Annotated in this window: 127 protein-coding genes, 1 tRNA gene and 1 pseudogene; 63 read left to right on the top strand and 66 right to left on the bottom strand. The window is 62.0% G+C overall.

Annotated elements, in window-relative coordinates; all coding sequences use genetic code 11:
- Positions 1-315 precede the first annotated feature (315 nt).
- The gene (locus ACILSO_RS23645) at positions 316-1,044 is read left to right on the top strand and encodes a hypothetical protein (protein ID WP_395739940.1); all 729 of its coding nucleotides are present in this window, start codon (positions 316-318) and stop codon (positions 1,042-1,044) included.
- A 298-nt stretch (positions 1,045-1,342) separates the two neighbouring features.
- Here ACILSO_RS23645 and ACILSO_RS23640 read toward each other — a convergent pair.
- The 6 genes and pseudogenes from ACILSO_RS23640 to ACILSO_RS23615 all read right to left on the bottom strand — a co-directional run.
- A pseudogene (locus ACILSO_RS23640) lies at positions 1,343-1,876 on the bottom strand (IS630 family transposase); the annotation flags it as partial.
- Positions 1,864-2,280 carry a hypothetical protein gene (locus tag ACILSO_RS23635; protein WP_395736237.1) on the bottom strand — a complete coding sequence of 139 codons (417 nt, stop codon included), beginning with the start codon at positions 2,278-2,280 and terminating at the stop codon, positions 1,864-1,866. The gene ACILSO_RS23635 and the pseudogene ACILSO_RS23640, both read right to left, overlap by 13 nt.
- A 214-nt stretch (positions 2,281-2,494) precedes the next feature.
- A complete protein-coding gene (locus ACILSO_RS23630) occupies positions 2,495-2,947 on the bottom strand; it encodes a hypothetical protein (RefSeq protein ID WP_395739939.1) in 453 nt (150 codons plus the stop codon).
- Between the two features lie 459 nt (positions 2,948-3,406).
- Positions 3,407-5,872, bottom strand: a complete 2,466-nt coding sequence (locus tag ACILSO_RS23625) for a leucine-rich repeat domain-containing protein (RefSeq protein WP_395739938.1) — start codon at positions 5,870-5,872, stop codon at positions 3,407-3,409.
- 478 nt (positions 5,873-6,350) lie between these two features.
- A complete protein-coding gene (locus tag ACILSO_RS23620; RefSeq protein WP_395739937.1) occupies positions 6,351-7,244 on the bottom strand; it encodes a glycosyl hydrolase 108 family protein in 894 nt (297 codons plus the stop codon).
- Positions 7,245-7,371: 127 nt separating this feature from the next.
- The gene (locus ACILSO_RS23615; RefSeq protein ID WP_395739936.1) at positions 7,372-8,475 is read right to left on the bottom strand and encodes a hypothetical protein; all 1,104 of its coding nucleotides are present in this window, start codon (positions 8,473-8,475) and stop codon (positions 7,372-7,374) included.
- A gap of 642 nt (positions 8,476-9,117) precedes the next feature.
- Here ACILSO_RS23615 and ACILSO_RS23610 point away from each other — a divergent pair.
- On the top strand, positions 9,118-11,325 hold the full coding sequence (locus ACILSO_RS23610) for a phospholipase D-like domain-containing protein (RefSeq protein ID WP_395739935.1): 2,208 nt from the start codon (positions 9,118-9,120) through the stop codon (positions 11,323-11,325).
- 392 nt (positions 11,326-11,717) lie between these two features.
- On the opposite strand, the gene ACILSO_RS23605 is transcribed toward ACILSO_RS23610, so the two are convergent.
- Positions 11,718-13,697: a hypothetical protein gene (locus tag ACILSO_RS23605; RefSeq protein ID WP_395739934.1), complete on the bottom strand. Its 1,980-nt coding sequence runs from the start codon at positions 13,695-13,697 to the stop codon at positions 11,718-11,720.
- Between the two features lie 415 nt (positions 13,698-14,112).
- On the opposite strand from ACILSO_RS23605, the gene ACILSO_RS23600 reads away from it, so the two are divergent.
- On the top strand, positions 14,113-17,709 hold the full coding sequence (locus ACILSO_RS23600) for a GAF domain-containing protein (RefSeq protein ID WP_395739933.1): 3,597 nt from the start codon (positions 14,113-14,115) through the stop codon (positions 17,707-17,709).
- Positions 17,710-17,918: 209 nt separating this feature from the next.
- Here ACILSO_RS23600 and ACILSO_RS23595 read toward each other — a convergent pair whose 3' ends face one another.
- Positions 17,919-19,985, bottom strand: a complete 2,067-nt coding sequence (locus ACILSO_RS23595; protein WP_395739932.1) for a DUF262 domain-containing protein — start codon at positions 19,983-19,985, stop codon at positions 17,919-17,921.
- Between the two features lie 238 nt (positions 19,986-20,223).
- Between ACILSO_RS23595 and ACILSO_RS23590 the strand changes: the two genes are divergently transcribed.
- The 6 genes from ACILSO_RS23590 (at position 20,224) to ACILSO_RS23565 (ending at position 25,612) form a co-directional block, all read left to right on the top strand.
- Entirely contained in the window at positions 20,224-20,769 is a 546-nt protein-coding gene (locus tag ACILSO_RS23590; protein WP_395739931.1) for an antitoxin Xre/MbcA/ParS toxin-binding domain-containing protein, read from the top strand.
- Positions 20,766-21,218 (top strand): RES family NAD+ phosphorylase, encoded by a 453-nt coding sequence (locus ACILSO_RS23585; RefSeq protein WP_395739930.1) that lies wholly within the window; start codon positions 20,766-20,768, stop codon positions 21,216-21,218. Before ACILSO_RS23590 ends, ACILSO_RS23585 begins: the two co-directional genes overlap by 4 nt.
- A gap of 395 nt (positions 21,219-21,613) precedes the next feature.
- Complete coding sequence (locus ACILSO_RS23580) at positions 21,614-21,805, top strand: hypothetical protein (RefSeq protein ID WP_395739929.1); 192 nt, start codon at positions 21,614-21,616, stop codon at positions 21,803-21,805.
- Positions 21,806-22,084: 279 nt separating this feature from the next.
- Entirely contained in the window at positions 22,085-23,551 is a 1,467-nt protein-coding gene (locus ACILSO_RS23575) for a toll/interleukin-1 receptor domain-containing protein (protein ID WP_395739928.1), read from the top strand.
- A gap of 11 nt (positions 23,552-23,562) precedes the next feature.
- Positions 23,563-24,570, top strand: a complete 1,008-nt coding sequence (locus ACILSO_RS23570) for an AAA family ATPase (protein WP_395739927.1) — start codon at positions 23,563-23,565, stop codon at positions 24,568-24,570.
- Between the two features lie 46 nt (positions 24,571-24,616).
- Positions 24,617-25,612 carry a hypothetical protein gene (locus ACILSO_RS23565; protein ID WP_395739926.1) on the top strand — a complete coding sequence of 332 codons (996 nt, stop codon included), beginning with the start codon at positions 24,617-24,619 and terminating at the stop codon, positions 25,610-25,612.
- Positions 25,613-25,923: 311 nt separating this feature from the next.
- Here ACILSO_RS23565 and ACILSO_RS23560 read toward each other — a convergent pair whose 3' ends face one another.
- Complete coding sequence (locus ACILSO_RS23560) at positions 25,924-26,178, bottom strand: hypothetical protein (RefSeq protein WP_395739925.1); 255 nt, start codon at positions 26,176-26,178, stop codon at positions 25,924-25,926.
- A 15-nt stretch (positions 26,179-26,193) separates the two neighbouring features.
- On the opposite strand from ACILSO_RS23560, the gene ACILSO_RS23555 reads away from it, so the two are divergent.
- Complete coding sequence (locus ACILSO_RS23555) at positions 26,194-30,210, top strand: TIR domain-containing protein (protein ID WP_395739924.1); 4,017 nt, start codon at positions 26,194-26,196, stop codon at positions 30,208-30,210.
- 230 nt (positions 30,211-30,440) lie between these two features.
- Complete coding sequence (locus ACILSO_RS23550) at positions 30,441-30,851, top strand: hypothetical protein (RefSeq protein ID WP_395739923.1); 411 nt, start codon at positions 30,441-30,443, stop codon at positions 30,849-30,851.
- 158 nt (positions 30,852-31,009) lie between these two features.
- Here ACILSO_RS23550 and ACILSO_RS23545 read toward each other — a convergent pair whose 3' ends face one another.
- Positions 31,010-35,359 carry a hypothetical protein gene (locus tag ACILSO_RS23545; protein WP_395739922.1) on the bottom strand — a complete coding sequence of 1,450 codons (4,350 nt, stop codon included), beginning with the start codon at positions 35,357-35,359 and terminating at the stop codon, positions 31,010-31,012.
- Between the two features lie 106 nt (positions 35,360-35,465).
- Positions 35,466-39,545: a hypothetical protein gene (locus tag ACILSO_RS23540; RefSeq protein WP_395739921.1), complete on the bottom strand. Its 4,080-nt coding sequence runs from the start codon at positions 39,543-39,545 to the stop codon at positions 35,466-35,468.
- Between the two features lie 370 nt (positions 39,546-39,915).
- On the opposite strand from ACILSO_RS23540, the gene ACILSO_RS23535 reads away from it, so the two are divergent.
- Complete coding sequence (locus ACILSO_RS23535; protein ID WP_395739920.1) at positions 39,916-45,459, top strand: TIR domain-containing protein; 5,544 nt, start codon at positions 39,916-39,918, stop codon at positions 45,457-45,459.
- Positions 45,460-45,505: 46 nt separating this feature from the next.
- The gene (locus ACILSO_RS23530) at positions 45,506-46,282 is read left to right on the top strand and encodes a hypothetical protein (RefSeq protein WP_395739919.1); all 777 of its coding nucleotides are present in this window, start codon (positions 45,506-45,508) and stop codon (positions 46,280-46,282) included.
- Positions 46,283-46,355: 73 nt separating this feature from the next.
- On the opposite strand, the gene ACILSO_RS23525 is transcribed toward ACILSO_RS23530, so the two are convergent.
- Positions 46,356-49,613, bottom strand: coding sequence for a WD40 repeat domain-containing protein (locus ACILSO_RS23525; protein ID WP_395739918.1), 3,258 nt, complete (start codon positions 49,611-49,613; stop codon positions 46,356-46,358).
- 210 nt (positions 49,614-49,823) lie between these two features.
- On the opposite strand from ACILSO_RS23525, the gene ACILSO_RS23520 reads away from it, so the two are divergent.
- Positions 49,824-49,958, top strand: coding sequence for a hypothetical protein (locus ACILSO_RS23520; RefSeq protein WP_395739917.1), 135 nt, complete (start codon positions 49,824-49,826; stop codon positions 49,956-49,958).
- Between the two features lie 289 nt (positions 49,959-50,247).
- Here ACILSO_RS23520 and ACILSO_RS23515 read toward each other — a convergent pair whose 3' ends face one another.
- Complete coding sequence (locus tag ACILSO_RS23515) at positions 50,248-50,640, bottom strand: hypothetical protein (RefSeq protein ID WP_395739916.1); 393 nt, start codon at positions 50,638-50,640, stop codon at positions 50,248-50,250.
- A 343-nt stretch (positions 50,641-50,983) separates the two neighbouring features.
- Here ACILSO_RS23515 and ACILSO_RS23510 point away from each other — a divergent pair, with 343 nt between their 5' ends.
- The gene (locus ACILSO_RS23510) at positions 50,984-52,315 is read left to right on the top strand and encodes an acyltransferase family protein (RefSeq protein WP_395739915.1); all 1,332 of its coding nucleotides are present in this window, start codon (positions 50,984-50,986) and stop codon (positions 52,313-52,315) included.
- A 570-nt stretch (positions 52,316-52,885) separates the two neighbouring features.
- Here ACILSO_RS23510 and ACILSO_RS23505 read toward each other — a convergent pair.
- Entirely contained in the window at positions 52,886-54,178 is a 1,293-nt protein-coding gene (locus ACILSO_RS23505; RefSeq protein WP_395739914.1) for a tetratricopeptide repeat protein, read from the bottom strand.
- A 230-nt stretch (positions 54,179-54,408) separates the two neighbouring features.
- The gene (locus ACILSO_RS23500) at positions 54,409-55,350 is read right to left on the bottom strand and encodes a hypothetical protein (protein WP_395739913.1); all 942 of its coding nucleotides are present in this window, start codon (positions 55,348-55,350) and stop codon (positions 54,409-54,411) included.
- A 279-nt stretch (positions 55,351-55,629) separates the two neighbouring features.
- Here ACILSO_RS23500 and ACILSO_RS23495 point away from each other — a divergent pair, with 279 nt between their 5' ends.
- The 3 genes from ACILSO_RS23495 to ACILSO_RS23485 all read left to right on the top strand — a co-directional run bounded on the left by ACILSO_RS23495 (position 55,630) and on the right by ACILSO_RS23485 (position 58,308).
- A complete protein-coding gene (locus ACILSO_RS23495; RefSeq protein ID WP_395739912.1) occupies positions 55,630-56,277 on the top strand; it encodes an adenylate/guanylate cyclase domain-containing protein in 648 nt (215 codons plus the stop codon).
- A gap of 183 nt (positions 56,278-56,460) precedes the next feature.
- Positions 56,461-57,477, top strand: coding sequence for a ComEC/Rec2 family competence protein (locus tag ACILSO_RS23490; protein WP_395739911.1), 1,017 nt, complete (start codon positions 56,461-56,463; stop codon positions 57,475-57,477).
- A 192-nt stretch (positions 57,478-57,669) separates the two neighbouring features.
- The gene (locus ACILSO_RS23485; RefSeq protein WP_395739910.1) at positions 57,670-58,308 is read left to right on the top strand and encodes an XAC2610-related protein; all 639 of its coding nucleotides are present in this window, start codon (positions 57,670-57,672) and stop codon (positions 58,306-58,308) included.
- A 251-nt stretch (positions 58,309-58,559) separates the two neighbouring features.
- Here the strand turns inward: ACILSO_RS23485 and ACILSO_RS23480 are convergent, their stop codons facing one another.
- The 4 genes from ACILSO_RS23480 to ACILSO_RS23465 all read right to left on the bottom strand — a co-directional run bounded on the left by ACILSO_RS23480 (position 58,560) and on the right by ACILSO_RS23465 (position 64,450).
- Complete coding sequence (locus tag ACILSO_RS23480) at positions 58,560-59,570, bottom strand: hypothetical protein (protein WP_395739909.1); 1,011 nt, start codon at positions 59,568-59,570, stop codon at positions 58,560-58,562.
- Positions 59,571-60,216: 646 nt separating this feature from the next.
- The gene (locus ACILSO_RS23475) at positions 60,217-60,807 is read right to left on the bottom strand and encodes a hypothetical protein (protein WP_395739908.1); all 591 of its coding nucleotides are present in this window, start codon (positions 60,805-60,807) and stop codon (positions 60,217-60,219) included.
- 180 nt (positions 60,808-60,987) lie between these two features.
- Entirely contained in the window at positions 60,988-61,788 is an 801-nt protein-coding gene (locus ACILSO_RS23470; protein ID WP_395739907.1) for a hypothetical protein, read from the bottom strand.
- Between the two features lie 340 nt (positions 61,789-62,128).
- Positions 62,129-64,450: an RDD family protein gene (locus tag ACILSO_RS23465; RefSeq protein ID WP_395739906.1), complete on the bottom strand. Its 2,322-nt coding sequence runs from the start codon at positions 64,448-64,450 to the stop codon at positions 62,129-62,131.
- Positions 64,451-64,937: 487 nt separating this feature from the next.
- Between ACILSO_RS23465 and ACILSO_RS23460 the strand changes: the two genes are divergently transcribed.
- A complete protein-coding gene (locus ACILSO_RS23460; RefSeq protein WP_395739905.1) occupies positions 64,938-66,113 on the top strand; it encodes a hypothetical protein in 1,176 nt (391 codons plus the stop codon).
- A 706-nt stretch (positions 66,114-66,819) separates the two neighbouring features.
- Positions 66,820-67,629 carry an alpha/beta hydrolase fold domain-containing protein gene (locus tag ACILSO_RS23455; protein ID WP_395739904.1) on the top strand — a complete coding sequence of 270 codons (810 nt, stop codon included), beginning with the start codon at positions 66,820-66,822 and terminating at the stop codon, positions 67,627-67,629.
- A gap of 136 nt (positions 67,630-67,765) precedes the next feature.
- Here ACILSO_RS23455 and ACILSO_RS23450 read toward each other — a convergent pair whose 3' ends face one another.
- Both ACILSO_RS23450 and ACILSO_RS23445 read right to left on the bottom strand, forming a co-directional pair.
- Positions 67,766-68,200 carry a hypothetical protein gene (locus ACILSO_RS23450; protein WP_395739903.1) on the bottom strand — a complete coding sequence of 145 codons (435 nt, stop codon included), beginning with the start codon at positions 68,198-68,200 and terminating at the stop codon, positions 67,766-67,768.
- A gap of 76 nt (positions 68,201-68,276) precedes the next feature.
- Positions 68,277-68,720, bottom strand: a complete 444-nt coding sequence (locus tag ACILSO_RS23445; protein WP_395739902.1) for a universal stress protein — start codon at positions 68,718-68,720, stop codon at positions 68,277-68,279.
- An 823-nt stretch (positions 68,721-69,543) separates the two neighbouring features.
- Between ACILSO_RS23445 and ACILSO_RS23440 the strand changes: the two genes are divergently transcribed.
- A complete protein-coding gene (locus ACILSO_RS23440) occupies positions 69,544-70,464 on the top strand; it encodes a hypothetical protein (RefSeq protein ID WP_395739901.1) in 921 nt (306 codons plus the stop codon).
- Positions 70,465-70,691: 227 nt separating this feature from the next.
- On the opposite strand, the gene ACILSO_RS23435 is transcribed toward ACILSO_RS23440, so the two are convergent.
- The 5 genes from ACILSO_RS23435 to ACILSO_RS23415 form a co-directional block, all read right to left on the bottom strand.
- Positions 70,692-71,051 carry a hypothetical protein gene (locus tag ACILSO_RS23435; protein ID WP_395739900.1) on the bottom strand — a complete coding sequence of 120 codons (360 nt, stop codon included), beginning with the start codon at positions 71,049-71,051 and terminating at the stop codon, positions 70,692-70,694.
- 209 nt (positions 71,052-71,260) lie between these two features.
- Positions 71,261-71,737, bottom strand: coding sequence for a hypothetical protein (locus ACILSO_RS23430; RefSeq protein ID WP_395739899.1), 477 nt, complete (start codon positions 71,735-71,737; stop codon positions 71,261-71,263).
- A 453-nt stretch (positions 71,738-72,190) separates the two neighbouring features.
- Positions 72,191-75,664: a peptidylprolyl isomerase gene (locus tag ACILSO_RS23425; RefSeq protein ID WP_395739898.1), complete on the bottom strand. Its 3,474-nt coding sequence runs from the start codon at positions 75,662-75,664 to the stop codon at positions 72,191-72,193.
- A 377-nt stretch (positions 75,665-76,041) separates the two neighbouring features.
- Positions 76,042-76,353 (bottom strand): hypothetical protein, encoded by a 312-nt coding sequence (locus tag ACILSO_RS23420; protein WP_395739897.1) that lies wholly within the window; start codon positions 76,351-76,353, stop codon positions 76,042-76,044.
- 240 nt (positions 76,354-76,593) lie between these two features.
- Positions 76,594-76,911, bottom strand: a complete 318-nt coding sequence (locus tag ACILSO_RS23415; protein ID WP_395739896.1) for a hypothetical protein — start codon at positions 76,909-76,911, stop codon at positions 76,594-76,596.
- A 229-nt stretch (positions 76,912-77,140) separates the two neighbouring features.
- On the opposite strand from ACILSO_RS23415, the gene ACILSO_RS23410 reads away from it, so the two are divergent.
- Positions 77,141-77,662, top strand: coding sequence for a DUF4919 domain-containing protein (locus tag ACILSO_RS23410; RefSeq protein WP_395739895.1), 522 nt, complete (start codon positions 77,141-77,143; stop codon positions 77,660-77,662).
- A 127-nt stretch (positions 77,663-77,789) separates the two neighbouring features.
- Here ACILSO_RS23410 and ACILSO_RS23405 read toward each other — a convergent pair whose 3' ends face one another.
- The 3 genes from ACILSO_RS23405 to ACILSO_RS23395 are packed head-to-tail and all read right to left on the bottom strand — an operon-like array spanning position 77,790 to position 80,850.
- Complete coding sequence (locus tag ACILSO_RS23405) at positions 77,790-79,256, bottom strand: hypothetical protein (RefSeq protein ID WP_395739894.1); 1,467 nt, start codon at positions 79,254-79,256, stop codon at positions 77,790-77,792.
- Between the two features lie 9 nt (positions 79,257-79,265).
- Positions 79,266-80,222 carry a hypothetical protein gene (locus ACILSO_RS23400; protein ID WP_395739893.1) on the bottom strand — a complete coding sequence of 319 codons (957 nt, stop codon included), beginning with the start codon at positions 80,220-80,222 and terminating at the stop codon, positions 79,266-79,268.
- A 22-nt stretch (positions 80,223-80,244) separates the two neighbouring features.
- Positions 80,245-80,850: a hypothetical protein gene (locus ACILSO_RS23395; RefSeq protein WP_395739892.1), complete on the bottom strand. Its 606-nt coding sequence runs from the start codon at positions 80,848-80,850 to the stop codon at positions 80,245-80,247.
- Positions 80,851-81,229: 379 nt separating this feature from the next.
- On the opposite strand from ACILSO_RS23395, the gene ACILSO_RS23390 reads away from it, so the two are divergent.
- The 5 genes from ACILSO_RS23390 to ACILSO_RS23370 all read left to right on the top strand — a co-directional run bounded on the left by ACILSO_RS23390 (position 81,230) and on the right by ACILSO_RS23370 (position 88,615).
- Positions 81,230-81,703, top strand: coding sequence for a hypothetical protein (locus ACILSO_RS23390; protein WP_395739891.1), 474 nt, complete (start codon positions 81,230-81,232; stop codon positions 81,701-81,703).
- Between the two features lie 122 nt (positions 81,704-81,825).
- Positions 81,826-83,073 (top strand): TolC family protein, encoded by a 1,248-nt coding sequence (locus ACILSO_RS23385; protein WP_395739890.1) that lies wholly within the window; start codon positions 81,826-81,828, stop codon positions 83,071-83,073.
- 170 nt (positions 83,074-83,243) lie between these two features.
- A complete protein-coding gene (locus tag ACILSO_RS23380) occupies positions 83,244-84,416 on the top strand; it encodes an efflux RND transporter periplasmic adaptor subunit (protein ID WP_395739889.1) in 1,173 nt (390 codons plus the stop codon).
- Between the two features lie 238 nt (positions 84,417-84,654).
- Entirely contained in the window at positions 84,655-87,927 is a 3,273-nt protein-coding gene (locus ACILSO_RS23375) for an efflux RND transporter permease subunit (protein WP_395739888.1), read from the top strand.
- Between the two features lie 196 nt (positions 87,928-88,123).
- Positions 88,124-88,615, top strand: a complete 492-nt coding sequence (locus ACILSO_RS23370; RefSeq protein ID WP_395739887.1) for a hypothetical protein — start codon at positions 88,124-88,126, stop codon at positions 88,613-88,615.
- A 677-nt stretch (positions 88,616-89,292) separates the two neighbouring features.
- Here ACILSO_RS23370 and ACILSO_RS23365 read toward each other — a convergent pair.
- The gene (locus ACILSO_RS23365; protein ID WP_395739886.1) at positions 89,293-89,610 is read right to left on the bottom strand and encodes a hypothetical protein; all 318 of its coding nucleotides are present in this window, start codon (positions 89,608-89,610) and stop codon (positions 89,293-89,295) included.
- 141 nt (positions 89,611-89,751) lie between these two features.
- Here ACILSO_RS23365 and ACILSO_RS23360 point away from each other — a divergent pair, with 141 nt between their 5' ends.
- From ACILSO_RS23360 to ACILSO_RS23325, 8 genes are all read left to right on the top strand, one after another.
- Positions 89,752-90,000, top strand: a complete 249-nt coding sequence (locus tag ACILSO_RS23360) for a hypothetical protein (protein ID WP_395739885.1) — start codon at positions 89,752-89,754, stop codon at positions 89,998-90,000.
- 39 nt (positions 90,001-90,039) lie between these two features.
- Positions 90,040-91,425, top strand: a complete 1,386-nt coding sequence (locus ACILSO_RS23355) for a sulfite exporter TauE/SafE family protein (protein WP_395739884.1) — start codon at positions 90,040-90,042, stop codon at positions 91,423-91,425.
- A 285-nt stretch (positions 91,426-91,710) separates the two neighbouring features.
- Complete coding sequence (locus ACILSO_RS23350) at positions 91,711-92,160, top strand: hypothetical protein (RefSeq protein WP_395739883.1); 450 nt, start codon at positions 91,711-91,713, stop codon at positions 92,158-92,160.
- Positions 92,161-92,333: 173 nt separating this feature from the next.
- Positions 92,334-92,852: a hypothetical protein gene (locus ACILSO_RS23345; protein WP_395739882.1), complete on the top strand. Its 519-nt coding sequence runs from the start codon at positions 92,334-92,336 to the stop codon at positions 92,850-92,852.
- A 310-nt stretch (positions 92,853-93,162) separates the two neighbouring features.
- A complete protein-coding gene (locus ACILSO_RS23340; RefSeq protein WP_395739881.1) occupies positions 93,163-93,510 on the top strand; it encodes a ribonuclease E inhibitor RraB in 348 nt (115 codons plus the stop codon).
- A 255-nt stretch (positions 93,511-93,765) separates the two neighbouring features.
- Complete coding sequence (locus ACILSO_RS23335) at positions 93,766-94,623, top strand: MYG1 family protein (protein ID WP_395739880.1); 858 nt, start codon at positions 93,766-93,768, stop codon at positions 94,621-94,623.
- 333 nt (positions 94,624-94,956) lie between these two features.
- Positions 94,957-95,820 carry an alpha/beta hydrolase family protein gene (locus tag ACILSO_RS23330; RefSeq protein WP_395739879.1) on the top strand — a complete coding sequence of 288 codons (864 nt, stop codon included), beginning with the start codon at positions 94,957-94,959 and terminating at the stop codon, positions 95,818-95,820.
- A 272-nt stretch (positions 95,821-96,092) separates the two neighbouring features.
- On the top strand, positions 96,093-96,533 hold the full coding sequence (locus tag ACILSO_RS23325; RefSeq protein ID WP_395739878.1) for a hypothetical protein: 441 nt from the start codon (positions 96,093-96,095) through the stop codon (positions 96,531-96,533).
- A gap of 62 nt (positions 96,534-96,595) precedes the next feature.
- On the opposite strand, the gene ACILSO_RS23320 is transcribed toward ACILSO_RS23325, so the two are convergent.
- Both ACILSO_RS23320 and ACILSO_RS23315 read right to left on the bottom strand, forming a co-directional pair.
- Positions 96,596-97,666, bottom strand: coding sequence for a WD40 repeat domain-containing protein (locus ACILSO_RS23320; RefSeq protein WP_395739877.1), 1,071 nt, complete (start codon positions 97,664-97,666; stop codon positions 96,596-96,598).
- Positions 97,667-97,719: 53 nt separating this feature from the next.
- A complete protein-coding gene (locus tag ACILSO_RS23315; protein ID WP_395739876.1) occupies positions 97,720-99,045 on the bottom strand; it encodes a DUF1501 domain-containing protein in 1,326 nt (441 codons plus the stop codon).
- Positions 99,046-99,309: 264 nt separating this feature from the next.
- Between ACILSO_RS23315 and ACILSO_RS23310 the strand changes: the two genes are divergently transcribed.
- Both ACILSO_RS23310 and ACILSO_RS23305 read left to right on the top strand, forming a co-directional pair.
- Positions 99,310-99,648: a hypothetical protein gene (locus ACILSO_RS23310; RefSeq protein WP_395739875.1), complete on the top strand. Its 339-nt coding sequence runs from the start codon at positions 99,310-99,312 to the stop codon at positions 99,646-99,648.
- 245 nt (positions 99,649-99,893) lie between these two features.
- Positions 99,894-100,541: a transposase gene (locus tag ACILSO_RS23305; protein WP_395739874.1), complete on the top strand. Its 648-nt coding sequence runs from the start codon at positions 99,894-99,896 to the stop codon at positions 100,539-100,541.
- Positions 100,542-100,806: 265 nt separating this feature from the next.
- Here ACILSO_RS23305 and ACILSO_RS23300 read toward each other — a convergent pair whose 3' ends face one another.
- From ACILSO_RS23300 to ACILSO_RS23290, 3 genes are all read right to left on the bottom strand, one after another.
- Positions 100,807-102,657: a DUF1549 domain-containing protein gene (locus tag ACILSO_RS23300; protein WP_395739873.1), complete on the bottom strand. Its 1,851-nt coding sequence runs from the start codon at positions 102,655-102,657 to the stop codon at positions 100,807-100,809.
- A gap of 176 nt (positions 102,658-102,833) precedes the next feature.
- On the bottom strand, positions 102,834-103,460 hold the full coding sequence (locus ACILSO_RS23295) for a hypothetical protein (protein ID WP_395739872.1): 627 nt from the start codon (positions 103,458-103,460) through the stop codon (positions 102,834-102,836).
- The gene (locus ACILSO_RS23290; RefSeq protein ID WP_395739871.1) at positions 103,457-103,930 is read right to left on the bottom strand and encodes a hypothetical protein; all 474 of its coding nucleotides are present in this window, start codon (positions 103,928-103,930) and stop codon (positions 103,457-103,459) included. The genes ACILSO_RS23295 and ACILSO_RS23290 overlap by 4 nt, the downstream gene beginning before the upstream one ends.
- 281 nt (positions 103,931-104,211) lie before the next feature.
- On the opposite strand from ACILSO_RS23290, the gene ACILSO_RS23285 reads away from it, so the two are divergent.
- The gene (locus ACILSO_RS23285; RefSeq protein ID WP_395739870.1) at positions 104,212-105,084 is read left to right on the top strand and encodes a sugar phosphate isomerase/epimerase family protein; all 873 of its coding nucleotides are present in this window, start codon (positions 104,212-104,214) and stop codon (positions 105,082-105,084) included.
- Positions 105,085-105,208: 124 nt separating this feature from the next.
- The gene (locus tag ACILSO_RS23280) at positions 105,209-106,612 is read left to right on the top strand and encodes a hypothetical protein (RefSeq protein ID WP_395739869.1); all 1,404 of its coding nucleotides are present in this window, start codon (positions 105,209-105,211) and stop codon (positions 106,610-106,612) included.
- A 359-nt stretch (positions 106,613-106,971) separates the two neighbouring features.
- On the opposite strand, the gene ACILSO_RS23275 is transcribed toward ACILSO_RS23280, so the two are convergent.
- Positions 106,972-107,178 (bottom strand): hypothetical protein, encoded by a 207-nt coding sequence (locus tag ACILSO_RS23275; protein WP_395739868.1) that lies wholly within the window; start codon positions 107,176-107,178, stop codon positions 106,972-106,974.
- A 100-nt stretch (positions 107,179-107,278) separates the two neighbouring features.
- The gene (locus tag ACILSO_RS23270) at positions 107,279-107,524 is read right to left on the bottom strand and encodes a hypothetical protein (RefSeq protein ID WP_395739867.1); all 246 of its coding nucleotides are present in this window, start codon (positions 107,522-107,524) and stop codon (positions 107,279-107,281) included.
- Positions 107,525-107,855: 331 nt separating this feature from the next.
- On the opposite strand from ACILSO_RS23270, the gene ACILSO_RS23265 reads away from it, so the two are divergent.
- The 11 genes from ACILSO_RS23265 to ACILSO_RS23215 all read left to right on the top strand — a co-directional run bounded on the left by ACILSO_RS23265 (position 107,856) and on the right by ACILSO_RS23215 (position 120,189).
- The gene (locus ACILSO_RS23265) at positions 107,856-108,569 is read left to right on the top strand and encodes a L,D-transpeptidase family protein (protein ID WP_395739866.1); all 714 of its coding nucleotides are present in this window, start codon (positions 107,856-107,858) and stop codon (positions 108,567-108,569) included.
- Positions 108,570-108,730: 161 nt separating this feature from the next.
- Positions 108,731-109,159, top strand: coding sequence for a c-type cytochrome domain-containing protein (locus ACILSO_RS23260; RefSeq protein WP_395739865.1), 429 nt, complete (start codon positions 108,731-108,733; stop codon positions 109,157-109,159).
- 10 nt (positions 109,160-109,169) lie between these two features.
- A complete protein-coding gene (locus tag ACILSO_RS23255) occupies positions 109,170-109,709 on the top strand; it encodes a flavin reductase family protein (protein WP_395739864.1) in 540 nt (179 codons plus the stop codon).
- 21 nt (positions 109,710-109,730) lie between these two features.
- Complete coding sequence (locus ACILSO_RS23250) at positions 109,731-112,493, top strand: PAS domain S-box protein (protein WP_395739863.1); 2,763 nt, start codon at positions 109,731-109,733, stop codon at positions 112,491-112,493.
- On the top strand, positions 112,490-113,155 hold the full coding sequence (locus tag ACILSO_RS23245) for a response regulator (protein ID WP_395739862.1): 666 nt from the start codon (positions 112,490-112,492) through the stop codon (positions 113,153-113,155). Before ACILSO_RS23250 ends, ACILSO_RS23245 begins: the two co-directional genes overlap by 4 nt.
- A 350-nt stretch (positions 113,156-113,505) precedes the next feature.
- On the top strand, positions 113,506-113,790 hold the full coding sequence (locus ACILSO_RS23240) for a hypothetical protein (protein WP_395739861.1): 285 nt from the start codon (positions 113,506-113,508) through the stop codon (positions 113,788-113,790).
- A gap of 37 nt (positions 113,791-113,827) precedes the next feature.
- A complete protein-coding gene (locus ACILSO_RS23235; protein WP_395739860.1) occupies positions 113,828-114,535 on the top strand; it encodes a dienelactone hydrolase family protein in 708 nt (235 codons plus the stop codon).
- Positions 114,532-115,203, top strand: a complete 672-nt coding sequence (locus ACILSO_RS23230; protein WP_395739859.1) for a phosphoribosyltransferase — start codon at positions 114,532-114,534, stop codon at positions 115,201-115,203. The genes ACILSO_RS23235 and ACILSO_RS23230 overlap by 4 nt, the downstream gene beginning before the upstream one ends.
- Before the next feature lie 435 nt (positions 115,204-115,638).
- Positions 115,639-116,952: a universal stress protein gene (locus ACILSO_RS23225; protein WP_395739858.1), complete on the top strand. Its 1,314-nt coding sequence runs from the start codon at positions 115,639-115,641 to the stop codon at positions 116,950-116,952.
- On the top strand, positions 116,949-119,354 hold the full coding sequence (gene ppsA / locus ACILSO_RS23220) for a phosphoenolpyruvate synthase (RefSeq protein ID WP_395739857.1): 2,406 nt from the start codon (positions 116,949-116,951) through the stop codon (positions 119,352-119,354). The genes ACILSO_RS23225 and ppsA overlap by 4 nt, the downstream gene beginning before the upstream one ends.
- An 82-nt stretch (positions 119,355-119,436) precedes the next feature.
- On the top strand, positions 119,437-120,189 hold the full coding sequence (locus tag ACILSO_RS23215; RefSeq protein ID WP_395739856.1) for a DUF998 domain-containing protein: 753 nt from the start codon (positions 119,437-119,439) through the stop codon (positions 120,187-120,189).
- Here ACILSO_RS23215 and ACILSO_RS23210 read toward each other — a convergent pair.
- From ACILSO_RS23210 to ACILSO_RS23165, 10 genes are all read right to left on the bottom strand, one after another.
- Positions 120,175-120,717 (bottom strand): paraquat-inducible protein A, encoded by a 543-nt coding sequence (locus ACILSO_RS23210; RefSeq protein WP_395739855.1) that lies wholly within the window; start codon positions 120,715-120,717, stop codon positions 120,175-120,177. The genes ACILSO_RS23215 and ACILSO_RS23210 overlap by 15 nt on opposite strands.
- A gap of 14 nt (positions 120,718-120,731) precedes the next feature.
- Positions 120,732-121,256 carry a hypothetical protein gene (locus ACILSO_RS23205; protein ID WP_395739854.1) on the bottom strand — a complete coding sequence of 175 codons (525 nt, stop codon included), beginning with the start codon at positions 121,254-121,256 and terminating at the stop codon, positions 120,732-120,734.
- On the bottom strand, positions 121,253-121,927 hold the full coding sequence (locus ACILSO_RS23200) for a hypothetical protein (protein ID WP_395739853.1): 675 nt from the start codon (positions 121,925-121,927) through the stop codon (positions 121,253-121,255). Before ACILSO_RS23200 ends, ACILSO_RS23205 begins: the two co-directional genes overlap by 4 nt.
- Before the next feature lie 13 nt (positions 121,928-121,940).
- Positions 121,941-123,155 (bottom strand): hypothetical protein, encoded by a 1,215-nt coding sequence (locus tag ACILSO_RS23195; protein WP_395739852.1) that lies wholly within the window; start codon positions 123,153-123,155, stop codon positions 121,941-121,943.
- A 30-nt stretch (positions 123,156-123,185) separates the two neighbouring features.
- Complete coding sequence (locus ACILSO_RS23190; RefSeq protein ID WP_395739851.1) at positions 123,186-125,315, bottom strand: ATP-binding cassette domain-containing protein; 2,130 nt, start codon at positions 125,313-125,315, stop codon at positions 123,186-123,188.
- Between the two features lie 90 nt (positions 125,316-125,405).
- Positions 125,406-126,098 carry a hypothetical protein gene (locus ACILSO_RS23185; protein WP_395739850.1) on the bottom strand — a complete coding sequence of 231 codons (693 nt, stop codon included), beginning with the start codon at positions 126,096-126,098 and terminating at the stop codon, positions 125,406-125,408.
- A gap of 40 nt (positions 126,099-126,138) precedes the next feature.
- Positions 126,139-127,458, bottom strand: a complete 1,320-nt coding sequence (locus ACILSO_RS23180; protein ID WP_395739849.1) for a hypothetical protein — start codon at positions 127,456-127,458, stop codon at positions 126,139-126,141.
- Between the two features lie 255 nt (positions 127,459-127,713).
- Positions 127,714-127,968, bottom strand: a complete 255-nt coding sequence (locus ACILSO_RS23175) for a hypothetical protein (protein ID WP_395739848.1) — start codon at positions 127,966-127,968, stop codon at positions 127,714-127,716.
- Positions 127,969-128,514: 546 nt separating this feature from the next.
- Entirely contained in the window at positions 128,515-130,686 is a 2,172-nt protein-coding gene (locus tag ACILSO_RS23170) for a protein kinase domain-containing protein (RefSeq protein ID WP_395739847.1), read from the bottom strand.
- Positions 130,683-131,435 (bottom strand): RNA polymerase sigma factor, encoded by a 753-nt coding sequence (locus tag ACILSO_RS23165; RefSeq protein WP_395739846.1) that lies wholly within the window; start codon positions 131,433-131,435, stop codon positions 130,683-130,685. Before ACILSO_RS23165 ends, ACILSO_RS23170 begins: the two co-directional genes overlap by 4 nt.
- A 353-nt stretch (positions 131,436-131,788) precedes the next feature.
- On the opposite strand from ACILSO_RS23165, the gene ACILSO_RS23160 reads away from it, so the two are divergent.
- The 4 genes from ACILSO_RS23160 (at position 131,789) to ACILSO_RS23145 (ending at position 135,410) form a co-directional block, all read left to right on the top strand.
- Complete coding sequence (locus tag ACILSO_RS23160; RefSeq protein ID WP_395739845.1) at positions 131,789-133,006, top strand: 1-acyl-sn-glycerol-3-phosphate acyltransferase; 1,218 nt, start codon at positions 131,789-131,791, stop codon at positions 133,004-133,006.
- Positions 132,993-133,166 (top strand): hypothetical protein, encoded by a 174-nt coding sequence (locus ACILSO_RS23155; RefSeq protein WP_395739844.1) that lies wholly within the window; start codon positions 132,993-132,995, stop codon positions 133,164-133,166. Before ACILSO_RS23160 ends, ACILSO_RS23155 begins: the two co-directional genes overlap by 14 nt.
- Entirely contained in the window at positions 133,157-134,602 is a 1,446-nt protein-coding gene (locus tag ACILSO_RS23150; protein ID WP_395739843.1) for a hypothetical protein, read from the top strand. The genes ACILSO_RS23155 and ACILSO_RS23150 overlap by 10 nt, the downstream gene beginning before the upstream one ends.
- Positions 134,603-134,684: 82 nt before the next feature.
- Entirely contained in the window at positions 134,685-135,410 is a 726-nt protein-coding gene (locus ACILSO_RS23145; RefSeq protein WP_395739842.1) for a hypothetical protein, read from the top strand.
- 854 nt (positions 135,411-136,264) lie between these two features.
- Here ACILSO_RS23145 and ACILSO_RS23140 read toward each other — a convergent pair.
- The 5 genes from ACILSO_RS23140 to ACILSO_RS23120 all read right to left on the bottom strand — a co-directional run bounded on the left by ACILSO_RS23140 (position 136,265) and on the right by ACILSO_RS23120 (position 140,632).
- Positions 136,265-136,350: transfer RNA gene (locus ACILSO_RS23140), tRNA-Tyr, on the bottom strand.
- Between the two features lie 92 nt (positions 136,351-136,442).
- Positions 136,443-137,507: a class I SAM-dependent methyltransferase gene (locus tag ACILSO_RS23135; RefSeq protein ID WP_395739841.1), complete on the bottom strand. Its 1,065-nt coding sequence runs from the start codon at positions 137,505-137,507 to the stop codon at positions 136,443-136,445.
- A gap of 33 nt (positions 137,508-137,540) precedes the next feature.
- The gene (locus tag ACILSO_RS23130; protein WP_395739840.1) at positions 137,541-138,707 is read right to left on the bottom strand and encodes an FtsX-like permease family protein; all 1,167 of its coding nucleotides are present in this window, start codon (positions 138,705-138,707) and stop codon (positions 137,541-137,543) included.
- Positions 138,704-139,378 (bottom strand): ATP-binding cassette domain-containing protein, encoded by a 675-nt coding sequence (locus tag ACILSO_RS23125; RefSeq protein ID WP_395739839.1) that lies wholly within the window; start codon positions 139,376-139,378, stop codon positions 138,704-138,706. The genes ACILSO_RS23130 and ACILSO_RS23125 overlap by 4 nt, the downstream gene beginning before the upstream one ends.
- 12 nt (positions 139,379-139,390) lie before the next feature.
- The gene (locus tag ACILSO_RS23120; RefSeq protein WP_395739838.1) at positions 139,391-140,632 is read right to left on the bottom strand and encodes a NupC/NupG family nucleoside CNT transporter; all 1,242 of its coding nucleotides are present in this window, start codon (positions 140,630-140,632) and stop codon (positions 139,391-139,393) included.
- Between the two features lie 205 nt (positions 140,633-140,837).
- Here ACILSO_RS23120 and ACILSO_RS23115 point away from each other — a divergent pair, with 205 nt between their 5' ends.
- Both ACILSO_RS23115 and ACILSO_RS23110 read left to right on the top strand, forming a co-directional pair.
- Positions 140,838-142,727, top strand: coding sequence for a threonine--tRNA ligase (locus ACILSO_RS23115; protein ID WP_395739837.1), 1,890 nt, complete (start codon positions 140,838-140,840; stop codon positions 142,725-142,727).
- A gap of 195 nt (positions 142,728-142,922) precedes the next feature.
- The gene (locus tag ACILSO_RS23110; RefSeq protein WP_395739836.1) at positions 142,923-143,555 is read left to right on the top strand and encodes a hypothetical protein; all 633 of its coding nucleotides are present in this window, start codon (positions 142,923-142,925) and stop codon (positions 143,553-143,555) included.
- A 71-nt stretch (positions 143,556-143,626) separates the two neighbouring features.
- Here the strand turns inward: ACILSO_RS23110 and ACILSO_RS23105 are convergent, their stop codons facing one another.
- Positions 143,627-144,640, bottom strand: a complete 1,014-nt coding sequence (locus tag ACILSO_RS23105) for a hypothetical protein (RefSeq protein WP_395739835.1) — start codon at positions 144,638-144,640, stop codon at positions 143,627-143,629.
- Positions 144,641-144,908: 268 nt separating this feature from the next.
- On the opposite strand from ACILSO_RS23105, the gene ACILSO_RS23100 reads away from it, so the two are divergent.
- Positions 144,909-146,690 carry a PP2C family protein-serine/threonine phosphatase gene (locus ACILSO_RS23100; RefSeq protein WP_395739834.1) on the top strand — a complete coding sequence of 594 codons (1,782 nt, stop codon included), beginning with the start codon at positions 144,909-144,911 and terminating at the stop codon, positions 146,688-146,690.
- A gap of 16 nt (positions 146,691-146,706) precedes the next feature.
- On the opposite strand, the gene ACILSO_RS23095 is transcribed toward ACILSO_RS23100, so the two are convergent.
- From ACILSO_RS23095 to ACILSO_RS23080, 4 genes are all read right to left on the bottom strand, one after another.
- Positions 146,707-147,351 (bottom strand): hypothetical protein, encoded by a 645-nt coding sequence (locus tag ACILSO_RS23095; protein WP_395739833.1) that lies wholly within the window; start codon positions 147,349-147,351, stop codon positions 146,707-146,709.
- An 81-nt stretch (positions 147,352-147,432) separates the two neighbouring features.
- Positions 147,433-148,641 (bottom strand): saccharopine dehydrogenase family protein, encoded by a 1,209-nt coding sequence (locus tag ACILSO_RS23090; RefSeq protein WP_395739832.1) that lies wholly within the window; start codon positions 148,639-148,641, stop codon positions 147,433-147,435.
- Between the two features lie 217 nt (positions 148,642-148,858).
- Entirely contained in the window at positions 148,859-149,794 is a 936-nt protein-coding gene (locus ACILSO_RS23085; RefSeq protein WP_395739831.1) for an SPFH domain-containing protein, read from the bottom strand.
- Positions 149,795-149,832: 38 nt separating this feature from the next.
- A complete protein-coding gene (locus tag ACILSO_RS23080; protein ID WP_395739830.1) occupies positions 149,833-150,825 on the bottom strand; it encodes an SPFH domain-containing protein in 993 nt (330 codons plus the stop codon).
- 160 nt (positions 150,826-150,985) lie between these two features.
- On the opposite strand from ACILSO_RS23080, the gene ACILSO_RS23075 reads away from it, so the two are divergent.
- On the top strand, positions 150,986-151,522 hold the full coding sequence (locus tag ACILSO_RS23075; RefSeq protein ID WP_395739829.1) for a hypothetical protein: 537 nt from the start codon (positions 150,986-150,988) through the stop codon (positions 151,520-151,522).
- 439 nt (positions 151,523-151,961) lie between these two features.
- Here the strand turns inward: ACILSO_RS23075 and atpC are convergent, their stop codons facing one another.
- From atpC to atpB, 8 genes are all read right to left on the bottom strand, one after another.
- Complete coding sequence (gene atpC / locus ACILSO_RS23070) at positions 151,962-152,378, bottom strand: ATP synthase F1 subunit epsilon (protein WP_395739828.1); 417 nt, start codon at positions 152,376-152,378, stop codon at positions 151,962-151,964.
- A 99-nt stretch (positions 152,379-152,477) separates the two neighbouring features.
- A complete protein-coding gene (atpD, locus tag ACILSO_RS23065) occupies positions 152,478-153,935 on the bottom strand; it encodes a F0F1 ATP synthase subunit beta (RefSeq protein ID WP_395739827.1) in 1,458 nt (485 codons plus the stop codon).
- A gap of 37 nt (positions 153,936-153,972) precedes the next feature.
- Positions 153,973-154,848 (bottom strand): ATP synthase F1 subunit gamma, encoded by an 876-nt coding sequence (gene atpG / locus ACILSO_RS23060; RefSeq protein WP_395739826.1) that lies wholly within the window; start codon positions 154,846-154,848, stop codon positions 153,973-153,975.
- Positions 154,849-154,893: 45 nt separating this feature from the next.
- Complete coding sequence (gene atpA, locus ACILSO_RS23055) at positions 154,894-156,423, bottom strand: F0F1 ATP synthase subunit alpha (protein WP_395739825.1); 1,530 nt, start codon at positions 156,421-156,423, stop codon at positions 154,894-154,896.
- Between the two features lie 42 nt (positions 156,424-156,465).
- Positions 156,466-156,864, bottom strand: a complete 399-nt coding sequence (gene atpH / locus ACILSO_RS23050) for an ATP synthase F1 subunit delta (RefSeq protein WP_395739824.1) — start codon at positions 156,862-156,864, stop codon at positions 156,466-156,468.
- Between the two features lie 30 nt (positions 156,865-156,894).
- Positions 156,895-157,434, bottom strand: coding sequence for an ATP synthase F0 subunit B (locus tag ACILSO_RS23045; protein WP_395739823.1), 540 nt, complete (start codon positions 157,432-157,434; stop codon positions 156,895-156,897).
- Between the two features lie 98 nt (positions 157,435-157,532).
- Positions 157,533-157,775, bottom strand: coding sequence for an ATPase (locus tag ACILSO_RS23040; RefSeq protein ID WP_395739822.1), 243 nt, complete (start codon positions 157,773-157,775; stop codon positions 157,533-157,535).
- Positions 157,776-157,858: 83 nt separating this feature from the next.
- Entirely contained in the window at positions 157,859-158,743 is an 885-nt protein-coding gene (gene atpB, locus ACILSO_RS23035; protein ID WP_395739821.1) for a F0F1 ATP synthase subunit A, read from the bottom strand.
- Between the two features lie 279 nt (positions 158,744-159,022).
- Here atpB and ACILSO_RS23030 point away from each other — a divergent pair, with 279 nt between their 5' ends.
- Together ACILSO_RS23030 and queD are read left to right on the top strand one after the other, a co-directional pair.
- Positions 159,023-161,104 carry a sulfatase gene (locus ACILSO_RS23030; RefSeq protein WP_395739820.1) on the top strand — a complete coding sequence of 694 codons (2,082 nt, stop codon included), beginning with the start codon at positions 159,023-159,025 and terminating at the stop codon, positions 161,102-161,104.
- Between the two features lie 81 nt (positions 161,105-161,185).
- Entirely contained in the window at positions 161,186-161,551 is a 366-nt protein-coding gene (gene queD, locus ACILSO_RS23025; RefSeq protein WP_395739819.1) for a 6-carboxytetrahydropterin synthase QueD, read from the top strand.
- Between the two features lie 4 nt (positions 161,552-161,555).
- On the opposite strand, the gene ACILSO_RS23020 is transcribed toward queD, so the two are convergent.
- On the bottom strand, positions 161,556-163,601 hold the full coding sequence (locus ACILSO_RS23020) for a beta strand repeat-containing protein (protein WP_395739818.1): 2,046 nt from the start codon (positions 163,599-163,601) through the stop codon (positions 161,556-161,558).
- A 200-nt stretch (positions 163,602-163,801) separates the two neighbouring features.
- On the opposite strand from ACILSO_RS23020, the gene ACILSO_RS23015 reads away from it, so the two are divergent.
- From ACILSO_RS23015 to ACILSO_RS23005, 3 genes are all read left to right on the top strand, one after another.
- Positions 163,802-165,580: a GMC family oxidoreductase gene (locus tag ACILSO_RS23015; protein ID WP_395739817.1), complete on the top strand. Its 1,779-nt coding sequence runs from the start codon at positions 163,802-163,804 to the stop codon at positions 165,578-165,580.
- An 11-nt stretch (positions 165,581-165,591) separates the two neighbouring features.
- The gene (locus ACILSO_RS23010; protein ID WP_395739816.1) at positions 165,592-166,251 is read left to right on the top strand and encodes a gluconate 2-dehydrogenase subunit 3 family protein; all 660 of its coding nucleotides are present in this window, start codon (positions 165,592-165,594) and stop codon (positions 166,249-166,251) included.
- A 157-nt stretch (positions 166,252-166,408) separates the two neighbouring features.
- Positions 166,409-167,776 (top strand): ATP-binding protein (locus ACILSO_RS23005; protein WP_395739815.1); only part of this gene is annotated, 1,368 nt, incomplete at its 3' end.

The following is a 167,776-nucleotide window of genomic DNA, read 5'->3' as shown; positions in this document are numbered from 1 at the left end:
CATCCAGGCATGGCGGCAGCATCTGCAGTTCGCTGCGATCAGTTCCTCGAAGGTGGCTCATGCCCATCTTGTTGCGCATGAACGCCCCCGGTCAAACCGGTGAAATAGTTTTCACACAGCCTGTGTCCCCAGCCCGCCGCGCGAGGTCTGCAGCATGCTTGCCACAAGAGACCACCAACGAAGCCCACCACCCCGCGCACGCCAGCGATTGGACGTCCCGCCGCCCTACCATCGCCGCCTCCTCCTTCCACAGCACACCCTCATCCCAAACACTCCGCCTTGACTCACCGCGCGCCCGTCTCAAACCTCCATCGCATGAGAAAAAAGCGCGCACTGCTGACATCCGCTCTCATCGTCCTCCTGCTGCTGTCCATCCCCGCGCTATGGCTGGGCATTCGCTGGCAGCACTATCGCTTCCTCACAGACAGCGGCGTGGTCCATGCCTGGTCGCATGCGGACGAGGCCTGGTTCTGGCGCTGCCCGCAGCAGGTTTATCTCCAGGATCTCGACGAGACCCAAGTCACCCCCGCAGCCGTCGGCGCCGCCCTGCAGCACTATGCCAGCGTGCAGGAGATCAACTTCCGCCGAAACTCCCGCGCCTGGCTCGATGCATGCCTCTCCCGCTGGCAGGACCGCCACAGCGTGCAGAACCTGCTGGTAGTTTATAGCAGCATGCATGACGCCCACCTCGCAGGCTTCGCCGGCGCCGATCTCCACCTCGGCTGGTTCAAGGACAACTCCCTCAGCGGCGAAACCTTCCCCAGCAGTCCGCATCTCACCTCGATGGAGATCATCAGCAATCCCCTCACCGCATCCGGCCTGCGCAAAATCGCACAGCAGTGTCCGCAGCTGCAAAAGCTCTGGCTGCACGACACCCCAGTCACCGCCGATGCCGTGCGCGACTCCGGCCTCTTCCAGCTCCCCGCGCTCACCCATCTCTACATCCGAGAAATGGACGCCACCGAGGATGAGTTGAAAGCCCTGCGAAAATCCGCCGTCGCAGCCAATCCAAAGCTGCGCCTCTACCTGGACGACGAGCTGTAAAAAACGCTGCCTGCCCCGCGTGAGAATGGCGCTTGCTCCATGGAGGCCTGCACCTCAGCTCCAGTTTAAGCACCTGCCTTCCACCGCTGCGCATGCCACTCCGAGAATCGCGTCCCTCCGAGCCCACAGCAAGCGCCACATCAAGATCGATTGAAAACGGGTCCGTGTTGGACACGGAACAGCCGATGGGAGGCAGAGGCTCTATGAAAGGGGGAGAGTGATGTGGCAGCGGGCCACGCTGGAAGGAAGGATTCCAGGGACGCGCACAGCGCATTCCTACTCTCCAGCTTAGAGCATATTAAAAAATACTATAGCCACAAGAGGCAAACCAACCCATGGCGTTTTTGGCCGTGATTTTTGAGAACGCCATGGTGATGGCTTCATCAAGCTGCGCGGGCGTGCGTGCCTCCGCGCTGCGCAACAGCCCCTTGATCTTGCTCCACATCTTCTCAATCGGGTTGAGATCCGGTGAGTAGGCCGGCAGGAACCGCACTTCAGCGCCAACCGCCCTCACCAGCTCCAAAACTACGGGACTTTTGTGCACCGCGAGGTTGTCCATCACAACGATGTCGCCCTGCCGCAACGTTGGGCAGAGCACCTGGCCGATGTAAGCCACGAAGGCGGCGGTGTCGACCGCTCCAGAGAGGTGCATGCAAGCCGTGGTGCCATCGAGACGGATGGAGGAGATCATGGTGGTGCTCTGCCACCGGCCACACGGCGCTGCTGCATGCAGCCGATGACCGCGCGGAGCTCTGCCACGCAGGCGGGTCATGTTGGTCTTGGCACCGCTCTCGTCGAGAAAGACCAGCCGCCAAGGCTCTAGCCCGCCTTGCTTGCGCTTCCAGAGGCGGCGCGCTTTGCGGACGTCTTCGCGTTCTTGCTCGGCAGCGCGGAGCGTCTTTTTTTATATGTCAGCCCCATGTCCACGAGCACGTAGTGGATCGCGGGCAGGGTGCACTCCAGCCCCAATGCATCACGCAGTTCGGCCAGTGTCATGTCGGGCTTGCCCTTGAGATGCTGCCGAATGGCCATGCGGTGTGCGGCTACAATGAGCTTTTTGCGCCCGGCAAGGTGATGCCGTGGCTTGATGCATCCGGTGTGGCGCCGCTGCTGCAGGAGCTTTTTGACCATGCCAAGGGAGACCTGAAAGCGGTGCGCAATCTCATCGCGGCTGCCTTCGCCTTTGTCATAAGAACTCAGGATGCGTTCACGCAAATCAAGGGAGAGTGTGGCCATGTGCCTTCATAGCATGTCATCGCCACAATGGCTATATAATTATTTAAAATGCTCTAGAGCGTGCCACAGGGCTGGTAGGGCACCGCTGCGTCGGGGCCGAAGTTTCGGGTCTGTGACGTCGCGGGCGCTGAAAAAGGTGCGCCGTCCTTGGAGTGTGGAAAGGCGGGGCGGAGCATCTGTCACTCGCTTGGAAAACTGCGGGATGCACCAAAGCTCAAAACACCTCCAGCACCAGATAGCACCGGCCTCCGGCATTCACGCGAAAGGCCATGCCCAGCAGCCCTTGTGGGTCTCCATACCATGCCTCCGCTTGGTCCCACTCCACCGGTGGCTGCACGTAGCGATCCATCAGCCTGCGGGCCCTGAAAAAAAGTGCGGCATCATGTTCGTCCGCAAGATCGATCCGTCCCCATTCCATGCCGCCTGCGTCCGCCGCCCGCACATCCTCCGGCGCACATTCAAACACGTGATCATTTTCCCGCATGTAGCCCGTCGATCCCAGCAGCCGGCAGTGATTCACCCGCGCCACCGCACCCGCATCCACCAGCCGACCGACCGCGCGCGCCTCATGCCCCAGCACCACCCACAGCCACCAGGCCCCCACCACGGCGCAGATCGCCACCGCCGACAGCGCAAAGCACCCCGCCACGACACGTCCTTTCGTCATTTTGGCCACGCTCATTTCCCACCAAGCTGCCACCCCGTCTCCATCCCGCAAGCCCCGCGTGACACAGCGGGCCCAGGCTTTGTGGCGGGTATGGCGGGCTGTCCCCAGCCCGCCGCGCGAGGTCTGCATCATGCACGCCACAAGAGACCACCAACGAAGCCCATCACCCTTCGCCCGACGGCGGTTGGAGGACCAACCGACCTACCACTGCCTGCCACAAGATGGTAGGGGGGCTGTCCCCAGCCCGCCGCATGAGGTCTTCATCATGCTCACTGCAAAAGACCACCAACGAAGCCCACCACCCCGCGCCCGACCGCGGTTGGGGCGGACCAACCGCCCATCGCCAACCACCGCCGTGCTGTGACCGCGCATTCGCTGACGCCGCTGTCAGTTCCTGGCAAGCCAGCGGCGTGGTTCGAAACGAGGAAGCTGGAGGCATGCACGCAGGCTGCTGCGGACTCAATCACGCACGCCAGATGAATCTCCGCCCGTCACCGGCAGCTCCGCGTCAATCTCTCCCGCCCTCATCCTCATCGCCAGCCACACGGGGATGTGGCTGAGCGGCGCGTCTGTGCACTTCAGCGTGGAAAGTTTCGCCAGCTGCGCCAGCGGCTGCAGATCGCGCACCTGCGTGTGAGAGCAATCCAGCGAAGTCAGTGCGCCGAGTTCACCCAGCGGCTGCAGATCGTGGACCGCCGTCCAGGAGCAATTCAGCTTCGCCAGCGCGCTCAGCCGCGCAAGAGGCCCGAGATTGCTCACCTGCGTAGCGGAACAGTTCAGCGTGGCCAGCTGCCCCAGCTGCGCCAGTGGCTGCAGATCACGGACGAATGTGCAGGGCAGATCCAGCTTCCTCAGCTGGGTGAGCTGCGCGAGTGGTTGCAGATCGCTGACATGGGTGGACATGCAGTTCAGCTCGGTCAGCGCCTTGAGCTGCGCCAGTGGCTGCAGATCGCTGATCTGACAGTGGGCGCAATCCAGCACGGTCAGCGCAGTCAGCTGCGCCAGCGGCCGCAGATCGCGCACTTTGGCGCATTGGCAGATGAGATGGGTCAGCGCAAAGAGCTGTGACAGAGGCCCCAGATCGCTGACCCCCATGCAGCAGCAGCGCAGCAGGGTCAGCCGGCGGAGCGCGGCGAGCGGCTGAAGATCACGCACCTGCGTCATGTGGCAGTCCACATGGGTCAGCGCGCTGAGCTGCGCCAGCGGCTGCAGATCGCTGATCTGAGTGTAGGCAAAATAGACTTCCTCGAGCTGGGGCAGAGCTTCGATGCCGGCAAGGCCCCTTTGCAAATCGTTCGTTTGCAAATGCTGCGCCGCCTCGCGCCACTCGTTGCTGCGCGAGTCATACCAGGCGCTCGAAAGGTTCAGCACCCGCAGATGTGTCAGCCTCTTCAGCTCAGGTGGCAGCTCCATCAGACCCAGCTCGCCCAGGTCCAGGACACCCGTGCGCGCCTCCGCTTCCTGCGCGATCAGCTTCAGGGCCAGCTCCAGTCCCTCCGGATTGTAGGGCAGCACGTAGTCCAGCTGTCCCGACCTGACACGCTCCACCAGCCAGTCAGGATGAATGCCGACCTGACTTTTAAAGGCTTCGAAGCTCCTCAGTGCCGTGAGCCGGGCCAGCGGCTCGAGGTTGCTGATCGGAGTCCTGGCGCAGTTCAGACGTGTGAGTGCGGTCAGCCCGGAGATCGGCCGCAGGTCGCTGATCTGCGTGTGGTTGCACAGCAGCTCCGTCAGTCTGGAAAGATGCGCTAGTGGCTGCAAGTCGCTGACTTGAGTCTGGGCACAGTCCAGTTTTTCCAGCGCGGTGAGCCGGGCCACGGGTTGCAGGTCACGGATTTGCGTGCGGTGGCAGATCAGCTCCGTGAGTTTGGAAAGCTGCGCCAGGGGCTGCAAGTCGCTGACCTGAGTCTGGGCGCAGTCCAGTTTTTCCAGCGCGGTGAGCTGAGCCAGCGGCTGCAAATCGCTGATCCGGGTGAAGCTGCAATCCAGCGTGCTCAGTGCCGTGAGCTGCGCGAGAGGCTGCAGGTCGCTGACGAAAGTGTGGGCGCAGCGCAGGTCCGTCAGTGCGGTGAGCTGAGCCAGCGGTTGCAGATCGCTGATCCGATTATCGGAGCAGTCGAGCATGGTCAGCGCATGGAGCTGTGCCAATGGCTGCAGATGTGTGAGCTGTGTCCCGTTGCAGCGCAGTTCGCTTAGCGCGGAGAGTTGCGCCAGCGGCGTGAGGTCACTGACCTGCGTGTTCGTGAAGTCGAAATCCGTCAGCGCGGTGAGCTGCGCCAGCGGCTGCAGATCGCTGATGAAAGTGTCGTTGCAAACCAGTGTGTGCAGCGCCGCGAGCCCGGCCAGCGGCTGCAGATCGCTGATGCCCGTGGCGGAGCAATGCAGCAGACGCAAGGCCGCAAGCCCCGCCAGCGGCTGGAGATCGCTGACATCCGTAGCGGAGCAATCCAGTGTGGTCAGCGTCTTGATCTGCGCGAGAGGCTCCAGCGAGCTGATCCGGTTTTTCGGGCAGATCAGCATGGCCAGGGCGGGCAGCTTCGCCAGCGGTGAGAGATCGCTGATCTGGCAGCTGGCGCAATCCAGCAAGGCAAGCGTGGCCAGCTGCGCCAGCGGCTGCAGATCGCTGAGCCTTGTGTGGGAACAATAAAGCTCCGTGAGGTTTGTCAGCGCGCCGAGTTCTTCCCAGCCCTGCTGCAAATCATTCATGCCGAAGCCATGCTTTTCCTTTGGCCATGTTGTGTCCTCGGTTTCAAAAAAGCCGCGGCCCAGATGCAGCACGCGCAGATGCCTCAGCTCCCGCAGTTCCTGCGGCGCAGCCACCAGTCCCAGCCCGCTCAGATCCAGCACCCCCGTGCGCGCTCCCGCCTCTCGTGCGATCAATTCGCGCGCGACGGCCAGACCTTCAGGATGGGATGCTGACGACATCAGTTTTGCCGCCCACCAACGGGCAGACCCGCTGATCGGTCAAGTCCACCCCAGAGCCCGATACTTCGACTCAAGGCACAAGCCTTCGACTCAAGGCACAAGCCTTCGACTTCTCCGCCACGTCCGCCCCTCCGCGGCCAGGTCGCGGACCCCTCAAGCCTTCAAACGAAATGACGCCTGACACTTCGCTGCGCAACCTCCGGAAACAGTTTTGGGTATGAGAGCTTTTGTCAATGCTGCCAGGGACTCATCGTCCCCGCTGCCGACCCTATCGACCCTATCGAACAAACCGAGGTCAGGCGTGAAGCGGAACCCGCATCCGATTTGCCATGACCGCACGAGGCGGAGCTACCCCCTGCGGCATTTGTCAGCTCGTGGTCGGTCTTCATTTCACGGAAAGCCACGGCGGCTCAGGCGTGGAAGCGGCTCAAGTGATCCAAAAGTTCCACACCCGCACTCCCATCTCTTTCCCATCCCGCTACCTCGGAATGCCAAACCGGTCCCGCAGCGCCTTGGTTCGGTTCAGCCAGCCTTTGAGGTATTTTTTAAAGCGGTCCTGCTGGGCCAGCCTTTGGTAGTATCCTTCCTGCAGACCCAGGAAGACACTCGCGTTCCCTTTGGCCACACCATGAAATCCGTTTGCGCGGCCCTTGCCCATGTTTACCGCGCAGTTGAAAAACACCTCCGCATACGGCCGTGGCAGGCCGGGGCAGCCGTCGTCCTTCCACTCCTCCCAGTAGATCGCCAGGGCCAGCTCCTCCGTCAGGTTTTTGATGTCCACATTCGGATGGCTGCGCTGGTCGATCCCAAACTTCGTCGCGCCGCCGGGATCATCCGGATCATTCTCAAACGTCCGCCCCTCCCACGCAAAGATGAACGGCATGAACGTGCGAAACGTCTCGCTGGAGTCCCCTGGCGGCGGCGCCTTCAGCGCGGAGTCGCCCGGCTTCTCCCGCTTCGCGGAACTCGGCGGCAGCGGCGGCGCCTGGCGGGTGATCAGCACCTCCGTGATCGTCTTCTTCGGATCCGTGTCCAGGCCCAGCGCCACCTCCTCATAGCTCACCGCATCCTGATTCATCAGAATGTCCGAGGCAAAAGTCAGGAACGCCTCCCGGATATCCGCCTTGTCCTTCGCCGTCGTGGCCGCCGCGAGATCACTGTCACGCGCGCCCTTCGGCACCTCCGTGCACACCAGACGGGGCATTTTGGACACATCCTCGGACAATTCCGTCGTCACCCGGTTGATGGCGTCGCCACCCAGCTTGAAGGACGTCATGCCCAGCACTTCGTGGTTCAGGTGTTCCAGGGCATTCAGAGCGTTGCTGAAATCTTCCAGCGTGGCAACGGCTTTGAGATTGATAATGTCAGGCATAAGTCCTCGTGGGTTGAGTTGGGTTTGGAGAGAGCAAAAAGTTAAACCTAAACGCGAATGAAAGCGCAGGCGTCAAAGTGGGGGGAAGGGGGGCGACGGGTGGGATGCGGGCCGTGAACACAGGCCTTCAGGCGCATGGCGTCGTTGTTGCCGGCGGGGTTGTTCCCTGAGGGAGGGAGGGCGGGTTCACTGGCTTCGGCGCATGCATGTTCACGCTCTCAGACAGCGCTTTTTGTTCCGCCGGCGTCGCCACTTTTTCGTAGTAGGCCTGGATGTCCACAAAGCCAGGCGGAGCCCCTCCGGCGCCCTTGATCTTGCCCGTCAAATTGGCGTCCTTTATCACCGCCGCCCACTTCTTGTTCTTTTCCTCCGGGGTAGGGTTGGTCATCGAGTCACGCACCCTTTGCATCCCTTCCGCAAACTCCTCCAGGCTCGGCAGCCGCGTGTTGAAATCATCACGCGCCTTCTTCGCCGCCGCCATCTCCGCCGCACTCACCTCCTTCATCCGGTTCAGCTCCAGCTGAGATGCCAGCAGCCGCGCCTCCGCCGCCGATCTCCGTGGCGCGCCCGTCAGAGACGCCGCCTGGATGTTGTTTGGCGGCAGCGCCCCCGGCTTCAGCGTCGGCACCGCGCCCTCCGGCGTCATCGGCTCGCTCGCCTGCTCCAGATCATGCGGAGAAGGCAGCCTGCCCGCCAGCAGCATCTCCACAATTTGAATGTTCGCCATCGTCACATTCGCCAGCGTCCAGCCATTGGGAGACAGCAGGTGCTCGTCCACCGCATTCAGATTGTACGCGCGGAAATCCTTCATCGCATAGCGGATCCGCTGGGACGCCTCCAGGTACGCCGTCGCGCGCGCCTTCGAGTCAAAGATCTTGCGCAGCTCCACAATGCCCAGCCCCGTGAGCCCCAGCACGCCCAGGCTGTGCTTGCTGATCGACCACGTCTGCGAAGCCGCCGTCACCGCCGCCGTGCCCGCCAGCGCCGTGTCAGACGCCTCCCGCGTAAAGCGCCCGCCCGTCGCCCGCGCCTGAAAAATCGAGGCCACGCTGTTCGCGTAGTTAAACGCCAGCGCATCCGAAAGCTTCGCGTCCTGCGTCGCCCCCTGATACTCCTTCGTCTTCCTGCGCTGGCTCTGCGAATACGAGACAAACGTCCCCGGCATGGTGCATGCGCTGAAAGCAAGGCTGCCCAGCAGCGCCAGATGAAGAAGACGGAAGGAGTGGATCATGGCGGGTGAAAAGTGCGCGGCATGCGGATGATCAAAAACACAGGACGTCCATGCCGTGAATGAATGCTCAGGTTTAAAACAAATCCCCCCATGCACGCAATCACGATCTGGGAGTGACTTAAAAAATAAATGAATCACTCACTCCGTGCCGTCCCGGCAAACTCCGCATTGGACCGCGCCATGCACCCCCGTGCCCCGCCCTCACGCAGGCGATGCCCTCAAAGCACAAGCCCCAACTGGGAGCGCCGGTTTTTAAACGGCCCCGGCCACCATTCCTGCCCCGCATCGAGTGCATCAAGCTACCACGGCGTGCCGCCCCAAGAGGCAACATAGCAGCCGCAAAAATAGCACCCGATGAATCCGCCAAAAAACCAGCGCCCGTTTTTTTCGTACGTTTGGTGTTTTCTGCGGCCAGAGTGACAAAGCAAAATAACCACAAAGATCCTTTAAACGATTCGCTTGTATCTTAAAAGCTATTTTGATAACCTCATCGATCTAACTCGTGAGTGCTTCCTTACCGGCCCGAATTCCACGCCTTGAGTCAATGACACTCACAGGCACACCGTCGCCGGCTTTCCCATCAGGCGCTTTCTCCTTTTCTCTCTCCTCCTCCGTCACCACCACACTCATCCCCATCACACCATGATCACAGTCAAAGCCTTTGCCAACAATGACGACATCCTCCTGGCCTGGCAGCCCGCACCGTTTCCTGAAGAATGGGTGGGCTTTCAGATCGAGCGGCGCGATGAGCTCACCCAGCAGGTCACCCTTCTTCCAAATCGCATCCCTCCGCAGCCCGGTGAAAAGCCCGTGGACAAAGACGGCATCTCCTCCAGCCTCTCGCCCATTCGCCGCTGCCTCTGGACGGACCACAGCGTCGTCGGCGCAGACAAGATCTCCTACCGCATCACCCCCATGACCGAGGGCGCTGACGGCACCTTCACCGCAGTGGCCGCCGCAGCCTCCGAGTGGACCACACCGCTCACCGCCAGCGCAGACGCCGGAGACGGACTCAGCGCCTGCTTCAATCGCGGCACCCTCATGTCCCAGGTCGTCAGCCGCTTCGTGAATGGCGATGTCTCAGACGCCTCCATCCGCAAATTTTTGCAGGACCTCTCCACCCCCGCCTTCCCCGCACGCCGCTACCTTTCCGGCGATGCCCTGCCCGCCATCATCAGCTTTCTGCACGATGCCGACCAGCGCGGCAGCACCATCCACCTGGCCATTTATGAAATAAACGACCATCAACTGGTAGACGCGCTCAAGCCCTTCCGCGCACGCGGCCACGTCCTCCTCGGCAATGGCGGCGCCACAGAGCCATGGGTCGCGCAGGAGCTCACCGCCGCCGGCCTCGAAATCCGCCACCGCGATCTCTCCCATAGCGGCAAATCCTCGCCCAGCGTGCACAATAAATTCCTGGTCGAGTCAGACGCCGGCGGCACCGCCCTGCGCGTCCTCACCGGCAGCACCAACTGGACCACCACCGGCCTCTGCACCCAGCTCAACAACGTCCTCGTCCTCCAGCGCCCCGTCATCGCCGCACGCTTCCTCGACCAGTGGGGCAAGCTCGTCGCCGCAGGAGACGACATGACGCCCGCGCTCGTCCAGTCCAACAAAACCCCCACCACCGACAAGGAAGTGTCCCTCTTCTTTGCCGCCACCAAAGACCAGCCTGAATTCACGGCCGTCCGCGCGCTCATCGCCGGCGCAAAGCAGGGCGCGCTCTTCCTCATGTTCACCCCCGGCCAGTCCCCGCTCCTCTCAGACCTGCTCGATCGCGCGCAAACAAACGACATCTATGTGCGCGGCGTCGTCTCCAGCATCAATCCGCCCAAAAGCGAAGGGCAGATGGGCAGCGTCGAAGGGGCCGTCGTCAAATCCGGATCGCCCAAGGAGTCGTTTCACAGAGATGTGATCCTGCCAGGCGGCATCAGCGAAAAAAATCAGCCCTCTTTCCAGGAAACCGAGTTCACCGTGAAAGAAATGCAGGCCGCGCACATGATCGCCATCGTGCACTCGAAGGTCATCGTCATTGATCCCTTCTCTCCCGACTGCGCCGTCGTCACCGGCTCGCACAATTTCTCCCCCAGTGCCGCAGATAACAACGACGAGAACCTCATCATCATCCGAGGCAATCAGCCGCTCGCCCAGGCCTACGCCCTGCACATCAATGGCGTCTACGACCACTACTCATGGCGCGCCTTTTTGCACAGCGGCGGAAATGCCGGCCAGATCTTCAAACCACTCGACGGCTGGAGGCCTGGCGGCGCCCGTGCCCAGGAGCTCTCCTTCTGGATGGGCGGCCCCGCCGCAGGCCCCGGCAGCAGCAAGTCCGCCAAGAAAAAAGCCTCCCCATCTGCGGCCTCCGCAGGCAAAAGCACAGCCACCAAAAAGCCCAAAAAATCCGCCACCAGCACCGCCGCAAAAAAAGCCCCCCCCGCAAAGGCCAGCAAGAGTCCGGTGAAGAAAAAAGCCGTCTCCGCGAAGGCCACAACAAAGGTGGCCTCAAAGCCCCAAGCCACGGCCAAGCCCAAGACCACCGCAGCGAAGTCTAAGAAGGCTCCCGTGAAGAAAAAAGCCGCTCCCGCAAAGCCCAGCAAGGCTCCCGTGAAGAAAAAAGCCGCTCCCGCAAAGCCCAGCAAGGCTCCCGTGAAGAAAAAAGCCGCTCCCGCAAAGCCCAGCAAGGCTCCCGTGAAGAAAAAAGCCGCCCCCGCAAAGTCCAAGAAGGCTCCCGTGAAGAAAAAAGCCGCCCCCGCAAAATCCAGCAAGGCTCCCGTGAAGAAAAAAGCCGCCACACCGAAGTCCAAAAAAGCGCCCACAAAATCCAAGCCCAAGCCCCCCGTAAAATAACGCACTTCAGCCACCGCGAAGACCACCGCACCCCGGAAGGACCCCGGCCCGCCTTTGAAACAAAGAGGTGCAATGAGTGCCCGCTACTCCCCAGCACCCGCAGGCTCACCGTACGACAGACACTCTTGTCTGTCGATCAGCGCTCCCTTATCGCCCCGACCCACACCTTACCAAAGACCTACCCAATAGGCTGACGTTCTCACATCGAAGGCCAGCAAACCCAGTTTACCCTTCGCAGCTTGAGCGAAGAAAGCGCGCCATCTCCGCACACCGCGTTCCCCGGCAGCGCCGTCACGTCATCCCGCCGCAGCAGTGCGCAGCGCATGCTCCAAGGCTCCCGGTTTCAAACTTCACAGCATCCCATTCGCGTCAGTCGATGGCGCAATTCACCATCAATGGGGTTTTACCACCGCCGCCGCCGCCGCAGCAGCAGCAGCAGCACCTGCCGCGGCACCGGCCGCCGCTCCCACCGCGGCGTGATCCGGCTCGGTTTTGTCCTTCGGGTCTTCCTTCTTGGTGCCCAGAGACTTCTCATCCGGCGCACGGCCATTGGCGCGCAGGTTCATCACCCGCTGCAGCAGGTCAAACCAAAACGGTGCCCCCAGCGAGGCCGCCAGCGCCATCAGCCCCCAGCCGCACATCGCCTGCATCAGCACCCTCCAGTTCCACTCACGAGGGCTTTTCACATTGTGGGTCCAGCTTCCCCAGTCCTCGACCGCCGGATTGATGAAGATGCCGAATTCCTTGCGCATGTCCGGCTCCCATCCCATCGGGATGCCGGTCTTTTTCAGCTGGTCCAGGTCGCTTCGAAAGTCCGCCAGCGCGCCATCCCAGTTTTCCGCGTCCTCCACCTCCTTGATCGCGTCCGCGAGCTTTTTGGGATCCGCCGCCTTCATGGCAGCGTCCAGCGCCTCCTGCGCCGCTTTCACCGCCGGCTCCATCTTGGCAGGGTCGGCACGCGCAGCCTTCGCTTTCTCAGCATCCGCCTTCTCCGCCGCAGTCCAGGCCTCGTCCAGCTGCTTCTTCGCATTCAGCAACTTCTCGGGCTTCATGGCCTCTTCCACCTGCTGCTTGTTCGCCTTGGCGCTCGCGATCTTGTCTTCCTTCACCTTCCGTGCCGCGTCGATCACCTCCTTCGAAGCCGGGGCCTTTTCAGACTTCGCGTATTTCTCCGCCTGCGCCGCCACCGCCTGCGCCAGATTGGGGTTTGTGGACAGCGCACGAATGATGCGCAGGGCGTCCACATTGCACACGATGGCCAGGATGAAGCCCAGCACGAGCAGCCACGTCTGCGCGTGGCGTTTGTACCAGCCCGTCACCCGGTCCATGTTCAGGTTGAACCACTCCTCCACCGCCTCCTGAAATTTTTCCACGTTCCCCTCCGCGGAGCGCAGCAGCGCGGCCAGGCTCTTCTTCAGGTCCTCCTGATCTACGTCCCGAATCGCCGCCGCCAGCTCCGTTTCGGTGGGCGGGGCTGTCCTCAGCGCACCGGTGCCATCCTCACTGATCGAAGGCACCAGCAGATCCAGCAGCGCCTTGGAAAACGCACCCGCCTCGATGTAGGACGGGTCCGACTCCCCCTTTGAGAGCGAGAATACCAGAGGATGCTTGAAAATGCTCTGCACATTGATGCTTTTTTTCTTCTGTGGCAAATTTGTGGACGTCATTCCTGCCGGTGCGGCAGGTGCGGCAGGTGCGGCAGGTGCGGCAGGTGCGGCAGGTGCTGCTGGTGCTGCGCCAGGTGTTGCCGGAGCGGCGGGTGCCGGCGCTTGAACTGCCGCCGCTGCAGCCCCCGGCTCCGCTTTCGCCGCCGCCGCTGCTGCCGCCGGGTCAGCTTGATCCTGCGCTGCTGCCCCAGGATCTTCGTGAACTTCCTGCGGAGCTTTGCCTTCCACTTTCTCTGCCTGGGGCTTCTCGCCCGCATTCGCTGCTTTGGCTTGCTCCTCTTTCTTCACCTGGGTCTCTTTCGCATTCGGTTTGTCTTTGGCATCCTCGGCGGCTTTCCTCGCTTCCGCTTCTTTCTTAGCCTTGGCTTGCGCCCACCCCATGCGGAGGAGCACCGCCACCGGCACTGCAATGGCAGGAACCCAGACATAGGCGCTCGTGCTTATGAACGTGGCCACCACCGGCAGGCCCAGCACCCACGCGAGCGCCCACTGCCACTCCTGGGTGCCGTACTGCAGCGCCTTGGAAAGGTAGCCGTCCACCTCCTTCGCCTGCGAATCGCTCAGCAGTTCCTTCAAGCCGAGTCTCAGAAAGTCCGCCCGTTTGTCAAAGGCCGTCAGCACCACCTCATTGAGCGCCGTGATCACAATGCTGAACAGCATGAAGACAAAAAACGTTCCAATGGCGACATCAAGGATGGCAGGCATGGCGGTGCTCCGGTGGGAAGTTAAGTCTCCTGCGGACGCATTTCATTAATAGAAACACCCGTAGGACGTAGGACCAAGCATCCATAGTTTGCACACGTCAAACAAGTATTGAAAAGCATCAGGCGAAAACTCGGCCAAATTTCACGCAATCCCATAGCTGGAAGAAAATACCATGGAAGCCGCGCCGCCGCGTCCCACAACCCACAACATCGCACCCCTCTCCGCAGCGCGAAATCCATGCAGACCCTACCACGCAAACCGTGTTGACCCCGACAAAGCAAAGTTCTGAAGGTGGCAGGATCCGCGCAGGAAATGCTTTGCCAAGGTATTGAAACTTTGAAAATGCCTGTGTTATCCTTCGTTTGATTTTAAATCAGAGTCTTAGAAACAAACTCATACCTATCAAAGATCAGCCATGCCCGCCGCCAGCAGTTCAAACGATCTTCCCAGTCTGGACACACTCAGCAAAATCATGGCAAAGACGAAGGCGGGCTGCCCGCGCAGCGAGCTCCTGAAAGAGGCCATCCGCGATCTCGCCACGCACATCCGTTCTCAAAACACCGCCTTGTTTGAAGTGGAGCCCGAGGACCCGGAGTTCATGGTGCTCGTAGCCACCATCAATTCGAGCGACACCGCCAAAAAACGCCTCGTCCTCCCCACCAAGGCAGCGCCGGGCAAAGGCATCACCTCCTGGTGCGCCAGCGAAAAAGGCCCCGGCGCGCTCAACAAAAAGGACCTCGACGCCAAGGCCGAGTATCATTCGCAAAGACCCCCGGACCACCTCGGCAAGCACGATTTGTACAGCATTCTCTGGGTGCCCCTGCGCGATGAAAAGGACAGGCTCGTTGGCCTGCTCAAGTGCGAAAACAAGCTCGGGCCGGACGGCGCACCCAGCGCCAAGGGCAGTTTCACCCCGGAGGATCTTCAGCTCGCGCTGCAGTTTCAGCAGGTCCTCATGCTTGCCCTTCTCTGGCCATATCCGGTTTCCCCCGAACAAAGCGAGGCACGCAAAATCGTGCGGCAGATCGCTCTCAAGCAGCTGAAGGACAATACAGATCCCCAGCATCTTTTTCAGATCATCCTCAGCGCCGCCGTACGCATTCTCAAAGCCGATCGCGGAGACCTCGCGTGGTGGATGGGCAAGGAGTGCGACCTCGTTTACGCCGCCGTCGAAAACGGCGCGCCGAGCTGCCCCGAGATCAAGCCCGGCGCCGTGCTCCACCCCAATTCCTTCATGCGCGCAGTCTTCAGCCGCAATGATGATTATGACCGCGACAACGAAGTGCATCTGCGCAAAGAAAACTATCTCATAGCAGACGAAAGGGTGCGCAGCGAGCTCGCCGTCCGCATTGATCTTCATGGCAATCCCGTCGGCGTCATCAATGTCGAAGCCTTCCAGGAGGAATTTTTCAATGACGGGCATATCGATGCCTTGCGCGACATCGCCCAGGCGGCCGCCATCGCCGTGCAGCAGGCGCAGTTCAACAGGCTGCTCCAGCGCGCCATGGTTTTCAGGCAGAACAAGCCGGAAAAAATCCTCCAGCCCGTCCTCGAAGGCATCCTGGAGTCATTGGGGTACGACGCCGGCCTCATCTACCGTTACGAGAGTGATTCCGAATCCCATTGGCTGCGCGTCGCCGCCTATGTGGCCGCGCCGGACATCACCGCCAACCCCGCTGAGTTCAAGCACATGCTCGACAAGCCCTCCTTTGCCAGGCAGGTCTTTGAGTTGAAAGGCAAAGGCAGTCTGACCTGCCTGCACCCCCATCAGCAAAAAGGCGCGGTGGACCAGACAGCCCTTGAGAAGTGGAAGATCAACACGCCTCTGTTCGGCTTTCCATTGAAGTTCGGCGGCAAGCGTGTGGGCTGCATCGTGCTGTGGACCATCCACCGGCAGTCGCCCCGCCACATCGTTGCGGACCAGATCATCCGCATTTTTCAACTTCTGGTGGCGGCGCGCATCTCGCAGTGGAACAAAAACGCCGACCTTCTGGAAAAAAAGACCTTCTTTGACATCCTCAGCCTCAGCGGCTCGTTCATGGTCTTCACCAAACGTGTGGAGGCGTGGGGCGCGGACGAAAAGCTGCCGGACGAAAGATGCCAGCCCCAGTCCAAGATCGTGTTCGAATGGGCCAACGACGAGTTCAAAAAGCATGTATGGGGAAAGTCCGGCCAGAACAAGTCCGGCTACATGGGGCGCCTCGAAGGCTGCACCGACTGGGATATTTTTCCCAATGAGGCGCTGTCCTATTACATGGATGACCTGGAAACCCTGCGCAGCGGCAGAATCAACAGCAAGCTCGAACACCACGTCCGGCCTTGCGATGGCGCTGTCATGCAGGTCCGCGTCTGGAAGGCCAAATTCAAAGGAGCAGACAAAAAAGTCCGCATCCTCGTCTTCTTCTGGGACCGTACAGACACCCACCGCATCGAGATGGCCAACGAGCTTTGGTCTGATGACTTTTATCACCGTGTTTCTTCATGCCTTATCCAGGTGGCCCAGTCCCTGCCCGGGCAGTCAGGGAAGGGGCCGCCTTCCGAGGCGGCGGGCGCTTTGAACAAATCTCAGCTGAAACTTTCCTACACCCAGGAACTCGTCAAACTCCTCTATGAGAAGAAGGCCGGATCTGACATCGAGATGAGTGCCTACTGCACCAACGTCGTCAAGACCGTGGCCAAAATTTACGAGTCCTCCATCTCCGGCCCCATGGTGGCGCTGGATCAGGAATATTGCCGCACCTCCTTTTCATGGCCCAAAGCACGTGCCTGCGTGCGAATTTTAGTCGAGCTCGTCTCCAATGCCTACCTGTATGCCTGGCACACCAATCACACCTCCCACGAAAAAAAGATTGTCTGCTCCCTGAAGGATGAGGACGGCGGCCACCTCCTCATCGTTTCAGACAATGGCCAGCCCTTTGATCCAGCATTCTCCACAGCGCACGACGAAAAAGGCCTTGGCATTGTCAAACGCCTGGCATCGGACAGCCTCGGCAGCCGTGGAATCACCTACGAGCGGACCTTTCACGGCACCGACCTTCCAGGCAATACCTACCGCATCCTCCTTCCGACCGGCCAGCACGTCCTGGCGCCGCCGCTCTCCCCGCCAGAGCCCGGCCACGGCCCCTGCATCCTCTTTGTCGATGATGACCCGGACGAGGCAAACTATTACATCGAAGCCCTGCGCAGGGAAAAATACCATGTGCTAGGTCCTGTCACCACCATGAACGAGGCCAAGACCATCTGGGACGCGCAGATGGCCCAGATCTCCCTCGTGGTGCTCGACATCACCCTCGGAGATGCCTGGAAGGAAGGCATCGAGCTCGCCCACTACATTCGCTCCGAACTCAAGCCCGGGTCAGACGTGCCCATCATATTCTTCACCAAGCATGGCGCCGGCCACGCCCTCACAGACGAGGCCAAGCTCATTCCCGGCACCTCCATCCTCGTCAAGCACGCCAACCGAGTCGTGGATGATCTCACCCTCGCCGTCTGTTGCCGCCTCCGCGACCGCGCGCTGGGAGACAAGCTTTTCATCTGCTACTCCGGCAAAAACAGGCAGTACATGCACCTGCTCAGAAATCATTTGCAGGCCCAGGGCATCGGCCAGGAGTTGGAGATCAAGGAATGGTCGGATGAAGACATCAGCGCCGGCGACCACTGGTACGTCGAAATCTGCAAAGCCCTGAATTCCTCCGTCGCCGCAGTGCTCCTGGTGGATTCCACCTTCATGAACTGCAAATTCATCCGTCGCAAAGAGCTCCCGCTGCTTTTAAACACCCTCAAGATTAAAGGCAAAAGCATCTTTCCCATCTTTGTTTCCGCCACAGCCACCAAGCTCGAGGGAGGTGGAGACCTCCGCACCCTGCAGTTCATGGGCGGCACGGAGAAGACAGCCCTCGCGGAGCTGGAAGGCGCGCAGCTGGAAAGCAAGCTCTACGAAATCGCCTGCCAGATCCGCGAAGACCTCAGCTGGTATCTCGGCAAGCCCCCCGACTACGCCGGTGCGCAGTGATGACAGCGCGGTGCCTCCATTCCCAAGCTCCAGTCCTCCTTCTCCCTGCCCGCCCAGATCAAAGTCTGTCAACTCCCCCTCATGCAGATGCCTGGAAGCCGCCCAGAGCACTGAGAACGCCTCTTTGCATTCGCCAGCACGGGGGGCTGGCTCGCTTGATTGCGGCCCGGCCCCGGTTGATTTCAAATGCACCGCATCGCACTGCCTGGCTAAGCCGCCAGCGCGCTTGAAGACTCCGCCGCAGGGATGTCGAAATAGTCCAGCATGAAACGGTAGATATCGTTGCCGCGCGTCTCGATAAGCGTGGTCCACTGCCTTGGGTCCAGCCATCGATCTTTGTTGGCGCGGTGCTGCTCATAGGACCCCGCCAGGTGGCTGGAGTATTTTTTGTCAGCCGGGTGCTTGTTGCTCTCACTCGAGTTCTCTCCCGGCATCAGCAGAAGCAGGTTTCCCAGGCCGTTGATCCAGCTGTCCACCTTGCCGATGAACTCTGCCTGCTCATCTATGGCGATGCTTTGCAGCGCCTCCTCAGGTGAGCTGCCTGCCTTGATGGTCTGCCAGTCCTGCGGCAGGATGTGCTCCACGGAAATGGTGCCCTTCATTACCTTGCGGATGTGTGCATCCCTGCCCGCCACCTCAGCCGGGGGCAGCTCAAACTTGTAGAGCACATACTTCATCTTTTCCAGCCACCAGCCATAGGCGCTCATCAGGATGTTTTTCTCCTTATGGATGCTCAGGTGTCTGGCAACGATGCCCTGAAGCCCGCGCGTATCAGAGCGGAACCCATCTTTCAGGTAGCGGTCCATTACAGCCTCCATGCTTTCCAGATCCGCGCCCATTTCTGCAAACAATCGGGGGAAGTTGTCACGGTAGTGCTTGCCATGGTAGGCGCCGTGGAAGTCGCGGGTGAAAAGCAGCCTCTCCCACCGCCGCAGCAGCTCATGACCGTAATGTCGCACTGCGGGCGCTGCTTCCATGGACAGGCGGCGGCAGGCGACGAGAAAAAACTGGCAGCTGAGCTTTCGCTCCAGAATCAGCACATCACCCACCAGCGGCTCTTCGCCGTCCCATTGCGGAAGTGTCTGGCTCACAATGCGTGTGGAGGCCTCCAGTTCCCGGGCAAGGTCGAGTGCGTACAGCACGCCTTCATCTTCCGTTTTCAGCATCCCCTGTTGGTTTCCGTCATAGTGGTGATGAAGCCTGTTCTCCACATGGGCGATCAGCGCATCCGCCTCCGCATTGTCCGCAGGAAAGCAGAACTCATGCTCCTGCTTCCGCTGCTCATGTTCATGGGCTTTTGGAAGTGCCTTGCTCCCATCGTCCACCACCTGCAGATGCAGTTGCAGCAGTTGCTGCATTGTCATCTGTCCGCGAAAGCTCTTCGCCGCCAGCCCCTCCTCCATGGCATAGATGCTGCCAAAGTGATCCTGAATCTTCTGCACGCGCTCCTTTTGGAGTTTCTCAGGGCTTTTATCATAGACAAACTTCATCAGCTTCGCCTTCAAGATCTCCAGCGGAGTCAGCGGAACTCCCCGCGTGTTGTGCATCTCAAAAATGTGCACTGCCACCGCCTTGTCACGCGTCCGGTGGCAGGAGCAGTGCGCCCCCAGCATCATGCGGATGTAGTCTGGAATGCATTCGCGCTTCAGACGCAGATCCTCCGGCCCGGCGTTCTTGGGTCGCACGCCTTTTTCAAAGGCCTGGTAAAAGCGCCTCAGCGCCAGCGCCATGCGCTTCTGCGAATGCGTGAACCTCTTCTGGTCCAGCCCCAGCCTCGTGCAGATGAGCTCGTCGGATGGCTGCTTGCTTTTCTCCGCCACATCGCGGTCCTGAAAATACGCCGCGAGATTTTCGCCCATGCGTGTGAACGCATCCGCATCATAGCTCACCGTCTGAAAATTCCTGATCAGCGAGAAGGCCCGCTGCACCTCGGGGTCCGGCGCCATTGCCTCTTCGTCTGCCAGAAACTGGCATACCCGCAAAAACAGCACCAGCGTTGTCAGGCGCTGCTGCCCATCCACGATCTCCCAGGGACTTTCCTGCGTATTATCCCCGCTCTCCGCAGCGTCACTCAAGGGGGCTTCCACGATGAAATGCCCAAAGTAATACTTCCGCCCCGGCGCAGCGTATTTATCCAGGTCCGATAGGAAGAGGTCCACCTGCTTCGGCTCCCACGAGTAGGCCCGCTGATAGTCCGGAACCCGAATATGCGCAGCATCATGCGCGGAGAAGAAAAGCGACTGAAAAGTTTCGGAAGTTTGGCTGGTGGTGGGCATTGAAAAAAGTAAGAAGTAAATGAACAACCTAAAACAACGTTTGCGTTCCGGCACTGAATTTCTTGGATTGCCCGCATAAAACAAAGCCACCCTCGGCACCTCCCCCTTTACAGCGCTTTTCCATCCACCCGGTCTCCCGCAGGCGCACACAGTTCGCCAGCACCTCGTGCCGCCTCCATCGTGGCAAAACAAAAGTGCCGCTTGACTCGCGCTCAAATGATACGATTGATAATCTCAAATGAGAAGCAAGCCCGCCCACCATTCATCGAAGGTTCAGGAGGTAGCCGCCATATACATCACCCCACCTACACCCACAGCCAGCAAAGGCACCCGTAAAGTCAGCAGCGCCGGCGGCGGCGGCATTGTGGCCTCCCTGGCGCAGGGGCAGCCGGGGCGGGGCGGGGCAGGGGAGTACACGCTGCCCCGGCTGATCGAGTCCCTCAAAGCAGGGCTGCCGGTGCAGGAGTTGCATGATTTGCGCAGCAGCCTGGACCTCCCCATGGAGAGCCTGGTGCCCATGCTTGGCATCTCCAAGGCCACGCTGCACCGGCGCATGGCGGCAGGCAGGCTGGACGCTGCGGAATCAGACCGCGTCATCCGTTTTGCGCGGCTCATGGGCCGGGCGGTGGGCGTCATGGAGTCCACGGAAAACGCGCGGCGCTGGCTGGCCGCGCCGCAGCGCGCGCTCGGCGGCGCGGTGCCCCTGGAATACGCTGAGACGGAAGTCGGCGCCCGTGAAGTGGAAGACCTCCTTGGCCGCATTGAGTACGGCGTTTACTCATGAAGCTGCAGGCCTGGCGCATCGTAAAGCAGAAGCACGCCGCCACCGCCTTCAGTGGCGAAGGCGCGCGGCTCTACGGCGGCCGGTGGAACTCCCCCGGCGTCAGCCTTGTGTACACCAGCAGCACGCAGGCTCTGGCCGTGCTGGAGTCGCTCGTGCACCTCAATCCGCCCGTCGTTTTTCAGTACGCCGTCATCCCGCTCGAGTTCGACGACGCGCTGGTGGAAAAAGTCACCTCCCTGCCGCCCGGCTGGCATGCGCAGCCCGCGCCCCCGTCCGTCCGCACCGTGGGCGATCTCTGGGCACGCGAGGCCCGCAGCGCCGTGCTGCAGGTGCCCAGCGCCATCGTCCCCACCGAGTACAACTACCTCCTCAACCCCGCGCACCCCGATTTCCCCCGGATCACCCTCGGCCGACCCGCGCCCTTCTCCTTCGATCCCCGCTTTCTCTGAGCACCCACGCGCCCCCCTCGCATCGCGGCGCACCTGGAAAGCATGACGTGGTAGAAAATAACGTCTACCACCCGGAAATGCTCCTTCATGCCCGGGCCTCGCACATGCCTTCCCCGCGTTGAAAACTGCCCAAAAATGCGGCTGCTCCACGACTCCCCGGCCAGTTCACACCCGCGCCCTTGCCACCCCGCCGGTTCCGGCAGCCGATCCCACCACCGCACCAGCCACCGCACGCCCTGCCCCAACACTTTTGCATGCGGCCGGCGCCCTTTGTGGCCGCGAATACTCATTGTCGGAAGCAGAAAACACCCCGGCAGCCTGACGCATCACTCAGGGTTCACCCGACACCGCGCTCGGGTGGCGCGAATGGACGGAGCGTGCGATATGACACGCATATGAAACCCTCCTTCGAACCCCTCGTCCTGAAGTCCCACCCCTCCGTCGGCGAAGCCCACCCCAACTCCCCGGAAATGCGCGCCGTGCAGGTCCGCCTCTTTGAGAACTCAGACATCGAAGGAAAAGTCATCTACGCCGGCCCCAAAAACTGGCAGGTCACCGAATCCTTCGTCCTCCGCACCGCAGCGTAAAGCATCAGCGGGCAGGGCTGCTGCCACAATGATTGGTTTCGCTTTCGAAATTCCGTGGGCACCTTCGCCCCTCACCAGTCACTGGCGCCACAGGCGGCCCGCGCACCCACCCTCCCACGGCTTCTTGTGCGAGGCTCTTCACCTTCCTGGATCACTCGGTGATCTGCCAGATGTCAGCACCTCCATCCGGCCGCTTTCTGTCCGAATCTCGAAACCTTCGGCTTGAAACCCCGCCCCTTCTTCGTTGGATACCCGCGTCTCCCGTAGGTATTTCACGAAATGGCCGACCCCGCTCCCAGCGATCCCGAAATCACCGCCGCGCAGGCAGGGGGGCAGGCACAGCCTGCGGAGCGCCACGTTTGCCTGCCGGGGGACTGCATTGATCCCGGCGCCACGCCCACCATTTTCATCAGCCATTCGACGGATTCTCTCAGTCCCGACGATCCTTGCTTCAAAATGCGCAAGGTGCTCAAGGAGGAGCTTGAGAACAAGGGCTGGAACGTCTTTCTGGACACCGAAGTCATGCAGCCCGGAGCTCCGTGGCGCGCAAAAATCCTGCACAATCTGGCCACCGCCCGTGCCTGCATCATTTTGCTCAATGCCAGGGCCTCCTGCTCCACCTGGGTCAGGTCGGAAGCCCTCATCATGTGCTTCCGCAAGTCCATCAATCCGGCGCTTCCCGTCGTGCCGGTGGTCTTTCCAGATGGCAATATCGATGACATCTTTCTCAAGACTCACGAGCCCTTTCAGTTCAATGAAATCCAGCGGCTGACCCTGAAGTTTGAAAACGGCCGCTCGCTTGAAGATATCGCCAGGTCCATCGCCGCACTGCCCGAGCTGCAGGCCGGCATGCGCACCCCTCCGAAGTGCTCCGCCTGGGTGCAGGATGTCGCCGATCTCCTCGCCGCGCTGCCGCCCCGCATCCTGCAGCGCACCGTGCCGCCGCTCAGGCTCAATGTCGCTGAGGCGGCCCTGAGCAATGAGGCCGCGCAGTCCCTGCGCTTCGGCTGGGCCATGGCAAACCTGCTGCACGAGGAAAAGGCAAACCTGCTGCACGAGGCGCAGGCCCGGCTGCCGCACCAGGAGAAGGCGGACATCTGCAGCCAGGCGTTCACCAAGCTGATCGGTGCCCTTTCAAAGGAGCAGGCAGGCAAGCTCGGCAGGTACCTCGTCATGAACTGGGTCATGAATCAAAGTGTGGAGACCCTTCTCCACGCCCTCCAGCGGCCGGACACCCATGGCTGGCTCGTGCTAAACACCCACCAGTCAGACATCGCACAGCACTACCATGCCCGTGCCTCGGTCGAGGCTCAGTCGATGGGCCTCATCGTCAAAAACATTTCCATCACCGCACCCACCGATGATCTGGAAGATGCGGACTCCCTCGTCGCACTCGTGGACGATGCCCTCTGGAAGGAGCTCACGCGCAACGGAAGAAAAGGGCTTCACTTTGATCCCCAGTCGCAAAATGATCAGCAGTCTCTGAAGGACGCCGTGCAAAATTATGCGCAGTCACAGCGCGTCCTCGTCTGCCAGCTCACCGCCAGGTTCAATCGGGCGCCGGTCATCACCGCCCTCCGGCTGCGCTATCCGCACCTCGTCTTTTTTGTTCTCGACGAGGCAGCGCCGGCGCAGCTTCACGCCGATGCCCGCCAGCTCCAGCCCCCTCTTGTGGATGCCAGCCTTGATGCTCTGGACCAGCTCAAAGACGACTGCGAAACCCTCCTCAGAAACAATTTCAATTAATCCACCGCACCATGACCTTGCCCACGGAATACACGCCCTTTTTGCAATGGAAAAGTCTGGCCCCCTTGAGTGCGGAGGCCTACCGCCCGGACGACCGCTCCGGCCGGGTTTACTGCGAAGACGAGCAGCTGCAATTCGTCACCGAGGTCGCCATCGTCACCCAGCGCCCGCTGCTCCTGCGCGGAGAGCCCGGCTCTGGCAAGTCCTCCTTCGCCCCCTTCATCGCCCGCATTCTCGGCTGGCGCTACTACGAGCACACCGTCACCGGCCGCACTGAGGCGCGCGATCTCCTCTGGCGCTTCGATGCCCTGCGCCGACTGCGTGACGCGCGCGATGGCCAGCGCCGGAAAAACATCTCTGCGGTGAATTACGTCACGCCAGGCCCGCTTTGGTGGGCCTTCAACCGCACGAAAGCCCTCAGCCTCCCCCAGTCACTCGAGCCCTTCCCTGAAGTCAACGCCCAGAGCAAGGAACCACGCGATCCCCTCCGTGCCGTCGTCCTCATCGATGAGATCGACAAAGCCGACCCCAATGTGCCCAATGACCTTCTCGAAGTGCTCGGCACCAATCGCTTTCGCGTCGAGGAGGCGGACATGGTCGTGGACCGCCCCCTGGTGCCTCCCGCAGAAGGCCAGCACGGCAGCCTCCTCACCGTCATCACCACCAATGAAGAGCGCGATCTCCCCGCAGCCTTCCTGCGCCGCTGCGTCGTTCACACCCTCGGCGAGCCTGGGGACCCCGAGAAGAAGCTCCAGCGCCTTCAGACGATCGCCGCCCTGCACATGCAGCCCCTCATTGATGAACGCAATCTCACACGCGATGCCGCAGGCGAGGGAAATGGCGATGCCATGGTCAAAGCCGTCGCCCGCAAATGCCTGGACCTCCGCACAGACCCCAAAAAGCAGCGGCCCAGCGTCGCCGAGTTTCTCGATGCGCTGCGCTTCTGCCTCACCCGCGGGTTCACCCCCACCCATGACAAGTGGGACGTCGTGGAAAAAAGCGTCCTGCTGAAAAAATAGCCTAGCCCCGCCTCGTTCCGCCACCGCACCGTCCGCCTCCTGTTTCATGAACCCCGCAACGCCCCAGCACTGGAGAAACACCCGCACCGAAGTCGGTCTGGCGGAGGCTCTTCAGGCGTCCGCCATGCTCGGCGTGCAGGGCGGTGTGCATGCGCAGTGGCTCGCCACCGCCCTCGGCCTCGTCTGGCAGGAGAAGGCCGCCGCACTCCCGGCGCCAGTGGCAGCGCCCGACGGCAGTCCGCTTGCAGGCCAGACACCTGCCCCCCAGCCGCCACGTTCCGCACCCGCACCTGCCGCCAAAAAGTTGAAACTGCTGCAGCCCGTGGAAGAAAAGCCACTGCTCTTCGAGCAGCACTTCGGCAAGCTCAAGGACGAGATCCTCGCGGCAGGCGAGATCGCCCCTTCCACGCTCAGGCAGGCGCTGGAGCGTCCCCGCCATCTCCCCCTGCTGGAGGAGCGCTGGTTTCAGGGCATCTTCACCGCCGCACTCGCCACCTCCGCGGACTCGCGGGAGATCGACTTCCGCACGCTGGAGCGGCACCTCTCCCAGGACCGCCCCCTGGAGACGCTCCCCTTCAAAAAACACGGCACCCTCACCAAAGGCGTCCACGTCCTGCTGGACCGCTCCGAGTCCATGCAGCCCTTCTGGAGAGATCAAAGCGAGCTCGTCGCCCGGTTGCAGCGTCTTCTTGGAGTCGCGCTCGTAAAGGAGGCATGGTTTGAGATGGCTCCCTTCGGCCCCGCCGCCTCCCGGCTGCAATGGTCCGACATGGAAGCCCCCACCTTTCACGAGCAGATGCCCGTGCTCCTCGTCACCGACTTCGGTGTCGGGCAGGACGCCACCGCCGCCAGCCACATGGACTGGGCCCCCTGGCAGCCCCTCTTTCAGCTGGCCGAAAGCAGCCACGCACCCATCACCGCCCTCCTGCCATCAGACAAGGAGCACTGCTGGCCCGCAGGCCTCGCCGCCCGCACCGTCAGCGCCCTGCTCTGGGACCGCGAAACCTCACCCCGCACCGCCCTCCGCTCATGCCCCCGCTGACACCGGAACCGGACACACCCCTCAGGGAAAAGCGGCGCAACCGCATGCGCGACATGCTCGCCGCCTGTGAAAAGCAGCAGCCACACGTCTTCGCCCTCGCCACCGTCGCCTCCCTCGCCCGTTCCATCGAGCCCGAGCTCCTCCGCGCCCTGCGCCTCGGGTGGAACCGCATCACCCCCGGCCCGCCACTCACCGTCGCCGCAGAGTCCGGCCTCTGGTTCAGCAGCTTCACCGAAAGCCGCGGAGCCGACGCCATCACCCTCCAGGCCGATGTCCTGCACGTCTTGCGACCCCGACTCAAGGCGCAGCCTTCATGGTTCAGGACAGCCCGTGAGATCATACAGACCGCCCACGCCGCCGCACCCGCCGTGCTGCAGTGGGAGGAGCAGCTCGTCTATCTCGCCCTGGCCGGCGATGATGGCAAAGCCGAGCTTGAGCAGCTCATCCTCCGAGGCATCGGCACCATCAGCACCGGCACCCGCCTCCCCCTCGCCCAATGGATCACCGAAATGTGGCCCCGCCTCCCGCCAGAGGCCCGCGACCACCCCCGCATGGGCACGCTTCACAGCATGGCCTCCGGCATGCTCACCCTCCGCCGCACCTCCGGCCGCAGCACCAGCACAGAAGCCTCCCCCGGCGATCTCATCCTCGACTTCTCCCGCATCCCCACCCGCGAGTTAGGCGTCTACTATCGCAACGGCCAGTTCATCCTCGGAGATCTCCCCGAAGCTGAGTTCGGCATCCAGGTGCCCGACTTCGATCCCGTGGAACTCGACTATGCCATCGGCGCAGATGCCGACTGGACTGAACTGATACCGATCGCACGCGGGGAGCGCGTCGGTCTCAAAGCGTTTCAAAATGAACCCCTTCGCCTGCGCACGCTCGCCGGTCGCACGTATTTGGTTAGCAAAAAAGAGCTGGGCGTGGAAGAAGATGAAGGCATACAGTTTTACTCCTGTTTCATCAGTTACAGTTCCAAAGATGAGGAGTTTGCCCATCGGTTGCATGCCAGACTTCAGCAGGAGCATGTCCGCGTCTGGTTTGCACCTGCTGACCTTCAGGGCGGCGAGGCCCTGCATGATCAGATTGATCAAGCCATTAGGATATTTGACAAGTTGCTCATCTTGCTGTCACCCGCCAGCTTGCAAAGCGAGTGGGTGATGGCCGAAATTCGCAAAGCGCGCAAGGCCGAACGCAAGACCGGCCAACGCAAACTCTTTCCAATCCGTCTGGTAGATCATGCCACGCTGCAAGAATGGGAATGCTTTGATGCTGACAGTAAGGAGGATATCGCTAGGGAAGTGCGCCAGAACTTCATTCCAGATTTCACGAGCTGGAAAGATGATGACGCTTTTGAAGCCGCTTTTGCGCGCCTGCTCAAAAGCATTCGAGTTACTGATGTCAACGCCACACAACAGGCTAGACCATTGAGTGAGGACGTCTCATTTCGAGAGAATGACACTCCACCACCAGAGTCCACGAAGCGCATCGTGCGCTACTTCGTTTCCTGTGCTCGGGTAGACAGCGTGACTTCGGACAAGCTGATTGCCGAGTTAAACAAGCATATTGCCGCAAGCAAAGACTTCGAATTCCAACGATGGAAGGATACGAATGTGCTGATCGGCGAGTACTGGCATGAGGAGATTCAAAGGGCAGTTTACGAATGCGACTTTGGCCTTCTTCTTCTCAGCCCGGCGTTTCTGGGCAGCAACTTTATCAGCGGGCGTAGGCTGCCACAGTTTGTGAATGAGGACAAGCTCTGCCTGCCTGTGGGCCTGTGCCGCATCGATTTTGACCATCATGATCTCAAAGGGCTTGAGGAACATCAGATCTATCTCCACGCCCCGCCACGCGGTACGCGTGGCGTTGCCTTCGATGAGTTCGGCAACGCCGATGGGCAGCAGGAGTTCGCTTATGGGCTGTATGCTCGGATCATCGCGCGGTTGAAAAAGTACTTCGCCGATAAAAGTGATTCCGAGGATGGGCGGACGACAGCCCGCCCCTCGCCCTCCGAGACGATTAATAACCTTCCGCCGATCGGATCCTTCCGTGGTCGGGAGAAGGAGTTGCAGAGGATAGCCGACGTCCTGCAGCCGCATAGCCACACGTGGGGCGTGCTCGTGTGGGGCCCCGCAGGCATCGGCAAGACCACACTGGCCATACGTGCGGCGGAGGTGGCTGCGCCGCAGTTTGACCGCGTGATTTTTCTCGCCTCAAAAAATCGGAGCCAGCCGCAGCGTGGCAGCGTGTCGCAGAGCACTTCCATGGTGCCTGCTTTCACCGACCTCATGCACGATCTCGCGCAGCTGCTGGGGCTCCCGCATGTGGCGGAATTGCCGCAGGCCGAATGCATCGACCTCATCACGGCTGCGCTCGAGTCGGAGAAGAAGAAGTTTCTGTTTGTCTTCGATCGCCTGGAGAATCTGGGGGACTACGAATGGAGATTGCTGATTGAGTTCCTCGAAAGTCTGCAGCCGCTCGGCAAGGCCATCCTTGCCAGTCGTCGTCCCTTCCGTGTCGAACATTTCATACCGTTGGAGGGGCTCGAACAAGCGGCCGCTTCGGCTTACTTGGAAATATTGGCAGCCGACCAGCCACTGCTCGCCACGGCCAGCGCGAAGGAGCGTGAGCAGCTATGTGGGCAGACTGGGGGAAATCCCCTCCTGCTGCGCTGGGTGGCGGGCCTGCTAGGGCGTGGCTCCGTCCGCAGCATTTCAGCCGCTCTGGAACTGTGCAGCATGGCTCGCAGAAGCCATGATCCAATCGAGTTCATCCTTGGAGATCTGCTGGAAACATTGACCACCGCCGAAACACAGTCTCTGGCTGCGCTGACCTACTTTACGCAAGGGGCCGAGGCGAACCACCTCGCCGAAGTCGCCGGGCTTTCGAGCACGGCCGCGCTGAATGCCATCAAAGATTTGACGCGGTTCGCTTTGGTGGTTCCAGATCGGCAGGCGGAGAGCTTCGCCATCGTTTCGACCGTGTCTGATCTTCTTCGCATGAAGCGTCCGGATGTCGTGGCAGAAGCCGGCCGCCGTCTGGAAGAACGCGCCTATGCATTGATTCGGGAGTCCAGCGGGCGTCGCTACGAACAGTTTGCTGTCCTGGAAGCTGTCTGGCCTGGAGTGGTCCCGGCCATTCCACTCTTCCTCGCCGGACCGAACCAGCGACTGCAACAAGTATGCGACGCGCTTTTCAACTTTCTCGAGTTCAAAGGGCGTTGGGATGTGCTCATCGCTCTCAATCAGCAGGCCGAAGAAAAAGCCGTGGCGGCACGAGACCATGAAAATGCTGCGTGGCGGGCCTGTCACGCCGGCATTGGCCACTACCATCGCAGAGAGACGGATGCTGTGCTGTCCTGCGCGGATCGTGCTCTGGCGTACTGGCAAAGAGCCTTTTCCTCATCCAGCAGCAGTGAAGGTGAACGAATGCGCGCCCACGCTCTTCTGTTGATGGGGCGCGGTTTCAAACTGAATCAAGACTACAGTGCCGCCATCACCGCCTTTCAGGAGGTGCTTGTATTGCACCGCCGGCTTCCAGCCGGTGAGGTGGATGGGATCGCCGTTCTCAGTGAACTTGCCGATGCCGAGTGGCTTACCGGCGTCTTGCAAGCCGCTGATGCGCATTTTCAGGAGGCGCTTTCTATGGCCCACCAGAAGGGTGACGCGTCCAACATCGCAGCGCTCACAGGCAATTTGGCAAATTTGGCGCTGGCCCGGTACGACTTTCAGCGCGCCGAATCTCTCGCCCGCGAGTCGCTCAGATTGTCCGTGGAACTCGGGCGGCAGGAATGGATCGCCGAGAGCCATCGTAGCATCGCCGAGGCCCTTGTCGCACAAGGGAGAGCCGTGGAAGCGGTGCCCTACGCCGGCCTTGCCGTGGAGATCTTCACCCGTCTCAACTCGCCCAAGCTCGCAGCCGCCCAGGCCACCCTGCGGGCCTGCGAAGCAGCAGCACACGACGAGCTACCGCAGTCGCAAGACTCTGCTCCGCGAGTTCCCCTACCTCCAGCATCCAGCTTCAAAGTTGCCCTTTCTATGGCCTCCAGCTCGCGTGAGATCGCGCGCTCCGTCGCAGAAGCCTGTGAGGCACGCCTCGGGCGCGGCACCGTGTATTTTAACGAATGGTATCAATACGTTGCGGAGGAGCATTCATCAGACGGCACCATTCAGGAAGTCTTTGCGAACGCGCAAATGATCGTCCTCGGCGTGGACGGATCATATTCGCGCAATTTCTGGGGAGTGACTGGGATTGAAGCCCTCAGGGAACGCCTCGTCACACTGCAATCCAGCACGGACGCCCGCGATCGCCTTCGGTTCTTTCCCATCCGGATCGGTGAAGGGGAGCTCGCAGACAGCTTCCTCAGAAATACTGTCATCCTCGATGCACGCGAACGCAGCCCTGAAGTGATAGCCGACATGATTGTCCAACGGCTGGCCGAGATCGAGGCACCGTCCAAGGTCCCCGCTGCCGAGCCCGTCACCTTGGAGCAGCGCCGCTTGGAGTTGCTGAATGTCCTCAACCAGAGGCGCATGCAGGAAGAGGAGGAAGAGCAAAATCGCCGTCAGTCAGCTTACTCATGGGTGTCCCAGGCATGAGTCCCATGGTTTGATCGCCTCAAGGCACCAAAGACGGCTTGGACCCCTGTCGAAATCGCTTCTGCCGCCCCGCCGTTCGTCATCCTCCCACCAACACAAAAATGGAACTCTTTTCCCAAGAGAACAGAGAACAGTAAGCCCCCCCCCTCTCATTTTCCGCTCACGCGCCATTTCCACCCGCCCCTTTTCTGCCATCATGGCGCAGCCTTAGTCTCCAACACCCACTTCCCATGTACGAACAAAAGCTCAAGCACCTCGAATTCATCCAGGCCGTCATCACGCGGATGAATTCCAACTCCTTTCTTCTCAAAGGCTGGTCGGTCTCCCTGGTCTCCGCCATCTTTGCTCTTGCGGCCAAGGATGCGAACATCCGCTACGCCATCATCGCCTACATCCCCGTCATCATCTTCTGGGCGCTCGACGGTTTCTTCCTCTCCCAGGAAAAGCAATATCGCAAACTCTACGAAGCCGTCGCCGCCAAGGACGAGTCGCAGATCGACTTCAGCATGAACGCCTCCAGCTGGAACAGCGATGGCCGCACCTGGGGAAAAACCTGCATCTCCAAGACCCTGCTGCCCTTCCACGGCGCCCTCGTCCTCGTCGTCGCCATCGTCATGTTTGTCATTCCGAGGCTCGGATAGATCAAACTCGTTGTTTCAGGTCGCTTGCTCACCCGCCTTCCCGGTGTACTCGGAACGGAGCTGCGGGAAAGGGCAGGGTAGAGAATGGAATGGCAGGAAATGGCAGAGAGTAGCAGGACAAGACGCACGGAGCGGAGCACACATCCTATCCCCCTCCATCACGCCTTCTTGATCCCCATGGCGGCATCCTTCTCCTGCTGGGCTTTCCTCGCGGCAGCGGCTTCGGCTTTCAGCGCGATGATGCAGAGGGGAAAGGTCTGCACGGCGGTCTCGCCGTTGGTAAAGCGGATGCGGATGGAGATCTTGAGCTGCTGGGACTTTTCCAGATCATCCGGCGCCTGAAAGGTCAGCAGTCCCTGGGGGGTGATGGTGGCTCCCTGCGTGGTGTCCTGCAGTTCGTAGCCGCTCACAGCGTCCGGATTGTTCACCGTCACCTGGTATTCAAGCGTGCGCCCCTCCGCCACCACGGGAGCGGGGTGCGAGGTGGTGCATGCCGTGGCGGGATTGACCATGCGGCACACTCTCTCGAAGTCGAAATCCACCCCCTCCAGCACCGTGCCGCCCCGGCTCAGCAGCACCAGCAGGTTTTTGTCTCCCATGGGCGTCACCAGCGGGCGCTCATCCGCGATGCCTGTGTCGTGGGGGTTCTTGTCATCCCGCACCCGCAGCAGGTCCAGGCCGCCGATGTTGAGCAGCGGCCGGGCATCTGCGGCGGAGTACAGCGTGATCTCCTGCCCGCTCTCCGGCACGGTGTGGCTGATGTCCGTCTTCAGCGTGGCGATGTAGTTGCCGCACGAGCTGATGCCGTGGTACCGCGATGTTTCCGCGACTTTGAATGCGTGGTAGTTGTTGTAAAACACCATGCCGCTGGCATACATCCGCCCGCCCTTGGGCGAAGCGATGGCGACCGGGTTTTTCTCGGACCCCAGGCGCAGATCGTAGCGCCAGATGTTGGAGTCCTGCACATCCTGCGGATTGCGGTGGTAGTTAAAGTCCACCGTGATGCCCGGCGAGATCATGATCATGCCGTTGGGGAAGTTCAGCACGCGGCCGTCCTGCGAGCAGGGGATGTACACCGGCCTCTTCTCCGGGTGCACCCCTTCGACGATGGAGGTCCAGCGCCCTGGCTTCTCGACATAACGGTAAGGCGCCCATCTGCCCGGGGCGAGTGTCTGCTTGTCCACGATGGAGACGAAGGTTCGGTCCACCTTGAAGTCAGCGGCGTAGCCCGGCTGATTGAGGCGCACGTTTTCCACCCGCAGCAGCGTCAGCGGGCCTTCGGGCGTCGTGCCAGTGCCCAGGCCAAAGAGCCGTGCATTCCCCGGCATGGGCACGCGCCCCGTCACGGCGAAGCCCGGCAGCGAGTGGCGCGAGAGCACGCGCGTGTCCGTGTTGTAAATGAAGATGGCGTCTCCGGCCATGAAGGCGCAGTCCGTCTCCGCCAGCGTGCGGCTGCCCGCCACCTGCCAGTCTTTCACCGAGAGCAGCAGCAGCGTGCGATTGTGCAGGTGCAGCGCCAGGTAGTCGTTCAGCTCCTGCACGCGATCAATCGGGCTGCTGCTGAAGAACTGGCGGAAGCTCAGCGGCACCAGCGGCAGGCCCGGTTTGCGGCCGTGGGCCATCTCCTCCACCGCCTTCTCCGTGGCGGCACCGCTCAGGCTGGCGGGCCCGGCCACCAGCGGCTTTTGCCCGCTCAGTCGCAGCCGCACCTGCAGCTCGCAGGCGCGTTGTGGCTGTGGCTGCGCTGGTGCTTGTCCTTGTGCCTGCGCCGGTGCGGCCAGCTTCAGGCCAAACGTCACCTGCTGCGGCAGCAGGTCCTTGCCAGCCTGCCACTGCACCGTGCCGCCTGCCTCCGCAGCCATCCCTTCCGGCGGCGTGGAGAGCGCCACTTCCCTGGGGCCACCGCCCAGCATCCGCGGGGTAAAACGGAAGCTGCCACCACGCGGCACATCGCAGTCAGGGTAGTTCAGCAGCACCGGCACCGGCGGCTGCGGCAGCGCCGCCTTGTCCAGCGTATGCAGCGTGATCTCCTGCCTGCCGTGCCATACCGCCAGCGTCAGGCTCTCCGTGTCCAGCCACAGCCGGTGGGTGAAGGTGCGCCAGTCCCCCGGCGGCACATCGCGGGTTTCCGGCAGTTCCACCGCCGCCCAGGGATCAGCCGCGTAGCAGGAGTACAGCGTGCAGCGCGGCGTGGGGGCGTTGCGCGGGGCGGGCTCGCTCACCTTTCCCGTCAGCAGGAAGAAGTTCGGGCTGTTGCACAGGCTGCCGCACACATCCGTTCCGGTGATCTTGCGGTCCCAGGGGGCGGTGGCCGCCATGGTCGGCAGCTGGCCCTGCTCGTGCCTCCCCCAGTACAAAGTTGGGCTGAATCCCACCACCTCGTCCTCGTAGTGCCAGACGCGGTGCTGGTCGCTTTCTGTGTTTTTGCCATGGGAGATGCCCCATACCGCGCCGCCATCTCCGGCAGCGTTGTAGAAAAGGGTGGGCGGCAGCGCCGTTTCCCTCTGGTTCAGCACATTCGGAGTGGGCCGCACCCGCAGCTCGTGCGGGTCGCAGGCCAGCGCGCCGGCCGCCGTCATCACCGCCACCGGGCCGGAGGCCGTCAGGCAGCCCGCTGCCACGCCCTGGTAGGACATGCCATCCGGCAGCATCTCCTTCTTTTCCAGCGCCAGCGTGCCCGCATGGTGGCGGCGGATCTCCCGCCGGCCCGGGTGCAGCACGAAGATCGCCTCCCGGTTTCCCGTCAGGTGGCACAGCGCCGCCTCGTCCTCGGCCACTGGCAGCGGCAGCCATTTTCCATCCGTCAGAGACAGCCGTTTCCAGTACGGCGCGCCCTCCAGCCGGAGCAGCAGCTCCCGCCCCTCGCAGATCGGCACCCCGTGCAGGATGGGGCTCTCCGTGCTCAGCGTCTTGCGCACCGTGCCCACCACCGGCCCGGCCCCGCCCGCACCCGGCGCCACCGCGCCCGCACCCGGTGCCGTGCCGGGAACGCCCCCGGTCGCCGCCACACCGCCTGCAGACATGGTATTTCCTGCCACGGCATTTCCGTTCATCCCATTTTCTGCCACCGCATTCCCGCCGCCTGCGCCTCCACCCGCACCCGCTCCGGGCTGCCCGCCCAGCCCCAGCACCTTCGGGCGCTCCCCCTTGAGGCCGGTTTCGGACACGATGAGGAATGGCGCCGCATTGAAGTCCGATTGGCCGTCCCATGAGCCGCCTTTCTTCACCAGCTGCACCTGCACCAGATGGTAGCTGCTCTTTGCATTCTCTGGCAGCCGCAGCTGAAACTCCATGCTCCCGTCCGCCGCCATTGCGGAGGACATGTGCCTTTCGGCTCCCGCGGCGATGGGCGGCTGGTTTTGCGTCACATCCGCCACCGCCGGAAAGCTCGGCGTGGGCAGCAGCTGGATCCCCACACGTGCGGAGAAAAACTCCCGCATCGGATCTTTGAGCAGCCCCTTCACCTTCACGTGGCAGATGCCCGGGCGCCCGGGCTCCCTCTCCACCACGCCCGGGTCCACGCTCTGTGGCACGTACACCAGGCGCAGCTCCTCCGCCGCCGCAGGCACGGCCGCCGGCTGCAGCGCCCAGGCCTCCTCCCCGGTCGTTTTGCGGCTGGCATGGCCCACCAGCCGTCCCTGCGCATCCAGCACCACGGCCACGCGCGCGCCCGCCGCAGCGGCGGCCTCCTCCGGCTCCAGGCGCAGCATGCCCTGCTGCAGGCGTGCCGGCAGCAGCGCCACCCCCAGGGTGCCGTTCACGGCTTTGCCCCGCGCCAGGGTGTTGGTGCCCGGCATATATTTCAGCCTGGGCTCACGCATCAGCGCCAGAGCCCTCGGCGGCGGCGGTGAAAAAGACGCCGTCAGCAGGTGCAGCCCCGTGGCGCCAGCGCTTGTCTCCGGACCTGGGGTCAGCCCCGCGTCCAGCCGATACGCAAAATCCTCCGAATACTGCAGCACCGCCGCGCGGGACTTCGCGTCAAAGTGCGCCAAACCCGCCGGGCATTGCAGCACATAGGGCTTGTCATCCGCGTCCAGCTTCTGGCGCAGCACCTGGAGCGTGCAGCCCGGATCCCGCAGCGTCGCCTCATCATACGTCGGCAGCAGCACGGCCACCAACCGTCTGAGGCTCTCTCCCGGCACCGGCTTCTGCGCAAAGCTCTCCGGCTGCAGCAGCACGCCCGTGTGCTCCCGCACCAGCGTCTGCGCCACCGTCACCCGCACCACCACCGTGGCGCTCTCCAACTCGGAGGACAGCGTCAGGGACGGCTTTGCAGGCAAAGCCTTCGGCGCAGGTGCCGGCGCAGCGGCAGGCACTTCCACGCGTGGGCTGCCCGCACCGCTCCCCTGGCTTCCGCCGCCAGGCTTCACCTCCGCCCCGGGCGCAGCCTTTGGCAAGCCCCCGCCCGCAGCCTCCTCCTTCTTCCCACAACCCGCCACCCCCAGCAGCACCAGCAGCCACACCACCCGAAAAACAAAACGTCGAAACTCAGCAAAACGGCATTTCATGGCAGAAAGCATTAGAGGTAAAAAAGTAACAAACAGTGATCAACAAACCGAGAACCGAGAACCGAGAACAGAGAACAGAGAACCAAAAAGCACAGCTCCCCACCCCTCACTTCCCCCCCTTCGTCATCGCACCCACAGCGATCACATAAACCGGGATCTGATGCAGCGTCACATCCCCGGTTTTATAATGGATCACCACCGAGATCAGCTCCTCCTTCGACTCCTTGAGCGTGGTCGGCGCGCGATAGCTCACGTGCCCCAGCGGCGTGATCAGCGCACCCTGCGGCGGGTCCCGCAGCTCGTACTTGGTCACCGCGGCAGGATTGCTCACCGTCACATCATAGTCCAGCGTGCGACCCTCCGCCACGATGGGGAAGGGGTGTGAAGTCACAAAGGCAGCCTGCGGGTCCGTGATCTTCACCGCCGCCGCCACGTCCAGCTCGATGGCCTGCAGGTTGAAGCCCCCTTTGCTCAGCACAGCCAGCAGGTTTTTGTCCCCCTGTGCAGACAGCACCTTGCGCTGGTAGTCCTCCTCCCCGTCATAGAGCTTCAGGATCTCCACCCCCGCCACCGTCAGCAGGTCCCGGCCATCGTCAGCCGACTTCAGGCGGATCTGCAGGCGGCTGTCCAGCTCACCTTTCACCCGGGCCACGTAGTTCCCGCAGCGGCTCAGCGTGCAAGGCGTATCCGTACCGAACCGGACGCCCGTGCGGCCACCTCCCAGCCGCATCTCGCCACTCACATACAGGCGGTCCGCCGTTGGCGTCGCGGCTGGTGGCCCCGGGTTGAAGGAGTAGTTGAACACCCGGTTCGGGTACAAATAGTCCACCGTCAGTCCTGGCGAAATCATGAGCAGCCCCTCTGGAAAGGAAACCAGCCGCCCGTCCGCCGAGCACGGCACGCTCAACGGCAGCTTTTCGCCAAAGGGCACGTGCACGACCGTCGGCGGCCGGGTGAGTATGTCGATTCTCTTCGGGTCCGTTCTCGGCTTGTGCTGCGCCCAGCGCGCGGGGTCCAGCGTCTCCTTGTCCAGGATCTGCGCCCGCTCCTCCACCCGCTCGCCTGCCACCTGGCCTTTCGGAGTCAGGATTTTCACCATGCTGGACAGCACCAGCGTCAGCGGCCCCTGCGGCCTGTCCCCCACCGCCAGCCCTCTCAGCCCGGAGCCCGCGGGCACCGTCAGGCGATGCGTCACCGCGAAGTCCGGCAGCGAATGCCGCAGCAGCTCCCGCGTGATGGTGTTGTAGGTGAAGACCACGTCCCCCGCCGGGAACGCAGCCGTGGTGGCCGGTAGAGCCAGGCTGCCCGCCACCTTCCAGTCCTTCACAGAAAGCAGCTGCAGCGTGCGATCCTTCAGCATCAGCCCCAGGTAGTCAGTAAGCCCGGGCAGCACCTCCATGATGGGGCGGTCGCTGTTGTAAAAGTGGGACTTCAGCTGCATCACCGGCGTAGATGACCTGGCATTCCCCGCCGCAGCCGCAGCCACCTCCGCCGCCTTCACGTCCAGCTTCACCGGCACCGCCACCGCAGGCGGGCGGCCCGCCACGCTCAGCTCCATCTGGATCTGCGTGCCCTGCCCGGTCGTGCTGCCCCCCAGCCGCAGAAAAAACACCGTGCTCATGCCCTCCATCTCCTCCGGCGGCAGCCAGTCCAGCGTGCCGTCCGCGCCCACCGTGAGGCCCGGCGGCGCATCCGTCACTGTCACCGCACCGCTGCCGCCCAGCACCAGCGGCTTGAAGTGAAAGCCATCCGCGCGGCACACATGGCAGTCCGGGTAGTTCAGCAGCACCGGCTCCGGCGGCTGCGGCAGGGCCGCACGGTCCAGCGTGTGCAGGGTGATCGTCTTCTCCGCATGCCACAGCGCAAAGGTCAGGCTCACAGGGTCCAGCCACAGCCGCTCGCCAAACGTCCCCCACTCCCCCAGCGGCACATCCGCCGCCTCCGGCAGATCCAGCACCGCCCACGGCGCGTCTGCATACATGGAATAAAAGCTGCAGCGTGGATGCACCGTTTTCACGCCATCCCTCCCGCTCTGCGCGCGCTCCACCACATAGTGGCCCGCGGTCGTCGTCAGCGGCGTGTCCGTCGAGTCGCCCCCCATGCTTTTTCCCCAGGAGACGGCGCGTGCCACCGTGGCCTCCGCGCCCGCCCTGGGCTGGTGAAATCCCACCGCCACCTTGCCAAATCCGTTCATCACCCCTTCGTAGCAGTAGTTCGCGGCGCCCAGGGTGTGCTCGTCTGGCGAGCGGCCCCACACCGCCCGGCCGTCTCCCGAGGACCGGAAGAACATCGTGACTGGAAGCTTCAGGTCGTGCGCGCCCGCCAGGTTTCCGATCATGTACGCCGTCAGCTCCCGCGGATCGCACGCCAGCACGCCCCGGTCCCCGGACACCGCCAGCGGCCCGTCATCCGTCAGGCAGCCCGCTGCCACGCTGTGGTAGGATATGCCATCCGGCAGGTGCGCCGTCTTTTCCAGCGCCAGCGTCCCCGCGTGGTAGCGGCGCAGCTCCCCCCGGCCCGGGTCCAGCACAAAGAGCGCATCCTTGTTTCCCGCCAGCATGCAGTAGCTCAGCTCCTCCTGCGGCACCGGCAGCGGCAGCCATTTCCGCTCCCCCAGAGACAGCCGCTTCCAGTACGGCGCGCCCTTCAGCTTGATCAGCACCTCCCGCCCCTCGCAGATCGGCACCCCCAGCGCGATGGGACTCTCCGTCGTCAGCTCCATCACCCCCGGCTGCCCGCCACCTGCCTCCGGCGGCACGGCACCCGCACCAGTTCCGGCCCCTGCCGCCCCAGGCGCCCCGGCCACCGTATGGTACAGCCCCGCCCCCCGGCGCTTCGTCACCACTAGGAACGGCGCCGTGCGGAAGACCACCTCATACTCCGGCCGCATCAGCTCCAGCTGCAGCACCTGATAGGAGATCTCCGCCCCCTGCGGCATCTGCAGATAGAGATCACAGCTCCCGTCCTCCTTCATCGACACGTGAGGGGGATTCCCTCCGTCATGCTCCATCGCCGGCTGATTCGCCTTCAGGTCCGCCGCCGGAGTAAAGTCCTCCGCCCTCGCCAGATTTCGCACCACCGCCTTCACAGAGCGGAAATCCCCCAGCGGATCATGCAGCCTGCCCTTCACCCGCACGTGGTAAAACCCCAGGCTCTTCGAATGACCGTCCGCCTCCAGCGTCTCCACGCTCACAATCTCATACCGCATCTGCCTCCCCATCACATCCGGCAGCGCCACCTTTTCAAACAGCCGCACATCCGGCTTCGTCCCGGGCCGCGCAAAGCCCAGCAGCCTGCCGTCTCCCGCCAGCACCGCGGAGACATTCGTCCGGCTCTGCGAGTTTGAAAAGGGCTCGCGTGCCGGCTTCTGCCCCTCCGCCAGCCGCAGTCCCTCCGCCGTCATCTCCGCCCGCAGCAGGGACACATCCATCACCGCGCTCAGCCCGCTTTTCTCCACCCCCACAGGCAGCGCCGCCGTCTGCTTCTCCTGGTCCTGGTTCACCATGCCCTGCAGCAGCCACACCGTCTCCTTCTCCGCCATCGCCCGCCCCGCCGCATCTGCGCTGGCGGCCTCGACACCGCCCTCCTCCAGCCGATACGGAAAATCATCCGGAAACTGCAGCACCGCCACGTGGGACGCCGCATCAAAGCTCGCCAGCTTCGCCAGGCGCGACATCACAAACACCTTGTTAAACTGGTCCACCTTCTGCCGCAGCACAAACAGCCGGCGGCCCTCCCCGCGCAGCACCGCCTCATCAAACTCCGGCAGCACCGCCGTTGCGTAGCGCAGCTTTGACTCCAGCGGCACCGGCGGAGTGAAAGCATCCGCCCGCAGCATCACCCCGGAGTGCTCCCGCATCATCCTGCCCGGCACCACCACCCGCACCGTCACCACCGAGCTCTCCAGCTCCGGCGTCAGCATCAGTTCCGCCCCGCCGCCCGCCCTCGTCTGCGGCGCCGCATCCGGCATGGGCGTACGGGCCGCGGCAGTCGCACCCTCCGCCTCCGTCACCGCCACCGGTCTGGCAGGCTTGTCTTCAGCCGCAGGAGCAGCCTCATGCTGAGCCACAGCCTCAGCCGCCACATCAGCACCCTCCACCGCCGGAGCCACCGCCGCATCCTCCCTCTCCGACCTCCCACACCCCGCCACCCACAGCACCACACCCAGCCAAAGCACACGACTCATTTTCATAGAAAAAGGAAAATAAAAAAAACACACTGTCCCAAAGGCCCAGATACATCCTTGCCCCAACCCATCTAAGTCAATCTCCGCAAAAAAAGCCACAACAAAAAAGCCAGCCCTGCCTCACAAAACTCCCGGCCCTTTCCCCAGCGCCAGCCAGTCACCCTCAGCGTCAGCCACAGCTATCTTTCACCCTTTGGCAGACGAATGCAGGCCCTAAGTCCACGACCCGCCTCTCCGCTCCGCTCTCTCCCACGCCACCGGCATTTTGTGTAAAAGGAAGCTGGCCAATCTCCGCCCCACCGCCCACACTCACCTTCATGCCGCCCAGCGATACCACGTCTCGCTTCTCCCCTTCACGCTGATCCCCGACATGAAGCATCGCGTCTTCCTCTCCTACGCCACCGCAGACCGCGCCGCCGTCAAGTTCATCGCCCAGCGTCTCCGTCAGGAAAAAAGTCCGGAAGACCCCGCCGAGCAGGACATCGAGCCCTGGTTCGATGAAGAAAAACTCGTCCCCGGCCAGCCCATTCTCGATGCCCTCGATGCAGCCCTGCAAAACTGCGACTGCTGCATCATCTTCATTGGCCGCAGCGATCCCGCGCGCGGCGATCTCGGCCCCTGGCAGCATGCCGAAGTCCGCACCCTCATCAGCCGGCAGATTCAGAATCCCAAAAGCGGATTCGCCGTCATCCCCCTCCTGCTTCCCGGCGCCGAGCGCGGCCAGCGCAGCACCCTGCCCAGCTTCCTTGTTGCCAACAAATGGGTCGAGTTCCGCAACACTCTGCAAGACGACGCCGAGGCCTACCAGCAGCTCCTCGCCGGCATCCGCCGCCAGCCGCCCGGGTACACCAGCGGCACCTTCACCGCCCTCGGCCCATGCCCCTATCGCGGCCTCGAATTCTTCGATGTCTCCCACGCCCCCCTCTTCTTTGGCCGCGAAGCCGTCACCCAGTGGCTCGTCGATGACATCCGCAAGCCCCTCCGCCCCGGCAGCGATCTCCCGCGTTTCCTCGCCATCCTCGGCTCCTCCGGCAGCGGCAAATCCAGCCTCGCCCGCGCCGGCCTTTTCGCCGCCCTCCAGCGCGGCAGCGCCATCGACGGCAGCAAAGACTGGATCCTCGTCCCGCCCCTGCGCCCCGGCCCCAATCCCCTCGAAAGCCTCGAGCTCTCCCTCCTTCAGGCCGCCTCCAGCAGCCCGCACCTCACCGCCGTCCGCGCCGAGCTCAGCACCCTCCCCACCGCCCCCGCCAGCCTCCACCGCGCCGCCCGCCTCCTCATCCGCGATACCTCACCACCCCAGCGCCTCTTCCTCCTCATCGATCAGTTTGAGGAAGTCTTCACCACCTGCGAAAGAGAGGAACTCCGCACCGCCTTCATCGCCGCCCTCCTGCATGCCGCCCGCGAGCGCAGCGGCCCCGTCGTCATCGCCCTCACCATGCGTGCAGACTTTTACCCCAAAGTCGCCGCCTATGAAGAGCTCGCCCGCGTCTTTGACCAGCACCAGTACCTCGTCGGCCCGATGAATGAGCAGGAGCTGCGCCTCGCCATCGAGCAGCCCGCCCTCCGCGCCGGCGCCGAGTTCCAGACCGGCCTCATCGATCTCCTCCTGGAAGACGTCCATCGCCAGCCCGGCGCCCTCGCCCTCCTCCAGCACGCCCTGCTCGAGTTGTGGAATAAAATGCTGGCCGCCCATCGCCGCACTCTTTTGCATGCCGACTACCTCGAAATCGGCCGCCTGGAGGGCGCCCTCGAGCGCCGCGCCAGCACCGTCTTCCACCAGCTCACCGCCGACGATCAAGAGCTCTGCCGCCGCCTCTTCCTCCGCCTCGTCCATCCTGGCGAAGGCGCCGAAGACACCCGCCGCCGCGTCCAGCTCCGCGAGCTCCTCACCCTCGGCGCTCCCGCCCGCGTCGAGAAACTCATCGCCACCCTCTCCGCCCCCGACGCCCGCCTCATCGTCACCGAAGGCAGCAGTGGCACCACCCAGCGACCCACCACCTACGTCGAAGTCGCCCACGAGACCCTCATCCGCTGTTGGTCCCAGCTCCGCAAATGGCTCGATACCGACCGCTCCGGCCTCCGCACCCAGCGCCGCCTCACCGAAGCCGCCCGCGAATGGGAAGACGCCACCCGCCCCCCCGACCTCCTCTACACCGGCTCCCGCCTCGCCGCCGCCACCGAGTGGGCCGCAGCCCACCCCGGAGAGCTCAACACCTTCGAGCAGGAGTTCTTACAAACCAGCATCAAATACCAGCACGATGAACAGGAGGAGAAGTTGCGGGAGCAGCGCGATCTTGCGAAAGAGCGCGCCCTGGCGGCTGAAAAGGCAAAGTGGCAGTTTCAAATAGCAACAGTGCTGGGTTCTCTGGCCCTGGTTTGCGCAGTCGTCGCTGTTTTGTACTTCCTTCAGGCAAGCCATGACCGGCACACAGCCCTCAAGGCCACCACAGACGCTGAAACGGCCCTGGCAGAATCAAACCGCCAGCTCGACCGCGCCACTGTTGAAATCGGCAAGTCCTGGCTGGAACGCGCCCGCACAGCGCAAAAAGCTGGCGACAACCTTACCGCCATTATGCTCGCCGGCCGTTCCCTGGGATTTGCTGGATATGGCAGAGAGCAGGCCCCCTTGGAATGGCAAAATAAATTTCTGCCCCTGCTAAGCCAGCAGTTGAAGCACGACGTCCGGGCAGATGCAGAGAGAATGAAGGAACGCAAAGCGGCGGAAGACTTCATCCCTGAGTTGCACCCCAGCCTCCTGCCCATTTGGTCGAGTCCCGTTGGAGCGCATCATCTCGACAGCGTCACCACCATCGCCTACAGCCCCGATGGTAAGCGCCTGGCCAGCGGTTCTGCTGACAATACCGTGAAGCTTTGGGACAGGGCTACGGGCAAGAATCTGGCCATCCTTTCAGCGCACGCCGAGCGGGTCACTAGCGTGGCCTTCAGCCCGGACAGCACACGCCTCGCCAGCGGATCAGAGGATGATACTATCAAGCTATGGGACAGCGTCACCGGAAAAGAACTAGCGAGTCTGGCGGGCCATGAACGGACCGTCACCAGTGTAGCCTTCAGCCCGGATGGCATGTACCTCGCCAGCGGATCGGAGGACAAAAGTATTAAAATATGGGACTGTGTTTCATGCAATGTTGTGGCGACTTTGCCAGGGCATGAGGGCAAGGTAACCTGCGTAGTCTTTAGCTCAGACGGCAAACGTCTGGCCAGTGGGGCTGAAGACAGGACTGTGAAGCTGTGGGACGTTGTCTCACACAACGAACTCTCTGCTTTTCTGGGACATGAAAATAGGGTTGCCACCATCGCCTTCAGCCCGGATGGGTCGTCTCTGGCCAGCGGAGCAGATGATCTGACCGTGAAGGTGTGGGACTGCGCAACGGGCAAACAGCTGGCCACGCTCAAAGATCACGGCCTTAGCGTCACCAGCGTTGCGTTCAGCCCAGATGGCAGGCGTTTGGCAAGCGGATCTTGGGATCAAACCATTAAGGTGTGGGACAGTGTCACATACAAGAAGCTGGCCGACCTCCGGGGGCACCGGCAGGCAGTTTTAAGCGTGGCCTTCAGTCCTGATGGTACCCAATTGGCCAGCGGTTCAGAAGATCGGACTGTAAAACTCTGGGACTCGCCTGCGCACCAGGAACTGGCTGCACTTAGCGGGCACCGGCATTGGGTCAATGGCGTGGTCTTCAGTCCGGATGGCACTCGCTTCGCGAGTGGATCTGGGGACGGCACTGTAAAGCTGTGGGACGCTGTTACGGGCAGGGAACTGTTTACTTTTACGGGACACGAGAAAGCAGTTACATGTGTCGCCTTCAGTCCCGATGCCACGCTCCTGGCCAGTGGGTCCTATGACAATACCGTGAGGCTTTGGAGCTGCGCCGATGGCAAAGAGTTGCTCCCACTGCGGGGCCACGAGCGGGTTGTCTTCAGTGTGGCCTTCAGCCCCGATGGCAAACATTTGGCCAGCGCGTCAGATGACCACACCATCAAGCTCTGGGATCTTGCCACGCAAGTGGAAATGCCCCTCCTCAAAGGGCACCAAAAACACATCCAAAGCATTGCCTGGAGTCCAGACGGCCGACTTCTCGCCAGCGGTTCAGATGATAAGACAATCAGGTTTTGGGACCCTGCCGCGGGCGGGAACCCTGCCATCATCGGGAGTGATGCTTCAGAAGTCACCAGCGTCGCTTTCAGTCTGGATGGCAGGCGTCTGGCCACCGGGTCAGTTGCTGGCAGCGTCAAGCTATGGAGTTTTGTCCCAGGCACAGAACCGAAGATCTTGGCAGGGCATGAACAGCATGTCACCAGCGTCGCCCTCAGTCCTGATGGCAGGCATTTGGCCAGCGGTTCTCAGGACAAAACCGTGAAGCTTTGGGATGTCGAATTTGGTAGGGAAATCGCGACGTTTCGGGGGCATCAGAGCGCCGTCACCAGCATTGCTTTCAGCCCAGATGGCGCACGGCTGATTAGCGGGTCTAGGGACAATACGGTTCGGGTGTGGGACTGTGCGATGACCCAGGATCTGACATCGCTTTCAGGACACCAGAGCATCATCAGCAGCGTAGTCTTCAGCAGCGACGGCTCACGACTTGCCACGGGATCTGAAGACAAGACCGTCAAACTGTGGGATACAGGGGCGGGCAAGGAACTGGCCACACTTCAAGGGCATGCGGATCGGGTTAGCTGCGTCTCCTTCAGCCCCGACGGCACGCGCCTTGCCAGTGGGTCAGGTGACAGTGCCGTAAAGCTGTGGGATTGCAGCTCCGGAATGGAACTTTTCACCATTCCTACGGGTCACAAGAAGGGCATTAGCTGCGTAGCCTTTAACGACAATGGCACACGCGTGGCAAGCGCCTCTTTCGATGGCGGACTGAAGGTGTGGGATGCCGCTACGGGGAAGGAGCTTGTCTCACTCAAAGGACACAATTGGTTCGTCAGCTGCATGAGCTTCAGCCCCGACAGTTCTCTCCTGGCTAGCGGATCAGGCGACGAGACGGTGAAGCTCTGGGATTCCGCCACAGGCAAGGAGCTGCATACATTCTCGGGAAACTCGTGGTACGTCTCCAGTTTGGCCTTCAGTCCCGACTGTAGACGCCTGGGGGCCAGGCTGGGCGGCGGAACCGTGAAGACGTGGGAATGTAAAACCTATCAGGCAATTCCAGGCCCTCCAGATTTTCCACTCCCGGACAATCTTTCGGTTAAGAGTCCGGATGGACAACGCTGGGCCATGGTGGAACAAGCGCAGGTTCATATTTTGCCTGCGGTGCCATCGCCACACCCTGATCTCCTGCATTTTCAGCAGCAGGGATTGTTTAGCCTTGAAGACCGGGCGCTCGTCTGGCTCACGAATTCTTCCCTGCTCTCCGAGGTAACCTTCACTCCCCAGCATTATCGCAAGGACGAACTCTCCGCCCTCTCGTCATTAACCATCTCACCTGAAGACGCCGCAGCCCTGCGCCTGCTGTCGATGGCCCGCACCAGCCAGTGGCGCGCCGCCCGCGCTTGGTGGGCCGCAGGGGCAAAAACAAAGTTTCCCGAGTTGCTGCCGCGCTATCTCACCCTGCTGCTCACCAGTGCACGGGATGACAATGCCACTGCCGTGCCTACCTCACGTGCTGAACTGACTACCGAAATCGGCGCGAAGCTGACACCCGAAAGCGCTAAAGACCTCCACGTCTCGCTGCCACTCGCCCAGCATCTTCTCAAGCTCGCCTCCATACCCGACCAGTGCCCGGATGACGTCTGGACCGCCTTCGTCGCCAAAGTCCAGTCCACCACTCCGCCCACTTGGCAGCAAAACCTCGCAGCCATGGCGACCGAGAAGCTGAAAGACGAGCAAAACCCCTCTGCTCGCCTACGCTTCAATCACATCATCCAGACCTTCGCCCCCGCCGCGAAATAACCGTCCGTCATCCACCTCCGCTCAACCGCATCCCCCAGCGCCGCCCATGTACCGCGCCTTCAACCTAACGAAGCATGACTGGAGCGCTGCCTCACTCACCAGCGGCGAGACCCTCCGAGAGCGACATGCCAGCACCGTGCGGGAATCTTTGGAGTCGTTCCTCAAAAACGGCATCATCGATGGCGGGGCGCTCAGCACGCATTGGTTTCCCGAGATCAAGGCCGACGTCTTCATCTCCCATTCGCACCGGAACAACGACGACGCCCTCAAGTGCGCCGGCTGGCTGAAGGACACCTTTAATCTCGAATCCTTCATCGACTCCAGCGTCTGGGGCTACGCCAGCGACCTTCTGCTCAGCATCGACAATGAATACTCCCGCCGCCCAGACGGCAGTACCTACGAATACGACAAACAGCACCTCGCAGGCAGTCATGTGCACATGATGCTGGCCGTGGCCCTCAACCAGATGCTGGACGCCTGCGAATGCGTCATCTTCCTTAACTCGCCCGAGTCAATCACTTCATCCGAGTCCATCAGCGAAACCAAGTCCCCCTGGCTGTTCTATGAACTCAGCCTCATGCGCACCATCCGCCGCACAAAGCCCGGGCGCCTCCAGGTGCATGACTTGGTCGAAAAATTCCTTGGAGGCCCTGAGACAACAAAAGCAGCCTCCTTGGAAGTGAAGTATCCCGTACCCCTCAGTGAACTGACAAAGCTCGATGAACAGCACCTCGGTGCTTGGAAGAGAAGGTACGAGCTTTTTTCCAACCCCAAGCATCCCCTCGATATCCTCTACGACCTCGCCCCGGAACGCACCCAATAACCCCATCCAACACCCCCTGCGCCCTCCCCCTCTCTGAAATCATAAATCATAAATCATAAATCAAGCTCGCCGCCTACCGCACCCCATGCTCCTTCCCACCCGCGCCCCCCGCCAGCCCCTCCTCCCCCTGCGCCTTCAAGCTTTCCACGGCGCGAGACCACAAGGCAGCATCGCATGGTAGGATCTGCAATCCGTGCGTGCGCAGGAGCTTCAGGGATTGCGGCAGGGCAGGGGGGAGATCCTCCTTGGGCGTGTAGGCGGACTCGCGCTGGATCGCCCCCGCCAGCAGCAGGTGGGCCAGAGGCGTGGAGGGATCATACCACAGCGAGAACGCCAGCGCCTCCATCGGGGCCGAGTTCGGCATGTGCTTCTTCTCCGCCGCGTCCCACGCATCCGCATCGCGCTCACGTTCCGCGATCTGCCGCCGGGTAAACTTCGACTCCGGCGTCAGCGGCCGTTCATACGCCGGCATCGCCAGCCACAGCGCCAGCTTCTGCCACTCGCCCGCCTGCGCACCCGGCACCTGCGCCAGCACTCCGGCGCGTCGTTTCTCCGGCGGCATCTCACTCAGATTCCCGTTCACCTCAGGCTCCATCCCCGCCACCGCGTAGGCGCGCGTGAGCACCCAGTCCGGCACCGGCACCAGCAGGGCAGGGGAGGGCGGCAGATGCCACAGCCGCGCCGTGTTGTCGATGCTCGAGGTCACCACGCAGCGGCCATCCGGGCTGAAGTGCGCATTCGGCGTGCGGTCCGAGTTTCCTTCAAAATCCTGGTGCCTGCCCCGCTCTTCGTGATGCAGCGGCTCGCCCAGCATCAGGCCCGTCTCCGCATCCCACACACGCGCCCTCTCGTCATCGCTCGTTGTCACGACCAGCCTTCCATCCGGGCTGAATTCCGCGCCCGCCAGAGGCTGCGCATGCACCATCGGCCCGGCCAGCGGCTTTCCCGTGGCCGCATCGATCACCCGCGCCTCGTCATTGGCATCCACCGTCAGCAGGCGTTTCCCATCCGGGCTGAAGACCGCGCTGCGCACACTCAGCGCATTCAGCTGCGGCGACTCCAGAGCCTTGCCGCTCGCCGCATCCCACAGCTTCGTCTTGCCGTCCTCACCCGTCGTCACAATGCGCGAGCCATCCGGGCTGAAATGCGCCGCCGCCACCGCAGACTCATGCGTCAGCGCAGGCACCTTCAGGCGCGTGCCCGTGGCCGCGTCCCACAGCCGCGCCGAGCCATCCGCGCCCGCCGTCAGCACACGCGTGCCATCCCGGCTGAACTCCGCCTCCAGCACCGCATCGCTCACTCCATCCTTGCCGCCCCCAGAAGCCCCCGCGCCCTCACCCGCAGCCACAGCTTTGGCCTCGCTCTTCGCTTCACCTTTCGCTTCACCTTGACCACCACCCACCGCCTGCCCGTCGCCATGCCGCATCGGCGCGCCCAGCGGCTTTCCATTCGCCGCGTCCCATAGCTGCGCATGGCCGTCCGCGCACACCGTCAGCACGCGGCTCCCATCCGCATTGAAGTGCGCCGGGTAAACCGCGTCCGCATGGCGCAGCGGCTCCGTCAGCGGCAGGCCGCTCGCCGCATCCCACACACGCGCCGTGCCGTCCGTGCTCGCCGTCAGCACACGTCTGCCATCCGCGCTGAATTCCACGGCATGCACCCGCTTTTCCGCGTGCGCCATGGGTGCGCCCACTGGCAGGCCCGTCGCCACATCCCACACCTGCGCCGTGTCATCATCGCTCCCTGTCACGAGGCGTTTGCCGTCCGCGCTGAAGACCGCGTCTAAAACCGCATCCGCATGCCGCAGCGGCTCGCCCATCGGCAGGCGCGTCGGCGCATCCCACAGCAGCGCCGTGCCATCCATGCACGTCGTCAGCACATGCCGGCCATCCGGGCTCAGCTCCGCCGAGTAAACCATCTCCGCATGCCGCAGCGGCACGCCCAGCCTGCCGCCGCCTGCCACATCCCACACATGCACCGCATGCTCGGCATCGATGCTCAGCAGTCGCGACCCATCGCGGCTGAAGCTCACGCTCTCCACCAGCGCCGGATGGCGCAGTGGCGCATTCAGCGGCGCGCCCGTCTCCGCGCTCCACAGCATCACCGTTTCATCCTCCGCCATCGTCGCCACGCACGAGCCATTCGGGCAGTACACCGCCTCGCGCACGCGGCTGCCATGGCGCATCGGCTCACCGTGCGGCTTCCACCCCGCCACCGTCCACATCTGCGCCGCATCGCCGTAGGCGGTCGTCGTCAGCACCTGCGCGCCATCCGGGCTGAAAACCGCGCCCGTCACCGCCTGCTGCAGGCGCAAAGCCTTGCCCCGCGCCCTGCCCGAAGCCGCGTCCCACACCTGCACCGTCTTGTCATCGCTCGCCGTCACCACCAGCGTGCCATCCGGGCTGAATTCCGCGCTGTTCACCGTCCCCGTGTGCGGCAGCGGCGCGCCCAGCGGCTGCTGCGTCGCCACGTCCCACACCTGCGCACAGGTCCCGCTCAGGCTCACACTCACCAGGCGCCTGCCATCCCGGCTGAAGTGCGCCGACTGCACCTTGTCATCATGCATCATCGGCTCTCCCTTGGGCCGGCCCGTCGCCACATCCCACAGCCTCACCGCATTCACAAAGCCATCCTCCTCCACCACCGCGAGGCATTTTCCATCCGGGCTCAGATCCACCCCGCGCACCAGGTTTGGCAGCACCAGCGGCTGACCCACCACCTCCACCGCTTTCGCGTCCCACACCCGCACCGTCTTGTCCATGCACTGGGTGAAAAAGCGCGAGCCATCCGCGCAGAAAGCGCCCTGCCACACCACCCCCGCGTGGCGAAGCACCTTGCGCGGCCAGCCCGCATTCTCCGCCCCGTGCAGAGCCAGCGTCGCGTACAGCCGCGTCGCAGCCTGCGGATTTTCCGGCCACCGCTCCAGCGCCCGCGCCAGCAGCGCCACACCCTTCGGCCAGTCATCCTCCACCTCCATGCAGCGCACCGCCATCGCGTGATCCGCCCGGCTCGCCTCATGCAGCCGCTCCTGCAGCGCGGCCAGTTCCCGCGACTGCGCCTCCAGCCTCTTCCGCTGCTCCGCCACCAGCGCCGCCTGCTCGCCCATCAACCGCTCGTTCGACTCCACCTGCCGCTGCATCTCCGCCAGTTTCAGCGCCGCAGCATTCGCATTCTTCTCCGCCTCCAAGCGCCGCGCCGCCTCTGCCCGCTCCAGCGCCTCGCGCTCCATCTCCCTCGCCGCCCGCGACCTCCACATCACCTGGGCCAGAATCAGCATCACCACCACCCCAAGCCCCGCCACCAGCGCCCCCCAGAGCACCCGGCGACCCATGGAACTAGACAAAGACGCGCGATTCATACGATTCCAAACAACCCCCAAGGCCACCCAAGCAGCCCACCTACAAGAGCAAACGAAGCGCCCCCTGACAAGCCGCCGATCCGGGATTTTTCGGGAGTAAAAACCCACGGCGCAGGTGAAAGCGGAGGCGCACACCTCACGACTCACGAAGGCCTCACAACGAAGCCGCAAGAGAAAAGACCGATGCAGCTCCTCTTCCTCTTCCTCTTCCTCTTCAACATCCTCCCTTTCCGTCTCGTCTTCGTCCTCCTTCTCTCAGTCGTTCCGCTGTCGCCCACCCCATGGGCTCACATCGCTCCTCCGATTGCCTTCGTCTAATCTCCACGTCGCTCGGGTGCGTTCGGGTTGCTCGGGTGCGTTTGGGTTTCTCGGGTGCGCTCCGGTTCACTCTGCTCGGCCATCCTCGATCACGGGCCATCGTCGCAAGGCAAGCCATCAAGTCTCAAGAAATCCCTCTCCTGCGTCAGCCTCTTCGTATTGTAGTACCGGCTTTAGCCGGTCCGGTTGTCTATGCCTTCCATCGCAGCATAGGCACCGAGTCAAATCCACCCTCAGTACAGGCCATCCAGTCTGCCTCGCGGTCGCCATTCATTGACTCACTAATACATCACTCCGTTGCTATTTCCCGAATGTCCGTATCTGCATGGCCCGCGCAGATCTGCAGATGCTGCGGCAGCAGGCTCACCGCATGCATTTCCAAAAACTCCGCCATTCTCCGGTACTCCCACTCATCATGGGTGGCTAGAAAAGGCGCAGCCATCTCCTCCCAGCACTCCGTCAACACCTCCAGCGGTACCAGAGAAAGCGCCTGCCTTCCCAGTGTAATGTTTCCGATGTGCTGAGCGCTAAATGCCATTCCCGCGATCCAATCCAGCACCTTCAGGCGCCTCCCGTGCTCCATCCCCCCAAGCTTCGCCAGCCCCGCCATCGACTCAACCCCCAGACTGCGCAGCTTCGCCTCCAGTGCTGACACAAAGGGGTTGGGTGGGTCCGAAGTCATCTCGCGGGTAGCTTGAAATCACTCACAGCCTCCAGGCTGCGCATTCCTTCCTAGCATAGGCACTCATCTTGGGCAGTGCCAGCTTTTCGGTATTCACCGGTCCCTCGTTCGGCTGCTGCACTCAGTGCAGCTTGAACTGCCAGCCCCTCCAGGCATCCCACGTTCACGAAAACCCCCATGTTCACGTATTCGTGAACACGCCCTGGCGCGTGAACACACCCACCATTCCATTTGTCACCCCCGCTCCCGTCCTCCACCTTCTACCCGCACGCCTCGCCTCGCATCGCCCCTTCGCCCCCCCCGTTTTCTCCTTCGCTCAAAAAGAACCCAGCGCGTGCACTCCATGCACGCTCACGCCCACGTTCCAGACCCTCATTCGTCCGCAGGCCCAGACAGCCCGGCTGCGGCCTCAGTCCCTGCTCCAGCCCCGGTCAGTGCCACAGCCGCGGATGTCCCGCTGAGCACCACCGCGGACCTCTCCGCAGCCAGCCTCGGAGCCCCCACCCACCACCGCCTCCATGCCTTGGACAACCTGCGCGCCATCGTCATGCTCACCGGCATCACGCAGCATGCCGCGCTTTCCTACGTCGTCTCCATCGACTTCTGGCCCGTGTATGACGTCAGCCGCAGCTTCGGGTTCAACATCCTCGTCGGCATCACCAATGGCTTCCGCAGCCACCTCTTCTTCATCCTTGCCGGATTCTTCGCCCGCCTCCTCTGGCTGCGCGCCGGATTGACCGGCTTCATACGGAACCGCGCCGAGCGCATCGGGCTGCCCTTCGTGCTCGGCACCCTCACCCTCGTGCCCCTCTCCGGCCTCATCCGGCTTTGGGCCACCCACCAGCTCCCCCTCGCGCCCGGCCAGTGGACCACGCTCTTCACCCGCAGCGAGCATTTTTGGTTTCTCGAGATGCTCCTCATCATCTGCGCCCTCGCCGCCCTCATCCTCCGGGCCGCGCCCCGCATCCCCCTCGCGCAGCGCAGCCTCCGCCCGCTCGATGCCGCGTTCGACTGGCTGCTCGCCCGACCCTGGCGCATCGTGGCCCTCGTCCCCGTCGGCATGCTCCTCATGTGGGCCCATCAAAATGTCGGCCTCGTGCATCATAAAGGGCACGATCTCACACCGCCGCCGCGCGCCGTGCTCTACTATGGCCACTTTTTCCTCCTCGGCTGCTGGCTGCACCGCCGCTCGCACCACCTGCAAACCCTCGCGCAAAGCTACCTCAGCTATCTCCTCCTCGCCGTGCTCAGCTTTCCCGTCTTCGGCATCGGCTACATGATCTACCACACGCCCGGGCACGCGCAGCCCCTCTGGCTCAAGACGCTCGTCATCGCCGCCTCCGCACTTTACGCCTGGGCCGCCGCCTTCGCCCTCATCGGCTTTTTCATCCGCCACGTCCACAGCCACACCCCGCGCATCCGCTACCTCGCCGATGCCTCCTACTGGTGCTACATCGCCCACTTTCCCCTCGTCCTCTGGCTGCAGATCCTCATGCTCCCGTGGGAGGTGAACTGCTGGGTCAAGTTCACGCTCAATGTCCTCCTCAATCTCCTCATCCTCCTCCCCGTCTATGACCTCTGCGTCCGCTACACCTGGCTCGGCCGCATTCTCAACGGCCCCCGCACCCGCCCAGCGAAGCACTCCCCGCAAAGCACCCATACCACGATCACTTGAAAAACACGTCTGGCACAAATCTCCGCAGACGCTCAGCCACACACACAGCCGAGCAGAGGCAGTGAAGTGAACGCAATGCGCCCAGGAGGCCCGATCCATCGATAACATCTCATGCCATAAAAGACCATCTCCATGGCGCCTCAAGAGGAGCGGCTTTCAAGGCCCCACGCACCGCACGTCTGATCTCTGGCAGGGAACCGCAGCGCCGGGACCGTAGATGAGGGGTCTATCGCACCGAGGGCGATGCAAAAAAGGTGCGCGTCCTCATTCACTCCGAAAGGCAGATGCGGCGCCCCTCTGCCCCGATTTCATTCTCGCCACCAACCCGAAAGCAGCCCCACCACAGCGTCCGCGCCCGCGCCTGCCCGAACTTAGCATCGCCATCAGCCGTCTCCACCCCGCTTCGTCTCCGAGCCGCACCTCCTCCTCCTCAGCCTCCCCGCAAGCGCATACCCGTTTCCATTAGATCATGGTATCCCGTCGCACCCAAACATCCTCCAAGTCTCCCTTCCCACCCCGCACCCAACTTGAAACTTGAAACCTTAAACTTCTAACTCTGAACCTCAGCCCTCACATCTTCTCCTTCGCCCTGCTCAGCCCCTCCACCAGCCGCTGTGCCGCCTGCGTGTCCTCGTGGTCCTTTCCCAGAGCCTTGGTCCGGCCCTCCAGCGCACGTTGTGCATAGGGCAGAGCCTCCGCGTCCCGCTGCAGCTCCCACAGCGTCGAGGCCAGGTTAAAGCAGATCCGCAGCGTGCGCGCATCCTCCGCGCCGAAGGCCTGCTCGTTCGCCGCCAGCAGCGCGCGATACTCCTTCACCGCCGCCTCCTTGGCCCCCATGGCGGAAAGCACCTGCGCCAAGTCCCGGCGCGAGGTCAGCGTCTCCGCATGTCCGGCCCCCAGCACACGCTCCTTCAGCGGGATCAGGCTGCGGTAGCCCTTTTCCGCCTCGCCGTACTTGCCCTCCGCGGCCAGCACCAGGCACAGGTCTTCCTGAAAGCGCAGCGTCTCCGCATGCTCCGCCCCGTGCACCTGCGTCATGTCACGCACCAGACCGCGCAGCAGATCCTCTGCGACCGGCAGTTTGCCCTGTTCAAACCGCAGCCCGCACAGCATGCCGCGCCACCGCAGCGTCGGCGGAGAGTCCGCGCCGAAAAGACGCACGCCCTTGTCGACCACGCCCGCGCACAGAGTCTCCGCCGCCTCCTTTCTCCCCTGCGCGCTCAGCGCCTGCACGATGTCCGCCTGGCAGTCCAGAAACGCCAGATCATTCTCGCCCACCGTGCGGTTCAGGATGTCCAGCACCCTGCGGCCCTCCCGCTCCGCATCCACCGGCCTGCCCAGATCCAGCAGCGTGCCCGCCAAGCGCCTGCGCGTCTTCAGTGTGTCCATGTCCTGCGGCCCCAGCACACGCACCATCACCGCGATGAGCCGCCGATACTCCTTCTCCATCTCCGCGTTCGCGCCCTTCCTTGACCTGGCAGACAGATCGCCCGACAGGCAGCGCAGCGTCTCCGGCGCCTCCGCACCCAGCACCTTCGTCATCAGCGGCAGCAGCTCGTGGATCATGGCATCACCCTCCGCCGTCCTGCCTTGGGCAGACAGCGCCTGCGCCACCAGCAGGCGCGCGCGCAGCGTCTCCGCATCCTCCGCGCCCAGCGATTCCGCGCGCGCCTTCACCAGTGCCTCCGCCGCCTTCAGCGCCTCCGCAGCCTCATAAGCCTTCGCCCCCACGTCCGGATTTGCCTTCGCCTTCGTCTCCACCTCAGTCCCCGCCGCCATCGCACCACCCGCACCCACGGCAGCAGCCCCAAGCAGCAGGCAGGCAAAGCCAAAAAACAAAGCGCGGGCAGGTGGCGTCTTCATGCAGGGGAGAGGAGGGAAAATGCAGCAGAGGTTCACGAAAAAAAGCGGCGCCAGGGCAGGGGCCACAGAAATAGAGAAACCCGCAGCCCTCGCAAGCCACCATTCTTCACAAGCCCGCCGCCTGCGCAGCACAGGACAGGGGAGCCCCGTTCCTTCACCAGCCCCATTCCCCCTGCCAAAAAACACAGCGCACCACTCAAACACCCCGCCCCAGTTTCAAACTTTAAACTTTAAACCTCAAACTTTGAACTTCCCTCTCTTCCCCGCGCCCTCAGCACCGGCCATCCCAGGCACAGCATCAGCGGCGGGATCACATACCCGCTCTTCACGGCGTGGATGAAAAACATCTCGCTGCGCCCCTCCACCATCGTAAACAAAAGATCCGCCAGCGGCCAGCTCAGCATGAAAAGCACCGTGCACGCCAGCACGCTCCCCAGCCGCACCCGCACCCCGAAGCCACGGCACAGCAGCCAGAACAGCACCGGCACCAGCGCCAGCAGCAGAAAGCTCTTCTGCTTCTCCACCAGCAGCCTCTTGTACCCCGAACCCTCCTCATCATCAAACAGCAGGAGCTGGCGGCCGCAGACAAACAGCAGAATGCCCTGCACCACAAAGTAGCCCATAATACCATACCCCAGCAGCGCCGCCGCAAACGCCCCTCGGCGCTTCACCTTCCCCCGCGTCACCCACAGCACCCACGCGATGAACGCCAGCACCCCCGCCGGAATCGCCCAGTGAAACCTCCCGATCCAGTCCATCGAAGCCCATCCCGTCGTCATCTCCAGCTCCATCCGCCACCCCAGCCCCGCCAGCAGCGCAAGCATGAGCAGGCTCACCCCCGGCCACCAGCCCCTCTTCGCCCCATCATTCCCATCCGCCGTCAGCAGTCCCGCCGTCGTCGCCCCGCTCGCCGGCGCCGCATACGGATTCACCTCCGCCTCCCTCTTCATTGAATCATGAGTCTCCATGCCCGCAGAGGTAAACGCCCCCGCGCCGCGTGCATGAGAATTGTCACTCAAAATCTCCGCCATCTCAGTCGATCCGGAGTTCGGCATTCCCTTGCCTCTCATTCCTTCACCAAAAAAGTGCGCCTCCACCTTCACGCAGAAAATCACCACCACCACCGAGACACCGCATGGATCCGCTTCTTCAAACCTCTGCGTCTTTCCCATCTCTGCGGTGTAAAAATTCCGGCCCCTTCAGCCCCGCTGCGTCGCTGGCCCTCTTCAAATTCATCGTCTCTGCCGCGCTCAAGGTTGTGACAGCTCACGAGGTCTTCGTCATCCCCGCTCCTGCTGGAGGCATGCGAGCCACGTCTCAGGCGCTGATGTGAGTGCTCGCTTGTTCGATGAGACGAGGTAAATCTGGCTTCTCATACAGCGCCAGCCCCTCAAGCTCCCACCCCAGCATCCAGCATCCGCCCCTTCATCCCCACACCGCCCTTCTCCTGAATGCAACCCCTCACCTCCTCCGCCCATGAAATCGCCATCCACGCCTCGCAGGAGCGGCTCGAAAAACTCCTCGCAGAGCGTCTCACCCCCGGCGCAGACCGCGCCGCCGTGGACGCACGCATCTGGAATCTCTTCGGCGAAACCTGGGCCGTCATGTTCACCGATCTCTCCGGCTTCTCCCGCAACGCCGCCGAATTCGGCATCATCCATTTCCTGCAGGTCATCTATGAAGCTCAGCGCATCTTCACCCCCTGCGTGGACAAAAACGACGGCATCCTCTTAAAGGTCGAAGGCGACAGCATGCTCATCATCTTCCGCACCGTCGCCAACGCCCTCCAGTGCGCCCTCGACATGCAGCGCACCGCCAAGGAATACAACACCGGCAAGCCCCAGGAAGAGCACATCCTCCAGTGCATCGGCCTCGGCTACGGCCCCGTGCTCCGCATTGGCGACTACGACGTCTTCGGCCGCGAAGTCAACGCCGCCAGCAAGCTTGGCGAAGACACCGCCCGCGCCTGGGAAATCCTCGTCACCGCCTCCGTGCAGGAAGCCGCCACCGCCGCCGAAATCCCCGGCCTCCGCTTCGAACCCATCGCCGACATCCCCCCCGGCGCCAAAGCCGCCGCCCGCGTCCTCTACGATCTCTGAAAAAAGCAGCACCAGCTCCAGCTCCACTCACACGCACTCTTGGCCAGATCCGCCGCCCACGGTCGCTGTGAGTTGCCAGGCAGAACAGACAACTGCAAAGCCCCAGTTCAAATCTCCACCCAAAACTCCGCCGCGAATCCCGCCTCTCTCCTGCGTACACTCTGCCCATTTCCATCGCTCCTCATGCTCCGCGCCATCTCCGCCCTGCTTCTCTTCACGCTCTTCACATCCGCTGCCACCACCCCTGCCGCCGAGCCCGTCTTCAGCTTCACCGTGCTCGAGATCCCCGACATCCAGCGCGGCGCGGGCCTCGCCATCGTCATGCGCACACCCTCTGGCAGGACCTGGCTCTACGATACCGGCACCGCGCACCCCGAAAAGCTTTCCTCCGACGGCTGGCTCTCCAACTTCAATGCCGGGCGCGATCTCATCGCCCCGCTCCTCAAAAAAGAAGGAATCACCCGCATCGACGGCATCTTCATCAGTCACGCCCACTACGACCACTTCGGCGGCCTCCTCTGGCTCAAGGACAACTTCCCCATCAAGCTCCTCATCGACTGCGGCTACCTCTTCCACAGCGACCTCGAAGCCGACTATCTCGGCACCAACAAGGACGAGCTCGAACACTACACCCGCGTCCGCGAAGAATTCCGCGCCCGCGGCGCCTACCTCTGCGCCACCGCAGGCGAAACCCTCGCGCTCGACCCCGACCTCAAGATCGAAGTCATCGCCCCGCCCAAAACCTTCTTCAAAGATCCCAATGTCCCCGGCCGCCCCAAGAATGACAGCCCCTCGCACTTCCTCGTCAACGCCAACTCTCTCATGCTCCGCATCCAGTTCGGCGACATCGTATTCCTCCTCCCCGGCGACATCCAGACCGAAGACATCGAGGCCAGCCTCATGCCCTTCGTGGACAAATCAAAGCTCAAATGCCACATCCTGGTAGCCCCGGGTCACGGCATCCATCCCATCCCCAAAGAGTTCGGCGCATCCACCCGCCCTGAAGTCTCCATCGCCAGCGTCTTTCCCCGCTATGCCAGAGGCATCCGCTCCACCAAAGACCTCCAGGCCCTCGGCACCCAAACCTACGTCACCGGCCTCCACGGAAACGTCCACATCACCACCAACGGCAAAACCTGGCAAGTCACCACCGACCGCGACGACACCACGAAGAAGCCCGAAGCCGCAGCCAGGAAGTGATTCTACTTTGGTAACTTTTCAGGATGTTCATGAACGACACCGGGAATTCTTGACCCTCAGCTTCAGGTATCCGTGTCAATCCGTGGTCAATCACTCTGGAGAAGCTGGATTTAGCATCCAAGCAATTAGAACTTACTAAAGTAGAAGTAAGCTTCCACTTACGGCTCCAAAGATTCACCACATCCAACTCCCGTGAAACTGGCCCTGATCCTCGCCGCTCTGCTGCCCGCAGCCGCTCTCGCACTCGAAGAAGACGCGCCGCGCACCGCCTTCACCTTCCGCGTCCGCAAATCCACCGCCACCGTGCAGGTCCTCATGGGCGGCCAGTCCCACGTCGCACAGCTTCGCATCACGTTCTCCTCACCCCACATCCCAGCACAGGTCATACCATGCTCCGATGCTGACATCATCAGGAACGCCCTCGAGCAAAACACCCCCGGCTTTTCCTCCGCCGATTACAATGACGATGGTTACACCGACTTCCGCTTTGTGGACCTCTCCGGCAGAGATGCCGTCCACACCGGCTGTTATTTCTTCTACAATCCCAGCAAGCACCGCTTCGAGCGCCGCAGTGACTTCGACGCCGCCGGTGTTTTAGACTACGATCCCACCACGCGCCTCTTCTCCTGCTCCGGTCGTGAAGGCAGCGTCTTCTATCGCTTCGAGCACGGCCAGTACAGACTCGTCCGCAGAATCCAGAAAGGCTTTGCAGACGCATTCCGCGACATCCTCCCCCACGCGCCGGACGATCGCGAATACCTCATCACGACATTGTATCTGCCGAATGGGCGCATGCGCAGGTTCTACAGTCACATCGGGCCCCCCCGTTGAGTATTTCGCCAGCCCCTCGTCACCGCTCGTCGGATGTGGCCTCCCCGCATTTCCCCGGCATCCGGCCCCCACGTCTGTGCGCAAGATTTGCCGCGGAGCGGTGGTCCCCGCCCGACCAGGATCTCACCACCACGCGTTCATTTCTCCGCGTTGCCTGCAGCTGCCACCACTTCGCGGCGGCACTCTCGCAGCGCGATATATCCCTCCATCACAACATGGCCAGAATCACTGTCCATCGCACACGCCTCCTCTCACCACTCCACTCCCAGCACCTTCTTCCGCTCCTCGCGCTTCACCTCCAGCGCCTTCGTTTGAAAGAGCCTCTGGATCGTCTCATCCAGCGACGCGCACGGGCCAAATTCCACCAGACTCACCGCGCCCTTGGCGTTCTTGCCACGGATGATCAGCATCTCCACATTTGAGCGGTCGATCTTGACCCCTCCGCTCTTCAGCGTTTCCCAGGCTCTCTTCAGCGGCAGGTCCAGGAGCACCTCCAGCGGATATCGATGTTCATAGGCCGCCTCCGCCGCATCGCGCACTTCGGAGAAGAGCTCATCCATCGCCTCCTCCTTCACCCGCGCATCCGCCGGCGCAGCCTTGCCCAGTGGCAGCGCATAAGTCACCGGCGCATTCGCACTCTCGCGATTCAGCCTCACACAGGTCGCGGTCACGCGCTGATCATCCGATCCCACCACCGTGCTGATGGAAAGCTCCGTCCACTCCGAGTCAAGAAAATCCCGCACCTGCTCAGGAAACGGCCGCCTCACCCAGAACTTAAACTCCCCCACCAGCCGGTCATGGATGAACACGCGCATTTCATACAACCCTTCCGGGTCACCCTCCGTGAAATACCAGAACTGAAACAGATTGCCCTGATGCACTCTCAGCTCTTCCACTGACGTGGCCGTCCGCATGTCCTCGGAAAGAGTCGTCCCTGGCGAAAGAGAAACCCACGAGTCAGGCGCTGCCGGCATGCGCAGTTCATGCCTCACCACCACGCTCTCGCTTTCCGTCTCCACCTTCAGCCGCCAGCCATAGCCCTGGTTTTCCACCAGCGGCACCGCCACACACGGAGTGAAAAGCGTCTTCTCCGGTTCAATCCGCTCAAACAGCCCCAGGTCCCTCTCCTTGATCACGAGGCCCTCACCCGGTTCATTCGTCATCACCTCCGCCTGCGCCTTAGCAGCAGCGGCAGCAGCAGGCTTCTCCGCAAAAGCCACGCACCCCAGGCCAAGAGCCATCCATGCAAAAAATGCTTTCATAAGAGACATCGTTCGTGACTGGCAGTTGCGACAAAAAACAAACACAAGGACAAGCACACCGACTCATACCACAGAGCAGGGCAGGGGAAACAACAACCAAAAACAAACACCTTCAACCAGCCCGCCGAAAAACAAATCGCATCTCTTCTGAGCACGTCATTCGGCATCACAGCCCTCTCCACCACCGCCGCCCCACCCCCTGCTTCCAAGCAAGCCCGCGCCAGTATTGTAGTCCCGGCTTTAGCCGGCTCCGGAACCGCCCTCCACGCAAACAGCCCCCAACAAACAAACCTCCACGCTCCTCCCCATCCCGCCACTCCAAGCATTCACAAGAACGCGAGAGCGTCCTGGAGTGCTCCAGCCCTCTGGAGCTTTCCGCACCGCCCGCGGCACACGAAAACACCAGCGGTCCGGCGCACTCCAAAACGCCGCGCCACCGCGTAAGCACCGCGGCATTTTATGCAGACGTCACACCATCGCGCCCCACGCTGCGAGCAAACAACGCTCCCCTCCCGACCCCATCGTTCCCATCCATCACGATCCCACAAGACAAACAACCACCATCACAGCCCGCCCGCCTTACTTCTCAAACACCACCTGCAGACATGTCCCTCCCTCCGCCTTCCTGTCACCGCACCTCCGCCATTCAAAACGGAAACGGCCCCATGATCCGGCCCTCATGCGCGCGATTCTCCTTCAGCGAAAAATCCACCACAAACTGTTCCGCACCGCCCGGCAGGCGGATGTTCTTCGACTCCGCCAGCGCGTGGCGTTTGTCCCGTTTGCGCAGCTTGCTGTAGTACGGCTGCTCGCGGATGGGGCCCACCAGCGCCAGCAGCGCATCCTGCGGGCGCAGCGGCAGCACCGCGTAGCCGTCAAAATCCTGCGTCCAGTTTTTGCAGATCGCCAGATCCTGCCGCAGGCACAGCCGCATGAAGAGCCCCGTCAGAGACCTCAGCGTCGTCCCCTGCGGCGGGCCTTTGGGAAACTGCGCATGCAGCTCGCTCTTCGCCTGCGCGCGCGTGCTTGAAAAAAGAATCTCATCAAACCAGAACATCCCCGCCAGCCGGCTTGCCTCCAGGTCCTGCCCGTCAGACGTTGTCTTCTGCTCCTGCAAAAACCGCACCAGCCCCCCGTGCCCCGAAAGCCAGCACCAGCGCGGCGGCGCCGCAAAACTCATCAGGATTTCCTGGGACACTCGATAATGGGCGGGCGGATTCGCAGGCTGTTGTTTCATAAAAATCTCCGTGAGAAAAGAAAGAAGGAACGCCCCTGCCTATATCTTGAACCTTCATCCGTTACAAGCCCAACTTAAAGAGCGCCGCCTACGACACGCTGAATCAACCCATTAGGCAAAGGCACCCATGCGAGTCCTTCCCACCCCCGGCGTCCACTGCCTGCTCCTGCCTCTTCCTCCTCAGCGCTCCCGCATCACATTAAATGACTTCCTGGCAAACTTCACCTCGGTCTCCTGCTCAGGAAACTTCTTCTCGATCTCATCCAGCAGCGGCAGCACCTGCCCCGCCGGGAAACGCCCGTCCCCCAGACTGCGGATCGCATCCCTCTGGATGCTCTGATTGTACTCCACGGACCCGCCCGCCGTCTTCGTGCCCGTGGCCAGATCCCGCACCATCTCAAAGGGCCCCGTCCTCAAAGCCAGTGAATCATACGCCGCCTCCCTGGCCTCCTCGGCAAGAACCATCCCGTCACCCGCCTCCGTCGCCAGATCCAGCCCCTTCTGGTTGTACAGCCGGAAGCGGATCCTGGCCACAGTTCCCACCATCGGCTGGTATCCCTTGATCTTGTAGAAGCACTCTTTCTCCACCTTCGGCTTCAGGCCATAGCTGTTCCCGCACCAGCTGAAGCGATGCGGCTGCACCCGCGCCCACGTCCCGTCCGCATTCTGCGCCTCCAGCTTCAAATACACATCCCCGTCCTCCGCATTGAGCAGGATGTCCCGCTCGCCGCGGTTGATCAGATACACATCCACGGCCTCCCCCTTCTTCGCCCGCGCGAAATCCGCCACCAGCGTCACCTTGCCCGCCATGCTTGGGATCCCCTGCGGCAGCTGCGCCACCGGCACCCCCTTCGGAATCACGACATACCTCTCAAAAACATCAGCTTCCGCCGCCCTCTTCGTCTCATCCTCCCCCACAGCCACGCCAGTCAGCACGCTCATCCCCATCATCAAAGCCACAGCGTAAAATCGCAGGTTCATAGAGTCATCATTTCATGGGTTCCAGACACAAACCTGAGAGTATGACAGGTGACAAGAAGAATCCTAAGTTGAAACCTGCCCTTGTCCACCCAGACCTTCCTCTCCTCCTCCGTGCTGCCTCCGGATTCCAGCACACAGGGCGGAGTAATTTTGAGCCACATCTCCCGCTCGAAGCGGATTTCCCTCGTCCCTGATTTCTCCTGCGCATCATCCGCATCCGCACACGCGCTGCCGAGACACAGCATCAAGCACACCGTCCCAAGCAAACGCGCGGCCTTCATAATGCGATCACCCATCCCAAATCATAAATCAAAAATCGTAAATCATAAATAACAGCCGCTCACTTCTTTTCCCGGCTCTTCACGATCTTCAGCACCTTGTCCTTCGCCTCCCACTGCTGGGCAGTCGTCATCCGTTTCTCCAGCGCCACCATGGACGCTGTGATGTCTGGATTGTCCGTGGTGGCTGATAGCATGTACCACATCAGCGCCTCCACCAGATCCTGCGTCACGCCCACGCCATCTTCATAGCACACAGCCAGGTGATAGCAGCCCATTCCATAGTTTTGCTCCGCCGCCTTCCGGTACCACTGCACCGCCTCCGCCGGATCCTTCGCCACGCCCACGCCGTATTGATACGCCGAGCCCAGGCTGTCCTGCGCCTCCTTGTTGTTCTGCTCCGCCGCCTTGCGCATCCACACCACAGACGCCGCATCATCCTTAGGCACGCCCTCGCCCGTGAAGTACGCGCATGCCAGATCCACCTGCGCCAGCGGCACGCCCTGCTCCGCCGCTTTGCGGTACCAGCGCGCCGCCTCCGCATCATCCTTCGCCACGCCCTCGCCCATGCGGTACGCATACCCCATGTGATACTGCGCAAAGCCGTCGCCCGTTTCCGCCGCCTTGCGCATCCACTCCGCGGCGGTGGCCAGGTTTTTCGTCACGTTTGTGCCCGCCGCATACGCAAAGGCCAGCTCGATCTCCGCCTGCACATCGCCACGCGCCGCCAGCGCCTGCACATCCGCCATGGGCAGCCCCTTCTTCCACACCGTCGCTCCCGTCGCTGGCGCAGCTACAGCACCACCGCCCGCACCCGGCGCCGCAGTCATCGCCGGGGCAGGGGAAACCAGCGGCGCAGGTGCCGTCACAGGCACCTGGTTTGCAGCCGGCGCCTGCGCCAAACTCGTGTCCGCCGGCAGGCTTATCTCCGCATCTTTTAGAAAGAGCGTGTAGCCCACCATCCCGGCCATGGCCACCACGCCCACACCCATGTAGATCAGCACCCGCGGCGTGCGCTCATTCACCGTGGCAGGGCTTGCTCCCTCCGCCACGCCGCGCCGCACCAGGCAGCCGGACACCATGTCATGCAGCCCCTGCCGCTGCCGCGTAAACGCCGCCATCAGGTACCCGATCCCCAGCGTCAGCGGACCCGCAAGCAGCCGCGCAAAATATCTGCCCGTTGCCCGCCCCTGGCTGATCCTCCGCCCCTCCATGTCCGTCACCACCAGGCCGCAGGCCTTCTTGCCCAGAGTCGCCTGCGTGGCGGAGCTCTCCATCATCACGTAGTACAAAATCGCAAACACAGTCCCCGCCCCCATCCGCACCACGGCTACCAGATCCATCCCGCTGCCAGGAGCGCTCGGCGTCGCCATTGCAGTCACCATTCCCACCAGCGTCATAAAGATGCCCACCATCATGCAGTCGATGATCCACGCCCCTGCGCGATACAAAACCGGCGCCGGCCTGCCCCCCGGTTGCGCCATCCGCTGCACCCCATCTTGACCATTGGCGGCATCGGCCGCATGCGCCGAATTTGCAGGCAGTGGAGGCAGCGCCTTCGCGTTCTTGTTCGGCTGTTTTCCCCGCACCGCCTCCTGAGGCATGGGCGGCGGCGCCTGCCGCGTCTCCACCGGCGGCAGCCCCGGCTCCTCCATCACCTCCTGCTCCGCCGCCGTCTCAGAAACCGGAGCCTCATGCTGCGCCTCAGAATACATCGCCTCAGGCGGCATCTCCTGCGGCATCCGTGGAGAAGAGGGCAGGGGAGGCAGCGCCCTCCTCGCCTCACGCTCAGCCTCCGCACCGCTGCTCATCACAGCCGCAGAAGGTTGAGGCGCCGCCACCGCCTCCTCGGCCCGCGGACTTTCATGCAGAGGCTGCTCCATCTGCGGCGGCATCGCGGACATCTGCTGCGGGCGCGGCCTCATCGCACGCGGCATCGGCCGCGCCTGCGGTTCACCCTCCGCCGCAGCGGCGTGCTCCATCGCCGGAGATTCCACCCCCATCGCATGGGGTTGCGGCTGCGGTGGTGGCAAAGCCCCGCGTTCAGCCTCCGCCAGTCGACTCGGCGCAGGCAAAGGCGCCGATGCGGGCGCAGGCGCAGGCGCTGGCATGGGCAAGGCACCCGCCTTCGCCATCCCCCCCGAGCTCCCGCCCGTCTTCGCACCTCCTAGAAAGGGAAACACATCATCCGGCAGGCGCGAAAGCAGATCATGAGCCATGAAAAGCTGCTCCGTCTTTGCCGCCGCCTTGGCCAGCAGCGACACCCGCCCCTCAAAGTTTTTCGGATTCCACACCGCCACCCCCTCCTCATACGCCCTGCCCAGCATCTCCCGGCTGATGGGTGCGGAGAGGTCGAGAATCAGCAGAGCATCTTGGATCGTCATAAGGAAGTGACCCATCGAAGCAGCAAACATTCTCCTGTCACCTCCCATTTTTTCGTCTTTTTCAGTCCGACCTTCAGGCGCTCCGAAGACGCACTGGCAGTGCCCCCTTCAAAACACCAAGCTCTTTCTCGTCCCAGCGCTCCAGTCGGACGTTGGGGCGGTGCGGGTAGATCCACAAAACCTCCCTCTTGCAGCATTGCCTTCACACCCGCTTCGGCGAGTCGACCCAGGGTTTGCCTCAAGCAACCCGGGAAGCGAACCCATCATTCCGCCGCATTCATCGTTGACCAGCAGCGTCTGCAACCGCTCCGCCCCTCGCGTGCACGTAACGGCAGAACCACCGCCACAGTAGGTTAACTGGCTAAACCAAATGCCACACACACACTCACTCTCATCTGGCAGCTTCTTCAATATTTGAAAAAGAGAAGTTTTCCTTCGAACGAGTATCAGCTAACTCCTTGGAGGGGCGAATGGCAATCCTGTTTAAATGATGCAATTGTTCAACGAAATAATCAGAACTGACAGTTCGCCAAAAAGGAACGCAGAAACCGAGTTTGAGTTTTTAGAGCGGTCGGCTCGGCCTGAAATTGGAAATGCCAGGCGTCAACTGCAACAAATGTTCGACACGTATTCCGCTGAAGAATCATACGATCTTTCCAGGCGTCTCAAGAGTGGTGATGATCAGCTCTTCCGCTCCGCTTTTTTCGAACTTGCGTTATACTTTATTTTACGGAAACAGGGATTCCAGTTGTCGCCGCATCCACAGTTGAGCAATGGCTCATCCAAGCGTCCAGATTTTCTCGTTACCTCGCCCAACGGTGCTCAATTCTATTTAGAAGCAGTGTTGGCCTCAGAAGATAAATCGGGGTTGAATGGAAGGTGCCGCATGGTTGCTTCAACTCTGGATCTGTTCGCTAACTGCAGGCATGACTACTTCAGGGTTGATATCAGCCATTCGGGGCTTCCAAAAACACAGCCCAGCACACGAGCTTTAAAAGCTAAAGTTTTTCAGTGGTTGGACAGTCTTGACGCAGATGAAATTTGGCGGACCTACCCTTCCAGCGGAGGTCTCTTCCCGAAGCCGTTTGTCTACCAACATGAGGAATGGAGGTTGGAACTTCGAGCGAGAGCAATACCCCCAGAGCGCCGAGGTAAATCAACGAGCCTTCGTGGCGTTTCAAGCCGTGGTTTCGGATTTATTGACTCAGCCAGTCCGCTGCGGGATGCTATTCTTTCCAAGGGAAATAGATATGGCGAACTTGATAAGCCATTCCTAATCGCAATCAATTTCGACACTCCATTTCTTGACAAGGAGGATGAAATTTCGGCACTCTATGGCAGTGCCCAGATGGCCATTGAAGAATTGCCCGGATCTGATTCCCAACAAGTGACTGTTGCTCGGTTACCAGATGGCGCTTGGAATGGCCCAAAAGGTCCGCAATACAAAAGGGTCAGCGGAACATGGATTTTTAATGATTTGGATATCTATGCGCTTTGCACGAGGCGTTCCACCCTGTACATGAACCCTTGGGCAAAAAGGGCATTGCCAGAAGAGTTGCGTCAGTTTTCATATGCCGAACTGAAAGACACGGGCTTTATCGTGCACGAGGGGGTCTCCTTCCGAAGCATTTTTGACCTTCCTTTGGGTTGGCCAGAAATTTAGGCTTATGACAATCCAGAATCCAATGCCAGCCAAGATCTTTCCTGAGTTCGTGCCTCCTGTGTAAAGATCTGGGCCTTAGATCCCGGTTTGATCAGGTGACCGGGGGCGTTCGCTCAATGCGGTGAAGACACCATACAAGGTATCCTGTGTTCCACGGCAAGATCGAATCTTGGATGGGCGACGCCATTCATGCCTCCACCCTCGGCTCCGCGCCTAGTATTACTCATCCATAGCCGGCTTTCCTCGGCCCTGCACGCCGTGTGAGGAAACGCTGAAGCAATCAACACCGCTGACAATTAATAATCACAGAGCCCCGGCTCAGCAGCATTTCTCTGCGTTCTCCGAATTGCCTTTGGCTGCTTCCGCTTCGCTCCAAACCTGCGTTGCAAACCTCCGGCCATTCCCTTGCCAAAAGCCAGCGTACTCTGTCCCTCACAATGCCACCCACCCACCATTTCAATTCCCACGCCGCACCACTGAATCATCATCGCCTCACTCACGTCTGATCATCAGCCCGCCTCGGCATCCCATCTGCATTTACCACCCAGCCCCTCCTCAAAAAACACCACCAGACCAGTCCTGCGGCCCCTCCATCCACGAATCCCCGTCAGCCATGACCCCACGTCCGTCTCCGCTTCCGCCCCAGCAGCCTCATTCGCGCTCTCCCAGCGCCACGCGGCTTCGTCCCCTGGGCAGTTGGCTTCTCATGCTCCTCCTCTTCCTCAGCCTCTCCGGCTGCGCCCCCTATGGCCCCGCACGGCCCAATGAAAAAATCTACCGCAGCCTCGTCTTCGCCTCTCCTGGTGGAAAGGACCTCCGCATGGACCTCTACGTCCCTCGCAGTGACAAACCCGTGCCCGTCGTGCTCTGGATGTTCGGCGGCGGCTGGGTGGTTGGCAGCAATCGCTACCACATCAATGTCCGCGATCTCACCAGCAGCGGCATCGCCGTCGCCTCCATTCAGTACCGCCTCAGCAGCACCGCCGTCTTTCCCGCCCAGCTGGACGACTGCCGCGCCGCCTGCCAGTGGCTCCGCAAAAACGGCGCCCGCTACGGCCTCGACCCCGAACGCATCGGCGCTGCGGGCGAATCCGCCGGCGGCCACCTCGCCGCGCTCCTCGCCGCCAAGGAAGGCAAGTCCTGCATCCGCGCCGTCTGCGCCCTCTATTCCCCCAGCGATCTCGTCGAGCTCGGCTGGCTCTATGAAAAGCGCAAGAAGCTCAACCTCATCGAAAAATTCCTCGGTGGCCGCATGGCTGAAAAGACCGACCTCGCCGCCACCGCCAGCCCCATCAACTACGCCACCCCCGCCATGCCCCCGTTCCTCCTCATCCATGGCGTTCACGATCACGTCGTCCCCATCGAGCAAAGCGAGCGCTTCTTCCTCGCCCTCGCCGATGCCGGCGTCGAGGCCGATCTCATCGAAGTCCCCGACAAGCTCCACTGGTTCCGCCTCGACAACGCCCAGTTCGCCGAAGTCTCCACCTTCTTCCACCGCCACCTCGACCCCAAATAGCTCTCTCCTCTCCCCAGCCTCCCCAAAAAATCCTCCTCTTCCTCCTCTTCCTCCCTTTCCGTCCTCGGACTCAGCAATCCCGCATCATTTGCGTCTTTTTGCGGCCCGCCTCCGGTTCAGAGCAACCAGCGCAGCCTCACTTCTTCTCAGGAAACACCCAAGTCCGTGCAAAGCTCGGAAGGTTCGTCACATCGCAGCGCACCTCCGCGTTCCCAAACACCACGCCCTTGTCCGACTTCACCAGCGTCACCTTTGCCGACCACGAGCCCGTCCTGTGTTTCAGCGACCACGTCTCCACCGTGTCATCCACCCCCGCCTTCACGGAATCCATCACCGCATGGCTTTCCGCCAGCTGCTTGTTCACCTCCGCCATCGGCATCTGCGGCGTGTTAAAGACCTTCACCCACTCCGCCGGCATGGTCGGATACAGCGAAAGCTTCGCCGTCAGCGCCATCAGCCCCAGCAGCACCAGCACCAGAATCGTCATCACCCACGCAGGCGTCGGCGGGACTTTCTCATCGGCATCAGCAGCGGTAGCAGCACGTTTCGCGTCGGCGGTTTTGTCAGACATGTTCACCCCATCAAAAAGAGCGCCACCCCGCCGTCAAGCAGTCCCCACTCCAGACCGCATATCCAGCATCCAGCCTCTACCCCTCTCCGCCCGGCACCACCAGCACCGGACACTTCGCCCGCATCAGCACATCATTGGACACACTCCCGATCAGCAGATTGTAAATCCGGCTGTGATGGTGCGAGCCCACGATCACCAGCTCCGCCCCCAGGCGGCTGATCTCCTCCAGCACCGTGTCCACCTCCGCCCCCGGAAACTGCTCCACCCGCGCCTTCACACCGAACTTCATCAGCGACTCCCGCATCTCCTCCAGCTGCTCATACTGCACCTGCACCGATCCCGGGCTCGGCGCACGCATCACCGTCGGAGACACCAGCCCCACGTCCACCACCACCGGCTCCTTCGGCACCACGTGCAGGATCACCACCTCGCTCTTAAAGGCCGTCGCCAGCGCATGCGCCTGCTTCAGCACCTTGAAACTCAGGTCAGACAAATCCACCAGCGCAACGATCGTTTTCATGACAGGGAAGGGGGGGCTAAAGGTTGGGGCGAAAGCCATGCTGCAGTCCGCGCCGCATGCAGACAGGCAAGCACGCACGCACACTCACAGGCTCTCACTCATCATTCGCACGTCCTTCGGAAAAGCGCTTGTCAAACACCCACCATTCCTTGCCCGCCCCCACGTCCTTCCGCATTCCTCCCAGCACCCGCCGAATCTCTCCGCGAGGCTCCTTGGCCCAAACCCCAGGCTCCTCCTTCCAGCCCCCATCCATCGCAATCGAAAACCCCACCCGCTCAGCCCCTTCTGACGAACTTCCCCTTCTTGCCTCCATGGCCCATCCGCTGCATCCAGCGCGGACGCGCGGGGATGTAGCGCGGTATTCCGATACCGCGACGGGCACGTTCTCGGAATCGGAATTCCGAACCACATCAAGCTCCCCACACGCCCGCCGCCGTTTCCAGGCGTGCGAGCACACAAAGTTACCACCCGATTCCACATTCCGGCCCCCTCGGAGCTCGCTTTCTCCCCATCACAAATCCCCGCTCTTCCGAGCACCCAGCACCACGTTCACTTCACACCTCCGCAGCATCCCGCTCTGGAAACCCCGCAAACACCCCGGGCGTCAAAGCAACCCAGCGCCCGCATTGTAGTACCGGCTTCAGCCGGAATCTGGAAGCCCTCTTTGCGCAACCAGCACCCAAACCTCCCCCATTGCACCGTCTCCGCGCAACGCACCACCCGCCTTCCTCTTTCACCTTTCTGCGTACTTTATCTAGCCCCCGCTCCATCTTTCCACGCTGGACAAACCTTTAGCCTCGCCCGAAGCTCCTCACCCCCAACCTTGAAGAAGCAGACAGGCCCCGCCAGCCACCCCCTCCAAACCACACTGTGCTTTGTGACAGCATTTTTGCTGACCCTCTCCCATGCCTGCGCGGCGGAAAGCCCGCTCACAGAGATCATCTCTCTCATCCTCAGCAATCAAAAAAACTCCACCAGCTTTGAGGACGGTGCGCGCTTCGATTTCCTCATGCACCAGCTCGGCACCGCAGCCGCAAAGCTCAGCCCCGCCCAGATCCAGCAGCTCAATCCCTCCCTCCTCGAAGACCGCATCCACCTCATCGCCCTGCACCGCATTCAGCATCGCGACCTCTTTGACGGCATCTACCAGACCTACGTCCACCATCCCTCCGAGGCCGAGCTCGCCCGCCGCCGCCAGGAGTCCCAGACTCAACGCCCCGCAGCAGGTGCAGGTAAAGGCGCAGGCCAGGGCGCCCGCCCCGCCCCGGATCTCTTTGGCATGGTAGATCATACCATCCTCGCGCCCGCCCAGGTCGCCGCCGCCCACCTCGCGCCTCCCTACCGCTACTGCTTTGAGTACTACCTCATCGCCCCCAGGCACGAAGCCACCCTCCGGCACTACGACACCGCCCTCACCAGCGCCCTCGACCACTTCAAAAAGCAGCTCCGGGAAGTCGATGTCCGTACCCTGATCGAGACACGCCTCTACACCGAGCTCGAGGCCCACCTCACCTCCCTCAATCTGATCACCGCCACCCTCGACGACCTCAAAGACCACCTCGGCCCGCCCGACCTCGAAGACAGCGCAACCCTCGGATATTCCTTTCACATCGGCGGCGGCCTCCACGCCCACTACCTCTTCCAGCATCAGGACGGCAAAGTCACCTCCTTCAAACGCATCCCCGAAGCCGACTGGCGCACCCGCAGCGATCAGTCCCCCACCACACCCTTCAAGCGCCCCTGACCGCCCTCCGGCAGAGCCCAGACAAGCCCAGGATTGCCGAGCCTTGGCGAGGCTACCCTGGGTCAGCCCACACCATCCGGGAAGCAAACCCATCCCTTTCTTCGCAAACCGCGTTCACCAGAAGCGCCTTCACGCCATCCCGCCGCAGCACTGCGCACCGCAGCTCCCTAGCCCCCAGTTTACAGCCTCCAGCATCCAGCCCGCAGGGCGAAGAACGGGCCCCACCCTCAAACCGGTCCCGCCACAAACCCATGCAGCCGGAGCACCCCCAGCACCTCCCGCAGCAGCAGTTCCGCCTCGCTCACCTTCGGCTGCACAAACGGCACCCGCAGCAGCGGCGTCTTGCACAGCACCAGCACGTTCCCTGGTTTCTTCCCCTCACGTTCGCGCAGCACCAGCACCCCCGTTTTTGACTCCGCGGTGTTCCGCACCCAGCACGCGCACGTTGCCGCTTCCCCATCCGCATCCGACCCCTCGACCATACCCAGCTCCACCTCCAGCTCATGCGCACGCAGCTGCTCCACCGCCGCCTCCCAGTCCTCGCGCGATAAAAAACCCCGGCTGCCAAGACATTCCCCCAAGATCATGCGGCGTACTTTTTCAGGTTCATCGATTTATCATGCCAGAGGCGCCGCCGCCTCCCGGCAGCGGTCTCTTTTATTGGTTGTGGAATTTATAACGCTTCCCACCCGCCACCGGTCGCGTCCATCATCATTCCACCCTCATTTTTTTCCAAATCCCCCCTCAGCCAGAACAAAGCACCAAGAACCTAGAACCAAGAACCAAAACAGCCCGCTCACTCCATCTCGTCCCCGGCTTCCTTCGTCTCCGCCTTCTCCTCCCCGCGTCGCAGGTCCATAAACGCCCCCGACGACATCCGCCCGCGGAAGTGATCCGGCCCCACCATCGCCAGAGACTCCGTGCCAGACGCGTTCCACCGCAGCACCAGCATCGGCGTCCCGCCCTCCGCTTTCAGCGCCCATTCCGCCGTCGTCTGCGTCTGCTGTGCGATCACCCTGCCATTTGCCTTCAGCGTCAGCACATCCGTCCGTGCCGGGTTCGTCATCCGCCACTCCCCCACCACGCTCCAGCGTGGAAACACCTCCTTGTCCGCCTGCGATCCCGCAGCAGCCCGCGCAGCAGCCTCCGACGCCGTAGCCGTCATCCATGGGAAAATCCCGTTATCCACCCCTGGCTCAGGCGAAGATGCCGCAGCCAGAAAACACCCCAGCGCCAAGGTGCCGGCTAAAGCACGCTTTACCTTGTTCATCATAAAAAAGTAATCCCACATTGAAACTATTTCTCATATTCCCACGTACGCTCTCCCCCGCGCAAGACAAATCGTAGCATTTGCAGCCTCAGCTGTTTGAGAAAATCCACTACGGCTCAAACCACCATAGCGAGCCCCTCCATACGCGGCGCACCTCCGGAACGTAGGTTGGGCGTGTTTGGCCCCCAGAGATTTCCGTACCTCCAGCGCCCCCTCTGCCAAACCGCCCGACCACCCGCGCATTCGCAAGCCCCCGGCGCCCACCGCACGCTCAAAGCTTCCGAACTCACGCTCCCACGCTCAAGCCGCCCCCGAAACACCCCCTCCAAAAAAAGCCCCTTCGTCCATACCCGTTTCCAACAGCCCATAGTATGACATACCACGCGACCTGACCGCCTCCGCAGTCCTCCCAGCTGCTCCGCAGGCCGTCCTTTCCGGTCATCAGTTTCAGCAAACCTAGCACCCCGTGTTCTTCTTCGGCGTCCCCGTCTCCCCCTCCGGCAGCATCTTCTCCGCCCGTGGCAGGATCTCCACCTTGAACTTCCCGCGCACATTGTTCAGCCAGCCCTGGCGAAACTCCTCCGCCTTCTCCTCCTTCAGCAGCGCCTTCGCCTCCTTTTGCAGCTCCGCCGCAGACTTCGGCTGCAGCCGCTCCTCCTCAAACTTCACCAGGATCCACACCGTCCCCAGGTCCAGCGCATCGCTCACCTCGCCCGGCTTCATCTTTGCCAGCGGCCCGCCGATCGCCGCGCTCAGCAGGGCAGGGGGCATCCAGTCCATCCGGCCCCCGTCGCTCGCGCGGCTGTCAGCAGAGTGCTTCTTCGCCAGCTTCGCAAAATCCCCGCCCGCCACCAGTTGCGCGCGCAGGTCATTCACCAGCTTCTGCTGGGCCTCCTCGCCCTGCTCCACCGTCTTTTTCGGCACCGAAAGCGTCCGCAGCAGCACCTGCCGCTCCGGCTCCGCCTTTGTCTTCAGCGCCTCCGCCTTCCGCGCCACCTCCTCCGCCGTCGGCGGCTGAGCCATCTCTCCCACCTTCATCCGCATCGCCTGCGCCACCGCCTGCTTCGCCAGTTTTTCGCGATACTCCTCGATCGTCATTCCCACCTTCTTCAGCTCCTGCTCCAGCCCCGCCCGGTTGCCCTCGAAAGCATTCGCCACGATCTCATTGATCCCCTGATCCCCAAATTTCACGTCGATCACGTTCCCCATCGCCTTGAACGCCGCGTTGTACAGCTCCACCTCGATCAGCCCTTTCAGCGCCTCCTCCTCCATCCCCGCGCGCTGCGCGCTCAGCTTCGCCTGAGTCCCCCCCGGCTTGCGCAGAAAGACCTGCCGCCGCGTGGCCACCTCGTCCGCCAGCGCCGCCCGGCTGATCTCCACATCCCCCACCACCGCCGCCACCAGGGCGGGATCCACCGGCTTGCCGTCCTTGCCCTTCGGCGTCAGCGCCGTGCGCATCAGCCCGCCCAGCTCCTCGTTCCACACGCTGTCCATCACCGCCGTCACCGCCTCCGCCAGCGGCCGCTCCTTGTCGCGCCGCAGTTCGGTCACCATTGTGTTCAGCACCGGGTGCAGGCTCACCTTCGTGCCCTTGCCCACGGTGAAAACCACGTCCTTCACCCAGTCCACGTTGGCCGAGCCGTCCCGCAGCTTTTCCAGCAGCTCCAGCCCCGCCGCGCGCTGGCTTTCACTGGTATTTTGTAGCAGGAGACCCCAGTCCCTGCGAAACTCATCCGCGCTCAGCTTTGCCTGCGCCAGCTGCCGGAAGCCCCCCGCCTCCGCCGGCAGCGTCCAGTCCAGCAGCACGGAGGCCAGGTAGCTGCCCACCGGCCCCAGCTGCGGATCTCCCCGCACCTGGTCCAAAATGCTCCCCGTGTATTCATTCCGCCCGCTCGTGCTGTAGTACACCTCCCGCGCCAGCAGCCACGGCCAGCTGCCCTCCTCCACCAGCGCGTCCACCACCGTCAGGCCCAGCTCCGCCACCATCGAGCTCGTCATCTCCTTGCCCCGCGGCTTGTCAGGATCCCCCGGCACAAAAAACGAGTCCCCGTCCAGCGTCGTGAATGCACTGTAAAAAGACGGCACGGACACGCTCATCCTCCGCGCCACCTCCTGCACCATCGCGATCCGGCGCTGCGCCTCCTCCGCGCTCAGCGCCGCCTCCTTTTTCCCCGTCAGGTCTCCATGCACATAGCACGCCGTCAGAAAGCCCGCCCACGAAGCCAGCGGCTCCCCCTTCTCGTAGCTGTTGGTCAGGCCTGCGGACTGCGCCTCCATCTCACGCGTCACCCGTTCCCACGCACCCACCTCCGTTTTCAGCCGGTAGCGGCCATACCCTTTGTGATCCTTCTCCCACTTGCCGCCGCTCAGCTCCCGCAGCCGCCCCGTCTTCTCCTCCAGCGCAAAGTACTCGTCATTCCCGCCCGGCACCATCGGACTCTCCGAAATCAGCAGCCCGTCCTTGCGCACCCACTCTTCCTTCTCCCGAAGCGTGTCCAGCAGCGCCGCCGCCGGCGTCAGGTTCAGCTCAAAATTCAGCAGCCTGTTTCCCGCCTCGGTGGACTTCTGGTTCAGCCCCGCGCCAAAGCTGAGCGTCCCCAGCGTCTTGCCATCCTTCGGCTCGTCCGTGGTGATGTTGGCAAACAGACGCGCAATGTAGTGTTTTTTGATCGGGTAGCTCATCCACTGCTTCGTGCGCCCCTCGTGCGCCCACAGCAGCGCCTTCACCTCGTCCCGGGCGTAATGCATCGAGCACCGGCGCACGTTCTTCACCCCCGTCACATCATCCGCCATCTGCAGCTCCAGGTGCAGCCCCTTCAGCGCATTGTACGTCATCTCAACCGCCGCCATGCCGCCCGTCTTCGGAAAATAGTTCACCGACAGCAGCAGATCCTCCTCCCCCGAGTTCAGCACATGGTTCATCCATGCCGCCGCATTCACCAGCGTCGCCTGCGCGGCCGGCAGCGGCTTGTCCAGCTTGGGAGCCTCCGGCATTTCCACCAGCTCCAGTTTCAGGTCCATCTCCGGGCGGTCCGCCTTGTGCGGCGTCGCCGTCACCTTGTAGGAGGTGTAGCGCGCGCTCTCCAGCAGCTGCTTTTCGATCTCCTGCACCTGCCCCGCCAGAAACGGCAGCCCGCGCCGCAGCCCCAGGTACTTCAGCAGCGCTGTCTGCGAATCGCGCTTCAGCCCCGTGATGATGATGTCATCCAGCACCGCACGCGGCCCCTCCGAGAGAATCCTCACCTTCAGCTCCGCCGTCCGCGCCGCATCATTGCGCACGATGTCCACATTCACCTTCGCCTGCATCAGCCCCTCCTTTTCCATCAGCTTCAGCACCACGTCCCTCAGCTCCGTGTTTCGCGCGAAGTCCAACTTTGCCGGCTTGTCCTTCTCCCACTCCGCCTTTTTCTCCGAACTCAAAACGTTGGTCTTCCCCGCCGGTTTCTTCTCCCCCGTCGTCAGCTTCTCCACGATCAGCGCCGCCGGCACCGATCGCGTCCCCGTCACCGTCACCGCGCCCGCCATGTAGCGCGGCCCCTCGGAAATCACGCACAGCAGCCGCTGCGGATTTTCCAGCCAGCGCGTCTCCTTCACCTCCGCCAGGGGAAATCCCGCGCGCTGGTAGCCCCGCAGCAGCGCCTCCCGCGTCGCCTTTACATACCCCGCCAGCGGTGCCGCCGGGTGCGCCGCCAGCACCCAGTCCCCATGCACCCGCAGCCCCTGCTGCAGATGTTCGGAAGAAAACGTCACATTCCCCTCAAACACCAGCCTCTTCGCACTGCCCAGCGCCCCCACCTTCGCCTCCGCAGGCACCGTTGCCGCTGCCGTCGCCGTTGCTGGTGCCGTTGCTGGTGCCGCCTCCGCCGCCCCGCACACCCCCGCCAGCAGTTGCAGCATCAGTCCCGAAATCACCAGCGCATAGGTTTTCATGCAGAGAAAAAAATGAGTGAGAAAGAAAAACAAGAGGGAGAGGACCGCCCCTTCCGCCACGCGCGCCATCATCGCACGTCAGCATCACGGCCAGCTCTCACACCAAGAAAAAAGGGTAGGTGGGTCAGTCAGTCAGTCAGTCCGCCCGCGAAAAAAGAAGCTCCATCGCCTGCATCAAAAAAAACTCACCCTAAACACAGCAGCAGCAGCACGCCAGACCCTCCCATCACGCACGGACTCAATGGACTCCACGGTGCGTAAAAAAATTCAAAACAAAAGCCAAAAAAGCCGCCTTCCCCATAAGCCACAATCCTAGCAGACATTTCCTGCCCTCCCTCCCACTTCGTTCTTCTCCTCGTTCCAGTACGCGGCTTGCCTCACGGCCTCCGCGCCCTCGCAATCGCCACCACCATCAGCCAGACTCCCGAGACCTGCAGCAGCACCAGCGCAATCCCCCCAAGCACTCCCAGCGCGAAGAGCCTGCCATTGAGAAACTGCTCCAGGATTCCACGAATCACCGCTGGATCTTGACGGCCCGGCCTCCCCATTTCATCCCGCAGCGCCATCGCAGGCTCGTAGGAAAAAGCGATCATCCCAATCGCCCACACCACAAACAACACCAGGCTGACCAGCAGCAGTTTCAAAGGCGTCGCAAAGGGCGAGCGAACTTTCCCAGCGGTCAGGTTCATGCAGAAATAGTGTGAGCCGCGCACTCCCCATGTCCAGCACCGATCCCATGAGCCGTTGAAAACAAACCTGCACAGACTTGTGCACCGAAAGCGCCGCATTCCGGCGGTAGGTTGGGCGTGTTTGGCGCCCGGCGCGTCCCCATCTTCACCAGCCCTCTCCGCCAAACCGCCCGACTGCGAGGACGTCCGTACGCCATGGCCCCACCGCCCCTCCCAGCACCCCGCACTCATCCTTCATCCTTATTTCCCCCCTCTGCTCGCCCGCACAATCAGCAGCACCAAGATCCACACCACCGCCACCTGAAACAGCATCATCCCGATCCCCCCGATCGTCCCCGTCGCGATCATCTCCACGCTCATGAATTTCTCGAGGATCGCCCCGATCACCTCCGGCTTCGCAGGCTCAGTCGTCCCCATCTCCCGCAGCAGCAGCTTCAAAGCATCCCCCCCAAACACCACCAGCCCCACCAGCCACATCACCATCATCACCAGGCTGACCACCAGCAGGCGCAGCGGCGTCTTAAAAGCAGAGGGAGCATTCACAGGTTTCGTGTTCATAAAAAAAAGAAAATCATCAGTCACCGTTCATCACCCCTTTACTCAGTCATCCCCACGCACACGTCCAGCACACATCCATTCTTCGGTGCGCTCACTCCAGCCGCTGAAATCTTTTACCATCCATCTTTTACCAGCCCTTCTTCCTCCACGTCCCGCTCCCCACCCCACAGCACCATTGACATCCGCCTCGGAAATCTCTCTCATCAAGTACAAAGCCCCCCCCAAGCCCATGCGCGAACAACTCTTCAACTACCTTGAGAACCCCTCGCTCGACTCATTCATGGGCCTCAGGCAGGCCGCCCTTTCCGCCGAGGGCTTTGATCCCTACAGCGCCGCGCTCGACGGCGTCTCCGCCCTCATGCAGGAAGACCGCTGGGAGGAAGTCGTCGAAGTCATTTCCAAAAACCTCTTTCCCAATCACCTCCTCAGTCCCAGCGCCCACATGTACCTCGGCTTTGCCTACCACAAGCTCGGGCGCGAAAAAGAATCCGGCTTCGAGCAGCTCATGTACTCCGCCCTGCTCGACGGCATCAAAAGCACCGGGGAAGGCACCCAGGAGCAGCCCTATTTCGTCACCCGCACCTCGGACGAATACGACCTCCTCATGGCCGAAGACATGAAGCCCACCCAGCAGGCCCTCATCAAAAAAGACGGCCGCGCCTTTGACGCCATGACCCTCGAAGACGGCCGGCAAGTCTGGTTCGACATCACCGAAATCATGGACCTTCTCAAGGCTAGGATCGGAGAATAACCCAAATACCCAATCGCAGCTTTTCGAATCACTGAGTTTGGGATCGCAGCCCGCTTGGAAGCGCCGCATCACGGTTCGGCCGCCCAGGAGCATTCCGCACGCCACACGCATTCGTCTGCGCCCATGCTCACCACTCTCCCTCCTCCATCGTCTCCAGGGCCTGCCTCACCTTCCTCCTTCGGTAGTCCCCCAGCAGATCCTGATCATGCAGCCAGCGTGCACGTTCGCGCAGGTGCTTCTCGTGCTGTTTCCGGTAGGCGGCGTTGTGCCGTGCCAGATCTCGCTGGATGTGCCAGCGCGCATGCGTCGCCATGGTGGCCGCAAAGCGCTGCGCCTTCCCCCGAAAATCCGCGCACAGACTCGTCAGCGCCTCATTCTCCCGCCGGCTCCACAGCCGCTTGCGGTAAAACAGCGGCCGCCCCGCCTTGCGCAGCACCTTGCACAGGCGCTGCTCCGTCGTGGTCAGCCCATGCCACGGGCGCACGTTGATCTCCAGCGTGTTTGAACTCAGCGTCAGCTTCGGGGAAAGGCGCCACGTGATCCACACCCGGTGCACGCCCGCATGCCGGAAGGTGTATCCCCCGGACTGCCCAAAAAGCGTCAGGTCACGTGTCACCGGCCTGCCCGGCCCCACCTTGCACGGTGCGGGATTGTCGCAGCAGTGGTTGATCGACCGGTACCGCCGCCGTTCGCCACGCGGATCTTCGATCCAGATCGTGAAACTTGAATACGCAGGGTCCATCTCGTTGCGCAGTCCGCGTGGCACCCTCGCTCCCGGCACCAGGGAGAGCGTCATGTCCAGTTCCACCGGTTCAAAAGGCAGAAACTCATCGCGGCTCGTCTGGATCTCCAGCTCCAGCGGCGGGCGGCCCTGCGCATGCGGCTGCCTCACATCCCCGCTGCCCATGTAGGCGTGGTCGCCGAAAGGATTGCCACCCGGGTACACCGCCGGCTGGAGGCAGTCCGTCAGGTACGCGCGGTTGTCCGCATTAAACCGGTACCACGTCCGCGGCGGTGCGCTGTCATCCGGGCTCGAGCGCAGAAAGCACGGGTCGTCGGTGTGCAGCAGGTTAAAGACGTGCCCCAGCTCATGCACGCTGGTGTAGGCCGTCTGCTCCACCTCCTCGCTCTTCGTGCGCGTGTTCCGGATGCTCTGCAAAAACACCGCGCAGCCCTCCCGGCAGCATGCGGCCCACTGCGCCCAGTTGCTGTCGTCCAGGTCCGTTTTAAACCCCGTGTCAAACATCAGCCCCCGGATCTCCGGATGTTTCTCCAGCGCCGGCGCGTAGATCAGCGCGATGTCCCTGAGCGGTCCGGCCGGTGCATCGCGCGAATTCCCGGTGATCTCGCTCGTAAAGCTGTGCAGGTCCGCGATGGTCACCACCGCCTTTCCCGCATCCTTGGCCGCGCCCTGCAGCCGCGTGGTGTCCAGCGTCAGCTCCACCATGTCGTGCGAGTTTGCGCCAAACACCTCCGGCAGGCTCCGCGTCACGCCGTCACTGCACACCACCGCCGGTCCTTCGGGCGGCACGATGTCCCTCGGCACTCCTCCCAGATAGGCCAGGTGGCAGGTCAGCGGCAGTGTCTCAGGCATGGCATCAGGTCAGTTGTCCAGCTGGAGGGTGATGGGCAGCTTCGCCATCTGGTTCTTGTCCTTCGCGCTGCTCACCGCCAGGCTCAGCGTGTACTTCCCCGTGGCCAGCTCCGCCTTCTTCAGCGTCACCACCGCCTTGTCGGAGTTTGCCAGCTCGATGCTGCACTCGGACGTCCGGTCCTTGTTGCCGGAGATCTCCGTGAGCGTCAGCCCCTCGGAATTCACCTTCATGTTGAACGTCACAGTGAAGAACGGGTCCTTGCCCGGAAAATCATTCTTCTTCAAAGTCACCGTCGCAGGAGACACCAGTGCGGGCTTTCCGGTGGCAGGCGCAGGGGCCGCGGGCGCATCGGCCGGGCTTCCCGTCGTTTCAAAACGGCGCTGCTCCTCAGGCTTCAGCGCGCCCCCATTGAGCGTGACCTTGAACTTCACCGGTTCCAGCCGCACGCCAAAGCGCGGGTCCTCCACCACACGGTAGATCACCGGGCCGGCCGCGCTGGTGCTCACATGCGGCGCCTCGCCTTCGCCATCCCTCGCGCTCGCATCCGCGCCGGAGGGTTTCTTCGCCGCGGCCGCCGCCATCGCCTTGATCTGGGCCTCTCCCAGGTTGCCCGCTGTGTCCACCATGGAGGCCGCCACCGTGCTGTCGTCCTGCGTGTAGGCCACCATCTTCAGCATCCCGTTGCTGCTTCGCGTCAGCTTCATCTTGTGCTTCGCCATGAAGCTCCACGTGTTCACCGCATACTCGTTGTCCGGGTCAGGCAGATACTCCACCCGGTAGGACACCTTTCCATTGAGCTGCGGCGTGCCGATCACAAATGGCTGCGGCAGGGAGTAGCGCACCCCCTTCGCCTTGCTCCCGGCATTCACATCCGAGTTGTTGATTTTTTTGACCGTGATGCGCGAGAGGCACGAACTCAGCGCCAGAGGCAGAAGCACGATGAAGAGCGGCTTGAAGAAGTACATGAGCAAAAGAGTGGGTGGGAGGTTAAGATTTGACCGGGCTGCCGCTGCTGCCTTTGAGTTCCCAGACATAGTTGCCCTTGTCATCGATCGTCTTGATGATCTTGAACAGGTACACCCGTGGGGCCAGGCCGTCCGCGTCCATCGCCTCGCGCGCCGTGCCCATGTCCGCCGCGATCGCCGCCTTCGCTGTTTTTTCCAGCGCACTGATCACCGCTTTCGGCACCGCCGTGCCATCCCCGTTCGACTCAGCCCCGGTCAGGATGCCGTCCTCAAACGTCAGCGTTCCATCCACGGATGCCAGAAACTGGTAGGGCTTCACCTGCCGTTTCTTCGTCAGGTCCGGCATGTATTTGAGTTCGGAGTTCAGTCCTCCCTTGTTGTCGGTGTACACCAGCAGATACGGGGAGGAGTCGTAGTAGCGGAAGCCGTTTGCTCTCCAGTCCTGGTCCTCCGTCAGGCTCCCCCCGCTCAGCCCCGCGCAGGCGCTCAGCAGCAGGCTTGCCCCGGCCGCCAGTCCATTTCGCATCCATCGCGCAGCGCGCGTGCAGGCACGGCTTCGCGTGGGCCTCATGCATTCAGTCTTCGGCGCATCAGCGCCGCGGTGGTCGGGATCGTAGAGCAGGTTCATGGGAAAATACAGGGCAGGGGAGTGGCGCTGGCTCACGGGCAAAGATCATGCACACGATCTCCGCCACTCTCGCAGACACCGCACCCATCGCCGTGCGCAGTGCCGAAATGGCAGACCGTTCTGTGCGTGTCTTCATATTCCCTTTTTCAGCAAAAAAGGCCCACCGCGTCAATGATTATAGTAGATACATAAGTCTGCCTCCTAAAGCCCGCCCATCTCCAGCTTTGAAAATCATGGCCTTATCCCTCCCGTCATTTTTCACCACTCACCGCGCACTCATCCTCCCATCACCGCCGAAATCATAAATCATAGATCCCCCCATCGTCCCACCCACAAACAGTTTGAATAAACACCCGCGTCCCCCATCTTATCCCTCAGCATGCTTCGTCCCTTTCAGCACCTCCTGATCGCACTGGCCCTTCTGGCCCTCGCGTTTGCCCAGGTGTTCGGCATGGGCAGAGGGTTCCTTTGCGACTGCGGCGGCGTCGAACGCGTCACCTTTGCAGACCACTGCCACGGTCCCCACTCCGCCGCTTGCCACCAGCATGAAGATGAAGCCCCCTTTCCCTGCCAGGGCACCGAAGATCATCACGACGGAGAAGAAGGCAGCGAAGGCGGCACCCACGAGCACCAGGCCCTCATCGAAAGCCTGCTCGCCAGCATCTCCAGCAAGATCGAATTCTCCGCCATCGCCCCGGCGCTAGTCGCGCTCGTCATGCCAGAATGGCAGTCGCCGTCCCTCACCGGCCCCGCATCCCTCACTTCCTCTGCATCGCTTTCAGCCCATCCACCACCCGTCGCACACCGACCGTGGCCGCAGATGCTGACGCACGCAGTCGCTTTGAGAATTTGAGGCACAGCACAGCCTGCCATCCCAAGACGGATGGCTGACCGGCTGTCATGCAGTCCCACCTCACCTCACCCATCAGGCATGGCAGCACCATGCCCATGTCCCTCAGAACACCTTCTGTCCTCATGAACTCATTCCTTTTCCGCCTCCTCGCACTCCTTCTGGCCGCCCTCGGCACCGTGCCCGCTCGTGCCCTTGACCTCCCGCTCTCCGCCATCCCCCAGCGCGTGCGCACGCACCACCCGGACCTTGCCTCCGCGCGCCTCGCCATCGCCGAGGCCCGCGGCCGCCAGCTCGGCTCCGGCAGACTGCCCAATCCCACCGTCGGCTACGACTTCCAGAGCCAGAGCCGCGTCAGTCCGCAGACCGCCATCTACTCCTTTGACCAGACCTTCCCCCTCACGCGCCGTCTCAGCCTGGAGAAAAAACTCACCTCCCAGCTCGTCGCCAGCGCCGAACTCGAAGTCCGCGATGCCGAGCGCCGCCTCATCGCAGACGCCCAGGACAAAGCCATCCGCCTCCTCACCCTCGCCCGCCAGCAGGAGCTTCGCCAGCAGCAGACCGAGATCGCGAAAAAGCTCGCCGACTTCGCCACCGGCCGCGCCAAAGCCGGCGAAGTCTCCCCCCTGGACGCCAAGCAGATCCAGCTCGATGCCCAGCGCCTCCGCGTGGAGGCCCGCCTTCTGGAGGCCCAGAGCGTCAGCCTCCTCGGCCAGCTCAAGCCCATGCTCGGCCTCCGTGCCGAAGACAGCCTCCTCATCTCCGGAGACCTCACCATCATGGCAGTTCCTGGTATTTCCTCCTGGAAAATGCGCCCCGACTACCAGCTCGCCCAGACCAAAATCGCCGCCGCGCAGACCGACCAGCAGCTCGCCCGCGCCCGCCGCGTGCCCGACATCAAGGCAGGCTTCTTCACCTCCAACGAATTTCAGGACGTCGCCCCCAGCAGCCGCGTCCACACCGGCTACACCGGCTTCCGCTTCTCCATCCCGCTCCCTTTTTGGAACCGCAATCAGGGCGAGATCGCCGAAAAAGCCGCCGCCGCCCAGCGCGCCCAGCTGGAGAGCACCGCCCTCGCCCTCCAGATCAACAGCGAAGCCGGCACCGCCCGCCGCGAGATGGAGACCAACGCCGCCATCGTCCACGAGACCCGCGACACCCTCCTCCCCCTCGCCGCCGAGCAGATGTCCGACATGCAACGAGCCTACGAGTCCGGCCAGTCCCCCCTCCTCTCCGTCCTCCGCGCCCGCGACCAGCGCCTCCAGCTCGAATCCTCCTCCCTCGATGCCCTCCGCGACTTCCACCTCGCCCGCATCCGCTACGAATCCGCCACCGGCCAACACGCCCCCGCCCTCCAACAACCTTCCAAGTAGCCCCCCCCTCCAAACACTCCTCCTCCTCTTCCTCCCTTTTCAGTCCCGTCCTCGCCCACCGCCCCGCACACCTCGTCCTCGTCCTCGTCCTCCTACTCGAACTCGTCCTCGGTCCCACCGTTTCCCCACCTCCCACGATTTCCGCCATCCAGCATCCAGCATCCGCCCTCATGCGCCCCATCCTCCTCTTCCTCCTCGCCACCACCTTCCCGCTCCACGCGGCCGAGGACACCAAGCGCGCCTCCAACACCATCGTCCTCGATGAAACCGGCGTTAAAAACCTCCGCATCGAGACCGTCGAAGTCGAAGAAGCCGACTTCGAGACCACCCTCTTCTCCCTCGGCCGCATCCAGGCCATCCCCGGAAAAATCGCCGACCTCAGCAGCCGCATCGCCGGCCGCATCGTCGAGCTCCGCGTCGCTCCCGGAGACACCGTCAAAGAAGGCGACGACGTCGTCAAAGTCGAAAGCCGCCAGCCCGGCGATCCCCCGCCCACCATCACCCTCAAGGCCCCCATCAGCGGCCTCGTCACCCAGGTCAATCAACATCCCGGCGCCCCCATCGAGCCCAGCAATGCCGTCCTCGAAATCACCGACCTCACCGAAGTCTATGCCGTCGCCCGCGTCCCCGAGCACCAGGCCGGCCAGATGAAGCCCGGCACCAAGGCGCACATCAAAGTCGCCGCCCTGCCCAATGAAAAATTCGAAGGCGAGCTGCTCCGCTTCGGCACCAGCGCCGACCGCCAGAGCGGCACCCTCGACGCCATCTTCCGCCTCCCCAATACCGGCGGCCAGCTTCGCGCCGAAATGCGCGCAGAATTCAGCATCGTCATGAGCAAGCGCGAAAATGTCGTCGCCGTCCCACGCTCCGCCCTTCAAGGAGAAGGCGGCAACCGCTTCGTTTACGTCAAAGACTTCGACCTCAAAAACGCCTTCATCAAAAGCCCCGTCACCGTCGGCGAGATCAACGACCGCTACGTCGAGATCACCAACGGCCTCCTCCCCGCCGACGAAGTCGTCACCCGCGGCGCCTACTCCCTCTCCTTCGCCGGCGCCAGCGGCATCTCGCTCAAGGAAGCCCTCGATGCCGCCCACGGCCACGAACACGCCGAAGACGGCAGCGAGCTCACTCCCGAAAAACTCGCTGAGATGAAAGCCAAAAAAAACGGCACCCCACACCACGACGAAGACGGCCACGATCACGACCACGAAGCCGCCACCGCCCCCCAGAGCCCCATCTGGAAATACACCACCATCCTCCTCTCCATCCTTCTCCTCATCTCTCTCCTCACCCGCCGCTCCCCTCACTCCGACGAGCACGACCACCCCAAACAGCCCGCCTAAAGTTGTCCAGTTGCGCCGCAACTGGAGTTCAAAGACTCCCACCACTTCATACCACGAATCAAACACAAATAGCACACGAGTGACCCGCTCACCAAATTTCCCCTCCGGAAGAAATCTTTTTACCCCTAATTTTTTTACCCTCTCTCCGGACCGAGCTCCTCCCGCCATTCCGCATCGCTCTGGGCTTCCCCAACTTGAAACCTTAAACCTTAAACTTCTGCCTCTTCCAGTTTAAGCCATGCTCAATCACCTCATCCGCTGGTCCCTTCACAACCGCGCCCTCATCATCGGCGCCGCCATCATCCTCATGGTCATGGGCCTGCGCACCGCCATGCAGCTTCCTGTTGAAGTCCTCCCAGACCTCACCAAGCCCACCGTCATCATCCTCACCGAATCCCCCGGCCTCGCCCCCGAGGAAGTCGAGATGCGCGTCACCCAGCCCATCGAAAGCGCCCTCATGGGCGTCGCCGGCCTCACCCGCCTCCGCTCAAACTCAGACGTCTCCCTCTCCCTCGTCTATGCCGAGTTCGGTTGGGACACCGACATCTACCGCGCCCGCATGCTCGTGCAGGAGCGCCTGCAAAGCGCGCGCGGAAATCTCCCCGAAGGCGTCCAGCCCTTCATGACCCCCGTCGCCTCCCTCATGGGAGAAATCCTCCTCGTCGGCGTCCGCAGCACCATCAAGGAAGGAGAGCCCGGTTACATTCCCCCGCGCGAAGTCCGCTCCCTCGCCGACTGGACCATCAAACGCCGCCTGCAAAGCGTCTCCGGCATCGCCGAAATCCTCAACATGGGCGGCGGCGTCAAACGCATCGAAGTCCAGCCCGACCCCTGGAAAATGCAGGCCAACAACGTCACCTTTGCCGAGCTTGAGGAAGCCATCACCGAAGCCGCCAACACCACCACCGGCGGCTTCATCAATACCGGCCCCACCGAGATCATGGTGCGCAATCTCGCCATGTCCGTCGATCTCGGAGACATCGCCAAAACCATGATCAAGAAGGTCAACGACCGCCCCGTCGCCATCGGCGATGTCGCCGCCGTCGCCTGGGGCATCGAGCCCATGCGTGGCGATGCCACCGTCAGCCAGGCCCCCGAGAAATCGCCCACCTACGGCGTCATCATGTCCATCACCAAAGCCCCCGGCTTCGACACTCGCAAGCTCACCGAGCAGATCAAAACCGCCCTCGATGAATTGAAGCCCACCTTTCCCCCCGGCGTCGAGACCACGCTCCTCTTCCAGCAGAAAGACTTCATCGACAACGCCATCGGCAATCTCAAAAGCGCCATCGCCGAAGGTGCCGTCATGGTCACCATCGTCCTCTTTTTCTTCCTGCTCAATTTCCGCACCACCTTCATCACCCTCATGGCCATGCCACTCTCCTTTGGCATCACCATGCTCATCTTCCAGGCCCTCGGCATCAGCGTCAATAGCATGACCCTCGGCGGCCTCGCCGTCGCCATCGGCATGGTCGTTGATGACGCCATCGTCGATGTCGAAAACGTCTTCCGCCGCCTCAAAGAAAACGCCGCACTCCCCGCACCCCAGCCCCGCCTCCAAGTCATCGCCCAGGCCTCCGGCGAAGTCCGCAATTCCATCCTCTACGCCACCGTCCTCATCATCCTCGTCTTCCTCCCCCTCCTCGGCCTCACCGGCGTCGAAGGCAAACTCTTCGCCCCCATCGCCATCGCCACCATCATCTCCATGGTCGCGTCCTTCATCGTCTCACTAACGGCCATTCCCGTGCTGTGCTCCATTTTCCTCCGGCCCAGGGAAGGGCATGCGCACAAAGACGGCCCGCTCACCCGCGCCATGAAGGGGCTGCTGCGCCGCACGCTTCTGCGCTTTGCCCTCGCCCAGCCCGCACTCGTCCTCACCATCGCCCTCTTCCTTCTCATCGCCGCGTTCTCCCTCTATCCGCAGATGAACAAAGACTTCCTGCCCAAGTTTCAGGAAGAGACCGCCCTCGTCGCCGCCACCGCCGCACCCGGCACCTCCCTCGAAGAGATGAACAAAATTTCCGACGTCATCGAGCAGCAGATCCTCAGCGTCCCCGAAGTCCGCAAAGTCGGCCGCCGCCTCGGCCGCGCCGAGCGTGGCGACCACGTCGTCCCCGTCTCCACCGCCGAATTCGACGTCGATTTCCGCGAACCAAGCAGCCTTGTTCCTGCGGAACAAGGAACTCCTCACGCCACACCCACCGCCCCCGCAAACCCATCTCTCACCACCTCAGCCACCCCACCAGAACCTACCAGCTCCTCCCAGCCTCAGACGCAGCCCCGCACCCGCAAAGAAGTCCTCGCCGACATCACCACCAAAATAAAGACCGTCCCCGGCGTCTTCGCCGTCGTCGGTGGTCCACTCGCAGACCGCATCGGCCACATGATGAGCGGCGTCTCCGCCCCCGTCGCCATCAAAGTCTTCGGCCCCGATCTCGAGCAACTCCGCTCCATCGGCATCGAGATCCAAAAAATCGCCAAAGCCATCCCCGGCTTTGAAGACTGCAAGCTCGACCAGACCGCCACCATCCCACAGCTCCGCATCGAGGCAGACCGCGACCGCTCCAAAGCCTACGGCATCGCCCCCGGCCGCCTCAATCTCATGCTCTCCGCCCTCATCGGCGGCCAGGAACTCGCCGAGCTCCGCGAAGGCCAGCGCAAGGTCAGCCTCGTCATGCGCCTCCCCATCGAGTGGCGCGACTCCCCAGATAAAGTCGCCTCACTCCCCATCGAAACCGAAGAAGGCCAGCGCATCCCGCTCGACCTCGTCGCCGACGTCCGCGAAGCCAAAGGCCCCAACGTCATCTTTCGCGAAGCCAGCCAGCGCCGCTTCGCCCTCGCCATCAAGCCCACCGTTCAAGACGTCACCAATCTCGTCGAGCGCCTCCGCGTTCAGGTAAAAAAAGAGGTCAAACTCCCCCAGGGCTACAACATCACCTTTGAAGGCGAGTTCCAGGCACAGCAGGAGGCCACGCAGCGCATCGCCCTCTTCTCCGCCGTCGTCTTCATCGCCGTCTTCCTCATGCTCTACAGCTACTTCCGCAGCGCCTCCCTCGCTCTGCAGGTGCTCGTCAATATCCCCCTCGCCCTCATGGGCGGCCTCGCCTTCACGTATTTCAAGCTCAACAACATCAGCATCGCCACCCTCGTCGGCTTCATCGCCGTCGGCGGCGTCGCTGCGCGCAACGGCATCATGATGATCAGCCACTACCTCCACCTCATGCGTCATGAAGGAGAAAAATTCACCCGCAGCATGATCGAGCGCGGCACCCTTGAGCGGCTCGTCCCCGTTCTCATGACCGCCCTCAGCGCCGGCATCGGTCTCATCCCCCTTGTCCTCGCCGCCGACCAGCCCGGCAAAGAAATCCTGCATCCCGTCGCCGTCGTCATCGTCGGTGGCCTCGTCTCCTCCACCTTCCTCGATATGGCCATCACCCCCGCCATGTTCTACCTCTTCGGCCGCAAAGCCGCCCACCTCGCCATCTCCCAAAACGCCTCCGCGTCCCATTAATCAATCCTACTCCTCCTCTTACTCTTCCTCCTACTCCCTTTCCGCCCAACACACGCCGACTCGTCCTCCTACTCGTCCTCGTCCTCGTTCCTCCCGCTCCGCTTCCACCTCCAAACCCCACTTCACTCTCGCCCCAGCATCCAGCATCCACATCTCCCTCACACCAACAACTACCACCACAAACCAAACACCACCCATGAAAACCAAGCTCATCACCACCCTCCTCACCCTCGCCCTCACATTCACCCTCAACGCTGCTGATCCTAAGCACGACCACGACCACGAAAAAATCAAAGCCGGTCCCACCGGCGGCCGCCTCATCACCGAAGTCGAGCCTCACGCCGAGTTCTTCGTCAACAAAGACAACAAAGTCGAAATCCGCTTCGTCGATGACGACAACAAAGTCGTCCCTCCCGGCGAGCAAATCGTCACCGTCACCCTCGGCGAACGCTCCTCCCCCACCAAGCTCACCTTCACCAAAGACGGCAACAAGCTCATCAGCGACAAAACCATCCCCACCGGCAACGACCACCCCACCGTCGTTCAGATCCGCGCCAAAGAAGGAGCCAAAGCCGTGAACGAAAAGTTCAATCTCAACCTCGAGCAGTGCCCCACCTGCAAATACAAAGAGTACGCCTGCATCTGCGAACACGATCACGACCACGAAGCCCCCAAAGCCAAAAAGTAACCCCACCCATTCCGAAGCGAACCTCGTCAGTCACATCATCTGCACCAGGTTCGCTTCGCCGCTCCCCAACACCCTCGCCCCAGCCTCCGAAGTATTGTAGTACCGGCTTAGCCGGTCCGGTTCCCAGCGTCTCGATCAACGCCAGAGCAGTCAAAAACGAGTCTGGACAAAGGCGCGAGCAGGCGGCGACTCTCTCGACAAAACAAACCACGGCCCGAACGGTTCAGGCATAAACGTAGGACGGGCGTGGCGTAAGCCCGCCCGTCTGCCAGCGCGCCGCAAACACGGGTGAGTTTTTCAGCCATAGCCCGACCTCTTGGTCTCAAAGGCCAGCGTCCTCCCGTCATTCAGACCAGCAGTGCCGGGCTTTAGCGAGCGCTCCCCTGGGTTCTGCCAGCCAATCCGGCAAGCGAACCCATCACGCTCTTCATGCCGCCCGTCTCCCTGAAGCGTCTACCGGCATTCCCTTCGCGGAAAGCTTGTCGCTCCGCCACACGTCACGCCCGCCACACATCGCGCCGAAACATCCGGCTCCGCCGACTTCCACCCACGAATGAATCAACACACGACTGCATGCCTCGATAAACCTCCACTGAACTAGACCCACAAAAAAACCGCCGGGCCTTTCAGCACCGGCGGAGAAGAGAAGGAAACCGCTCTCAGCGTGCAAACCACTCTCAATGCCTGCCATGACCACCCGAGTTCATTCCAAAACCTGGGAAGCCAAAACGCCCACCACTGCTGTGTCCATGGTCGTGATGATGAGCCGGGCGGCAGTTGTGCGACACCGTGCGCCAGCCATACACAAGATGGCCGTGGCGATCCCGCCCGATGATGACCCGCTGGCGATACACGGAAGTGCCGCACGCCCCGCAGCGATGCGAGAAACTGGTGAACGAACCGCCATGGTCGTGATGATCGCGAGCCTCGGAAGCCGTGGGAGCCACCACGGCAAAGCCGGTCATGATGGCCAGGAGAGTGATGATTTTTTTCATGATAGTGGGATGTCTTTGTTGGGTTTTTTCGCCGCCTTATTTGCGGCATGCACATCAGACGCAGCCTCCTCTCAGCTATTCACGAACACTGAAAAAATTTGGTATCATCCCGCTCGTTGCACGAACAAACCACAAGATACCATGAGCATTCCAGAGGACGGTCATAAAGACCACGACCACGATCATAAAGATCACGCCAAGTCCTCCTCCGCCACCACCATTCCCGACTCCGATGACGAAACCGCCTCGCGGCTTCTCAGGCTCACCGCCATCGAGACCGCAGACATGGCTCTCATGCAGCGCTATCTCACCCGCGTCGCCAAAGCACCCTGCCTTGTCATGTCCAACGCCCTCCGCCTCCTGCGCACCTCCCCAACTTTAAACCTGTAACTTCAGACTTTAACCTCTAAGTTCGGAAAACACGCCGCCATGCAAAACTTCTCCGACTACCTCAGCAGCGGACACGTCTGGCTCTACGTCCCCGTCGCCATCCTCCTCGGCGCGCTGCATGGCCTCGAGCCCGGCCACTCCAAAACGATGATGGCCGCCTTCATCATCGCCATCCGTGGCACCATCTGGCAGGCCGTCCTCCTCGGCCTTTCCGCCGCCATCTCGCACTCCCTGCTCATCTGGGTGCTCGCCGCTCTCGCGCTCAACTACGGCGGCCAGTGGGATGCCGAAACCGTCGAGCCCTGGCTTCAAATAGGCTCCGCCGTCCTCATCTTCGGCCTCGCCATCTGGATGTACCTTCGCACCCGCCGGGAAGTCGCCGAGGCCCATGCCCACGAGCATGCTCATACCCACAGCCACACACATTCGCACGCACACGCACACGCGCACGCGCACGCGCATGCTCACACTCACGAGGCTCCATCTTCCGCATCCGCGTTTCAGCACGACATCGCCCTTCCCGCAGGCTTCACCCCGCCAGCAAGACTCACCGCCCTTGCAGCAAAATCTCCCCACGCCCTCGTATCAGAAGGTGGGGAGGCTTGCCCCAAGCCTCCGTCCCAGCGTTCCCACGACGGCCTCCTGCTCGATACCGGCCACGGCTTTCTCCTCATCGCCATCGTTAAAGACGCAGGCAGCACCAGCGGCACAGCCACCTCCCGCTTCCACATCCATCCCTGCACCTCCGCCGGCGCTCCCCTGCCATTACCTAAAGGCAACCACCTCACCCTCGAAACCGCGCGACTCGATGGCAGCACCCAGCTTTTCAAATTCGAACCCGTCGCCACCACCCACTGGGAAGCCACCGCTCCCGTCCCCGCACCCCACGACTTCACCGCCACCCTCACCCTAGGCCACTCCGACCACGCCCACACCTACCGCCTCAAATTCACCGCACCGTCTCCAGATCAGCCGCAGCAGCAAGTCCCCATCGCAGAAGAAATCAAAGCCGAAGGCGATGACGTCTATCAGGACGCCCACGAGCGCGCCCACGCAGAGGACATCGCCCGCCGCTTCAGCAGCCGCAGCGTCACCACCCCGCAGATCGTCCTCTTCGGCATCACCGGCGGCCTCATGCCATGTCCAGCTGCCTTCACCATCCTTCTGGTATGCCTTCAGCTCAAAAAAGTCGCCCTCGGCTTCGCCATCGTCGGCGCCTTCAGCTTCGGCCTCGCCCTCACGATGGTCACCGTCGGCGCCGCCGCCGCCTGGAGCGTCCAGCATGCCCAAAAACGCTTCACCGGCTTCGGCGACTGGATGCGCAAAGCCCCCTACATCTCCTGCATCCTCCTCACCCTCCTCTCCGCTTACATGGCCTGGTCCGGCTACCACGCCCTGCTACATCCTCACAGCCATTCCCACTAATCCCCCGCGCTCCCTCCGAAGGACCACTCCAGCCCAATCGTTTTCGTCCTCCTACTCGAACTCGTCCTCGATCCAATCGCTCCGCCATCCCCCCATTCTCCGCGCCTCCCAAAACCCTCGCTCCCAAATACCCCGCCTCACACATCAGACCACAACCTACCATCCCTCCTCCCCATTTTCAGCCTCCCCGTATTGTAGTACCGGCTTTAGCCGGTCCGGCTACCCGCTCGTAGTTAGGCGTTCACAGCAGCCCATCCTCCGGGAAATCATAAATCATAAATCCCAATGCCTCCCTCACTTCCGCAACCCCCACCACCTCCCCCCGAGTTCAACCCCTACCAGCCACCCACGACCGACGTCAGCCCGCCGCGTCCTGACATCGATTTCCGCAGCTACCCAGGTATTGGGCGCCTTTACTTTTTCGCTGTCCTCTTCCTCATTGGCATGGCCGGCGCCTCCATCACCCGGCGTTTTGATTCGGTGCTGCTGGGCAGGTGCGCCATGGCCTTTGCACTGCCGCCCACCGTCCTGCGGCTAAGAAATATCGGGCTGAGTTCTTGGTGGTGTCTGCTCGAGCTGGTGCCCATCCTCAATCTGGTCGTTAACATTCCATGCTTGGTCCTGCCTGCCGGCTACCGTTCTCATCGTCGCCTTGACCTCGCTGCCAAGATCACCGGGATCCTTTGCGTGCTTTACACCCTCTACATGATCTGGTTTCTGTCCAGCCTCTACTGATGAGGCAGTTATTTCACCGCCTCTTCCCGCCAAGCTCAGCTTCGCCCTCTGCCTCCTTTTCATCGCCTTCATCCTCTACATCCTCTTCACATAAGCGTTCGTCACCACCATGAACTGACAGCAACTGCCAGCCCTCTGAATACTTCGTCACCCTAGGCCGTCTCAGTCCCGCCATGAAACTCACTCTCCTCTCCCTCCTTCTCGTCGTCCCCACCCTCCTTATCGCGCAGAGCATCCCACGTCCGGTCGCAGCCGCCCCGCAGGTACTGCCGCCGCCCGGTCTCCCCATCGCCCCCGGTTACTCCGCCGCTCCGACCACCCTGCCGGACAACTACCAGATCACCCTCATCCTCACCGAAAAAGGCAAAGACGGCGATCCCCTCGAAATCTCCCTCGTCGTCGCCTCCCGCACCTTCACCGCCGTTCTTGCCGATTCCGGCGTCAACTTCGGCGGCGACCTCACCCTGGAAGAATCCGGCGCCCTCCTCGTCAACTACAACCTCGGCTGGGAGACCCCCGTCACCACTCCCAAAGCCAACCAGCCCCCTCAGATCGGCGGCACTCAGTACATGTCCTCCCGGACCACCGGCAGCGTCCGCTTAAAGGACGGCGAAGAACTCCAAATCCTCCGCGCCGGCACCCGCACCGCCAAGCTCTCCATCCGAAAGCTCCCCCTCGCCAAGTCCAAGTAGCCGCAAAGAATCCACCGTGCTCTTCGGTATCGAGTCGTTTCCTCGCAGCCAATAGCACAAACACTGTCCGATAAATCCAGCGCCGCCAAAAGCGGCTCTCCCTCTCCCCGCCCCTGACACACAACTGCATGCATTTCTCCTTCGGGGACGAGGGCCGGGGTGGGGGGTAAACCAAATCCCCCTCGCCAGCACGAACACCCCTTCATTCACCGGCAACCGGCAACCGGCAACCGGCCACCGAAACTGCTTCCGGGCCACCGCCACTCACAACCGCTCACCACTGGCACCCTTCCTGCACCTCCTGCAGGACGTGATCACCCTCGACACCGTCCAAAAGATGTTCGCCAGCATGCGCCGCGACGCACCCTGGTACATCGAAGGCGATCTCCTCTGGGCCTACTTCTTCACCGATCGCGACCAGCAGCGCCTCTCCGCCCTCGCCCGCAGACTCTCCCCCGAAGGCTACCGCACCGTCAGCATCTATCTCACCGAAGACGGCTCCAGCAGCGTCCTCCACCTCCAGCGCATCGAGACGCACACACCGCAGTCCCTCCACGCCCGCAATCAGGAGCTCCATCATCTCGCCACCGAATGCGGCATCGCATCCTACGACGGCATGGACGTCGGCCCCGTCCCCTCGAAACAAAGCAGGCTCTAGCAGGGCAGGGGCATCCTGTCATAGCAGGTCCTACCACAAAATAGCCCTCCAGTAGGAGTGGGGCCATCCTGGTCCCCCCACAAAGCGCCACTGCACCCACCCTCGTCTTTTCCCCTTCCGCCCGCCCGCCCCCTCCACCCGCCCGCCCCCTCCACCCCTCAAACTCCACCTCCCTTTCTCCACAACCTCCTTGTCCTCGAGCACTCGCCGGGCGAAGAAGCAAAACCTGAAACTTTAAACCTTTAACTTCAAACTTTGCTCTCCCTCATCCTCACCCACCCCGGCAGCTCCCATAAAGACGAGCTCCTCGCCTGCTCCCTCCTCGCCGCCGTTCACCGCGTCCCCATCGTCCGCCGCGAGCCCACACCCGAAGATCTCGCCGATCCCGCCACTGCCGTCGTTGATGTCGGCGGCCAGCACGACCCCGCGCTGAACAACTTCGACCACCATCAGTTCCCCGCAGATCACCCTCCCGTCTGCTCCCTCAGCCTCGTCCTCCAGCACCTCGGCCTCTACGAAGACGCCCGCCAGTTCTGCGACTGGCTCGAGCCCGCCGAATGGTTCGACACCCGCGGCCCCAACGTCACCGCCCAGTGGCTCGGAGTCGATCGCACCGCGATGAACAAACTCTCCTCGCCCATCGACATCACCATCCTCCGCCGCTTCGCCAAAGCCAAGAGCCTCACTCCCGGCGAGCCACTCTACGAAATCCTCACCTACATCGGCCAGGACCTCCTCGACTACCTCCGCGACCTCCGTGCCCGCCTCGACTTCGTCGCGCAAAACGCCGAAATCTGGACCTTCGCCGACCACGAAGTTCTCTACCTCCCGCGCACCGAGCCCATTCCCGAAGAACCCTCCGCCGGCATCACCCGCTACCTTGAGTCCATCGGCAAAAGCACCACCACCGTCGCCCTCATTTACCCCGACGGCCGCGGCACCGGCTATGGCCTCTCCCGCCACAACGACGCCCCGCACTACGACTTCACCCGCATCAGCACCCAGCCAGACGTCCACTTCGCCCACGCCCGCGGCTTCGTCGCCAAAACCTCCGCCTCCGACCTCGCCCGCATCAAAGAACTCCTCGCCCTCGCTTTCGCCCAAGTAGGATAGCCGTCCCGGCTGTCTCTTTGTCACAACTTTAGAGTTCATCCACTCAGCGAATCCCCACGCCACTTAAACTGCGCGGGCGGCGGGATGTAGCGCGGAATTCCGATTCCGCGCCGGGGCCGTACTCGGAATCGGAATTGCCTTCGGCTGTCTCCGCTACGCTCCGGCTCCGAGCTACACCTCGCGTGCCTCACGCTTTCGGCAGAGTTTCAGGTGCGCGTGATATTGGTTGGTTCCCTCTCAAAATGTAAGCGACCTCGTGTTCAGGTGATCGGCAGCCTCTCCTCGTCAGTCCGCATTCCGTAACCACCCCTCTCATCGCGCGTAGTACCCTCCGTGCACACCCGCGTCCTCCTCCTCCTCCTCGTCGCCACTCTCACATTCACCCTCGCCAGCTGCCACCGCCAGCCCGCCGCAGACATCACCTCGGACGCCGCCTGCACACGCGTCCCCATCAGCTACACCAGCGACTCCCTCACCATCACCGGCCTTCTGAGCAAGCCGCAGGGCAGGGGACCTTTCCCGCTCATCCTCGTCAATCACGGCGGCTTTGATCCCGCCGAAAAAATGGCGCCTTTCGTCGATCTCTTCGCCGCCGCAGGCTACGTCGCCCTCGCCTCCGACTATCGCGGCTGCGGCAGATCCCAGGGCCAGCACGAAGTCGCCAAAGGCGAGGTCAATGACGTGCTCAACGCCATCCGCTACGCCAAAACACTCCCCTGCGTCGATCCCCAGCGCGTCCACCTCTTCGGCTTCAGCCACGGCGCCATCCTCTCCCTCCTCGCCGCCTCACGCGATCCCTCCATCCAGAGCGTCATCGCCGCTCAAGGCCCCGTCGAACTCGCCGAATGCCACCGCCATTGGATCGCCCACCGCGAAGAGCCCGGCGTCAAGCCCCTCACCAGCCTCCACCTCATCATCGGCGGTACTCCCGAAGAGAAACCAGCCGCCTGGCGCGAACGCTCCGCCCTTTACGCCGCCCCCCAAATCCGTTGCCCCGTGCTCCTCATCTACAGCGACTCCGACGTCGCCATCCCCACCGATCAAGGCCCCCACATGGAAAAAGCCCTCCGCACCTCCGGCAACACCCACACCCGCCTCATCATGCTCAAAAATCTCAACCACGGCCTCACCCCCGCCGCCTGGGCCGACCTCAAGCCCACCCTGCTCGACTTCCTGAGTCAGCCTCAGAAAAATTGAAGCAAGAACCAATGCCTCAGGCTTCTCCCCACGAGTTGCAACCACTCGCCTCTGCAAGCAGGAAGTACGATAGGCACTCTTGCCTGTCGATCAGCGCTACCGCCAGTTCCAACACCATCGGTACGCCACATGTACCCTCCTCATTTGGGCGCTCATTCCCCCCAATACCAGATCATGCTTCTTCACAGCATTCCCCATGCGTGAGATACCCACTCGCCAGTCCTGTCGCTTGCAAAGACCAGCCAGCACCCCACTCTTGCCTTGCCCGTCCAATGACTCCCTCCAACGAACTCCGGCAAACATTCGCCCCCCTCCAGGATCGCGGTCTCATCCAGATGATCGATGAAACCCCGGTCGTGGATCTGATCGAACGTGCCTTTCCCTTCAGCGGCTCCAAAATCGACTGGGATGCCGTTCCGGGATCCCAGGTGAAAACTCGATCCTCCGGCTCGCCCGTTACCGAATGCCGCACCTTCCTGGACGAGTGCCTCCGCCATCTCGATCCCTCCGCCCCGCTCCTCATTGTGGGCGATGGCATCATGGACTTCGCCATCGCAGTTCGCCTGGGCGACCTCGACTGCTGTTTCGAAGAAATCATCCACCTCCCTCAGCACACCTACATCACCACCCCCACCGCCGAATGGTGTCTCGTCGTCACCATGGAAGACGACCTCTGCTTCGGCCACGCCCCTCCCCTAAACAAGCCCCTCTAGCCGCGAACAGATAACAGAGAACAGCTCTCGCCCCCCCAACTTCAAACTTTTAACCTTCAACTTTAAACTCCGACATCATACACCTGCACCCGCCCCATCGCCGCCCACGGTTGCCCCGCCTTCACTTTCCCCGCGCCCGTGATCACACCCGTCACCAGCCGCTTCCCGTCCACCGTAAACTTTGCCTGCGTCAGTCGCGATTTGCTGTCCAGCGACGTCACCAAGTTTCCGTCCGCCGCGTTAAACACCGCCACATTCCACGTCCCCTGCGCCTGACGGCCCGCCATGAGGAAGTGCTGCCCGTCCGGATGCCACGCCAGCGCCTCCATCAGGCCCGAGCCATGCTGCCCGTCCTTGATCTGATCCATCTTCTTGCCCGTGCGCCACTCCCAGCGCTGCCACGTCATCTTGCCATTGCCTGCCATCGGGTCGCCCATCGGCCCCATACCGCAGCCCAGCACCGCATGGCCATCCGGCGAGAAAACCAGTCCGTAAATGCCGCCGCTGAAGTGATGCGACTTCGTCGTGCCCCATGACGTAAAATCCGGCGAAGTCCACTGCGCCACCGGTTTCCCGTCCTTCGGTGCCGTCACATCCCACACCCGCACCTCGCCCATCATGTTCCCCGCAGCCACATGCCTGCTGTCCGGGCTGAAGGCACAGCTCAGCACCGGCGGCGTGTGGCTGTAGCTCGCCACCAGCGCACCGCTCGCCGTGTCATACACACGCACGCTCGGCTCCGTCTCCGCCGCGGGCTCATACTTCCACCCGCCGGAGATATACTGCCCCGTCACACTCGCCACCCGCGTCCCATCCGGAGACAGCGCCATCTGCCAACTCCAAAACTCATGGGCCTTCACTTCGCGCACACATTTGCGGGTCGCCACGTCATGCCAGATCAGCCGTCCATCGTAGCCGGTGCTGATCAGCGTCTTCCCGTCCGGCAGCAGCGCGCAGCCGCTCGCATACGCGTCGTGGTGCTTCTCAAACACCTCCGTCTTCCCGCTCGCCGTCTCCACCGCATGCACGCTCCCGTCCACGCACGCCGCATAGGCCAGCGCGCCATCCGGCGTCGTCGCCAGCCCCATCACACCCGCTGGCAGTTCGTATTGTTTCGTGCGCGTCAGTTTCATCAGCTCAGCCTTTCATCATTCATGATTCATCCTTCATCCTTGCTCCGCCGCGTTTACGCCAAAATCTCCCTTATTGGCTCCATCCTGTTCTCCACCCGGTGAAAGGTCGGCATCCCCGGCAGATCATACTCCGCATACGGGTCAATCCCCAGCGCTGTGAAGATCGTCGCAAACAGGTTCTGCTCATTGTACGGCTTCTCCGCCACATCCACCCCGTCGATGTCCGTCGCGCCCGTCACCACGCCGCGCTTCAGGCCGCAGCCGGTCATCATCAGGCTCCACGCATTCGGGTAGTGATCCCGGCCGCGCGCCGCGTTCATCCATGGGCTCCGGCCAAACTCACCCATCGCGATCACCAGCGTCGAGTCCAGCAGCCCGCGTTCCTCCAGATCATTCACCAGGTGATACACCACCCGGTCCAGCTCCGGCACCAGCATCTGATGGATCTCATGGTTGAAGACATGGTTGTCCCAGTTCATACCATTGGCCACCATCACAAACGGCGCGCCCTTTTCCACCAGATGCCGCGACATCAGCGCATGCTGCGCAAAACTCCCCGGCCCGTACCGTTCGCGATCTTTCGCCGGCAGCTTGTTCACGTCAAACAGCTCCGCGCTCGCCGTCAGCCCCTTCATCCGTTCAAAGGCCGCATTCTGGCTGCGCGCCACCGCACTGCCCCGATCCCGATCATACTTCGCCGTCAGAAACTTCCTCAGCGTCTCCCGGCTCTCCTTGTCATGCTGCGGAATGGTCGCGCCTTCGCTGTTCAGAAACTGCGTGTAGTCGCCCCCCAGCCGCACCGGCGCATGCTCCGCGCCCAGCCAGCCCGCCCAGTTTCCCGCCTTGAACCCCTCAAACTCATTCCCGCCCGGCACCGGATCCAGAAAGATGAAATTTGGGATCGCCGCATCCATCTGCCCCATCGCCTGGGACAGCGCGCTGCCCAGCGTCGGCCGCACAAATCCCGCACGCTCCGGCGCACCGCGCGTCAGCAGATTGATCGCCTGCAGATGCTCCGGCTGGGAGGTCTTCATGCTCCGCACCAGGTTCAGTTTGTCCGCAATGCTCGCGCACTTCGGCATCAGCCCTGAGAAGTGGATCCCCGGTATCTTCGTTGGCATCGAGCCAAACGGCCCGTTTGAGGGCCTCCCCGGCTTCGGATCCCACGTCTCAAACTGGCTCGGCGCCCCGCACAGCCACAGCAGGATGCAGTGCTTCTGCGCCTTCTTCGTCTCCGCCGCAAACACCGGATTGTGAAACAGCCCCGTAAAACTCCCCACGCTCGCCAGCGCCCCGCCTGACAGCCCCTTCAGAAACAGCCGCCGGTGCAGCGTATGCTCATGCGTCGGGCAGCGGGGCAGGGGATCACGGGGATTCATCAGAGGAAAAAGAAGAAAAAAAGGCGCGGTTCGCGCGCTTCAAAACTTACACACTTTGCCGCCCTTTTTTAGCAGCGAATTTGCCCCACGTCCGATTCTCCAGCCCCGCAGGAAACCCCTCCACGCCGCGAAAGGCACCCTCGGTCAAGTCTCGCACCCTCACCTAAACAGGTGAGGCAAAAGCGTTCGTCTTAAAGCCTCAATTCCAGTAGTTTATAGAAACATTAGAAAGATTCGGATCTTCAACCCTGCCCTCTTCACCCGATGCCAAACCGCTCCCCCGAGGCAAAACGCCGCTTTCACCGAGACGACCCCAGGGCCGTCCGCGTGGTGTTGCTGGCGCCTTACATGGCGGAGGGCACCGTGGTCTTTCACCAGGATCAGGCCCAGCCCGGTGCCGGGGGCGAATTTTTCCCCGTCCAGGCCAGCGTCTCCATCCCGGAGAAAACGCGCTGCCAGTTGATGCTCGCCAAATCCAGAGTCGTCCTCAATGTGACCCTCCACCCGCCCGCCGCCGAAGGCAGCAGCGAGCCCTTCCCCTTTGAAATCGCCGCCTGGGAGCCGATGGAGCTTCCAGCCAAAAAAGCACGCGTGTCGCTCTAAGTGCCTCAGGAGTGGGATCATCCTGATCCCACAACACCCCGCCAAACCCGCCGCCCCGCGAACCGAGGGACCAGGATGGTCCCCCTTCTGCCGAACCTCCGCCCTCCTAGCCCCTCAGGAGTGGGATCATCCTGATCCCACCACGCCCCGCCACACCCCACCGCCCCGCGAATCGAGAGACCAAGATACCCCATGCATCAGCGCCTCTTGGTTCAGCCAGCTACGTCGGTTCTTCCCACCTTGTCATGAGCACCCCGCTGTTCCTCAATCGCATGACCGATGTGGAAAAGTCCGTCAACCATCTTCCCCATTGGCAGCAGCCGGGCAGGTGCTATTTCCTGACGTTCCGCATGGCCGACTCCATCCCCGCAAAATTGCGCGACGAATGGACGGCTCAAAGGGATCAATGGCTCCAAGACCATCCCAAACCCCACTCCCCTGAAGAAACCGGAGAGTACCAGCAAAAGTTCACCGCACGCATCGAGCGGTGGCTCGATGCAGCACATGGCTCCTGTGTTTTGCGCCAGCCCGAGTGCCGCGAGATCGTCGCGGGTGCTTTGAGCTTTTTCGAAGCAAAGCGTTACCATCTACACTCCTGGGTCATCATGCCCAATCATGTCCATGTGCTGATGTCCCTTCACGAAGGAGAGCAGCTCGGCAGAGTTCTTTCCAGTTGGAAAAGCTTCACTGCAAATCGTTTGAATGATCTGCTTCATCTCAGCGGACCCTTCTGGCAGGAGGATTACTTCGATCGCCTCGTACGCGACTCCGACCACTTCGTGCGGTGCGTACGATACATCCGTCGCAATCCCCTCAAAGCAAACCTGCCGCCCGACGCTTATTCCATCTGGGAAGACGCCCTTTCTCGCCAATGGGCTCCCACCGCCCCCTAGGAGTGGGATCATCCTGATCCCACAACGCCCCGCCACACCCGCCACCCCCGCGAACCGAGGGACCAAGATGGTCCCCCTCCTGCCAAACCTCCGCCCGCCCCGCCCCCTCAGGAGTGGGATCATCCTGATCCCACATCACCCCGCCACAACCACCGCCACCCGAAAACAAAAAGGCCATCGCATCCAGCATCAAGAATCCAGAATCCAGCATCAAGAATCCAGAATCCAGCATCAAGAATCCAGAATCCAGCATCTAGGATCCAGCCTACGGCATCGCCAGAAACTCCGCGCTCGTCATCAGCGCCCAGACCAAATCCCGTACCGCCGCAGCCACATCCTTCCGCTCCGCTAAAAACGCCCCCGCAGCCTTTTCCTCCTCCGCATCCGGCGCTCTCCCATACACCATCGCAAACGCCTCCTTCACCCGGCTGGTAGGGTCTGGTAGTCCCGCGATCCTCTTCACGCTCCCCTCCTGCGCCGCCTGCATGAGCGCCGTCATTGTCGGCGATCCCGACAAAAACTGCGCCTGCTGAAACGTCGCAATGTACTCCTTCGGCAGCACCTCCGGCATCGCCGTGATCACCTGCCTGCGATACTCCTCCTCATCGGCCGGCAGGCCCAGCGCCACGCGCCAGGAGCGCGCCAGCTGCTCCGCCGTCAGCGGGCGCTCCGCCATGCCTGCAAAAAGCTCCGGCGCCACTCCCGCCCCCGCCGCGCCCAGCGCATACACCTTGCTGCGCACGATCTCCCGCACCACTCGCCGAGTGTCATAGCCGTGGGTCTCAAAATCTTTCGCCAGCCACTCCAGCAGCTCCGGGTGGCTCGGCGCGTTGCGCTCATTGATCTCATCCGGCGGATTCACGATACCACGCCCTACCAGCGCCGCCCACATGCGATTCACAAACGCCTTGGCCAGAAGCGGATTCCCCTGCGTGGCCGCCTCCGCAAACGCCTCGCGCCGCGAATACTTCGGCACCCGCACCTTCGCCTTCGGGTCCTCGTACAAATCGTCCGCATCCTTCTCCTGCGACTCCCCGGTTGGCCACACCTCCGGCAGCGTCTTCCCCGTCAGCAGTGCCACCACCGCCGGCTGCGATTCCTTCTTCAAATTGGTAAAATTCATGAAGCCCCCGATCGCGCTTTCCGCCACCGAGTTGCTGCCGTCCACATTCTTTCCGCGATTGAACGCCGCCACCAGCCCCCAGTAATGCGCCTGCTTGATCTCACGCGCCAGCGGATGGTCGTGGCACTGCGCGCAGTCGATCTTCGTCCCATACACCACCGGCGCCACCGCTTCCGCGATCTTTTGGAAATCATTCTTCCGCTCAAACAAAAACCATGAGGCACCCTTGCGGTCCGGCTCTTTCTCCGGTCTCGCGCAAAGCACATCATACACCACCTCGTTCCACGGGCGGTTGTCCTTGAAGGCCTTCTCCAGGAAAGTCCACCAGCCCGCGCCCTTGCGCCTGCCGTCCGGATTCCCGCGCTGCAGCCGCCCCATCAAAAACGCATCCCACAGCTCCCGCATCCGCACCGCATACTCCGGAGCCGCCAGCAGCTTGTCCACGAGGACATCCCGCTCCGGCTTCGCCACAAACGCCGCCAGCTCCTGCGCCGTCGGAATGCGCCCCGCCAGATCCAGATAAATCCGCCGGCACCACACCGCATCCGGCACCGCCGCCGCAGGCTTCGCTCCCGCGCGCTTCCATCCCTCTTCAATCAAAGTCGCGATCGCTTCCTCCCCCGACTTAAACTCCCGCGCCACCTTCGGCTTCTTCGTGTCCGCCGCCACCACCGGCCCCGTCGCAGACATCCCAGCGATCCACTCCCGCACCGCCGCGCGATCCGCCTCCGAGAGCTGTTTCTTCGGCGGCATGTGTGGGTCCGCGCCCTTCTCCAGGCTCGCAAACAGCGCGCTCTCCTCCGGCTTTCCCGGCACCACCACCGCGCCATTTTCGCCGCCCTTCATCACCATCGTCGGCGTGTCCAGTTCCAGCCCGCCTTTTTGCTCCAGCACCCCGTGACACTTCACACAGTTCACATCCAGAATGCCCTGCACCTTTCCCCACCCCTGCGCCCCGCCCTCCGCCGCCCACGTCATCTGGGCGAAACTCATGGAAGAAAGGATGAAAACAAAAGCGCGGCGCATCATGCAGAAAAGAGAACAAAAACGGGGGAGCAAAAACTACACCCCTCACCCCCATTTCTTGCGGAAAAAAAACGTGATACGGGCAGCCTGCCCGTCCCCACAGCGCCCCCGTCGCCCCAACCCTGTCAAACCTCCTGCCACCCTCAATTCGCGGCATACTCCACATACGCAAAGCTGAACGCCTTGTCCGTATAGACCACGCAGTGTCCAGTCTCCTCCCCCAGATCCATGCGCCAATACATCACCACCTCCGTCACATCCTCCCGCGCATGCAGATCCGCAAAAGGCGTCTGCCGAAACGAAAACGTCTCAGGCCCGTACTCCGCCTGCTTGAACGGCATCTTTTCCAAAATCCCCCGCAGGCTCGCCGGATCGCACTCAAAGTAGATCTTTGCCACATAGTCGGTCCACGCGTCCTCGCTCACACGCAGTTCACGCAGCCCCTCGGGCACATGCCCCGCCAGCGCCAGCGACACAGCCGCCCGCGGGTTCGTGCTCACAAAAGGCGCCTTGGTGGAGATGTTCATGAAATCCGCCACAAACCCCAGCCCCAAAGCCACCACCAGCGCCGGCACCAGCATCACCGTCCGTCTGAACCAAACCGAATATCGCAGGCTCACCATCACCCTTCGCACCAGCCACTGGCACCCCAGCACCACCGGCAGCACCACAGCCAGGACGAAGCCGCCGATAACCAGATTCTTGGAAACCACCGCCACGCAGGCAAACGCCAGCACCGTGGTCCACAAAACTGGAAACTTCAGCCTCACCTGCTCGCACCCTCCGTCTTCATCCGCTTAAAAGACCACAGCGGCTTTCCTCCAAAGCAGCGTGTCACATCACCCATTTCTGCCGTCTTCGCATCCCTCTGGGTCAGCCCCACAAAACTCCCCCTTTGATACAGGTGCAGCACCGGCCACATCGGCCCCTTTCCTTCCATCCTCAGAGTGATCTCTCCCGCATCCCCAATCTCATAGGCGCCCTCGACCGCAACACTTCCCTCTCTGACCTCATGAATCACGACCCGGCCCGGCGGACTCAGGGCGATGAATGCATGCGCCTCCGAGCCAGGAATCACCCCTTTGAGAAAAAAGGACTTTCTCCCACCATGCTCCGTGAGCCACCGCGTCGCCGCCGCTCGGTCCAGCCACACCTCCGGCACACCCGCATCCGCCGCCCGCAAACCCACATTCACCCCGCACACGCACAGGCAAACCCAGATCATCAAAATGCGCATCATAAAATAAAAGCGAGAAACTCCCCCCTCCGGCTCAGTCATTCATCGTTCAACGTCTCCCTTTTACCTCAGACAGCCGCCCATTGTCACGAACATCCGCCATGATCATTCCTCAAAATTCGCGGATATTCGTGCCCATTCGCGTTGGGTCATTCCATGCCCCCTCCGTGCGCGCGCAGCGCCCACAGGCCATCTCCGGCTCACGGTTGCCAAGCGGGGCGGCAAAGATCGCAGCATGCGGGTGGAAAAGGCCGGCTTTCCGCACTTAGTGGTGGGCATCACTCATGAATGCCCGGTCCATCGCACTGTCCACCGGCTGCTTTTACAGGCGCAGAATCTTCGATGTTTTGGCAGCCGTGCGTGACGCGGGCTTCGCCGAAATCGAAGTCTGCTCCTCGCCGCAGCATCTGGACTATCATGACACCGGGCAGACCCTGCGTGCAGCAGCGGAAATGCACCGGCTGGGGCTCGTCGCCGTTTCCCTGCATGCCCCTTTTGCCGCGCATATCGACATCACCTCTCCGGACGAGGCCGTGCGGGAGGCATCCGTGCAGGACTTGTTCCGCGCATGCGAAGCCGCAGCGCAGATGAATGCGCGCCATGTGGTGCTCCATCCCGGGCCCGAGCGCGAGGGCCGCCCTCATGAGGAGGAATTTCTGAGCCGCATGCATCATGCCGCCGTCTCGCTCAACCGTGTGGCCCGGCGCTGCTGCGAGCTGGGCGTGCACCTGCTGCTGGAAAACATGCTCGCGCATCTCATGTTCGGCCACGTGCGGGACATGCTGTATCTCCTTGGCGAGATCAAGACCTGCGAGGTGGGCGCCTGTCTGGACACCGGACATGCGCACCTCGCGCGGGAGCTGGACATGGTCATCCAAAAGCTCTCCGGCCATCTGTGCATGGTCCATGTCAATGACAACAATGGAGACTGGGATGCGCACCTCGCTCCCGGAGAGGGCGGCATTGACTGGCCCTGGTTCATGCGGGAGCTGCACCGGCGCCACTTCCATGGTCCCCTGGTGCTGGAGATGTCCGGCTCCACGGACGAGCCTGTCGCTGTGGTGCTGGAGCGGGCCGTCCGCGCCCGCGACTATTTGTGGCTGCTTGAGTCTCAGATCAAAGCGGAGGCTCGTGAGCAGCCGCCATCAGATTTTTAGTCTGATCCGCCCCTTCATGCCCCCTGTCTCAGCCTCTGGCTGAGAGCGGCCGGGAGCTTCTGCCCGTTGCAGCGGGCGGGCGTCCCCGCCATCCCTTCCTGCCGGTGGCACATGCCTGCATCCTTTGAATACCCCGTACGACAGTCCTGCGGTTCGTCAGCGGTTCACTGAGTTTCTCGGTGGCGGAGACCTGCAGCATGCCACCGCCGCCTACCTCACGCACTCGGATGGCGTGCAGTTTGACGTGCGCGAGCTTTACCCTCCCGCTGAGCTGGGAAGCTGCCTCGACCGCGAGCTGGATGTGGCGCGCTCTCTCGCGGACGCCTCCTCCTATCTCCTCCATCTCGATGTGGAGTATGTGAATTTCGATTCACCCACCGAGGCCTTCACGGACCCGTGGCGGGCCTTCGAGCTGCAGGAGCCGCTGGTGCGGGCCATCGAATCCGTGCTTCTCGAGCACGGCATCCGTCCGTTTCATCTCATCACCGGCCAGGGGCATCACTTCGTATGGCGCATCCAGCGCTCGTCCGCGGTGGCGCGGCGTCTACTGGCCCTGGCCCCGGCCAGGGAGCTGGCCGCCGAGTGCATGCAGCGCATGCCGGCGCTGCTGGCCGGCCGCATCGACTCCGATGCTCAAAACGCCTTCTTCGCCGTCGGCCTGCTGATCGAGCATCTCGCTCATCAGGTCAAAGAGCGTGCCACCAGCGCGAGCCAGCTGCCGGTGAAAATCACCGCCGTGCATGTGGGCCCGGTCGCCACCGGCCGTCGCGAGATCCTTTCCATCGACATCTCCGAATACGGCGATCCCCTTCAGACGCGCATGATCCGCATGCCCTTCTCCCATTACCTGAAGCCCTGGGTGGCCCGGGACGGCAGCACCGCGCACCTTGAGGATGAAGTGCCGCATATTTATTCCATACCCATGCACGAGATGGACTTCCGCCAGGCCATCAAAGTGCGCCAGGTGCCGGAGGAGGTGTGCGAGCTGGCAAAGCGCGCCTGCACCCGCATTCCGCTGGAAGAAGAAGGCACCGCGAACCTGCTGGAGCACTACCTCAGCTCGCGGCTGCGCCTCTTCCACGAGTACTTTTACTCCGAGCGTCATGACCCCCGCGAGTGCTGGCCGCGCACCTATCAGCAGACCCCGCTGGACACGCTGCCGCACTGCGCCCGGCATCTGCTGGAGTGGCCCAATGACCTTCTGCTCAAGCCCGCCGGCATGCAGCTGATCACACGCGTGTTCACCTCGCTCGGCTGGCATCCCCGCCACATCGCGGGCCTCATCCGTTCCAAGTTTGACAATCCCTCCTACGGCTGGGGCATCAGCTGGAGCGACTACGATCCCGGCACCCGTGCGGACTTTTACACGCGCCTCTTTGCAGGACAGCTCTACACCGGCCTCGATCACCTCATCGACTTCAACTGCACCTCCATTCAGGAAAAAGGCTTCTGCTTCCCGGATGGCACGGGCTGCTGCAGCGTGGCACCCTCCCACCACGCCCTGGCCGCTCGCATGCCCACCCTGTAGCGTCATCGGTTCATCAGCCCCGGGGATGAATGATCGACTGGCATGTTCGCCAGTCAGCATCATCGCAGGACGGTCGCGGCGAAGCCCGCCCGTCCATCGGCGCCCGGCAAACACCATGGCGTACAAACGCCCTCGCAGTCGGGCGGTTTGGCGGAGGGCACACTGGAGCATGAAACCTCCACGACGCCAAACACGACCGGCCTACGTCCGGAGAGCGCCCTCGTCCGAAACGCACTCTATCCTCGATCAAGAAAACAAAGCCGTTTCCACCAGGGCATGGTATAAAAGCCGCCGCCGTACCGCAGCGCGTCTGCGATACGGCGGCCTGCTTATACCGGTGCTCGTGCCGGTGCCGTGTGTCAGCGTCCGCCGCGGTTGGAAAGCGCCTTGGGGCTGGCTTTCAGCTGGCGGATGCCGCGATCTTCCCGCAGGTCCTTGGACTGCTTGAAGTTGTTGTGGTGTTTGCGCGGCCGCTTGGCGGTGTCGCTGTGGTTGGCGCCGAGTTTGCGCGGCAGCGGGGCGCTGCCACTGGCGGCTGCGTCAGCAGAATCAGGTGTCGTTTTCATGGGATGATAAGAGGCTCCGCACGCTCGCATGGGGCGCAAAGCGGTCTATGCCCTGAACCGCTTTTGACGCCCCATGGAGCATGGGAAAAGGCGCGTTGGGTTATTTCGGCGGCGTAGGAGCCGTCGGGGCGGGAGTTGGCGCAGGCACCGGCGTTGGTGCTGGTGCCGGCGTGGGCGTAGGCGTGGGCGCCGGAGTCGGGGCGGGTGTGGAGACGGCTTTCGGAGCCGGGGCGGGTGCGGCAGTTTCCTTGGGGGCCACGGTTGGCTTGACCTCCGGCTTTGGCTCTTTGTGGCAGGCCGACAGGGCGGCAAGCGAGAGGATGGCGAGGAGAGTGCTCGTTTTCATGTTGGTGTTCCTTCGTGTGGGTAAATCGCGAGTTCAGGAGCGCTCAGAGTGGTGGTCTCCCTCTCACGGGTTGTGCCTGATCTTACGCAGGGCCTGAATGCGCATGCCATGAGCAAGAGCGCTCTACGCTTCTCAGCCATTGGCTGACTGCGGATGCAGACATCCCCTCATTGATGCCTCTCCGCCCATGCACCACTGGCTGTGCATGGGCGGAAAACCGATGAACCATAGACTCCAGATTTTTCTCATGTCCTTTTCTCGCTCTCAGCAGCGGCAGCGTCCCCATGCACGCAGCCTGCATCTCCGCAAAACCACACCTGGATCTTCGCACATGAAGTCTTCGGCCTTCTGCCTTGTCCTCGCCCTGGTTTTCTCCGCATCCATCTGGGCGCAGCCGCCCGTCGAGGCCATCACCTTCGCAGCAGAGCCCGGCGTCATCTACGCCCCTCTGCTGGAGGTAGCCCGGCACCTGCACCTGGACACCACTTTCGACAAAGACGGCCGCTGCGTGCAGTTGCAAAGCTCCACCGTGAAACCCGGTTCGCTGCGCCAGTTTACAGACGGCACCGAGCTGCTTCGCGCCATCGACCTGCCGCTCGCGGATGCCCGGATCACCTTGGAAGAAAAAGACGGCGTCACTCTCGTCCGGCGTGGCTTCTATCGTCTGCGCCTGCTCATCGGCCCCAAGCGTGTGGAGGTAAATCTGGCCGCCCAGCAGCTGGAGGCATGGCAGGGCAGCCGCCTGGTGCTCAAGAGGCACATCAGCTCCGGTCGCCACGGCAGCACGCCCACCGGCAGCTTCACCGCCGGACCCTTCAGGGCCAGGATGCATTACTCCAGCCTGTTTCAAAACGCACCCATGCCCTGGAGCGTGCAGATCTACGGCCACGTGTTCATCCACGGCTTCACCTCCGTGCCGGACCACCCCGCGTCTCACGGCTGCATCCGCCTGCCGCTGGATGGCGGGAATCCCGCCCGCTTCTTCTACGAGTGGGTGGACGACGGCACGCCCGTGCGCGTGCTGCCCGGAGACACCCCCGCCTGACACCTTCCCGCTTCTCCCTCATGCGCCAGCGCCCCCATCATCTGCCTCCGGCACAAAAGCAGCACTGCGTATGACAGCGCCCGCAGCGCAAACCCGGCGCGCCGCCGTTATACCTGAAACCACAGAATAGCACAAAAAACCATCTTCCCCCGCCGCACCTCATGAAAGCACACCTCTCAGCGGTTCTTCTTTTCCTTTCCGGCCTGGCTTCCTGCTCGCAGATCCAGCCGGAGCTGCCACCCGACAAGGCAGTCGATTTCGTGAGCCAGGTGAAGCCTCTGCTGGAGTCCCGCTGCCTCGAGTGCCACCACCGCCGCTACGTGTGCGCCGGGCTGAACCTGGAGACCAAGGCTCTTGCGATGAAAGGCGGACGCAGCGGCCCGGTCATCGTTCCGGGAGCACCGCACCAGAGCCTGCTGTACAAGGTGCTGCGCCTCGGCCATGACAACCCGGTCTCCATGCCGCCCACTCCGGAAAGCCCCGAACCCGAGGAACTCCAGCTCCTGCACGACTGGATCCAGCAGGGCGCGCAGTGGCCCGCGGACGTGCGCCTCGTGCCGCCGCAGGACTGGAAACACCAGCGCAGCTGATCCCACGCCCATGAAGTCACGCAAGCCACTCCCTTTGTCCAAAGTTTACGGCCTTCTGGAGCCCGGTCCCGTTCTCCTGCTGACCACCGCCCACAAAGGCCGGCGCAACATCATGACCCTGTCATGGCACATGATGGTAGATTTTGAGCCGCCATTGGTGGCCTGCATTGTCAGCAATCTGAATCACTCCTTCTCCCTGCTGAAAGCTTCCAAGACCTGCGTGCTCAACATCCCTACCGTGGACATCGCGGAAAAAGTCGTGCGCTGTGGCAATGTCACCGGCGCTCGGACGGACAAGTTCCAGCGCTTCGGCCTCACCCCCCTGCCCGCCAGCACGGTGGAGGCGCCGCTCATCGCCGAATGCCACGCCAGCCTGGAGTGCCGGGTGGCGGACACCCGGCTCGTGTCCCGGTATGGCCTGTTTGTCCTGCAGGTCCTGCGCGCATGGATCGACCCCGCGGTGAAAGATCCCCGCACCCTGCACCATCGCGGCCATGGCTGCTTCATGGTAGCAGGAAATACCATCCGCCTGAAATCGCGGATGAAATAGACATCATCCCTCCCCGCTTTTATGAAAAAACTCCCTTGTGCAGCTCCGGCGCTTCCGCGGAAAGCGGCTGCGCGCTCTGCCACGGGGCCTCCCCCGCAGGCGCCGAAGCCTGAGTCCGCCGCACTGGAGATGCTGGTGGCCTCCACCACGCGCCTCTGGCAGATGCAGGACCTGCATGAGGGGCTGGAGGAGATTCTCGGCTCAGCCATCGCCCTGCTCGGCGCGGATTTTGGCAATGTGCAGCTTTTCGATCCCGCAGCGCAGATGCTGCGCATCGCCGTGCATCGCGGCTTCAAGAGGCCCTTCCTCGAGTTTTTCCAGGAGGTTTCCACCCGCGAGGGCTCGGCCTGTGGTCGCGCCCTGCGTTCAGGCAGGCGCATCATCATTGAAGATGTGGAAAAAGACCCCGGCTACCGCCACTGCCGTACGGTGGCACGTGCGGCGGGTTACCGGAGTGTGCAGTCCACACCGCTTTTCCACAGCGATGGCACACCACTGGGAATGATTTCCACCCATTTCCGCAAAGTCCATCGACCGGATGGCCTGGAACTTGCGCGGCTGGACCTCTACATGCAGATGGCGGTCAGTTTTATCGGTCGCTGCCGCGCGGAGGAGGCGCTCCGCGAGAGCGAGCGGCGCTACCGCCTCCTGGCGGACAATACCGCCGACTTCGTGGCTCTGAGTGATGTGAAGGGAAAGATCCTCTATCTCAGCCCCTCCTATGAGCGCCGGCTGGGCATTTCGGTCAGTCTCCTCAATGGCCGGGGCGCTGCTCCCTACATGCATCCGGACGACCTGAAAGCCATCCGCCAGGCACGAGCCGCCAATCTCGCAGGCACCAGCACCACCATCGAGTACCGCTTTCTCAAAAAGCCGGACACCTGGCTCTGGATGGAGGGGCACTGCACTCCTATTTGCGGTCCGAAGGGGCAGGTGGCCAGCCTCCTCCTCGTCTCCCGGGAGGTCACCGCACGCAAGCAGGCCGAGCTCGCTCGGCGCGAGAGCGAGGAGCGCTATCGCCAGCTCGTTCAATCACTGCCCGCAGCGATTTACACCTGCGATGTCTCCGGCCGCATCACCCTTTACAATGCGGAAGCCGTCAAGCTCTGGGGCCGCGAGCCAGATGCGCGTGACCGCTGGGACGCCTCCCACCGCATTCTGGATGCCGAGGGCAGGCCGCTCAAGCGCTCCCAGCTTGCCATCGTGGAGGCGGTGCGCAGCGGCGAACCCCTCCGCGGCATGGAGCGCATCGTGGAGCGTGCGGACGGCAGCCGCTCCCACGTCCTCTGTTTTCCAGATCCCGTGCTCGATGCAAACCTCCGGATCGTCGGCGCGGTGAGCATGCTGGTGGACATCACCCCGCTCAAGGACACCCAGTCCAAGCTGCGTGCCGCGCTCGGCGAGCTCCAGACGCTCTCTCATGCGGTGAAGCAGAGCCCGGCCGCGGTGATCATCACCTCCGCCGAGGGGGCCATTGAGTTCGTCAATCCGAAGTTCACCAGCGTCACCGGCTACACCGCCGCCGAGGTGCTCGGGCAGAATCCGCGCCTGCTCAAGTCAGGGGAGCAGCCGCAGTCCTTTTACAAGGCCATGTGGGAGACTCTCTCCGCCGGCAAGGAATGGCGCGGGGAGTTTTGCAACCGCAAGAAGTCCGGTGAACTCTTCTGGGAGTACGCCGTCATCGCCCCCATCATGGGGGACAATGGCAGGATCCGGCATTTTCTCGCCATCAAGGAAGACATCACCGAGCACCGCCGCGCGGTCACCATGCTGCGCGAGCGCGAGGAACGCCTGTGCGCCATTCTCAACACCGTGGCGGACGCCATCATCACCATCGACCAGCACGGCACCATCATCGCTGTGAATCCCGCCACGGAGCGCATGTTTGGCTACCCCGTGCAGGAGCTGGTGGGGCAGAATGTAAAGATGCTCATGCCCTCCCCCTACCACGCGGAGCATGCAAGCTACATCAGAAACTTCCACCGCGGCGGCAGGCCGGGCCTCATCGGCATCGGGCGGGAGGTCCAGGCACGCCGAAAGGACGGCAGCATCTTTCCCATCGAACTCGCCGTCAGCGAGGTGGATCACCTGAACCTCTACACCGGCGTCATCCGGGACATCACCAGCCGACGGGCCTTGGAGAAAGAAATCCTGGATGTCAGCGAGAGCGAGCGCGCCGCCATCGGCGAAGATCTGCACGATGACCTCGGGCAGCAGCTCGCCGGACTGTGGTGCATCAGCAAGGGCCTGCATGACAGCCTGAAGAAGCGCGATGCCCCTGAGGCAGGCGAAGCCGCAAAAATGTCGGACGTGCTCCGCCAGGTGCTGGCGCTCACGCGCAGCCTCGCCCAGGGGCTGCACCCCGTGGCGCTGGAGACGGGCGGCCTCGTGGCGGCGCTCAAAGCCCTCGCCGCGCGCACGCGCCTCATGTTTGGCGTGCCCTGCCGCTTTTACGGCCTGAACCGCGACATCGGGCTGGACCAGACCACCACCACCCACCTCTTCCGCATCTGCCAGGAGGCCGTGACCAACGCCGCCAGGCATGCGCAGGCTGCGCGCATAGACATCCGCCTCTCCACCCGGAAAGGGCAGGTGCTCCTGAGCGTGCGTGACGATGGCTGCGGAATTCCTGAGGTCAGTTCGTACACTCGGGGCATGGGTTTGCGTATCATGCACCACCGCGCCAGCCTCATTGGCGCTGATTTTAAAATCGAGCACGCCCCTCACGGCGGCACGCTCATGACCTGCAAAGTCCAGACACACACACCCAGCCCTGCGCCATGAAAAAAAATGCCGGCATCCTCAAGCGCGTCTTGATCGTGGACGACCATCCCGTTTTCCGGGACGGCATGCGCCGCATGGTGGAGGGAGATGGCATCTTCACCGTGTGTGGCGAGGCCGGCACCGCCGCCGAGGCCATGAACGAGGTCACCCATCAAAAGCCCGACCTGCTCATCCTCGATCTCAATCTGCCCGGCAAGAGCGGCCTGGAACTGCTGCAGGACATTCATGCCATGATGCCGGAACTCCCGGTGCTCGTCGTCTCCATGCACGAGGAGGGCCTCTTCGCCGAGCGCGTGCTGCGCGCGGGCGGGCGCGGCTACGTCATGAAGATGGAGGGCCCGGAGAAGATCATGTCCGCCGTGCATCGCATCATGGCTGGAAAGGTGGCCGTGAGCGAGCAGATGTCCTCCACCATCCTCGACTCCCTCTCGCGCCCCGCCGCCAAAAAAGGCGGCTCCGTCATCAGCGCGCTGACCACCCGCGAGTTCGAAGTCTTCCGCCTCATCGGCCAGGGAAAAGACACGCACGAGATCGCCGATGCCCTGCACCTCAGCACCAAGACGGTGGACACCCACCGCGCCAACATCAAGACCAAGCTCGCCGTGAAAAACAACACCGAACTCGTGCGCCAGGCAGTCTGCTGGTGCGGCGAGCAGGGCTGATCCGCCCTCCGGCTGTCGTTCGCCCGTGTTTGGCGTCATGGACGTTTCATGCTCCAGCGCCCCTGCGCCAAACCGCCCGACCACGACGATATCCGTACGCCATGGCACCTCGAAGCACGCTTGCAGACGCACGCGCTGTCACCACCCATGACCTAAGTGACCCGGAAGCCATTCTCACGCTCTTCCCAAGGCATGACCGGTGAGCAGATTGCTGGCGTCTTTCCGCACTTCATCTCAGCCGCAGGCTGAATGCGGCGGCGCTCTTTCGCTGATTGCCCGGCCTCCGCCCGAGGCGGATGGAGGCCCTGTGGAGGTTCTCCACACACAATCCAACACGAAATACCACCCCTATGATTTCCAAATTCTCCGTCGAATACATCATCCATCCGCAGCACAACAAACGCGTGGACACCCACCGCACGGACGACCCCGTGGAGCTGGAGGATTTTCTCATGCAGCTCCTCATCTCCGGCGCCCGCATCGTCGCCATCAAGCACGAAGGCATCGAGCGCGATCAGGCGCAGAGCACCCAGATGCTGCGTGTGGCCGCCGAGCGCATCGCCTCAAGTCTGCTCGCGGACTCCCTGGGCCTCGACGCCGCGGCGGTGAAGCATCGCTTTGGTTTCGCGGCCTGAGCCCTTTGCTCATGATCAACCAAGGATCCGCGCAGTCATGAAACCCTCCTCCACTCCGCTTTCGGCCGAGGTTCACAAGATCGTCCGCATTCAGGGCTGCAGCTACGCGCTGGAAGGGGAGCTGCAGCTGCCACCCGGCGCGCGTGGCCTCGTCGTCTTTGCCCACGGCAGCGGCAGCAGCCGGCACAGCCCGCGCAACCGCTTCGCCGCACAGGTGATGCGCGGCGCGGGTTTGGGAACCCTGCTGCTGAATCTTCTGACCCAGGCTGAGACAGAGGCGGATGTGTTCACCCAGGATCTGAGCTTCGATGTGGAAATGCTCGCTGGCAGGCTCGTGGCGGTGGCGCAGTGGCTGCACACCCAGCCTGAAACGCAGGGGCTGCCGCTCGGCATCTTCGGAGCCAGCAGCGGCGGCGGCGCGGCGCTGGTGGCCGCCGCGCGCCTCGGCAAAAAGATCTCCGCCGTCGTGCTGCGCGGAGGCCGCCCTGACCTCGCAGGCAGGGCGCTCTTCCATGTCGAAGCTCCCACGCTGTTCATCGTCGGCAGCCAGGATGACGTGGTGCTGGATCTGAATGGAAACGCCCTGGATCGCATGTGCTGCAGCGAGAAGGAGCTGCGTGTCATCACCGGCGCCAGCCACCTCTTTGAAGAACCCGGCAAACTGGAGCAGGCGGCGCAGATCAGCGCAGACTGGTTTTGCCGGCACATGGCAGCAGCAGCGGGGAAGGGGGACACAGCCCCATGAAGACGGTCGTTTTCAAAAACCGCGTGCATGCCGGAGAACTGCTCGCCGCGGCGCTCATGAAATACGCCCGGCGCACGGACGTCCTCGTGCTCGGCCTCCCGCGCGGCGGCGTGCCCGTGGCGTATGAAGTCGCCAGGAGGCTCCAGGCTCCGCTGGATGTGCTTGTGGTGCGCAAGATCGGTGTGCTCGGCCATCCTGAACTCGCCATGGGAGCCATCGCCAGCGGCGGTGTGACGGTGACCCACCATGAAGTGATGCGTGGCATGGACATTCCGCCATCCGCCTTCCAGGCCGCCGCCGCCGCGGAGCTCAAGGAGCTGCACCGTCGTGAAATGGCCTTTCGTGGCCGTATGGAGGCGCCGGAGGTCGAGGACAAAACCGTGATTCTGGTAGATGATGGTATTGCCACCGGCAGCACCATCCGTGCCGCCGTTTTTGCGCTCAGGCAGCAGCATCCCCGGAGCATCGTCATCGCCGTGCCCGTGGCCGCACCGGACACCTGCGCCGAACTGGAGCCCCTGGTCGATGAACTGGTGGCCCTCTCACGTCCCCACGGCTTCCTGGCGGTAGGCCAGTGGTATGAAGACTTCTCCCAGACGCAGGACGAGGAAGTCGCCAGCCTCCTCGCCAGCGCCGCCCACCCGGAACCCACTCCAGCCCCACGCTGACCCACCGAAAACCTCCAGCACAGCTCCGCCAAAATGTAGCGCGGTATTCCGATACCTCGCCCGCCCCTCTCGATCACATCGCCCGGCATCATAGCTACCCCTGGAAACCCCACATCACCCCAGGTTCGTATCAAGCCACCACCCGTATTGTAGTACCGGCTTTAGCCGGTTCCGAAAGCATCCTTTCCGCCATAAGCTCCCAAATACCGGCCCTCCTGCAGCGAGTCACCCGCCACTCCGCGTCACCCGCCACGCACTCGCATCCGCCAGCGTCCGCCAAACCCGCTCCGCCGCTGCCTGAAACCATCTCATCCACGGCCCTAGAGCACTCAGGCGCCCTGCCAATTGCCGGCACTTTGCCCCTCTTCAGGCTTTTGGCGAAGCCAGCATTCATCCCGGTGCTTCTCCCCTCAAAAACTCCACCCCTTCAAGGCCATGTCCATCCTTTGTGCCACCGACTTTTCCCCCTCCGCCCGCGGCGCTGCAGACGTTGCCGTGCTGCTCGCGAAGAAACTCAAGCTCCCCCTGCACCTCGTCTATTGCGGCGTCGATTACATCGTCATGGGCGATCTTCCGCTGCTCCTTCCAGACGACCGTCCCGATATCGAGCGCCTTCATGCCGAAGCAGAGCGACTGCGTGAATCCGGCGTGGAGGTCACCGAAGACCTCCGCCATGGTTCCGCGATCGCCGAACTCCTGGCCGCCGCCAAAGAGCTGCCCACCGAATTGATCGTGCTCGGTTTTGCCGGTCGCAGCTCCGGTCGTTCCCTGCTCGGCAGCATCGCTGAAAACGTGGCCGAAAACGCCCCGTTTCCCACGCTCGTCGTGCGTCAGCCGGATGTGCTCCTCTCCTGGCTGCGGGATACGGCCACGCTGGATCTCTTGTTCGGCGTCGATCTCGCGGGCACCTCAGACGCCGCCATCACCTGGATGGGAAAGCTTGCCGGCATCGGTCGCATCAAGGCAGGCGTCGCACACATCGAGTCCCTCCCGGACAAGGGCACCACCCTTGAGGAGCACCGCGCCCATGAGCGCGATGTGTGGGACAAAGTGCATGCCGCCCTGCCGGAGTTGTCTCTCACCGTTCACACCCGAGAAGTCTCCGGTCATCCCACGGAGCACTTCCTGGATCTCGTCAGGGAAAATGGGGCTGGCCTGGTGGTCATTGGCAGCCGTCAGCGCCATGGCCTGAAGCGCCTCTCCTCGGTCTCGTTTTCCAGACGCGTCCTCGCCTACGCCGGGACCAATGTGCTCTGCGTCCCCATGCATGCCGCAGTCGCCACCGCCATACCGGTCATTCACCGCGTGCTGGCCGCGGTGGACCTCGAAGGCCAGGACTGGGAGGTGCTGCGCCACGCGCACAGCCTGCTTGCCGGGGAAGGGGAGATCCGCCTCGTGCACGTCTGCCTGGAACCCACCAGCGGCATCAATCCCGTCATCGCGTCCAAGGTGTACTTCGACCACAGCCTCGCTGCCGCCGCGCAGCGGGAGGAGGCGGAGAAAACTCTCAAAGCCCTGCCTGCGTCGCTGCTGCACGCAGGCAATGTTCGCATCACCTCGGAAGTATTGACCCATCATGATGTGGCCGCCGCCATCTGCACCGCGGCGGAAAAATTCGGCGCCGATGCCATCTGCATGGGCGCGCGGCGCCGCTCCCGCATCGCCACCGCGCTGCTCGGCTCCGCGGTGCAGAGCGTCCTCTCCCACACCCACATCCCCGTCTTCATCACCGCACCTCCGCTCTCATGAACGCCGCTCCTCGCTTCATCAAAAGGTTCGCTGAAATCCACATTGAGGACGTTCCTCTCGTGGGTGGAAAAAATGCCTCCCTCGGCGAGATGTTTCGCGAGCTCGGCGCCCAGGGCGTGAAGGTGCCGGATGGCTTTGCCGTGACGGCGGAAGGCTACCGCCATTTTCTGCACAGCACCGGACTGGACGCACGCATCTCGCAGATCCTTGCCGGGCTCGACACCCGGGACATGGACAACCTCCAGCACCGCGGCGCTGAAGTGCGGCAGGCCATCCTCTCCACTCCGCTGCCGCAGGATCTTGAGGCCGAAATCCTCGCCGCGTATCAGCGGCTCGGCGGCGCACAGAAGCCACCACCAGACGTGGCCGTGCGCAGCAGCGCCACCGCCGAGGACCTGCCGGACGCCAGCTTTGCCGGCCAGCAGGAAACGTACCTGAACGTGCGTGGCGGCAGCTCCCTGCTGGAGCATTGCCGGCGCTCGTTTGCCTCTCTCTTCACGGACCGCGCCATCTCCTACCGTGTGGACAAAGGCTTCGACCACTGCGCCATCGCCCTTTCCATCGGCGTGCAGCTCATGGTCCGCTCAGACCTCGCCTCCGCGGGTGTCATGTTCACCCTCGATACCGAGACCGGCTTTCGCGATGTGGTGCTCATCAATGCCTCCTACGGCCTCGGAGAAAACGTCGTGCTCGGCTCCGTGAACCCGGACGAGTACTACGTCTTCAAACCCACGCTGAAGCAGGGCTTCCGCCCGGTGCTGCAAAAGCGCGCCGGCTCCAAGGAGTTCAAGCTCATCTACGACACCGGCGGCGGCCGCATGGTGAAAAACGTCCCCGTGCCTCCCGGAGACCGCGCCCGTTTCGCGCTCGATGACGACGACATCCTCCAGCTCGCACGCTGGGCCTGCGTCATTGAAGACCACTACTCCGCTAGGCGCGGCCGCCCCACACCCATGGACATTGAATGGGCCAAAGACGGCCGCAGCGGAGAGCTCTTCATCGTGCAGGCACGGCCCGAGACCGTGCAGGCGCGCAAAGACCGCGATGTCGTGCAGACCTGCCGCCTGCACCAGCGCGGTCCCGTGCTCCTCACCGGCCGCAGCGTTGGCAGCAGGATCGCCTCCGGTCCCGTGCGCATCATTCGCAGCGTGGAGTTTCTGCGAGATTTCCGCGAGGGCGAGATCCTCGTCGCAGACAAGACCGATCCCGACTGGGAGCCCGTGATGAAAAAGGCCGCCGCCATTGTGACCAATCGCGGAGGCCGCACCTGCCACGCCGCCATCATCAGCCGCGAGCTCGGCGTGCCCGCCATCGTCGGCTCGGAGCACGGCACCGAGGCATTGCAGGACGGTCGGCAGGTCACCGTCTCCTGCGCTGAAGGAGACACCGGCTTCGTCTACGACGGCATCGTCGGCTTTGACGTGCACGAGACCCGCCTTCAGGACCTCCCGCGCCCGCGCACCAGGGTCATGATGAACCTCGCCAATCCCGAATCTGCCTTCGCGCTTTCCTTTCTGCCAAACGATGGCGTCGGCCTCGCGCGCATGGAGTTCATCATCTCCACCCACATCAAGGTGCACCCGCTGGCACTCATTCACCTGGGCCAGCTCGAAGATGCCGCCGCCAGGGCCGAGATCGAAAAACTCACCGCGGGCTGTCCTGACAAGCCGCAGTACTTTGTGGACCGCCTCGCTCAAGGCGTGTCCATGCTTGCCGCCGCCTTTTATCCGAAGGACGTCATCCTTCGCCTCAGCGACTTCAAGTCCAACGAATACGCCAATCTCATCGGCGGCAGGCAGTTCGAGCCGCAGGAAGAAAATCCCATGATCGGGTTTCGCGGCGCCAGCCGCTACTACCACCCGCGCTACCAGGAAGGCTTTGCCCTCGAATGCCGCGCCGTCCGCAAAGTGCGCGAGGAGATGGGCCTCACAAACCTCAAGGTCATGATCCCCTTCTGCCGCACCGTCGAGGAAGGCCGCCGCGTTCAGGCCGAAATGGAAAAGCACGGGCTCGTCAGCGGTGTGAACGGCCTTGAAATCTACGTCATGTGCGAGATCCCCAGCAACGTCATCCTCGCCGCCGAGTTCGCCGAAATCTTTGACGGCTTCAGCATCGGCTCCAATGACCTCACCCAGCTCATCCTCGGCGTGGACCGCGACAGCGAGATCGTCGCGCCCATCTTTGACGAACGAAACCCCGCCGTGAAAAACATGATCGCCAGCGTCATTCGCACCTGCCGTGAGAAAGGCCGCAAGATCGGCATCTGCGGCCAGGCCCCGAGCGACTACCCCGACTTCGCCCAGTTCCTCGTCGAGCAGGGCATCGACAGCATCTCCCTCAATCCCGACACCATCCTCAAGACCAGCCTCGCGATTTTGGAAAAGGAAAAGAGCGGGCGCTGAAAAAATTCATGGCCCCAGAATGGAACACATCCGCTTTCAGGCCGCGTTATCTGGGGCCGAAGGTGAGACATCGCCCGCGCCCATGAATGAACGTCCATTGCTCTCCCGGCTGATCGATCTGGCGATCGTCATCTGCCTCTTCATCACCCTGGGAGCATTGATTTATGGTCACGTCGGAGGCGAATCCGTCGGCCTCAGCCTGACCGACAGCTACGTCACCGAATACATGAAAAAAGCCCCGCACTGGCCCTGGCTCATCGTCGCCAGCTTTGCCTTTGCCATGCTGCTCTTCCTGCTCGCACTCGCCTTCCTGCGCCAGAGTGAAGGAAACATGCTGACCCTCATCGGCAGCCTCCTCCTCGCCGCCACAGCCATGGGCGAATTCTTCGTGGCCTATGCCCCCATGCGGCGCGTCGAGCAGCCCCCGCCCCCGGCGCATGAATGGTGGACGCCCACCTGGTGGTTCACCTCCAGCACCTCGCGCACCCCGTATGAACACGGCATGGCGGACGCCTACGCAGACGTTCACTACCGCGCCATCCGTCTCGTCATCACCACGGGCCTCACCGGCATCTTCTGCATCGCCACCGCAGCAGCGGCCACCCCGCGGCACCGCCCCTTCGGACGGCGCACCCTCGCAGCAGTCCTCGCCATGGCCGTCCTCTTTTGGACCGGAGATCACGCCACCCAGCATCACGGCACCTGGCAGCGCCTCGGCTTCGCCACCATGTACGCCTGGCTCTGGTACGCCCGCCAGACCATGTCGCCCAAAAACACCGCAGTGCCGGGGAAGCTCACGCTTGGCAGCGAGGTCGAGGCGTCAGCCAAGGGTTGAAGATTGGCCTGTATGTGGTGCTCGTTTGCCCAAGATCCGGGAGGTGAGCCAGGAGGTGCAGAGGCCGAGGAGGACGGAGAGGCAGAAGGAGTACAGTCCCCAACGAACTTTGACGGTGACGAGGTCCCCGACTTTCACGAGGCAGACGAGGAGGGCCACCACGAAGACGTCCAGCATGGACCATTTCCCCAGCATGGCCACGCTCGCGGCGATCCTGCCGGAATGGCGGTGCGCTTTAGTGAGCCAGGACCAGGTGAGCAGCCAGATTTTCAGCACGGGAAAGAGGATGCTGAAGATGAACACGAGCACTGCGATCCAGCGATCGCCACCGGCGGCGAGATCCTGGATGCCTTCAAGCATGGAGTAGGTGGTCTCCTCCTTGAAGATCCACAGTCCTTTGTGCAGCGTCATCATGGGAGCAAAGAGTCCGGCGCCAAACGTCAAGGTGTGGAAGAACGTGAGAAACTTGTAGATCTCCCAGGCTTCGGGACTTGTCCGGGCATGGGGCTGGAGGTGGGAGTGCTGCATGGGCGGCGGGAAATTCAGGGCTGCTGCTTGTGGAAGTCTCCGAGGATGCCGCCCACGGGCCTGACTCGCTCGAGTTTGAAGGAGCCGGCCTCCGAGGTGCGGGTGATGCGCACTCGCGCCGCAGGGGCTCCGCCAGCCTGATGGTCATCACCCAGAAGCTCGATGACCTGGCCAGCGTCGTCCAGCACCCTCACTTCGACCGGGACCATCTCTGTCTGGAGCAGCTGGCGTCCGCTGACGGTCGTGTAGAAGGAAAAGCTTTTTTTCTCCGCATTGATCTCCACCCTCGCTTTGCCGGTGTCTGAGATGAAGACACCGGCATACTTCAGCAGCAGGTTTGGCGGAGCGGCATGGCCCGGGCGCTCGGGTGGCGGTCCGCCTGAGGGAAATGCAAAACGCACCATGCTGATGGTGAGATAGAGCGCGATGACGATCACAAAGCAGCCACAGCCCAGGATTCTGCGGCCGGAAGATGCTGGCGTGTTGCTGCCTGGAGGCTGGGTGGGATTGTTCCTGTTTGGAGTTGTGGGCGTTGTCATTGGGGTGAGTCGGGGGTGAAGTGGTGAAGCACGCGGGTGGTGTTTTTGGGCGAGGGTGCGCATGCCGCCACCACCGCTTCATTCAAAGGTTCCTGGAGTCGCAGGGCATCGCGGAGTCTTTTTACCAGCGGCGTGTCGCGCACCTCCCAGGTGTCTGCGGCGAGCATGGCGGGCAGCCCGCCCTGGGCGGAGGGCACCAGGGTAAGAAAGATGGGAGAGTGCACCCCTGCTGCCTCCGTGCGCGGAGCGGGGAATGCGGCCACCGCAAAGCCGTCCTTCCGGCCGGTGACATTCGTCGCGAGGGGCCTCACTTGAAAGCACCAGCCTTCCAGCGGTGCCTGCAAGGCGTCGGCATCGGCATTCCACACGTCCCTCAGCATGAGGGTTCCTCCAGGTTCTGCACCGGAGCCGAGCTCGCGGATGTTCCGGGCGAAGCGGTCGCCATGCATGATGTGGACGCAGAAGGTGTGCTGCGCCTCCACGAGCGCGAGCATGCCGGAGAGCACGCGCCGCCTGCCAGCCAGAGAGAGCGGGGCGGTGCCACCGTCCGCGTTTGCGGCGGCAGCTGCATCAGCTGCGCGCGAGGCCTTGGGATGGGTGGCACTGCTGGCGCATGCGCTGAGAAGGCAGGCAAAGGCGGCGGGCAGCAGGGATGAAAAGCAGCGGAACATGGATGGTCAGGGTTCAGGGCTCGGTGGGGGAGATGGACTGGGTGTAGGACAGGTTGAAGTGGAAGTCTGCGTCCAGTCTGATCTTGGCATTGAGGTCTCCGATGCGGGGCAGACAGCCGTTGTACTTGGAGCCGTCCACACGCAGCTCGCCGTAGCGCACACTCTGGTTTTCAGCGTCCAGCCAGATCTCACCGGAAAACCTGCCGTCCTCCGGCGTGAGCTTCGTGGAGTGAGTGCCGCCGTCCACCGTCTCGACCTCGAAGCGGAGATCTGTGACAAGACTTCTGCCGTCCACGATGCCGCGGGGGATGAACCTGAGCCTGAAGCCGTTGATCTCCTCCACGGTTCGTACCGGAGACTGGTTTCTCACGACTTCCGCGCGGACGATGGCGGATCCGCGAAAGGAGCCTTTCACCGTGGGGTGGACCATGGCGTCCAGCGTCTCGCCCTCGACGACCCACTGGTCGCCTTCTTTTCGCTCTCCCTGAAAGCCCAGCATGGCCTCGTAGAGGAGCTTGGACTCGCGCTTGATGACGTCATTGACCATGGTGCTGGCGTGCGCGCCGGTGGCCACCACACGCTTGTCCCGCAGCTCCGCGGGAGAGACTTTCACGGCGGCGTTTCGCATCGAGTTGGGCCGGGTCCATTCCAGAAGGAACCATTGTTTTGACAGGGCGCCCATTGACTGGAACGCGAGTTCCAGCGCGCCGCCGCCCAGGAGGTCCGGAGAGCCCGTCTTCTGGCGCACGATGATGTAGCTGCCGCCGAAAACTTCGGCGTTGCGCTCCTTCACCTCCACATGCGGCTGCCACTCGGCTGGCAGGTCATACCAGAGCCGCTGCGCCCACACCTCCCAGAAGCCGGCCTCCACCTTCAGCTCCAGCGGGTTGGTTTCGCTTTTCATGATGTCACACAGCTGGTAGTAGCGCCTGGCGGAGCCGTTGTAGTTGGCCTGCTTCTCCAGTTCGGTGTTGTAAACCATGGCGCCCTGATAGTGAAAGGAGCGCGGCTGGTGGCCCGCGGCGGAGCGGTCGGTCATGTTGACCTCGATCTTGGTGTTGGTGAGCGAGATGTCGGCCTTGACCTCGGTGCGGTAGGCAAAGTTTTTTTTCCAGAGGAGCATGTTGGAGTCCAGGTTCAGAGAGGACTGGGCGCGCAGGCCGGGCACGCAGGCGAGCAGCAGCATGCCGGCGCGAAGAAGCAGGGGGCGGTGGGGATGTGTATTCATGGAGTGCGGGAGAGGGGGAAGGGGATGGGGTTAGTGGATCTCGTAGTTGCTTTTGTTCTTGAAGGTGAGCCAGGTGCCGAGGAGGAAGAACAGGCCGGACAGCAGGCTGCAGGCGAGCGTCTCCAGCCCGATGATCCTCAGCAGCAGTTGCGGGAATGCGCCTTCCCCGAGAGGCTTGTTTTCCTCCTCCAGGATCTCGCGGACCTGCGCGAGCGTTTCCTTGTTGGTAACGCGTTTCCAGCTTTGCCAGCTGGCTGCGACCTCGCCGGTGAGCTTGTACTCAAAGTCTTCATTCCTCTTCACGTAGCGCTCGGAGGACTCGAGGACGTCCTTGTCCAGCACGCGGCCGATGTTGAAGAAGTAACGCTGCGGCAGGAGAAATGAGACGTCTTCCAGCAGGTGAGGCCAGAAGCCTGCGTGGGGCTGCGCGCTGTAAAAAGTGGCGGGCATGGAAAGAAAGGGCGCGGGACACTGGAGCTTCAGATACAGAGGCGGCGCCACGGGCATGGCGCTGCCGTCTCCCTTTAAAACTGCGGTGGAGGAAACCATGGAGACGACCACGATTCCGACGGCGATCTTCAGAGCGCCCAGGGTGTCCTTGGCCACGCAGCTGATGAGGGTGCCCAGTCCTGTGCCTGACAGCGCACCCATGAGAAGGCTGGAAAAAAACAGGCCAACTACAAGGAGAAGGGAAGGAAGGCCTGCCACGGTTTCGATGAAGTACACGGGCAGCTGCGACTGATTGACGAAGACATTGAAAAGGCTGTCCTCCCCGCGCAGCGCTGAAAAAAGGAGCACCGCTGCCGCAAAGACGCTGAGCTGAAGCAGGGAGAGGAGAAAGCTGACCAGCGCATTGGCGAAGATGTAATTGAAAAAAGGACGGCGCATGGCCAGCACCCAGTAGTTCCACTCACCGGAGGCCACCGCGCCATTGACGATCTGGCAGCTGTTGAAGATGCCGATCCAGAAGGCGTAGATGGTGCTGAAGAAGATGAAGCGCTCGGGATTGATCTCATTGCGCGCGAGAAACGCGGCAAAGACCACCAGCCCGACGAGCAGAGGAATGAGGAAGACCGCCCGCTTTCCCTTGCCCTCAAACTGTTTGCCATAGGCACGGCGCAGCTCTCCGCGCAGGGTGGAGCACAGCAGCGGGAGGCCGCCGGATTTTGCCAGGACGGGCGCGGCGCTGCCTGCCGTGGAAGCTGATGCAGTTTCCGAAACGGACGCGCGCTGTGAGCGGGCGGCGGCTGCGGGGACGAATGTGCTGCGGCTTTTTTGCTGGCCGTTGAGCTCCGCGAAGTGCTCGGAACTGACGAAATCCTGCACACTCCCGCAGAAGGCCAGCTGGCAGTGCTTGCTGCCGGAAGTCCCGGGTCCATCTCCCCGGCATTCTTCTTTGCGAACGTAGAGCACGCGGTCAAAGAGGCCCTCCCCCGTGGCTTCATCCCTTTCTTCCAGCAGGGAGAGTGCATGGGTGGCGATGACGAAGGAGATGCTGATGTCTGTGAAGAGCTGCCGCGTCTGCTTCAGGAAGCGGAAGTACTCACGCTGCGTGGCATTGTCCAGGCCGGTGGTGGGTTCATCCAGGAGGAAGAGCACCTCCTCCCGCCCTGCCTCGCGGTCACGCAGTTCCACGCCGGTGAGGCGGGCGATGATCTCCACCCTCTTGCGCTCGCCGCCGGACAGGTCTTTGAGAGGCTGCTCCAGCACATTTTCCAAGCCGAACGCCCGGCATTTTTCGCGCAGCTTTTCCATGGCGGCGTCCGGCGGGCACTGCAGGGCGACGGCGCACACCACATCCACCATTTCAGAGAGGCAGAGCCGCTGCATGGAGCGGTCTTCCGGCAGCTTCTGCGGCAGGTAGACCAGATTCTCATCCCGCAGGGCTGCGCGCAGGTGGGCTGGAGAGGAAAAGGTCTGCTGCGAGACGGCAGTCCTGCCTACTCGGAACAGGTCAAAGCTCACCGCGTTTCTCTCCTTCATCCACGGTCCGAGCGGGTGCCCGGTGATGATGCTGAGCAGCACGGATTTGCCGGCCCCGCTCCTGGCCACCAAGGCGCAGAACTCCCCGTGCAGCACTTCCAGTTTGTCGATTCGCATCGAGATGGCCTTCGAGTGCGCTTCGAAGTTTAGGATTTCAAGACAGGGCTTCGTGGTCATGGGCGTGGAGAGAGAATGGGTCGGGATGAGGGAGGCGAGGCGCAGCGGTGCAGAAGCCGCGCTGCGGTGGCGGCTGAAAGCGCCGGGTCTCTAGCGGGAGTCCTTTTTGAAGTTGGAGATGAGAAAGCTTCCGCGGTGGCTCTCCGGCGAGTAGTGCGCGAGATCCGTCATCATCACTTTGTTTTGCTGGAAGAGTTCGCGGAGCTTCTGCGCCGCGTCCGCGTCCTCGATCTCCCAGGTGTCTGAGGAAGACATGGCAGGGAGTCCGCCCCGGGCATCTGGGATGATGCTGAGGTAGTGCGGCCATTTGAGGTCCTTCTCAGGGAAGGCCAGCACGGCAAAGCCGTCCTTCTTCTCCGGCCCGTAGACGACGGGACGGCATGTGAAAAGATAGCCATGCACGGCTATTGGCTCGTCCACGGCGTCGGACGCATTGTAGGCCTTCTGGACCATGACGGTGCCGCCTTTCTCATTCACGGACCCCAGTTCCTTCACATTGACGGCGAAGCGCGTGTTGTGCGTGACGTGCACGTAGAAAGTGTGCTGCGCCTCCACCAGTGCCAGGGAATCGCTGAGGACCTCGTTGTACTGGTCCAGCGTCGGGCGGGGTGGCGGAGGCGGAGGAAGTGGGTCTTTCGGGCCACCCGTAGGATCGGGGGCGTTGATCCAGCGCCCGACCTGCCGGGGCAGCTCCGGACGAAGCGCGCTGGCGAGGACGCCCAGGCCAAAAAAGATCGCGTAGAGCACAAGGCTGCTGACACGGAGAATGCGGGGAAACTTCATGGTAGGATGTGGTTTAAAGTAATATTCGTTTCATTTGATTTCATTTCACCGGCTCGCCTTTGCAGGTGTACTGCACCTCAAAGCGTGCGTCTCCGGCCACGTCGAAGCCCTGGAGGATCTCCATGTCCGGCAGTCCGGCCTGCACGTTGCTGATCATGCTGAGGTTTGCCTGCCTGACGTAGCCGTTCTGCTTGTCCACAAAGAGCACGCCTTCGGTGTCCTCCCGCAGGCTGGCGGAGAACTGGGGTTCGGTGTATTCCAGCGTGCTGTGCACGGTGCGCCCGTCCACCTTGCCTTTGTAGGACACTTCGATCTCGCGGGCTTCAAAGACGACGCCTTCCTCGTCGCGTGAGGGCACTTTGACATCTCCCACGTAGTGGAGGACGACGCTTCCTCGGAAGCTTCCCTTCAGGTCCGGATGCAGGAACGTATTGAAGAAACTCGCCGGGACGATCCAGGTGTCTCCAGGCTTGCGCTCCTTGGAGTCGAAGATCTGGCTGGAGAGGGCGAAGGTCTCCCGCTGCAGGACGCCTTTCACGATGCTGGTGGGCTCCTGATAGGCGGCCATGCGTCCCTTGAGCCAGTCAAAGGCCTTGTCAGCGCCTTCAGCGGCTTTCTTCTCGGCATAAACGGCCAGGTCGCCGCCTTCATTGTAAATCTGCCGTGCATCCAGCTCATCTCCAGACCTGGCGGAGGCGCGGATCATGAACATGCGGCGGTTGAAGGCCTCGTTAAGCTGCATCGCCAGGTTGGCCAGGTCTGCGAGCGCCTTGGTGGAGTCGGAGAATTGCAGCAGCGAGGAGTCCGGGGAGATCTCGATGCCGCCGTCCGTGCGTTTCTGTATGCCATGCTTTTTGAGCTGCTCGCTGGCGAGGTCGTCCGCCTTGCTGCCGACCCAGACGCCGGCGGCGCCCACCACCTTGGCAGTGGTGAAGGAAGGGTCCTGCACCACAAGGGTGGAAGCCGCGCCAAACAAGCTGCCCATGAAGGTGGTGATGAGGCTGCCACGAGTTTTGTCGTCCACGATCATGCCGAGCACATCGTCCACGAAGGTGGGTTCTCCCACGGGCTTGCGGAAGATCGCGCGCGTCACGTCCGTCCTCGGGTAGTACCGGGAGATCATGATCTCACCGTTTTGATTTCGCAGAACGCCGCTCTCGGCGAGGGATTTCCCGCGCGCCTCCAGGTTCATTTCTCCGAGGTATTCCTCGGCACCGGAGATCAGGGACTGCCACCAGTGGACCTTGGCCTTTTCGCGAATCCGCACACGGGCCCCCAGTGTGAAGTCACCGCGGTGCTGGTAGGTCCAGCCTTCGTTCCAGGATGTTTTCCACCAGTCCCCGGCTGGAGCAGCGGGCACGGGAGCTATCTGCTTTTCGAAGCGGTTATCTTCCCCGGCCCGCAGACCTGACACTGCGGTGCCGAAAGTGAGCAGTAGCCCTGCGAACAGCGTGGGGCGCCATGGGCGGACACGCTGATGAGATGGCCGCTGTGGCTGTGGCTGAAAAAGCTCTTGGGAGATGGCGGATGGGTTTCGATGGGTGGTCATAGTCGGATGGGGTGAAGCGTTTGCGGATGATTGATTTTGATTTTTGAGATGGGGGTAGAGTGGAGATCAGGACTTGAACCAGCCCCGCCACTGGTGATCGCAGACGCGGCATTTGTAGATGGAGGAGCAGGTCATCTTGGCACCGATGAAGAGCAGGCCGAGAGCACCGGCGATGGGGTGGCCGCCGGTGAGATTGCGGGCGGTGTGATTGGCGCCGATGCCGTCTCCGGGCAGGCCGGAGTTCCAGTGCAGGCGGTTCGAACTGCCGGAACAGCGTGGGCAGGCGGGGCAGTTGCTCTGATTGTCGGACATTTTGCTCATGGCGGTGATGGGGTTTGAGGAGGTGATGATTTTTGGGGGGTTATAGGGGAACTCGAAAAAGCGGGACGAAGGTTGGAAAAAAGTTGAGGTTTTTTTGGGCGGTGGGACTGGGATGCTTTTTTGGGGGGCTTATTGGGGAACTCGCCAATGCCGGATGAAGGTTGGAAAAAAGTTGAGATATTTTTTGCGGGGCAGGCTGGGTAAGGGGCGAGGCGGATGTTTCAATCTGGGTTCAATCCGGCGCAGACATGCTTCTATGTAGTAGGATAGGGTATTAAATGGTATTAGAGACCGCCATGGATAGGGTGGATATGTGAGGGAGGACCGCGGAGCCAAGGTAGAAGGCTTCGTGCATGGTATTTGAGGTGCTGCCGGTAGCAGGCTCGGCGCGGCTTCTTCACCGGAGGGGAATCCGCTGCAGTGGAAAGGTGCCCCAAGACCTATGTGACGTTTGAAGCGGGACCAAGGGCGGAGAGCTGTGCATGGCGTTATGCAAGGCGCTTGCAAAGAAGTGCCCGCAGGTCCGCACCGGAGGTCAAAGAAAGGTCACTTTTTGTTTTCCGAAATCATGTCAGGACCCGGAGTTGCGGATGAGGACGATTTTTGAGCCGGCGGCCGGAGGTCCAAAACGCAGCGGAACGTGTAGCGCGTGCTGTAGACACCTTCTGGCACCGAGGACTTCTTTGTTTCCTTGGCGGTGCTGGCAGTAAAGGTGGTCTTGGCAGGAGGCTTTGGCACCACCAGTGCTCTGATGAATGCTGACAGGGGATTGCGATCGGTCTCCAGCGACGACGTCCGAAACACGATGGCCTGCCCGCCGGGCTCGAAAACACCCGAACGCAACCAGCGGTAGGTGTGCAGGCTGCCTGCGGCAAAGCCTTGAGCGTTGCCAGGGGCCGCGGTTATAACCTCACTGTTCTCACACCACTCAAAGTCATCGAGATCGATGGGTTCGATGCCGAGCCGGTTGGGCTTGGTGGAATCATCGTAGTCCTCCCAGGGGATATAAATGGTTTTGGCGTCTCCGTAAATGGGCCCTCCGGGCGCGACAGCCTGCTCCCACTCCTGAGAGGTCTGCAGGCGGTAGTTCAGGCCCTCGCGCAGGGAGAGCCAATCGACGAAAGCTTTCGCCTCCTTGCAGCTGATGTGGCGCACGGGGTCGGTCTTCGAATTGGCATTGCTGTACGTCAGCCAGCTGCGGTCCCAGAAGGTGCTCTGCTCATCAACGAACTTGTGGTATGCCCGGGCCTCCGTTGGCCGCACGGCGATGAGAACCTGCGTGCCAGGCAGGGGCACAAAGCTCATGCCGAGGGAATTGACAAAGGGGCGGTCTGCCTTGGCGCGGGAGGGGGAGACGGGCAGGAACGCCCACCCCATCCATGCCAGCGCCACAATGCCAACGCCCACCTGCCGCAGACGCAGCGAAACACGGGTGAACAAGAACACGCGCACCGCGGCAGCCAGGAAGAGCGCATGAGTAAGGCCGATGTTCCACGCCACCACGGCGATGGCTGCCGCCCAGGTGAAGCACTGAACCCAGTTTATCTGAGGGCTGAGCCTTTCGATGGAGAGACTGCCTTTCAATCGATGCCACAGACTGAGCTTGGGCTGCGGCCGCGTTTGGGGTTGCGTTTGGGGTTGCGTTTGAGGCCTGGGTTTCGGCTGTGGTGGGGGCGCCGAGACTGGTACGGGTGGAGCAGTGGCGGTGGGAGCAGCAGTGGGGATGGGGGCAGCGGCAGCGGTGGGAGCAGCAGCCGGGATGGGCGGGGGCTGGGCTTTGGGCGCGGGCGATGCTGTCCGACCTGGCAGGGAAGGGTGTTGCATCTGGAAGAGACTGCGCTCCAGCGCTCCTTCCATGGCCTTCATATCATCAAAGCGGTCTTTGGGCTGCAGCTGGCAGGCCTTTTTGACATCCGCCATCACATCGGGTGGAACCTTGGCGGCAAATTCCTCCTCCGCTCCGGGATCAAAGACACGCACCCGCGACTGCCCGGTGAAGAGCCACCACAACGTCATGCCCAGGGAGTAAATGTCGCTTTGGTGGGTGACACCGGTGCCAAAAGCCTGCTCCGGGGATTGAAAGTCCTGCGTACCCAGCCGGGTGAAGCCGGCAAGTCCATCACTCATGCACGCGATGCCGAAGTCCATGAGCTTGATCTTTTCCTCCGCCAGAACCATGATGTTGTCAGGTTTGACATCGCGGTGGATGACGCCTCTGGAATGCACAAAGGCGAGCACGCGGCAGAGGCTGATGACCACGCGAAGCTTTTGCTCGGCGGAGAGATCCGGGGCTGATTCATGAAGCGTGCGGCCCGCCACCAGCTCCATGCTGTAGTAGGGCACGCCACCGACTTCATCGTAGTCGTAAATACGCACGATGCGCTCGTCCGTGAGGGCCAGGAGGTTGTGGGCCTCTTTGCGGAATCGCTCCAAATCTTCCTCGGAACGGAGTCGAAGTCCGGGGAGCTTGATGGCCACTTTGATGTTGAGCTTGATGTGGCGGCCGCTGTAAACGGCGGCCATGCCGCCTCGGCCGAGGTAGGTGATCTGGTCATACTTTCCCTCCAGCATGGCGGCGACTACCTCCACTGCAGGCGCGTGCCATTCCGCACGGACGCCTTCCGCGCGTATGCGCGCACGGCAGAAAATTTCATCGATGACGTCGGGATCGCAATGGAAGGTGGGATCTTCTTCTCCCGGAGTGGCAGGAAGGCTCATCTCCCTTCACCTCCATGCTTTTCGGCACTGGTGCTGCTATGCCTTACTTTGCTTTTTCCTCTGTGAATGACGCGCAGGTTGCCGAGATAATCAAGCTCTTCGGATGCCTCCTCCAGGGAGCCAACGGTCTCACGGACGACCTCGAGGAGCTGGTCAGAAAAGTGTCCGCGCATGCGGTGTACGTATTGCTTCATGGTCTCCTCATTCCAGCCCTGGCGGGCGGCAATGAGGTGGTGGGGCTCCGTGCTCAGATTCAGCAGGATCGGCCTGAGAATATCCAGTATGGGGCTGAGGTTGCGTTCTGCGCACCAGGTGGCAAGGCGCTGCATGGAAAGGTCCAGCACAGTCAGGAGCCACTGCTCGTCGAAGGCCTTGTCCGCGGAGTAGGTGTCCGCAAGTTTGTTCTCCACCTTCTGGGCGTCCACGTGCTCGCCGTGGCGCTTTTTTGCACGCTGAAAGCGCACCCAGGTCACGTAAAGGCGGTGGAGCTGCGTCTTCAGCCACACACGGAAGGGCTTGCCCTCAATCTTTTTTACACGGCCGAACGGCCGGTGCTTGCTCACAAGCTGAACAAAGTAGGTCTGGCTGAGGTCGCGTGCATCTGCCTCATCAACCAGCTCTCTGAAATACGCCAGGATGCAGTGTTCATACAGTTTGCAGTATTTCCCCAGCGCCTCAAACGCCTCCGGGCTGCCGTCATTGGTGACTTGGGAGAGGAGTGTCCAACTAGTTTTAGGAACATGAAGCATGGCAGAGATGCCGAGCTTAGGTGGCCGCCCGACGAAGCAAGCGAAAAGCAATGTGAATAAATCGGTTGATTGGAAGCCCGCTGAATAGGGTTGAGATCTATTGGATGCCGAGCAGCCAATGTCGGCTGCTGATCTGCCCGAGGTTTTCCAGCAGCGCATAGCCTTTGGACCAGAGATCACGTCACCCAAAACACCGCAGGGCAGGGGAAGCTCAAGCTTGGCAGCGAGGTCGAGGCGTCAGCCAACGGTTGAAGATTGGCCTGTAACCTTTCTCAGGTGGTCCGGATGTAGCGCATAAATCCACCACTCCGCGCACCGCTTTTCACCCGCCACTTGTTAATTTTTTCCCGGCCATGTCGACTTTCTGGCATCCCATTTTTCACACCTTTCTTGCACACCTTTACTTCGACAAGGTCACGGTCGTCGGCGCGGGCCATGTCCCTGCAAGTGGTCCGCTGCTGCTCCTTGGTCTGCACCGAAATGGAGCCGTGGACGGTTTCGTCTACCACTCGATCGTCCGGCGGATCGAGTTCATGATCTCAGTGCAACTGCGCAAAAGCCTTGTCGGGAGGGTCTTTTTTAACGGCTTGGAGGTGGCCCGGGAGAGGGACCTGAGCGATGCGGCGGAATCGAAAGCAGTTAACACGCGCGGACTCGCCCAATGCGTTGAGCATCTCAGGAAGAATGGCTGTTTGTGCGTGTTCCCGGAGGGCACGAGTTCGCTCGGCCCGCGTCATTTGCCGTTCAAAAGCGGGGCGGCCCACCTCGCACTCGAAATCCTCGAAAGTTCGGACGGCTCACTTCCCATCGTTCCCGTTGGCATTCACTACGAAGCACCGGGAGAGTTTCGGTCGCGGGTGGAGGTGGTCTTCGGTCCGCCAGTTTCCACAGAGATGCCCGCGGAATGGAGCCGTGCCGTGAAGCTGCGGGAGTTGAAGAGACGCTTCGAATCCGCACTTGAGCAGGTGGGCGTCAATGTCGTTTCGGATGAATATCAGTCCACCATCCAGCCCCTGGCATACATTGCCACGCTGGGCACCCGGCGCAGTTATTTCAAATCACTCAAGCAGCTTGAGCACGCCATTCCCACGCCGTTGGAAACGGGGTGGAGGCAGTTGTCTGCGGACTTCGTACGGCCCGGTCTGCTGTTTCATCAAGGCGTCCCCCTCTGTCCGATCTTTCCGCTGTTCGTGATGTTCATCGTGCTGGTGCTCATCGGTCCCATCACTCTCGCGGGTTGGCTGCTGAACGCGCCGCCCTTGCTCGCGGGCGCATGGGCGGGTCAGCGCTTCGCCGACGGGCCGAACGTCGTCTCCCTCTGGCGCCTCCTCGTGGGCGCGCCTGTCTTCGTGGCATGGGTGGCCTTGCTGACGGTGGTGCTGATCCTTTCGGGGCACCCGGCATGGCTGGCCTGCTACGCGCTCATCACCTTGGCCACCCTCAAGCTCACACGACTGACGCGCAAGGTCATCATCGAGATAAACAACGGCCTGCGGCATCGCGACTTGCGCGGCCGTGCGCTCCACTTCCACCAGCAACTTTTAAGCACGCTGCCCGATGAAACGATTTGAGCACTGGCCGCTGCTGCCGCATGAAATCGCATTCGGTGTGTTCTTCGGGATCACGCTGGCAAGGCTGGTGCCGCAGCTCGGCCTGTTTTCACCTCCGGTGCTGGTGTACACGGGACTGATCGCAGCAGCCTTGCCTGCACGCTCCTTGCCATGGGGCTGACTGCCACGGTCTTCACGACTGCCAACGCCCAGCCCGTTAATTCGGTGATCTCCACCGGGGCCAGTATCGGTCTCCAGCGCGTGGGGCCCATCGACCCTCAAAACGGTTTCCCACAGTGGTACCAAGACAAGACAGGTCTGGCTCTCGAAATGCTGACGCCCAAAAGCGCGACTGAACTGGCCGCCGGCTACAACGTCATCCTCCCCAACGCGGTTGGCGCCCCAGGCGCTGTCTTCCCTGAAGTTTTCCCAACCAATTGGTTCGTGGAACATTTCTACTTCCTGGCCCGCAATATCATGAACGTCCCCGTTGCAGCAGGTGCCGGTGCCCAGACTGGCCGCTGCACGATTTCCCTGGCGCATGAAGGCAGTTTCAGCAAAGGTGTCACAGCTGTCGGCGATCAGATCGCCTTCACCCGCATCCGCATCGACTGGCGCGGAGTGCCGTATGATGGCGACTACATCGTCGAGACTCCGTACAGCACCACCACCTTCACCACGCTTCGCGCTGGCGACCGTATCTTCAACACAGAAGACGTCGGCCTGTCCGCAGCTCCGGCGGGATTTCAGCTTTCGCTCGGCAGCAAAGTCGGCCCCTACCTCTTGGCCTCCGCAACGCCCGGTGGTGCAGAGCTGCCTCCGGTCACCTTTGAAGGCCGCAGCTATCTGGCAGACCCAGTCGCTCTGACCAAGGTCACCGGCAGCCCCCTGGGTGCCAGCCGCAACGCCTGCCGTATCTGGTATGTTGGACCTCCTGTGAACAATATCCCTCCTGCTCCGGTGCTCCTCAGCGAATCTACAGACTTCAACCTCTTTGGCCGCGTCAAGACCGGTGCTATGCCCAGTTCAACACAGATCACTCGCTCAACACAGATCACTCGCGCTTCTCGCACCTTCGTATCAGCCGCACCGGCGGATCGTCGCGTCGACGTCTGCGCTATAGCGCCGAGCACGCTCGCCAACCGTTTGCCCGGTGCCCCCGTCTCCACCTTGAGCGCACCTACACTGAATGTCTACATGGCACCTCCGGTCAATACGAACGGGGTCCTGAGCGCTCCGGCTGTCACCCCGGCCGTGATGAACAAGAGTGGCACCCAGTTCTCCTATCAGAGTGCGCAGTATGCCACACGAGCAGCCATGCCGACAGCCATCACGGTGACCGACGGAACTGGCGGTGTCTTCACCCTTCCTGTGGTAGATAACATCGTTCTCGCATCCTGCGTTTACAACTATACGACGAAGGTGCTGACCGTTAATGCAAACTCCACCGACAACGGTGCAATTCTCACCATCAACACCGTAGACGGTCCGCTGACGACAACCAAGTCGGGCAACATCTACACCACTGGAGTGCTCCCCTTCGCTCCATGCGATGTGATCGTGACTTCCAACCAGGGTGGCGTCAATACCATGGAAACCGCCACCACCAAAAAGTAACCCCAAAAAAACCTTAAACCGTGCGCGGGGGGGCTGCTCCCCCCCCCGCGCCCATTTTCAGGATCTCATTTTATTCATCCGCATGACTCACCGACTTTCCGCCTCGCTTCTGGCCGTTGTCACTGTCGGGACATTGCACGCGCAGGAGACGGAAACGCCATCGCCGTCGTTTGAGCCCAAGCCGCTGGCAGGCTACCAGGCACTTTGGACGCGCTCCCTCTTCACCACGCATGAGGTTAAACCCGTGGTGCCCACGGTCGAAAACTCCGACTGGGCGGCCAATCTACAGCTCTCTGGCTGGTCAGAGGTCGATGGACAGATGCTCATTTACCTATATCGCACCGACACGACGGAGACCTTCACGGTAAAACAAAACGAGCCCTCCGAGGCCCGGGTGATGCAGGTCGTGGAAATGGAGAATGCCGAATCCATACAAGACGCCCGCGTCCGTGTGCATCTAAACGGGCAGGAGGCTTGGATAGCCCAGCAGAAGGAGTCTGAGGCATCTCCGTCTCCGCCTCCTCCTACCCCACAGCAGCCTGCTCAGCAGGCCGTGGCAGGCGTGCAGGTGCCCACCTCTGTTGACTCTCGTGCCGCTCTACTGCGACCGGGGGTAGTCTTGGATGCCGGAGCCACCTTTGAAAACAGCCTGGCAAAACCCGGCACCCCGTCATCAGCCATGCCCGCCTTCGGTGATCAAACCCGAAATGCCACCGACGAAAGCCGCTCTAACGCAGCCGTGCTGCTGCGGTTGCGGGAGCGCCACGAGCACCTCTACCGCATGTTTCCCCGGCAGGACGGACCATGACCGTGATGGCGCGCGCACCATGAGGCAAACCGGGCTGAGGTAACCCATTAAGTTAATAGCCTGAGTCGACACCGCATCGTTTTATCATTCAAACCACAATGAGTACAGAAGTTCAAAACGAAAACAGCCTGCAGGTCCTTGTAGCGCAGGGTGCCTGCTATCCTGTTGCATGGCTGGCCTGGCATCATCTTCTGCCAAAAAAGCCCAGTCGGCTGTCTTCCCTGTTATCAGGTAAGCAAAATGGTTCGCCGCCTGCGCCTGAACCTGATGAAATGACGGACACGTCTGCCGTAGGTTAAAGGTTGGAGAGGTGGGGGCACACTTGAGTGTGGGGATGCAAAAGGGATGTGGAATACGGCTCAGGGAAGGGGACTCTTTTTCCCCATGCGCTGCGACTCCAAGCTCTCCAGCGCTCAGCTAATCATAGCTGCCTTCGAATTCGGAATCGCCTTGAAAGTTCATGGCTTGAGCCAGCCCCTGGCCACTGTTCCGCTTGGCACCTTCTCAGTTTTGTCTCGTGAGCTGCCAGCCAGCCAACTTTGAGTCTCAAGGGGCAGCGTTAAGCCTGAGTCTGCCTAACATCGTATGCCACGGCTTGCGCTAAATCCACGAGTGGAACAAATTGGCAGAGTTTCTGAAACAAGTTTTCAAATAGATGTGTGGAGCTCACCTAAGCCAAGGTGTCAAAGCTCTCGTTTTTTTGATCACCGCCCCCTCCACCTCGCGCTGGCGCATCTGTCGTTCGTCCCAGTGGAGCACCAAGGGCCAGTGTTAGTTTTCAACAGCTCGAACTCGGAAATTGCTCCCCATCAAAGATAACTCCCTTTCGGGAGTCGTAGCACTTAGAATGAAGGTGGTGGGCAGGGCTGGATTCGAACCAGCGTAGGCGTAAGCCAGCAGATTTACAGTCTGCCCCCTTTGACCGCTCGGGTACCTACCCATTCTCCTTTCGAAGTGGGCCGCGATTATGGAGTCGGCCTAACGCTTTGCAAACGCTTTGTTCCTTCTATTTAAATTCTTCCGCTTCAAACCTCAGCGGCGGCGCTTGCCGCGGCGGCTGTACGTGGGCTGGACGATGGGGTTTTGGGCATGCAGAACTTTGAAGCCGCCGGTCTCGATGACCTTCTCCGTTTGCGCAAAGGTTTCGGCCAGGAGGTTTTCATACGGAAGCTGGCGGTTGGCCACCAGCCAGAGCTGCCCTCCAGGGCGCAGGGACTGGGCGGCAGCGGCGATGAATTTGAGGCCGATGAGGGGATCCGCCTCCTTGCCCTCATGAAACGGGGGATTCATGATCACGGCGTCAAATTTGGTGCGCTCAAAGCCGGTGGTGATGTCCTGCCAGTGCGGCTGCGCCTTCACCCGCGTGGGGACGAGGCCGAGATTTCGCCGGGCGCACTCAAAGCAGTCGGCGTCGGCATCGTAGATGTCGAGACTGTCAATGTCGTGGCAGTGCCGCAGCAGGTGATCGCTCAGGAAGCCCCAGCCGCAGCCGAAGTCGGCCACGTTTCCGGCGATGGTCGCTGGCAGATGCTGCGCGAGCAGGGCGGAGCCTTCATCGATGCGGTCCCAGTTGAAGAGTCCGGGGCGCGACCAGAAACGCCCTTCCAAAATGCGGCGCATGGCGGCCCCTTGGCGCCAGCGTTCGAGAATGTCGGCCTTCCACGGTTTGCCGTCTTCCTTGGTGGCCCAGAAGACACGGCTGTGGTGCTTGGAAAGGGAGTCGATGTGTCCGGAGACTTCACGCAGGTACTGCTCGCAGCGCTTGGCGCCGGCGTCATTGTGCACGGCTGCCATGAGAATGCCTTCCGGCGCGAGGTGGTCATGCCCCCGGGCGAGATCGGCCACCATTAGGTCGCGCTGCGGATCTGGCAGCACGAGTACCAGATTGAAAAGCCCGTTGACCTCGCGCTCCACGCGGTGTCCGGCGGCCTGAAGCAGATTGGCCCGCGGCTTCCAGGTCTGCTGGCAGACGAGGCGGCCCTCAAAGTGCTGCAGGGCAGGGTGCTCCTGCGCTCGCAGAAAGAGCACCCTCCCGTCCGTGTTGATTTCAGGATTGACGTCCAGGGCGTAGATGAGTGCGTCGATGGGGTAGGACATTAAGGGGCAAAAAAACGGTGAAGGTGTGTCGTGTCAAAGCGCCCACCGCAGCAGATGCGGCGCGGCATAGGTGGAGAAGGCGAGCATCATCAGTCCAATTCCCGCCGCCACGAGGCCGACGATGAGGACTTCGAGCACTTTGACGGTAAGCAGGGACATGCGTGAGACGCCCACGGCTTCAAGCGTGGAAAACTCACGCTGTCGCAGGCGGAAGGAGAGCGCAAAGACGAGCGCTGTCACAAACAGCGCGGCGGTCGCGGTGAGCAGCAGCGCGCTGGCGGCGAAGCCCTCCAGGCGCACCAGCTGCGTGAGCAGCGCCTCCATCTCATCGCGCGGGCGGATGAGCTGCTGCTCCTTGGACCGTGCAAACTGGCCCGCCAGCAGGGCTTCGGCTTTCGCATCCTTCGGCAGCAGGATCACGGCGCTGATGGGGTAGGTCGAGACGTCGCCATGAAAGTGGAAGGAGGCGATGTTCGCATCCGTGACTTCATTAAACATGCGCACGGCGGCATTGCCCACGATGTTGCCCTCCTCTTTTTTCAGCACCACGGCCTGATCTTTTTGCAGATCGTCATGGCCATGGGAGCGGCCTTCGATCAGCCACGCCGTTTTGAGATCCACAAAGAGCGCCTCGTCATCCGGCGTGCCGTTGGCGGTGAGGATGCCGGTGACGCGCATCTTCAGCGGATACACCCCTGCCATGTCAAAGGCCTGCTCGGGAGAGGAGAAAACATGGCCGCCCGGCTGCAGTCCGCGCCGTCTGGCCAGCGTGGCTCCCACCACGCAGTCGCCCAGGCGGCTGAGCTGTTTGCCCGACGCGAGGTGCAGCCCGCGAAAGGGAAAATACTCCAGCTCCGTGCCCACGATCGGCGCGCCCTGCGCCTGGTAGCGCACGTGCAGCGGTATGGCCGTCGCACCCAGATTGTGCCGCTGCTCCGTCAGAGCGCGCATGGGCAGAGGCAGGAGGTTCTCACGCTTGAAGTACAGCGCCGTCATCATGAGGTCGAGCGCGCTGCCTCGCGTGCCGATGATCTGTGGCGTGGAGGCGGCCCGGGCGCGCAGCTCCTGCTGCGCATGCTGGATCAGCACCCGCAGGCAAAGCGGCAGCGCAAAGACGAGGCCCAGCGCCCCGGCCAGCAGCGCACTCTGAATGCGATGCCGCAGCACATAGCGCGCCGCGAGGTGAAAAGCCGCTCTCATGATGTGGTGGCCAGGTCCTCCATGCGCAGGGTTTGATCAAAGAGCGGCAGCAGGCTGGGATCATGCGTCACCATCACCAGGCAGGCACCGCGCTGCCGCGTATCCTCCAGCAGCATGTCCACCACGATGCGCCCGCGTGCGGGGTCGAGCGAGGCGGTGGGTTCATCGGCAAAGACAAACTGCGGCGCATGCACCAGCGCACGCGCCACGGCCACGCGCTGGCGCTCGCCCTGCGAGAGCTGCGAGACACGCTTGTCGAGATAGCGGTCGATGTGCAGGCGCTGGGTGAGATCGAGCATCTTCGTGCGGGCAGGAGTGCCCACATCACCCCGGAACTGATGCGGGAGCAGGATGTTCTCAGCGACGGTGAGATAGTCGAGCAGGGCGAAATCCTGAAACACCAGGCCGATATGCTGCAGACGGAAGGCGCGTCGTGCCTCCGCGGCCATGCTGTGCAGCTGTGCCGTGCCCAGGCTCACTGTGCCGGACCCAGGAGTCAGCAGGCCCGTCAGCAGACGCAGCAGTGTGGACTTGCCCGCTCCGCTGGGCCCCGCCAGCGCCAGCGACTTGCCCGGGGCCAGCTCCAGCTGCGGCAGATGCACGCGAAAACCCTCTGCCGAGGAATAGGCAAAGCGGAGGTCGGAGACTTGAAGGCCGGTGGTTGCTGGCATGCTGGGGCACTCTTAAAGCAGCAATCCTGCGACACAAGCGGTGCAATAGCAGGACAGAAGCCCGCCCAGCATGGACTTCATGCCGAGCTGCGCCAGCTCCGCCCGCCGCTCCGGCACCAGCGCACCGATGCCGCCGATCTGGATGGCGATGCTACCGAAATTGGCAAAGCCGCAGAGCGCGTAGGTGATCACTTCCACCGTGCGCGGCGAGAGCGTGCCACCCTGCTGGCTGAGGTGCAGGTAGGCGATGAATTCATTCAGCACCACGCGCTCACCTAGCAGCGCGCCCACCTGGCCGCATTCGCTCCACGGCACACCCATCAGCCACGCACAGGGCGCATTGAGCCAGCCGAGCGCCAGCTGCAAAGGCTGCGGGATGTTTTGGCCAAACGCGCGCAGACCGAGCGAGAGCATGTAATTGAACAGCGCCACCACCGCCACAAAGGCGATGAGCATGGCGATCACGTTGATGGCCAGCTTCATGCCATCGCTCGCGCCCAGGCAGAGGGCATCGATGCCATTCGCGGTCTCACGTTCGATGGGCTTGTTCGCCCCATGCGCGGTTTCGCTCTCTTCGGTTTCGGGGATCAGGATTTTCGACATCATCAGCGCCGCCGGAGCGCTGATCACGGAGGCCGTGAGCAGATGCCCCGCGGAAATGCCGAACGACACATACGCCGCCAGCACCCCACCTGCGATGGTAGCCATGCCGCCGACCATCAGGCAGAGCAGTTCGCTGCGCGTCATGCGCAGGAGGTAGGGCTTGATGACCAGCGGAGCCTCCGTCTGTCCCATGAAGATATTCGCCGCGGCGGCCAGCGTTTCGCTGCCGCTGGTGCGCATGACGCGCCGCATCACCCAGGCAGTGGCCTTCACAACCATTTGCAGAATTCCATAGTGATACAGCAGCGATGACAGCGCCGAGACCAAAATGATGCTGCCCGTGATCGTCAGTGCGAGGATGAAGCCGCTGCCCGGGCCAAAGGCCCCGGAGAGTTTTGCAGGCGTCCCCAGCGGCCCAAAGACCAGCGCTATGCCTTCATCGCCAAAACTCAGCAGACGGCGGAAGACCCTGTCCAGCAGCGCAAACGCATCATGCCCCCACTTCGTGCGGAGAATCAGTGCGCCGAAGGCCAGTTGCAGCCCCAGCCCTGTTAGCACCACGCGCCACGGAAACAGCCGGCGCTTTTCAGAAAGCGCCCAGGCCAGCGCCACAAACACCAGCAGACCGAGAAGACAGATGAGACGGGACATGAGGAGAAAGTGACGGGTTTAAGCGATGAAGTTTTGCATGCAATCTGGAATGTGCACGGCAGGCAGGGCGAGCAGGAAAGCAGCCCAGAGGAGCTCAAAAGGGCGATTCATCTCTCTGCCGTGTCCCGGCGGCTCCGTTTTCCCCTTCGTTATCACCTTGAATCTCGTCGCGTCCTGAGGCATGGACACGGCCCTACTTACAACCATGTCCGAAGCCCGCAAGACCCTCGAAGAACGCGCTCAGATGTCTGACATCGACCGCCTGCGCCACTCCTGTGCCCACGTGATGGCCACCGCCATCCTGCGCCTGTGGCCCAACGCCCAGTTTGCCTACGGGCCTCCGGTGGAAAACGGCTTCTACTACGACTTCGACCTCCCAGACCACCGCATCACGCCGGATGACTTCGAGAAGATCGAGGCGGAGATGAAGAAGATCTCGAAGGAGAACCAGAAATTTGAATGGAAGGGCGTCACCCGTGACGAAGCCATCGCGATGGCCAAGTCCGGCCGCCTCGGCGGTCTGACGGAGCGCCCGGGAAATCCCAGCGTGTTCAAACTCGACCTGCTGGAAAAGATTCCTGAAGGCGAGCAGATCTCCACCTTCCAGAACGGCGACTTCATCGACCTCTGCGCCGGCCCGCACGTGGGCTACAGCGGCAAGTGCAAAAACGTCAAGATCATGTCCGTCGCCAGCGCCTTCTACATGGGCGATGAGACGAAGCCGCAGCTTCAGCGCCTCTACGGCACCGCCTTCCCAACCAGCGAAGAACTCGCCAAGCACCTCGAGCAGCTCGAAGAGGCGAAGAAGCGCGACCACCGCAAAGTGGGCAAAGAATTGAAGCTCTTCCACATCGACGAAGACGTGGGGCAGGGCCTCATTCTCTGGACGCCGAACGGCGCCATCCTGCGCCAGGAGCTGCAAAATTTCATCAGCGAAGAGCTGCGCAAGCAGGGCTACAGCCAGGTCTTCACGCCGCACATCGGCAAGACCGTTCTCTACAAAACCAGCGGCCACTTCCCTTACTACAAGGAAAGCCAGTTTGCGCCCGTTATTGAAAACGACGATCTCGCCAAGGTGATCAAGGAAGGCTGCGGCTGCTGCGAGGTCATGGAGCGCCTCGGTGCCGTCTCCTCCCGCCTGCGTCAGCAGCTCAATGAGCGTGCCGGCAAGGAAGTGGTGCCCGAGGACCGCGTGATGCCGGACGACCAGCTTCTCGACGGCTTCCTGCTGAAGCCGATGAACTGCCCGCATCACATCAAAATCTACGACAGCCAGCCGCGCAGCTACAGGGACCTGCCCGTGCGCTTCACGCAGGATGACGCGCACCTCTTCTGCACCGAGGAGCAGGTGGCCAAGGAAGTGCTCGGCTGCCTCAGCCTCGTGAAGATCGTGCTCAACACCCTCGGCATGCACGACTACCGCGTGCGCGTGGGCCTGCGCGATCCCGACAGCAGCAAATTCACCGGCGACTCCGCCAAGTGGGACGCCGCCGAAGAAGCCTGCCGCACCGCCGCCGCCACTCTCGGCGTGCCTTTCACCGAAGAGCCGGGCGAAGCCGCCTTCTACGGCCCGAAGATCGACTTCGTCATCAAGGATGTCATCGGACGCGAATGGCAGCTCGGCACCGTCCAGGTGGACTACGTGCTGCCCGTGCGCTTTGACCTCACCTACAACGGCGCGGACAACAAGCCGCACCGCCCGGTCATGATCCACCGCGCGCCCTTCGGCAGCATGGAGCGTTTCTGCGGCGTGCTCATCGAGCACTTCGCGGGTCATTTCCCCACGTGGCTCGCCCCCGAGCAGGTGCGCATCCTCACCATCAGCGAGAAGGTGGACGCCTTCGCCGACGAGGTGTACGCCAAGCTCAAGGACGCCGGCCTGCGCGTGACCCTCAACAACGACGCCGACAAAATCGGCGCCAAGATCCGCCTCGCCCAGCTCGACCGCATCCCCTACATGCTCGTCCTCGGCGAGAAGGAAGCCGCTGCCCAAAGCGTCGCCGTCCGCCACAGCAAGAAGGGTGATCTTGGCGTGAAGGCCATCGATGACTTCATCGCGGAGGTCACGAGTGAGGTGAAGGAGCGGAGGCTGTAAGGCTCCAATCTTTCGCCCATGCGTTTCCATAGCTTAAGTTCCCCAGGTCAGGATTTCGGTTCATTCTCGGCCCCGAATTCGCTGCTTGGGGGACGGCCATGGATTCGGTCCCAAATGTCATTTGCTCGAGGGGAGTGCTGGATCGCTCCTCCGACACAGAGTCTTATAAATCGAGCTGTAAGGCTCCGCGGTTCGATGGAAGAATGGCGCTCGATTCCAGGGAGTCATCTGATCAAATCACCTGATCGTTGTTTTGAGGTGGGAGGAGATCCTGACGGGCACCATTACTTTATCTCAAGTGATTCGGGTGAGTTCCATGTTTGGTGGCATGATCCAGATGAGATCACGCGCCTGGATCTGAGGCCGTTTGCCATGGAAGAACTCATCGAGTGGAGCATACGAAATGATCCCGCCAATCCCCGCGACAGGCACTGGAGCACCTTTGTGGAAGTGGGTGCCTCGAAAACTTTGGATGTTCCAAATGGCCTTGGCACAACCATAAGTATCCCATCAACGAGATCGATTTTTTTTGGACACCCACTGGAATACCCATTCGCTCGGATTCGCGAGCGTATGGCTGTGTTTGGTGATTTCGAAGAACAATTTGAGTCAGATCAGGTGCTGGCATTGCTCCAGCCTCATCGGGGTCTTTTGGTCGAAATGACGCACCGGCTTAGAGGTCGTCGATGCCAGATTCACTTGGAGGCCAATGAAGCCTTGATCTCCGACACCACCTTCGTGGAACACGCCCGCAAGCTTGATGCCTGGATGAAGACCGAAGGATTCTGCGATGTTGACGACCCGTCGGTGTCGATGTCCGATGGATAAGTCAATGAGACCGACAGGTTAAGTTCAGGATTTCGAGTGGATGTAAAGCATGCGGAGCGCAACCTCCCCCCTCACTTCTCCTTCTTCTCCTCAAACCTCTTCATGTCCATCAGCTCAAACTTGTTCATCTTGTCAAAGGTCGGCGCATAGATGTGCCAAAGCTCTTCGCTGGTGCCGGCGATGGACACCACGGCGATGTCCGCTTCATTGCCCCAGAACAGGGAGTAAAGAATGTGGTTCGGGCCTTCCTCGATCTCCAGGCACATGCGACTGAAGATTCCCTGATCCTTCTCCTCGCAGGTACTCACCACCCGCACGGCGGCGTTGTCCTTCTTGGATTTGATGAAATCCAGAATGAACTCCTTCGCCGTTTTGCCAGTTGCTTTCTGAATGCCCACAAATGCTTGGATGCGCACTCCTGTGACATACGGGCCTTTCTCGCTGTCCTCGACCGAGAGCGTCCACATGTAGGTGGATTTGCGGTGGCCTTCCTGGTAGTGCCAGTCTTTGGGTTTCTGGATCTTGCCGCCCAGCGGTTCCAGCACCTGCGTGACAAACTCGGTGGGAGCTTTCGGGCGTTTGTCAGCGGGCGGCGTCCACCCCGGCTGGTCAGGCCAGACCTTTGCCAGAAAACCTTCCGGGATCCTGACGCCCTCCTTGGAATCCTTCACCGCATCCTTCCATTCTTGCGGAATGGGCGGGCCGTCGCCGTCCTCGGCTTTCGCCGCCGGATTGCCTCCGGCGATCTTGCCACAGATGGCAAAGGCAAACGGTCCGCCATAGACATCGATCGCCGGCAGCGCCTCCAGTTTCTTCTGCAGCTCAGCGAGTTTAGGAGCCTTCGCTGCGGAGGGAATCAACCAGATCTTCGATTGCTTCCCGGGCTTCACCGCCACCACTACCACCAGACGTGAGGCCTCCGTTTCTTTGGCCAGGAAATTTTGGCACTCAGATTCGATCTTTTTGAAGTAGTCCCCGAGCGCATTCACCGAAGGCACCCGCTGCTTCAGGACGTCATCAGGCTGATACAGCACCAGGTTCTCCGTCTCAAAACCCTCAGCCGCAAAGCCTTGAGAGTATAACAAGCAGCCAAAGATTAAAACTGTAAGCAAGAGCCGGATCATCCCGCCATTTTCAGCTTAAATCCGAAGCCATGGCAAGCCACGAATAACACACCAGTCACCCACAAAGCCCACACCCCACCCGTCTTGACCTCCTTGACCGTTGACCTCCTTGACCCTCCCCGCGTCCCCACCACCGCCACACACTTTCCATTGTGTTTCAGCACAACGGTGTTTTTTTGCCATGCCTTGGCAACCAACCACCTGCTGGCACCGATGTAGAGTCATGAAGATGATCTATCGCCGAATCAGCTTTCTGTGCGCCTTGATGACAGGCGTGCTTGGAACGCTCACGCTGATCGGCTGGGTTTCGGGTTTGGAGACGCTGGCCAGCATTCGCGAGACCTACATTCCCATGGCGCCGAGCACGGCGCTGGCCTTCACGCTGCTGGGCATGGTGATGCTCCTGCGCGAGAATCCGAAATTTCGCCGCCCAATTGCCGAACTGCTGCTGCTCGTGGTGGCGATCGTGGCCGGAGGAAAACTGTTTGAGTTCTTCAGCGGTGTCAGCCTCGGGCTGGAGGAGATGCTGGTGGCGGATCCCGCCATGTTTGGCCGGGTGCGCACGGGCAGGATGTCCCCCATCACAGCGCTGAATTTCCTGCTCATCTGCATCGCCATACTTGCGCTGCTGAAGGTGCGGCTGCGCTTCTGGGCCGGCCCGGCGGCAGCCGTGGTGCTGGCCATCAGCGGCGTGGTGGTGCTGGGGTATCTGCATGGCACGCCGCTGCTCTATGGCGGCACCATCATCCCGGTGGCGCTGCCCACAGCCGCCGCCTTCATCCTGCTGGGCAGCAGCATCATCGCGGCCATCGGCGCCGAGTGCTGGCCGCTGCGCAGCTGGCAGGGAGAAAGCACCCGCGCCATGCTGCTGCGCTGGTTCCTGCCTGCCGTGGTGCTGGTGGCGCTGGCGGAGGGGCTGCTGCGCACGCACTTCCTCACCGGCTGGACGCTGAACCCCGCACTCTCTTCTGCGCTCTCCACGCTCCTGTACATCCTCATCGTCACCGCCGTGATCTCCCAGGTGGCACGCATGGTGGGCCGCCGTATCGACAAAGCCGAAAGCGAACGCAATGCCGCGCAGGCCGCCCTGGAAACTCTCAACCGTGAACTGGAGCGTCGCATCGCCCAGCGCACGCTGGAGCTGAGCACCAAGAACCAGCAGATGGAGGAGGAGCTGAAAATGGCGCGCGAGCTCCAGCTGGCGCTGCTGCCAGACCGTTTTCCCAGCGTGCCACGCTCCGCCTCCGCAGGCGAGAGCGCGCTGAAATTCTTCACCCTCTACCAGCCTGCCGGTGCGGTCAGCGGCGACTTCTTCAGCGTCTTTCCCGTCTCGGAAACCGGTGTCGGCATTTTCATCTGCGATGTCATGGGCCACGGCGTGCGCGCCGCGCTCGTCACCAGCATGATGCGCGCGCTGCTGGAGCAGCACAGCGGCACCGACCCCGATCCCGGCCGCCTGCTCTCGCAGATCAATCAGGGCCTGCACTCCATCTTAAAACAAGCAGGCACCACGATGTATGCCACGGGCGTGATGATCATCGCAGATGCCGCCAAGGGCGAATTTCAATACGCCATTGCCGGCCATCCGTCACCGCTGCACTTGCGCCGTCACGAAGGAAAGACAGTGACCCTTGAGGCAAACGGCAGGGCAGGGGCATTGGGGCTTTTTGCCGATGCCACCTTCGCCACCTCTCGCTCCAGCATGGCCGCTGGAGACCTCATCATGCTCTTCACCGACGGCCTGTTTGAAGTCGAAGACGCCGAGGGCGATCTCTACTCCCAGGAGGATCTGGTCAAGGCCGTGGACCAGCGCCTGCATTTCCCCACAAGCGACCTCTTCCAGTCCGTGCTCGCAGAAGTCCAGGCCTTCTCGCAGCGCAGCGATTTCGATGACGATGTCTGCATCATTGGCATCGAAGTGACTGCCGTTCTCGGCGCTGTAAAGCAGGGCAAAGAAACCGGTCAGACCGCAAAAGAGTTGCCCTCGGACGTTCAGGCGGTGGCCATGTAATGAGTCTCTGCAGCGCTCAACGTCCTTGAGCAGCGGCCGCGGCAGTCTGGATCACCGGCTTGATGTAACCCTCGATCTTGTAGCTCTGCCGGGTCTCCTTGCCGTTGGCTGTGAGGATTCCTTCAAACTCCACCGACAGCCACCCAAACAGCCGCTCACCAGCCTTGAAGCCATCCTTTTTCAAACGCAGCGTCTTCCGCGTGATGTTCCACTGAATTGTGCCTGCAAACGGTGCCACGGAGATGAACTCGAAGTCGCAGGTGAACTGTTTCTTTTCATCAATCTTCACCGTCACCCCGCTCGTATAGGCGGGCAGGCCCCCGTAGATCGACAGCTCCACTCCGCCTCCGCTCATCAGCGTCGCATCACAGGAGTTCATCACGTGTTCCCCCTGATGATTGGAAACGCAGTTCGACGTGTGCTCGATCTTCCGGACGGCTTTCCGACTGGGGTGTCCGCCATTCATCGTGTCCTCCAAATGGCCATCGTCATGCTTAACAATGTACCAAGGATAGGACGCCTGCTTCGATCTTAAAAAATCGGAATCAAGCGAGGCGTCAATGACGACGGTCGCTTTTACGGAATCGATACACCCCAGCTCTTGCGGTGGCGCTTTGCCAGCGGTCGGGACTTTGGTTTGCCCCGCCACCTCAGCCACCATGCAGAAACAGACCAAGAGACAACACAGGATCCATGATGCTGCTCGTCCGTTTCTCACAGGGGTTGGTCGGTTGGTGGAGTCTTATTCCCCGGGCAGCTTTTCCGTCGGCCACGTCTCCAGCCACGGCAGGCCATAGGCGTTCAGGTCCGCCATGAAAGGATCCGGATTGAGCTGCTCCACATTCCACACGCCAGGCTGGCGGTATTCAGCAGGATTGGTCAGAAGCTGGCGCGCGGCGATCATGGCGGGCACACCGGTGGTGTAGCTCACGCCCTGGCTGTTCGTTTCCTTGTAGCACTCCTGATGGTCGCAGATGTTGTACACGTAGTAGCGCAGCGGCTTGCCGTTTTTGTCGAGTCCCTCGATCCAGTTGCCGATGCAGGTCTTGCCCTTGGTGTCGGGGCCGAGGGTGCCAGGCTCAGGCAGCAGCGTCTTGAGGAATTCGATCGGGATGATGTCTACACCCTTGTGCTTCACCGGGTGGATGCCCGTCATGCCCACGTTCACCAGCACTTCCATATGCTTGATGTAGGCATCGCCGAAGGTCATCCAGAAACGCGCGCGGCCAATATCAAAATGCTTCGTCAGCGACTCCAGCTCCTCGTGGTAGAGGCAGTAGATGTTCTTCGGCCCGATGCCGTCAGGGAAGGGGAAGCTGCGCTTGATTTCAAGCGGCTTGGTCTCCACCCACTTGCCATCCTGCCAGTAGCGGCCATTCGCGGTCACTTCACGCAGGTTGATCTCAGGGTTGAAATTGGTGGCAAAGGCTTTGCCGTGATCGCCCGCGTTGCAGTCCAGGATGTCCAGCGTGTCGATCTTCGAGAAGTGGTGCTTCATCGCGTAGGCGGTGTACACATTCGTCACGCCCGGATCAAAGCCGCAGCCCAGCAGCGCGGTCAGTCCTGCTTTCTTGAACTTGTCCTGATAGGCCCACTGCCAGTGGTATTCAAACTTCGCCACATCGCGCGGTTCGTAGTTGGCCGTGTCGATGTAGTGCACCCCGGCCTCAAGGCAGGCATCCATGATCGTGAGGTCCTGATACGGCAGCGCCACATTGATCACCACCTCCGGCTTGAAGCTCTTCAGCAGCGTCACCAGTTCCGGCACATTGTCCGCATCCACCGCTGCCGTCTGAATCGGGCGCTTCAGTTCCGCAGCGATGCCATCGCACTTCGACTTCGTGCGGCTGGCCAGCATGATCTCACCGAACACGTCGGGAAGCTGGGCACATTTATGAACAACAACGCGGCCAACGCCGCCGGCTCCGATGATGAGGACTCTGTGGGACATGATTGGGGAAAGGGAAAATGGAACAACTGCCGCCAAAACGGGCGGGAGGTCGAGTGTAGCAGGCATGGGGGGAATGCAAGCGACGGAAATGAATGAGAATGGCAGATGAACAAGGAGCGGGACTTGCCAAGTCCCGGCTTGGGAAACGCAGCGCACCGCAGCCCGATCTCCGTCCTCTAGAACCATGGCACCTGGCAAGTGCCACTCCTTGGGGTCATCACCCCTTCACCGGCGGCGGCGTAGCTCCGCCTCGCGTCTGCTGCGCCGCCAGCAGATCCGCAAGCAAGCCACCTCCAGACGCCGGCATCAGCGTCACGGTCGCCTTGCCATTGACGATCTTCTGCGCCTCCAGCACATCAAATACGGCCTGAGCCACGTCGGGGTCATTGGAGATGTCACGAAGCGCATTGCCCACGATCTCCGGGCGCACGGCGGCGGCTTTGGCGAGTTCGACGGCGGCGGTTTTTTCGGCGGTGCTGGTGATCACGCTGACCTGATTGGCGCCGTCCTGCTTGATGGCGGAGGTCACCTGGCGGAGACGGTTCACCACCTTGCTTTCGATCTGCTTGATCATCATGGCATCGCGGAAATGCACTTTGCGGATGTACACACTGCCAAGCTTGAAGCCCCAGTCGTGGGACTTGGGCGTGACTTCGCTCCGAACGGTATCGCTCATGATGTGGCGGTCGATGAGCATCTTGGCCAGCGGCAGATTGCTCAGGCAGCGCACGGTGGAGTTGCTGACGTTGGCGGAGAGAGAGCCGCGCGGATCGGTGTTCTTGAAAAGGAAGGCCACTGGATCGCTGACAAACATCTCATACCAGATGCCAATGCCCATCGGCGCGCCCTCTTCGGAGTTCACCGCTTGGCTGCGCAGGTAGGTCTGGTCCAGCCGAAGATCGACCGTCTGGCATTTGCCGAGCCAGTTCACGAGCAGGGCGGAAAGGCCCAGCTTGGCGGGCAGGAAATGCAGGCCGGGTTCATCGATCGTGCCGATCACTTTGCCAAACAGGATGTACACCTGGCTGCGGCGCTCCTGCACGACGGCGTAGAGCCCGATGATGCGGCCAAGCCAGAGAATGAGCGGCATAGCGATGCTGCAGCCGATGAAGGTGATCGCTGCGGTGAGGAGGAAATGAGTTAAAGCGTCCATGGCATGTGTGTGCTGAGGTTCCTGTTCGGGTGCGCGGATCAGTCCTTGTGCGTTTCCACAAAGACCTGCGTGGCCTTGTCAAAGAGAGCGAGGCGGACGTTCCGCACGTAGGAGCGCAGCGCGGCGCTGCCACGAGACTTGAGGTCCAGCAGCTGTGTGGCGAGCCGTTTCAGCGGCTCCACTTCCGCCTGCGCCTTGAGGGTTTCGATTTCAACCGCGCGCTGCGACTGCACGATTTTCTGGTCCGCGCTGGCCTGCGCCAGGCTGATGTCCGAGGAGACCTGATTGTAAGCCGTGTTGATGGCGGCCAACGCAGACTCGACTTCGTGCGGCGGATCGATGCCCGTGATCAGGGAGGCATCAAGCTGAATGCCGTAGCGTGCGGAGGAACTCAGGCATTCCTGGTCCATGTGCTCGTTGAGGTCGCGCATGTTTTTGCGGATGTCATTGATGGAAATGCCGATGGTGGAGGCCGCGCCGGAATGCTCGGGATCCACACCCGTCTCAGGCGGCGCCTCAAAGGTGGCGATGCGCTCGCGCAGCACGCTGACGAAGTAGCCCATCACATGCGCGTAGGCGTTCTTCACCCCGAAGACGAAGGCGTAGAGGTTGCGCTCGGACACGCGGAAGCGGATCTGCCCGTTGAGCCCCACATTGAGCTGGTCCTTCGTGACCGCATCGAGGATGCTGCCCGATGCGTTGGCCGTCGGATCATCGGGATCCCAGGCCATGTTCACCGTGCTGGTGGCAATGTCCACCTTGTACACTTTTTCCCACGGCCACTTGAAATACGGCCCGCCCGGCGGAATGACGACCACCTGCGGGTAGTCATAGCGCTTCTTCTGCTCCGGAGTCAGGTGGTCCGCCACAGGATCGTCAATCGTGCGGAGATTGCCGACGCGTTGCGCACGCCCAAAGCTCGTTTTTACCGCCCGCTCGTTTTGATTCACCGTATAGAACCCGGCGATCAGGTAGCGCGTGAGGAACCACACGGTGAATCCAACAAAAATGCCAAAAGCAGTGGTCAACATAGGATTGGGAGGTTGCTGGACCTGAGCTTCGGACGAAAGACCGGCCTGCCAACTCCAAAGGTGGGAAAGGTTTGGAATTCAGGGAAGCCCTTAGCTGGGGCCTCTTGCGAGTTTCCCGCTTGACCCCGGGCGGTGGACGCGGCAACTGCGGAAACCCACCATGAAGAGCCTTTCCCTGTTTCTCCTGCTCACGAGCGCCCTGTCATTGATGAGCTGTGCTTCCGGTCCGCGCCGCCAGAAGGTGGCCGGTGGGGAGCAAGTTTCCTTTCCCGCCCAGCACATCTCCTTTTTCCTGCCTCACGGCTGGAAGGTCAGCCCAACCTCGAAAGAAGGGCGGCTGATGTCGGCGGCCTGCGCGAACGATGTCGGTCCGACCGGCGGAATCGTGATGGCGCTGGTCCGGGCCCCCGATACCTCCCACCGCAACGCCAGAGATCCCTATCTCTTGAAGGACTCCCAGCGCTCCCTCGCTCTCAAAGGCTTCACCAAGTTCAGCAAGCCGCAGCTCGTGCGGGTGGGCGGTCGCGAGGCCATGCGCTCTGAAGCCCAGAAGCCCGATGGCTCGCAGTCCCTCCTCAGCTACTCCTTCATCGAGCCCGGCTACCGCGTCGGCCTCGTCTTCTCCTACTACGCCATGCCCATCACCCGCAGCCCGGCCGTGCAGCGCATCGTGGACTCGTTCACCCTAGGGAAGTAGCCGACGGTCAGCCAGAGTTGCAAAATCAGGTCAGCTATCCGCCGCGCAAGCGGTCCGTGGAGCGCGGAATTTATTCCGCAGAAGGTCGCAAACACCTGCAGGACGGAGCGTGGCTTCCTGCAGGTGGCAAGCACGAGCGTGCTGGCAAGCGCCAGCAGCGTTGGAGTTGGGAGTCTGAAAGAGGGATGCGGATTTGCTGAAGCGTGCGGAGTTCTGCGGAATGAATTCCGCGCTCCAAAAGCGCTTTGGCCTGCCACCTTGCAACCGGTTTTCAGACGCGATTGGATCGTCGAAAACCTTGGGGAACCATGCGCGCTAGACTCATCTCGCCGAGCGAATGCCTTTCTGATCAATCTATCCCATCCCCCCAAAGAAAAAGACCATGAGAGCAGCGCTCTCATGGTCTTGATAATTTTTCAGGCAGATCAGCCCGGCGTGATTACACCGTCCTGCGCTTGCGCTTGATGTTGAGGTGGGCGGTGGCGCGCTGGATGGCGGCCATGGCGGCGGCCACTTCTTCCTGCTGCTCGCCGGGCTTGAGTTCGGAGAGAGCTTTCTGGGCGCGGGCGATGGCTTCCTCAGCCGCTTTTTCGTCGATCTTTTCAGCATCGACGGCCACATCCGTGAGGACGCGGGTGACGTTGCCGGTCACTTCGACCAGCCCTTCGCCCACGGCGAGTTCAATGGTCTTGCCACCCTTGGTGATGCGCAGCTCCCCAGGGAGCAGCGTGGTCACCAGGTTGCTGTGCGCCGGCAGGACGCCCATTTCACCCTCGTAACCCGGAAGCACGACGGTATCGACCTCATCGGAGTAGATGCGGGCTTCAGGAGTGACGATTTCGAGTTTGAGAGGCATGTGAGGGAGGTCAAAAAGAGGTCAAGGATTCGTCAAGCAGTCAAGGGTCGTGCTGGCCGGCGAGTCTTGACTCTTTGACCAGCTTGACCCTCGCAGAGGTTAGTCCTTCTTCACGCTGTCGATGCCGCCCTTCATGTAGAAGTTGGCTTCGGGGACGCTGTCGTGCTTGCCGTCAAGGATTTCGGCGAAGCCCTTGATGGTGTCGGCCACCTTGACGTATTCGCCCTTGGTGCCGGTGAAAATTTCAGCCACGTGGAAGGGCTGGGAGAGGAAGCGCTGCAGCTTACGTGCGCGGAACACGGTCAGCTTGTCGTCTTCGCTCAGTTCGTCCATGCCGAGAATCGCGATGATGTCCTGCAGGTCTTTGTAGCGCTGAAGGACGCGCTGCACGCCACGGGCCACGCGGTAGTGCTCGGCACCCACGATTTCAGGGGCGAGAGCCTTGGACACGGAGGCAAGAGGATCCACAGCAGGGTAGATGCCCAGCTCGGCGAGGGAACGCTCAAGCACGACGGTGGAGTCAAGGTGGGCGAAGGTGTTGGCCGGGGCAGGGTCGGTCAAGTCGTCAGCAGGGACGTAAACGGCCTGGAAGGAGGTGATGGAACCCGTCTTCGTGGAGGTGATTCGCTCCTGCATCTGGCCCATTTCTGCGGCGAGAGTCGGCTGGTAACCCACGGCCGAAGGCGTACGTCCAAGGAGAGCGGACACTTCGGAACCGGCCTGGGAGAAACGGAAGACGTTGTCCACGAAGAAGAGCACGTCCTGGTTCTTTTCATCGCGGAAGTACTCGGCCATGGAGAGGGCGGAGAGAGCGACGCGGAGACGCGCTCCTGGGGGCTCGTTCATCTGGCCGTACACAAGGGCCACCTTGGAGCCGGGCTCGCTGATGTAACCACCCTGATCGTTCTTCACGATGTCGTGGCCGTTCTTCTTCACCTTGATAACGTCGGACTCGATCATTTCGTGGTAAAGGTCGTTACCTTCACGGGTACGCTCACCCACGCCGGCGAACACGGAGTAACCACCGTGGCCTTTGGCGATGTTGTTGATCAGCTCCATGATGACGACCGTCTTGCCCACGCCAGCACCACCGAAGGCGCCGACTTTACCACCCTTCGTGAAAGGGCAGATAAGGTCGATGACCTTGATGCCGGTTTCGAGGATCTGAGCGGAAGGATTCTGGTCCACGAGCGCCGGAGCGGGGCGGTGAATGGCGTAGCGCTTTTCGGTCTTGGGATCAGCCTGGTCATCGCAAGCGTCGCCAGTGACGTTGAAGATACGGCCGAGAACTTCGTCGCCCACGGGAACGGTGATCGGGCCGCCGGTGTCCTTGACGTCCATGCCGCGCTTGAGACCTTCAGTGGAGATCATGGCGATGGAGCGGACCCAGCCGTCACCAAGGTGCTGCTGCACTTCGCAGGTAAGGCGTGCGGCCTTGCCACCCTGCTCGAAATTGATTTCGAGGGCGTTGTAGATGGCGGGCAGCTTGCCGCTGGCGGAGAAATCCACGTCCACCACGGGACCGATGACTTGAACGATTTTGCCGATGTTGCTCATAAAAGGAAAAGTGAAAAAGAGGGGGGGTGGAAGGGGCTTATTCGAGAGCCATCTTGGCGGTCGTGATTTCGAGGAGTTCGTTGGTGATCGCGGCCTGGCGCAGCTTGTTGTACTCGAGGCTGAGGTCCTTGATCATCTGCTTGGCGTTGTCGGTGGCGTTCTTCATGGCCACCATCCGGCTGGAGTGCTCGGAGGCGCGGGATTCGAGCACCATCTGGTAAACGGTGTCGTTTACATACTGCGGCAGCACGGTTTCAAACACGACCTGCGCGCTTGGTTCAAAGGTGTACTCGGTCGTGGCGGTGGCGGCGGGCAGCTCGTGGCCAAAGTCACGCTTGCCACCGAGGGTCACCGGATTGACGGGCAGCAGCTGCTCTACGGTCGGCACCACGGTGACGGTATTGATGAAGTTGTTGAAGACCACGAGCACCTTCTTGTATTCGCCGGTGCGGTACTTCTCCTGAATGAAGCGGCCCACGGCGCGCACTTCGGCAAACTTGGCGGGGTCCTTGATCGGGAAGTCAGCCAGCAGCGTGCGGCGCAGGCGGTTGATGGCCTGCACGGCTTTCTTGCCGATGGTGACGTACTCGACGGTGCCTTCGATCTGTGTGGTGACGAGCTTCTTGAACAGGTTGGTGTTCAAGGCGCCGCAGAGGCCTTTGTCAGAAGCGATGAGCAGCACGAGAGTCTTGTCTCCCTTGCCTTCGGCGAAGAAGGGATGGATGCCTTCTTCCGCCTGCTCCTTGAGGTTCACCAGCACCTTGTTGAGCATTTCGGCATAGGCACGGCCGTTGCTGGCCTGGTCCTGCGCCTTTTTCATCTTCGCAGCCGCGACGAGCTGCATGGCCTTGGTGATCTGGGCCGTGTTTTTGACCGATTTGATTCGGCGTCGGATGTCGCGGGTGGAGGGCATCTTTTAAAGGATGAAGGATGAAAAACTCAGAACGAAAACAATCAGTTACTTCCAGGCGGACTTGAAGTCATCGAGGGCGGACTTCATGCCGGCTTCGACATTGTCCAAGGCCTTCTCGTTGGCGAGCTGGTCCATGAGGTCTGCTTTGCGGGTGGTCAGGTATTCTTCCAGCTTGGCCTGGAATTCCTTCACGCGGTCCACGGCGACGGAGTCGAAGTAGCCCTTCTGCATCGCGTAGAGAGTCGTGACCATGATCGGCAGGCTCTTCGGCTGATACTGCTGCTGCTTGAAGAGCTCCACGATGCGAGCACCGCGGTCCAGCTTGGCCTTGGTGGAGGCGTCGAGGTCGGAACCGAACTGGGCGAAAGCGGCCAGTTCGCGGAACTGGGCGAGGTCCAGCTTCGTGGTGCCGGAGACCTTCTTGATGGCCTTCGTCTGAGCAGCAGAACCCACGCGAGAAACGGAAAGACCCACGGAGATAGCAGGGCGGATACCCTGGTAGAAGAGGTCGGTTTCGAGGAAGATCTGACCGTCGGTGATGGAGATCACGTTCGTCGGGATGTAAGCGGACACGTCACCAGCCTGCGTCTCGATGATCGGCAGAGCGGTCATGGAGCCACCGCCGTAGTTTTCGGACACGCGGCAGGAGCGCTCAAGCAGACGGGAGTGGAGATAGAACACGTCGCCCGGATAAGCTTCACGACCGGAAGGACGCTTCAGGATCAGGGACACCTGGCGGTAAGCCACAGCCTGCTTGGAAAGGTCATCATAAACGATGAGGACGTCCTGGCCCTGGTCCATGAACCATTCGCCGATGGCGGCGCCGGCGTAAGGGGCGAGGTACTGGTTCACCGCGGAGTCAGAAGCGGAAGCGCTGACGATCGTGGTGTACTCCATGGCACCGGCGTCTTCGAGGGTCTTGACGACACGGGCGATGTTGGACTGCTTCTGGCCGATGGCGACGTAGATGCAGTAGAGGGGCTTGTGGCCCTTCAGCTTGCCCTGTTCAGCAGCCTTGTTCTGCTGGGCCTGGGAGATGATGGCGTCCACGGCGATGGTGGTCTTGCCGGTGGAGCGGTCACCGATGATCAGCTCACGCTGACCACGGCCGATCGGGATCATGGCGTCGATGCTCATGATGCCGGTCTGCACGGGGACGGACACGGACTTACGGGCGATGATGCCAGGGGCGAGCTTTTCGACGGGATACTGGGTTTCACCCTTGATCTCGCCTTTGCCGTCGATGGCCTGACCGAGCGCGTTCACCACGCGGCCCAGGAGGCTCTTGCCGACGGGCACGGAGAGAAGGCGGCCGGTGGTCTTGACTTCATCGCCAGCCTTGATGTTTTCGCCGGAGCCGAGAAGCACGCAACCGACTTCGGTTTCTTCGAGGTTCAGAGCCAGGCCGTACACGCCGCCGGGGAACTCGATCATTTCGTTGAGCATGACATCGCTCAAGCCTTCAATCTTGGCTGCGCCGTCACCGATTTCACGTACGATGCCCACATTGGACTTCGTGACGGCGGTCTTGAGGCCGGCGATTTGGGATTCGATCTCCTGGAGGATGTTGCTCATGGTATTGCTGGTGTGAAAAAGCTGAAGGGAAGGGGCGGAATATTAGGCAGAAAGGGAGTCAGACAGGGCTTTGAGGCGGGCTTTGACGCTGCCATCCCAGACGTCGGAGCCGACCTTCACGCGGATGCCGCCGAGGAGCTCGGGATTGACTTTGAATTCAAGGGTAAGCGGGCGGCCATACTTCTTGGAGAGGCTGCTCTGAAGCTCGGTCTGATTGGCCGGAGTCAGGGCGCTGGCGCTCTCCACGAGGGCGCGCTGGCGGTCCACTTCATTGGCCACCAGACGTGTGAAAGCGTCCAGGATGCCGATGTAGCCGCGGGGCTTGTTGGCGGCCACGGTGCTGACCACCTTGCGCACGCGGGAGTCATCGAGCTTCCCGTCTGCGAGGCAGGCGCGGAAAAGCTGGCGGGAGGTGCGGCGGGCTTCCTTGGTGATCTTCATGGTGGCGAAGCGGCGGGAGAGAGGGAAAAATTAAGCGGAGACCTGGGCGGAGGTTTCCTGGTTGATGCGGGTCTGGTCTTCCGTGTTGAGGACCTTGCCGGTGACACGGCTGGTGGCGTCGGAGACCATGCGGCCGAACTCGCGCTTGAGCTGCGCCATAAGCTGCTCCTGCTCGAGCTGGGCGGCTTCACGGGCCTTGGCGATGATGGTGTTGGCGCTGGCCACGGCGTCCTGCTGGCGACGCTCCTGGATGGCCTTGGCGGCGTCGTCGGCTTCCTTCACGAGGCGGGCTGCATCAGCCTCCGCCTTGTCCAGAATGGCCTGGGAGTTCTGCTTGGCCTCGGCGGCGTCCTTGGCGATCTTTTCCAGCTTGGCTTCGCCATCGGCGATGCGCTGACGGCGCTGCTCCAGCATGGCCAGGATGGGCCCGAATGCGTATTTCTTGAGGATCGTGAAGACGATCCAGAAAATGATCACCTGTGCGAAAAATTTGCCCCAAGCGAGACCGAACTTGTCTGCAATGGCATCAACTTTGCCTGCGGCGATGATGATGGGGGTGGCGGAGATCATAAGCGGAACAGAGGTGACCTAAAAATGAGTAAAAGAGAGAGGGGGGAAGAAGAGGGAAAAGCGGCGGGCCGTTTCGGCGGCCCGCCGCAAAGCGGGAATTAGAAACCGCCAAGGTAGGCGATGATGCCCAGACCTTCAGCAAGAGCCATGGCGATAATGCCAAGGGTCAGGATGTTGCCGAAAGCGCCAGGGTTGCGGCCCACGGCTTCCACAGCCTTGGAGCCGACCATGCCCACGCCAAGAGCAGCACCGGCGCCGCCGATTGCCATGGTGAGGTTGCCGGTGACGCCTGTTGGCACAGCGTGAGCCGCTGCTTCCTGCGCCATAGAGATGAGTTCCATTGTCATAGTATTAGTCGAGTTGCGTTTTTGTTGTCTCGCCGGCGTCCACGCGTTGCGCATGGTCCCGCAGGCAAATTCAGAGATTAGTGGTGCCCGTCCTCCTCATGGCCGTGGTCGTCATGAGTGGTGGAGAGCTGAATGTAAACGGAGCACAGAAGCGTGAAGACGATGGCCTGCAGCAGACCGACGAGCAGCTCCATGAAGTAGAAGGGCAGGGGCAGGGCGACGCTGCCGAGGAAGCTCATCACCGGACCTTGCCCGGCAAGGAGGTCGCTCATGGTGTGCAGCACGTTTTCACCGGCGAAGATGTTGCCGAACAGACGGATGGAGAGCGTCACCGGGCGGATCACGATGGAGACGATTTCAATGACACCCACAAAGAGGAACACAGCAGCCACGGCGATTCCCATGATGCCCTTGAGGCCGCCCTTGGGTCCGAAGGTGTGAACGATGAAACCCCACACGCCCACTTCTTTGATGGTCAGGAAGAACCAGACGAGGAAGGCGGAGATGGAAAGGCCGATGGTGGCGTTCAGGTCAGCCGTCGGGGGGCGGAGAAGGGGATCATGCGCCGCCTTGATGGAAAGAGGCCCGGTGGACTCGCCCCAGCCGATGGTGCCAACGCCAGGCAGGAGGCCGAACCAGTTGGAGACAAGGATGTAGATGAAGAGCGTACCGAGAAGGGGAAAGGCCAGCTTGGCCTGCTTGGCTCCCACGATGCCTTCCACCTGACCGTAAAGAAATTCGATGATAAACTCGAACGTGTTCTGCGCCTTGTGCGGGACGAGAGTCATGTTCTTGGTCGCCTTACGGGCAAACCACATGACCACGCCAAGAACGCAAAGAGCGACGAGCGTGGAGTTGGTGATGAACCCGAGAAAGCTTTCCTTCTCAAAAAGCTCCGACGCGTGGCTGTGCACGTTCGCGAGCAGCGGCGAGAAGGTTGGTTGGGAAAACGAAGACAGCATGTGGGGTAGGGCCTGCCGGGGAGGGTCGGTGTAGGGTCTCTCCGGGATGGCGGCCCTTGTTTTTAGCCACAGGTGAAAGGGTCGCAAGCCCTATTTGTGAAAAATTTCACAAAGTCCCCTCCGTCCCCGAAAATTAGGTGAATGCATTGAGTTTTAAGACCCAAATTTGATAGGTGAAACAGGGCTTAAATAAGCCCACAATCTGATGCCCGTCTGTCCCTCGGTGATTCCACCGGACGCTGGCTCGACATTCCCTCGCCGCCGTGCAAGCTACGGCCGATGTTTTCCCCAAGCTCCGCCCTCCTGCTGTCCCTGGTTTTGCTGGGCGCGTCTGTGCCTGCCGATGCCGCTGTGAAGGCTAGAATCAGAGTAACTGCGCCTGCGGTCGAACCCGCGAAACCCCAGCCAAGGACGAAGCCGATTTCCGCCGAGGGGAAGCCCAACGTCCTCTTGATCATCGCCGACGACCTGCGGGACTACGTGGGCTGGATGGGCGGGCACCCGCAGTCCCTCACGCCGAACATGGATCGTCTGGCAAAGATGGGCATGCGCTTCACCAATGCGCACTGCAACTACGCCCTGTGCAATCCCTCCCGCACCTCCCTCCTCACCGGCATGCTGCCCTCCTCCAGCGGTGTCTTTGGCAATGAACAGGACTGGCGCCGCAGCGTGCAGATCGCAGGCAAACCGACGCTGCCGGAGCATTTCAAATCGCAGGGCTACACGACCGCTGCCGCAGGCAAAATCTTCCACGCCAACCACGGCGGGCCGGAGGGTCGCTTTGCCGGATGGCACGGCGGCAGGCGCGGTTTTGAGCAGGATACCGCCTGGGACCAGCGCTTCCCACAGCCGGGAGTGCAGATCCCGGACCTGCCCGTGCACACCGGGCAGAATTTCAACGGCCTCAACATCTGGCACTGGGACTGGGGCGGCATCTCTATTGAGGAAGAAAAAACCGATGACGGCCAGGTCGTTGGCTTCGCCGCTGATTTCCTCTCTGAAAAGCAGAACCAGCCCTTCTTCCTCGCGCTGGGCCTCTACCGCCCGCATTCACCCTGGTATGTCCCGCAAAAGTATTTTGATGCCCTGCCGCTCGACTCCACCAAGCTGCCGGAGGTCAAGGCGGACGACCTCGATGACGTACCAGCCATTGCCAAAACGCACCTCAAGGAGGGCTATCACAAACTCATCGTCGAAAAGAGCCTCTGGAAGGACGCCGTTCGCGCCTACCTGGCCAACATCGCCTTTTGCGATGCCATGCTGGGGCGCATTCTTGCCGCCGTCGAAAAAGGCCCCAACGCGAAAAACACCATCATCGTCTTCACCTCCGATCACGGCTGGTATCTTGGGGAAAAGCAGATGTGGCACAAAGGCAAGCTGTGGGAGGAGACCACGCGCATTCCGCTCTCCATCTACGCCCCCGGCCTCAGCCAGCCGGACTCCGCCACCGCCCAGCCAGTGGCGCTCATCGACCTGTATCCCACCCTGTGCGATCTCACCGGCCTGCCGCTGCCAGAGCACCTGGACGGCAGCAGCCTGAAGCCCCTGCTGCAAGATCCCAAAAACAAGCGCGACCATCCCGCCATCACCTGCATGAACGGTGGCAAAAACGCCGGTTACGCCGCCCGCGACGAACGCTGGCGCTACATCCGCTACGCCGATGGCAGCGAAGAACTCTACGACCATCAAGCCGATCCCCATGAGTGGACCAACCTCGCGGCCCAGCCCGAACATGCAGCGCTGAAAACCACACTGGCTGGCTTTTTCCCCAAGGAATTCAAGAGCGCCGTGCGCCCCGTGGCGGAAATCATGGGCGCGCCCAGTCCTGCCGGATCCAACGACTTGGTGCTCAATATTGGCGACACACTCACTGCCACGGAAGCCCCCAAACTGCAGGGCAGGGGCGTCTTCATCGATGCCGTCTTCGAGTTCGACCCGCTGGTCGATCAGGACAGCACTCTGCTAGCCCAGGGCGACGAGCAATCCGGCTACGTGTTGCATCTGGTGGCTGCCCAGCCCACGCTGACCGTGTTTGCCAATGGCAAAGACACCGTCATCACCGGCGCGGCTTTGGAAAAAGGCCGCATCAATATCCGCGCCCAGATCGAGACTGGTGGCGTCATCACCCTCGCAGTCCCCGGCCATAGTGAAGTGCTCGGTGTGGCCCCCTTCGAGCAGGGCTTTCCACAGGAACCCAAGGCCGGTCTCGCCGCTGGGCAGAGCTTCGGTCTTTTAAAGAACGCCAAATATCCCAACAGCACCCCTTTCGATGGCCAGGTGCACCGCCTGAACTTGACCGTCCTTCCTCCCCACCCGCCCGCCGCCAAACCCGTTGCACCGGAGGAGGTCCGGAAACCCTGACCTGCCAAGGAACAAATTAAGATCATCATTTGTGCTGGTGAGCAGCCAATGGTGGTTTAAAGGACACATTCACCAAAAATCATGCGCGCACGCATCATCAAAGACTTCCGCTTCGAGGCAGCCCAAACGCTGCCCAATCTCCCTGGCGACCACAAATGCACCAAGATGCACGGTCATTCCTTCAAGCTGGAGATCGCCATCGAGGGCGAGGTGGATCCGAAAATCGGCTGGGTCTATGACCACGCGGAAATCTCGCGCGCCATGAAGCCCATCATGGACCGCCTGGACCATTCCTACCTCAATGAGATCGAAGGTCTGGAAAACCCCACCATCGAATACATGGCCGCCTGGCTCTGGAAGAAACTCGCCCCCCAGCTCCCCGGCCTCTGCGAAATCACCATCCACGAAACACCCAACGCCCGTTGCGTGTTCCGCGGTGAGTTTTGAGCACTCAGCCCTGCGCACGCCCGCCGCGCCGGCGACGCAAACCAACAAACGCCAGTCCCACCATTCCCAGCAAGGCCCGCGAAGGCTCCGGCGCTGCATCCACATGAAGCGTGAGCGAATTCGCCCCAATGGTGAACTCCCCGCTGAACCCTGCGGGCGTGCTGCCGAAGGACAGATTTGAAAGCGTGAGCCCCGAAGAGGAGCCGAAGTTCATCAGCGTGTAGTCGCCGCCATAGGTCATGCTGCCGGTGTCGGAGATGTCAAAAATGGCGCTGCCACCGCCGGTGTAGCGCAGCGCTCCGCTGATGTTCAGCAGGTCGGAGGTGCTGCCCAGATCAAAGGCAAAGTGAGACCCGCTCGTGATGTCCAGCGTGCCGTTGACGTTCAACGTTCCGACGGTGACGCCCGGTGCAAGAACACCGCCACTGGCAAGGGACACGCTGCCCACAGTGCCTGTGCCATTCAGTGTTCCACCTGAATTCACCATCACCGAACCTGAACCCGTGGCGCTGCCCGTGGTATTGGTGACGCTCAAGGTGCCGCTGACGGTGGTGTTGCCGCTGTAGGTGCTGGAGCCCGAGAGAATGACGTTGCCCGTCGAAATGTCCACGCTGCTGAAATTGGAAAAGGATCCCGCGTAGCTGAAGGTGTTGCCCGCGCCGGGACTGATCGTGGCGGTGTTGGTGCCTGTGCCGCCGTCGATGTTGCCGGTGATGGTGCCGCCCGTGATGTTGAGCGCGTCATTGCCGCCCTGCAGATCGATGGCGCTGCCGTTGTCTCCGGTGATCGTGCCGGCGTTGTTGAGCGTGTCGTTGCCATTGCCCGTCTGAATGGCCGCCCCGGTGCCCGCGCCCCGAATGGTGCCACCCGCGTTGTTGGTGACGGTGTTGGCAAACGTGCCGATCATCTTGATGCCGAAGCCAGACTTGCCTTGAATGAGGCCGCTGTTGGTGATGGTGGCGGCGGCGATGGCGTTGCCGCCGTTGCTGTCATCCACCAGGATGCCGTGGCCTTCGGCGGCGGGGTCGCCATTCGGGGCGTCTGCCGCGAGACTGCTGCCGATGATGCGCCCGGTGGCGTAATTGGTGATGCTGCCGCCGCCAATGGAAACAGCCTCCGGATTGCCGCCGGTGCCTTTGGCGCCGAGGCCGAAAATGTCGCCGGAGTTTTGGAGCGTGAGAATGCCATCCACATCCACACCATCGCCGTCTCCATCCGTGGTCGTTGAGAGAACGCCGCCCTGGATCGTCGCCCCCTGGGCATTGGTCACGCTGGCGGTGACACCGGTAAAGACGCCGTCGATGTTGATGCCGGAACCGTTCGCCGCCGAGATCATGCCGCCGGCGTTGTTGGTGACGGTGATGGCGTAAGTGCCGCTGGTACTAAGACCACCGGTGATGCCGTGACGGCCTGAAATGGTGCCCGTATTGGTGACGTTGGCCCCGGTGTTGGTGCCGGTGTCGATGCCATCGCTGCCTGAGGCGGCACCGCTGGTGACCACCGGGGTGGCGGTGATGCTTCCCGCGTTGTTGATCACGCTGCTGACGCCCGGCTTGATGGCGTCTTCACCCACATCCGAGATGATGCCGGTGGCCTGATTCGTCACGGAATTGCTCTTGGTCGTGATGGCCGCCCAGTCGAGCGCCTGGCCGCCGTTGCCTGCGGTCACGCTGATGGTGCCGCTGTTGGTCAGTGAGATGGCCGAGTCTTTGTTCACACGGATCGCATCTGAGGAGGCGGTGTTGATGGTGCCGGTGTTGATGATCGTCATTGCTGCGCCGGCCGTGTTGTTGTCCACTGCGCGTCCCGTGCCCGTCTGCTGGATCGTGCCGTTGTTGGTCAGCGCGGTCGTGGCGCTCATCGTCACCGAATTGGTGCTGCTGCCGAGGACGAGGGATTTGCCCGCGTTGACCGTGCCGGTTTCGCCGTTGGCGCTGAGTGTCTGTGCCGTGGTGGAATTGGAACTGATGACAAAGGTGGCGGCCTGAAGCGAGGCTGCCGTGAGAACCAAGGAGAGGCCGGCAACGAGGGAGCGAAGATGGATTTTCATGTCGGGAGAGGGGGCGTGATCCCGCGCTCTTGCATGCAGTCCACGGCGCTGTCGAAAGGCGCGGCGTTACGATTTTGCCTTGTGTCAGACCTGACATTTTGGCGGTGAGATTTTCCTTGGTTTTGGATGCCGAATCTGTGAGAAATGTCACAGGACGGATGGTCGCCACGTCATCGCGCCTACTTCATTATTTCATCTCCATGCCCGTCCTTACCGATCGCAAAACGCAGCCGCAGTATGATGTCATTGTCGTCGGTTCAGGCGCCGGCGGCGGCATGGCGGCGATGATCCTCGCCTTGAATGGAGTGAAGGTCCTCATGATCGAGGCCGGGCGCAATTATGATCCGGCAAAGGAGACCGCCATGTTTCACACACCGGAGATGGCGCCACTGCGCGGAGCGGCCACGCCGGACCGCTACTTCGGCTTTTACGACGCCAACATCGGCGGCTGGCAGGTGCCCGGAGAACCTTACACCAACAAGCCCGGAACCGAAGGCGACTTCTGGTGGTGGCGCGGCCGCATGCTCGGCGGACGCACCAATCACTGGGGCCGCATCTCGCTTCGTTTTGGCGAGTTCGATTTCAAGCCAAAATCACGCGACGGCCTCGGCGTGGACTGGCCCATGAGCTACGATGACATGGCTCCATGGTATGACAAAGTGGAGCAACTGATCGGCGTCTATGGCGAGAACGATGGCATCGCCAATGCGCCGAATTCGTCACCGGGCGTGCTGATGCCGCCGCCAAAGCCGAGGGTAGGGGAGCTTCTCGCAAAGAAGGCAGGGAGAAAGCTCGGCGTGCCCGTCGTCGCAGCGCATCGTGCCGTGCTCAGCCAGCCGATGGATTGGAAAAATCTGCCGAAGATTCTCTTCCCCAACAACCCGAAAGCGCAGGAGATCATCGGCAAAGACATGATGTCCCGTGCCGCCTGTTTCTGGGCCACCAACTGCATTCGCGGCTGCAGCATCCGTGCCAATTTCCAAAGCACCACCGTGCTTCTACCGCCCGCGCTGGCCACCGGAAATCTCGACATCATCACCGATGCGATGGTGCGCGAAGTCGTGATGGATGGCAGCGGCAAAGCCACCGGTGTGCATTACATCGACAAGGTAACACGGCGCGATGTCATCGCCAAAGCGCGCGTGGTCATTCTCGCCGCCAGCACCTGCGAAACCTCGCGCATCCTGCTCAATTCAAAATCCCGCGACAAAGCCGGGCTGGCTAATTCCTCCGGGCAGGTGGGACGCAATCTCATGGACAGCGTCGGCACGCGCCTGAGCGCCCACATTCCCGCCATGGAAGGCCTGCCGCCAATGAATGAAGACGGCGCAGGCGGCCTCCATACCTACGTGCCTTGGTGGCTGGTGAATGAGCATGCCAAGCTCGGTTTTGCCCGTGGCTACCACATCGAGATGAGCGGCGGCTGCCAGATGCCTGAGCCGAAAAGTTTTGGCTATCTCGACTATCTCTCGCCCGCCACCTATGGCCGCAAGCTCAAGGAGGATGCGCGTCGCTACTACGGTGCCCAGTTCAGCTTCTCCGGGCGTGGCGAGATGATCCCCAACAAGGACTGCTATGCCGAGCTCGATCCCCATGTGGTCGATCAATGGGGCATCCCTGTGCTGCGCTTTCATTGGAAGTGGAGCGATCACGAGATCAAACAGGCCGCGCACATGCAGCAGACCTTTGCCGCCATGCTCGAAGGCATGGGCGGAAAGCCCAAGCCGCAGAGCGGAGCCGAGGCCATCCAGCGCCCCGGCGAGATCATTCACGAAGTCGGCACCGCCCTCATGGGGGCCAAATCCTCCGATAGCGTCACCAATCAATACTGCCAGACCTGGGACGTCAAAAACCTCTTCCTCATGGACGGTGCCGTCCTCCCCAGCAACCCCGACAAAAACCCCACCCTCACCATCCTCGCCCTCGCCTGGCGCTCCAGCGAATGGCTGATGGAAGAGATGAAGCGGGGGAATATCTAACCAACTGCGCGATGTCCGAGTCCACCTCAATCTCCCGCCGCCACGCCCTCAAAGGCCTCCTCACCGGTGCTGCAGGCGCTGCTGCCGTGCCCGCAGCCATCGCCGCACCTCACGATACCGAGCCCGCGCCTCCGGCTTATCCCTCGCGGTTTGTCTTCCACGATCCGGACTTCATGCAGCCGCTCAAGTTTCCGTGGGAAAAACTGCTGTCTGCCGAGGAACTGGCCACCACACAGGCGCTCGCAGATCTCATCCTGCCCAAGGACGAAACCTCCCCCGCCGCCTCCGAGGTGGGCGTGCCGGATTTCATCAATGAATGGGTCAGCGCCGACTACCCCGCCCATCAGGAGGACCGCGAGATCATCCGCGGCGGCCTCGGCTGGCTCAATACCGAGAGCTTCAAGCGCTTTTCCCGGCGTTTTGAGGAGCTTTCCGAGGTCCAGCACTGTCAGATCGTAGACGACATCTGCGACGCGGCCAAAGCCGAACCGGAGCACCAAATCGGGGCCGCGTTTTTCCGGCGCTTCCGCCAGCTCTGCCTCAGCGGCTTTTACAGCCACAGCCAGACCTGGAAAAGCCTCGGTTACGTGGGCAATGTCACCCTCGGCGGCCCCTATCCCGGCGTCCTGCCGGAGGTAATCGAAAAACTGGGCTTGCAGGACGTGGTTTAGGGGCCGGTTTGGAGGCGAAAAAAGAGTGTGTCTCTGAGCAAATAATCCTTTGCTCGGCTTGGCATCTCGCTAGTCTGAAAAGACCTTCATCGAGCACGTTTCCGGAGTGGTCAAATAGGACGGATTCAGGCGATGGAACACCCCGTAACGCAAAGCCATGTCTGACGACAACAACGACCTCCACAGCACGACCCACGTAGCCGCCAACCAGGCCTACGGAGCAGAACAGATCCAGCACCTCGAAGGCCTCAAAGCCGTCCGCCTCCGGCCCGGCATGTACATCGGCGATCCCGACGAGCGCGGCCTCCACCATTGCGTGTTTGAAGTGGTGGACAACTCCATCGACGAGCATCTCGCGGGCAATTGCAAAAACGTCAGCGTCATCATCCACAGCGACGGCTCCCTCAGTGTCGAAGACGATGGCCGCGGCATCCCTGTGGAAATGCATGCGAAGGGCATCCCCACCGTCGAACTCGTGCTCACCAATCTCCACGCCGGCGGCAAGTTCGGCGATGGCGCTTATGAATTCTCCGGCGGTCTGCACGGCGTCGGCGCCAAATGCGTGAACGCCTTGTCAGACTGGTTCAAGTGCGAGGTCTTCCGCGACGGCAAGATCTACGCCATCGGCTTTGAGCGCGGCATTACCACCGAGCCCCTCACCGTCCTCGGCGAGCAGGACGAGCCGAAGCGCACCGGCACGAAGATCACTTTCTTCCCGGACGCCACCATCTTCACCATCACCACCACGTTCAACTTTGACCGCCTCCTGGTGCGTCTGCGCGAACTGGCCTTCCTCAATCCCGGCATCAACATCACCGTCACGGACGAGCGCGTATCTCCGCCACGGCAGGAGACGCTGCTCTACACCGAAGGTGTGAAGCAGTTCGTGCGTGAGATGGGTGCGGACAAGGACAAGGTGCATCCCGAGCCCATCGCGCTGGCAGGTCGTCGCGAAATCACGATCGATGACAAGCCGAAATTCATCCTGGTGGACTGCGTGCTTCAGTACAACAAGGGCCTCAGCGAGCAGACGCTGTGCTTTGCCAATGCCATCCCCAATCCGGACGGCGGCACGCATTACAGCGGCCTCAAGAGCGCGCTGACCAAGGCGGTGAAGCAATACATCAACGCCAATCCGAAGGCTTTCAAAGACAAGCTGCCAGACATCGAGGGCGACGATTGCCGCGAAGGTCTGATCTGCGTGCTCAGCGTGAAGCTGCCCAACCCGCGCTTCAATTCGCAGACGAAGGTGAAGCTCGTGAACGGCGAGGTCGAAGGCGTGGTGAGCTCCGTGGTCTATGAAGGCCTGCTGCGCCACTTTGACGAGAATCCGGAAACTGCTGTCGAGGTGATCAAGAACATCATCATCGCTGCCAAGTCCCGCGAGGCTGCGCGCAAGGCGCGTGAAGCCATTCGCAAGGACGCCATGAGCAGCGGTGGTCTGCCCGGCAAGCTGGCCGACTGCTCCGAGCGCGATCCCGCGAAGACCGAGCTGTTTATTGTCGAGGGTGACTCCGCCGGTGGC

The organism is Prosthecobacter sp. (assembly GCF_044226605.1).
Lineage (GTDB): Bacteria > Verrucomicrobiota > Verrucomicrobiia > Verrucomicrobiales > Verrucomicrobiaceae > Prosthecobacter.
Note: the sequence above shows the minus strand (reverse complement) of the source record. Positions and strands in the feature narration are given on the sequence as shown.

Bases quoted from the DNA above. Each gene is read 5' to 3' on its own strand.
- ACILSO_RS23225 (WP_395739858.1), top strand. From the start codon at position 115,639: ATGTCCATCCTTTGTGCCACCGACTTTTCCCCCTCCGCCCGCGGCGCT.
- ACILSO_RS23370 (WP_395739887.1), top strand. From the start codon at position 88,124: ATGAAAACCAAGCTCATCACCACCCTCCTCACCCTCGCCCTCACATTC.
- ppsA (WP_395739857.1), top strand. From the start codon at position 116,949: ATGAACGCCGCTCCTCGCTTCATCAAAAGGTTCGCTGAAATCCACATT.
- ACILSO_RS23135 (WP_395739841.1), bottom strand. From the start codon at position 137,507: ATGTCCTACCCCATCGACGCACTCATCTACGCCCTGGACGTCAATCCT.
- ACILSO_RS23100 (WP_395739834.1), top strand. From the start codon at position 144,909: ATGATCTATCGCCGAATCAGCTTTCTGTGCGCCTTGATGACAGGCGTG.
- atpD (WP_395739827.1), bottom strand. From the start codon at position 153,935: ATGAGCAACATCGGCAAAATCGTTCAAGTCATCGGTCCCGTGGTGGAC.
- ACILSO_RS23480 (WP_395739909.1), bottom strand. From the start codon at position 59,570: ATGAAAGCATTTTTTGCATGGATGGCTCTTGGCCTGGGGTGCGTGGCT.
- ACILSO_RS23470 (WP_395739907.1), bottom strand. From the start codon at position 61,788: ATGAACCTGCGATTTTACGCTGTGGCTTTGATGATGGGGATGAGCGTG.
- ACILSO_RS23045 (WP_395739823.1), bottom strand. From the start codon at position 157,434: ATGATCTCCGCCACCCCCATCATCATCGCCGCAGGCAAAGTTGATGCC.
- ACILSO_RS23010 (WP_395739816.1), top strand. From the start codon at position 165,592: ATGTCCGAGTCCACCTCAATCTCCCGCCGCCACGCCCTCAAAGGCCTC.
- ACILSO_RS23090 (WP_395739832.1), bottom strand. From the start codon at position 148,641: ATGTCCCACAGAGTCCTCATCATCGGAGCCGGCGGCGTTGGCCGCGTT.
- ACILSO_RS23530 (WP_395739919.1), top strand. From the start codon at position 45,506: ATGTACCGCGCCTTCAACCTAACGAAGCATGACTGGAGCGCTGCCTCA.
- ACILSO_RS23240 (WP_395739861.1), top strand. From the start codon at position 113,506: ATGATTTCCAAATTCTCCGTCGAATACATCATCCATCCGCAGCACAAC.
- ACILSO_RS23260 (WP_395739865.1), top strand. From the start codon at position 108,731: ATGAAAGCACACCTCTCAGCGGTTCTTCTTTTCCTTTCCGGCCTGGCT.
- ACILSO_RS23415 (WP_395739896.1), bottom strand. From the start codon at position 76,911: ATGAACACGAAACCTGTGAATGCTCCCTCTGCTTTTAAGACGCCGCTG.
- atpA (WP_395739825.1), bottom strand. From the start codon at position 156,423: ATGAGCAACATCCTCCAGGAGATCGAATCCCAAATCGCCGGCCTCAAG.
- ACILSO_RS23585 (WP_395739930.1), top strand. From the start codon at position 20,766: ATGAAGCTGCAGGCCTGGCGCATCGTAAAGCAGAAGCACGCCGCCACC.
- ACILSO_RS23245 (WP_395739862.1), top strand. From the start codon at position 112,490: ATGAAAAAAAATGCCGGCATCCTCAAGCGCGTCTTGATCGTGGACGAC.
- ACILSO_RS23150 (WP_395739843.1), top strand. From the start codon at position 133,157: ATGGGGCTGACTGCCACGGTCTTCACGACTGCCAACGCCCAGCCCGTT.
- ACILSO_RS23300 (WP_395739873.1), bottom strand. From the start codon at position 102,657: ATGAGTTTCGCCCAGATGACGTGGGCGGCGGAGGGCGGGGCGCAGGGG.
- ACILSO_RS23285 (WP_395739870.1), top strand. From the start codon at position 104,212: ATGAATGCCCGGTCCATCGCACTGTCCACCGGCTGCTTTTACAGGCGC.
- ACILSO_RS23155 (WP_395739844.1), top strand. From the start codon at position 132,993: ATGAAACGATTTGAGCACTGGCCGCTGCTGCCGCATGAAATCGCATTC.
- ACILSO_RS23475 (WP_395739908.1), bottom strand. From the start codon at position 60,807: ATGAAACAACAGCCTGCGAATCCGCCCGCCCATTATCGAGTGTCCCAG.
- ACILSO_RS23360 (WP_395739885.1), top strand. From the start codon at position 89,752: ATGAGCATTCCAGAGGACGGTCATAAAGACCACGACCACGATCATAAA.
- ACILSO_RS23525 (WP_395739918.1), bottom strand. From the start codon at position 49,613: ATGGGTCGCCGGGTGCTCTGGGGGGCGCTGGTGGCGGGGCTTGGGGTG.
- ACILSO_RS23420 (WP_395739897.1), bottom strand. From the start codon at position 76,353: ATGAACCTGACCGCTGGGAAAGTTCGCTCGCCCTTTGCGACGCCTTTG.
- atpG (WP_395739826.1), bottom strand. From the start codon at position 154,848: ATGCCCTCCACCCGCGACATCCGACGCCGAATCAAATCGGTCAAAAAC.
- ACILSO_RS23625 (WP_395739938.1), bottom strand. From the start codon at position 5,872: ATGTCGTCAGCATCCCATCCTGAAGGTCTGGCCGTCGCGCGCGAATTG.
- ACILSO_RS23575 (WP_395739928.1), top strand. From the start codon at position 22,085: ATGGCCGACCCCGCTCCCAGCGATCCCGAAATCACCGCCGCGCAGGCA.
- ACILSO_RS23250 (WP_395739863.1), top strand. From the start codon at position 109,731: ATGAAAAAACTCCCTTGTGCAGCTCCGGCGCTTCCGCGGAAAGCGGCT.
- ACILSO_RS23620 (WP_395739937.1), bottom strand. From the start codon at position 7,244: ATGCCTGACATTATCAATCTCAAAGCCGTTGCCACGCTGGAAGATTTC.
- ACILSO_RS23490 (WP_395739911.1), top strand. From the start codon at position 56,461: ATGCTCCGCGCCATCTCCGCCCTGCTTCTCTTCACGCTCTTCACATCC.
- ACILSO_RS23270 (WP_395739867.1), bottom strand. From the start codon at position 107,524: ATGAAAACGAGCACTCTCCTCGCCATCCTCTCGCTTGCCGCCCTGTCG.
- ACILSO_RS23315 (WP_395739876.1), bottom strand. From the start codon at position 99,045: ATGAATCCCCGTGATCCCCTGCCCCGCTGCCCGACGCATGAGCATACG.
- ACILSO_RS23405 (WP_395739894.1), bottom strand. From the start codon at position 79,256: ATGCCTGAGACACTGCCGCTGACCTGCCACCTGGCCTATCTGGGAGGA.
- atpC (WP_395739828.1), bottom strand. From the start codon at position 152,378: ATGCCTCTCAAACTCGAAATCGTCACTCCTGAAGCCCGCATCTACTCC.
- ACILSO_RS23630 (WP_395739939.1), bottom strand. From the start codon at position 2,947: ATGACGAAAGGACGTGTCGTGGCGGGGTGCTTTGCGCTGTCGGCGGTG.
- atpH (WP_395739824.1), bottom strand. From the start codon at position 156,864: ATGAAGATCACCAAGGAAGCCCGCCGCACCTCCCGCCAGCTTTTCCGC.
- ACILSO_RS23615 (WP_395739936.1), bottom strand. From the start codon at position 8,475: ATGATCCACTCCTTCCGTCTTCTTCATCTGGCGCTGCTGGGCAGCCTT.
- ACILSO_RS23185 (WP_395739850.1), bottom strand. From the start codon at position 126,098: ATGAAGTTTCCCCGCATTCTCCGTGTCAGCAGCCTTGTGCTCTACGCG.
- ACILSO_RS23210 (WP_395739855.1), bottom strand. From the start codon at position 120,717: ATGCAGCACTCCCACCTCCAGCCCCATGCCCGGACAAGTCCCGAAGCC.
- ACILSO_RS23130 (WP_395739840.1), bottom strand. From the start codon at position 138,707: ATGAGAGCGGCTTTTCACCTCGCGGCGCGCTATGTGCTGCGGCATCGC.
- ACILSO_RS23275 (WP_395739868.1), bottom strand. From the start codon at position 107,178: ATGAAAACGACACCTGATTCTGCTGACGCAGCCGCCAGTGGCAGCGCC.
- ACILSO_RS23550 (WP_395739923.1), top strand. From the start codon at position 30,441: ATGTACGAACAAAAGCTCAAGCACCTCGAATTCATCCAGGCCGTCATC.
- ACILSO_RS23085 (WP_395739831.1), bottom strand. From the start codon at position 149,794: ATGGACGCTTTAACTCATTTCCTCCTCACCGCAGCGATCACCTTCATC.
- ACILSO_RS23030 (WP_395739820.1), top strand. From the start codon at position 159,023: ATGTTTTCCCCAAGCTCCGCCCTCCTGCTGTCCCTGGTTTTGCTGGGC.
- ACILSO_RS23435 (WP_395739900.1), bottom strand. From the start codon at position 71,051: ATGATCTTGGGGGAATGTCTTGGCAGCCGGGGTTTTTTATCGCGCGAG.
- ACILSO_RS23510 (WP_395739915.1), top strand. From the start codon at position 50,984: ATGCACGCTCACGCCCACGTTCCAGACCCTCATTCGTCCGCAGGCCCA.
- ACILSO_RS23430 (WP_395739899.1), bottom strand. From the start codon at position 71,737: ATGATGAACAAGGTAAAGCGTGCTTTAGCCGGCACCTTGGCGCTGGGG.
- ACILSO_RS23145 (WP_395739842.1), top strand. From the start codon at position 134,685: ATGACTCACCGACTTTCCGCCTCGCTTCTGGCCGTTGTCACTGTCGGG.
- ACILSO_RS23255 (WP_395739864.1), top strand. From the start codon at position 109,170: ATGAAGTCACGCAAGCCACTCCCTTTGTCCAAAGTTTACGGCCTTCTG.
- ACILSO_RS23395 (WP_395739892.1), bottom strand. From the start codon at position 80,850: ATGAACCTGCTCTACGATCCCGACCACCGCGGCGCTGATGCGCCGAAG.
- ACILSO_RS23365 (WP_395739886.1), bottom strand. From the start codon at position 89,610: ATGAAAAAAATCATCACTCTCCTGGCCATCATGACCGGCTTTGCCGTG.
- ACILSO_RS23495 (WP_395739912.1), top strand. From the start codon at position 55,630: ATGCAACCCCTCACCTCCTCCGCCCATGAAATCGCCATCCACGCCTCG.
- ACILSO_RS23645 (WP_395739940.1), top strand. From the start codon at position 316: ATGAGAAAAAAGCGCGCACTGCTGACATCCGCTCTCATCGTCCTCCTG.
- queD (WP_395739819.1), top strand. From the start codon at position 161,186: ATGCGCGCACGCATCATCAAAGACTTCCGCTTCGAGGCAGCCCAAACG.
- ACILSO_RS23175 (WP_395739848.1), bottom strand. From the start codon at position 127,968: ATGAGCAAAATGTCCGACAATCAGAGCAACTGCCCCGCCTGCCCACGC.
- ACILSO_RS23115 (WP_395739837.1), top strand. From the start codon at position 140,838: ATGTCCGAAGCCCGCAAGACCCTCGAAGAACGCGCTCAGATGTCTGAC.
- ACILSO_RS23595 (WP_395739932.1), bottom strand. From the start codon at position 19,985: ATGCCCACCACCAGCCAAACTTCCGAAACTTTTCAGTCGCTTTTCTTC.
- ACILSO_RS23355 (WP_395739884.1), top strand. From the start codon at position 90,040: ATGCAAAACTTCTCCGACTACCTCAGCAGCGGACACGTCTGGCTCTAC.
- ACILSO_RS23075 (WP_395739829.1), top strand. From the start codon at position 150,986: ATGAAGAGCCTTTCCCTGTTTCTCCTGCTCACGAGCGCCCTGTCATTG.
- ACILSO_RS23385 (WP_395739890.1), top strand. From the start codon at position 81,826: ATGAACTCATTCCTTTTCCGCCTCCTCGCACTCCTTCTGGCCGCCCTC.
- ACILSO_RS23160 (WP_395739845.1), top strand. From the start codon at position 131,789: ATGTCGACTTTCTGGCATCCCATTTTTCACACCTTTCTTGCACACCTT.
- ACILSO_RS23570 (WP_395739927.1), top strand. From the start codon at position 23,563: ATGACCTTGCCCACGGAATACACGCCCTTTTTGCAATGGAAAAGTCTG.
- ACILSO_RS23125 (WP_395739839.1), bottom strand. From the start codon at position 139,378: ATGCCAGCAACCACCGGCCTTCAAGTCTCCGACCTCCGCTTTGCCTAT.
- ACILSO_RS23310 (WP_395739875.1), top strand. From the start codon at position 99,310: ATGCCAAACCGCTCCCCCGAGGCAAAACGCCGCTTTCACCGAGACGAC.
- ACILSO_RS23460 (WP_395739905.1), top strand. From the start codon at position 64,938: ATGATGCAATTGTTCAACGAAATAATCAGAACTGACAGTTCGCCAAAA.
- ACILSO_RS23505 (WP_395739914.1), bottom strand. From the start codon at position 54,178: ATGAAGACGCCACCTGCCCGCGCTTTGTTTTTTGGCTTTGCCTGCCTG.
- ACILSO_RS23320 (WP_395739877.1), bottom strand. From the start codon at position 97,666: ATGAAACTGACGCGCACGAAACAATACGAACTGCCAGCGGGTGTGATG.
- ACILSO_RS23305 (WP_395739874.1), top strand. From the start codon at position 99,894: ATGAGCACCCCGCTGTTCCTCAATCGCATGACCGATGTGGAAAAGTCC.
- ACILSO_RS23230 (WP_395739859.1), top strand. From the start codon at position 114,532: ATGAAGACGGTCGTTTTCAAAAACCGCGTGCATGCCGGAGAACTGCTC.
- ACILSO_RS23400 (WP_395739893.1), bottom strand. From the start codon at position 80,222: ATGTACTTCTTCAAGCCGCTCTTCATCGTGCTTCTGCCTCTGGCGCTG.
- ACILSO_RS23450 (WP_395739903.1), bottom strand. From the start codon at position 68,200: ATGTCTGACAAAACCGCCGACGCGAAACGTGCTGCTACCGCTGCTGAT.
- ACILSO_RS23195 (WP_395739852.1), bottom strand. From the start codon at position 123,155: ATGAATACACATCCCCACCGCCCCCTGCTTCTTCGCGCCGGCATGCTG.
- ACILSO_RS23465 (WP_395739906.1), bottom strand. From the start codon at position 64,450: ATGACGATCCAAGATGCTCTGCTGATTCTCGACCTCTCCGCACCCATC.
- ACILSO_RS23520 (WP_395739917.1), top strand. From the start codon at position 49,824: ATGCAGCTCCTCTTCCTCTTCCTCTTCCTCTTCAACATCCTCCCTTTC.
- ACILSO_RS23120 (WP_395739838.1), bottom strand. From the start codon at position 140,632: ATGTCCCGTCTCATCTGTCTTCTCGGTCTGCTGGTGTTTGTGGCGCTG.
- ACILSO_RS23445 (WP_395739902.1), bottom strand. From the start codon at position 68,720: ATGAAAACGATCGTTGCGCTGGTGGATTTGTCTGACCTGAGTTTCAAG.
- ACILSO_RS23265 (WP_395739866.1), top strand. From the start codon at position 107,856: ATGAAGTCTTCGGCCTTCTGCCTTGTCCTCGCCCTGGTTTTCTCCGCA.
- ACILSO_RS23500 (WP_395739913.1), bottom strand. From the start codon at position 55,350: ATGGGAAAGACGCAGAGGTTTGAAGAAGCGGATCCATGCGGTGTCTCG.
- ACILSO_RS23380 (WP_395739889.1), top strand. From the start codon at position 83,244: ATGCGCCCCATCCTCCTCTTCCTCCTCGCCACCACCTTCCCGCTCCAC.
- ACILSO_RS23190 (WP_395739851.1), bottom strand. From the start codon at position 125,315: ATGACCACGAAGCCCTGTCTTGAAATCCTAAACTTCGAAGCGCACTCG.
- ACILSO_RS23375 (WP_395739888.1), top strand. From the start codon at position 84,655: ATGCTCAATCACCTCATCCGCTGGTCCCTTCACAACCGCGCCCTCATC.
- atpB (WP_395739821.1), bottom strand. From the start codon at position 158,743: ATGCTGTCTTCGTTTTCCCAACCAACCTTCTCGCCGCTGCTCGCGAAC.
- ACILSO_RS23350 (WP_395739883.1), top strand. From the start codon at position 91,711: ATGCCTCCCTCACTTCCGCAACCCCCACCACCTCCCCCCGAGTTCAAC.
- ACILSO_RS23345 (WP_395739882.1), top strand. From the start codon at position 92,334: ATGAAACTCACTCTCCTCTCCCTCCTTCTCGTCGTCCCCACCCTCCTT.
- ACILSO_RS23110 (WP_395739836.1), top strand. From the start codon at position 142,923: ATGGAAGAATGGCGCTCGATTCCAGGGAGTCATCTGATCAAATCACCT.
- ACILSO_RS23205 (WP_395739854.1), bottom strand. From the start codon at position 121,256: ATGACAACGCCCACAACTCCAAACAGGAACAATCCCACCCAGCCTCCA.
- ACILSO_RS23235 (WP_395739860.1), top strand. From the start codon at position 113,828: ATGAAACCCTCCTCCACTCCGCTTTCGGCCGAGGTTCACAAGATCGTC.
- ACILSO_RS23080 (WP_395739830.1), bottom strand. From the start codon at position 150,825: ATGTTGACCACTGCTTTTGGCATTTTTGTTGGATTCACCGTGTGGTTC.
- ACILSO_RS23410 (WP_395739895.1), top strand. From the start codon at position 77,141: ATGCGCGAACAACTCTTCAACTACCTTGAGAACCCCTCGCTCGACTCA.
- ACILSO_RS23165 (WP_395739846.1), bottom strand. From the start codon at position 131,435: ATGCTTCATGTTCCTAAAACTAGTTGGACACTCCTCTCCCAAGTCACC.
- ACILSO_RS23565 (WP_395739926.1), top strand. From the start codon at position 24,617: ATGAACCCCGCAACGCCCCAGCACTGGAGAAACACCCGCACCGAAGTC.
- ACILSO_RS23610 (WP_395739935.1), top strand. From the start codon at position 9,118: ATGATCACAGTCAAAGCCTTTGCCAACAATGACGACATCCTCCTGGCC.
- ACILSO_RS23290 (WP_395739871.1), bottom strand. From the start codon at position 103,930: ATGATGCGCATTTTGATGATCTGGGTTTGCCTGTGCGTGTGCGGGGTG.
- ACILSO_RS23170 (WP_395739847.1), bottom strand. From the start codon at position 130,686: ATGAGCCTTCCTGCCACTCCGGGAGAAGAAGATCCCACCTTCCATTGC.
- ACILSO_RS23200 (WP_395739853.1), bottom strand. From the start codon at position 121,927: ATGTTCCGCTGCTTTTCATCCCTGCTGCCCGCCGCCTTTGCCTGCCTT.
- ACILSO_RS23540 (WP_395739921.1), bottom strand. From the start codon at position 39,545: ATGAGTCGTGTGCTTTGGCTGGGTGTGGTGCTGTGGGTGGCGGGGTGT.
- ACILSO_RS23515 (WP_395739916.1), bottom strand. From the start codon at position 50,640: ATGACTTCGGACCCACCCAACCCCTTTGTGTCAGCACTGGAGGCGAAG.
- ACILSO_RS23325 (WP_395739878.1), top strand. From the start codon at position 96,093: ATGACTCCCTCCAACGAACTCCGGCAAACATTCGCCCCCCTCCAGGAT.
- ACILSO_RS23015 (WP_395739817.1), top strand. From the start codon at position 163,802: ATGCCCGTCCTTACCGATCGCAAAACGCAGCCGCAGTATGATGTCATT.
- ACILSO_RS23600 (WP_395739933.1), top strand. From the start codon at position 14,113: ATGCCCGCCGCCAGCAGTTCAAACGATCTTCCCAGTCTGGACACACTC.
- ACILSO_RS23605 (WP_395739934.1), bottom strand. From the start codon at position 13,697: ATGCCTGCCATCCTTGATGTCGCCATTGGAACGTTTTTTGTCTTCATG.
- ACILSO_RS23040 (WP_395739822.1), bottom strand. From the start codon at position 157,775: ATGGAACTCATCTCTATGGCGCAGGAAGCAGCGGCTCACGCTGTGCCA.
- ACILSO_RS23590 (WP_395739931.1), top strand. From the start codon at position 20,224: ATGAGAAGCAAGCCCGCCCACCATTCATCGAAGGTTCAGGAGGTAGCC.
- ACILSO_RS23455 (WP_395739904.1), top strand. From the start codon at position 66,820: ATGCTCCTCCTCTTCCTCAGCCTCTCCGGCTGCGCCCCCTATGGCCCC.
- ACILSO_RS23095 (WP_395739833.1), bottom strand. From the start codon at position 147,351: ATGGTGGCTGAGGTGGCGGGGCAAACCAAAGTCCCGACCGCTGGCAAA.
- ACILSO_RS23215 (WP_395739856.1), top strand. From the start codon at position 119,437: ATGAATGAACGTCCATTGCTCTCCCGGCTGATCGATCTGGCGATCGTC.
- ACILSO_RS23020 (WP_395739818.1), bottom strand. From the start codon at position 163,601: ATGAAAATCCATCTTCGCTCCCTCGTTGCCGGCCTCTCCTTGGTTCTC.
- ACILSO_RS23555 (WP_395739924.1), top strand. From the start codon at position 26,194: ATGCTCACCCTCCGCCGCACCTCCGGCCGCAGCACCAGCACAGAAGCC.
- ACILSO_RS23535 (WP_395739920.1), top strand. From the start codon at position 39,916: ATGAAGCATCGCGTCTTCCTCTCCTACGCCACCGCAGACCGCGCCGCC.
- ACILSO_RS23425 (WP_395739898.1), bottom strand. From the start codon at position 75,664: ATGAAAACCTATGCGCTGGTGATTTCGGGACTGATGCTGCAACTGCTG.
- ACILSO_RS23545 (WP_395739922.1), bottom strand. From the start codon at position 35,359: ATGAAATGCCGTTTTGCTGAGTTTCGACGTTTTGTTTTTCGGGTGGTG.
- ACILSO_RS23390 (WP_395739891.1), top strand. From the start codon at position 81,230: ATGCTTCGTCCCTTTCAGCACCTCCTGATCGCACTGGCCCTTCTGGCC.
- ACILSO_RS23580 (WP_395739929.1), top strand. From the start codon at position 21,614: ATGAAACCCTCCTTCGAACCCCTCGTCCTGAAGTCCCACCCCTCCGTC.
- ACILSO_RS23635 (WP_395736237.1), bottom strand. From the start codon at position 2,280: ATGGCCACACTCTCCCTTGATTTGCGTGAACGCATCCTGAGTTCTTAT.